This window comes from Alteromonas sp. CNT1-28, from assembly GCF_022348345.1.
In the GTDB taxonomy this organism is placed as follows: domain Bacteria; phylum Pseudomonadota; class Gammaproteobacteria; order Enterobacterales; family Alteromonadaceae; genus Alteromonas; species Alteromonas macleodii.
Genome location: NZ_JAKREZ010000002.1, coordinates 57,672 through 234,906, shown reverse-complemented (window position 1 = coordinate 234,906; position 177,235 = coordinate 57,672). Strand labels below are relative to the sequence as shown.

Below are 177,235 nucleotides of genomic sequence, written 5' to 3'. Positions count from 1 at the left end.
GCTGTTCCCTTTCAAATTCCCAGAATGCAGCTAGGAAGCTTGCCAGACCTTCCCGAAGGGCGAGTTTAAAATGTCCGTACTCTTTGTTGTGTCACCTTGATGTAGAACCACTATACCTACGGTAACACGCCGCGATTACGAACATTTTAACTCTCGCTGAGTGGGTGATTATCTATGCGGACTGGTATAAATCTAGCTGCATATGTCGTTCATCCTCGGGTACGTAAGCAGGCACATTTACTGGGCTTCCCTCACAGTCCACCGCCATAAAAGTTATAAAACAGCGATTTGCGACAGACGTAGTGTTTTCCGTGGCGTCGCCCGATTTAACCACAACATAGATATGCATACTTGACGCTCCAGTGTGTACCAACGATGCGGTTATCTCAACTAGCTGACCTACTTTTATAGGTTTTATGAAACGTATGCCATTGGCAGACACCGTGACGCAGTAACATTTGGACCATTGCGCGGCACAGGCATAGGCAGCTTGGTCAATCCATTTCATTAAGCTGTTATAGAGAGCATGCCACCGTGAACGTTACCGCCAAAGTTTACGTCGGTAGGCTCTGCTAAAAATCGAAAAGTAGTAGATGGATGTGCCATAGCGTACCTCGCGCTTTACTGCTGTTAGACACATTAAGTTTAGCTTAAATTTTAAACAGCGCGCTTAGACGAAAGTGGAGAGAACAAAAATAAAAGGAGTAGAAATGAAAAAACCCACCTAAAAAGGTGGGTTTTTCAATATGGCGCGTGTGGAAGGATTCGAACCTCCGACCGCCTGGTTCGTAGCCAGGTACTCTATCCAGCTGAGCTACACACGCGTAAACTTGTGTACTTTTGAATTCTACCTCAAAAGGTGACGCTTTAAAATAAGTGGCGCGTGTGGAAGGATTCGAACCTCCGACCGCCTGGTTCGTAGCCAGGTACTCTATCCAGCTGAGCTACACACGCGCAAAACTTGTTGTTGGCCGTCACTGCCAACGAATAATGGCGGAGAGGGAGGGATTCGAACCCTCGATACGCGTATATGCGTATGGTTCCTTAGCAGGGAACTGGTTTCAGCCACTCACCCACCTCTCCTTGACTGCGGGGTGCATTTTACGGATTCATTGGCCTGAGTCAAACCTTTTTTATAAAGAAATTGTTCACCCGCTGCCATTTTAAACGATTCGAGCAAAAAACCAGTAATTTGTTCGCAATACAAGCAATTAAACCGAATTTTATTTAACGATGCTCGTTAATTTGCATTTGAATATGCGCAGCTTCATTGCAGTTTTAACTGACCCGCCTTAATAATTTAGTCAATTTTTCAAAAATAATATCAAAAAGTTTTGAATTTATTTGTTCATAACCAAGTACGCTGATTCGTATTACTTACTTAAGTTATTTAAAAACGCTCCTAAATCTCAAATAAAGCGGTATATGTCTCTATTTAAAAATCGTCCACCCAGAAGGCATTGTGCTAGAAAAAAGCTGTGCACGACCCAGAGACTTAACTTGGTCGTTAGCGCGAGACATCACAACGTCATTTCTGGCGAAATAGAACAGAAACAATAGACTTGCGCTAAAGCCCGATAAGATTTACTCACTTAAAACAAAAAAGGCCAGCGTAAGCTGACCTTTTCCAATGAAGCGTATAATGCAATTATTCTGCAGAGCCTGGCTGACCGCCTTTTTCTGCTTGAATGCGCATGTATATCTCTTCACGGTGCACAGAAACTTCTTTTGGTGCATTCACACCGATACGTACCTGATTCCCTTTTACACCTAGTACGGTAACGGTTACATCGTCACCAACCATAAGCGTTTCACCAACTCGACGAGTCAAAATAAGCATTCGCTTGCTCCTGTTCCTTAATACTGAACATCATCCATTAAGATTTGCCAACCCATCGGCACGACCCGATGGAAGCGACAGTGATTCCATGTTTCTGCGTCACTTCAAAAACTCACTGTTATACACAAAAATAATTATAGCTTATCTTGTAACCAAGCGTTAACCGAATCTAGCGCCTGGCCCAAGTTTTCAGGCTGGTCACCGCCTGCCTGTGCCATATCTGGACGACCGCCCCCTTTGCCACCTACTTGTGATGCAACAAAGTTAACTAGCTCGCCCGCTTTAACTTTACTAGTGAGGTTTTTAGTAACGCCAGCAATAAGATTCACTTTCGCGTCATTAGCCACACCTAATACTACGATCCCTTCACCAATTCGGTTTTTAATGTCATCCATCATTGAACGCAATGACTTCGCTTCAACACCTTCCAAATTCGCAATAAGAACTTTAACGCCATTTATCTCTACTGCATTACTAAGCATATCAGCACCTTGCTGACTCGCCAGTTTTTGTTTCGCAGAATTGAGTGCTTTTTCTAGTTCTTTAGTCTGATTTTGTAGAGAAACTACGCGATCAAGTACATTTTGGCTGTCTGTTTTCAATAACGCAGACAATGAAGACAGTGTCGCTTGTTGGGTTTGCACGACTTCAAGTGCATGCTCGCCAGTAACTGCTTCGATACGTCGAACGCCCGATGCAATACCCGCTTCACTGGTAATTTTAAACAAGCCAATATCACCAGTACGTGTAACGTGAGTACCACCACATAGCTCAACAGAGAATGGCCCCATGGTTACCACGCGAACTTTTTCGTCGTACTTTTCACCAAATAGCGCCATTGCGCCTGATGCTTTGGCTTCATCCAAATCCATTAGTTCAGTTGCTAACGTGTGGTTTGCACGTATTTCTTGGTTAACTCGTCTTTCAATCTCAGCAAGTTGCTCAGCCGTTACTGCCTCAAAATGCGAGAAGTCAAAACGCATGCGCGGCGCTTCAACCAATGAACCTTTCTGAGTTACGTGCTCACCTAAAATTTCACGCAGTGCTGCATGAAGTAAATGCGTTGCGCTGTGGTTCTTTTTAATGGCTTCACGATTTGCTGCATCAATCGCTGCGGTTGCCGTATCACCTTTAGATACCGAACCTTTAGCAATACCTTTGTGTGCAAACGCATTACCCATTTTTTGGGTGTCTGTAACGATGAATTCACCGTTTGCCACGCGAAGCACACCTTTGTCACCTGCCTGACCACCGCTTTCAGCGTAGAACGGTGTGCTGTCTAATACCACAACGCCTTCTTGACCGTCTTCAAGCTTCTCAACAAACGCATTGTCGGCAATAAGTTCAACCACATTCGCCTGGCCTTCTACATCGGTGTACCCAGTAAATGAGGTTGTGTGGTCAATGGCGAGTTTACTATTGTAGTCTGCACCAAAGTTGCTAGCCTGCTGTGCACGGGCACGCTGTGCTTGCATAGCAGCTTCAAAACCTTCTTCGTCAATCTTAAGGTCGTGCTCACGCGCTACATCATTGGTTAAGTCAGTAGGGAAACCATAGGTGTCGTAAAGCTTGAATACTACGTCACCCGGCACTGTGTCGCCTTCTAGAGTTTCTAATGTATCGTTTAGGATAGCCATACCACGGGCTAACGTTTTGCTAAACTGCTCTTCTTCAACACGTAGTACTTTTTCAATTACCGGTAGCTGGTCTACAAGTTCTGGATACGCTTCACCCATTTCTTTGGCAAGTGATGCTACAAGCTTATAGAAGAAAATATCGTTTGCGCCAAGTTGATAGCCGTGGCGGACAGCGCGACGAATAATGCGACGTAATACGTATCCGCGCCCTTCATTTGATGGCATAACGCCATCGCAAATTAAGAAGCTGCACGAACGAATGTGATCGGCGATGACCCGTAGCGATTTATTTTCTAAATCTTCGCTTCGAACAATTGATGCTGCTGATTTGATCAAGTTTTGGAAAAGGTCGATCTCGTAGTTGCTGTGCACGTTCTGCAAGATAGCGGAAATACGTTCTAGGCCCATACCGGTATCGATTGAAGGCTTAGGGAGTGGCTCCATGGTACCGTCAGCTTGTTTGTTAAACTGCATAAATACCAGGTTCCAAATTTCGATAAAGCGGTCGCCGTCTTCTTCTGGTGTTCCCGGAGGACCTCCCCAAATGTGCGCACCGTGATCGTAAAAGATTTCAGAACAAGGACCACATGGACCGGTATCGCCCATAGACCAGAAGTTATCTGACGTACTAATGCGAATAATCTTTTCTTTTGGAACACCAATATGGTTTTCCCAGATGTCGAAAGCTTCGTCATCTTCAGAATAAACGGTGACTAAGAGCTTTTCTTTTGGCAAACCAATTTCTTTGGTAAGGAAATTCCACGCAAACTCTATCGCTTCTTTTTTGAAATAATCGCCAAAGCTGAAATTACCCAGCATTTCAAAAAAGGTATGGTGACGCGCAGTGTAACCTACGTTCTCAAGGTCGTTATGCTTACCACCTGCGCGAACGCAGCGCTGTGACGATACCGCACGGGTATAGCTGCGTTTTTCCGCACCTAAAAAACAGTCTTTAAACTGGTTCATGCCCGCGTTGGTAAAAAGAAGTGTGGGATCATCTGCCGGAACCAGTGACGAGCTCGCCACCGCTTGGTGGCCATGGCTTTTAAAATAATCGATAAACTTGTTACGTAAGTCAGCAGTTGATAATGTCATTGAAAACCTAACTTCCTTTATTCTATTTTTGAAACGTGCGATTTGCCTGTTCTAATGAGCTTTATAATCGGGGCAGTTTGCGAATACGCAATACGCTTATCCTCGCTATAATTCTCTGGATAATTAAAATGCACACAAATTTGCGCAACAATACCATGGATAACGCAATTTTGTTAAGTGTAACGGGGAGAAGATAGGCTCAAATTTCACTTTAAGTAGACGAAAATAGCCAGTATTCATAAAACGAATCGCCAACGGCATCTATTTGTCGGTAAACATGAGCATAAACCAGCCGTTTTAGCTAGATTCGTTTGCGCTTACCGCATATTCAATGTGATCTTGGTAAAAGCCACGATATTGAAGAAATTGTTTCTGCTTCTGTCTCAACGCGAATTCGGTTTCATAAAACTCGCCAAACTTTTTCTCTTTTACTTTTTTAGCACTTTCAAACCAGTCAGCGTCAATCTCTCTCATTGCGTGTTCTGCAGTACTTTCATCTACACCGTATTGCTGTAAGTCTAATTTAATTGCGCGGGGTCCCTTCCCTTTTAAATACAGTGCGCGAGCTCGGCTTTCTGCAAATCTAGCATCGCTTTGGATATCAGCATCTTTGAATTTCTCCAGAATAGGCATGAAAGCATCACTCGCTATTCCCTTCTGCTGCAACTTTCGCATAATCTCGTTAAAGCTATGCTCTCGTCGTGCCAGCATGCGAGTAATCGCGTCGGTAATGATTTTTCGGTCGAACTCTGACATTTTTGTAAACTTACTCTTCTGTATTAAACGTAGAAACCGCGTTATTTTAGCGTTAATTACTCGTACATTGCGACTATCTAGCGTTTTACGCACTTAACCTCTACATGATGTAAACTGCATGACAGCATCCAACTATCGCATAACAATAATAGATTCGATTGAACAGATCTCTAAAGAGCGCTGGCAATACCTCGCAAAAGAATCGGGTCCTTTCGTTTCTTATGAATTCTTACATGCGCTAGAACGCAGCGGCTCGTGCAGCAATGAATCTGGGTGGCAGCCTTGCCATATTGCTATAGCGAAAGGTCAGCATGAGGCTGCAAATCTTGTTATTCCCGGCTACCTGAAAACTCACAGCTACGGTGAATACGTGTTTGACCACGCATGGGCTAATGCTTATGCACAGCACGGTCTCGACTATTATCCTAAATGGATATCGGCCATCCCCTTTACCCCCGTAACAGGCTCTAGACTACTTTCTGATGGACACATTGCGCTTACTCCGTCACTTTTAAGTGAACTAGAAAATACATTGACAGCGTATGTAGAGTCCGTATTTGGTAAGGCTTTATCTTCTTTTCATTGGCTATTTCCCAATGAAAGCACCTCGGCTCAACTTATTGGTAAAGGCGAGCCTGAGGCCAGTGCATTAGCCGCTGATTTGCCTAATGACCAATTCAAAGTTCAACCCAGTATTCCCAACCACTACCTGACCCGATACGCAGTTCAGTTTCAGTGGCATAACTACGGTTATGGTGATTTCGACGATTTTCTTAACGCGCTTACCTCCCGCAAAAGAAAAGATATCAAGAAAAGTCGACGTAAACTGAACGAGCAAGGCGTCCGCTTTACCCATCATACTGGCAATGAGATTAGTCCAGAGATACTGCAGTTTTTCACAAAGTGTTACAAAGCAACCTATTTAAAACGAAGCGGTCACGTGGGATATTTGAACGATGCGTTTTTCGAGCAGCTAGTCGAGAGCATGAGCGATAACATGCTTATAGTGACGGCAATAGAGAATGAGGTAGCAGTAGCCAGCGCCCTCTTTTTCTATGATGAGACAGGACTGTATGGCAGATACTGGGGAGCACTGAAAGAAATAGACGGGCTACATTTTGCCTGCTGTTATTTTGAAGGCATTGAATTCGCCATTGAGAAAAAGCTATCGCTTTTTAATCCCGGCACCCAAGGTGAACATAAAATACTTCGAGGCTTCGAGCCTATTTATTGCCGTTCTCATCACAAATTACAACATCCGTCGTTTCACACTGCTGTAGCAGACTTTTTACAGCGAGAAACGCCACATATCGCAAGCTATTTTAATCAGGCACGGAATGCTTTACCGTTTAACAAGGAATTTGTGCCTACTTTAAAAACAACGAGTGTCACTGCACCTAACGACGACACTTATAATCACAACGAGAAAAACGATGAAATATAAACTTCTTGCCGTAGCGATTACGGCATCTTTGGGACTTGCTGGTTGCGGTCAGCCTGAACAAGCCCAAGAACAAACCAGCAATGTTGAAGCGCCAGAAATGAAGGGCGAAGCGGAACTAGGCTCTTTTGGCGTAGACTTGACCGCTCGTAATGAAGCGGTAAAACCTGGTGATGACTTCTTCATGTACGCGAGCGGTACATGGTACGACAACTACGAGCTGCCCGCTGACAAAACTCGCTACGGCGCGTTTACGGGTCTTGCAGAGCGTAGTGAAGAGCAAGTTAAAAACATCATTGATGGGCTAATGGAAAAGTCTTCTCTAAATGCAGAAGAAAAGCTTGTTCACGACTTTTTCGTTGCTTATATGGATACAGATACCATCAACGAAAAAGGTATTGAGCCAATTAAAGACGTACTCACGTCTATCGATAGCATTGAAAACAAAACTGACCTAACCAAAGCATTTGGTAACAGCTGGTTAGTAGGCTCAACCACGCCAATTGGCGGCGGTATGTGGTACAACCGCCTTGACCCAAATGAATACCAATTAAGTGTTGGTGTTGGTGGTTTAGGCCTTCCTGATCGCGACTACTACCTGAGCGATAGCGAACGTTTTGTTAAAATTCGTGAAGCTTATGTAGCGCACATCGAGCAGATGCTAAATTTTGCAGGCGAAGAAAACGCAGCTGAAAAAGCGGCGAACATTCTTGCCCTTGAAACACAAATTGCAGAAATTCAGTGGCCTCGCGAAAAACGCCGTGACCGCGATCTTACTCTCAACCAGATTGAACGTAGCAAGCTGTCTGACGAGTACCCTGGCTTTGATTGGGATACGTATTTTGCTCAAACCGGTTATAAGGTACCTGAGCTAAATATTACACAGCCTGAGCCAGTAAAAGACGTTATTAAAATTATTAACGAAGCTGATCTCGCTGATTGGAAGTCGTACTTGAAATATCACACTATTTCAAACAATGCGGATTTCCTTTCTGAAGATATCTACCTAGCCAACTTTGACTTCTTTGGTCGTACACTAAGCGGTCAGCAAGAGCCTCGTCCTCGTTGGAAACGCGCAGTGAGCCAAATGTCTGGTACTGAGTCACTTGGTTTTGCTATCGGCAAGATTTACGTAAACGAATACTTCCCAGAAAGCTCAAAAGAGCAGATGGCGGAGCTGGTTGAGAACTTGCGTACAGCACTAGGTGAGCGTATTGAAAACCTAGACTGGATGAGCGAAGAAACCAAGGTAAATGCCAAAGAAAAGCTAATGGCATTTAACCCTAAAATTGGCTACCCAGACGAATGGCAGTCTTTCGACGGCGTAACCATCAGCGACAAAGACTTAGTAGGCAATGTTCGAAACCTACGCACATTCTTCCAAGACCAATCGGTAGAACGTGAGCTAGAGAAAACGGATCGCAATCGCTGGGGTATGACACCGCAGCGCGTTAACGCCTACTACAATAGCTCGTTCAACGAAATTGTATTCCCAGCGGCTATTTTGCAACCACCATTCTTTGATCCAAACGCCGACGCAGCAGTTAACTACGGTGCAATCGGTGCGGTAATTGGTCACGAAATGGGACATGGTTTTGACGATCAAGGCTCGAAGTCAGATGCAAACGGTATTCAGCGCAATTGGTGGACCGATGCTGACCGCGCAGCGTTTGAAGAAAAAGCGGATATGCTAGCCGAGCAATACAGCCAGTACGAGCCTATCGAAGGTAACTTCGTAAATGGTCGCAACAGCTTGGGTGAAAACATTGGTGACGTGGGTGGTCTAGCCATGGCTTACCACGCCTACAAACTTAGCCTTAACGGCAAAGAAGCGCCGGTAATTGACGGCCTAACAGGCGATCAGCGTTTCTTCCTTGCATGGGCACAAGTGTGGAAAGAAAAACGCACTGAAGAAAGCATGCTGAATCAACTTCGCGCAGGTACACACGCGCCAGGTCGTTATCGTGCACAAGCGCCAAGAAACCATGATGCATGGTATGAAGCGTTTGACGTGAAACCAGGTGATGCACTTTATCTTGCGCCAGAAGAGCGCGTAAGAATTTGGTAACTCATTGAGTTAAGCACTTAGTGAGCACATGCTAGCTTCTCGCGCCGGATAGCGATTTGTATCTGGCGCCAGCTAATATCAGTCCGCATAGCTCATTTAGAAAGTGTAGATAATTAAAAAGGGCGGTTCGACTTATCTCGAACCGCCCTTTTTATTTTTCTAATCAGTATTCGATCAGTGGTACTTATACGCCAGCCGCGAGTACTTGTTTAACTTCCGTTTGCTTATTTATCTTCCGTATTGGGCAACTAAATCGCGAACGTATTGCTTACAACGGGCTACAGCTTCTGAAAAATCACCGTTACCCACACTGCCCATGGAATAACGAAGCCAATACCCATCAATTAATGCAGCGGTAGACGCAGCGGCGTTTTTGACCTGCTCAGGTTTAAGTAGCTTGCGGTAACTAAACGCTAAATTACGCTCTAAGCGTTTGTGGTTAATACACTGCAAACGATGCAAGCCTTCGTTGTGTAGTGACAACGCCCAGAAGTTAAACCAGGTATTGGTGGCGGAACTCGCCCCTTGCGTTTGTGAAAAGTTATTTTCAATAATGAAATCAATCCGCTCTAGGGGAGCGTCAATACGCTGCGTAATTTTTAGCGCATCGAGAAGGTGGCGCATCGTTGCTTCAATTAAACCTTGCTTGTCACCAAAATAGTGACTGATTATCCCTGAAGAAAGCCCAGCTCTTTTGCTAATCAAGCTAATCGTTGTACCGTGATAGCCAACTTCTGCCATCACTTCTAGCGTTGCTTCTATTAATTGCTTCTTGCGAACTGGCTCCATTCCCACCTTGGGCATGCTACAACTCCAAACCTTAAATCTAAAAAATAACCTGCGACAGCACAACGCCGCCGCAGGCATGATATCACGATTAAAAGGTTAAGCGTGCGTTGACTGCAACAGCGCGAGGTGCGCCAATCCAAAATGCACCTGGTGCAATGGTAGACGCATAGTCTTCATCAAACAGGTTGTTTACTGTTAAACGCACTTCTAGCTCTTCAGCACCTGAACCAATGTTTTCGATAAAGCCGCCAATATAGAAGTCGCTAACGATATAGTCATCAACCTGTGCTGCATTATCAATATCCAGGTAGCGGCTATCAACGTACTTGGTAGACAGGCCTGCGAAGTAGTTATCGCGTGCCCAATCGAGGCTAATTACCGCCATAGTGTCAGGCGTACCGATAACCGTATTACCTTCAATAGCTACCAGTGACACTTCAGGGTTTTCAGGATCAGCGATGGCTGCCAGCGCATCGTCAAGTGTATCGTATTGCGTACCTGAACTACCTACCGTCGCAACATATTCTGACTCGCTTAAGGTAATAGAAGTGAACAACGAGAACTCTTCGGTTAGCATAATGTCTGCTGAAATTTCAAAACCGCTAGACTCAATACCGCCCACGTTTTTGTATCCACCCGCGGCTGCTTCAAGAAAGTCTATACCCTCTGAGGTTTCGTTACTGGTAAATTGAATACGGTCGTTAAACTCAATATTGTAGTAGGTCACGCTGGCATTGAAACCAGGTGAAGAGTAGCGGAAACCTACGTCAATGTTGTCAGCGGTTTCTGGCTTTATAAAGCGAAGGTCAGTATCGTTGCGCTCTAGTTGTGCATCTTTGATTGCCGCAAAGTTCTCACCGTAACCTGCGAAAACTTCCACTCCTTCAATGGGTAAAGGTGCAACGATACCGGCTGAGAATAAGGTATCTGAGTCAGTATTCACCGCTAAGTTGTTGGCTGAATCAAAGTTGTCCGTTTTCTCGATATCTACGTTAAACTTCTTGGCACCAGCGCGAATGCGGGCAAAGCCTAGATCAAGCTCATCTTCCACATAGTACATCAAGGTATCAACTGGGAAGGTTCTGTCGTACTGCACCCAGTAAGGCACGTTGTCATAATCGACGCTAATAGACGAGTTGGTAATTTTATGCCAATCGCGAGACTCGCCACGCTCATAGTCTTCCCACCAAATACCAAAACGTACGGTATTATCAAAATCACCAATTTTGGTGTACCACACAGCATCAGCATTAATGCCAAAACGCTCTTTATCATAATGGGTGTGACGATATGAGCCCACGGGAATAGCGCCTTGCGCATGACAGCCTGGGTCATATTCTGCACCTGCACCACCATAAGGGAAGGTCAGTGAGCTTTGACACCCCTCAATAGGGCTTAGCTGGTTGCCTTGTCTATCAACAAAGTAGATTTGTCCCAGCTCCTCTCCACCGAATACCGTATTTCCAACAATAAGCTCTGAGTGCCCTTCTGCTCCGTCATCAGTGATATCAACAATATAGGGGGGAACCCATTCGCCGCGTCCTTCATTGTCGTGATAATACACGTTGGTCATAAAATCGACCTGGCCAATAGTAAAGTCAGCCTGTAAATAAGCGAAAAGGTTTTCGCGTAGGGTAGACCAACCTCGACGATACGCCTGATCTTGATAAGGCACGCCTGTCCACTCGTCAGTTAACTGGTCCCAATCTGGATTTTGTTCATATTGCGCCAGCCCGTATATGCGCTGGTAGTTATCTTCGTGGGTATCGTCGTAAGACAGGTAACCTGTAAGAGACACGTCGTTAACGGTAGAGATAAACTTCATGGCTAAATGATCACGGGTGTTCTCTGCTGCCTGCTGCATAAAGTCAGAACTTTCTTGACTTGAAAGGCTTATCCACGCGTAAGTATCTTTAAAGATTTCGCCTGTTTCGTAGCGTACATAGTATTTTGACGCATCAAATGAACCCGCAGTTACACTGGTTATTAAGCCCTGCTCCGCAGACGGGTTAATGGTGGTGAAATTCAGTGTGCCGCCCAAGGCTTCGTGTGAACGGGAAGCGATATCCGCCGTACCCTGAGAAACTTCAACGCCTTTTACGTTTTCGGTATCGATATAGCGATTCGCTTTCGCGCCACCACCGTAATTCGAGTTACCGTTGGCGATGCCATCTACCGTCATGCCAATTTGCTGCTCGTTTAGGTTTACTTGAAAGCCACGAATAACAATAGATGTTGACCAGTCATCAGCCCCAAAGGTATCACCTTCGTTAATAAGCACACCCGGCAGGTTATCAACCGCGGCTAACACACTGCTAAGATTAGCCTGTTGTTTAAACATATCGTCGCTCGTTGCGTTATTCGCGTAAGAAACGCTTCGCCCAACAACGGTAATTTCTTCTATGCGCTCTTCGTCAGCACGCTCTGCTTCCTCTGCCCACGCCACTGTAGGTGTAGTCATAGACGAAAGTGCTGCAAGTACAGCTAACGAGAGTTTATTGTGTGTTTTCATGTGTTTCCCAAAGTAGTTGTGTAATGTTTACTCACTACTCTAGGGAGGAATTGTTACAGTAGCGTTAAGTTTAATTGAACAATCAATTAATAAAACATTTTCCATGTTTGTTTACTCAATGACATCCAAGTAAACACGCACCAGCTATAAACGGACCCAGAAATTTAGCAAAGAAATCTTTGCCTAACAGACACAAAAAAGCCCTCACTAAGGAGGGCCAAAAGGGAAAGGTTTATCTTACCTTGATATTACTTCACGACTGCGTTGCGGCTTGAAAACGGGTGTTTTTGCTTTCAGTCCCGGCTACTTGCTTTTCTGCGTAAAGCAAAGCGTCGTGTAGCGTGTCAAAGTTGGGGATACCTGGGTGCGCTTCGTTTACGCCCTCAAGCACCTTATTGACTTCTGCATTAGCACCACAAATAACCAGCTGACGACCTGCCGCTAGTGCATCTGAGGTAACTGTATCAACTGCCATCGCAGCAGAAACATCCATAAGTGGAACGCGCGAGAAATCTAAAATGGTGACTTTAGAACCCGGTTTCACACGCTCACGAACGTGGTGGCCCAAATCGGCAGCCGCACCAAAGCTTAGTGGTCCGCCAAAACTAAAGATTGATACTTTGTCTTTAAGAGATTCCAATAGCTCATTTTCTTTAGGGTCGTTTAACGACTCAGGGATTTTCTTAAGCTCTTCAATTTGCAGCTGTGCGATTTGCTTAACGTAAGCTAATGCTGCGAATACCACGCCAACACCAACTGCTGTGATCAGATCTACAAATACCGTTAGCGCAAGCACCATAATCATTAGGCCGAAGTCCCAACGTGGGCCTTTGTGAGCGCGCTTCAAGTAACTCCAGTCGATGATATCTAAACCAACTTTAACCAAGATACCAGCAAGAACAGCGTGAGGAATTTGCGCTGCTAGCGGGCTAAGACCTAACACAATTGCTAGAAGAACTAGCGCGTGTACCATACCTGAAATGTTGTACTTACCACCGCTACGGATATTTACAACAGTACGCATCGTTGCGCCTGCACCTGCGATACCGCCGATAAGACCAGCAAATGTATTACCAATACCTTGGCCGATTAGCTCTTTGTTACTATCGTGACGGGTACGCGTCATGTTATCAGCAACAAGAGATGTAAGTAGACTATCGATGGCTCCCAGCACAGCTAGAATAAACGCGGCTTCAAGAATAAGCAGTGCTTTGCTTTGGTCAAATACTGGAAGGTGAAGGCTAGGTAAACCCGTTGGGATATCACCAAGAATTGGCACAGACAACGCTAAACTTACAAGCGTGCCAATGATAAGTGCAGCCAGTGCGCCAGGCACATACTTGCCTAATTGCGGTGGCCATTTGTAGGCAATAACCAAGGTACCAAGGCCTAACGCTAAGGTTGCAAAATCAATATCGGCAAGCGCGGTTGGCAAGTATGTCAATGCGCCGATTGTTCCGCCTGGCGGCTCATGGCCCAGTAAGCGGCCGATTTGAAGAATGATGATGATTGCACCGATGCCCGACATAAAGCCCGATATTACCGGGTAAGGCACCAAGCGAATGTATTGGCCAACACCAAGGACACCAAAAACAATCTGGAATATACCGGCCAATATCACAGCTGTGAATATAAGGCTGGCGTCGCCTGACAGACTTGCGAACAAGCCTGCAAGAACAACAACCATAGGCCCCGTTGGACCAGAAATCTGTGCTGGTGTACCACCGAAAAGTGCGGCAAAGAAGCCAACCGCAATAGCACCGTACAGACCCGCCATTGGGCCTAAGCCTGACGCTACACCTAGTGCAAGCGCCAGTGGTAAAGCAACGATACCGGCTGTTAAACCGCCGGTAAAATCGCCTCGTAGGTTTGAAAGGTTAATTTTTACCATAGTTATAGACCTTATTCACCGCGAGCAAGTTGTGCTTCGGCGGTAGACTCGTCCATTACATCAAATTCACCAGACTCAGTGTTGTAGTAAAGCACTTCACCTGAACCAATGTTATAAACCCATCCGTGAAGCTTAACCTGACCTGTTGCAATTTTTGCAGCAACAGCAGGGTGAGTACGAAGGTGCTGAATTTGCTGAACAACGTTCTCTTTCGTTACCGCTTCTAGATCGTCAATAGAAAGGTCTGAATGGCCACAGCGCTCTTTAACAACTTCAGTTGCAACACGGCAATGACCTAGCCACTCTTTTACATGCGGTAGCGCACTTAAGCCTTCAGGGTTGATGGCGCCTTTCATTGCACCACAGTCAGTATGGCCACAAATAACAATGTGAGAAACGCCCAGTGCAGCAACTGCAAACTCAATAGACGCTGTCATGCCACCAGTTTGATTGCTGTGAGGAGGTACGATGTTGCCAGCATTACGGCAGATAAATAGCTCACCCGGATCAGTTTGTGTTACTAAGTTCGGGTCGATACGTGAATCAGAGCACGTAATGAAAAGCACTTCAGGGTTCTGCCCAGTAGCTAGTTTTTGAAACGTAGCTTTTTTGTTTGGGTAAACTTCTTTCTGGAATTTGGCAACACCTGAGATAACGTGATCCATATATAACTCCCAATTTTTTAATAATTGTAATGATTATGTAATTACGCCAGTTTCACCTGATAGATTAATAGTTTAATATACTAACTCGCGATAGCTAAATACTATCACCGCTTACGTATCACTACCCATAAGCATAGTAAGAGAGAGCCATTTTCACCATGCAATTCAACGGAAAGACCCCGTCAATTAACCAAATCCGCTATTTTGTTGCAGTGGCTAAATACCTAAGCTTCAGGCAAGCAGCGGGAATACTGGGAATTAGTCAGCCTACTCTGACCAGTCAGATCAGTGCGCTAGAAAACCTCTTAGGGCTAACGCTTTTTGAACGATCACGCACGGGAACGCTGTTATCTCCCCAAGGTAAAGCCTTGCTTGATGCAGCGGAAGAGGTGCTGCAGGCCTCTCAACGGTTCAGCGAAATTGCACGAGACTTGTCCGAGGGCGAAGTTGTAACCTACCGGTTAGGGATACCGCCAACACTAGGGCCTTATTTACTTCCCTTTGTGCTACCAGATCTGCACAAACGGAAGCCCGGCTTGCGCTTCTATGTTCGAGAAGGCGCCCCTAACGCATTGCAACACGGTCTACTGCGTGGTGAATATGACCTAATACTTTCCCCACTTTCGGGCGAAAACTCTCAATTGATCACGCAACCACTCTTCAAAGAGCCTTTAAAATTCGTCACGCCTTCTGATCACAAATTGTCAGGAAAAGCCTATGTCAAGCCAGAAGAAATAAGCGGCGAGAAAGTGTTAACACTAGAAGACCGACATCACTTTCATCATCAAGTGCAGCGCATTTGCGATGAGATTGGGGCAGATTTACAGCGTGATTATGAGGGCACCAGCCTCGATACTTTGCGTCAAATGGTAGTAATGGGCATGGGTGTAGCCTTCCTACCCGGGCTTTATATTCATTCTGAGTTGCACAAGCCTGAAGCGTTACACGTGTGTGAGATTGCCGATATGCCTATTGAGCGTCAGCACTCATTAGCGTGGAGAAACACTGCGCCTGGACGAAAGACCTTTAGAGAAATATCAATTATCATAAAAGAGATAATTGAAACTCGCCTGTCGGACGCCGTGACTATAGTCAGTGCTGCCCCAAGCCCTCTTCAAAAACGTTAAACTGGTTGTAATTTATTATGATTGATAGACAACATTTACGAATAGTAAGAGCGATAGATGCTGAAGGCACGATGACAGAAGCGGCAAAATCGCTTTTTCTAACTCAGTCAGCGTTAAGCCACGCAATGAAAAAGTTGGAAGCCCATTTTGACGTACCGCTTTGGAAAAAAGACGGCAGAAGACTCACGCTGACTCAGGCGGGTCAGAGTGTATTGGGCTTAGCTCACCGAGTTTTACCCCAGTTTGAGCATACTGAAGCCCAATTACGCAGATTCGCCGATGGTAAACAGGGCATATTACGTATTGGGATGGAGTGCTACCCGTGTTTTGAATGGTTGCTCAAGGTAGTGGCGCCTTTTTTGAAAGCCTTTCCAGATGTTGATGTAGATGTACGCCGAGCGTTCTCTTTTGGCGGTTTACAAGCGCTTCACGGGTACGATATTGATATATTGCTCACGCCAGACCCTCTTTCACTTGAAACCATTACCTACACGCCAGTGTTCGAATATGAACAAGTGTTGGTAATGGATAAGCACCACCCTTTGGTAGAGAAACCATTTGTTACACCGAAAGACTTAAGCAATGAGACCCTTATCACCTACCCCGTAGAACTCAGTCGACTGGACGTATTCACGCATTTTCTTACTCCTGCCAATTGCACAGTGAGGCAACATAAAACGATTGAAACCACCGAGATCATCTTACAAATGGTAGCAGCGGGACGTGGTGTTACTGCGCTACCTAAATGGTTAATTGATGAATCAAAAGAAAGCGATCTCCTGACTTGTCGGTCGCTTGGTGAACAAGGCGTATCAAAAACGCTGTACTTGGGTCATAGAAAAGCGCAGGACGTTTTGGGGTTTGTAGATGACTTCATTGCCCTCTCGCAAACGCACAAGCCATAGGTGTTCCAAACAGTATTTCAGAAACTTATGTCATACTAGGGAATAAAATAATTCGCTTGCCAACAATGTTGGCAAGCGAAAACGCTCTAATTAAAGACTGTCGCCCATTATGCGCGCTTCACGATATGAATGGCGCTAAATTTTAAACTGTCCCACCAATTCTTTTAAGTCACCAGAGACGGCACTTAACTGCGTCGCCTCCACAGCTAACTCTTCTGCATGCTGACTAGTTTTATCACTTAAACCAGTGATAGCTACGAGCGACTTATTAATATCTTGCGCCACCTCCGTTTGCTGCTCGGTAGCAAGTGCTATGTGAGTACTTTGCTCGTGAACCAAACCTATAGACTGGGTAATGTCTTTAAGCGTTTCGACCACTTTCTCTGTTTTATCGACACCAGATTGAGAACGGGTTTGTCCTTCCTGCATAACACTGTTGGTCTGCTCAGACATCGCCTGCAATCGCTCTACCATTTTTCGTATATCAGTCGTCGATTCTTGTGTACGACTTGCTAATGAGCGAACTTCATCTGCAACAACGGCAAACCCGCGCCCCTGTTCACCGGCTCTCGCCGCTTCAATGGCTGCGTTTAATGCCAGTAAATTAGTTTGTTCAGCAATGCTGTTAATTACATCGACTACAGCACCGATGCTATCTGACTCTTTGCTCAATCCGCCCACAACTTCAACCCCCTGACTGATGGCGTCAGCCAGCGCGCGAATTTCCCTCATGGCATCTTGCACTTGCTCACTGCCGGCTTGTACCAATTCATCTGCTTTAGTCGCAGCGTCACTGGACTGTGCCGCATTTTTTGAAATTTCAACGACGGTAGCAGCCATCTGCGTGACTGCCGTAGACACATTGTCCACCTGACTACGCTCTTGGTTAATTTCCTTGCTAGTCGCGTGACTCACATCTCGAAGGTGATCCGCTGCATCAGAAACAGCCTTAGTGTTAGCGGCAGTATCTTTTAGCAATGATCTTAGTTTATCGGTAAAGGTATTAAACTCTATAGCAAGCGCACCGATTTCGTCATTACTCTTAACTTCCAGACGCTTAGTTAAGTCGCCGTCGCCATGCGCTATTTCCGCCATTGCATTGCGCATTTCGACCAAAGGCTGAGTGACTTTAGCACTCGCAAAATAAGTAATAAGCGCTATTAATCCAATAATCACAAAGGCAACGATAATTGCCGTAGTAATTGCATTATTTATAGGGCTATCAATGATGCTTGCAGGGATAAGAATGCCCAGCGACCAATTCATTTGTGGGTTAGTTAACTGAGCGTGCTCAAAAACCGCAACATAGTCTTCCCCCTTCCAGGTTACGTGCACAATACCAGATTCATTAGCCGCTATATTACTTGCCAACTTGCCAAACCCTTCAGTGCTATCAAACACGCTGTCAAAGTTGCGAATAGAGGAGCTTAGTGGCAACGCTTTGCTCTGTTTTGGAAAGTAAACAATGTTTTGGTTTTCATCGAGTAAAAACGCCGTGCCTTGTTCTTCATAACGAATGGCATCTATGACCTTACCCACCGTGCTAATAAGAATATCGACACCGCCAACGCCTAGTAACGCTCCATTTTTGTATATCGGGGTTTGTACTACTGCAGATACGCTTCCATCTTGGGAATCGACAGCAGGAGGCGTTACATATAGCTTTCCTTTTTCTACGGCAGTAGTAAACCACGGACGTTTAGTTGCAAAGTAACCGGCGTTAGGATTGCCAGCATCAGGACCCGAAGTGTCGACGCCGACTCGGCCCTCTTCATAGAAGTATTCACCCGTCTTTGCTGAACCAAAGAACGCCGATTTAATAATGGGATCTTGACTGCTGATGCCCTCAAATGTGGCATAGATATCTTTGGATTGAGCCAGTTGGCTTTCGGGCGCTCCTCGCGTGTTATGGCGCGTAAAAAAATCTTGTAGAAAAGGACTACTTAGGAACGCTCTAGCAACGCCGCCATAGGTTGCGAAGAAGCCTTCAACGTCATTAGCCTCACGTGCAACTAAGGATTTAAGCTCTTTTTCTACGCGACTGCGGGTGTTATCTGCAACGGTATTGACTAAGAAAAACGCCGTAATGAGTAACATCAAAGCTATGCTACCGCCAACGATAAGCATGAACTTTTTTTGGAGTGATATGGATTTCATTTGTACTTCTCATTGTTTACTAAACGCCACAACGTGTGAAAAGTGTATTCCAGCACTAGGGCCTGTTGACCTTTTTAGTACGTTTTTGCAGCGGTCTTTGTGCCATCTAGACAAGGCGGATGTTTGACGGTTTCGTGGTTCTAAGTCGAAAACATTCAACGCAGTATAGATGGCACAAAGGCGCTGCCCGAAGGGGTCGTTATGGAAGCCTTTTACTCTTTGTCACAGCCCTTTAACTTAGCCCACTAGGCTTGCAGGACTGTTTCGCGATTAAAAGGCCTCCATTTAGACCAAAATTCGTACATCAAAGGTCAACAGGCCCTGATAATTCGCACACATTTCAGGTTTAGTTTTATTAGTATAAAAGCGCAAGTGAGCCGAGCTCGCTTGCACTTCTAATACTTTGAGATATACAGAGAAATTTTACAACCTCTGAAAGTCAATTCTACGAAAGTTTAAATACAGAGTGAATTAAACGCTTTTAAGAATTAGCTGTAAAAGCAAAGATAAGCGGTAGGCGTAGACACTTTTACGTCAAAAGAAGCATCGGCGGGTACATTAAAGCTGGTGCCTGTAGCAAAAGATTGCCATTCGTCACTTCCCGGAAGCTTCACAACTAGCTCACCTTCAACCACTTTCATTAGCTCTTTTTGTGATGTAGAAAATGTATATTCACCCGGCGACATCACGCCCGAGGTACAGGGGCCGTTTGCAGATTCAAACCCAATCGAGCTCACTTTATTGTCGAAATAATGGTTTACTTTAAAGCTCATAGTTACTCCTTTGATGTGAGTGCTGACTTTCTTTGCTTTAACTGTTTTTAAAGCAAAGTGCTGCAGCCTTGATACTTCTTTAGCGTTTTTGCCAAATAAGCATATGGTTGTTGGCGGGCATGTCGATTATTTCTTGCAAGCTTAACTCGCCTGCCCAAGCAGTAAGCTCATTGATATCGCGGTAGCCACCATAACCACGCGCTAAAAGCGAAGTATGGAAGGCTTGGTTACTTTCAGAAGTAAACTTACCACTATGTGTAAAAGGGCCATACTGACAGAATACGCCCCCTTTGGGTAAGTGCAACGCTACTGATTCCATAAGTAGCTTCGCCTCTTCTTTTTGCATGATATGCGCGGTGTTTGCCGTAAAAATGCCGTCTATGTCGAGGTTGGGAAAGTCATCTTGCCCAACGGTGAATGCAATTGGAGGTTTCACATTCCCCGTATTTGAATCACTCAGCCACGCGGCAATACCTTCGTGATAGTGTGGTTGATCGCTTGTGTGCCATATAAGATGGGGCAAATGCTCAGCCAAAAATACGGCGTGCTGACCTGTTCCACTCCCTATCTCTAATACCTGTCGGCAATTGGCAAATTTACGTTCAAGCACGCTCAAAATGGCGCGCTTGTTGTTCTCACAAGCCTGACTAAAAGGCTTTTCGATTTGCATACACGTTACCTGCCTAATCAGCATTAATCACTTAAGTTTGGACCCAACCACTTTTCAGCTTCTTCCAAGGTCCAGCCTTTACGTGTGGCGTAATCCTCTACTTGGTCGGCTTGAATTTTGGCGACAGCAAAGTATTTGGCATCAGGGTGAGCAAAATACCAACCCGATACTGACGCCCCCGGCCACATGGCGTAACTTTCCGTAAGCTTCATACCTGTATGCTGCTCTGCTGACAATAAATCCCAAATAAGCTGCTTTTCAGTATGCTCGGGACACGCGGCGTAGCCTGGTGCCGGTCGAATGCCTTGGTATTTTTCGCGAATAAGTTCTTCGTTACTTAGTGATTCGTCAGCGGCGTAACCCCAGTAATGCTTACGCACTTGCTCGTGCAGATATTCCGCAAATGCTTCGGCAAGCCTGTCTGCCACCGCTTTAACCATAATGCCGTTGTAGTCATCGCCAGTCTGAATATAGCTATCAGCAAGCTCGTCTTCACCTATACCGCCGGTGACGGCAAAAGCGCCCACATAATCATTTATGCCACTCGACTTTTCAGCTACAAAGTCTGCTAAACAATAATTAGCGAATTTGTCTTTTAGGGTTTGCTGACGCAAGTGATGGGCAACACCTTGAATCTGGTTTCTCGACTCATCGGTATAAATTTCAACATCGTCATTAACGCGGTTGGCAGGAAACAAGCCGATAACGCCTTTCGCCTGAAGGCTGTTCTCTTCGATAATTTTATCCAGCATGGCGTTGGCGTCGTTAAACAATGACTGTGCCTGCTCTCCCACCACCTCATCTTCAAGTATACGTGGGTACTTGCCTGCCAAAGACCAGGTTAAGAAAAATGGCGTCCAATCAATGTAGTTGCGCAGCGTAGCCAAATCGGCGGTTACCGGTGTTACACCTAGGTTCGCAGGCTTTACTGGTAAAGTCGTAAAATCTGGCTTAAAAGCGTTTTCTCTGGCTTGAGCTAATGTCACCGGCTTGCTGCGCGGCTTTTTACGGGCGTGCTGTTCACGTACCGTATCGTATTCTTTTGCCAATTCCTGCGCGTAAATCTCGCGGGACGTTTTGTTTAGAAGGCGCTGACAAACGCCTACTGCTCTACTAGCATTTGGAACATAGGCTACAGGCGCATGGTAGTTTTGTTCAATTTTTACCGCAGTGTGCGCTTTAGACGTAGTCGCCCCGCCAATAAGCAGCGGGATATCAAAGCCCTGACGCTCCATTTCTTTGGCAACGTGAACCATTTCATCTAGTGAAGGTGTAATAAGGCCCGACAGGCCTATCATATCAACGTTTTCATCTTTAGCGGTTTGTAAGATTGTCGCCGCTGGCACCATCACGCCAAGATCAATCACTTCAAAGTTATTACACTGAAGTACCACGCCAACAATATTTTTACCGATATCGTGAACATCACCCTTTACCGTGGCTAATAGAATTTTGCCGTTACTTTTCGCATCGTCTGACTTTTCTTCTTCAATGTATGGCTGTAAATGGGCTACCGCTTTTTTCATAACGCGAGCCGACTTTACCACCTGAGGAAGGAACATCTTACCTTCACCGAATAAATCCCCTACCACGTTCATGCCATCCATTAATGGCCCTTCAATAACGTGTAGTGGGCGCTCAGCTTGCTGGCGCGCTTCTTCGGTGTCATCAATGATGTAGTCGGTTATCCCTTTAACTAGGGCGTGCTCTAAGCGCTTATTAACCTCTTGTTCGCGCCAGGATAAATCTTCTTTTGCGGCAGCCTTTCCATCGCCTTGATAGTTCGGTGCAATATCGAGTAAGCGTTCAGTGGCATCACTTCTGCGGTTTAAAATCACGTCTTCAACCGCATCTCGAAGTTCAGCCGGTATTTCGTCATATACCTCTAGCTGACCTGCATTCACAATAGCCATATCCATACCCGCTCGAATAGCGTGATATAGGAATACCGAGTGCATAGCTTCGCGAACCGGATTGTTCCCTCTGAACGAGAATGAAATATTAGAAAGGCCACCAGAAATATGTGAGTACGGACAGGTTTTACGTATCTCGCGGGTCGCTTCAATAAAATCAACCGCGTAGTTATCGTGCTCTTCAATACCTGTCGCTACAGCAAAAATATTGGGGTCAAAGATAATATCTTCAGGAGGAAAGCCGACTTCTTCTGTCAGCAACTTGTAGCTACGCTGACAAATTTCTACTTTTCGAGCTTGTGTATCGGCCTGGCCGGTCTCGTCAAACGCCATCACTACGGTTGCTGCACCATAACGCTTTATTAGCTTGGCTTGGTTTAAGAAGAGCGCTTCCCCTTCTTTTAAGCTAATAGAGTTAACAATCGCTTTGCCCTGTACACACTTAAGTCCTGCTTCGATAACATCCCATTTAGACGAATCGATCATAATAGGTACGCGGCTAATATCAGGCTCAGAGGCGATTAGGTTCAAAAAGGTGATCATGGCCTGCTTAGAATCAAGCATGGCCTCATCCATATTGATATCGATGATCTGCGCGCCGTTCTCTACTTGCTGCCTTGCGACATCAAGTGCAGTTTCATAATCACCTTCAAGAATAAGTCGTTTAAAACGAGCGGAGCCTGTTACGTTGGTACGCTCACCGATATTAATAAATGTAGAAAATTCTGCGCTCATAATGCCCTCCTAGTGTACAAACGGCTCTAGGCCTGACAAACGCATTTTGGGTTCAAACTGTGGCACTTTTCTTGGCGCAATTCCATTGACAGCGTTAGCAATATCGCGAATGTGTTCCGGCGTACTGCCGCAGCAGCCGCCTACGATATTCACTAGCCCTGACTGCGCCCATTCTTTGATGTGCTCGGCCATTTCAGGGCCTTCCATGTCGTATTCACCAAACTCGTTGGGTAAACCAGCATTAGGGTGCGCTGAAATTAAGCACTCACTAACAGTAGCAACTTCATCTACGTATTGGCGCAGTAAGTCTGGCCCAAGAGCACAGTTTAAGCCGAATGAGAATGGACTGATGTGTCGCATGGAATAATAAAACGCTTCCGCGGTTTGACCAGACAGCGTGCGCCCTGAGGCATCGGTAATCGTGCCAGACACCATAACGGGCAGCGATATACCCAGCTTTTCAAAAACCGACTCTACCGCATAGGCTGCCGCTTTCGCATTAAGTGTATCGAAGATGGTTTCGAGCATGATTAAATCTGCACCGCCTTCAATGAGCGCTTCGGTAGACTCGCTATACGCTTCCACGAGTTCGTCAAAAGTAACATTGCGTTTGCCTGGGTCGTTAACGTCAGGCGAAATTGAAGCAGTGCGATTTGTTGGGCCAAGTACACCTGCCACGAAACGGGGTTTGTCGGGTGTCTTTGCTGTGAACTCATCCGCAGCTTTACGCGCCAATTTAGCTGCAGCTAAATTAATATCACGGGATTGAGCCTGCATATCGTAATCGGCCATAGCGATAGTCGTAGCATTAAACGTATTCGTTTCAATAATGTCCGCGCCAGCTTCAAAGTAATCACAGTGAATTTGATAGATGATATCGGGCTGAGTAAGAACCAACAAATCGTTGTTACCCTTAACATCGCAGTGCCAGTTGGCAAACTGTGTTCCGCGATAATCTTCTTCTTCTAACTTATGGCGCTGGATCATGGTGCCCATGGCGCCGTCTAATATAAGGATGCGCTTTTTAGCGGCTTCTGTAAGCGTTGTCTGCGCGCTAGAATTTGGTCTTTGGCTCACGTGCTACCTCTTTGGCTGTGACTTTTCAGCAAGCTGACTTAAATCGTAAGGCGTGGTCTGATAGACATAATAATTCAGCCAGTTTGTAAACAATAGGCTGCCGTGTGAGCGCCACTGTACAATAGGAGACTTGGCTGGATCATCCCCTTCAAAATAGTTTTTTGGAATTACTGGCGTTTGTCCCGCGGCAATATCTCGAAAATACTCGTCTTTAAGTGTATCTGGATCGTATTCCGGGTGACCCGTTACAAATACCATGCGCTTATCTTCTGACGCCACAATATAAGCGCCTACATCGTCAGACTCTGCAACAACACTAAGTCCATCGACGCTGTTATACAACGAGGTGTTAATATGCCCATAACGGGAATGTGGTGCGTAAAATGAAGGATCAAAGCCTCTTAATAGCTCATTGTTCGGGTCATTCACTTTATGTTTAAAGACACCTGAAAACTTTTCGTCTCTAAGCTCTCGTGTAATGCCGTAAAAGTGATACATGGCGGCGTGAGCAGCCCAACATAAGTAAAGGGTTGAGTTCACGTGACGCTGCGCCCACTCCAATATGGTGGTCATGGTTTCCCAGTACTTTACTTCCTCATAATCGATAAGCGCGAGAGGCGCACCGGTGACAATAAGGCCATCGTATTTCTTATTCGCTACCGCTGAAAAGTCGTGATAGAAAGCATCCATGTGCGATTGGGGGGTATTCTTCGGCGCTTGATTATCAATTCGAATTAAATCCACGTTTATTTGCAGTGGCGTGTTCGATAATAGACGAAGTAACTGTACCTCTGTTTCTATCTTGTTCGGCATTAAATTAAGAATACCGACTTCAAGAGGACGAATATCCTGATTGGCAGCCCTGTCCATGTCCATGGTAAAAATGTTTTCACCTAGTAGTACATTCTGCGCGGGTAACTGCTCAGGAATACGAATTGGCATAGAGGGCTCCAGTGATAAATTACAATATCTGTATTGTGTCTATAACTGGCGATATGTCAACATCTTTACGTCTAGACGTCTAAACGTTTTTTTCTCTGGTGCTCAAAAATACTAATTATTTTGTTTATGCACCATTACCAACATCTCAGCTTCGGCACGAGGAATGTCGCAGGCTTCAATAATTTCATCAATGCTAGCGCCTTGCTTGACTAAGTCCGCCGCACGCTGATATAGGCGTAGGGAAGGATCTTGAAGCTTGAGTTCTCGAAGCTGGTTTTCAATATCAGTTTGCTTTTCGTCTAACTCTTGAAGGTGTCGAGTGATCACCAAGGTGCGTGCTTGCGCCTCAGTTTGTTGATTATTTGCATTTTTAGCAAGGGCTTCAGTGCGGGCAATAGCCTCTGCGTTAGCATGTTCGCTTTCGCTTAATGCAGAACGCAACTGCTTAATGTGTGAATACAGCACACCCATCGCGGCAATGAGTATAACTACAAGAATACACAGTATGAGTTCTAATAAGGTAGGTGCAGCAAGCTGCCAATCCATGGACATAACCCTTGGGGAAATGTAGGCAGTATTATAAACAATACCGCCTATTCATTTATTTAGATGTTGCTAAGCTCATCCCACTCTTCGTCGCTTAACAATTTATTAAGATCTACAAGAATAAGCAGTTCGCCGTCGCGGTTACTTACACCTTGGATAAACTTAGCACTCTCTTCAGTACCTACGTTAGGGGCACTGTCAATCTCTGAAGATTTCAAGTAAACCACCTCAGCGACACTATCCACCAGAATACCAACCACCTGCTCGTCAGACTCAATAATAACGATACGGGTATTGTCAGTAATTTCTGTTGGCGGTAATCCGAAACGAGCACGTGTATCGATAACCGTTACTACGTTACCACGCAGATTGATAATACCAAGTACATAGTCAGGTGCACCGGGTACAGGGGCTATTTCGGTATAACGCAAGACCTCTTGAACTTGCATCACGTTGATACCGTAAGTTTCTTCACCTAAGCGATACGTTACCCATTGAAGGACTTCGTCGTTGCTGTCGGTGGCGTTATTATTTATTCTTTCGTCGCTCATGAACCTGGCTCCCAATACTATGGCGTCTGGTCGTTACTGCCTAAGCCTTTGTTAAGCATAGATATTAATTCTTCAACGTCAATTAACGCGCACATTTTTTCTTTAACCATCCCTGCTAACCAGGGACGCTTACCTGTGGACTCGCGCCATTTAACATCATCGGTAGTCAAATTGACCGTATTGACTAGCTTTTCACTAGCCAGACCCCACGCACTTTCCCCTAACATTATAAGATATCGGTAGTTAAGCGATTGTGCGAGGTTTTCGTCATATTTTTCTGGCATTACCCATTTTGCAGAGTCAACAACACTTAGTTTAGACTCTCTGTGCAACATTACACCCATAAACCAATCAGGTTTTCCAAATAAAGGGCCAATCTTCTCAATTTGGTGGATCCCACCTAGCGACGTCAAAGGCACCGCAAGTGTTAACCCTGCAACCTCAAAGAATAGCGCCTGAAAGCGAAAACCGAGAGTATCCTTTAGTGGAACTTTTGTTTTTTCAGCGCGGTTTAACGCAGTTTCTTGTTCATTTTCTACTAAAGTTTCTGCGTGAGACTGTTGCTGTTCATCTTCAATTGTCTCTGCTTTTTGCGTTTCAATTAACGATGTAACCTTTTCCGCTATCGCTTCTTGTTCATTCGATTGCGGCTCACTTTCATTGGCGGTAGAAGCAAGCGCCGTTTCAGCCATCTGCTGAGAAGCCTGCTCGAGCAATTTTGCCGTGCGCGCAGTCACATCTTCCGGTGCTTCTGGCTCTTTGAGGAGGCTATCAAGATATGCCTCCATCACTTCTTCACGGGCAAAAGGCGATTGCTTGCTCATGTTCTCGTTATTTCTCCAATACCGCTAATAGTTTCTCGTACGCAGACACACCACGTGTTTTGGGGTACGCTGCGGAAATGGGAAGCTGTACTAAACTTGCATCCCTGAAGTGCGTGTCGACGGGAATAACCCCTTCCCACACGCGCTCACCATAGTCATTCATTAAGCGCTTTCGCGATGCAAGCGCCGCGTTAGTGCGCTTATCAAACATAGTTGGAATAATCACAGTATCAAAGGATTTGTCCAACGAACGTCCCATAATTTCCATGGTACGAATCATTCTGTCTAGCCCTTTAAGCGCCAGATATTCCGTTTGGGTAGGCACGATAACCTTGTCACACGCTGCAAGAGCGTTAACCATCAGCACCCCAAGCACTGGAGGGCAATCGATGATAGCAACATCGAATTCCCCTGCGATTTTTGCCAACGCTTTTTTTAGGACTAAGCCCATACCTTGTTCGCTACCCATCGTTCTATCTAAGGTCGCGAGCGCCATTGTTGCAGGAAGCACATATAAGTTGTCTAACTTTGTCGGGCACAGACAATCCATAACATTATCGGCCGTAATGTCATTAGACTTAATAAAAATATCGTAAACTGAATGACTTGACGCTTCTGCATCGATACCGAAGTAATAACTCAGCGATGCATGTGGATCAGTATCAATCATGAGCACTCGCTTGCCTTGCTGTGCAAGCAAGCCGCCAAGGCTCACCGTAGTGGTAGTCTTTCCTACACCACCTTTCTGATTCGCTACTGTCCACACTTTCATATTTGCTGTTCCATTACTGTTCAAACTGCTATCGCATTTCGGTTTGAACGCAACTGCTCATATCATCAATGTTTATATTTTTACTGGATATATTGGCAACGGCTACAGCTTGAGGCATACCATACACAACACAGGAATCTTGGTCTTGAGCCCAAATCGTTGCGCCTTTTTCCTTGAGCATTCGGCATCCTTCTCTGCCGTCAGCCCCCATACCCGTTAATATAATTCCTAATACGTCCGCACCATAAGCTTTAGCCAGAGAACTGAAAGTGAGATCAACACTGGGCTTATAATTCACCTTATCACTCGCACTTGCATCAGCAATGGCAATGCGTTTATTCGCACCTATGGTTTCTAGCAACATTTGCTTCCCACCGGGAGCAAGATACGCATGACCTGGTTTTAGAATGTCGCCGTGCTCGGCTTCTTTTACTCTAATTTTACAGTTTGTGTCTAAACGCTGTGCAAATGCCGTAGTAAATGTTCCAGGCATGTGTTGTACAAGCAAAATGGGGTATGGAAACTCTGCAGGTAAAGGAGACAGCACTTTTTGAAGCGCCACAGGCCCGCCTGTAGAAGCCCCAATTGCCAAACACTTGTAGTGCTTTCCCGTCGCTCTTACAGACGAAACGGTTGGTTGTTTGGCTGCGTCTTTATGCCCTGATAGCAACCCTGATGTTTTAAAGAACGCCTGCTTTGGCGCATTATCAGGAAGCTTTCTTGCCTCTGTAGAGCGAAACGACGGACGCTTAAGACCAATACCACGACGCGCTATTAAGCGTACTTTTGTACACAACAAGCGCGATGCATCTTTTCTGTCCTGCGCGATATCTTCAAATTTCTTCGGTAAGAAATCGAGCGCGCCCGCTTCTAACGCATCTAATGTCGCTTGCGCACCATGATGCGTAAGCGAAGAAAACATAAGAATAGGTGTAGGCCGTTTGTCCATTATGGCCTTTACAGCTGAAATGCCGTCCATGACAGGCATTTCAACATCCATCGTTATCACATCCGGCTTAAGCGCTTCTGCTTTTTCAAGTGCATCGCGCCCATTTCTCGCTTCCCCAACAACTTCAAGTTCCCTATCGCCATCGAGTATTTCTTTTACTCGACGACGATAAAAAGTCGAGTCGTCCACGACAAGGACTTTAAAGACCATGGATTATTATTCCTGTTAATTCATCGCCTTACTTGATGGGTTTACGCGCATACCGTTTAAGCAGGCTCGGAATATCTAAAATTAGTGCAATTCCACCGTCTGATGTAATCGTGGCTCCCGCCATACCAGGCGTGCCTTGCAATAATGCATCAAGAGGTTTAATAACCACTTCTTCTTGGCCTATTAGCGCGTCTACTACGAATCCTACTTGTTGTGTACCAATTTGCACTACAACAACGTGTCCCTTTTCTCTATCGATGTTTTTGGGACCTCGAATCAACCATTCACCAAGGAAGAACAACGGAATTGCTTTTGAGCGAACTATCATTGTTAGTTGGCCATCGACCGTGTTGGTCTTTTTGATGTCCATATTTATTATTTCGTTCACCGCACCTAATGGTAACGCAAAGGTTTGTTTTCCTACAACAATCATTAGCGTAGGAAGAATGGCTAGCGTTAGCGGAACTTTGATATCCAGTCGCGTGCCTTTTCCTAGCTGTGAATCAATGTTCACGGTGCCGTTAAGTTGGTTAATTTTGGTCTTAACCACGTCCATGCCCACACCGCGACCAGAAATATCACTAATTTCTGTTTTGGTTGAGAACCCTGGCGCGAATATCAAGTTAAACGCTTCAACATCCGACATACGTGCAGCTGCGTCTGCGTCTAGTACACCGCGACTAATAGCAATTTCTTTAAGCTTTTCAGGATCCATGCCTTTACCATCATCTTCGATGGTTAGAAGAATATGATCGCCTTCTTGAGATGCCGATAGCTGAACCGTACCCATACGCGGTTTACCCGCTGCAGCACGATCATCAGGCATTTCAATACCATGGTCGACGGAGTTTCTCACCAAATGCACAAGTGGATCGGCCAGTGCTTCAACCAGGTTTTTATCTAAATCAGTTTCCTCACCCACAAGCTCAAGGGTGATTTCTTTTTTCAAGCTTCTAGCGAGGTCTCGAACAACGCGAGGGAAACGACCAAACACCTTCTTGATAGGTTGCATGCGGGTTTTCATTACCGCACCTTGCAAGTCGCCCGTTACCACATCTAAGTTGGCAATGGCTTTGGACATGCTTTCGTCGTTACTGTTGATACCCAAGCTTATTAGCCTGTTTCTCACTAGTACGAGTTCACCCACCATGTTCATAATTTGGTCAAGGCGCTTGGTATCTACACGTACTGTAGTCTCAGCAGGAGGCGCAGTTGGTGCCGCCTTCTTCTCATCTTTTTTAGGCGCTGCTTTTGGTGCAGCAGGTGCGCTTGCTTTAGCTGGCGCTGCGGCGCTAGGAGCAGGCGTCGCTTTTGGCGCAGCTTGTTTCGCTTTTTGAACCGCTTCTGTTGCTGCCTTATCTACAGGAGGCTCTGGCGCCTTTGAAACGGCTCCCTGCTTGGTAGGCCCTTGCCCTGAGCCATGTAGTTGGTCAAGCAGTGCTTCAAATTCGTCATCGGTGATTTCTTCATCACCAGCTGCACTCGGCGTAACTGGTGCTGGAGCTGGTGTATTTGCCTTTGGCGTAGCTTCTTCACCACCAAACTTGCCTTTGCCATGTAAATCATCGAGCAGCGCTTCAAATTCTTCGTCGGTGATATCGTCGTTATCACTAGCGGCAGCAGGTGCAGCAGCCTTTGCAGGTTCGCTTTTAGCCGCTGAGGACTGTCCTGGTGCCCCAGAGCCATGAAGCTCATCAAGCAGCGCTTCAAACTCATCTTCAGTGATTTCGTCAATACCGCCGCTATCACCAGAACTTGGTGCCTGTGCAGTAGGCTCTTCAACAACTAATTCTGGCTCTTCAATCGCGGGCTCAGGTTCTGACGCCGGCGCGCTTTGTTCACCAAAAATATTCTCATCTGGAGATTCCGGGCGACTTAGTTTGTGTAACAAGTCTACTAGGTGTGCATCTGCTGGCTCTAATGGATCCCGAGCTTTCACTCGTTCAAACATTTCAACCACCACATCTGTGGCTTGCAGAATAATATCCATCAATTCAGGGGTTAGTGTTCGTTGACCGTTACGCATTACGTCAAAGACGTTTTCCGCACCGTGACAAATTTCTACTAACTCGGTAAGAGACAGGAACCCTGCTCCCCCTTTAACTGTGTGATAACCACGGAAAATTGCATTCAGCAAATCCGCATCTTCAGGATTGTTCTCAAGATCAACGAGCTGTTCTTGTAATTGTTCAAGTATCTCTCCAGCCTCAACTAGAAAGTCCTGTAATATATCCTCGTCAACATCAAACGACATGCGCCCGCTCCCCTAAAAACCTAAGCTAGACAGAAGATCATCTACATCATCTTGGCCTGACACGACGTCGTCGCGCTTATCGGCATCAATGATAGGGCCTTCTGCCTCTACACCATCAACCTTATCGGCCTTAACGCTGGATGGTTTAGTTTGTTCTGCACCGTCGCGTTCACCAAACATGGTAAGCATGTTAACTAAGCTGTCTTCCACTTCTTTAACCAAGTCGATAACGCGGCGAATAACCTGACCAGTTAAGTCTTGATAACCTTGAGCCATCAATACTTCTGTAAGTAACTGTGTAAGTTTAGCTGACTGTGCCGAACCTTCTTCCAACAATTCGTCTAAGTCTGCGCATAAAGCCTTGAATTCACCCAACTCTATTTGGCGATTCATCAGCTTTTTCCACTCAGGCATAACCTTTTCGATGCGCGCCGACAGCATTTCAGCTATAGGCATGCTCGCTTCAACGGCATCCATAGTAGTATTAGCAGCTTTTTCAGTTTCTTCAATTACGTAGGTTAGGCGGGATTGTGCATCGGGAATATCATCGGTCGCGAGATTTTTAATGCGGTCGTCTATTTGGAAATTATTCAGCGCGTCATGGAGCTGACGCGTCAGTTTCCCTACTTCGGCAAATAACTCAACGTTTTCTTTCATTGAGGCCGCTTCTAATAGGGCATTGGCTGAAGCGTTGTCACCCTCTTCAAGGTAGGTGACAAGCTGTTTTGCTTCTTCCAACGAAATTGGAACGTTTACATTCGTTGACATCCAGTAAACCTCATTTCTCTGGTGAGCGTCTGGATCAACCTAAACGTTCGAATATTTTATCTAATTTTTCTTTAAGTGTTGCTGCAGTGAACGGCTTAACAACGTAGCCATTAACACCTGCTTGCGCGGCGGCAACAATTTGCTCTTTCTTCGCTTCAGCAGTAACCATAAGTACTGGTAGGTGCTTGAGCTTGTCATCGGCTCTAATCGCGCGAAGCAAGTCAATACCCTGCATACCAGGCATGTTCCAATCGGTAACTACGAAATCGAAATCACCTTGCTGCAACATAGGCAATGCAGTACTTCCGTCATCCGCTTCCTGGATGTTGGAAAAACCCAAATCTTTAAGTAGGTTTTTGATGATACGTCTCATGGTAGAAAAATCATCGACCACGAGAATTTTCATGCTTTTGTCCAAAATAGCCTCCAGTGAGGGGTTAATTGTTATTAATTTCTATTCTTCGTCAGCTTGCCACGACTTCATTCGTGATTTGAGTTTTAACATGGCCTGACTGTGAATTTGACTGACTCTCGATTCACTTACATCAAGAACCTCACCAATTTCTCTTAGGTTCAGCTCTTCATCATAATACAGCGAAAGTACAATCGCTTCTCTTTCAGGTAATGTCGTAATTGCATGGGCAAGCGCTTTTTGGAAAGCGCCTTGCATTAAATCTTCCAGTGGTGCGTCGCTACCTCGATTTTGCTCTGTCGAAATAACATCTTCTGACACACCTAAATCTTCAATACCTACCAGCTTTCCGGCATTTACTTCATTAAGCATTTGGTGATAGTCCTGCAAGCTTACATTAAGCCTATCAGCAATATCAGAATCTCTAGCATCGCGGCCTGTTTCGCTTTCTACTTGCGAAATTGCTTCAGTGATCGCTCGGCCATTTCGGTGGACTGAACGCGGTGTCCAATCCCCTTTGCGAATTTCATCTAGCATAGCACCGCGAATGCGAATACCGGCAAACGTTTCAAAGCTGGCTCCTTTTGAACCATCAAAGTTTCGTGCGGCTTCTAATAATCCAATCATGCCTGATTGAATTAAATCGTCTACGAGAACACTAGCCGGCAATCGCGCTATCAAGTGATGCGCTATACGCTTAACCAATGGCGCATGTCTTTCGACTAACTGCGCTTTATCGGTTTGTTGTTGATAAGCGGCTGCCTTGCTGTTCAACGCTGACTTCCTACGGCTTTTTCTGCAACTAACTGTTCAATAAAGAACTCTAAATGGCCACCTGGCTGCGCTGGAATAGGCCATGTTAAGGCTTTACTCGCCAACTGTGTTATTGCAACGGCTGCCGGTGAACCTGGGTAAGCATCGACAATGGCTGTTTGTTTACGCACTGCTTTACGAATGTTCTCGTCAAACGGTACTGTCGCCACTAATTCTAGTGCAACATCTAAAAAACGCCCTGTCACTTTGCTTAATTTACTAAATAGCTCTTGGCCTTCTCGCACGTCGCGCACCATATTAGCCACAACTTTGAAGCGGAAAACACCGTGCTCTCTATTCAGAATTTTTATCAATGCATACGCATCTGTCAATGAAGTAGGCTCGTCACACACAACGACCATGATGTCTTGTGAGGCTTTTGAAAAGCTCAACACCATGTCTGAAATACCTGCCGCTGTATCAACGATAAGCACGTCAATTTGCGAGCGCAGCTCACTAAAGGCACGAATTAGGCCAGCGTGTTGCGTTGGCGACAATTCTGCCATCGACTGCGTGCCTGATGTGGCAGGGGCAATCTTTATTCCGTGCGGACCGGTCACTAATACTTCATCAAGTGTACATTCGCCGGAAAGCACGTGGGATAAGTTTTTCTCAACACGCAAACCTAACATAACGTCTACGTTAGCAAGACCGAGGTCCGCATCGAGAACCATTACACGTTTACCTTGCTTCGCCATGGCGATAGCGGTGTTCAATGTAATGTTTGTTTTACCTACGCCACCTTTGCCACCGGTGACGGCGATTACTTTGATTAACCGTGATTGCTTCATTTTTCTTAAGCTACTCGCTTGGTCGTCAATCATACTGCTTATGCTGTTTTAATTGCGTTGTTACCACTAGTATGATTCAAACCGTACTTTTTATAAAGCTTTGCAGCAGCGGAAACCAAAGATTTCGCTTCTGCAATCTTAATGTCTTCAGGTACTTTTTGACCATCGGTGACATAACTAACCGGTAATTGGTATTCAACCGCTGCACTAAGCACCTCTCCTAAAGAGTAGCACTCATCTAACTTTGTGAAAATACAGCCACTTAGTTCAATATCATCATACGCTTGAATGATTCTCTGCAAAGCAGGATATTGCGTATTTGCTTGCGCTACCAAATATTTTTTAACATTTGGCATTTGTCCGTTATCAAACTGCTTAATTTGTTTAATTAATCGACTATCTCTTTGACTAAATCCAGCCGTATCAATCAATACTAGTCGCTTATGACGAAGTTGGAATAATAAATCCGCAAGTTCTTCACTAGTCTGCGCTTTTCTCACCGTGCAGCCAATAATCTTTCCGTATGTCGCTAGCTGCTCATAGGCGGCAATTCTATACGTATCGATGGTAATCATCGCAACCGACTCTGCACCGTATTTCTGCGCATAGCGGGCAGCAAGTTTCGCAACGGTAGTTGTTTTACCGGTACCTGTTGGTCCTACTAATGCAACAGCACCTTGTGCGCTAAGTATATCGTTTCCTGTCACATTTATGCGATTAGCCAATAGGTTAAGAAGATATACCCATGCATCTCGTTCGTTGTAATGTGACGGCGTATAGCTAATAAGCTGCTTCGCTAACGCGTTGCTTAACCCCATATCGGTTAAACGGGTGATTAGATATTGATGAACAGGTTTTTGACGTTTGTTCTTAGCTTCCATCAAGTCGGCCACTTGATATTGCAATACATCGCGAAGAGACGCTAGCTCTTCCTTGATTTGCGCAAGCTCCGCTGACTGCGTCACAGAGGTATCATCCATACTTGACGCTTGATGCTCTGGGAAAGCGTTCTGACGAACTGGTTCATGAGAAGACTGCTGAGCTTCTACGTCGTCAATAAAGGCTTCTGAGAAGTCTAAGTGCGAAGCAATTTCATTGGCGTGCTTAGCATTCGCTGTCATTGGTTGGTTAGGTTGCGCGGGACTCGCCACGCCATTATTTCCACCGTGCTGCTTTTCTAGCAGTGCTTTAAGGCTATCAGGACCGTCGTCACCAATGATTTCGCTCAAGCTAGGCACTGCCTTTTGACCGGGTGTTTTTGCAGCGGCTTGTGGAGACGCTTTCGTCGTAAACAACTTCGCTTCGGGTTCTTTGTCGTAGGCTGCGACAAGCTCAATACCGTCAGCGACTTTGCGATTTGACATGATCACAGCGTCACTGCCCAATTCAGCTTTAACTTGGCTTAACGCCTCACGCATATCTTTGCCGAAGAAACGTCTAATTTTCATTGCAACCTCTCCAATCACCCAGTGTCAGATTATTGACCGACCGAACTGACTATTTTTATTTGTTTGTCGTCAGGCACTTCTTGGTAAGACAGAACATGAAGCCCAACAACCGAATATTTTAAGAAGCGAGACAGAACGGGTCGTAGCATGCCTGAGGTAAGGAGTACTGCAGGCTCTCCTTCTAACTCTTGCTGCTGACTTGCTTGCTGCAATGATTTTTGCAGCTTGTCTGCCAGACCTGGTTCTATGCCAGCGCCATCTTCGCCACCTGCTTGAAGTGACTGGTGCAACATCTGTTCCAACTCTGGCGCCAAGGTTATGACAGGTATCTCTTTTGCACCTTGCGTAATTTCTTGGACAATTAAACGTTTAAGGGCAATACGCACTGCAGACACTAAAACATCGGGGTCTTGGCTGCGCGTGCCGTACTCACTGAGTGTTTGAACGATTGTACGCATATCGCGAATAGGCACGCCTTCAAACAATAAGGTTTGCAGTACTTTCACGACGGTGCTTAGCGGAAGAATGTCTGGTACTAATCCTTCAACCAGTTTCGGATGCTGCTTGGCAAGCATATCAAGAAGTTGTTGCGCTTCCTCGTGCCCTAATAATTGATATGCATTGTTAGAGAGTAATTGGCTTAAATGGGTCGCTACAACGGTCGCAGCGTCTACTACTGTGTACCCAAGGGTTTGTGCATGCTCCCGTTTATTGGGCTTAATCCATACTGCGTCCAAGCCGAACGCGGGGTCTTTAGTGGCACGCCCTTCTAATTTACCGAACACTTGCCCTGGATTAATAGCAAGTTCTTCATCGTGACTGATGATGGAATCGCCTATCGTTACGCCTAGCATAGCGATGGTGTAAGTGTTGGGCTCTAAATCCAAGTTATCGCGAATGTGGACAGGCGGAATAAGGAAACCCAGTTCTTGCGATAGTTTCTTACGTACGCCTTTAATGCGCGTCAACAACTCGCCACCTTGGGATTTATCGACAAGAGGAATTAAGCGATAGCCCACTTCCAATCCGATGGTATCTACCTGCTGAACATCATCCCAGCCAAGCTCTTTCACTTCAGGCGCAACCGATTCATCTTTTACCACATTGTCTGGCACTTTGGGCTCTGCGGCCTTTCTCTTTTCTTGAACCGACTGCCAGTAAGCAAAGCCTGCAATCAAGAATGAGAACCCTAAGAATGCGATATGAGGCATCCCAGGAATGATACCCATCACAAATAGAACCCCCGAGGCTATATAAAGGGCTTGATTATTACCAAGCTGACCGCGGATTTCTTTGCCCATTTCCTGGGTCTCGTTTTCACGAGTAACGATAATGGCTGTAGCGACCGAAAGTAACAATGAAGGAATTTGCGCCACCAAACCATCACCGATGGTCAATATGGTGTAGATTTCTATAGCGTTACCGAATGAAAGCCCGTGCTGAATCATGCCAATAAAAAGACCACCGACAATATTAATCAGCATGATGAAAAGGCCTGCGACCGCATCACCCTTTACAAATTTTGACGCACCGTCCATCGACCCGTAAAAATCCGCTTCTGCGGTAATCTCTTCACGGCGTTTACGTGCTTGGTCTTGATCTATATACCCTGCATTTAAATCAGCATCTATGGCCATTTGCTTACCGGGCATAGCATCTAACGTAAAGCGAGCGCTTACTTCTGAAATACGTCCTGCGCCTGCGGTTACAACTTTGAAGTTGATAATAAGAAGAATGGCGAAAACAACAATACCTACGGCGTAGTTACCACCAATCACGACCTCACCGAAGGCTTCGATAACTTTACCTGCTGCATCGCCGCCTTCATGTCCATAAAGTAAGACAACGCGAGTAGAAGCCACGTTAAGCGCTAGTCTCAATACGGTAGCGATAAGTAACACCAAGGGGAAAATGCCGAAATCTACTGGACGCTGGGTAAGTACAGCCACCAAGATAATGACTAGCGACAACGCAATATTAAAGCTAAACAGCACGTCCAGTAAGAATGGCGGCATAGGCAATATAACCATGCCCATAATTGCCAAAAGGACGATGGGTGCGCCTAAACCACTGGTAAAATTTTGCAGCTGATTTTTATCGAATCGCTGAAGATAACCGGATAACTGCATGGCTTGGTGTCTCTCTATCAGAAAATTGACGCTTTATGTGAATCTTCTAGTGAGTTTTCAACTAACGTGCCAGCTTTGTGTTTTACGCAAAAGTTATCCAAATCTGAGCTGTAATCATGCGTGATTACTGTCTACAGTGACTTGTATAGAGCGATTAAGATTTTGTATCCGAGGGACATACGAACAGTTTATAATTACGTCACTATTCCTAGGGCCTACTCTTCGTTTTAAAAGGATTATTCATGGTAGTACTACAAAACCGTGTTGCAACGTTTTGTTGGGTCAGCCTTGTCATCATGCTGACTTTTAGTCATGTAGCTCATGCATCTAAACAACCTAACTTACGGACAGCGTGTGGAGAATTTGCTAGCTGGTTCGGGGCACATAACTATGTCCCACCTTCAAAGTCAATTTTAACCCATTTAGCGGTTGGGTTAGTGTCGGTACTCTGGTGGGATAGGCAAATCCCGTTTAAGTGGCTTAGGACGTTTGCCCTTACCTGCTCTATGCGCTTTTAACTGATAAACATGTGCGAGCACCTGCGCTACCGCCATAAATAAGGCGTTAGGAATTTCATCGTCCACTTCAGTGGAGTAGAAAATGGCGCGTGCAAGCATGGGAGAAGGGATCAACGGCACTTCGTTGGCGGTAGCAATTTTTCTGATGTGCATCGCTAGCTCATCAGCACCTTTAGCGACCACAACCGGCGCCCTCACTCCCTTCTCATCATACTTGATAGCAACCGAGAAATGGGTCGGGTTAGTCACCACTACGTCTGCTTGTGGTACTTCTTGCATCATGCGCTTGGTTGCAGCCTGATATTGTAGACGGCGAATTCGGCCTTTAACCATAGGGTCGCCTTCCGCATTTTTCCGTTCGTCTTTAACCTCTTGCTTGGTCATCTTCATTTCTTTGTTGTGCTTATACATTTGATAAGGCACATCAATGAGCGCGATAGGGATCATGCCGCACACCAGAATAAGAAACGCCCACTTAAGCATGTCGAGTGCGTGAAAAATGTTTCCCGGATAAAGCTCCATATCAAGGTGGAGCGCTTCATCTTCAAAGAACAGTAACGCTCCGATGGCCATGCCAATTATGACCACCACTTTCGCTATAGACTTGAGTAACTCAACCAAGCCGTTCATGCCGAACATGCGTTTGAAGCCTTGAATAGGGCTCATTTTGGAACCCTTAGGTTTTGCCCCTTCCCAGGTAAAGTTAAAACCACCAAGCGCAATAGAGCCATAAATGCCCGCTATCATTGCCACAACCATGTATAGCAGCACGGCAGGACCTACCGCCGAAAAAGCTTCACCCCATGCGCCAAACATGTGGGTGATATCATAGGTTTCGTCACGAGAGAGAATGAACATTCTCTGAGTAAGTTTAAAAACAGATTCAGCAATCCACCCGCCCACAAACAAGAACATAAAAGCACTGACGATAAGTACTAGGGTCGTAGAGAGTTCACGGGAACGAGCTAGCTGCCCTTTTTTTCGGGCATCTTCGAGTTTTTTCCCCGTGGGGTCTTCTGTTTTTTCGCTTGAATCTGCCATGTTTTCCTACGAACAAATATTCAATAGTTCACACATAAACTGTTCGGCTCTAAACCATTGGGTTTCGAAGTGTGCAGTAAAGTTATCAAGTGTTATCCAAATAATCAGTAATCCCATTACCTGAGCAATGGAAAAACCAATACTAAAAATGTTTAGCTGTGGTGCAGCTTTGGTCATTACGCCAAACGCCAAGTTCACGATAAGCAGCGAGACAATTGGCGCAAGAGAGAGGGTCACTGCCGATATAAACATCCAGCCGGCCCAATGGGCAATATCTCGGAACTGTTCTCCTGTCCACCATGCTTCGCCTATGGGAAACGCCTCGAAGCTCATTACTATCATTTGGATCATGGACAAATGCCCATCCAAGGTCCAAAACAATAAGGTCGCTAGTATCAGATAAAACTGGCCGACTGCGGGCACGTTAATACCGTTTACCGGGTCAACGATTGACGCAAACCCCAAACCGGTTTGCATTGCTATAATTTGACCTGCAAGCACGAAGGTATTGAGCACCATCATTGATATAAAACCAATAGCAATGCCTATTAGCAACTGCTGAATAACGATTAAAAATGTGCCCACATCCACCAAATTTTCTATGGGTGACGGGGGCACTACCGGCATGATAATGAGCGTGAGCATTATACCCAACAAGGCTCTTACCTGCGGGGGAATGGATTTAGCACTCAAGCCAATCATGGCCACGAATAAGCCGCTAATGCGCATAAACGGCAGCAGCATGTCTGCTAGAAATTGATTGATGGTCGCAAGTTCGACTTCCACAGCTTTAGCCTTCTATCCCACAACCTGCGGGATCATATCAACCATTCTGAAAGTAAAGTCCATAAGCTGTTGCACCAACCAGTTGCCTCCCCAGCTCAATGCGAGAAGCGTAACAAGCAAGCGGGGCAAGAAACTCATGGTCTGTTCGTTGATACTTGTCGCCGCCTGGAAAACAGCAACAACTAGACCTACGATCAAGCTTGGAACAATCACCGCAGATACCAACACAATAACCATGAACATGGCTTCTCGCAGTATTTCTACAAAGACTTCTGGTGACATAAGCCCTCCTAGACGCCCATGCCGAAGCTGGTCGCCAACGTGCCGAAAATCAAGTTCCATCCATCAACCAACACGAACAACATGAGCTTAAACGGTAAGGATACAATCATAGGTGAAAGCATCATCATACCCATAGCCATCAATATAGACGCTACCACCAAGTCAATGATGAGAAAGGGAATAAATAGCATAAAACCGATTTGAAACGCGGTTTTAAGTTCACTGGTTACAAATGCGGGGATAAGGATGGTTAGCGGTACTTCATTGGTGTCAGCGTATTTTCCTTCGTCTCCGGCTATTCGTACAAACGTTTCTAAGTCTTTTACCCGTGTTTGAGAAAGCATAAACGCGCGCATAGGGCCTTTGGCTTGCTCAAGAGCGTCTAAACTGGTGAGCTGCTCGTTAAGATAGGGCTGTAAAGCTCGCTCGTTCACCTCTTCAAACACCGGCGCCATAATAAACATGGATAGAAACAAACTAACGCCAATGAGTATCTGGTTTGACGGTGATTGTTGTAAGCCAATCGCCTGACGCAAAATAGACAACACCACAATAATACGCGTGAAAGAGGTCATCATCATGATAAACGCAGGAATAAGGCTTAGCGCTGTCATGATAAACAGCGCTTGAAGCGTCATGGTGTAGTCTTGAGAACCATCTTGATTGGTTGTCACCGTGACTGCAGAAATCCCCTGTTGAGCATAGGCGGGCTCAACGAGAAGTAATAAGGGCAGTATTAAAAGTAGCCAGGCAAACTTACGCATCTCTAGACTCTTCCTTTGTTTTATTCTTTTCTATATTCGGGTTGAGCTTTCCCGCCATGGCAGCAACAAGTTTTTGTTTAAACGCATCGGCACCATTTTGTTGCTCGCCTGTGGTTTTGTTCACACCTTTCACAGGCACATCGAGATTCTTATCTAATTTGCTTAAATGAGAGATGTTGTGACTGGTTACACCAATGAGGTGCTGCTCTTCACCTACCTGAATCACCATGATTTTTTCTTTTGCGCCAACAACCATGCTGGCCGCGACTTTCATTTGATTTCCACCCATCGCAGTGACATTAAATCGACGCATCACATAAGCGAGAGCGAAAATGACGCCAACAACGACAAGTAAAGAAAGGAAAATTGACAGTACCGACGTGGGATTGGTGATTGACTGGGTCGACTGCGCGACGGCTATCTGGCTAAATAAAAGGGGCAGCATTGCGCAACCCCTTGCTTTATAAGAAGTTTTATCTGAGCTTCTTGATTCTCTCAATTTGACTAATAACATCCGTTAATCGAATACCGAATTTGTCGTTGACCACTACTACTTCTCCATGAGCAATCAACGTGCCATTAACTAATACATCTAGTGGCTCACCGGCAACACGATCCAGCTCCACCACAGAACCCTGGTTCAACTGTAGCAGATTTCGGATACTTATTTGACTACGACCGACTTCCATCGAAATAGTCACAGGTATATCTAGAATGGTATCTAGCTTTTTCTTTTCTTCTTGCGTAATCGGCGCGTCGTCAGTTAATTCGTCAAGTTCAGCAACTTGTACGTCTTCGTTATCGCCAGCCTCTTGTTCCGCTTCAGATTCGGCTTGTTCGGCCATTGCCGCTGCCCAATCGTCCATACCGTCTTCACTCATGGGAACTCCCCTCTACCTTACAGGTCTTCTTCGAGTACTTGCAGTTCTGCGTCATTATCAATAATGCGCCCACCGCGGGTTAATAACTGTAGCTCAGACTTCACTGAAGTCGGTCTTGCAATCTTCTCTACAATTTTCAGTGCCAAATTGTCGCGACTGCGACCTAATTTAGCCCTGAATGTGGGTAAATCTTCAATTAATACTGTGATGGTTTCTGGCATCTCCATAGGGATGATATCGCCAGGTTTAAACTCCATCACATCGCGAAGCGGTACATCAACGTCTAGCATATGCGTAGTTAACGCCACCTTAACGTCCATGATTTCATCGCGAAGCGCCTTACTCCAACGTAAGTCTGTATCTTCTTTATCGCTTTGAACACCTGCATCAAGCAATTCGCGAATGGGCTCTAACATTGAGTATGGCAAGGACACGTGGAAGTCGCCACCGCCGCCATCTAGTTCGATATGGAACGAGCTGATGACCACCACCTCGGTCGGGCTCACAATGTTCGCCATCGCAGGGTTTACTTCTGAGTCCAAATATTCAAACGACACATCCATGACTGGTGCCCAGGCTTCTTTATAATCTTCAAAGATTATTTTAAGCAGCATCTGGATAATACGGCGCTCCGTTGGCGTAAACTCCCGGCCTTCAATTTTCGCATGATAGCGACCATCACCACCAAAGAAGTTGTCTACCAGAATAAATACCAAGCGGGCTTCCATGGTGATAAGCCCCGTACCTTTAAGCGGACGGAAACGCACCATGTTCAAACTCGTTGGAACGAATAACGTATGAATATATTCGCCAAACTTGATCATCTGAATACCGTTAATCGATACTTCAGCTGAACGTCGCATCATGTTGAACAAACTCACACGCATGTGACGTGCGAAACGTTCATTAACTATTTCAAGCGTAGGCATACGCCCACGCACAATTCTGTCTTGCGAGGAGAAGTCGTACTCGAGCGTAGAAGCATCAGAGTCGCTGCCGCCGACCTCTTCTTCTTCTACATCATCTACCCCGTGTAATAGGGCATCGATTTCATCTTGAGATAATAAATCACTCACCGTCTTCTACCTTACTTAGTCAATGCATTACTGCATGACAAACCCAGTGAACAATACGCGCTCAACTACATCGCTGCCCGTAATGTCCTTTAATGCTTTTTGTACTTCAGTTACTGCCTGCTCGCGAAGCTCAATTTTACCGGCTTCGGTAACCAGATCGTCTGCGTTTGAAGTACTAAAAGCCTGTAGTAATGTCCCTTCAATTAGCGGTATATGCGTCTTCGCCAACTCTTCATTGTCAGAACCGCGCACAAGCAACTGCACTTTTATCTGAACCAACCTGTCTCTTCCTGCGCCCGGCACGTTAAAAACAAAAGGTCGCGGCATCGCTACGTAAAGCGCAGTGCCCATTTCAGCTTTCCCTGCTGCTGATGCTGGTGCACTCGCAGCCGCTGCTGCGGCATCAGTCTCGGCAAGCTGTTCGGCTGCTGGCTCATCACCGCCTGCGAACAATAAGAAATAGGCAGCTGCACCGCCTCCTAAAAGAACCACAGCGATAATGATGATCAACATCATTTTGCCTTTCTTTTTACCGCCTTCTTCTACTTGTAATTCTTCTTCAGCCATGTGTAACTCGTCAGTAATGCTCGGAAAAAACGTATTATCAAGGTTCCGTCAAAAATGGCAATGCCATTATTTGAGGAAAACAATATGTGTACGGGTAATTTTTTGCATCTTCACGCTTCCTATTACCCTCTAATATCACCTACTGCTCACTCCTTTCATTCAAAACATAGCAGCGTTTACGTATTCTCTCTATGCGACCTATTGGTAATAATTCATACGGGATGTGGTTAAGCGTAAAAGTCTATGCCGCCCTTGTCCGCGCGCGAAATCGACTGCTCAATAACCCGCATGCCATCCGTGTCGTCTACACCGTCATTTTCTCCACGATCCCCAGCTCCCTGACCTTGGTGACTGTTTCCTGCAAGTTGCTGGCCATTTTCTTGACCAGAAGAATTATCTTTCCTAACTTGGGCGTCGCCTAACTCAATACCCTGTTCTGAAAGCATATCCCTTAGCTTAGGCATAGCATCGGCCAACGCATCTTTAGCTTGCTGTGATTGCACAACAAAGCTGACGCTTGCAGCGTCACCCGCCACATTTACTCTCACCTGCATACTGCCAAGCTCGGGAGGATCTAAGCGAATTTCAGCCATGGTATTTCGCGCATTAACCATCCAGCGAATTTTCTCACTAAGCTGCTGCTGGCCGTCGCTCTTATGAATATTGACCGCTTTATCAAAACCTTCAAACTGCTGCTGAGTTTTTGACGCTTCAGCGCGAAGCTGAGAGTTTTCCTGCATAACCGATTCAGTTGGATTAACCAATCCAGCAATAGCGTGTTGAGCACTTGCTTGCGTTTGCGTCATCAAATTTAAGAATTGACTGGCTTGACCGTCTACACGCGCTGTCATTGAAGCAACCACATCAGCACTTACCGCAGCATCTTTTGCGGCATCGGCAACAATAGTTGATAAATCAATGCCAGGCTCTCTACCTTGCTGGACTTGTTGCTGAAACTCGTTAATGCCAGCGATAATGTTAGCCTTCACCGCTTGTTGCTGTGCACCACCAGGCAGAGCCGCGACTACACGCTCTGCAAACGCTTCTGTTGCCTTTTGCGCGCTTTGTGGCGATAGCTCACTTATCGCTGAAAGCAGGTCGCTTGAAATTTCTGTAGCACCAAAAGAATCAACTACCTTGGTTTGCTCGCCGCTGTTATCAACGTTTGACAGCCCCTCAGACGATACTGATTTAGCGTCGTTTGACGCTGCTGTATTTACCGCCACGCTGCCGGCAACAGCTGCCTCTGAAGTTAACTCGGCCAATAACTCTTGAGCCTCGGCGAGATTGTCACCAAGAGATTTGGCCTGAATATTGTTAAGTTCATCTGCTAGTAGACTTAGTACGAGCGATTCATCGGCCGATTTTTTACCGCTTTCAGATAGCCCATTTAACGTTTCTAACATACCGCTTAATGCATTTGCGGCTTCAGTGTCTGACGCTAGACCTTGTTCAGGATTTTCTGTGTTATCAGTCTGCATGAGCTTGGCAATTAATGCTGAAAGCTCATTGTCATTTTTTACTTTTTTATCTGAATTAGTATTGATATCGGTTTGCGCATTTGAAGACGCATTGTTCGCTTCACTATCACTTCCACTCTGTTGATTGTTAGCGTTGCCACCAATAAGAAGTGAAGTTAGCGCAGTGAGTGTTTGTTGTGCTTCAGACGACAGGGATTCGATGGCTAATTCACCATCATTGTTACTATTAAGTTGCGACAACAGATGAGCCATGACCGATGGCATATCGCTCGCATCCACATCCTCCGGAAGCTTCCAAAGTTTTCCGCTTTCTTTTATAGATACGACGTTAACTGCCTCGCCTGCAGCTTCAGAGATACCCTTATCTTCTGTGGTACCTGATTCACCTGAAGATTCATCACTTTTTCCAAAACGATTGGCTACCGTCTCAACGTAGGCAATCCAGTCTGGCTCGCCGTCGTCTTTGCTTGGCTTTCCGTCTGGCGTGCCAGGTGAGGTTATAACGCCAGCCTCGGCATCTTTCCCGCCGCCTTCTCCAATGACATACTGGGCGTCGGTCACGTTTTTTTGTTCAACGGCGCCTTCAGCGTCGTCAATAACGAGATTGGTATTTTCACCGTCAGTTGAAGGCTGCGTTGTCGTTGCTGAACCTTGCGCAACCTCGTGTGCACCAAGCGTTGCATTTTCTTCTTGATTTGCATTATGAGAGTCAGCTTCAGACTCAGCTGGAATATCTGTCACTTCGTCACGAACAGGTAAATCCGTATGTCCCGCATCGCGGTCTTTACCATTTTTGATCGTGTCACTGGATACTGAAGATTGGGGAGCCGCTCTGTCCGAACGGTTTGCTGTTCGAGATTGAGCAACCTGATCTTCTTTTTCGTTTAAAACAAAATCTGACTTGGTCGTTTTCGCGTCTTGATAAAGTCGGTTAAATGCTTGGTTATTTTCATTGTTCGCTTGTTGCTGAGTTCCGATACCCGTTCCAACGGCTTTCGCCGTACCAGAAGCAGAGAATGGTAATGCGGCAATGTCTGTTTTATGTGCGGCAACTTGTTGCATATTGTCCTACCGTCCTACATTTAAATCGTCTTTCACCAAGAAGACGTATCGTGATGCGAATGATTCACGTGGCGTTTTATTACAAAAAACTTGATGCCATTTCATCGCAAACCCACCAACGCTTACTTTATTTACAATCACTTAGCATTACTTAGTCAGCATGTATCGCTATGATTTTTCGCTACGGCCCTTAGTCGCCCTCGCTGAATTTCAAACGCTATACTGTGTGATGAAACTCAAAGAAACGATGATTTACCGTAGTAGCGATTGCAAAGTAATTACGTCGCGCTAGTACATTATGAAATGGTTTTTGCAAGGGTTGAGCCAAAGTGGCAGAGGCTCGACTAATTATCAGAAAGGCGAGCGCTTAGCTCTGAAAAATCGTTGGGTAGCAAACTCATCCATCATGGCTTGCTCAGCTTTGGCTTCTTTTTTCTGCTCTGCTAACTTTTTCTTATCTAGCAACAAGGTAACAGCTTTCACTTTTTGTTGTTGCTTTAGCCACAGTTGCTTTCGCTGATCCGCAGCCATTTGTGCACGAGCAATCACTTGCATCTGTTGCTCGCACGCTTTATCCAGTTTTCCAACGAAGGATAAATGCTGCTGATAATAGGTGGCGGTAACACCTGCTTGACCGGTTTGTTGAATACCTTTTATGTAGTCAATGCGGTACTGCTCAAGACTGGTTAGCTTTTGCTTTTGCTGATTAACGTTCTGTTGGGCCTGTTTGTAGTATCGGGCTTCTCGCTGCTCTTTTTCGCGCTCGAATTCGGCTAAACGTTCTAGTTGTTTAGACATTGTGCGATACCTTTAGGAAAGTTGACGACTTCTGGATCATAGGCAAGCTAACTTGCATTGCAGCACTATACATTAGCCTTGTCCTAGCCCTTTAGCCAGTGCAGCCATGCCTTCTAAGCTCTCGTCATACGGTATGACTTGTTTCATCCCTTGCTGCAATAAAGCGTTGATTGCAGGCTCTGCGCGAATAGCCAGATCAATACGCGGGTCTGATCCTTTCGCATAAGCGCCAATAGAAATGAGGTCTTGGTTTTGTTTGTAGTTTGAATAAACTTGTCGAATACGACGCGCCATCAATTGATGTTCTTCGCTCACGACCATTGGCATTACACGGCTTATTGACGCTTCAATATCAATAGCAGGGTAATGACCGCTATCGGCAAGGGTTCGCGACAACACCACGTGACCATCTAAAATAGCGCGAGCGGCGTCGGCAATGGGGTCTTGCAAATCGTCACCTTCGGTTAGCACCGTATAAAAAGCCGTTATAGACCCCTGTCGTTCGCTGCCGTTACCTGCACGTTCTACTAGTGCGGGCAGCCGAGCAAACACCGAAGGCGGATAACCTTTTGTGGCCGGTGGCTCACCCACAGCTAATGCAATCTCGCGCTGCGCCATGGCATAGCGAGTTAACGAATCAATCAGCAACAGTACTTTCATGCCTTTATCACGAAAATATTCAGCGATAGTTACCGCCGTCTCACAGCCCTTTAAACGCATAAGCGGTGAAGTATCGGCTGGCGCTGCCACTACAACCGCCCGTTGGCGTTCTTCTTCTGTCAGTATTTCGTGGATAAACTCTTTTACTTCTCGGCCACGCTCACCTACAAGCCCAACCACGACCACATCGGCTTCACAGCCTCGGGTCATCATGCCAAGTAGCACACTTTTACCCACGCCACTTCCTGCAAAAAGCCCCATACGCTGACCAACGCCAACCGTATTTAACGCATTGATGGCACGTACGCCAACATCCATAGGGGTGTTGATTGGACGGCGAATGAGCGGGTTCATAGGAGGACGCGTGGTGGGAGCTCGCGCTTCGGCATTGATTTCACCCAGTCCGTCAAGGGGCTGACCGTTGCCATCGACCACACGACCCAACAGTCCCATACCTACCGGCAAACCGCTTTGCCGGTTTAACGGCATAACGCGACTCCCTGGCACAATACCGCGAACCGCTTCAGTGGGCATCAAATAGGTAATATCATCACCAAAGCCAACTACTTCAGCTTCTATTTCGCCTTCGATGGTTTGCACTAAACATTGACTGCCCACCGGCAGCTGGCAACCTACAGCTTCAAGGGTAAGCCCTATGCCCCGGACTAATTTTCCCGCCGCAACAACGGGTGGCGATGTCACTTGTTTAGTAAGTGATTCAAAATGGGCATGCCAAGGGCTAGTCATTAGATAAACCTTGGTTTAAAAGAAACTTATCGATAACGTCGCGGCATCGACGCTCAATCGACACATCTACGGCATTTTGCGCAGTGGTAATGTCACAGCCACCGCGTTCCATTGCTGGTGCTTCAACCAAATTCCAGCCTTTTTTGGTCATTTCCTCTTCACCAAAATGCTCTTTTACCAATTCAATATCTTCAGGATTCATATGAATTTGATAGTCAGCTTGATTAATTGGTAGCGCTTTAATACCTTCGCTTAACGCCTGCATTATAACCTGTTGGTTAGTACTTACCTCTGTTTTAATAACTGCTTTTGCAAGAGTAACGGCGAGTTTTACCAATTGATCTCGGGTTTCATCGTTGGCTTGCGAGAGTGGGTCGTGAAATTTTTCAGCAAGCATTTGCCACACTTCGGCTTGTGCCGTCATTTGCTGGCGGCCTTCTTCAAGCCCTTGTTCAAGCCCTTCGGTGTGACCTTGCTCTCTACCTTCCGCTAAACCTGCTTCAAGGCCTTGCGCTTTTCCTTCTTCAAAACCTTTTTCTTTGCCTTCCTGATAACCTTCATCATAAGCAGCCTGACGTATAGCTTCGATTTCTTCAGCGGTAGGCGGCTTAATCTCTTCCTCAACTTCAGGCGGTTCATACTTCCAATCTGAACGTTTGTTTAACGCGTTGGTCGGCTCGTTTTCTCGGGGTGCAGTGGGGTCATCAACGAAAGGTAGGTCCCATTTTTTAGCTTCATTTACTTCGTTTTCGCTGAAACTTTTTTTGGCAGTCATATATTTACCTAGGCTAAATGAGTGACGGGACTAGCGTTCCTACAGGAACTCTTCGCCACCGCCACCACCAAGCATGATTTCACCAGAGTCAGAAAGTCGACGGGCAACAGAAAGGATCTCTTTCTGCGCTGTTTCCACTTCACTAATACGCACAGGACCGAGCGCTTCCAAATCATCATTAAGCATTTCAGCAGCACGCTTAGACATATTGCGCATAATTTTGTCTTTAAGCTCTTCGTCAGCACCTTTAATGGCTTTAAGCAGCGCGTCTTGCTGTACTTCGCGCAATATGGCCTGAATACCCTTGTCGTCTACATCGACTAAATTGTCGAATACAAACATCAGGTCTTGAATTTGCTGGCTCATCTCTTCGTCTTGCTCGCGAATAGCATCCATCAATTGACCTTCTATCGCGGTATCTAGGTAGTTCATAATGTTCGCTGCAGACTTCAAGCCGCCCATTTTGGCTGCTTGTGTACCCGCTTGACCTGCAAACTGTTTCTCCATGATTTCGTTCAGCTCTTGTAGTGCAGCCGGCTGAACTTCCTCTAGATTTGCTATACGCATTAGCAAGTCGAGTCGCACTTTTTCAGGGAACTGCGCCAATATTTCAGCACTTTGTTCAGGCTCTAAATAAGACAATACGATAGTTTGAATCTGCGGGTGCTCATTGCGAATAATGCTGGCTACTTGCTTAGAGTCCATCCACTTCAATGAGTCTAGGCCTTTTGCACCGCTTCCCATCAGGATTTGATCAATTAGGTTTGCGGCCTTATCTTCACCTAACGCGGCTGTTAGCGCACGTTTAACAAAGTCTTGGCTTTGGAAGCCAATGGTACTGTAATTCTGAATTTCTTCGATAAAGTGCTTATGAACCGCCGTAATTTTGGTTTGCGTCATATCGTCCACTTTTGCCATTTCAGTACCGAGCTTTTGTACTTGCTTGGGCTCTAAGTGTTTCAATATCTGGGCGGCGTCTTCTTCAGAAAGACTCAGCAGCAAGATGGCCGCTTTTTCTACGCCTTCTAATTTACTGACGTCGTATGACGGCTCGTCAACATTGGCAAGTTCTTCAGCCATAATCTTATCTCACTACTCGTCTTGCATTAACCAGCCCTTCACTACTTGGGCTGATAACTCAGGTTCATTGGCCACAAGGGCACGTACGGCTTTAAGTACATCTTCATCTTTGTGCAGGTCAGGCAGCATGAGTGAACCATCTGGCGCAAAGCCTACCTGTCCTTCGTCAAAGTCAGACGTTAACATGCTAATGGTGTCATCGCCTAAATCTAAGCCCTCGTCTGCATCAAACTCATCGGCGTCGTTCGACTCATCTGGGTTGATAAGACGACGCAGCATAGGCCGAATTACAAAGATAATAAGTACTATTATAACCAAGCCACCTACAACTAGCTTAAGAATTGGCAGAAATCCAGGCTGCTCCCACAAAGGCGCATCTTCAATTTCACCAGCATCCATGCGAGTAAAGGGAACGCTAACAACCTCTAATGAATCACCGCGGGTAACGTCAAAGCCAATGCCGCCCTGCAATAGTCTGCGAATATTTAAAATTTCTTCTTGTTTGCGAGGCGTTGGCGTCATGGCGCCGTCTTCACCCGCAACTTGGGTGTAGTCTACGGCAACCGACACACTTAATCTGCGGATAACCCCTGTCTGTTTCTTGGTATGACTGATAGTGGTATCAAGTTCGTAGTTGCGTGTTGATTCTTTCGCTGTGCGGCCAGGCATAGTTTGCTGACTACCGCCCACAGCATTTTCTGGAATATTAGAATCTAACGGAGGCTGATTAGACAGTGCACCAGGAATACCGCCAACACCGCCACCTACGCTGTTTTCTTCCATTATCATTTCACTGCGAACCGCAGGTAAATCAGGATTGTAGCTACGCTGTGTTTGTTCCATAGCTGTAAAGTCCATGGTAACGTCAGCTTGTGCTGTGTAGTTACCTATGCCCAATACAGGAATCAGTATCGCGTCAATTTTTTCTAAGTACTCTTGCTCACGCTGGCGCTCAATCTCGTATTCTTTTCTGGCACGAGCACTCATAGAATCTTGAGAGCCTGAGTTAAGCAGACGACCATTGCTGTCTGTTACGGTTACCTTAGACGGCTCCATGTTTTGCACTGCAGACGCAACGATATCGACAACAGCATCAACCTCTTCACCTGCAATAACGGCACCGCGCTTAGCCGTTAGCACAACGGTTGCCGACGCTTTCTTCTCTCTTCGCGCAAATACGTTCTCTTTAGGCATAGCTAACAAGACACGGGCTTTTTGAATACTCGCGATATCTTCGATGGTAGCCGCGATTTGTTGCTCGCGGGCGTGTTTTAGACGTTCCATCTCAACACGCTGGCTCACACCAAACCCCATATCCTGCATAATGATATCGGTACCGGCATCAGAGGCCTTTGTTAACCCTTGGCGGGTCATGCCTAAACGGATGTTTTGGAATTCGTCACTTCTTACGTAAACAATATTGCCTTCAAGCTTATAGTCGATTTGGTTCGCATCCATATAATCGAGGGTTTCAATAAGCTCTTGGGTTTCCATTTTCGCAAGTGGACGGTAATCAGGTTCTTGCGACCAGATAAGAATAAAAATAGCGATGGCGACGCAGATTACCAAAACAACCACAAGGGCCATTTGGCGCATCATATCTGCGCTACCTAAAGTGTCCATAAAACCAGATTTGTTTTCTGGCTCATTGTCCACTGATTGATTTTGATCAGGAACCGTAAGGTTTGTACCTGTAGCTTCAGCCATAACCTACTCCACCTACACCGGCATATTCATTATTGTTTTATAGGCTTCAAGTACTTTGTTACGTACTTGAACAGTGGCTTCAAAAGCAATGCCCGCCTTTTCTTTCGTCAGCATAACTTGAGCTAGGCTTAAGTTAGGGTCGCCCATTTCAAAACGCTGCTGCGCATCTTTAGATTCGAGCTGCATGCCGTTTACACCATCTACCGCATTCTTTAGCATGGTCGAGAAATCACTTGCCGAGCTATTAACTTCACTAAGCGGCTGCTGTTGAGGCTCATTAACTTGAAGACGAGTTTGCCCAATCATGTTCTGCATTTCTTGATACAAACTATTGGCTTTAACGTCCATAACCACTCCTAGTGCTTTTTCGAGACCGCCTGAACATCGGCGTATAACTTATTTATAGAGGGGATTTAGCAAAGGGCTTGCCAACTTTAAAAATCCATACATATCAATAAGATAAATAAAAAATAAGAGGGTTAGCCAAATTTATGGCGTTTGACTTAGTGTGAGCAACAAAAAACCGCCGCCTTCTTTACTACGGAGGCGACGGATAAGGACGAGGAAACCGAAAGTGTAGAAAGCGACCTTATGCGGGCACTTCAATACCGTCTTCGCGCATGCGCGCTAATTTGTAACGAAGGGTTCTTGGACTAATGCCGAGCTTTTCTGCCACATCTTTACGCTTGCCGTTACACGACACCAATGTATCGAGGATAATTTGGTGTTCTTGGTAACGAAGCTCAGACCCTAACCTATTTTCTTCAACATGCTCTTGCAGTGTTTCAACAGGTGCCGTCATGTCTTCGTCAATCATTAAATCGCTGGCGTCGATTTCATTGTGTTCACATAAAATAAGCGCCCGTTGAACCACGTTTTCTAGTTCGCGAACGTTCCCTGGCCAGCTGTATTGCGACAGCTTATTGCGTGCTGCTGCGCTTAACCTGATAGTACCCAGCCCTTGAGAACTAGCGTGACGCTGAACCAGGTGTTCGGCAAGAGGGACAATATCACCCGGACGTTCCGAAAGTGGGCGCCACTCGATAGGGAATACATTTAAGCGATAGTACAAATCTTCTCTGAACTCTCCCGCATCCACTGCTTTTCTCAAATCTCGGTTACTTGTAGCAATAACACGGACGTTGAGCTTAACCGTTTTACGTCCGCCAAGACGCTCTACTTCCCGCTCTTGTAACACGCGCAGCAGTTTAGCTTGAAGCGCCAAATCCATCTCGGTTATTTCATCAAGTAACAGCGTACCGTCTTGGGCTTGTTCAAATTTACCCGGGCAAGCTTGGATTGCGCCGGTGAACGCACCTTTTTCGTAACCAAACAAGGTCGCTTCTAGCATGTTCTCTGGTATGGCTGCACAGTTGATGGCGACAAATGGCGCATCACTTCGCGGCGACTGATCGTGAATATAGCGAGACAGCACTTCTTTACCCGAACCGCTTGGTCCCATTACCATCACAGTGGCGTCGGACTTCGCGACTTTGCGAGAAAGCTCAAGTAACTTCAAGCTTGAAGGGTCAGCAACAATAGGCGTGCGTGACTCTATTTTTTGAGCCGGCGCGTAGCGTCCCACTAAATTAAGCAGTACTTCTGGGGCAAACGGTTTTGATAGATAGTCTGTAGCGCCATCGCGCATTGCCTGCACGGCATCATCAATAGTGGCATAGGCTGTCATCAATAGCACCGGCATATTGGGGTACTTAGTTTTGATACTTTTAAGTAGCGTTAAACCGCTCATTTCGCCCATTTGAATATCGCTTACCACTAAATCGACGGAGCGCGAAGACAGCACCATTAACGCTTCTTCAGCACAGTCAGCGGCAACAACTTCATAGTTACCTAACAGAAGGGTGTCTAGGAGTGCTTCGCGTAATCCTGCGTCATCTTCAACAATTAAAATGGTAGTTTTAGACATTATTCTCTCCTATGACCTACGCAACATGAGTCAATGTTTGTGAAGATTGAGCGTTCACCACACACGGCAAAGACACACTAAAGCACGCCCCACCTTCTGGCATATTTGATACGCTAAGCAAACCGTTGTGGGCGTTTACGACGGATTTAACAACCGCAAGGCCAAGGCCCGTGCCATGAGTTTTAGTTGTGAAAAACGGTTCAAAAATTTTGTTTTTGAGTTTATCCGGTACGCCAGGACCTTTATCTATAATGGCCACATGCAAACGTTCACCAGACACTGCAGTTTCTACGTGCACGCACTCCCCTTTCGGAGTAACTTGGCTCGCGTTGTGAACAAGGTTTAATAACGCGCCTTGAAGCGCTGTAAGATTACCGGTAATAGATACGTTTTTATCAAAGCCGCTAAAAGTGAGCGTTTGCTGTGCTTGAGCCGTCATGGTTTGGGCACTGCCTTCAATTGAAGTAAACAACTCTCCCAAGCTAATTTGGCTGACCACTTGTTCTTCCCCTGACTTAGCGAAAAGCAGCATGTCGTTAACCTGACTCTCTAGCTCTTTAAGCCTGTCAGTTAGCTTGTTTGCAAATTGAGTTTGCGCTTCTTGTCCCAAGCCTTTGCGCGTTAAATTAGACGCATAGAGCATGGCCGCAGAAAGAGGCGTACGAATTTGGTGAGCAAGGGATGCCACCATTTTTCCGAGAGAAGACAGGCGCTGCATATGACTCACGCGTGCTTGCAGCTGCCGCGTTTCGGTTAAGTCGGTAATAACAATTAATTGCCCAGGCTCATTTTCTAATGGCGTGATAGAAAGCTTCACTCGGCGACCGTCAACAAGTGAGACTTCGTGGCCGTCGTCAGCGCGAGGCTTGAATGAGCGCGTGATAATACTTCGCCACACTTCCTCTTCCAGCGGTTCACCTAACAGTGCTTTCGCTTGTTCATTGGCTTGGCGTACGATCCCTTTGCCGTCTATAACGATAACGCCCGCAGGCATTACCTGAAGTAAGTGTTCAAGTCGACTCGCCTGCAACCGTAAAGACGAAATATCGTCACTGCTTGAGGGGTCGTATTCATCACGAGATATCGCATTATCAATACTTTCTAACGCATAGCTTGATGCTGAGTACTCAGTTGATTGTGGTGTGCTGTCAAAAGCCATATTACCCTCGTCAAATTGCAGACGCTGTTAAACTATGACTTAGATAAAGCAGAAGATGTGCCAATTCATCATTGACTTATTTTTCAGTTAGATAGGATGAAATTATAGAGGAAGGCGCAACGTCAATTACCTGACATTACGCTTCTTCAGTACGTTGAATATCGTACTTCCGCATTTTCTCGACAAGCGTTGTTCTGCGCATACCAAGTTTGTCGGCAGCTCGAGCCACCACCCAATCTTGATTGTCTAACGCCTGTCGAATGAGGTTTACTTCCAACTCAGAAAGGTACTCTTTGAGATTAACCCCCTCCTCAGGTAAAGATGAAGAAACCATTCCGTTCAAACCCTCATGGCTTTGCTCGTTAAGATCTTCTTCAGGCTCTTGCGCGGCCGCTTCAGCAAAGAGTGCATTGAATGCTTCACGCTCAAGAATTTCTTCGGGATAATCAGGCTCGTAAGCCTGTATATCACCGTATTGATATTTCTCAGGTAAATCGGCGATATCAACGATTTGACCAGGATAAAGAATAGTTAAGCGTTCAACCAAGTTAGACAGCTCACGAACGTTGCCCGCCCATTCGTGCTCCATTAACGAGGCGATCGCTTGCTCGGTAAAGCGCACACCTTCCACCCCATCACCTTGGATACGACTATTTAGCTCTTGGAGCAGTAAGGGGATATCGTCTTTTCTTTGTCTAAGTGCAGGGCTATCAATTGGGAACACGTTGAGTCGGTAATACAAGTCCTCACGGAACTTGTCTTCACTGATCATGGTTTCCAAATTGCGGTGCGTCGCAGCGATAATGCGTACGTTACACTGAAGGGGCTTGTTGCCGCCTACGCGCTCAAAGGTACGCTCTTGCAACACGCGCAATAATTTAACCTGCATCTGAAGCGGCATATCGCCGATTTCATCCAAAAACAACGTACCGCCTTCCGCTAACTCAAAACGGCCTTTACGCGCGCTGATTGCGCCAGTAAACGCCCCTTTTTCGTGACCAAATAGCTCGCTTTCTAGCAGCTCGCCAGGAATGGCACCGCAATTTACCGGAATAAATGGCCCGTCTTTGCGTTCAGATAAGAAGTGAACATTACGTGCAACGACCTCTTTACCTGTTCCAGACTCACCTAGAATCAAGACAGTGGCATCAGTTGGAGCAACCTGTTCAACTAATCGACGAACTATTTGTATTTGTTCGCTTTTACCAATAAGGCTTCTAAACAGTCGCGTCTTTGTTCCCGATGTACGAGACAAGCTCGGTTTGCGCCTTGAGTATTCTTGGCAACGATGGATAGCTTGGGTCAAAACGGGATAGGTTAATGGCGTTGCAATAACGCTAACGAGATTACAACCTGCTGATGCTTGGCTATTATTTTCAACCAATGCTACAAATGGTATGTGAGGAAACTTCTCAACCAGTCCGCTGACTATGGCTGGCGATATGTGCTCAATAAGAACAGCATCAGCCCCACTATCTTGCAAATACCGTTCGCAATCACTAAAGCCTCGCGATTGACACGATTCTCCCATGAAGGTAACGATAGTTTCCAAGTTTTGAATAAGTTCCTGGTTGTCACTAACCAGCAAAATGTTCTTCATCAATTCCCCGAGAACGCTTTGTTATTATTTACAGTTTAGCGCATTTATAAATTGTAACGACAAAAGATCGGAGCGCAACCGCTGTTTTCGGAAATGTATCAATAAAAAAAGCAGGTTACCCTGCTTCTTTCGAATAATTTTAGCAAAATTAATTCATGTTGGTTTAACTCAACAGTGATAAAACCTGACTTTGCTGCTGATTCGCTTGCGCTTGAACGGTTAGCGCCGCCTGACCAAGCACATCGTTTGACGCCTGCTGTGACACAGCTTGAGCAAAATCAAGATCTTGAATGCGGCTACGCGCTTCAGCGGTGTTCACGTTAGCTTGAGTAAGAGAACGCGCCGCACTTTCGAAACGGTTTTGGGTAGCACCTAAATCGCCTCGCGCGTTACCGAGCGTTTCAATTGCAGCATCAGTTGCACCTAGCGCATCTTCAATGCTGGTTCCCGACGTAATATCGATAGCCAGTACATCGTTTAATTGAGCAGCAACATCCTGTGTGTTGACGCTTATTGATTGGCCCGCACTTGAACCTGATTGGAATTCAAGTGAGCCATTTTCAGATAATAACGGCTTGCCAGCAAAATTCGTCTGCTCAATGGTTTGGGAGATATTCTCTTGTAGCTGTGTTATTTCAGATTGGATAGCACGGCGATCGCCACTGCTTAAAACACCATTACCAGATTGTAAGGTAAGTTCGCGAATGCGGTTTACATCGTCATTGATGCTGCCTAAACCACCCTCTGCCACCTGCGCCACCGAAATTCCGTCGTAAACGTTATTAATAGCCTGGCGGTTGCCTTCTACTTCTGAAGTTAACCGGTCGATGATTTGCTGGGCCGCTGCGCCGTCAGTTGCATCGTTAATTTTCTTACCACTGGCAAGCTTCTCAAACAGGTTATTTTGCTTTTCTTGGATTTGACCAATAAGCGAGTTACCTGAATCGGAACCTATTTTAATCATGAGGCTACCCTATTAAACTTTCACTTAATATAGTGTAGTAAATAGACAGAAGAATAACGAGTGACTGTTTTTTTTAAAGAGTATGAAAATGAATACCCAACGGCTCAACGGTATCGTTACTGTTGAGTATTTCACTTTTTATTTAAGGAAGACTCGTTAAAAACTAATGGTTTATGGCATTGTTGCCGACACATGATATATTTAAACGATAATCATAAAAATCGTGGGCGATCTATGTTTGACGGCAAGTCTATATTGATAACAGGTGGTACAGGTTCGTTCGGTCATAAATACACCGAAAATTTGTTATCACGCTATAACCCCAAGCGCTTAATTATCTATTCGCGTGACGAGCTAAAACAGTTCGAAATGCAGCAGAAATTTAATGCTCCCTGCATGCGCTACTTTATCGGTGATGTGCGAGATAAAGACCGCCTTACGCGCGCAATGCAAGGGGTAGACTACGTTATCCATGCTGCCGCCATGAAACAAGTTCCGGCTGCTGAATATAATCCCACGGAGTGCATCCGCACTAATATCGATGGCGCTGAAAACGTTATAAACGCAGCTATTGATAATTCGGTAAGCAAAGTTATCGCGCTGTCGACCGACAAAGCAGCTAACCCCGTTAATTTGTACGGTGCGACTAAGCTCGCTTCCGATAAGCTGTTTGTTGCAGCAAATAATATGGTTGGCGCGGGCAGACCTCGATTTTCTGTAGTGAGATACGGGAATGTAGTGGGCTCTAGAGGCTCGGTTGTTCCGTTTTTCAATAAGCTCATTGAAGAAGGCACTGACCATATTCCGGTTACGCATAAAGATATGACGCGATTTTGGATAACACTTCAGCAGGGCGTCGACTTTGTTTTGAAGAATTTCGAGCGCATGATGGGTGGCGAAATATTTGTGCCCAAAATACCGTCAATTAGAATTACCGATTTAGCCGAAGCCATGGCACCAGGTGTACCAATTAAGATAGTGGGTATTCGACCTGGCGAGAAACTTCACGAAATGATGTGCCCTGGCGACATGGCCTTTCACACTTTCGAATATGACGATCACTTTGTCATTGCACCATCCATCAAGTTCTTCCACAGGAGTAATAACTTTACTTCAAACGGACTGGAGGAAGTAGGTAAGCCAGTTTCAGATGGTTTCGAATATGTATCTGATACAAATCCACATTTTCTCACGGTAGAGGAAATAGTTTCCTGTAATAAGGATGCGGATAAGTGATCCCATACGGACGTCAGTCGATTGATGAAGATGACATTAACACCGTCGTTAATTCACTAAAATCCAACTGGCTAACGCAAGGCCCAGCCGTACCAGCATTTGAAGAAGCTCTGACTCTGCAAAGCGGTGCTAAGCATGCTGTAGCGGTTAACAGCGCTACGTCAGCACTGCACCTTGCTTGCCTTGCTCTTGGAGTAGAGAAAAACGATACGGTATGGACCAGCCCCAACTCCTTCGTTGCCTCTGCGAATTGTGCACTTTACTGCGGTGCCGAGGTAGACTTTGTTGATGTAGAGCCCACAACAGGCAATATGGATGTAAGTGCATTAGCCGCAAAGTTAGCGCAGGCTAAAGAGCATGGGACCCTTCCCAAAGCTGTCATTCCCGTGCATTTCGCAGGTCAGTCATGCGACATGAAAGCTATTGCGGCGCTCGCTGAAAAATATCACTTTCGTATTATCGAAGATGCTTCTCACGCTATTGGCGCGAAATACCGCGATCAGCCAGTTGGAAGCTGTCAGTATTCAGACATTACGGTTTTCAGTTTTCACCCCGTTAAGATAATCACTACGATGGAAGGCGGCGCGGCGTTAACCAACAACAGCGAGTTAGCTCGAAAAATTCAGCTGATGCGAAGCCACGGCGTTACGGCAGTTCAGGACGAAATGACAGAAGTTTCTCATGGACCTTGGTACTACCAACAGGTGCTATTGGGCTTTAACTACCGCATGAACGATGTAGAGGCTGCACTAGGCACAAGTCAGCTAACAAAACTGGCTCAATTCGTTGAGCAAAGAAACGTACTCGCGGCTTTTTATGACAATGCATTCGAACATCAAGCCAATATCACGCCTCTGGATGTAAAAAGTAACTGCTACAGTAGCTATCACTTGTACGTTGTAAGAGCCACAAGGTTGAACTCTGAAACGCATAAAATTGCTATAGAGACCTTGAGAGCGAAGGGAATTTTTGCTCACGTCCACTACATTCCCATTCACCTTCAGCCGTTTTATCAAAAATTAGGCTTCAAAAAAGGTGACTACCCGCATGCCGAACAATACTATCACCATGCTATTACGCTACCTCTTTACCCGTCATTAACGCAAGAAGAAGCGCAATACATAGTCGATACGACAATTGACGTTGTTAATCAATTATCGAGTTAACTTCAAGTTCTAATATAGGCTCGCCAATGTTGTAATGTTTAGACGCATCACGACTAAGAAGTGCGTCTAAATGTTGCGGAGCTAAGCCAAACCCAGTTCTAAGTGACTTAACATTATCGTGGGTAAAGGGCTGCCCTTTTTGAATGGGTGCACTGGCGTAAAGCGAACGACGTCTTAGCTTATCTTTTTCGCTTACCGCATAGGTGACTTTACCTAAAGTCTGCTCTACTTGGCGAACGCTTTCCACCATATCAGAAAATTCCCTAGGCTCCATCGAAAACGCTGAATCTGGCCCACCAAGCGATCTGTCTAAAATGAAGTGCTTCTCTATTACTCTAGCTCCCAATGCGGTAGCTGTTATGGGTACAATAGAGCCCATGGTATGGTCAGAAACACCTACAGTTACATCAAATCTAGCGCGCATATCGGCCATGGTTTTCAGATTAGCATCAGCAAGAGTGGAGGGATAATTCGAAGTGCATTTTAGTAGTGTTACCTGATGGTTGTTTTCCCTATGACAGGTTTCCAATGCTAAGGAAATATCCGCCTCTTGAGCAACTCCCGTAGAAATAATTATGGGTTTCCCCGTTTTTGCTACCGCCCTGATTAAAGGAATATCTGTGATTTCAAAGGAGGCTATTTTGTATAGGGGAACGTTCAGTTGCTCTAGAAATGCCACGCCATCTACATCAAATGGACTAGAAAAAAACACCAAGCCTAGCTCTTGAGCCACTTTCTGCAGTGGCTCGTGCCATTCGTAAGGCATAGACGCTTCTTTGTATAAATCCCACAAAGTACGCCCTTTCCACAGCCCTTCTTTGCGCTTTCCAAAAATGTCATTATCAACATTGATAGCTAGCGAATCTGCGGTGTATGTTTGTACTTTAACCGCATTGGCACCTGCTTTCGCCATCGCCTTTATCGTATCGACGGCCAAATCAAAATCGTTATTGTGATTGGCAGACAGCTCGGCAATGATGAAGACTTGGTCGTTAAATGGATACATCTGCTAAGACTTATTAAAATATACAAGCACGTCGTTAATAGACGTTAACTTATCGAGATCTTCATCTGGGACAGTAACGCCAGTCTTACCTTCAAGTTCAACAAATAGATTGAATAGATCTAAGCTATCTAACCCATACTCAGAAAATGCTTGTTCGCTGCCTAGGTTGCTTACATCAGTAGTCACACCAGAGTCAGTCATTGCTTGTTTTACATCTGCTTCAGTTAACATATTCTTCATTCCTCTTTAATAGGCATGTGGCCCACGAAAACCCGACCCCAAACCCGCTTAAAACGAGTCGCGCTGAGTTATCGTTAGACAAATAGTTTTTCAATATTAGGGGGATAGACGAAGAAACGGTGTTACCCGTATTTTCCAGTGCTTTAATAAACTTAGCTTCACTACCTTTGAAGCGTCTTGCTATGGCGTCAACAATAGCTAAGCTTCCTTGGTGTAAAATAAACGCGTCCACACTCTCTTCGGGCCAATCGTTCTTTTCTAATAACGTTTTTATTGCAGGAGCAACGTTCAACGAGGCAAAGTTAAAAACTTGCCTACCATTCATATAAAGCTCGCCTTGTTCAACCTTTAAATGTTCAGCGCCTTTTCCATCAGTACCAAATGAGCAGTCTGACACCACAAGCTGTGGATTTTCACCCATCCATGTGGCAGTAGCGGCGTCGCCGAACAGCATAGAGGTTGTTCTATTAGGCGTTGTAATTACTTTTGAATACGGATCAGCGGTTACCAATACACCATTCTTTTTGCCAGAAGCCGCTAAGAAGCCTTGTAAAATCGATAACCCATATACATACCCTGAGCACCCAAGTGAAACGTCAAACGCCGCAACATGAGTAGGTAGTGCTAACTTTTTATGAACTAATGCCGCACAGTGAGGCAAGCCTTGCCCGTCGGGGTTTTGTGTTACAACAATAAGGGCATCGATGTCTTCTTTGGCAAGATCAGACTCACACAGCAACGCATCAACCGCTTTTACCGCTATATCAGAGGTGTCATCACCTTGTTCTAACCTTGGCAAAAAGCGCGCGCCAAGCTTAGTCTCAACAAATGATGCCGACTCCTCGAAGGTCTCTGCTTGTTTGAAGTTATCGACACCTTCTTTCGGTATGTAACTTGAAATAGCTTTAATGCCTATCATGCTATTCTCCAACAATGAACTGTACGGTTCCAAAACGTTTTCCATCGATAACAACGTCGTTAATTGAAAACTTGTTTTGCATTATCCGCGTGGTTTTAATTGAAAGACTTTCATAACCTATCGGCAGTTCATCAAAAAAGTTAAGCTGCCCCACTAACCACTTGCCCGTCTTTAGACTAAAGAGTGTGTTATGGAGTTTTTTCGTCAAGGCAACCACTAGTTCTACAGTTGTGCAGTCGTTACGAAAAAAAGAAGTCGCCTGCTGCTCATCAGACATGACATCAGCACGTTGTACTAGTATATCTTCGTCAAATGGGTAGGATTCCTGTACTTGCCCTTCTGTCTCAACAATCACCCCTCGCGTTCTTTCTTGTGTGTTCTTATCAAGAAGCTCAACTGTACCAACAATGTTTTTTTCAACAACATCTTCGAGCTGCCCAAACAAAACCTCACACTGCCGATGAATCAATTGTTTAAACACGAGTTTGGTTACGATTTGATTTTCTTCACACACTCCAGTGCTAAACCACGTATAAAAATCGGTACTATGGAGGTAGTTTCTCGAGCCTTTAAATTTGAGCTGTGTTTTCATTATCGAATCCTCTTAGCCGGATTTCCCAACATGGTAGACTCAGGGGCAACGTCCTTAAAAATTGCTGCTCCTGCTGCCACTGTGCTGTACATTCCAACACGCACGCTGTCTCTCACAACGGAATTTGGCGCTATTTGTACACCTTCCTCAATGTGTGCATAGCCACACAGTGTTGAATTAGGGCCTATATCGACTAAATCATCAACCGCAACATCATGCCCTAAATTAGCATTAGCGCGAATAAAGCAGTTGTCACCCACTCTTGTACCGGGCTGAAGCACAGTATTTGCTGCAATGACAACACCGCAACCGAGTTTAACGTTAAAACCGATGTTCGCTGACGGATGTACCAGCGTAGCTAACCGGTGTTGTGGAATGTTGAGACGCTTAAACTTTTCTGCACGGGCTTTCATTTTTCCCACGGACAACAGTGCATAAACGAATAACGTATCTTCGTCTAAACTTTTCCATTCATGGGGCGCGCCCAAAACTGGCCATCGCTCTATATGTTCACCTGCAGGAATATTGTCATTCAAAAAGCCGACTAGCTCTAAAGGCTCGCCAATCTTTATTAGATCAAGCACGATTTGTGCGACAACCAAGCCGTTACCGCCACCACCTATAATCACTACCTTTTTCAACACATCCTGCCTTTATTTGATAATTTCATCTACCCACGGTTGATTGTGGTTGTATGCTTCCATAATCGATAACGCGCTTTGTGACATTGTTTTCAATGTATCTGGAGAGCATCGCAAATTCTCAAGCACATTGACAACGCGTTGTTGCATTTTTTCTAAGCGCTTCGACTCTGTGCTGTAGTCCCCAACATAGACCGCGGCCCCCTTTTCTTCTAATGCGATCGCTTGCGCAACTTGATTTTGTGCAATAGCGAGAACAAGGGTCGGTAGCGCCATTTTACAACGCTCCCAGGACATGGTGCCACCTCCACCAATTGCCAGGTCAGCCTGCGCCATTAATAATGAAACATTCGATGCTTGCACATGTAATTTAAAGCCGTGCTGATTACAAAATGCGTGTATTAGCGGCTTGAATGGGTGATGCTCTCCAATGATGACGTCAACGCTAACAGGTTCATCTAAGCTTATGCACCACTTTGCGAGCAGCTCGCAGATAAATAGAGTGGCATTGTCTTTATCCATTCCTCCAAAGCATACAAAAATGCGCTTTAGTGCTTGAGGCAATGTAGGGGGGGAAAATGCAAACTCTTCTCGCAACGGAAAATACTGGGGACCGATCATGAGCTTAGTATTATTTTGAATTTTTCCATCCCATTTTTTCTGAGCATCAAGCACTAAATTAGGGTCAATCAATACATCACATTTTAGTGTTCGGTCGGCCAGCCCATCAATAACGACAACTTTTGCATTTAGGGCTTCTTTTAACGCAATGTGCCACTGTGAAGTCAAAGAAAAATGATCTACAACAACAATAACGCGCTCGTTTAATGTTGTATGGTGCAATGCCGCTAATGACTCACGCGCATCATTGGATTCTGTTCCACCTAACCAATGAGCGTGAGGACACCAGTTTCCTGCGTATTCTTGAGCGTTGGAAGTCGGTAACTCGATTACCTTAAAATCTGCGCGTCTGATTTCATCTAAACAATGCCCCTTGTGAGGCTTTGAAATAAAGTATATTGAATTACCGCGCGCTCTTAATAGCTTTGCCAGTGTAAGGCAGCGCATAACATGGCCAGTTCCTATGTGTTCACCACTGTCTACGCGCACCAACGCTGTAATCGAGTTGTTCATTTTCACAGCCCTCGAGACTGGATCGCTCTGAATAGAAGCTCTGCGGTTTCCCAATCTTCTTCGGTATCGATATCTTGCACGCGGTATCTTGGCATCAGAAACGCGGTGGCGTGATGAGAATACATTGGCAAATTCTTTAGAAAAGCGTCAGCCTTGCCCCAATAGAATTGCCCTGCGTCATGGTAGGCTTCCAGCAGATCCTGAGAGCGTGTTTTCATGTGCTGTTTATCAAACATTTCAATATCACCTTGCGGCGTAAAATGGAAAGCACGTTGAATAGGAAAAGGAAAGCTTGTTGCAGAGAAACAGAAGTCCTTCTTCGAACTTTTTAATTTTGCAAACGCATTCACTAAGTCTTCCGATGTAACAAAAGGTGCGGTAGCGTAAAGCACACAACAGTAATTTGCTGGTTTTTCGTTGTCGGCCAGCCATGTCAACGCGTGATTAACAACATCGCGAGTTACCGCATGGTCATCAGACAATTCAGCTGGACGAACAAACGGAACGAAAGCCCCTTTTTCAATAGCAAACTGCGCAATTTCGTCATCGTCAGTACTTACAATAACCTTATCAAATTCCTTTGAGGCTAGAGCAGCTTCTATAGACCAGGCAATAATAGGTTTATTGCAAAAAAGGCGGAGGTTTTTTCGCAAAATGCGTTTGCTACCACCTCGCGCTGGGATTATTGCTACATTCATAAGTGTCTCTGCTGTTAGCGTATATCGGTTTAGCTACTTCTGACGCTAGTGGCACGGTGATTGAGTAATTTGCTCACGCTAAGACGACTTCTTTTTATTAAAAATGATCTTTGTTTTACAAAGTGATGCTTCTAACGGTCTTGGACATAACCAAAATCTATCACCGGCTTCATTGGTCATCTCTTTATCGGCAAGAGGCTCAGAAGCTAAAGCAAACATGCTGTACGTTTCAAAAGACGTCATACTATTTGACAACTTGTGGAAGTAATCATCGAAAAAACTCCCCCAATCCTCTTTCTCAAGCTTAGGAAACACCAATTTCAGTTTATTGCTCGAAACTAGCGCGAGTACCGCAGTAAACACGGATTTTTCCACGCCTTTTTTATCCGAATTGTTAAAGGGACTGAATACCAAAACGTCGGTTTCCGCTGTGTTGAAACCTTCGTGTAATTCTAGCAAGAGTTCAGGTTTGTTTGTTATGAATGCCGCTCGGCTAACTTCAGGCTTGCGCTTTTTCAAATCAGCAGCACTTGAGATAAATTCAAGTTGAAAGCGACGTTGACTGTTATCAACATTTTCGTTTAGGCCAAGAGTCTCAATAATATGGCTAGCAGAATCACTAATAAAACCTACGTTCTCACTCTTTACGTATTCTGATAAGGTGATCTCTTGTCTTTCTCTTGTGAAACTTGAAACAGAGTCAAAAGCATCAGGATACATCGAAACACTCGTTAACGCGTCATCAAGAAAGTTGTGCCAACACGATTTAATAGCTTCGAATTTCTCCATCACTAGTTCGTCATTTTTGAAATGCGTTAATTTACTGAAAATGCTGTTTATGTAATTCGAAGTACCATTGAAGTAAAAAAATAAAATGGAGCTTTTACGCAAATACGCCTCGACTAAGAACTTGCGCTGATCGAACACCAGTTTATCGATATCTTCGCGCCCATTAAATTCTTTGTCAGATAGCGCTTTAAAATTGGTGATGTCCTCTATTAGCGCATCATGATTAAACCGTTTAGCAAAACGTTGTTGGAATTCAGCTACCGGAATAGGAACATGAGCCTGAGTTTGAATCCAGCTCATCGCAGCCTGTTTGTCTTCCAATGAATTAGTAGTAATTAACGCGTCTTGCTCTAATGGAGGACTTCCAACGATTTTTGCGCCATCATTTAAATTATAAACGTCGGCATCACTGAAAGCAGATAAGGTTTTCTCAATCACCGACTTTGACATGTTGAATTCAAACTTGGTATTTACATAGGGTCTAAAGTTCCCTCGCACTACCAATGAAGTGTCTATGCGCTCTGCGTGATTAAACAGTTCGCCGCCATCTTTTTTATAATAGCCTGAGGATTTAGAGTGATGGTGATTAACATCAACCATCCCCAAGTCAACGCCGAATAGATAAACTTGTTTAAAGCCCAGTTCTAACACGTAGTTAATGACAAAATTCGATACGGTAGGATAGGAAAAATGAAGGAATGGCAATTCTAACTCTGGAAAGAGTTCCTTCATAAAAACCGTTGACGACTCACCTTCTTTGAAAGCGAGAAAGGTGTCTTTATAGAGCTTTACCGTATCAGGGTGAACACCATTACAGCTGATAAAATTGATCTGCTTTAAATAGTCTTTATCGCCTATACGCGATGCCCAATCGAAAGACGCTCGGTTCGACTCTACTTCTGCGTGAAAGTCAGGAACAATACCATTACTGTGCATTGCCTGTAAGGCAGTGCCGCAAGATATGACTATAGCTCGCTCCCTTTCTTCCTTCAAAAGGGGCAGTAAATTATCAAGAGAGGGGCCATTTCCGACGATAAATACCGCTACCTCACTTAAATTTCTACTGAGCTCCGGCACGCCAGATTTGCGATAAAAGCCTATATTATTTTCTACCGCCCATTTCGTATGCGTCGTGCCAAAGCGAGAATGCTCGAAGTATTCCCCCATGGCGACAATTAAACGCAGGTCTTCTCTTAGCTTATCAACCGCAGGAAGAAGTACCTCGTTATCATAGCCGAGTGTTAAGTAGGTATTGGCAATGATATGTGTTCCGATAGAGTGGAATTGACTTAAAAGGTCCCGTACGAGGTTAGTTCCGTCATCCCCGATGTTAAGGTAAATACGGCGCCGTTTTTCTTCAACTTTGTTCAGAATTGCCGCCCAATCTATCGCAAACAGAGAAGCAAAAAAGTAGTCTCGGTTGGGTTCGCAAACAAAGAGTTTTTCTATATCTCGCGAGTCATTGAGCGCTTCTAACTGATATCCTGCTCCCATGCCAAAAAGGAGCATCGATTTAACGGTTTCCGGTAGCTTACTTTCTTCCTCTTCCATTCCCGCCAAATGTTCTTGGATTTTCCTTACCATTTTATGATGCGAATAATGAATGAGTTTTCCCCCTGCGTAGCCTAATATTAGGTTATCGCGGTTGGGCTGCTTCACAAATGCTTCATAAGCTAGTTCAGACTCGCGTTTTGGGCTGTCACCGTAAAGCGGTGTGCAGGTCTCTATATGGAAGAGGTTTACTTCACCTGATTGATTAGCTTTGGGCTCCCACTTGACCGGCTTGTAGTCGCTGAATTCTTTAGCTATATCAGGGTAATACTTCGCAAACGCTTCAATGTTTTTATCAAAAACGTCTTTACTAAGGTTACTGGTCGCCCAATCATTCGATGTAACCACCGGACTCCAAGGAACTAAATAGTCGTCAAATGGCTGCGAGGGAGAAAATGAAAATAGCCGCTTTTGCACGTCTTTAATTGTTAACCCAGATAGACTTCTAAGTACTGAGTCAAAGCTCGCACTATGATAATGCTGATAAAAATGAACTGAAGAAAAAGGACTCACCTGCTTTAATTCACTTAAATCTTCTAATACAGAACTACCGTCTAACTCGCTTTGAAAATAAATTGCCGCTCCCTTCTCTGCAGCAACTTTGAAAATTTCTGGCCAAACACCGGTGAGCATAGAGCAATGTATGAATTCAAAATTAGGCTCGTAAAGGACGATACTTTTGAAGTTAGTTTCATTTACCAATTTAAGTAGGTGAATTCCAAGAGCCAACCCCAGTACAACTAACACTTCTGCATCGTCTTCGATAGGCTTGAATTGCCGAGAAAAACCGTTTTTGTCCAATACCCAAGGAGAACTTATAAACGAGTCCACATGTTGGTGAATACTTGCGGTTACCTGTTCCCCGTAAAAGACCTTGCCGCTATTAAAGTCGACAATATCGAGTTCTTTATCTTTGTTAACGAAAACTGAGGTGGATGTACTTCTCGCCCGAATGAGCTGAGTAAAGATAGCCGGCATTACGCGCTTGAAAGCTATTAGGCTTTTCTCTTTGTTCTTTTTAATCGCGTACGCAGATTCAACTTCTAGTGATGTTTGTTTATCTTCATCATCTAAAAGGTAGAATTTAATAGCTTTAAGCATTATTTTTTATATCTCTTTGCCGCTTTTTGCGCTCTTGAAAAGCCAACTATCTCCTCTTTTGCAGCTAACTTCAACTTAAGCGCAAGTTCTTCTAACTCTTGATTAATAATTAGTTCATTTTCAGCGAAGGTAGTGCGTTCATTTCCAGAGAGTCTGCTTAACTCGCGTAGAACCAACGAATGTCGCAGGCTGATTAGATGATGGAAAGTTTCAGTTGAAAGCGCGGCAGGCTCTGCTGCCACGCAAACCGCAATTGCTGCGTTAACTTTGCTTAGGAAAAGAGGTGTAGATGAATGGTTTAACTTATCGACGTTCAAATCGCTTGCTTACTTTCTCGTTGCGCTCGAAACGCCTCTTCTTTTGCTTCTTGGGGAATCTGCACCCAAGCATCTCTAATCGGCGATAACAGTGAAGATACCTCATCTAATAACTTAATATCATTGTTAACATGAGCCTCGTTCAGTTTCTCGATCATAAATTCATAGAGGGCAAACATGTTTTCAGCAACTTCGCCGCCCACTTTTACATCTAACGTATCGCGCAGGTGAATAATAATGGCCGTTGCTTTCGAAATAAATGTTGCCTTCTCTTGCAACTCTTTTCGTTCCATTGCACCTTTCGCATATGCAATCCTGTCTAACGCGCCTTGAAGCAGCATCAAGGTCAACTTGTGAGGATCTGCATTGGCAACATCTTGCTTTAAATTACCTTTTTTGTAGGCATTAATACCTTTAAGAGACATACTTTCTCCGAAACTCGTACGTTATAGTGCGGCTAATAATGCCGAGCTTGTCTGATTCAACTGTGCCACAGTCTGGTCTAAGTTAAGGTACTTGCTTCGTAAGATTTGCTCATAGTTGAACATACGAAGCTCCAAAGTTTCCCTTTCAGAATAAACACCCTCTCTATTCTCTTTCGCCGTTTTTTCGCGCAGAGAAATAAGGCCTCCAGATGACGTAAACTCATCAACGAAATCGTATAAGCGAACCGCTATACCTTCATTTTCGTCTGTAAACAATGTAGCGATATCGTCGAAATTGTCTTCCAACGCATCTTTTAATCTGTCTTCCCCAGACCCAATTCCAAAGTCTGACGAACTAATTTCTAACTTTCCATCTTCGTCTAGCTCTATACCAAGTCTGAATAACCCACCGAGCTGTGAAGTAGACACGTTATCGCCAATAATGGATGATAGTCCAGACTGGATTCCTCTTAGCAATGAGTCTCCAGCAAGCGCACCATCTTCTTCCAACTCAGATTCACCATAGCGCGTCAACGTTCCAATTTCGTCAATAATCGCATTATAGTTATCTACAAAATCCCTAATTTTCTGTTCAAGACCTTCTTTGTCAAAACCGATTTTCAGCGTCGTCGACAAAAAGTTGCCCGCATTATCTTTGGGTGAGATCTCGTTAACATCAAAAGTGACGTTTTGAATTGTGTTTTCGAACTTATTTGACTGGCTTTGAACTTCAATTCCGTCAACAAATGCAATTGCGTTTTTGGCAGATTCAATGTTAGCAGCGCTAATGTTATTAGTTCCACCCGCAGTTGAAAGTCTGTCTAGTTCTGCAGCGCCTGTATCATTGTTGATAACTAGATCATTGCCATCACCGGTCTCTTCAGACAGAAACACCAGGCGAGGCCCTTCGGCAGTACCTGTATCTATAATATTTGCGGTTACACCGAAATTATCGTCTGCGCTGTTGATCGCTTCTCTGAGATCTACAAGAGATGTGCCAGAATCAACGTTGATAGTAAATGAATCACCACCCGGAATGCTAAAGGTCAAAGAACCCGTTCCAGAACTTAAAACAGGATCTGAACTTGAAGTGAAAGCACCCGCGTCTGTAGTTATGCGACTTCCCGATGCAAGTTGTTGCACGGTAATATCATAACTTCCGCGTAATGCTGAGCTCGACGCATCAGCAGATAAAACGTCGTCATCTTCTGAAGGATTAACGATTGTAGGCTCTCGACCGTTAATATCAGTATCGCTACGTAAGTCATCGACAGCATCTTTAAAATCTGACAACTTAGACTTTATCTGTCCAAGACCAGAGATTTCTGCTTCGATCTTTTCTTCTTTTGTGTTGAGCCTTTCCTCTTTAGGCAATCTCTCAGCATCTAAAAGCTGCTGGACAAGATCATCAAGAGCTAAACCTGAACCTACACCTAGCGACTGAATAGTCATAACCTACCTCATTAAACCTGATTGTTGATAAACACCCCTACGCTATTCCCTACATCCTGCTGTAATTCCTGAATTCTTTCAGCAAGCTTTAAAAGCTCCTCGGAAGGAATCTGCCGAATAACGTCTCCAGATTGACTATCTTTAACTGTCACAACCGAACGATTGGTATTTTCGTCGATTGAAAAAGTTAAATCCCTGTTTTGAACAGTTAGAAATGACTCAACTTTTGCTACCGCCTCTTCAAGGTCAGCAACATTCCTCTCTCCACCTTGGTTATCGACTTGTCCAGATAAACCTTGAGATAAATTTTCATCTTCCACCTCAACGCTGTTGCTTTGAGATGAAGAAGACTTAGCAAGCTCATCTATACGATTTGCGTCACTGTTAACTTCTTTAGGTGAACTTAAACTGTCTCTTACCGACGATGCTGTATTTGGTGTTGTACCTGTTGAAGTACCTATCGCTGTACTTAATGCAAAAGGCTGACCATTTTGAATATTCGGTATTTCCACGTTTCTCCCCCCTTCTGAAACGACAAAACGGGAACCTGCCTAAGCAAGCACCCGTTACATCTCAACTAAGGCTAATTGTATTATAGCTTATCCAAGCAACGATAGCGCAGTTTGTGGACGCTGGTTGGCCTGGCTCAGAACTGAAACAGATGCTTGCTGAATAATCTGGTTACGCGTTAGTTCAGCCGTTTCCGCAGCAAAATCTGTATCTCTGATTTGAGAGCGTGCCGCAGACAAGTTCTCACTGATGTTACTCAGGTTACGAATAGTCGACTGGAATCTGTTTTGAAGCGCACCTAAATCAGCACGAACGCCCCCAACACCAGATATTGCAGCATCAACCGCACTTAATAACGCAGCAGCACCTGACGCAGTCACAACGCTATCACCATCTATGCCAAGACCAGCTGTGCTGAACCCTGTGATTGAGCCTAGGTTACCGGTTGAAAGGTTTACTGAAATCGTTTGACCTGCGTTAGCACCCACTAGGAATGACGCTGAAAAATTACCATCTAAGATGTTTACGTTTCCAAACTGAGTATCCGTTGCGGTACGAGAAATTTCAGTTCTTAGCGCTGATACTTCTTTTTGAAGCGCCAAACGGTCAGCAGAAGAGTTGATGCCGTTTTGCGATTGAATTGATAGCTGACGAATACGCTGTAGGCTCGTAGTAATCTCACTGATCGCACCTTCAGCTGTTTGTGCTAAAGAAATAGCATCGTTCGCGTTGCGTACTGCTTGGTTCAAGCCTTCAACTTGCGACGTAAGTCTGTCAGAAATTTGAAGACCTGCAGCATCATCTGCGGCACTGTTAATTCTAAAACCTGAAGACAATCTTTCGAACGACGTGTTAAGACGATCATTTACGTCAAAAAGCTGACGTTGTGCGTTGATCGAAGACACATTTGTGTTAACGAATAAACTCATTGGAATACCTCCTAGGGACTCGTCGACCAATGTGGTACGATCAAATCCTTCCAGTTCAAATTAGCTTGGTCACTACTCCGAGCTAATGCCTCTGTTAAAAGTAAAGTAAATTACCCCTCAACTATTGGTATCGGCCAACCCTTTAGGTTCTTTAGTTTTTTTTTCGTTTTTTTTATTTTTTTTCGAAGCAAAAAGGTAAGCCTCTGAATTAGTTGACAAATAAATTTATAAAAATCTAAAAAGATCACGTTTATTCGGTTGATTTATCGAGCAATGATTAAAACGAGTTAAAACGTTCAAGACGGTTTGTCTTTTTCGCAACAAAGCGGCAGTACCTACTTCTCATACGCAAGACAGAATCAGCTTATTTATTGAACAGGAAGGAATTGGAATGTAAGTGCTACTGTATGTCTCATCAATAAGACAGGCGGAAATCTTTTACTCTAAATTTAAAATTGGCATTGATGCTGCATGGTATATTTTGAGCAAATTGTCGTGCTCTGCAATTTGTTTGAAATTGGCGGGATGTTTCGGTATTACTAAAAAAAGGCCGAGACTATCTAATCTCGGCCAATTTGCTCACGTTAGGAGATTGAGCAAATTCAGTTTCTGTCGGCTGGCAGGTATTTAGTAGGATAAACTGGCCTCTCAACCAACACTTCTACACTCTCAGTCCTGTTAGTCGACGCTTTCTCAAAGGGGCGGCCTTACGGCCGCTATCCTTTTTCAGGGGATGGCCTCTCAACTCCTTCCCAAATTCAAGCGTCTTTTAATTAACCACCTAGTAGTGAAAGTGCAGCCTGTGGACGCTGGTTAGCCTGTGCCAGGATAGTAGTACTAGCTTGCTGTAAAATCTGGTTGCGGCTTAGTTCTGCCGTTTCGGTGGCAAAGTCTGCATCTTTGATTCGCGATCTTGCCGCTGATACGTTCTCTGAGATATTGCTCAGGTTTCTAATCGTAGATTGGAATCTGTTTTGAATAGCACCCAAATCTGCGCGAAGGCCACCAATTGCAGAGATTGCTGCATCTACATCGTCAAGAAGAGCAGACGCACCCGCTGCGGTCAAAACGTCGGCAGATATAATTCCAAGCCCTGTAGCACTGAAGCCGTTAACACCTGCTGCGGTTAATGCTTGAGTCGATAGATTCACTGAAATTGTTTGTCCAGAGTTTGCGCCTACCAAAAAGCTAGCAGAGAACACACCTGAAAGAATACTAACACCAGCAAACTCAGTTGTTGTTGCGATACGTGAAATTTCAGTTCTCAATGCAGAAACTTCTTTTTGCAGCGCCGCTCGGTCAGCTGAGCTATTAATACCGTTCTGCGATTGAATCGCCAACGTACGAATACGTTGTAGAGCAGTGGTAGTTTCAGCCATCGCACCTTCAGCAGTTTGTGCTAGTGAAATACCGTCGTTAGCATTTCGTACCGCTTGATCCAAACCTTGAATTTGCGAGGTCATACGGTCAGTAATTTGCAGTCCCGCGGCATCGTCTGCAGCACTGTTAATTCTAAAACCAGATGAAAGACGTTCAAACGCGGTGCTCAAGTTATTACCGGTAGTGAACAATTGACGTTGTGCATTCAAAGATGACACGTTGGTATTAACAAATAGACTCATGGGTCTCTCCTAACAGTTTCGAGTGTTGCGCTATTGGTTTTATTATTTGCGCGATTAGTTTAAATATTTGGCATAGCCTGTGCTTTGAATTACATGTCAGTTCAATCTGACGTTTCATTGGCACACTACCAATGGAACTTGCTAAGTAGAGAAGTTACTTCTCTTTGCTGGTCGGTGGGTTTGGTGTTCCAGAACCTCAAACCTCTCACTACCTCCTGGCTCTAATCTCGCCGGTCAGCAGCTCTAACCATTCATCAGCAAACTCCATTTTTTATCGACCTTTACTTGAATTTACTTTAGTAATTTTTTCAAATAATTTTATTCGATTTAACGCACTGTTTTTCCTAACTTTTAAATACAGTTAATTTAAAAAAACTTGTATTCAAACTGTGCTTTTTACGCTCTTAAACATAAGATTTAGAAGCGTAGAGAAAAGAAATATGGTTTATCTCCCCTTTGTAATAGTTATCGTCAAAGATCGAATTTTACTTTAGGTATTTTTTGCTAATTTTTAGAAAAAAGGCGGATATAAATTAAAAATCTATATATTCCAAAGTGTTAGAGGGTAGTTTTACGTGCACGAATAGTGTAAATGAGGGGAATAACGCGTTTTAAAGGTCGGTATATTAGAAAAGCTGGTCTTCAAAAGACCAGCTTTGAACGCACGTGAACTAGAGCACTACCTCCTGACTTCACGTTAATGGCGATTAGCCTAGAAGCTGTAAAGCAGCCTGAGGACGCTGGTTAGCCTGAGATAATACAGTAGTACTTGCCTGCTGAATGATCTGGTTACGCGTCAAGTTAGCGGTTTCCGTAGCAAAATCTGTATCTTTAATCTGTGAACGTGCAGCCGACACGTTTTCAGAGATATTGCTTAGGTTACGAATAGTTGACTGGAAGCGGTTTTGCAAAGCACCCAAATCAGCTCGTAAGCTACCAATAGCAGAAATCGCGCTGTCTACGTTATCAAGAATTGACGATGCTGCGCTCGCTGTAAGAACATCACCAGTGCCAATACCAAGACCTGACGGACCAAAACCTGAAACACCCGCAGCGGTTAAAGTAGGTGTAGACAAATTAACTGAAATTGTTTGACCCGCATTAGCACCTACTAGGAACGAAGCAGAGAATGTACCTGATAGAATGCTTACACCGGCAAACTCAGTAGTTGTGGCGACACGCGAAATTTCTGTACGTAGTGCAGATACTTCTTTCTGAAGCGCTGCGCGGTCTGCAGAACTGTTGATACCGTTTTGTGATTGAATAGCTAGAGTACGAATACGTTGAAGTGCTGTTGTTGTCTCAGACAACGCGCCTTCAGCAGTTTGCGACAATGAAATCGCATCGTTAGCGTTACGAACGGCTTGGTTTAGACCTTCGATTTGTGAGGTCATACGATCGGTAATCTGAAGACCTGCAGCATCATCAGCAGCGCTGTTGATACGGAAGCCTGAAGATAAACGTTCAAATGAAGTACTCAATGAATTGCTTACATCAAAAAGCTGACGCTGGGCATTCAATGAGGATACATTGGTATTAACGAACATAGACATAAAGTCTCTCCTACACTCTCAGTCCAGCGTGCGCTGGCTGTCGGGATTTCCGACGTTTTGTTTTAGTAGTCATCAAGACCTGAGGGGTAATTGATGAACTGGCTCTCTCAGAAACTGTATCGACAACATATAAATTCTCTTTAGAAAAAATTACGATATTTGCCGATTAGCGGTAATATATTGCCGCTCGACGAGACAAGAACTTTCAGTAACCATCAGATTTTTAAAGGAGATTTCAATTGAAACAAAAACTTCAAATAGTTGAAATTAGTCGTGTATCACCACCTGCAGTTCATGCAGCCTTTACTGATTTGATGGAGAATCCCTTCGACAAAAGTAGCAGTTCACTGCTGTGCTGCTATCGCCAAGCAACAGATCATGTGAGCAGAGATGGCGCTATTGTTATCCTTATTTTGCGTAAAGAAACGTTAGAGGTGATCAACAAAGTGTTGATTAAAGAGCTCGGTACCGATTTAAGAGATCCTAAATTGATGTACGACGGTCAAAGAGCAATAGTAACGGCCTTCGCTAAGACAATTGATGAAAATGAACAAGCACATACTAAGATGCTAAGTGTTTTCTCCACAACTGGACAATCTTGGTCTAGCAAACACTGGTTCGGCGATGATGGCTGGTGGATATGGAAGCCGCAATGGATAAACAATAAGGCATTCGGCTTTGCTTATCACCGCCCCGCTGATTACATTTCGCTTTACGAAGGCGACCCCACCCGCGCAATGCGCGTCCACAAACCAAACGTTTTCGGTCTTGCTAAAAATAACAAGGGATTCCCAAATGAAAGCGCCCTCTTGTTTGACCACGACGGTGAAGCAACAGTATTTTTAAGACGAGATGCCGATACATTTTCTGCTCAATTTGGCACATCTACGCCTCCCTATACAAAGTGGTTCTGGCATGACTTGGGAATTTATATTGGTGGGCCTTGTGCCATAGCGCTCACTAAAACAACATTCCTTGTTGCTGGTCGGCATGTGAACTGGGAAACCAGAGAGTTTTCGACACGACTTTGGCATTTCGATAAGACAAATAAAACACTAACCGAAATACTAACAATGCCCAGTAGCGGTGATACAAGTTATCCTGGCCTGATATTAGAAAATGATCTACTTTACATGTCTTACTATTCAAGCCATATAGATAATCAGGCTAGAGTCTATGTAGCCAAAATTGATGGGGTTAAGTCGTTATTTTAACCCCGGCTAAATGTAGTTAAATAAGGAAAGGTTGGAAATTTGCGGAAATGTTGCCAGTGCCGCACTTAACGCGGTTTCCTGTTTCGCAAATTCAGTCGATGCTTCAGCGTAGTCAACATCTTGAATTGAAGAGCGCTGGGCTTTCGCTGCAATTTCCATGTCTAGGTTACTTTCATAAGTACTTTCAGCGATATTCAAGCGACTTCCCAAGGAAGCGCGCTCTAGAGATATTTTCTCTAGGCCGTTATCCAGACCTACCAATGCATCGGCGATAGCATCCTGTAGCGCTCCATGATTAATTGAAGTGTCTGATAGTAAAGACTGCACTTCATGGATTGTTTGAGCCATGCTTTTTTTCTCAGGTTGATCTAGAGAAAAACTGATCGAGTCGCCTGGTGACGCAACAGCTTCAAATTGCATACCTTTCAGCGTAAAGGGCTCTCCTGAGGTGTAGCCTACCGTTTCAATAACTGCACCACTGTTTTGATTAACAAGCTGAGCCTGACCTGTTCCGAGAAAATCTACCCTAAAGTCGTTGTTTGTTAGGTTAGCATTATCATAATTATTATTAAAAAAGGTATCGAAAGTACCTTGCTCCTTAATTGTCGCTCCCTCTAACGAGGTTACTGTATTCGCTGTTACTGAAAAGTTGAAACGAGATAGTACGTTCTCAAAAACTTCATACCCGTTACTGGTAGACTGAATCTTCGAGCTATTTGAAAGCTGAATGAAGTTTACGCCGGCATCGCCTGAAAATGATATTGCATTACCTCCCGAAGCCGGGTTAAAAGTAAATGCTTGATTGCCAGATTGATAACCTGCGTACAGGTAATTACCATCTGCATCCTGCGTGTTCATCAAATCAAATATTTCGAGCTTAATTTGCTCTAACTCTGACCCGATAGCTCGTTTGTCAGGATCATCCAAAATGCCATTTCCCGCCTGAACGATTAATGTTCTAGCACGGTTAACCGAATTGGTAATATTCGTCAATACAGCTTCCTGCTGTTCGAGCGAACCTGTTACTAGATCATTGTTGCGCTGAAATTGGGTTAGCTCATCGATTTCTTCGGTTAAACGTAATACTTTCGCCGCACCAACGGGGTCGTCACTCGGAGTGATAATGCGTTTTCCAGAAGCTAGCTGCTCTTGAGTCTTTGCCAAATCGCCCTGATTTTGCATAATCGAGCGCATGTTTTGATCATAAATTTGATTCGTTGATATACGCATAACTCACCTACCTTGCTGACTGCAAAATGGTATTAAACAATTCTTGCGCCGTAGACAAAATTCGCGCTGCGGCAGCATAGCTTTGTTGATACTTTATTAAATTTGCGGCTTCTTCGTCTAAGCTAACGCCAGAGACAGACTCAAACCAATTCTGCGATTGAACCTTCATGGCTTCCGCTGAAGCAAGTGTTACTTTTGCCATCGAGGCATCTTCACCAATTCGGCCAACCATAGATGCATAAGCATCTTGGAAGGTACGTGGTGTATTCGTTGCCTCACTGCTCACTTGCACGGTATTTTCGTTTTGAATAGCCGCTAAATTAAGCGCATTACTGTTATCGTTAAAGCCATCTGTATTATAGCTGATCGAGAAACTATCCCCAGCTTTTGGCACGCCATCCAAGCTCAAATCAAAGCCTGGATCTGGGCTTATTCCCGCTTGACTAATGAGGTTAGTTAAATCAGTTGTGCCAGTTACTGTAGCTAAAACATTACCGCTTCCATCTACAACGTCGTATGTATCTGCGGCCGTAAAGTTAATTTGAGCTGGCGCTGAATTTAACAGCCCACCCGCTCCGTCAAAAGCAGAAGCGCCGACTTCTGTGTTAGATACCGTAACGTCAATAACATTTGCGCTTCCCAAATTTGTATTATTTGCTCCCGCTCTCACCGGGCTTGCAAACGCTAAATCTTCAGGGCGATTTGTCTCTAGTGTAATCTTAGACGCGATATCTTTAGTTGGCTGAATGAGAAACTCATTACCCACGGTATAGGGATCGGTTCCTGAGAAATCAACTTCAATACCACCGGGCAATTCATTAAACCCAGCTGTAACCGCGTAATTGGAATAGATAATATCATTGCCAGAAGCGTCTTTTTTCGGTGTGCCATCTGCATTTAATAGCGTAATTTCTATTTGGCTAGGCACGCCCGCAGTTACTGCCGTAACCTCAATTTTATAGTCAGCATCCGTTAGCTCTGCACCTTTACCTTCGGTAATCTGGGCAGTTACAACATAGTCACCATTGGTATCGCTATATGCTAATCCGCGAAACGAAGGTATATCGAAAATATTGCTACCAAGTTGACCGTCTAAGTCCATCCCCAATTTATTTTGCGTATTCATTGCATCGGCGAATGCTACTGATAGCTGACCAACATCCCGCATTGCAGGGCCTAAAATTTCGTTTCTGTACCCGAATAAACCGCCAAGTGCGCCACCTAAATCATCTTCTACGATACGTATTGAGGCATCAGCTTTTGTCTGTGAGCCAAAGTTTGTTTCTAGTTTAAGCTGCTTGAACGTTAAGTCAGCATTGGTATTCAGTTCAAATAAATTAAATGCGCCATTTTCTAATACCAACGACTCACCAGAAGTCAGGTTAATTGTGACCGCTCCATTTTGCGTGGTGCTTTCTTTAACTGTTATTCCCATGATTGAAGCGAGCTCGTCTATCGCTTGATCTCTCTCATTAAGCAATGCGCTAGGCTGGTCGCTAGTATTGTTACCATTGGCAATAACAATATTGCGGTTTAGATCGCCAATATTGCCAATCAAGGTGTTCGCTCGGTTCACCATCGACGTGAACTCTAGGTTTAATTCTTCTTCTTTCTCCAACATATAATCAGACAATGTCTTCATTCGTTGGTACAAAGACTCAGATTTCCCTAACACTTGGTCGCGAGACGCCAGGTTAGTAGGATCGTCAGCAGCTGTTTGCAACGCGGCGAAGTACTCGCTCAATCCTTGGGAGATGGAGTTAGCCTCACTCGCTAATAGATTGTCAATGGCCGCTGTTTTACTAGAGAATGCCTCAAGCTCGCCGACAGAAGTAATGTCCCTGCGCAATTGGTTTTGAGCGAATACGTTGATGATACGTTCGGTATTGCCGATTTCTACACCAAAGACTTGGCTGTTTTGAAGCTCAGTGCGCTCGCGAACATAGCCTGGCGTATTGACGTTGGCAATATTGTTACTGGTCGTTTGTAATAGCTTACTACTGGCGTTAACACCACTGGTGGCTAATGAGAATAAATCGACAGAACTCACAATGTAATCTCCAATGCTATGGCATTAACGTGCTGAGACGATCGCTGTTATACACTGCCATTATCTTGCGCGCGTATTCAGGGTCTGTAGCGTAGCCCGCTTCTTGAAGCGCATGGGTATAGCGCGCTGCGTCAGAAGCATTCTCGACAGCATGGCTGTAGCGAGGCTGTGATGTGATAAAGCGTCCATAGTCTTCCATTGCGTCTTCTACTGACGAGTAGGACCTAAAAGCAGCCTTTTGTTTTTGCGGTAGTCCATTGTTAAATTCCAACGTGTCGACTACAGCCTGCTCTCCTTGCCATCCCTTATTTGCTTTGATGCCAAATAAGTTGTGCGAGCTTTCCCCATCCGCTTTATGGATAACAAATTTCCCCCACCCGGTTTCAACCGCGGCTTGGGAAATTATTGCTTTAGGATCCATTCCGTATTTTGCTGCCACTTTCTCAGCTATTGGCATTAGGCTCTCTACAAACTGCTCGGGACTTTCGAACATGGCATCTTTTTGTGCTGACTGGCTGCGAATAGACTGTGAAGAAAGGGCAATATCCTGCGCCTCAGCTACGTTGTACACACGGTTTCTGTTAAGTGATGATAAGTCGCCGTCACTTCTGATTACACTGGCAGGCGTATAGCTATCTTCAGTTTGACCTAACTGTTTAACAATGACATCAGCGAGACCTAAACCGCCACCGGAAGTGAGGTCTGTCGCTAGCTGTTGGTCGTGCATATCACGATAAAACTTAACTTGCTGTGAATTAAATGGGCTATTTTCGTCAGCAAGGGCATCTTGCGCTTTACGCATTGATTTCAACATCATTTGCACAAATATCGCTTCAAACTGCTGGGCAGCTTCTTGCAATACCGTCTCGTCGCCCGACGCAATGGCTTCACGCATTTTGTTTATGCTGCCCATATCGTGGACATTGCGAGCCATATCAAGCTGACTTTTTGTGCTAAGTGATTCCATCGTGCTTATTCCGCTGTGACCTTATTTTTACTAACGTCTTGTAAATGCTCTTTGCTCGTTTTAAATAATAACGAGCTCTCCACGCAATGCGCCTGCTTGACGTAATGCTTCCAAAATTGCCATTAAATCGCCCGGCGCAGCGCCCACCTCATTTACCGCGCGCACAAGCTGGTCCAGAGTAACGCCTGGCTCAAACTTAAACATGCGGCTATCTGCCAAATCGACATCAACAATCGACTGAGTGGTAACGGCAGTCTGCCCTTCACCAAACGCGTTAGGTTGAGAAACTTGCTGATTTTCAGAGATGGTCACCGTTAGCCCGCCGTGAGTAATTGCTGCTGGTAACAAGCGAACGTCACTGCCAATAACAATGGTGCCTGTGCGGCTGTTTATTACCACACGCGCTGGCGCATCAGCTGGTGTAAATTCGAAGTTTTCTAAGGTAGCCAAAAAGCCCACGCGCTGACCGACATCTCGCGGGGCCGACACGCGAACAGACGCTGCATCAATGGGCTTAGCAATAACATAGCCATTTTCGGGCTGTGCACCTAAGCGCTCGTTGATCGTATCTGCAAGCGACTTAGCCGTTGAGAAATCTGGATAATGGAGGTTAAGCGTTAACGTGTCGCCATTGGCAAAGCCTGTTGGTACAGATTGCTCTACCATCGCACCGTTTGGAATTCTGCCTACCGTTGGCGTATTAACGACAATACGAGAGCCATCACCGCCTTGTGCGCCAAACCCGCTCACGACTAAGCTGCCTTGCGCTACAGCGTAGACTTTACCGTCAACACCGCGAAGAAACGTCTGGAGCAACGTTCCGCCTTGAAGACTGGCCGCTTCGCCAACTGAAGAAACCGTAATATCAATGGTTTGTCCGGGTTTTGCAAAAGCAGGCAGATCGGCGTGTACCGCCACTGCGGCCACGTTTCGTATTTTTGGCTTGGTGTTAGCGTCAAGACTGATACCAAAGTTACGCAGCATGGTTCTGAAACTTTGTTCGGTAAACGGGCTTTGTTCACCCGTTCCAGGCAAACCTACAACAAGACCATATCCCACTAATTGGTTACTACGTACGCCTTGAATACTCGCTACATCTTTAATGCGCTGCGCACCTGCCTGTAAAGATAAAAGCATTGTGAAAACGGCTAATACTACTGAAAACAAACGCATGTTCACTCTCCTATCCTAAAACCTAAAGAGGCCACCAAGCAGAATCAAAGAACTTGGTTAACCAACCCTTTTCTTGTGCTCGCGCAAAACTTCCCGTACCCGAATATTGGATACGCGCATTTGCAACCTTAGTGGACACGATTTCATTCTCGGGACTAATGTCTGCCGGACGAATGATGCCGGTAAGACGGATATATTCATCGCCCTGATTCAGGGTTAGCCACTTTTCGCCACGAATAACAAGGTTGCTGTTAGGAAGTACGTCGACCACGGTAACTGAGATAGCGCCGTTTAAGCTGTTGCTTTGGTTAGCTGTGGCATCACCGGAGAAATCTCGGGATGAACTTATTCCCAATTGTACGGACTCTCCGCCAATATTTATCGCTTGCCCAGCTAGCCCGGTTATAGGGTTAAGATTGACGTTTGAATCTTTCGCTGTGCTAGTGTCGGCTGATTTGCTCGCTTGGGTATTCTCGCTTAACGTTACAGTGATGATGTCACCGACTCTTCTTGCGGTAACGTCAGAATATAAGTTGTTAGCAAGCTGCGAACGAAAAAGCGAGCCATCCTCTACTACCGTTTCACGCGGGTAATCTGGCACTACCGGTGCAAACGACGGGTCGTTTGCCTGAACGGGAGGCTCGTTTGTACTGGCGCAACCGCCAAGTATCAGAAGTGCAGCAGATAAACCTAAAATACGCATGATGCTACCTACTAAAGTTGCTGAATAACCTGACCAAGCATTTGGTCGACCGATGAGATAACCTTTGAGTTCATCTCATACAAGCGCTGGCTTTCGATAAGGTTTACTAACTCTTCGGTCACGTTTACGTTAGAGGTTTCCAACGTGCCTTGTGAGATGTAACCCAATCCTTGCAGACCAGGGATCCCCTGAATAGGCGCACCGCTTGACGCTGTCTCTACATAAAGGTTTTGTCCGGTTGGTTGTAATCCGGTTGGGTTAACAAAGTCAGAAATATTAAGCTGACCGAGTACCTGCGGTTCAGCTTGGCCCCGTATGCTCACGCTAATTTCACCATCTTGAGAAATTGTGATTTGTTGCGCATCTTCGGGAATAGCCACTTCAGGCTGAAGCAAAAAGCCCGCGCCCGAAGTAACAATTTGGCCTTGGTCGTTCAGTGAAAACTGACCATTTCTTGAATATGCAATGGTGCCGTCTGGCTGCAATATTTCAAAGTAACCACGACCTTGAATTGACATATCAAGCGCGTTTTCAGTGGTTAACAGGTTACCATGCGTATGTGCTTTTTGAGTAGCAACGACCTTCGAGCCTGAACCAAGCATAAGCCCAGAAGGTAGCTCTGTGTCAGCAGACGAACGACCGCCTGGCTGATTGATATTCTGATAAAGCAAATCTTCAAACACCGCGCGGTCTTTTTTAAAGCCCACTGTTGACGCATTGGCTAGGTTGTTAGATACCACTGCCACATCAGTCTGTGCGGCGTCTAGTCCGGTTTTACTTATCCATAGTGCTGGATGCATGTTAACCTCCGACGTTGCTCATAGGGCAACGGTGATAAAAATTCTTTTACAGGATGCGTAGTAGCTGATTACCGCGAGTATCAAGCTCTTCTGCTTGCTTCATCATTTTGACTTGAAGCTCGTAGTGACGCTGCAGACTTATCATGTCCACCATTTCGTCAACAGCATTTACGTTGGAACCTTCAAGCATGCCCGACATTACTTTTACGTTGGCATTGGCTGGCGCTATTGAGCCATCTTCCATTCTAAATAAGCCGTCATTGCCACGTTCCATGTCTGCATAGTTTGGACTAACTAATTTAAGTCGCCCCACTTCTTCAATAACATTGGCAGGGGCACCTAACTGTCTCATCGACAACGTGCCATCGGCGGCGATATTGAGGTTATCTAAAGGAACAGGAAGGAATATTGGCCCATTGTCACCAAGCACGACGCGATCGTGGATATCTGTCAAAATTCCGTCATCGCCTAACTTGAAATTTCCATCACGCGAGTAAGCTTCTTGACCATTTTGATCTTGTACAGCGAACCAACCATCACCTTGAATGGCTACGTCTAAATCGCGGTCTGTTTTAATCATCGGGCCCGACTCGTAATTATTCGACGGACTTTCTGTCATGGAAAACACGCGAGTCGGCAAACCTTCGCCGTAGGCCGGCATTGACCTTGCCTGCTCTAACTGCGCTCTGAATCCCGTTGTCTGTGCATTAGCCAAGTTATTGGCCCTAATCCCTGTTCCTAGTAGGTCTTGGGAGGCGCCACTTGCTGAAATATAGAGAAGTTTGTCCATGACTGACTTTTGACTCTGATTAAACCTTAAACAAGATTTTGCAAAGGCAGTGCCAATCTGTGGATATTTAGTGCAATTGAAAAATAAGGGCGGTATTGAATTGATATATATAGAAAAATAAAAAGGTCGCATTGTTGCGACCTTTCTAAATCGGGTCAAATAGGTACGGTTTTCCGCGCCTAAAATTTGCCGCTTAGCAATCTGCTAATGTAGCTTACTGCAAACTATCGAATGTTAAGGATAGTCTGGTTTAGCGAGTTGTTCACTTCAAGCGCACGCGAGTTTGCCTGGAAGTTACGCTGAGCGATAATCATATCGATGAGCTCAGTGGTAAGGTTAACGTTAGCTTGTTCTAGCGCCGAAGAGTTAATTTCGCCGAAAGTACCAGTTGTTGCTTCACCCGCTAGTGCCTCACCAGAAAGAATACTTTCCTTCCACTGAGTACTGCTCTCTTGAGTTAGGCCTTGTTCATTAGAAAAGCGAACCAAAGCGACACGAACAATAGGTTCAGACGTACCATTAGAGAACGTTGCACGAACCAGGCCGTCAGGACCGATATCGATACCCGTCAATCGACCTACAGGCAAACCATCCTGTTCTAATGATGTAACCTCGAACGCAGAGGCGAACTGAGTCGGCTCATTAGGCGTAGCGCTATTAACATCGAGGTTGAAATCTATACTTATTTGCTGCGTAGGATCTGAGCCATTAGCAAGAATACCTGCGCCTAGCGCTTCTGTTTGCATTTTGAAATCAAGTGTAGGTAGGCCATCAGGCGTTTCCATACCAGCGAAATCACCGCCTTGAGAGAAGATGAGTTTAGATGCTGTTACGGCGTTACCAGTGTTACCACCGACACTATTTACTGCTGTTGCTGGGTCTGTGTCATTACCCGCTGAATCTGTCATATCAACTAGCGTGTCATCGATTGCAGTAGCAACATACCACTCATTGTCAACACCCGGTGTCGCATCCTTTATGAAGTAATAGGTCATTACGTGACTATCACCTAACGAATCGTAAACGGTTACCGATGTTGCTGCGTTGTAGGTAAGCGGATCTTCAGGGTCAAAATCTTGTGGATCTAGGGCTGCATCACCAGCAGGCAAGTTCATTCGAATGTCAACTTCTGTGGTTTGTGCTGGTGAACCCGAAGAATCTGGGATACGTACTGGCTCTGTAGTACTAAGTGCTACCGAGGCACTTGTACCATCAGAGTTAACGGGGAAACCCAATAAGTTATCGCCGTTACTGTTAACCACGAAATTGTCGCTATCTAACTTGAACTGACCCGCACGTGTGAACGAGAAGTCGCGAGACGTAATTTCAGGAACTGTCGCAAAGAAACCATTACCCGTGATCGCCAAATCAAGCGAGGTATTGGTAAACTGAAGGCTACCTTGAGAAAATTGCTGAGCAACTTCTTGAGTGAGTACACCGTCACCTACTTTAGTTTTACCACCTGAAAGCAGTGATGCCGCATAAACATCGCCAAATTCAGCGCGAGATTCTTTAAAGCCAACTGTATTTACGTTTGCGATGTTGTTGGCGGTTACATCCAAATCTTTTTGTGCGGCTGATACGCCACTCAGTGCAATATTAAAAGACATTATTGATTCTCCTACTAACTGCCGATTTGAATGACGTCATCAAGATTGATACTGACATCACCATCCAAATTCAAAATTACGCCTTGACCACTACCAGCCAAGCTTACACTTCCAACATGGCGATTAACGGCGGTATTCAGCTGAACACCTTCTCCATTCAACTCGCCAGTGGCACTGATAACATATTCACCCGGTGCCATCTGGTTGCCATGCTTATCTTTGCCATCCCATTCAAACTCAATGTTGCCAGCGCTTTGTGTGCCTGCATCAATGGTTTTTATGACTTCACCAAACTGGTTCTCAATAGTGATCGTCATATTCTGAACTGTTTTTTCATTCACGATGACACCCGAAATGCCATCGCCTTCATTGGCCATATAACCCACGTTACCTTGAACCAGCACGTTTTGCCCGATAAGACTAGAAGCTTGTAACGCTTGATTCGATGTCATTGAAGCTGCAAACGACTCAAACTTTTCGTTAAGCTGGGAAATACCGTCGGCCATCGTAAATGATGTCATCTGCGCTACCATTTGATCGTTATCAACGGGTGCAGTGGGATCCTGATTGGCTAACTGCTCAGTTAACATTGAGAAGAAATCTTCCTGGGTTAACTGCTGCTCGGTGCCGTCAGCTATTTTGACGGTTTCCTCTTGCCAATACAGATCAGTATTTAAGCCAGTATTGTTTATGGTATTCACTGAGTAATCCTCACATTATTCAAGCGGCAAGTTACTGCCCTTGACCTAGCTGCAGTACGCGACGGAAAATACGCTTTGTGGTGTCCGCAACCTGCACGTTAGTTTCATACGCTTTGGACGCTGACATCATATTCGCCATCTCTTCCACAATGTTCACGTTGGGTTTATAGATGTAGCCGTTTTCATCTGCCATCGGGTTGTTAGGTGAATACTCCACTTGCAAAGGAGCATCACTTTCTACAATACCCTTTACTTGAACACCTGCACCTTTCGACTGGTCGCGCATTGCATCTTGCAACGCCGTAGCGAAGACTGGATGGCGAGCTCGGTATGTTTCGTCATAGCTGCTGCTAACCGAGTTAGCGTTGGCAATATTACTTGCCGTAGTATTAAGACGTACATTCTCCGCCTCCATACCCGTACTCGAAATTTGCATTACATTAAATAAACTCATGACTACTGACCTCCTGAGCTAAGCGCTTTTTTCATGCCTTTAATTTTTCCGTTCAAAAATTCTAGGCTGGCTTGGTAGCGCAATCCATTGTCTAAAAACCGATTTCTTTCCGCTTGAACTTCAACCGTATTACCGTCGCCAGTGTCTGGTTGCGTTGGGATGCGGTATTGCATGTCAAAGTTTGCCGCTACTGACGTAGAATTGCCGCTTAAGTGGCGATCATTTGTCCGCACCATTCCTGAAGAAGCGTGATTGGCTGTACCACCAGATGCTTCTCGCATAGCCGACTGCATTGCTTTATTAAAATCAATGTCCCGCGCTTTATAACCAGGCGTGTTTGCGTTCGCTAGATTTCCAGAAATCACTTCCATACGCTCTGTGCGTATAGTGAGTGCTGACTCATGAAAGCCAACCAGCTTATCTAGGTTAATAGCCATAACATGACCTCTGACATACTAAAAATTTGTTTCGTGGTGACAATGTAAGCGGACAATTAAATATCGAATCTTGCCGTTTTACTGTCGTTTGTAGAAATAGTTAGCAAGGCAAATGCCATAATGAGATTTTGACGGAGGGTGTAAGTCAAAAGTGTCGACCTGATCTTAAAAAAAAGTATTATTTATCAGGCCGATAAGTTAGATCATTTTTTTTGATAGTAAAGGCCAGGGTGGCACTTAACCATACTGTAGGTATCACTTGCAGCGCTGATTGATTCAGAGGCGCCAAGGAAAAGCACACCCTGAGGCTGCAGCTGTCCGGCAATTTGTTGCAGGATGCGTTGTTTTACTTCGGCCGAGAAATAAATCAAAACATTACGGCAAAAAACGATATCAAAGCGGCCAAGTGCTGCATAGCTCGAAAGTAAATTTAGACTTCTAAAGCTTACCATCCGACGAACGTCGGGTTTTACCTGCATAAGCCCGCTATCATTTTGCTGGAAAAAGGCCTGTCTCCTTTGCGGGGACAATCCCCTTGCAAGGGACAGTTCGTCATAAATACCTAACTCACACTTTTGCAGCATTTCTGACGATAAATCTGTAGCAACAATTTCAACACCCGCTCTTAATGCACCTGGCCTTTGGCGCTGATATTCAAGTACAGACATCGCAATAGAATAAGGCTCTTGTCCAGACGAACAAGCGGCACTCCATATGCGAAGTTTCTGATTTTTTGCCGATAGTGTTGGTAGTAACTCTTTTACAAGTAAATCGAAGGGATAGTTGTCTCGAAACCACAACGTTTCGTTTGTGGTCATTGCGTCAATAACGTTCTGTAGTAAGGTTCTGTCGAACCCTTTCACAACCACGTCAATCAGTTCGTCAGCAGACTCATACTTATGCTTATAGAGTAATGAAGCTAAACGGCTGCGCACCAGGTATTGTTTATTATCACCTAATACTATGCCGCATTGCTTTTCCAAAAACTCTCTAAATTTGAGGTAACTTGCTGGCGAAACGTCTTTATTAGCCAATCCAATCTTGCTCCGTTATTCGCACTCAGTCATTAGCCACTTTTGTACCGCGGTAGCAAGTTCATCGGGGTGGAATTTCGCGATAAAGTCATCAGCCCCTACTTTCTGCACCATAGCTTGGTTGAAGACACCACTGAGCGACGTATGCAATACAACATGAAGCTTTTGAAGTTCAGGCGTATTCTTAATTTCGGCGGTTAGTGTATAGCCGTCCATTTCTGGCATCTCGATATCTGAGACCAGCACGCCTACACGGTTCGTTACATCGCCATACTCTTCCGCAATTTCTTTAAGCCTGTTTAATGCTTCAAGACCGTTTTTAGCTAGCTCAATTTCTAAGCCTAGTGAAGTTAGGGCCTTTTTAACTTGGTTTCTCGCTACCGCAGAGTCATCTGCAATAAAGATAATTTTATTCTCTTGGCCTTCGGTTGTCAGACCTTCTGCCACCTCTGAACTTACTTCGGCATTCAACGGAGAAATTTCATTTAAAATTTTCTCAACGTCTAGAATTTCAATAAGTTCATTTTCAACTTCAGTCACCGCCGTTAAATAGCTTGCTCTGCCAGTACCTTGAGGTGGCGGCATGATCGCATCCCAATTGGTGTTGATAATACGCTCTACGGCACCCACCAAAAAGCCCTGAACTGAACGGTTATATTCCGCAATGACAATAAAGGCATTAGAGAGATCTTCAATTTTACGGCCGCGTGTTGCCATACTTAAATCAATGACCGATATGGTTTGACCACGGATGTGCGCCACACCACGAACCAACGGGTTTAATTTCGGCATTGCTGTTAGCGGAGGACACTGAAGCACTTCCCGCACTTTAAAAACGTTAATTCCAAAGCGTTGGCGGCCGTTCAGTCTAAACAGCAGCAACTCTAAGCGATTCTGCCCAACAAGCTGCGTGCGCTGGTTTACTGAATCTAAAATCCCCGACATAGGTCACCTCTAAGTAATACTGGGCATGATCATTGCCTCTTATGATAAAGATAGACAATATCACTAAATTTTTGCAGGTCAAACGACAGAAAAATGACACTAAATAGCATTTTTCAGTCTTTAGTAAGGGTTTATACCTTAACTTAATCAATGATCCTGCGTTGACGCTCGTGCTTGTAAACCTTATGGATTTACTTTGGCTGTTATTTATTTGCACTAAGCAAACCGGCCGTATTAAGCATAGTCAATAACTTGTAAACTGAACACGAAAAGTCATGATGAAAAATATGAACGCCAAAACGCGCCTTACATTCACACGATTACTGTCATTGACCGTTTTCAGTGTGCTTTCTATGAACTGCTTGGCGACACAAACCAATCACAAACAGGTTGAAGAAGGCGCAAAACAATACCTAATAACTCAACTTGCTGATAATACGCAGGATACTAGCATTGATGTGTCTATTGTGAAGATAGACGATAGGATAAATATTCCTGACTGCCCAACTGGGTTCGAATACAATGCGTCGCAAGAAGCGCTGAGCCAATCGTATATATCAGTTAGAGTGAGCTGTAGAAATAATGAATGGTACCTTTTTACCAGCGGGCAAGTAACGCGTACCAAAGAAATTGTTGTCACTCAAGGAGCAATAAGTCCAGGAACCGTACTAACATCATCGAATCTCTCTCTGGCAAAAGTTGATGTAAGACGATTGCGCCATACCGCATTTACTGAGCTAGAAGCACTTATTGGGGCTAGAATAAAACGCCGAGTGACTGACGGACAAGCTATACAGTCAAATATGCTATGCTTTGTGTGCAAAGGCGACAGAATTACCATAACTGCTGAGGTAGCAGGTATGGAAGTGAAAACAGCCGGAATCGCTCAGCAAGACGGTGTTGTTGGTGACAATATTAAGGTAATTAATGCCAGTAGCCAAAAGGCGGTGATAGCAAGAGTCGCAAGCCCTGAAGAAGTCGTGATACACTTATAAACGAGGCAGCGAATATCTACTTTTTTGTTCACAATTTAGCTAAAGAAATTAGCCAAAAGGCCGATACACTTTACAGAGGCGAAAAAGTAGTGAGGACTAATTATGGCAATTAACAATATAAACAATGGGTTACCGAAAACACCCGTTGATAATGGAAAGGTTGCGCAGCAAAACCAAACGCAGCAATCTCCACAGCAGGCATCAACACAGGCTGCGCAAACCGCATCAGTTCCGCGTCAGGATTCTGTATCGTTGACGCAATCTGCTCAACAGCTCAACCAGGTTCAGAAGAAAGGTTCGGAAGCGCCTGTGAACCAAGATAAAGTCGATCGCCTTAAGCGAGCGATTCAAAGTGGCGAGTATAAAGTTAATCCTGAAGTGCTTGCCAACAAGATTGCAAAACTAGAAGGTGAGATTTTTGGCGCTAAATAGTGAGCGACAAAACTCGTAACTAACCAGAAGAGAGCTAACGTGACTGAACAAGCAAGCCAATTGACACAAGCACTAATAAAGCAAGTGGAGCAACTGTCTTCACTTGCCGTATTGCTTGAAAAAGAATTGCAACTTATCAGTTCGCGAGACGCAGAATCTTTAATGAACTTATTAGACGAAAAGACAGCACTGTTAACGTCTATTCAGGCTCTCGATGGAAGCATTGAGCGCACAATTAGCAATCAAGGCTCAATGTCAGAAGAAGATGAAGCATTAATGGCTAATGCAAAGAAACTTCTGGACGATTGCAAATACCGCACGCAGGTCAATCAAAAAGCCGTAGAGCAAGGACAGCTACGCCTCACACACTTACGTAACTTGATGATGGAAGTGCGTGCCAAAGAATCGCTCACCTATGACAAAAAAGGAAAGCCGAAAGGCGGGACTTTAGGGTCGGGAGTGAGCGCCTAATTTTTTTGCGATTTCAGTAAACCCCAGTCAGCGAGCTTTAACCATTAAGCCTTAACCGGTAAAAGTAAATTATATCTCTGTGAATTTGCGCATGTTTTAAGACTTCACGATACAGCCACTTGCGCCCCCCCCCTTTCACTAACGTTTAATAATACTTAACATCCTTTACTCGGCGCGGTTTTGCGGTCGACAGATATATATCGTAAACCTGCTGCATATCTAAAGCGAGTTCGGTGACGTATGTATCTTCACCTACCGGATAGGCTTTTACGACTTCAGCGCCTCTAATGACCCCCTCTACAGATGCTCGCAATGTTTCGCTATCTATAACCAAATGAGACAGAGACTGATTGCCTTCAATTTTTTTACCATAGACTTGTTCAGTTAGCTCTCGGTATGCATCTAATTTTGACGCTTTCATCGCCATTATAAGCTTCATGCTGTCGCTTTCGCCATGCTGAGAAGAAATTGGCGCATAGCCTACCGCCTTGAGCACGGGATAGCTTTCTGGTTCTATTGTTTCCCACTCAACGTGTTTATCAATAATGCCGCATCCACCAGTGCTTATTGCTAAACCAAGAAAGCAAGACAGCAGCAGCGATTTTGATTTATGTATTTTTTTCAAGCACATAGTTTCATTTCCAAATTGCATTATTAATAAAATCAAATGTGTAGTTACGCTGCTCTCGTCGGTGGCAGCCTTGTTACTACGAGATACCGCCACACTCGCGGTAGCAGATTTTGACATATCTAAACTGACGCTTTTTACAAACCTTTAGCAAGATACGCGTTGCAAGATATGTGCAAGATATGCGCCCGATTGATTTAACGGCGACGAAACCACATCAACTGGCACTCTTTTCGCATACTTCGCTTTATAAACCGGGCGCTTTGCATAGCGCAGTTAGATAAAAACCTCCAGAGGTGTGCGGTGCGACATATTAGCAAAACAACGCTGGTAACTATTTTAAATGCTGTCGTGGCGGTAATTTGCCTGTTTGCATTTTTCGTTGGGCAAGCAAATGCCGTGTGGTACGAGGCTACAGGACAGGCTGTGGTGCGAAATGGTGATAAGGAAACTGCCAGACATGCGGCTACCCAAGAGGCACTTAAGCAAGCCATGCTTTTTGCAGGCGCGTCAGTTCATAGTGTCGCCAAGCTTACAAATGGCCTTCTTAAAAATGAAGAGATGACCATTCGCTCTACCGGCGAAGTTGAACAATTGGAACTAGTTGATGAAGTTTATAGCGGCGATGTGATTACGGTAAGTATTCGCGCTGACATTTTTCCAAGAGGAAAAGTGTGTGCCGCACAAAATGACCAAAAACATTTCGCTACCACACATTTCAGGGTACGTAACAGAGCGCAACTAACACAGGGTAATATTCCCAATTTCGATGCTTCATTCACCCAGCAGTTAGCGCAGGCCATGCGAAATAAAACTGAAAACCTAGATATTATCTATATCGCGCCACATACTGCAAAATTTGACAGTCGATATACTGACCAAAATGTACGCACGCTTTCAGCGCAAAGTAATACTCAATTTGTGCTGGTGGGCATGATAGATGATTTAAGCGTGACACGGGAAGAGGCTTCGGTTTTTACACCGTGGCGTGAGGGTACTTCTCGACGCTCCTTTGCTATGACCATTCAGGTCTATGACGGCATTAATGGAGGCCTGTTGTTGACTAAGTCTTATCAGAATCAAGGAGAATGGACATTCGACAGATTCGAAGATATTGATGAGTTTTCGACAAAATTTTGGCAGTCGCTTTATGGGCAAACTGTCAACGCGACAATAGCAGAAGCGATTGAAGACATAAAAGAAGCCACTGCATGCCAGCCAATGACAGGTAGAGTGATTAATGTTGCCGGCGATAAAATCTCTGTATCTTTAGGCAGAGACAATGGCATTTCTGAAAAAGATGAACTATACCTTTATCAAGCTAAAGAGATTGTCGATAACCGTGGCCGTAAATACTTACAGTACTCGCTATATCCTGGCAAATTTGTAGTGAGTAGTGCCTACGGTAATTCGTCTCTAGTAGTAAACGAAGGTGCAGGAATTATCGCAAACATTCAAGAACACGATTTTGTAGTAAAAAAATAGTCTTTCTCGATCTGCCTTAAACAGTTTAGAGTTCCCAGTTTATATAGTACTTTCGTCATCTAAGTGAATTAATTGCCTTTGGAAAGGTATCGAATATCAATTACTTCAAGCATTGAATAAAGTGTAACTATAATCTTTTACTTCAATTCGTTTTTGTTAGAATCCAAACTATCATAGGGAATTTGTTCAACAAAACATGCTGTTTTGTCCAACAGCGGCATATAAAATTAACAAATTGAACAATCCCCATGCACTGCTCTTTAGATTTACGAGACTAGCGGTACACTTTGATATTTAAAAATACACTGACCATAGCCAGAGCCCTCGTATCTACGAGGGCTTTTTATGTGCATTAGAAAACCGGGCCATGGGCACATTACTTTCACGTCAATGACAGAGACATTCTTCTCATAGCGCTGCACCTTGTTGACAAAGGGTTTCGTATTTTCCCGAACTACGTATAATAAAACTCCCTACGCATTAGGTCCCCATAGTTTAATGGATAAAACAAGGCCCTCCTAAGGCTTAGATGTTGGTTCGATTCCAGCTGGGGACGCCATTAATTGCGCAACGGTTCTGCTTTTTAGTAAAGATGCTTATACACACCGTCGCCTGTAATATTGAAGAATTCATTATACTTTGGTTGTAATTTAGCCAATTTAAGTAATACTCTTCAAAACAGGAGAGCATTATGACTTTCGATTTCCCCCCACCTGATAACGCTGATAGTTGTGCCGAAACAGCTGTGCAGTGCCCATTTTCTGAAGAAGAATGGGATGCTATTGAAGCTTTAGCGGAACCTGGTGCCATTTACTAAACGATGATTTTTGGAATTTAATCCCCACTTTATAATTACACTGCAATCGGCGGTGCTGCTATTCGTTGCGACCGGTGATATATCAAGCGGTTATGCTCCATAGACCAACGGGGCTGAAATAGCGTATAAAAGATAGAGAAGTAGCTTATACGGGGATTAATATGAGCCAATTTGAAAACGACGATATCGATTCGTTTTTTGCAGAAATGCAAGATGTAAAACCAATCGCTTCAGATGATAAGGCTTTATTACACGATCCTGTAAAGGCGCTCGCTGAAAAACAAAAACGAGCGTCTAGGCAGTTAAGCGTCCGCGAAAAACTCGCTAACCCACTGAGCATGGAAGGCGTGAAGCCGGTACCTCCTGATAATTTCATACACTTCCAGCAGCCAGGTATTCAAGACGGCGTTTTTAAAAAACTTCGCCTTGGTAAATACCCTCTAGAGGCCAACGTAACACTTTCAGGGAAAACCTTAGAACAAAGCCGAGACCTGATTTATAGCACCATTAAATCTAGTCACGAACGCGGGGTTCGTGCACTGCTCATAAAACATGGAACAGGTGAAAATAGCCAACCCTTTCCCGCTTTGAAAAAAAGTTATGTTAACCATTGGCTAAGAGAACTAGACGAAGTCATTGCCTACCATACGGCTCAACCCATGCACGGAGGCTTTGGTGCTACATATGTGCTTTTGAAAAAGCATCCGCAGCAGAAATTAATTAACAGAGAAAAAAATAAGAAAGGATAAAATGAGAGGCAAGAACTAGTTGAGTCAGCTTTACCTTTTTGGACTTGTCTTTAGGTGTAACTTTTAGGCTTTCTCATGAAGCGCTATATGCTGAACGTTTTTATTACCCCCTAATGATTAACGCCCGTATCAAGCAACTTGATACGGGCGTTAGAATTTTTCTTTCAGACTACTTAACTGAAGACTGCACACTTAGCGTTGTTGGAGCTTCGGCAGACTTCGCAGATGTGCTAAAAACAGCAGTTACGAACATCAGTACTACAGCTACAGCCACTCCGGTTAAGCCAAACCCTTTAGAAGAACGATTCATCGGTCGTCTCTTATTATTTAAACCAGCCGGCACATGCCTTTCACTGGTACAACCCTAACTCAACTCCTGTAACCTAATTGCATTCCTTGCTTGCACTACAATAGATCAGTGACAAACTGATGACAAGGGCAAAAATCAGATTTTTGACACTTTGCCAAAGCTTTGACACCTATTTATGGTATGAACGTTTATTAAACAGTATTTTTTCGAAAGATAAACAGGGGTTTCCCCTGTTTTTATCGAACTAACAGTGCTTTGTTACCCAACAAATTTACGGGCATTTCTGAAGATACGCATCCACGCACCATCTTCTTGCCAATCGTCTGGACGCCACGAGTTTGCCACGGCTCTGAATACACGTTCAGGGTGCGGCATCATGATGGTGCTGCGTCCGTCTAGTGAAGTTAGACCTGTGATCCCCTGCGGTGAACCATTAGGGTTTGCCGGATATTGCATGGTTGGCTTGCCGTAGTTGTCTACGTAACGCATCGCCACCTGCGCGCCTACTTGTGACAGCGCGTTGTCATTGGCAAATTCAGCCTGACCTTCACCGTGCGACACAGCAATAGGCATACGCGAACCTGCCATGCCATCAAGCAGCACAGACTTAGACTCCATCACTTCGACCATTGCAACACGAGCTTCAAATCGCGCCGACTGGTTGGTCACGAAATGTGGCCAATGCTCAGTACCTGGAATCAGTGATTTAAGGTTCGATAGCATCTGACAGCCGTTACACACACCTAAGCTGAACGTATCGTTACGGTTGAAGAAGCCTTCAAACTGGTCGCGAGCCATGCTGTTGAACAATATAGATTTCGCCCAACCTTCACCTGCACCTAATACATCGCCGTAAGAGAAACCGCCACAAGCCGCAAGGCCCGCAAACTGTTCAAGGGTAATGCGACCAGACAACACGTCACTCATGTGCACATCGATAGCATCAAAGCCTGCACGGGTAAATGCAGCCGCCATTTCTAGATGCGAGTTTACGCCCTGCTCTCTTAATATCGCCACTTTTGGCTTAACGCCTTTGGCAATATAGGGCGCTGCTACGTCTTCGTTTACATCATAAGACAACGCAGCATGCAAACCTGGGTCGGCAGCATCTTGCTTTGCCGCGTGTTCTTGTTCAGCACATTCAGGGTTATCACGCAGTTTCTGCATTTCAAACGTGGTTTGTGCCCACATTGTACGCATTGATACGCGGCTATTTGCAAGTACAGCAACGCCACCGCGACTAAACTCAATCATGTCGGTGCTATTAAGCGTACCGATATCGTGAGTCAATTCAGTTAAACCGAATTCAGTCAGTACTGCGTTAACGGCATCCATATCGCTTTCAAGCACTTGGATTACGCCACCTAGTTCTTCATTGAACAATACGGCAATGTCGTTTCCAACTAGGCTATCAAGGTTAATGCTTACACCTGTTTTACCAGCAAAGGCCATTTCAGCAACGGTGGTAAACAGGCCACCGTCTGAACGGTCGTGATATGCACACACCAAACCTTTTTCAATTAACGTCTGCATTGCGTCAAAGTAGGCTTTAAGGCGAGTTGCAGAGACCACATCTGCTGGGCTATCACCAAGCTGAGTATAGACTTGTGCCAGGCAGCTCGCGCCCAAGCGATTTTTCCCTTCGCCCAAATCGAGTAGCAGCAAGCGGCTTGCGCCTTTGTCTGTACGTAGCTGTGGCGTTAGGGTTTTGCGAATATCTTTTACTGCGCCAAAGGCGGAAATAACGAGTGACAGCGGAGAAGTTACTGCTTTATCTTCACCGTTTTCATTCCATGCCGTTTTCATCGACATAGAGTCTTTACCCACAGGAATGGTTAGGCCTAGCTCTGGGCAAAGCTCCTCACCCACTGCTTTAACCGCTTCATATAGACCTGCATCTTCACCTGGATGTCCAGCTGCTGCCATCCAGTTTGCAGACAGTTTAATGCGCTTAATATCGCCGATGTTTGCTGCGGCAATATTGGTTAACGCTTCACCCACGGCAAGACGCGCTGACGCGCCGTGCGATAGTAACGCAACAGGCGTACGCTCACCCATCGACATCGCTTCACCGTGATAGGTATCAAACGCTGTTGCGGTTACCGCCACATCTGCCACTGGCACCTGCCATGGACCTACCATTTGGTCGCGACTAACAAGACCGGTAACCGAGCGATCGCCAATGGTGATAAGGAAGGTTTTCTCTGCCACGGTAGGCAAAGACAAAATGCGATTTGCTGCATCACTTAATGTAATGCCTGCCTCATCTAGTGCTGGCGAGCTTACCTTGGTCGAGCTTACATCGCGATGCATTTTAGGCGGTTTGCCTAAAAGTACATCAAGGGGCATATCGATAGGTTTGTTGTCAAACTGGCTGTCGTTCAGGTTGAGGTGCTGCTCGGCAGTGGCTTCACCAACCACAGCAAACGGCGCGCGTTCGCGGGCACAAATTGCTTCGAACACTGGCATATTTTCAGGCGCGACAGATAAAACATAGCGCTCTTGAGATTCGTTACACCATAGCTCCAGAGGTGTCATACCTGGCTCATCTGACAATACTTTTCTAAGTTCAAAGTTACCGCCGCGGCCACCGTCATTAACCAGCTCAGGCAGTGCATTTGAAAGACCACCTGCGCCCACATCGTGGATAAACTGGATAGGGTTGTTATCCCCCAAATGCCAACATGCATCAATCACTTCCTGACAGCGACGCTCCATTTCAGGGTTGTCTCGCTGTACTGAAGCAAAGTCTAAGTCTTCGTTTGATTGGCCAGATGCCATTGATGAGGCTGCACCGCCGCCAAGACCAATGTTCATTGCAGGGCCGCCAAGCACAATAAGCTTAGCGCCTACCGTAATTTCGCCTTTTTCAATATGCTCGCGACGAATATTACCTAAACCACCAGCTAACATAATAGGTTTGTGATAGCCGCGCACTTCAACACCGTTGAAGCTATTGACTTCTTGTTCAAAGGTACGGAAATAACCCAGTAGCGCAGGACGACCAAATTCGTTGTTAAACGCTGCGCCACCTAGTGGGCCTTCAAGCATAATATCAAGGGCGCTTACAATGCGCTGTGGCTTGCCGTATTCGAATTCCCACGGCTGTTCAGCACCAGGAATACGTAAGTTAGATACGGTAAAACCAACCAAACCCGCTTTAGGTTTTGAACCACGACCAGTAGCACCTTCATCACGGATTTCACCACCAGAGCCTGTTGCCGCACCTGGGAAAGGTGAAATTGCCGTTGGGTGATTATGGGTTTCTACCTTCATCAAAATATCAATATTTTCATGATGGTATTCGTATTGGTGTGACTGCGGGTTCGGGAAGAAACGACCTGCTTGCCACCCTTCCATTACCGCTGCGTTATCTTTGTAAGCTGAATACACATGATCAGGTAACAACTCGTAGGTGTTTTTGATCATTTTAAACAGCGACTTTTCTTGGTCCTCGCCGTCAATGGTCCAGCTAGCGTTAAAAATTTTGTGACGACAGTGTTCAGAGTTTGCTTGCGCAAACATATAAAGTTCAACGTCAGTCGGGTTTCTGCCTAGCTTAGTAAAGCTATCAAACAGGTAGTCAATCTCATCATCAGCTAAAGCAAGGCCTAACGACACATTTGCATTAACTAGCGCGTCTTTGCCTTCGCCTAATACATCTACACTGGTAAAAGTATTGGCTTCGGTATGTGAAAAGAGTACCGCAGCTTCATCAGTATTGGTGAACACTGATTCGGTCATTCTGTCGTGTAAGAAACTAGCGATAAGCGCAAAATCATCTTCACTCACACCGTTTTCTGTTTCTATATAAAACGCACAACCACGTTCTATGCGGTTGATATTTTTTAGACTGCAGTTGTGAGCGATGTCGGTGGCTTTAGAAGACCAGGGAGAGATAGTGCCGGGGCGAGGAGTAATGAGGAAGAAGGTTCCAGAAGGGGTTTGTGCTTGCCTCGCGGGGCCGTAAGTGAGCAGCTTCTCGAGTATCTCTATTTGCTGCTTAGACAAGTCACCTTGGGAATCGACTAGGTGAACATATTCGCTATATAGGTTTTTAACCCTAACGCCGGATTGACCCAGCTTTGCAATCAGTTTAGTTTGGTTAAACTCTGATAGTGCAGGAGCGCCTCGAAGGACCAACATATTGATTTACCTGGTTTGTTAGAAACAACGACCACCAATGCGACGCGTTGCCTCTTGGATTGATGAGTATTTCGGCGCGGATTATAGAGTAATTATGCGCAGTAAGTAACCTCATAACGCGCTTACATGAACTTTTTTTTAAACTTAGATGGTTTAATGACAACAAGTAAAGGTCTATGCAGTCACAAGACTATAAAAAACGATTAAAACTACAATTAATAATCATATTATCTATTGCTGTTATGAGTTGTGGCGTTCCTTCCGTACCCACTGTCCTTTCTTCATTGTTGGAACGAGAGTCGATCCGCGTGGGAACCGTTTATGGTGCAGGAACATTTTATAACGGCGCAGAGGGGCCGCAGGGTTTTGAATATGAACTGCTGGCAGGATTTGCCGATTACCTTGGCGTGACGCTCGACCTTTACCCCTTCTACAGCTATGAAGTCATGTTAGAACAGTTAGAAGAAGGTAATCTGGACATTGTCGCGACAGGCGATGCGGTAACGCCTTCACTTAAAAGTCGTTTTGCTTACGGTCCAGCCTATCAACACGTTCAACAAGAGCTCGTCTTCCAAGCAGGGACATCGAGACCTAGAGACTTATTAGAACTTGATGCCCCTATTGTTACTGTGGCAGGTAGCAGCCAAGCTCACTTACTGTCTAATTTATTAGACGAGGTAACCGACCAAGCAAGTGATGGTGAAAGCCCAATAATAAAAACCCAACTTGTTACCACCGAAGATTCTGACTCCGAAGAACTGTTGCAACAAGTTGCCAATGGCGACATTGCTTATACGGTAGCAGACAGCAACCGTCTAGCCCTTCAGCGCAGGCGATATCCTAACTTAGCCGTGGCAAAAACCCTTAATGAAGATATGCCGATGGCGTGGGCACTCCCATTACATCAAGATGACTCAGTGAAAGCAGCGCTGATTGAATATTTTGGTACTGTACATCAGTCAGGCTGGTTTACGGTGTTAGAAGACAAGTACTTTGGCCATATTCGCCAGTTTGATTACGTCGACAGTCGTGCGTTTAATTATGCCGCCGAGACAGCACTTGCCCAATACAAACCCTTATTTCAACAGTATGCAGGTGAATTAGACTGGCGACTGCTTGCGGCCATGAGTTATCAAGAAAGTCACTGGGACAGTGACGCTATTTCAAGAACTGGCGTTCGCGGTCTAATGATGCTCACCATGGATACGGCAAGTGACTGGAACGTAGATGACAGAACCGATCCTGAACAAAGCATTCGCGGAGGCTCTCGTTATTTTGCCAGTTTGCTCAATCGCATACCTGCGCGAATTAGCGAGCCAGATAGAACCTGGATGGCTATGGCGTCGTATAATATTGGTATGGGCCATTTAGAAGACGCACGCATTCTTACCGAGCAACAAGGTGGCAATCCAGACCTTTGGGTAGATGTAAAGCGTCGCTTGCCACAGCTTAGGCAAAAGAAATATTACCGTACTACTCGCTATGGCTATGCAAGAGGCGATGAAGCGTTACAGTATGTGGAAAATATTCGTCGTTATTATGACAGCTTAGTATGGTTGGACGAACAAGGAAAAATTTGACGCAGTTCACCTTACTTCTCTCTTGAAAACTGTCATTTCGATGTCATCTTTGTACTGTACCCTAAAAAGAAGTTAGTCAGACACTGACTTACTTTCTCAGTAATAATTATTTTCTCAACGATGACAAGCTCTAGAAGAGCTGCAGCTCTTAAATGACAACATCTCTCGAATAACGTGAGACTTGTTCAAATAAAGAGAGCTGCGCACGAAGGAAGAAAAGTGGTCACGAAAAACATAAAGTGGCCACAACGCGAGAAAGGAGAACAAATGAAAAAAAATCGATTTATGAAAAAAGGAATAAAATTGAAAAACAACAACAGACGCAGACTTATGCTTAAGCGTTGTCACCAAAAAGTACTTCAGCGCCGCAAGCTATTTGTTACCAGCGATATGTTCACTCAGTTAACCCGTACGCCTGGCTAAGCCACCTCTATGCCATCTGGTTCACAATGATTGACCATGTAACCGGTATATACCAAATGGGCGAAAACACGAATAAGCACAACTTCAGGCAACGCTATAAATTAGTTTGAAGCATCCTCCTCTAGCAGTCTTTTCGCCTTTTTGGCAGCCTTTATTTCTTTCCTGCGCTTGCGAAAAAAATCTGACAATTTGTTAGCACATTCGTCAGCTAATACGCCAGATACAACCTCAAGTTGATGATTAAGCGCAGGATGTTGCAATAGGTTCATGACCGAGCCCGCAGCGCCTGTCTTCGCATCCTTTGCGCCAAACACCACCCGCTTTACCCGTGCATGTACCAGCATACCTGCGCACATAGAGCAGGGCTCTAATGTCACATACAACGTAGCATCAATAAGTCGGTAGTTTTGCACCGCAGCTGCTGCTTCTTTAACAGCGCGTAGCTCTGCATGCGCAGATGGGTCATTATCCGTTATCGGCGTATTGAAGCCTTCACCGATAAGCTCACCGTTTAATACTACGCAGGCGCCGACTGGCACCTCACCAATCGACTCAGCCTTATCGGCAAGCGTTAACGCATGCCTCATCCACATTACGTCTTCTTCTGTCGCGATGTCTTCCATTGCGATTTCAGTCAACGGCTCCTGCACAGCCTCTTTTTCTTGCGTTTGCTTGTTTGCAAGGTCGAAATTTGGTGTTGGACGGTTGCTATTTTGGTCACTCATTCGTCAATTTTGCTACTTTACTTGGTGAAATTCATTAACATTTATTTTGTATTAGCTTAGGTAAACATTCTAACTTCTTAGAAAGTAATGACTTTTGTCACTTGGCAACCTACTTGCAATCTCTCATTATAACACTGCTAGTGTGATGGACTTAACAGGTTACATTTTTTACTAAAAAGTATGTTAGATAACCGCTATAGTACCTGAAGCGAAGCAGTAATTTTACCGATAAGTATTTAACTAAATACGGGGTGAATTAGGCAACAGGCCAAATTTTCACCTACACTGTTTTAAAGCCATTTGTGAGGGATACCACCGTGAATATGACCGCGATTGCAATAGTAGCCATTTGTGCCTGGGCCTTAGTTACCATTGTCGAAAGTGCAAAAGACAAAAGTAAGAAGAAACTTAGCAGCAAAGAAACCGATGCTTATAAAGCCGAAATTGCAGAGCTTAAGGAACGAGTTTCTGTGCTTGAGAAGATAGTGACAGACGAGCGCTACGACCTAAAAAAGCAATTTGCAGACTTAGAAAGCGACCGCGTAGCGTAGGCTTAAACTCACGTAATTCAACACACGTTCCATGGCAAGCGCGCTAGATTAAACAACGCTAAGTTTAACTGCGTGCTAGCTCCCTTCTAATAGTTTTCGCTCTGCTCGCTCTACACGCCGGGGTTTACCCGCAATCACTAGCACGTCATGGGCTTGCAAAATAGCGTCTTGGTCTGGGTCTTTAACTTCATTTCCATCCCGTCTTAGGCCCTTAATCGCTACTCGCATTCTCGAGAAATCGATATCTTTTATGGCTTTGCCAATACAGGAAGCGTGTTCGGACAACACTACAGCATGGATAAATTCTAACTTGTCTTCTGTGCCATAGGTGATCTCTGTTGTTTCTCCCGGGTAAAAGCCGTGCATATGATCGTAGCGACCTTTTCTCTCAGCACGAACCCGTTTCAAAATGCGAGACATTGGCACGCCGGCGTAATGCAGCACCTGCGATACCAACATCAAGCTCCCCTCTTGCAGCTCTGGCACGACTTGATTGGCACCCGCGCTGTATAGGCTTTCAAGCTGGTAGTCTCGTTTGGTACGCACCATAACATCTGTAGTGCTCGTAATGCTTCGGGTCTGCGTTATCACCTGCTTGGCCTTATCGACTTGATCAAACGTAACAAGCACAAGCTTGGCACCTTCTACATTGGCAGTAATCAATATATCTTTTTGACTCGCATCACCGAAGATGACGGGCTCTCCCGCGTTTCGACTCTCGTGTACTCTGACAGGATCCATATCTATGGCAACAAAATGAATGCCTTCCATTTTCAGCATACGTGCTACCGACTGTCCAACGCGGCCAAACCCACAAATAATGACGTGGTTGGTTAACGGCTCTGCATTACCAAAGCTCACATTGTCATCGAACGAGATATCCTTGTTAACAATACGCCTTGCTATAGTGACGCTGTTATTCATAAGCCACGGGGTTAACGCCATACTGATTACACCCATGCACACAATCAGCGATGACTGCTCTGACGTTAACACGCCGTGTGTCGTAGCAAGCGCAGCAATTACAAAACTAAACTCGCCAATCTGACAAAGTTTAACCCCAGCAGACCAGCCATCTATTACATCGGTTTTAACTAATAGAGATGCGCCTCTTACTAAAATGACTTTAACTATCATCAAAGCAAAAACGCCAAAAACAATCTCAAACAGGCTGTTCCACAGTACAGTGAGTTCTAACTGCATACCCACGGTAACAAAAAATAACCCCATTAAAATATCTCGAAACGGACGAATGTCGGCTTCAAGTTGATACTTGTATTGGCTTTCCCCCAACATCATACCCGCCAAGAAAGCGCCTAGCGCCATGGATAGCCCGAAGTAATAAGTTAGCCCTCCTGCCAATAAGGCAATCAATATAGTGGTCAGAACAAACAGCTCGTCAGTCCTTGTTCTTGCTACCTCTCTAAACACCCAAGGTAGTAACCACTTACCCACTGACATTAGAAACGCAATGACAAACACACCTTTAAGCAACGCCTCGCCTAAAGCTAGCGCAATACTTACTTCACCAGTCTGGGCTAAAAGAGGAATAGCAATTAGGAACGGAACCACCGCTAAGTCTTGAAAGAGTAAGATACTCACCGCTAATTGTGTACGCCTGTTATTAAGAATGCCCATTTCGGTAGCTTGCTTAATTACAATAGCGGTTGAGCTTAACGCCAGCGTACCACCAATAATGATGGACGCACTCATTGGAATGCCGAGAAACAGAGGAACACAGGTAAACACTGCCGTGGTAAACACCATTTGCCCTAATCCTACACCGAATACTAAAGAGCGCATTGCCAACAATTTAGGTAACGAGAACTCAAGACCAAGTGAAAAGAGCAAAAACACTATGCCCACTTCAGCGAGCAGGTGCATTTCTTCTGGGTGGGCAAACACAGATAATAGTTGTGGACCCGCGAGTACGCCGGCAAACAGATAAGCAAGAATAGGAGGGAGATGAATGCGTTTAAATAATGCGACCGCGCATACCGATATGAACATCAATATCACGATATTTAAAAAGCTCGTCCCCACACAACCTCCTAAAGCTACATAAACTTCCATTTGTAAAGCAAGCGCGATAAACCACGCGAGTTTACGCTTTAAACTAAAGACTAATGCCTGAAACACTTTGTTGGCATCTAGTTTGCAAAATCCCCTGTGTAAATGCAGATCCGGCAAGTTTTGCCGCTGTGATCGCCATAAATTCCGCAAAAATGCAGATGTGGCCACAGAAACGTCAGGGCTTTGACACTTGTTTCTTTGCATATCAACGCATTTTGTATAGGGGCACTACTGTGGATTTTTCAACGTCAGTCTACGATAGCACACAACATAACAATTTTTACCCTGCTGAGAGCACAGGTAAATCACTCTCTTTTAGTGAATTATCAGGCTTTGTCACGCAGCTACTTTCTACTCTTGAACTACAAGAGTTAGGTGGCGTGTATTTTCAGCAGCTAAACACGTTGTTACCTATTGTCGGGTTTAGCTTGTCTGACTTTGACTCGCGTTGGGTGTACGGTAATGCAAAGATATCGTCAACACTCATTGATTTACCACTACAAGGTGCCAATGCCGTTAATGGCGATCAAGCTCATGTCTATTATTACATTAGTTCACCCTTGTCGTTATCGCAACGGGAGAGTCTATTCCAACTGCATGATTTATTTGGAAAACAAGTAAAGCACGCTCTTTCATTAATGCGTGTGCAGCAGATGGCAACTAAAGATGTGTTAACTGGCTTAGGTAACCGCGCGGGCTTTGAGCAGTCAATGACAAGACAACTCGGCTGGGCGCAAAGACACGACGACCCTTTCGCACTTTTGGTGATTGACTTAGACAACTTTAAGTATGTGAATGATAATTTTGGTCATGGCGAAGGTGACAAAGTACTTGTCCATGTTGCATCACATTTATCTAATGTTCTACGGGATGAAGACGAAGCATTTCGCTATGGCGGCGATGAGTTTTGTTGTTTGCTAGACTGTCAGTCGCAACAGCAGCTGGCTTGTGCAGCCCAGCGAGTTCAGATGAGTATCAATAGCTCTAGCTACTTGTCTCGCTTAGGCGTATCAACCAGCCTTGGCGGCGCGATTTATCGCGACGGCGATACGATGAGTAGCCTATTTGACCGTGCTGACAACGCCCTGTATCGCGTGAAAAATTCTGGAAAAAATAGCTATCACGCAGCGTAACGTCGCGATTCGAATTTATCAGGATGGCGGCAAAGCAATGCCGCTTTTGCACATTATTGCCATGGATACCATAAGCAAGAGTATTTAGCCCTTTCAAAAAACGGCACTTTTAGTGCTACATAGATTCAGTCGAGACTAAAGGTTATTTCTATATCTGGCGCTTTGGGCTGCAGATAAACACAACGTCCTTCAACAATCAGTGCGACAGGCTCGTCGTTAATCAAGATTGCCGGCACGCCGTTTCGCTCCCATCTTGGCACGCGCCATACCTTAAACCATTCTTTCAGCAACTTAGATACGTTCGCATTTTCTGGCTTTACTTTAAGATTGCGAGCATTGGTTTGCAGAGAAACGGTATTTTCTTCTCGCGCTTTTGGCACTGCAATTCGAATATGGCCTCTAAGCCAAGGAAGCGCGATATCTTGGTTGGGCGCTAATTCTAGGTTTTGCGGTACTTCATGAGTAGCGTTCACCACCCAATAAAGGTCTTGGTCAAACCGTATTACCCTGCCCCATTTAAAGTTCACTTCAGGGGTTGCGTCGTACTTTGCCTTTAGCATTGCGAGAACTTGGTCTGTCTGTGCTTTTGAGGGCGACAACTCGCCTTGAGCTCGAAACCACGCGCGAATGACCATAGCCTGCCACGGTAACGACAATGCAGCGAGTTGTTGTCCGTCGAGCCTGAGATCTGTGCGTTTACAATCTTCAAAATATTTTTGGGCAGAATCGCTGACTAGTGCGCTTTGTTCAGCACAAAGCTCGGCGCTGCGCCCCACGGTTTTGGTTAACTTAGGCCATCGCGCCAGCAAGTGAGGTATAATTTCGTTCCTTAAGAAGTTCCTATCAAAGCTATTTTGCTGATTAGATTCATCCTCAACCCACTGCAACATTTCCTCTTCGGCATAAGCTACAATCTCGGCTTTCTCTAGTGCTAGCATAGGGCGCATTATCAAGGTGTCACCTCGGTACTGAACTTCTCCCATACCCGCTAAGCCTTGTGGACCAGCACCGCGTTTAAGCTGAAGCAATACGGTTTCAATCTGATCTTCGGCATGTTGTCCTAAAAGCAATACACCGCCTATTTGGTCACACACTTCTAACAATGCGTTGTATCGAACCTTACGCGCTTCTGCTTCCAGGCTTTTTCTCGACCCCGTATCAACATCAACTCGATACAAATGAAATGCTACGTCTTCAAGACGACACTGTAATTCGCAGTGCTTTGCCCACTGTTCGGCATTTTCACTTAAACCGTGATGTACATGTACAGCATGAATTGGGCTATCAAACTGTTCCCTATATCCAATAACGGCTTGGAGCAGAACGGTCGAATCCACACCACCGCTGTAAGCAACGACGAGTGGCGTTTGAAGTGGTAGCTTTACATCAGTGAGAGATGTCGCTATGCGGTTGACGATATGTTCGATTGTTGGGGATTGTAGAGGGGTCACAGACCGGTAATACCTTATTCTTTCAACGCTATATTTTACTGAGGTTTAACTTTGTATTTGGCTAAGCACTGGCTTTCTAATAACACACTTTCTAATAACACAAGGGGGTTGGTTACCTTTGGTAAACAACCCCCTTGTTCGTATACGACATTACATGACCGACATGAATTAAGCCGCCGCTCGCTAGATTTTATATCAAGCGTCTAAACTGATAGAGCGCAGGTGTACATAGCGGCTAAATGCAATTTTATGCTAGTTTTCTTAATGAAATTAGCAATAACCGAACGACAGTAAACGCTGGTAACGCTCTTCCATCAATTTAGTTTTATCTAGTTCTTTAAGCTGGTTAAGCTGCTGCTTAATCACGGCCTTCAAATTAGCCGCCATACCATTATGGTCGCGATGGGCGCCACCTAGAGGCTCTTCAACAATACTGTTAATCAGGCCTAGCTCTTTAATTTGTGGCGCACTTACACCCATAGCTTCAGCAGCGAGTGGTGCTTTTTCTGCGCTTTTCCACAAAATAGACGCACAACCTTCTGGTGAAATAACCGAGTACGTAGAATATTGAAGCATATTAACGCGATCGCCAACACCAATCGCTAGTGCACCACCTGAACCACCTTCACCGATTACGGTACACACGATTGGAACAGTAAGCTCAGCCATTTCGAATAAATTTTTCGCGATTGCTTCACTTTGGCCGCGCTCTTCAGCACCAACACCTGGATACGCTCCGGGCGTATCGATAAAAGTGATGATAGGCATGTTAAAGCGCTCAGCCATCTTCATAAGACGCAGGGCTTTACGATAACCTTCTGGTTTAGGCATACCGAAGTTACGCTTAATTTTTTCGTTGGTGTCACGCCCTTTCTGATGACCAATAATCATCACCGGCTGATCATCTAGCATTGCTGGGCCACCAACAATCGCTTTATCGTCAGCGAACGCGCGATCACCAGCAAGCTCGTCGAATTCTGTAAAAATACGAGGAATGTAATCTAACGTGTATGGACGCATTGGGTGACGTGCAAGTTGGGAAACTTGCCATGCGCCAAGATCAGAAAAGATCTTTTTAGTCAGCTCTGCGCTTTTACCGCGAAGCTTATTGATTTCTTCTTCAATACCAACGTCAAACTCGCCACCTTGATTCACCAACCTAAGCTCTTCAATTTTTGCTTCTAGTTCGGCTATTGGCTGTTCAAAGTCCAAAAACTGTATACTCATTTCATGTCCTATTCGTACTACGCTCGTCTATGCAAACGCGAGATGTCCAATCTATCGAACTCTTACCCTTAATGGTAGAGAATTGAAACGGCTTTGTCTCCCAAACATTGTTTGAGATCGTGCAAAAGTTGGTCTTCAGGGGTAACGTACCATCTTGCACCACACACTAAGATTACTTCAGCGTCTGGATGAGTTACCGCTAACTGAACAGGACAACTTCCGCCGTTAAATGCCTGCAGGATAGATTGCATCTGACTCATTTTCTTCGGTTCAAGCAGCTGGGTATCAATATTAAGTGCCAGCGCTCTCGCGTTTTTCTCTCGTGCCTGAACAATGTCCATTACATCACGGGCGGTGATTGTATTGCCCCCAGAGAAATCATCAAAGCTGACCTGTCCCTTTATAAGCAATATTCTGTCAGTTTCTAACACACTTTCGAACTGTTCGTACATATCGGGGAAGAAACGTACGTCTATTCTGGCACTCTTATCATCCAGTGTCACTATGGCCCAGCGACGACCCCGCTTGTTCGTCATAACACGCACGCCAAGCACCAGTCCTACTGCACTGGCCATTTGGTCTTTATTGGTTGGTTTTAAATCAACTAATCGACCGTCGGTGTAGTAACGCAGTTCTTCCGCGTACTGATTGATGGGGTGGCCGGTTAAGTACAAGCCTAGGGTGTCTTTTTCACCTTCTAGCCATACTTTTTCAGGCCACTCAGGGACATCGGCAAACGCTTGCTTCACGTCTTCTGGCTCGGTAGTCAATAACCCGAACATGTCTGACTGACCAAAAGACTCGGCTTTTGCATGCTGTCCAGCGGCGGCAAGGGCCTCGGGTAAACTCGCCATAAGACTAGCGCGATGCGGACCTAAGTTGTCCATTGCCCCCGCTAATACTAGCTTTTCTAGCACTCGCTTGTTTACCCGTTTAATGTCTATCTTGGCGCAGAAATCAAAAAGATCTTTAAATGCCCCTTGGGTCTCCCGCGCTTCAATAATCGCTTCAATCGGGCCTTCACCTACCCCTTTAATCGCACCGATACCGTAAACAATGCGCCCTTCGCTATCGACGGTAAATTTGTATTTACCCGCATTTAAATCTGGCGGCAGTATTTCGATGCCCATGCGCTCACATTCATCGACAAGCGTCACGATTTTATCGGTGTTATCCATATCTGCCGACATTACCGCGGCCATGAATTCCGCAGGATAATGCACTTTCAGCCACAAAGTTTGGTAAGACACCAATGCATAAGCGGCAGAGTGAGATTTGTTAAACCCGTAACCTGCGAACTTTTCTACCAAGTCGAAGATTTTCATCGCTAGGTCTGGGTCAATATTATTGCCCTTGGCACCCTCGGCGAACGTGCCGCGCTGCTTCGCCATTTCTTCTGGCTTTTTCTTACCCATAGCACGACGAAGCAAGTCAGCGCCGCCCAGCGAGTAGCCCGCCATTTCCTGGGCTATCTGCATTACCTGTTCCTGATACAAGATAATGCCATAGGTAGGCTCTAGAATTTCTTTCAAGCACTCGTGCTGATATTCTGCATCGGGGTAGGAAATTTCTTCACGTCCGTGCTTACGATCAATAAAGTTATCTACCATGCCTGATTGCAGCGGGCCCGGACGGAACAGGGCCACCAGTGCGATAATATCTTCGAAGCAGTCAGGTTTAAGGCGCTTAATCAATTCTTTCATACCGCGAGATTCCAGCTGGAATACCGCAGTTGTCTCGGCGTTTTGAAGGGTTCTGAAACTCTTAGGATCTTCAAGAGGAATAGCGCTGATATCGACATCAACGTTCTTCCCTTCTTTGATCATATCTATTGCCCACTGAATAATAGTCAGCGTACGAAGACCTAAGAAGTCGAATTTTACCAAGCCCGCCGTTTCAACGTCGTTTTTGTCGAACTGGGTTACTGGGTTTTTACCTTCGTCATCACAATACAAAGGCGAGAAATCAGTAATTGTGGTTGGCGCAATAACAACACCACCGGCGTGCTTACCGGCATTTCGGGTAACCCCTTCAAGTATTCGCGCCATATCGATAAGGTCTTTCACCTCCTCATCGCTTTCATACACTTCTGGTAGCTGTGGCTCAGCTTTAAACGCCTTCTCTAGCGTCATGCCAGGGTCAGGTGGAATCAGCTTCGAGATCCTGTCTACAAAGCCGTAAGGGTGACCAAGTACGCGGCCTACGTCGCGCACTACCGCTTTTGCCGCCATAGTACCAAACGTAATGATCTGCGATACCGCCTGACGCCCGTAAAGCTCAGCAACGTGATCGATTACCTCGTCTCGTCTATCCATACAGAAGTCGACGTCGAAGTCGGGCATGGATACACGCTCTGGGTTCAAGAAACGTTCGAATAGCAAGTCGAATTCAAGCGGGTCTAGGTCGGTAATTTTTAGGGCATAGGCCACTAATGAGCCCGCACCAGAACCCCGCCCTGGTCCTACCGGAATTCCGTTATCCTTACTCCACTGAATGAACTCCATTACAATAAGGAAGTAGCCTGGGAAACCCATTTGGTTGATAACTTCAAGCTCAATGCGAAGTCGGTCATCGTACTCTGGACGTTTCGCTTTGCGCACTTCTTCATCTGGGAATAGAAATTCTAGTCGTTCTTCCAACCCCTCTTCAGACACCTTAACCAAGAAGTCTTCGGTGGTCATGCCGCCGGTTGGAAATTGCGGCAAGAAGTACTCGTTTAACCGTACGGTAACGTTACAGCGCTTGGCAATTTCAACCGTATTTTCTATGGCTTCAGGAATGTCGCTAAATAACTCCACCATTTCCTCTGCAGTGCGCAGATATTGCTGGTCACTGTATCGTTTAGGGCGGCGGTTATCATCAAGCGTGTAGCCATCGTGAATACATACACGAATTTCGTGAGCATCAAAGCCTTCACGGTCAATAAAGCACACTTCATTGGTGGCGACCACGGGTAAGCCGCGCTGCTCAGCAAGCTCCACGGCAAGGTGCAAGTAATCTTCCTCACCTTGCCTACCGGTTCTGATAAGCTCTAAATAAAAGCGGTCGGGAAAATGAGTTTGATAAAACTCAAGGGCACTATCGAGAATTTTGGCGTTGTTTTTCATTAAACCCACACCAACATCACCATGCTGTGCACCCGATAACGCAATCACACCTTCGCTGTGCTCTGCCAACCATTCTTGATCAATGACCGCTCGGTGTGAGAGGTGCCCGCGAAGATAGGCCTTGGAGATAAGAATAGTAATGTTCTTATATCCCTCATTGTTCATTGCAATAAGGGTTAGTCTGAAAGGTTCATCGCCAAAGACTTCATTAGTAACCCAAAAATCAGTGCCGATGATGGGCTTAATACCTAAGTTATGTGCCTCGGAATAAAACTTTACCAAGCCACACATATTCATTTGGTCGGTGATCGCCACGGCAGGCATGCCAAGCGCGGCCACTTTACCTAGAATAGGTTTAACCTTATTCAGGCCGTCCATCATCGAAAAGTCGCTGTGAACACGTAAATGAATAAATGGCGATGACATGATGTTATTTCTCTTCGAGTAGCGCTTTTACAGGTTTAAAACTTTTTCGATAGCAATCTAAGATGCCATATTCAGCGATGGCTTCAAAGTGTGCTTTTGTGGGGTAACCTTTGTGCCCAGCAAAGTTATATTGCGGGTAGGCCTCGTGAAGCGAAATCATATCGTTATCTCGCTCTACTTTGGCAATAATGGAAGCCGCTGAAATTTCTGCGTGCAGGCTATCGCCTTTCACTACCGCTTCAGACTCAAAATTCCACGCAGGAACTCGGTTGCCGTCTACACGCACAAAGTCAGGCCTTACTGGCAGGCCTTCCACTGCGCGGATCATAGCGAGCATGGTAGCGTGCAGTATATTAAGCTTATCTATTTCTTCAGGGCTAGCTCTGCCGATATTCCAGTAGAGTGCTTTTTCACGAATTTCTTGGGCAAGCGCTACGCGCTTTTTTTCACTCAGTTTTTTAGAGTCGGTTAGCCCTTCAATGGGATTTTCAGGGTCGAGAATGACCGCGGCGGTGACCACATCACCGACTAACGGGCCACGACCTACTTCATCAACGCCGGCAATTAACTTATGCAAACAATTCCTCCACGACAGCTTTTGCTGCTGTTTTATCAGCGTTGCATTTTAGCGTATGGTGGAGGTCGGTGAAACGGGAAATAAGGGCTGAATTATCACTTTCGAAGAAGTTGAGTAGCTGATTGCTCATATTCTCTGCATTTACTTCTTCTTGTAGTAATTCAGGAATAATAGCTTCATTAGCCAATAGATTTGGCAACGTGAAGAAAGGCGCTTTATACAAGCGCTGCATAATTTTATACGTGAGTGGTGCGAGTAAATAAGCGGCCACCATGGGGCGCTTACATAACATGGCCTCTAAGGTAGCCGTGCCTGATGCAAGCAAGATAACATCGCTAGCTATCATCGCATCTCGCGATGTGCCTTGCGTTACCTGAATGGGTAAACGTTCCTCTGCATTATTGGCTTCCAGCAAGAGTGCCTTTATTTGCGTAAGACGATGTTCGTTAGCAGCAGGGATAAGAAATTGAATGTCGCTGCGTTTAGCATGAATAGCTTCTATGGTCTCCAGAAATACTGGAAGTAGCGTTTCTACTTCGCCTCTGCGTGAGCCTGGAAGTAAAGCCAATACGGAAGCATTACCATCTACACCTAATTCTTGGCGCGCCGCATTTTGGTCGGGCTCAATTGCTATAGCGTCAGCCATTGTGTGTCCCACAAAGGTATAGGGAACATGGTATTTATCGTAAACCTGCTGCTCGAAAGGAAATAAACCCAACACGCGATTAGTCGCTTTCGCTATTTTATGGATGCGCTTTTCACGCCATGCCCACACGGTAGGGCTAACATAGTGCATGGTTTTGATACCGCGTGCTTTAAGCGCTTTTTCTACTCTCAGATTAAAATCAGGTGCATCAATACCCACAAAAATATCTGGCGGATTTTGCTCGAAGTGAGCAAGAAGCTGCTTTTTAACTTTCAAGATGGCAGGTAGATGGGAGAGAACTTCAACAAGTCCCATAACCGACAAGGTTTCCATATCGAACAGACTATGAAAACCCGCGTTTATCATATTTGGACCGCCAATACCTTCGATAACAGCATCAGGGTATTGGCGTTTTAACTCTGCAACCATTCCGGCGGCAAGCACGTCACCAGAGGGCTCTCCGGCAACCATGCCGATACGGATAGGCCTAGACATAATTAGCGAATAATGCCTCGCTCAGAGTCTTGTAAGAACTTCACCATAAGGGCCACACCAGGGAACTCCTGTGCGGGTTCGGCAAGTTTTTCAATGGCTTCGTCTACGGTATTGCCTTCACGGTATATTGCTTTGTAAGCGCGTTTAATGGCCATAATTTCTTCTTTGCTGAAGCCACGACGCTTAAGTCCTTCAGAATTAATACCCTGAGGAATATTTTTCTGACCGCTGACCATAACAAAGGGAGGCACGTCGCGCAGAATAATGCCGCCAGCCCCCAAGAACGAATGGGCACCAATCTTACAGAACTGGTGAATACCTGCGGCACCGCCAACAATGACGTGGTCGTCCATATGAACATGGCCAGCAATCGCAACACTGTTTGCAATAATAATATCGTTGCCAAGAACACAATCGTGGGCCACATGAGAGTTGGCCATAAATAAACAGCGAGAACCGATTATGGTGATGCTGTTGTCTTGAATAGTGCCTCGGTGAACGGTTACCCCTTCCCTAAACTCGTTATCGTCACCGATGACAAGTTCAGTAGGCTCGCCCGCATACTTCTTATCTTGGCAGTCTTCACCAATTGAAGAAAACTGATAAAATTTATTGTTTTTACCGATACGCGTTGGGCCGCGTACCACCACATGTGATTTCAGAATACAGCCATCTCCTATGGTGACGTTGTCGTCTACCACACAAAATGGGCCAATGGTGACATTTTCACCAATCGTTGCACTTTCTGAAATTACCGCAGTTGGATGGATCACGTTAAGCTATCTCTCTCATCGCACACATAAACTCTGCAACACAAGCGATATCGCCATCAACGCTTGCAGTGCCTTTAAATTTCCAAATCCCTCTGCGCTCTTTAACTAGAGCAACATCAAACTCAAGCCTGTCACCTGGAACAACAGGACGCTTAAAGCGTGCGTTATCAATCCCTGCATACAAGTATAACTTATCATTGTTACCCATTGTCTTAAATCCTAAAACACCGGCAGCTTGTGCCATAGCTTCAAGAATTAATACCCCTGGGAAAATTGGCTGTTCAGGGAAGTGCCCCATGAAACACGGCTCATTGATAGTGATATTCTTATAAGCCTTTACAGACTCACCCAGAACATAGTCTGTTACACGATCAACAAGTAGGAATGGATACCGATGAGGTAACAGTTCCAATATTTCCTGAATTTCAATGGTATTAAGTGAATTGGCCAAAAACTTTCTCCTGTATACAAGCATGACCTACAACTATTTTATACCAATACAGATGATTGATTGGCATTCTGGTCAAACTCGCCGTAAAAACTAAAAACGGCGGCAACCATACGCTGTTAAGCGCAAAAAACAAATCAGACCAACACCTTTGGGGAGTTGGTCTGATAAATTTTACAACTGACTAGTGCTGTTATTAGTTAGTTTTGCTTACTTGCTGAAGAACTTGCTCAGATAAGTCGTGCTCTTCTTTTGCAAACGCAACCGCACCAGCGTTAAGGACTAGGTCATAACCTTGCTTTGCTGCAACAGAGTCAATAGCTTGCTTGATTAGGCCAAGAAGCTTGTTGCGCTCTTCGTTGCTGCGACGTTGAATGTTTTGCTGCAAAGGTTGACCTTTTTTAGCTAGCTCTTCACGTACTGACAAGATTTTTTGTTCTAGTTCTTTCTTCTCTGCATCGCTCATTGTCGCTGCGTCGCGCTGAAGACGTTCTGCGTAGAACTGACCATCACGCTGCAGTTGATTCACTTCTTCAAGCTGATCTTTAAATTCAGCCTGAATAGCGTTTTGAATTTCAGCCGCTTGAGGCATCGCTTGGAAAATACCTTGCACATCGACAACTGCAACTTTCTGCTCAGCCATTACAGATGTACTAACTAAAGCGCTACCCAACATTGCTCCTGCAACGATATGTTTAACCAACTGTTTCAAAGGGAACTCCTTTTGTGAATCTTATTATAGAGCGCGCCTAAAAACGCGCTCGCTTTAATGTCTTAGAAAGTTTGACCAATGTTGAAAGTGAAGAATCTCGCATCGTCACCATCACGTTGCTGTATCGCTTTCGAGAAGCTGAATACCATCGGTCCCATTGGTGATACCCATTGGACCGATATACCTGCCGAGCTACGATACAGGCTCCAATCAGAATAGTCCAATAGCTCACCGCGTTGTGTAGATGCTATGTCAAACTGACGGTAATAGTCATAGTCGAACTCAGTATCCCACACGTTACCCACATCCACAAACAAACTTGTACGAACTGAGTTATCCATTTCTTCTTCAACAAATGGCGTAGGAACAATAAGCTCGATACCGCCAAGTGCCATCGCGTTACCACCTAGGCTTCGCGTCGACCAAGACAGCTGCGCATCAGCTGGATCGCCTGGGAACACTTCGCCATCAGGTCCAACTATAGTGCCCGTATTGCCTAGGAATACACCGCGAGGACCTACCGTGTTATTCTCGAATCCTCGTAATGAATCAGAACCACCTGCTGTAAAGTTCTCTGTAAACGGTAATATTTGCTCATTGCCGTTAATATCACCGTAACCATTCCCGTAGCCAAGACGTACGCGCGCTAGGAAAGACCAGCGCTGGTTACGAGATAATGGGAAGTACCACTTACCGTCAAATACTGTCTTGAAGTAGTTAACGTCTGAGTTAGGCGTGGTAATACTGAATGACGCACGCTGAGACGAACCAGCAGTAGGGAACAGACCACGGTTAAGCGTACTTCTGCTCCAGCTTACGCTTGCCAAGAAGCTATCATATTTAATAGCCGCGTCTGGGTCTTCACCGTTAGTAAACTGATTATAGAACTGCTCAGTTTGCTCGTAGTAACCACGGTTGAATAGCTCTACGTTGCTGTAGGTCAAACCGAAGTTAATACGATTAAACTCGTTAATCGGATAACCAATGTTTGCACCAATAGACCAGCGCTTAGAGTTGTACTGAATAACGTTAAAGTCAGAACCGTCGAACTCACTATAGCCCAAGCTTCCGCCCAAACTAATACCGTCAATGGTAAAATAAGGGTCGTTGTACGTGATTTGCGCACTGCGCTGATATGAAACCGTGCTTAGGTTAAGACCCACACGTTTACCTGTACCCAAGAAGTTATCTTGCTGGATACCCGCCTGTAGGCTTAGCTTCGTTCTGTCACCATAGCCGATACCAGCATTAAACGAGCCCGATGGCTGTTCTTTTACATTAAAATTAACGTCTACTTTATCTTCTGAACCCGGGATACGTACCGTTTCAAATTCAACCTCTTCCATATAAGTAAGTCGAGAAAGCTGGTTTTTAGAAGACTCAAGTAAGTTATTCGACAGCCACGTACCTTCCATCTGGCTGACATTTTGACGCAGAACGCTATCGGCTGTTACTACGTTGCCGTTAAATTTAATGCGGTTGACGTAAATACGTTTGCCAGGATCAACGGACAGCGTGAGCTTAACCGTTTTGTCTTCGTCATTAATTTCAGGAACCGTAGTTACTGTTGGGTAAGCGTACCCAAAGCGACCAAGGTACTTACTGATAAATTCTTCTGTATACGTTACTTCTGCTTGGTTATACAATTCACCCGTAGTAAGCGGAAGCACGCGTTCAATATACTCTTCGTGCCCGAGTACATCGCCTACCAGCTCAACTTCAGAAATGGTGTATTGCTCACCTTCTGTTACGTTCATGGCAATGTAGATACCTGACTTTTCAGGTGTCATTGAAACCTGCGTAGAGTCCACGTTGAAGCGAAGGTAACCACGGTTTAAGTAATGGTTACGCAGCGTTTCCATGTCCCCTTGCAGCGTTTGCTGCTGGTAGCGAGTTTCCGATAGGAAATCCCACCAAGGCGTGTCGTATTGTAGCTCGAAAGCATCCATCAGCTCTTCGTCTGAGAAGATTTCGTTACCTACAATATTGATTTGTTCAATTTCAGCCGCGTCGCCCTCTTCGAAAAGTAATTTCAAGTCAACACGGTTACGCGGTAGCGGCGTTATAATAGCCGTCACGTCAGCATTGTATTTACCTATGCTGTAAAAGAAGTCTTTCAGGCCATTCTCGATAGATGTTAGTACGGTCTTATCGAGCGGCTCACCAATACGAACGCCGTTTCCGTCTAAGCTTTCCTGAAGTTGCTCATCTTTAATATCATCGTTGCCTTCAAAGATGATATTACTAATGGTAGGACGCTCAGCGACACGCACGACAAGCGTATTGCCATCACGAAGAATTTCAACATTTTCAAAGTGAGTTGAAGAGTACAACGAGCGAATAAGCTGCGTTACCCTGAATGTATTAAGCTCGTCGCCAACTTGAACGGGCAAGTAGGTTAAGGCTGCACCAAGTGCAACTCGCTGCAAACCTTCTACGCGAATGTCTTCAACGACAAATTCACTGTCTTGCGCCGCAGCATTGGCAAAGCTAGCACTGGAAAGAATGGCTCCGGCTGCTACTAACTGTTTTAACTTCATCTATTTTTCTTTTCCTGGCCGCGTTTTGTATTAGCTGTTTTGTACTTCCTGATTTGTATCAGGTTATGCGAGCGATATCGTTAAAAATTGCGATACCCATGATCATAAACAGAAGCACGCCACCTATTCTGTAACCCCATTCCTGCACCGCTTCAGGCACAGGTTTGCCTGTGATCCACTCCACGATAAAAAACATGAGGTGACCACCGTCAAGCATGGGCAAGGGTAATAAATTTATTATGCCTAAATTTACGCTTATTAAGGCAAGAAAACTCAAAAAGTACGCAAGTCCATACCCAGCACTTGTTCCCGCACCTTGAGCAATTGAGATAGGCCCACTCAAATTCTTCACTGACACGTCGCCCGTGATGAGCTTACCTATCATTTCGACACTGAGTGTCATAAGACGCCATGTTTTATCTAGCGCCTTCCCAATAGCCTCTATAATGCCATATTGATGCGTAAACACATACCCTTCTGGCCAAGGCTCAAATGTTGGGCTTACACCGAGATATCCACTTTGCCCTTGTGGTGTATCGCGGCGCGCTATCGTGGCATCTAACGTCAGTTGTTGTCCATCCCTTTGTATATCAAGCGAGATATTCTCGCCGGGACTTTCAACAATAACGTCAACTAATCGCTCCCACGATGACAACTTAGCGCCATTTAATGCAAGAAGCTCATCACCGGGTTTTAAACCCGCTTGCTGAGCCGCGCTTCCTTCACCTACAAACCCAACGGTTAACGTTGCATCTGGACGATAAGGGGTTAACCCTAAGCTGCTTAAAGGAGACTCGCTATCTGGGTCAAAGTTCCAAGAACCCAGTGTAAAAGTCAGTTCTTTTTCAACATTTGACGAATTTTTAACCGTAACATTGGCTTTTTCGGCGCCAATGTTTGAGACTATTTCCAGGTTTACCGCTTCCCAATCAGACGTATTCCTGTCGCCAACTTTAATAATTTCATCACCAGGTTGCACACCAGCGATAGCTGCGATGCTTTCTGGCTCAACCTGTTTAACTACTGGCTTAACCGTTTCCAGCCCCACCAGATACATCAACCACAGTGCGAAAAACGCAAAAATAAAGTTAACGCCAGGGCCAGCAGCAATAACCGCCATGCGCTGCAAAACGGGTTTATTGTTAAACGCTTTGTCTTCTAACTCAGGCGGTACGTCATCAATGCGTCCATCGAGCATGCGCACGTATCCACCTAATGGGATCATAGCGATGACATATTCTGTGCCTGATTTACTTGTTTTACGCCATATAGGCTTTCCAAAACCAATTGAGAAGCGCTCTACCTGCACACCGCATTTACGAGCCACATAAAAGTGCCCCCATTCATGTACAGCAACCAAAATACCTAAGGCTACAATGAATGCACCAAGGCTCCATAAAAATGCTAGCACTGGAATTTACCTCGAATAATCTCGTTAGCCTTTGTTCTTGCAAGGCTGTCTTGCTCTAGTATTTGCTGAATAGAATTCACCGATACGTGTGGCATAGCATTAAGCGTGGCGTCATTAACTTTGGCAATATCGCAAAACTGGATCTTACCTTCTAAAAAGGCCTCGACTGCCACTTCGTTTGACGCGTTCACTCGTGTTGTTGCACACTGCCCTTCCTTACACGCATCAATAGCCAGTTTCAAATTAGGATAACGCTCAAAACAAGGAGTTTGAAAACTGAAATTTGAGATATCTGAAAAGTCGAGTGGCGTCACGCCCGCTTCGATTCGCTCAGGATGCGCCAAACCATAGGCAATAGGGGTGCGCATGTCAGGGTTGCCCATTTGTGCGATCACCGAGCCATCAACATATTGCACCATAGAATGAATAATACTTTGCGGGTGAATAACCACATCAATATCATCTGCACCAGCACCGAACAACCAACAGGCTTCAATGAACTCCAGCCCCTTGTTCATCATAGTTGCAGAATCGATTGTAATTTTTCTGCCCATCGACCAGTTAGGGTGTGTACTGGCTTCATCAATTGTAATTGACGAGAAGCTATCAAGCGGTCTTTCTCTAAACGGACCACCAGAACCCGTTAAGAGAATTTTACGAATGCCGGATGCGGCAAAGTTACCGTATTCATAATCGTGCGGTAGGCACTGGAATATGGCGTTGTGTTCGCTGTCAATAGGAAGAATTTCAGCGCCGCTTTGGTTCGCAGCCTCGATAAATAAAGCACCAGACATGACTAACGCTTCTTTATTGGCAAGCAAAACCCGTTTACCCGCCTTTACTGCTGCCAGTGTGGGTAAAAGCCCGGCTGCACCCACAATGGCTGCCATTACAGCATCAACTTCAGGCGCGCTGGATACTTCTTCCAGCGCCTTAGCACCAGCGAGAATTTCTGCATCCACACCGTACTGGGATGCTAACTCACAGGCTAGTTTGTAGTTAGCGTCATCAGCAATTACCACATAGCGCGGCGCGCATTTCTGGGCCTGCTCCATAAGCAATTCAAGCTGTGAGTTGCCAGTAATAGCAAATACGCGATATTTGTCTGGGTGGCGGTTTATTACGTCGAGTGTATTACAACCAATGGAGCCTGTGGCCCCTAACACTGTTACTGTTTGCATTACGCCATCCAGGTTACATAGCAGAACGCAAAAACAGGGAATGCCGCGGTTAAGCTGTCGATTCTATCGAGTACACCACCGTGTCCAGGGAGAATTTTGCCGCTGTCTTTAATGCCCGCACAACGCTTAAGCATGCTTTCGTTTAAATCGCCAAGGGCGGAAACAGCCACCGTAATACCGCCAATAGCAAGGTGAAGCCAAATACGCGAAGGCTCTACCTGATAGTGAAGGGCCGCAAAAGCGATAATAGCGAATGAAGCTGCAATACCGCCTAACAAGCCTTCTAAACTTTTACCTGGCGATACGTTAGGGCGTAGCTTATGGCGTCCGAATTTTACGCCAACAAAGAATGCACCTATATCTGCAGCCCAAACAATCCCCAGCACATAGAAGATGAGTGAAGCACCGTAGAAAGGATCAACATCGTGCAAGCTCGTACGAAGCGCAACAACCGCTACCCATGTAGGTATAAGCGTAAGCGCCCCAAATAGGGTTCTAACGCTGCGACTGTCTTTCCAGAACTTGGAATATTTGGGATAGGCTAGCACCATAAATAACGACGCTATCCACCATAATACGGCAACCGTTAATATGGCACGGTATAAACCATGTAATTGGCCTTGATACCAAATCGTGCTGGCATCAACAATAAGAGACAAGGCTATGCATATGGCAAAGGCACCAGCCATATAAATGAGCTTTTTAGGACGTTCACATACGCCCGACATATTCGCCCATTCATAAGCGCCAATGCCGACAACACCGGCAATGGCTATTTCAAACCAAAAAATAGGAAGAAAAAGAATAGCGTAAAGCGCCAGTGGCGCGAGGATTAATGCAGTTATTATTCGTTGTTTTAGCATAATTTGCCCTTGGCTATCGTTACCAGGGCAAGCCTGATAATTGCCTGTATGGTGTTAACCATCGGCTGTGACTACCTGTTCACCGGTTAAACCGAAGCGACGTTGGCGAACGTTAAAATCGTCTACGGCCAATTGAAACACGTCTTCGTTGAAGTCGGGCCATAGTACGTCGGTAAAGTACAACTCTGCATAGGCACATTGCCACAGCAAGAAGTTGCTAATACGGTGTTCGCCACCTGTGCGAATAAGAAGGTCTAACTCAGGAAGGTTAGCTGTTGAAATGTGCGCATTCAGTGCGTCTTCACAGATGCTTTCCACATCAAGCTCGCCGCTTTTCACTTGCGTAGCAAGTTGCTTAGCCGCGTTTACAATGTCCCATCTACCACCGTAATTTGCGGCGATATTTAAGACCAAATCTTTGTTATCTTTGGTCATGTCTTCAGCTTTACGAATTTTTTCGACCAGCTTGGCATCAAACGCCTCAACATCACCAATAACCTGTAGACGTACACCGTTCTTGTGTAGTCTTTTTGCTTCGCTATTGAGGACAAGATTGAACAGCTCCATTAAGACACTGACTTCTTCCTCAGGACGTTTCCAGTTCTCACTTGAAAACGCGAATAGCGTAAGTGATTCAATACCGTTTTGACGTGCAAAGCGCACAACAGAACGAACAGACTCTACGCCGGCTTTATGACCAAAGGTACGAATTTTCCCTTTCTTTTGCGCCCATCGACCATTGCCATCCATAATGATTGCAACGTGCTTCGGGCCAGCAGATTCTGCTGGCACCTCTGCTTTTGTCGATTTGGCTGCGCTTAAACGCTTTCCAATCATAATACTTACTTATACTTCCATTAGTTCTTTTTCTTTGTCAGCAAGCATGCTGTCAACTTTCTTAATGAAATCGTTAGTAATAGATTGAATGTTCTCTTCAGCAGCGCGGCTCTCATCTTCACTGATTTCTTTTTCTTTGAGAAGATCTTTGATGTCACCGTTCGCGTCACGACGGATGTTACGGATAGCGACACGACCACCTTCCGCTTCATTGCGAACAACGCGGATAAGGTCTTTACGACGCTCTTCAGTAAGAGGAGGAAGTGGAATACGAATTGAACCACCTGCACTCATTGGGTTTAAACCCAAATCAGACTGCATAATGGCTTTTTCTACCGCTTGAATGGCGCTTTTATCAAACACAGTTAACGCTAGAGTACGACTGTCTTCTGCAACGACGTTAGCCACTTGCTTTAGCGGCGTGTCTACGCCGTAATAAGGTACCATGATGCCATCTAGAAGGCTTGGATGCGCACGACCTGTGCGGATTTTGCTGAATTGGCCCTTAAGAGAAACTAGGCTTTTTTCCATGCGCTCTTGCGCATCTAATTCAATTTCATCAATCACGATTTGTATCCTATTGTTCTTAATTAATCGTTGTCAGCGTGGCGAATAACAGTACCTTCTTTTTCGCCCATCACAACACGCTTCAGGCAACCTGGCTTATTCATGTTGAATACGCGAATTGGCAAGCTGTGATCGCGCGCCAAAGTAAACGCTGACAAGTCCATCACTTTAAGTTCTTTTTCTAGTACTTCTTGATAAGTCAGTTCTTCGTAAAGCGTTGCTTCTGGGTTTTTCACCGGATCATCACTATAAACACCATCAACTTTTGTCGCTTTCAATACCGCATCGGCTTCAATTTCGATACCGCGTAAACAAGCCGCTGAGTCTGTGGTGAAGAAAGGGTTGCCTGTACCGGCAGAGAAGATAACAACACGGCCTGACTTAAGAAGGCTAATGGCTTCTGCCCAGTTGTAGGCATCGCAAACACCGTTTAGCGGTATTGCTGACATCATTCGCGCATTTACAAATGCACGATGAAGCGCATCGCGCATGGCTAAGCCATTCATTACGGTAGCCAGCATTCCCATGTGATCGCCAACAACGCGGTTCATTCCCGCTTTTGCTAAGCCTTCGCCACGGAACAAGTTACCACCACCGATAACAAGACCAACTTGAACACCAAGTTCAACCAGCTCTTTAATTTCTTGTGCCATTCTATCTAGCACTTTAGGGTCTATGCCAAAGCCTTCCGCCCCCATTAGGGCTTCACCACTAAGCTTTAACAAAATGCGTCGGTATGCTGATTTTGGTGTGATACTCATAGTTTGAATTGTCCTCGTAAACCCGTTTTGTCCTATGTCTTTCAACAAGCCACTGATGTAAAAAACATAGGACAAAGCGCTTTCGTTTGTCAGGCAGGCGCGTACTTAATCTCGCCTAGCTTCACACTTACGCATTGCAATGGCAACACTAAAGACGTTCAGCTATAAAAAAGCACCTCCTAAGAGGTGCTTTGTAGTTTATCTAACTATTGCTTAATGCAAAAGATAAACACTCAATTATTTCTTAGCAGCAGCCATTTGAGCAGCTACTTCAGCAGCGAAGTCTTCAGTCTTCTTCTCGATACCTTCACCAACTTCGAAACGTACGAAGTTGATTACGTCTGCGCTGTTGTTCTTAAGAAGCTCAGCAACAGAGATTGAAGGATCTTTAACGAAAGGCTGACCAGTCAAGCTCACTTCGCCAGTGAACTTCTTCATGCGGCCTGCAACCATTTTCTCAGCGATATCAGCTGGCTTACCAGACTGGATAGCGATTTCGATTTGGATTTCTTTCTCTTTCTCAACAACTTCTGCTGGAACGTTTTCAGGCTTAACGAACTGCGGGCTTGCAGCTGCAACGTGCATTGCAACGTCTTTCGCTAGCTCTTCGTCACCGCCAGTAAGGATAGAGATAACACCAATACGGCCGCCGTGTACATACGCGCCTAGTGTATCGCCTTCAACGTTGATAACGCGACGAGGAGAGATGTTTTCGCCGATTTTAGCAACAAGTGCGTCACGAACTTCGCTTACTTTAGAACCGTTAAGTTCTGCATCGTTAAGCGCTTCGATGTCGTTGATGTTGTTAGCAGCTGCTACTTCTAGAAGCTCGTTACCAAATTTAAGGAAACCTTCGTCACGTGCTACGAAGTCAGTTTCACAGTTTAGTTCAAGCATAGTCGCGCGACCCGCTTCAACCTTAGTAAGGATTACACCTTCAGCTGCGATACGGCCTGCTTTTTTAGCCGCTTTCGCTTGGCCTGATTTACGCATGTTTTCAATGGCTAACTCAATGTCACCATCCGTTTCAACCAGGGCTTTTTTACAATCCAGCATACCTGCGCCAGTACGTTCGCGCAGTTCTTTAACTAGTGCTGCAGTCACTGCCATTTTTCAATTCCTCAGCATTAAATATAAATTCGTTAGGTAAAAGGGGCGATGTCGCCCCTCTCAATACGTTTCGTATTGTAGTACTGCCATATTATTAAGATATGACAGTAAGCAATCAGAATTACTCTGCTGCTTCTACGAAGTCGTCTTGCTCAGCTTGTACTTCAAGGTTGCTTTCGCGACCTGAGTTGATAGCGTTTGCAGCAGCATCCAAGTAAAGTTGGATAGCGCGGATAGCATCGTCGTTACCAGGGATGATGTAATCAACACCGTCTGGGTTAGAGTTAGTATCAACAACACCAACAACAGGAATACCTAGGTTACGAGCTTCTGTTACAGCAATGTGCTCGTGATCTGCGTCGATAACAAAGATCGCGTCTGGAAGACCGCCCATGTCTTTGATACCGCCAAGGCTGTTTTCAAGCTTGTCCATTTCGCGCTGAAGCATAAGTGCTTCTTTCTTAGTTAGCTTCTCAAACGTACCGTCTTGGCTTTGCTGCTCAAGATCTTTAAGACGCTTGATTGACTGACGTACTGTTTTCCAGTTAGTCAGCATACCACCTAACCAACGCTTGTTTACGTAGTACTGGTCGCACTTAAGAGCAGCATCTTTAACTGCTTCGCCAGCTGCGCGCTTAGTACCAACGAAAAGGATTTTACCTTTCTTAGACGCAACACCTGAAAGGTAGTTAAGTGCGTTGTTGAAAAGTGGAACCGTTTTTTCAAGGTTGATGATATGAACTTTGTTACGAGCGCCGAAGATGAAAGGCTTCATCTTTGGGTTCCAGTAACGAGTTTGGTGACCGAAATGCACACCTGCTTTCAGCATGTCACGCATAGAAACATTAGCCATTTTATTTTCCTCTTGGGGTTAGGCCTCCATATACCCCTTGTATCGATTCAGACCAACCTAAATTGAACTGAACACCCCGATACGAAGTGTCGGTATATGTGTGTTTTAATAAAATAAATTTACCCTCTAAAACGGTGCCAAATGCACGTGGCAAAATGAGCTTTCCGTCAGGGCGCGCGCTTTATACCACAATACCACCTAAGCCTCAAGTTTTGAGGGTAAAAAGCGACAATTTGAAGTATTTAGGTTAAAGAAAGTATAGAACCCTTAATGAGCTCGCTTTCCACCTCTGCCTTTAGCAGATAAAAACCAACAATATCATCACCTTACTAAGAATGACCTGAATAGTGTTATAATGCGTAAGTAATCAAAATTCTTCATCAAACTAGTTTCAAACGATTTGAGAGGCGCTGTGACAGCTATTATCAAAACCCCAGAAGAAATCGAAAAAATGCGCGTAGCCGGTAAATTGGCAGCCGAAGTGCTTACTATGATAGGGCCTTACGTAAAGAAAGGCGTTACCACTGATGAGCTAAATACTATTTGCCACGACTACATTGTAAATGAGCAAAAAGCGGTACCTGCGCCTTTAAACTACGGCCACCCGCCTTTTCCAAAGTCTATCTGTACGTCGGTAAACCACTGTATTTGCCACGGTATTCCTTCTGACAAGAAACTGAAAGACGGCGACATCATTAATATCGACGTGACAGTTATTAAAGATGGCTATCATGGCGATACGTCAAAAATGTTTGTGGTGGGTAAGCCTTCTATTCTTGCAGAACGCCTAATTCGCGTTACCCAAGAATGCTTATACAAAGCTATTGAGCAAGTGAAACCGGGCATGCGTCTTGGCGATATCGGTCATATTTGTCAAACCCATGCTGAAGCGCATAACTATTCAATAGTTCGTGAATACTGCGGCCACGGTATTGGCGCTAGTTTCCACGAAGAACCACAAATTGTTCACTACGGTAAGCCAGGGACGGGTGATGTGTTAGAGCCAGGCATGTGCTTTACCATCGAACCTATGGTAAACGCAGGCAAGCGCTACTCAAAAGTGCTACCAGACCAATGGACTGTGGTAACTAAAGACAGAAGTTTAAGCGCCCAATGGGAGCACACCCTATTGGTCACTGAAACCGGCGTTGAGATTCTTACGCTTCGCGAAGAAGAAACCTTGGAACGCATCATTTCTCACGGATAAATCGACTTCGACAATATTGATAACGTTTCGAATAATCGCGTTAAAAATATGATTTCAGAAGATTGAGTCTATCGAATTATGCAAAGCAGCCGTTGAATTCGCGGCTGCTTTTTTATTGGCTCGTTAGCTCAAATTCCAACTATCAAAGTTCGGCATCGTGTGCCCACTCCCCTCATATTTACTGCGCTACACACCTATAACAAAAAACCATAAATATTCACAATTCAACCTAACTTATGCATTAATTTGCTACTGCGAACTACTAGCAATTCATGCTATTGTTCTTAGCGTCTAAAAAGAAGTCTATTTCAAAGGTGTATTTTGACGCTGCAATCACTGATAAAGAATATCGACACAATTAGCTCTGTTGATGAAATCCCCGCCATTAAATCGTGCGTGGAAGCCAGTTATGCCTGGATAACGGAGTCCTTCGACGCTACGCCGGTTAATCAACTCGTTACCGGTCGTGCACAGTTCGTCGATGCGTTGCTTTGTCATCTTTGGCAACTTTATGGTTTAGATACCGTCGACGAATTATCGCTTTGCGCCGTTGGTGGTTACGGCCGTGGTCATCTGCAACCTCATTCAGACATCGATTTACTCATAGTTAGTAAAAAGAAGCTTAAGCCCGATGTACAAGAAAAAATTGGCATGTTCATCACCCTTTTATGGGATATCAAATTAGATGTTGGCCAGTCAGTTCGCACTATCAAAGAAACGGTCAAGCTAGCAAAAGACGATATTACGATTGCGACCAATTTAGTGGAAAGCCGATTACTTTGCGGCAGTGAAGCCACCTTTGATAAATTGTGGGATGAAGTTAACGGTCGAAACTCATGGTCGAGCAAAGCGTTTTTCTCAGCCAAGTACGACGAGCAGAAAAAACGCCACGCCAAATTCAACGGTACCGCTTATAACCTTGAACCTAACATCAAAGAAAACCCCGGGTGTTTGCGTGATATTCAATCTATTGGCTGGGTCGCCAAAAAGCATTTTAAAGAATATGACGGCTGGAATTTAGTAGGCCACGGCTACTTTACAGAACAAGAGCACAGTGAATTAATTGCTTGTCGCATGCACCTTTGGAAAATGCGTTGTGCACTACATCTGGTTGCAGGCCGAAGCGAAAACCGGCTGCTGTTTGATTACCAACCTGACGTTGCAAAAATGATGGGGTATGGTGAAGAAGGTAAATCGTCTGTCGAAAAAATGATGCGGGACTTTTTCCGCACCGTGGCGCGGGTGTCTGAACTGAATCAAATGCTGCTTCAGCGCTTCAAGTACGACATGCTGAACCAAAGCGTTCAGAAAAGCGTGATCATAAACGAAGATTTCGAGCTGCTCGATAACATGATATCGCCACGACACGAAACCGTGTTCTCCTCTCCCGAAGCAATCTTGGACTTTCTGCATTTGGTGGCCAACACGCCAGAAGTACAAGGCCTCAGTACGATTTGCATACGTCAGCTGCGCAACGCTCACCGCGCTTTTGAAGCAGAATACTATGTTGAGCGCCCGCTGTGCCGCGAAAAATTCATGCGCTTAATGAAACAGCCAGAGTTCTTTGATTTTGCATGGGACATCATGCATCAATACGGCATTTTACAAGCTTATCTTCCTGAATGGGATGCCATTGTAGGTATGATGCAGTTCGACCTGTTTCACGCCTACACGGTGGACGAACACACTCACCGATTGGTGAAGCACGTTAACTACTTTTTCTCAAAGGCAAATAAGGACTTCCCGCGCTGCGGCAGAATTTGTAGAAACCTCGATAAACCAGAAGTGCTTTATATCGCTGCTATTTTCCACGATATCGCCAAAGGTAGAAATGGCGATCATTCCACATTAGGCGCCCAAGATGTAGCAAAGTTCTGTCAGCAACACGATGTTCCCAGCGACGATGCTGAAATGATTGCATGGCTTGTAGAAAACCACCTACTGATGTCAGTGGTAGCCCAACGCCGTGATATTTATGACCCTGACGTTATAAGCGAGTTTGCTGGCGCGGTAAGAAGCCACAATCACCTTAATTTGCTTTATACGCTAACCCTTGCCGATATTCGTGCCACCAATGACAATCTTTGGAACGACTGGAAAGCATCTTTACTTCGCGAATTATATTTAATGACGCAAAAGGCATTGGATAATGGGCTACAGTGTCAAGTAACATTGAACGAGCGAGTAACTACTCACAAACACCAAGCAAGGCAAATTTTGCAAGAGCGCGCTATTGAGCCTGTTGCTATTGATGCATTGTGGGCCCGCCTGGACGACGATTACTTTGTTCGCTTTAAGCCTACTCAAATCGCGTGGCATACTGATGAAATTATTAAAGCTCAGAATGAATGGCTTACACCAGAGCACGATGGTCTGTTAGTAAAAGCAAATGATAACAGTGCGAAAGGTGGCACTGAGGTGTTTGTTTACGGCAAAGATAGAAAAGCATTGTTTGCGCAAGTCGCGTCAGTGCTGGACAGTCGCAACTGTTCAATTCACGACGCCCACGTTACCGTAACTAGAGACGGCTATGTGTTCGATAGCATGCTTATTCTTGAAAATGACGGCAGTCGTATAAGCTCAGAGTCTCGCATTGCCTCCATTGAAAATGCTATTTCTGCCCAACTTGAAAAGCCGGGACGTTCGCACGAAAATAAGCGTAAATTGCCTCGGCAAATGAAACAACTGGACGTGCCTACTAAGGTACGCTTTTTCAATATCAACGATGAAGCCACGCTTATTGAGTTAGAAGCCCTAGACGCTCCGGGCATTTTAGCTAAAATTGGTCACGCATTCGTTGATACTAATATGACGCTTAAGCTTGCGAAAATTGCCACCATTGGTGAGCGAGCCGAAGATATTTTTATCGTCAGCAATGAGGCTGGCAAAGCATTAACCCAAGAACAACAGGTGAACCTTAAAAAGCGTATCCTGTTCAAACTCGACCAACTTGAAGATATCACAATACCATGAATGAATTGAAAGCCATCATTGAAGACGCCTTCGAAAATCGCGATAGCATTAGCCCTTCATCTGCACCTGATGAAGTAAGAGATGCAGTAGCACAAGCTATTGACCTTTTAAACACAGGTAAAGCGCGCGTTGCAGAAAAAATTGCTGGCGAATGGGTAGTACATCAATGGCTTAAAAAAGCTGTTCTACTTTTCTTCCGTCTTCACAACAACGATGTGATTGAAGGCGCCGAAAGTAAGTTTTATGACAAAGTACCGCTTAAGTATACAAACTATACTGCTGAACAGTTTGCGGCTGACGGCGCGCGTATTGTTCCACCAGCAACGGTACGTACGGGTACATTCGTAGGCAAGAACGCGGTTGTTATGCCTTCTTACGTAAACATTGGTGCGTTCGTTGACGAAGGTACTATGGTTGATACATGGGCGACAGTAGGCTCGTGTGCGCAAATTGGTAAGAATGTTCACCTTTCAGGTGGCGTGGGTATTGGCGGCGTATTAGAACCACTTCAGGCTAACCCCACCATTATTGAAGATAACTGCTTTATCGGCGCGCGTTCTGAAATCGTAGAAGGCGTGATTGTTGAAGAAGGTTCTGTTATCTCAATGGGCGTTTACATCGGTCAGAGCACGCGTATTTATGACCGCGAAACCGGTGAAGTTCACTATGGCCGTGTACCAGCAGGTTCAGTAGTCGTGGCGGGTAACCTGCCAAGCGCAGATGGTAAATACAGCCTTTACGCCGCTATCATCGTGAAGAAAGTAGATGCGAAGACCCGCGCGAAAGTAGGTATCAACGCGCTACTTCGCGGCGTAGAATAAGCAGTATTTCTGGCTTATCGCTAACGGCTCGGGTTAATTTCAATTAGCCGGGCCACATGCTGAAAGACTCACAAATTAAAAGAGGCGCTTATGCGCCTCTTTCTTTTCGTAATCACGACACTTCTAAGACTTAAGCCAGCAGCTTATCTTTAATGGTGTTAACCCACTCTACTACGTCTTTTTCGGGCTCTAGGGTTTCAATCGCGTCAACCTCTAACATATCGGCAACTGCGTTACCTTGTAGCTCGGTCAGTAACGCTTGAAACTGTTTACCCGCACCACAGAAACTATCGCCATAGCTGCTATCGCCTAGCGCTGCTACCGCGAATGGCTTGCCGGTTAGCATAGGCGATTCGTCTTTCAGATCTGAAAACACAAACTCAAGGTTTGGTGGTACATCGCCCTGCCCTGTTGTAGAGGTAATGATCAAAAGTGCGTCAGCATCAGTAAAATCTGCAACCGACGGGTCGCTTTCTAGTGAGCAATCCACGCCCTGTTCAGCTAAGTTCTCTTCCACCTGCTCAGCTACGTGTTGCGCATTGCCGTAAACTGTACCCGCAATAATTTTCAATGTTGCCATTTTTACCTCTTAAACCAATGATCGTCGCCTTTGTCGACAGGCGGAAATTCTTACTATTTTATCAACCTAAACGCAAAACGGCGCTAATTTTTCGAGCCATAGTCGCATTTCACTGTGCATCTGTGAATTAATCGTTACCCACTTTCCAGTGATAGGATGAGAAAAGCCCATTTGAGTACAACTTAAGGCCAAATTGTTAAAATTAAAGTGCTGCTTGGCGAATTTGTTTTGTTTGCCGTCCCCGTGGGTCGTGTCGCCGATAATGGGGTGACGAATATGAACCATGTGCCGACGAAGCTGATGTTTACGACCGGTACTAGGAGAAAGCTTAACTAGCGAATATCGTGCACTTTGGTATTTGCCCACAGGCTCAGGCACTTCGAATTTTGCCACTGACTGATACATAGTTGATGCTGGTTGTGGCGGCTGCTGCGGGCGCTTATGCTTGTCTGCAATTTTGTCGTAGCGGTATTTTAGGGCGTAATCGATATACCCTGTGTGATGCACAAAACCGCGAACTATAGCGTGATACGTTTTTACTACCTGCTTGTCCATCATCTGCTGTCCAAGCTTTGCTGCAATTTCTGAGCTAAAGCTAAACACCAGCACACCTGAAGTGGGTCGGTCTAAACGATGAGCAGGATAGACGTGCTGGCCTATTTGGTCTCTAAGTGTCTGTACTGCGAACACCGTTTCATGTCTATCAATCGGGCTTCTGTGTACTAGTAGGCCAGGCGGCTTCTCAATCGCGATGATATGTTCATCTTGGTACAGCACAGGTAAATGAAGAGCATTAACGCTATCTTCCTCACCAACGTCTACCTTTCCTATTGTTTGCTCATCTGAATGCACAGTTAATTGGCCTTTTAAATCGTTCTGCATAGTGCGTTGTGTTTACTCACCCAATGTCTCCATTGGCAATATTATCAATAACTTGAAGCTGGGACAGAGTGCGCTGATGCGCCGATGACAGATATATTTCTGCTGCGGGCGCAATTTGCATGGGTGGTAAAGGCATTTCCTGTTTCAACAAAATGCGCATTTTGGGTATAAAAATAAAAGCCAACCAACTCTCAAACGCTAAACAGTCGACCGCAAAAGGAACCGCACTTTCCATAGCATTATTTAGGTCTTGTTCCGAAGGCTCTTCATTTGGCCAAATACCATCCTGATACATGTCTGTTTCTAATTGTATCAATGCTTTACTTAATGCTATGTGATGAGTGCTATTCGTTTTAATCACATCCTCTCCGCAATTCAAAAACGCTTCTATTTCGAAGCGCGCAGTATATCAGGGGCTAAAGGTCAACATAAGTCCGCGTGTCTTATCGTTGAATTTCTTCTGCTGTGATACCATTACCCGTCTTTGTTGGCGGTATCTCATCGATGTGCCCCTTTGAATAGATGTGACAGCCTGGCAAATTTTGATTAAAGCAGTATTTTGGAACGAGTTATGAGCGCTAACGGTATTAATTCTATCAGCGAGTTTTTGTTACATGCAGGCACTGAATATCAGGTTTTTGATTTAGGTCGTCGCCTTGAACCCACCGATAGTCAAACCTTTCTAGAAATAGAAAACGGCAGTGCTTACGCGCCCTACCCTCGTCAGCAGCATGCGTGGTTCGGCATCGTCTTTTGGAATAAAAATGCCTCCACGCAACACTATATTTGGTTTGTGAAACTGCCGCTTGATGAGCAAGGCTTAGTGGTGGCCGCAGCAAGAAATCATTTTCTAGAGATCATAGTTGATGCACTTGGTCAGTCTGTTGCTGAAGATACTGAAAACGCGCAAACTTTGCCTGATAATCCTTATTCGTTTGTTCCCAATCAATCGCAGCTCGCTCAATTTAACGCATTAGTTAAACGCACCCTAAACCAACCTTTAAGTGAAGAGTCGCAGAAAGTTGAGGCCTACATTCAAGCCCCGCAACTTGTTGATTGGCAGCAAATATCCATGCAGAGCGTGGCCGACTTTGTACATAGCCTAAGCCATCACCCCAAACAAGATGTATTAGCGCAGGCAATTAAAAACAACACCTCACTTTACTCGGACGTTTTCCTTAACACATTGATGGAAATGAGTGAAAGCGTTTCTCTGCCTGAAAATTTATTAGCGGCGTATTTGGATGAGATAGATAAAAGTGACGAAATCAATTTAGCGGCGCTAAGAGGCACGTCAGAGGGTACCTTTAACCCGACCATTAACAACAAACTACTCGAACTATTAAAAAGCGAAAAGTCGCAGAGACTTGATATTTTAAGCGTTATTGCAGCACGTCATTTCGAGCAAATGGAACCACTACTGCTTAGTGCCTTTTTAGAGCAGGCGGCAAACGTTGATGAAAAAGAGGGTCATAAGGGCGCCTTATTCGCAGGCTTCTTTTCAGATTTAGTACAAGTCCCGAAGTTACGCAGACAAGTGCTAACACTCCTGCATTCCAAAGCCAACCCTCAGATTCTCAGCAATGCATTTCAACAATTGTTTGCACAAGCGAGAAAGTAAATGACGTTACTTGAGTTAGTGGTGTGGATGGTTATTGGGTTTACTGGCTATCAGTTTTGGCGCATTCGAGCCATTTCTGAGCAAACAAACACTTACCTAAAGCAATACTGCGATAAACACGGTTTACAATTGCTGAGTGTGGCAAGAGCTAAAACACGATTTTCATTCAAATATGGAAAGCCTGACTGGCACAGTGTATTCAACTTTGAGTTTTCGAGTAATGGTGAGGATCGATATACTGGGGAAGTTGAATTGATAGGTGTAAGGGTTATGCGAACAGAGGTGCCGCCGCATAGAGTTTAAGCTTCTATGTCAAAAAGCGTGAGCGGTTCTTAATTCACCATTCAGGTCAGGTTTTACATAACAAATGCATACGGATTGGTAATAAACAACGCAAAAAAAAAGGGGAACCTAGCGGCTCCCCTTTTTCCTGGAATTTTGAGTATCCTTCTCCGCGATCCTTTGCGACTAAAATCTTCCCGATTAAAATCCGTATACGCCCCTTTCCATCTACTCTCGCGCCTTCCTGTGCGAGCTACACTTCCATGCGTAGGTCCCTTTCCTTTTTTCCTAAATTACTGCACATCCTACATGCAGTGTTCCTCATCCTGAGGCTGTCCTTGTCAGGCTCCGCTGACGATCCCTTCCTTCGTTCCATTTTTCGCTGTACATCCTGCTACAGCTTTGCCAATCCCTTAGCATGTCCTTCTTTCGTCCTTGGTTTGCTCGTCCATGCAAACTAGAAATTCCTTAATGGCTATCCTGCCGTTGGCTTCTTGCCTCTAGCTCCTTGCTAGCTCTCGTCCATTTTTCCCTGCTACATCCTGTATGCGAAGTCCTTTCACATTTTACGTCCCTGAATCCCTTTATATCCTTTAAAATCCGTTTCTAACATCCTGTTAATGCAGTGTCCTATCTGCTTTCCTTTCCCTTTCCCCACTGCCTTGTGGGAGTCTCATCCTTAAGTTGTCCTAACTTATTCCGTTGATGATCCTTGACTCAATCCGTGACTCGTCGTGTTTCCTTGTGACATGTTCATAGTATCCCTTCCAATTATTACCGCCATATTGAATTACAGAGATTTAAGAAAGATTCTTGTACGACTTTTGACTAATTTTTAAAAACTTCAATATAATCAATAACTTTATACTTTAGTATAAATTAATCTTTCATCATTTAGGTAAGATCACTCACAGCGTTTGTAGGAAATGTCTTACAAACGCTGTAGTAAATTTGGTGTAAAGATTGGAACTGCAACGTATGACGTTTTGGTAGGAGTATCACAACGAATAAAAAAACATCATTTTAGCCTGAACATTACCTCACCGTTCACATGAGAAAGGCTTAGTTGTCCTACAACCTGATAATTGTCATCGTTAAAGAAAGCGCGATGTTTTTCTATAGTCACGAATACCGAAACACCCTCACTTTTTTCATCTTCCTCTACCACGCTATCAATAGCGCCAAGTAAAATATGCCCAAGCCCATGATGTTGATAATCTGGATGTACTGCAATGAAACTCAGCATGTGGAAGTTATCGGCGGGAACTAATGCTCGCACTTTTTCTTCTTTCTCTAGCATTTGCTTTGTACCGAACAAACCTGCCGTTAAAAGCATCCGCAATCTCCAGTGCCAGTAACGTCCTGAACCAAATGCTGCATCGGGCGCGGTCAAGCATGCAACGGCAATAAGCCGCTCATCATCGAACAGGCCAATCATCGGCTGCTCTGCAACCCAAAATGCATTGAGCTCTTCACGGATAGCTGACCGTAGACGGCTTTCATAACCTTCTTTTTCTGCTTGGAAAATGTCAATGAACAATGGGTCATCTACATACGCATTGTAAAGAATAGAGGCGGCAACTTTGAGATCATCTACAGATAGATAGATTGCTTTAACCGTGTCTTGCAAGGGGGCTATTGCATTATTAATAGCATCAGTATTCATCAGGGGCTCCTTGTACGCAAAGTTATACAACTGCTTTTACCCATTTAAACAAAATGAGAGAAGTGGACACTACCGCACAACTTTTATCATTGCGCCAACCACCCACTTAAACTGATTAAACTTTAGCCTACGCGAAAAACCCCTGCATGTTAACTTTTTATTAACATTTAAAAACAGTTAGTAATGCATACTTTCGTAATCAATTACCAACTAACGATTATTAGTGCATTAAGCTATAAGCACTGTCACCCCAGCCAACTAAGTTTCCATTTCTGAAAACCAACGGCGTACACTCGTCTTTTGTGGTGATACCATCGCCCATCGTTTTTTGAGTTCGGTAGTAAAGTACGCGATATGTGCCGTCTTGCTTTTCGAACAGTTCATTGAAATCCGCAACGCCCATTTTTCTCAATACACTTTCGTAAGTTGTCCCTGTTTCAAGATTCGCAATGTGTTTACGATTGTTAAACTCTCTGCCTTCCCAATCAGCACCATAGTGACTATCTGAACCGCCACCTACTGATACGACACAACCTGAAAGCAAAACTGAAGATGCCAAAGCTACTGAAAGAAGAACCGTTTTCATGTGAATTCCTTAATTATGTGTGTTGTTTTTATTCGATACTACGCCTACTTTGTGAACCGACACTGAATAGACATAAATACGCTAACGTAAGAACCACTGCGTTTATGCGTGATAATGTAAGTTATGATTGGTAAACAAGATTAAGGCCAAAAATTAAATCATTGATTTTTATAATAATCTTAATAACACCATTCTACGAAGACTTTGAAAAATAGTGAAATCAGTAACTTATTAGTGAAATTGACTACGTAGACAGGCTACACTGCGACTATTCATGACTTTGAACCATTTTCGTATTATGAGTAACGCTAACCTGCAGCAACTTCACGTTTTGTGCCTTCAAATGCATAAAGAAGGAAAAACACCGTCCGTAGGCATTTTACGTGCAAAAGCTCCCTTTAAGGTATCGGTAACCGAAGCTATTGAAGCGATTAAGCGATTTAACGCACACAAACCTAAGCTAGAGGTATCTAACGAAGAAAACGTAGCGCAACAAAATCCTGTCGCCACAACTGATGAGCCGGGCAATTTGCATGCACGGGTAGAGACGTTAGAAAAAGAAGTGGCGGAGTTAAAGCGGGCGCTACATAAAATTATTAACGCCCAATAGCTTTTAGTCTTGCAGGCCGGTAATTTTAGGTCTGATTGACGTCAGTCATAGCGTCAACGTCATATAGCAGGTGTAAGTTGCTCAATAAACACCGCAAGAGATGGCGCAAGAATTTTGGCAGGCTCTCTGCCAACCTGCTCGAGTGCCACTTCGCCACTTTCGTTGACAACGGTTAAAATAAAATCTTCTTCGTCAGTTAAACCAAAAAACAATGTTGGCGCTTGCCTAAGTCTTTGCTTCATCAACAAATGCCCAATCAAGTTTTGCTGTAATCTTTCAAAATCTTCGGTATTGAAAACTTGAAGCAATTCACAGCGACCTTGCGGGGCGTTAGCCTTTAAATTATCGCTGTAGTAACGAGTAAAATACTCGCAGTAGTCAGGATTTAGCTTTAGCGATAATGCCTCTTCAACATTACTGAAAGACTGCACAGGCGATTGAAGCGTAGGAGACCATCTAACAAGTTCACCGTCTTGCGCCGTCGTCTCATAGCACGGCGAGGGCCACTCGCTATCAAATGCTATCTTGAGTCCCTCGGCCTGTTCGACATAAGATGATACAAATTTATCTAATTGTGCTGAAATTGTTAGAGCCATTATGACGTTACCTGCGTATTTTTGGGGTACACTATACAACTAAACAGTTAAGTCAATACTGGGGTTAATTCTACTGTGCTGTAAGACTGTGTGTCGCTGTGCAGTTCAACACTTTTAATCCCGCGTAGATGCATAAAAGGTTCTTATGTCGACGGACAACTCACCTCAAAAAATTACTATCTCTGCACCTGATGACCTCTCTTTGGGTAAACAGGTTGACTATGAATTTGAATATAATCCTGACTTGTTGCAAGGCGTGCCGCGCAGTCTAAGTCGTGATACGTTGAACCTGGCTGGCTCCGGTTTACCTTTTGATGGTATCGACACTTGGACAGGATACGAACTTTCTTGGCTAAATTTAAAGGGTAAACCTAATGTGGCAATTTTAGAATGCCACGTTCCTATCACCTCAAAGAATCTAATCGAATCAAAATCATTTAAACTGTATTTGAATAGCTTCAACCAAACAAAATTCGCTTCAGCAGAGGACGTACGACAAGTGCTTCAAGCGGATTTGTCAGCGTGCGCAGGGGAGCCTGTCGAGGTAAAACTAATTCTTCCAGAGCAGTTTTCTTCGCTACAATTCCAAGAATTTAACGGAACCTTGTTAGATAGTCTGGATGTAGAAATCGATCAATATTCCCCTAATACTCAATACTTGACTGTTGCGAAAAATGTAACAGGAGTTCAAGAGACGCTTGTTTCTCATTTACTTAAATCTAATTGTTTAATCACAAGTCAGCCAGATTGGGCTAGTATTCAAATAAGGTATGAAGGAAAAGCTATTGAACACGAAGGGCTTTTGAAATATCTAATTAGCTTTAGGCAACACAACGAGTTTCATGAGCAATGCGTTGAGCGCATTTACAACGACATCATGCAGCATTGTCAGCCAGATAAGTTAACCGTTTGTGCGCGTTACACACGACGAGGAGGTTTAGATATCAACCCTTTCCGTTCAAATTATGAAGCGCCTTTTGCTAATCATCGTCAAGCACGTCAGTAATATAACGGTGAAGTACATACCAACGCTACCTGAGCCGCGGCAGTAATAGCGAATTAGAATAAAGACGAGATTATGGAAGCAAAACAACTACAAACCCTAAAACAAAATAACGCGCTTCTTTGTCAGTTTATTGTGAAACTCTCAGCATTTTATGAGGGCTTCTCGGATAAGATCGATACTGAACTTAAGGTGTTACGAGGCCACCTTTCTGGCACACCTAATTTTAGTCTTGCCGCTGTGAGCATAGAAAAACTCAACAAATCACTTCAGCATCAAGAAATAACGCTTAGAAAGTACAGTATTGATACTGTTTCATCGCTAGAAAATGCAATGAAACAACTACAGAAAATTGTATTTGAAGATACTGAATTAAAAGGGTTAACCACGCAGGAATTGATTAAGCTAAATCAACCTGTAGGTGATATTTTCAGTATTTATAAACTCTATTCAAAAGCCATCGCGCTTCACCGCATTGCGCTCAACAAGGAAATGGTTGGACTTGAGCCATCTGAAATTACAGAAACTAAGTCCACTAGCAATGAAAGCACATCGGCTCATTCGATTAAAGATGATAACCCTCACTACCGTTCTATTTTGGTTGAGCTTAATCACCTTATTGCTTCTTATGCGCAAAAAAAACCTAACGATCAGCAACTCAACGATATAAAGCAACGTCTTGATGAAGGCATGGATGAAGACCAACTGCTTAAAAGCTGCGTTGTAATTTTACGCATGATCGTTCAAGACGCTATGTCAGAGGCGAGCTTAACAGGAAGGGTGATTCAGAGTCTGCACCGTTCATTAGGTCAGGTGAGTAGCGACGTAAGCAATACGATCCAAGGTAGCCAAGCCCAGTTCGAGCAGCGCCAAGCTGGTAATGAGCAACTTAAACGTGACATTATTCACATTGAAGAAGCCGTATCGGAAAGCAGTTCTTTAGAAGCACTTAAAGAGCAGACACAGTTTCGCGTAGAAAAGCTTGTGACTACGTTAAGCGAGCAACAAAGCAACGACCAGCAAGGTCAAGAAGCGTTAATGGCACTGCTCTCCTCTATGCAATCGCGAATAAATACACTTCAGCAGCAAACCAGCGTTTATAAAAAGAAGCTGGCCGAGCAAGCAATGCAAAGCCGCACCGACCCCCTCACTCGGCTTCCAAACAGGCAGGCGTATAATGAGAGACTAGAAGCTGCTTTCACTAAATTTAAAGAAAATGGTGACTTGCTTGCGGTCGCCGTTGTGGATATTGATCATTTCAAGTCAATCAACGATAGATTCGGGCACGCAGCAGGCGATAAAACCCTTCAGGTAGTGAGTAAATTCTTAAAGCAAAGTTTGTCCGAAAGTGATTTTATTGCCAGGTGGGGAGGAGAAGAGTTTGTAATGCTACTGCCTCAGGCGCAGATGGCAGATATAGATAAGAAGCTTAATGAAGTTAGAACTAAACTTGCTGCAATGCCGTTTAAATTCAAGCAAGAAAAAGTAAAAATCACCGCATCTTTTGGCGCAACCTGTTTCAATGACAATGATACTACTGAAACTGTGTTTGAACGCGCCGATGAGTACCTCTATAAAGCAAAACGAAACGGCCGCAACCTCGTAGTCACTGATTTAAGCACTGACTTATAGGAAGTAAAAATATGAAGAAAGTGCAGCTTAACCCTGTTGGCTGGATGAGCCAGCTATCACAAGTAGAAGTTTCTCGTCTTCAAGACGCCACCAACAGCGAGCTCTTTGCTATGTTCAGAAACTGTTGCCTTGCAGTATTGAACAGCGGCGTTGACGAAGACAATTTCGAAGCACTTTTTGCTCCTTATGAAAATTTTGAAATAAAACTCATTCGTCGTGAACGAGGCGTAAAAATAGAACTCGTGAACCCTCCTGAAGTGGCTTTCGTTGACGAAAAACTCGTTCGTGGTGTGCACGAACATCTATTTGCGGTCCTTCGCGACCTGCTTTATATGGGTAACAAGTACGCATTTCTTCACCAAACCGCACCGGCTGAAGGTAACGACATCACAGACATGGTGTTTGACATGCTACGCCACGCTAAAGCGCTTGAAGGGAACGATGGCGTAAACACAATTGTCTGCTGGGGCGGCCATTCCATTAATCAAGTTGAGTACAAATACACGAAAGAAGTGGGCTATCAGCTCGGCTTGCGCGACATGAATATTTGCACAGGATGTGGGCCTGGAGCGATGAAGGGTCCAATGAAGGGCGCCACCATCGGCCATGCAAAGCAACGCCACAAGACAGGCCGTTACATTGGCATCTCTGAGCCGAGTATTATTGCCGCCGAGCCGCCCAACGCCATTGTCAACGAGCTCATTATCATGCCTGATATTGAAAAGCGTTTAGAAGCGTTTGTTAGACTCGGACATGGCATTATCGTGTTTCCAGGCGGTGTAGGCACTGCCGAAGAATTACTTTATCTGCTTGGCATTTTGATGAATGAACGCAATGCGCAGCAACCTTTTCCTTTCATTCTAACAGGGCCAGCTGGTAGCGAAGAATACTTTGAAGCCATAGACGCCTTTGTTGGTGCAACACTGGGTCCAGAAGCACAGTCAAAATATCAAATCATTGTGGATGACCCAGAAGAAGTAGCACGCACCATGAATAAACACCTTGAAAAAGTGAAGAAGTTCAGAGGTGCGATGGGTGACGCATTCAGCTTTAATTGGTCATTAAAAATTGAACAGGACTTTCAACAGCCCTTTATTCCAACGCATGAGAGTATGGCCGACCTTCAACTGCACTTAGATCAAAGTAAAAGTGATCTAGCGGCCAATTTGCGCAAAGCGTTTTCAGGCATTGTTGCGGGTAACGTAAAAGCAGAAGGCATTGCTCAGATCAAAAAACATGGTCCGTTTGAGCTCACCGGTGATAGTACACTGATGGAGAAGGTTGATACACTACTCGAGTCGTTTGTAAAACAGCATAGAATGAAGCTGCCTGGTAGCGCGTACGAACCATGTTACGTTGTAAAGAACGATAAGAGAAACAGCGAATAACACGAGACCGTGGCAAGACGCATTTGCTTACGTTTACTACTTATGTTTAGTAGTCGTTTTGCGGTACACTATTAGAGAGTATTGTTTAACGAATGATTGTAGTGCACATTTAGCCTATGCTCGGCTCCCGAACAATGTCGGGCTTTGGCTTGCAGTAGCATTCAAGTAAAGAAAAACGAGAAGTAACGGTCATGAATACCAAGGTTATTCGTCTAATTTTAGCTGGCATCGCCCTTTATGCGGTGTTTGTTTTTATGGTTATCGCGTTCTATCCCGATAAGCCTGAGAATATGGATTGGAAAGACCGTGAAGAATATAACCGTGTCCAAATAACCAAGTTAAAGTTAGGCAGTACAAGAGAAGAAGTTTTGGCGTTACTAGGCTCACCTGACATTACAGAAGCCAAGCGACAGGGTGCCACAGCTATTCAAGTTATGTTTTTTAGGACACAACATGTGCGCGCTGACGGCTTAACCACGCAAGATGAATGTACACCGTTGCTTTTTGAAAACGACAAACTTATTGCATGGGGTGAAGGGGCTTACTCCAGTTACCAAAAAAGTTAGAAGGATGGGGAGTGAGCGACATCATTTCCACGCTTAAACGCCTGGTTCAGTTAGGTAACACTGAACTTTCTGTCGAGCAGCGTATAAACCATTGGTTGAAAATCGCTAAACGGATCCTGACCTTAGTAAACGCCAATCCAGCGCTTGCTGCAGCAACGTTACACATCGATAATGACCTTCCCAAAGATACTCAACATCTTTTATTATTGGCGCTGTTTGGCAAGCTTTGCCGATTAAACGACCACTATTTACAACATGTGCTTGCGTCTTTACTCGCATCCCTCTGGCTTTCAAGTAAAGGAACACCAAGCGACCAAACGGCCAATATCATTCGCTTTTTGCGTAAACACAATCTCTCGATTTGGCTGGATATCATTAAACTTCAAAAAGCATTTAGGTCAGACAAGCCAATTAACTACGTTGCAGATATTCGGCTTAATATGGTTCAAAGGCTTTGTCTCCTAGCAAATGTTTTCGCTACTAAAACAAAAAAAGCAGATTATCGTGAGGTTTTCACTCAGATCGTTTTACGCCTTCCAGCACATCATCGTCACCTTATTGCACCACTTATCAACCTATTTAATGGTGTGCTACCTGGCGCAAAGGTTTACGCAAACGGCGTACCGGGCGCGCTAGTCGACATTCAGCAAAATCACGGCTACGTATTTATGCTTAGTCAAGACGATGAAGATGGAAAGTGGCTGCCTCTATCGTCAATACGCTCTCCCATTTCACTATCAATGCCGTTTGAGCACTTTGTTGCTCTTTACACTGATACCGCCACTGCGAGAGTAAATCATGGCGGCACACCACTTTTACCTTCTACATTCGCTATTCAGCATCCCCCTAAAGCTCTTATAACTATTATCGATGAGCTGCAAAAGCGCGATGTAGATATTGAACAACTTTGCGAAAAAATTGAAAGCGTGCCCACGTTTAATCACTTTTTGATGCACACTGCGAGTCAGGACAACCGTCTTCAGCTTCCGGTTAAAAGCATTAAACAGGCGGTTTTGACCTACGGCATTGAACGTGTGGGTGACATGCTTATTCAATTTGCGCTGTTAGAACGGCTAACGCAAAACCAATTTCCACTGATGGGCATGTGCAAGCAATTGACTTTATTGGCTTGTTCATTTGCAAGCTATTTCGCACAACTCGCCGATTCGAAATTTTCGCCGCAATCTGCCGCACTGACCATGACCTTTGTTTGTACTCCCTTGTTCACGCTACCAGGGTTTAAAGTGTCACGAGCATTACCCGTCGACCTCACCAAAGCTGTGTCCATTAATAGCGCATTCAAGGTCAAATCTGACACGCCTTGGCTAGCAATCGCTTCTGAACTTGCTGGAAGTTGGCATCAAAGCTCGACGTGGCGTGCCGTTATACACCAATGCAGTAAAGTAAGTACGGACGTTCCTAAATCACTTCAAAAGGAACAAGCAATTCTGGTGTTGAGCTTCGCAATCGCCAAAGCATGCTTATTTAATCAGGATATTTATTCATTACTTCAGGATATCAATATCAAAACACTTTTAAATATCCTAGGTATTCGACGAGATGATGTGGTAAACGCACTAGACGCTAATGGGTCACTATTGTTCTGTCCGCTCGCGCAGTAACGTCATTTACTCCTAAACATCGTACTCGGCTATTTAATTAATCTTTACGAATGGCTATAACTTGCGCCAGGTATCGTATAAAATACGGCAACTTTTGCAGTGCTTAACCCTTTTTCCCTACATTTTCCATTATAATAAGTAAGCAGGCAGAAATTGGCTCATAAACGCCAAGCTACAAATTGAATAAACCTAACGATTTTGACAACAGAATTACCAGAGGATCCCTCCACATGACTCAGCAACGTATTACAGTCATTCGCGGTGACGGCATTGGCCCGGACATTATCGATGCAACCACAAAAATTTTAGATAAGGTTGGCTGTGACTTTGCCTATGACTATGCCGATGCTGGCCTAGTCGCACTGGAAGAACATGGCGAGCTTCTACCTCAAGAAACTTTAGACCTAATCGCAAAAAACAAAGTTGCGCTTAAAGGTCCTTTAACGACCCCCGTTGGTGAAGGTTTTACTTCAATCAACGTTAGTCTTCGCAAGCAGTTCAAACTGTACGCAAACCTTCGTCCTGTGATGTCATTCAAAGGCACAAAAGCACGTTACGAAGACATCGATATCATTACCGTTCGTGAAAACACGCAAGGTATGTACTCTGGTCTTGGCCAAGTTGTATCAGAAGACGGTAACGAAGCTGAAGCAATGAGTAAGATCACTCGTGACGGCGCTGAAAAAATCGTTGTTTTTGCTTATGAATTAGCGCGCCGTGAAGGTCGTAAGAAAGTAACAGCTGTTCACAAAGCTAACATCCTTAAGTCAACATCAGGTCTTTTCCTTAAAGTAGCCCGTGAAGTTGGTGAGCGTTATCCTGACATCGAGTCAGCTGAAATGATCGTTGATAACTGCTGTATGCAGCTTGTGATGAACCCGCATCAGTTTGACGTTATCGTTACGACTAACCTTTTCGGTGACATTCTATCTGACCTATGTGCTGGTCTTGTTGGTGGTCTTGGTATGGCACCAGGTGCAAACATCGGTGAAGATTGTGCAATCTTCGAAGCCGTTCACGGTTCTGCACCAGACATTGCTGGTAAGAACTTAGCTAACCCGACGTCAGTAATCTTGGCAGCAGCGCAAATGCTTGAGTACCTAAACATGGGCGATAAAGCAGAGAAAATTCGCGCAGCACTAAAAGACGTTATCGAGTCTGGCGATCGCACAACACGTGACCTTGGTGGTGAAGCAGGTACAACCGAGTTCACTCAGGCGCTTCTTGACCGCCTATAAGCGTTTGAGCTTACACCTTTCAATTATTTCAAAACGGGCTTAATAGCCCGTTTTTTTATGCCTCTATTAATCACTCTCCTGCTTTAAACTGTACTAAAACTGGACTACCGCTTTTCTCGTTCACCTTTATTATTTCCTTTGTACACGTTGAAGTGTGCTGAGCTTTGTAACTTGGTCACAACAGAAGACAGGAAATTTTTAAAGAGGCCTGCTCCGCTTGCATCTAGGTTACAAAAGTCAGCGCGCTTTGGTACATGACTTAAACCCATTTACTTAAATATTGCGCCGATAACGCTTTATGGCGCGCTTAGCAACATACAAGGAAAGATGATGAAAAAATTAATCTCAGGTTTACTCGTACTATCTGCACTAGCCATTCAAACGCCAGCGGTTCACGCTCAACCAGCGGATAGCGAAAATGCGCAAGCTAATGAAGGTACAAGCCAACAACAACGTATCGATTTAAACTCGGCGACCGTAGAGCAATTAATTACCCTACCCGGCGTTGGACAATCTAAAGCGAAAGCTATTATTAAATATCGTGAAGAAGTAGGCCCGTTTCTTGAGGTCGCACAATTAACTCAAGTGAAAGGTATCGGTGAAAAGATGCTTAATAAAATTGAAGGCTATGTACAGGTAAGATAGAAGGACTAAAGCGAATAGGCGGTACGCTGGCTCCACACACACAAAATGCGCCGCAAGGGCGCATTTTTAATCGTTTAAAGCTATTTAATTGCCTTAGGCCTGATGTTCTTTCATCTACACTAAAGGTCAACAAGCCCTAGTAAGACTATTTAACAACAGAAGCTAAGTATTCTTTAAATTCGTCGCCTAACGATGGATGACGTAACGCATATTCAACGTTAGCTTTCATGTACCCCAACTTACTACCGCAATCGTGACTCTTACCTTTCATGTAGTAGGCATCAACTTGTTCAAGTTTCATCAATGCATCAATAGCATCAGTAAGCTGAACTTCACCACCTGCGCCTGGAGGCGTGAACTCTAACAGATCCCAGATTTTTTCTGACAGAACGTATCGGCCTACAACAGCAAGGTCAGAAGGTGCTTCGTCGCGAGGCGGCTTCTCAACCATTTTGTGAATCTTCGCTGACTCTCCTGGCGCAATTGCCGCGCCGTCTAGGTCTGCGATACCAAATTTAGAGATATCTTCGTCTGGTACCTGCTCAACCATGACCTGACTTACTCGGCTGGTGTTAAATTTGGCAACCATGTCTGCAAGGTTATCCTTTTTAGGATTACTTGCTGCATCATCAATAATAACGTCAGGTAACACTACCGCAAATGGCGCATCGCCAATCAGAGGTCGAGCACAAAGTACTGCGTGACCAAGTCCATTCGCAACGCCTTGACGAATATGCATGATAGTTACATCTTTTGGACAGATTGACTGAACTTCTTCTAACAGTTGGCGTTTTACACGCTTTTCTAGTGTGGCTTCTAGCTCAAAAGAGGTATCAAAGTGGTTTTCAATACTGTTTTTACTCGCGTGCGTTACTAGGATAATTTCTTTTAGTCCTGCAGCAACACATTCGCTTACCACGTATTGGATCAATGGCTTATCAACCACTGGCAACATCTCTTTTGGTATAGCTTTCGTTGCTGGGAGCATTCTCGTCCCAAGGCCCGCTACAGGGATTACCGCTTTTTTAACCTGACTCATAGTTAATATCCTTTTTTAAAATCCTAAATACACGCCTAAGTCGACTTTCAGCCGTTTGTTATTCCTTAAGCTGAGATATATTCACTGTTGTTCGCAAGACTAATGCAATCGATGTTCCAATTACCTTTTTAGAGCGTCTGTGTATTGAAAATGGGCAAAACAGCTCAAAACCACCGATAAAAGCACAAAATTAGGGATAAATAATATCTAATGCACCACGATAGTGAAAGTTTTTATGCTTTATCCTTCCTTTCCTACACATCAAGTGTCGCTTTTTTTCACACTACTTTTTGGAATTAATGCATGCTCTATGGGGCCGGTTTTGCGTTTTAATCCATCTTTGAGTCCTGCCCACATGAAAGCGCCTCGCATTTTGCCTTGCTCAAAGCAATATCTGTTTACAAGATACCTCAGAGGTATTGCACAAACATGACGAAGTTTCCAATAAAGAGGTACGTAATGGCGGCGTGCTAAAATGAGTACGTTGCGAAACTGATAGTAGAGCCTTATCGGTGCGCCCTGCTTGAATGTCACACCGCAAACTTTCACTCTATCATCGCCTTGTCGATGAGGCATACATGCACTGAGCGACTGATAGATAACCATGCCCTTGGCTCGAGCACGCCAGCACCATTCGTGATCAACGCCATCGATAAAGAGCTCATTTTCTTTTTCACCCACGCGTTCAAAAGCACGTTTGGAAATTAACATGCCTGAGGCAATGATTTGCTTTACTGTTTTTAACTTTTCGGAAACCTGCTTCCCTTTTTGCAGAACCCCCTGATCGACACACTCTGAAAATTGGCAATAGATAGAAGGGCCTATGGCTGCAATTGGGGAACGTTGCTCAAGGTCTTGGAATTGCCTCACTAACTCAACAGCAATATCGGGAGAGAACAAGCTATCTTGATCAAGTAAAAAAGCGTAGTCGCTTCCCTCATTAAAGAGCACTTTCAAGCCGACATTCTGAGCGTGGGCGATACCAATATTTGAGGGGTAATGAAGATAAGTAACATCAGTTGTTATAAGAGCCTGCTGAGGACTTGGAGAATTATCAACTAAGATGACGTTCCAGTCAGGGGCACGAAACGCATCGATGAGACTACGCACGTGCTCAACATCAGGATTAAATAGTATAACAACAACGCCGACGCTCAATGTTTACCAAACCTTTCCAGTAAATGTCTATCAAGTTTATAGGCAAGTTTAACCACTTTTCCAGGCATTAACCTCAATGCTAAAACACCACAAGCGTATAAAAAGTTGTAGGGTGAAAGTTGCTTTAATTTACGTATGGCATATAAACGTGCTCTGAACTCGTTGAGCGACTTACTTAAGCCTCGACGTTTATAAAAGTTATTAACTCGTCTGAACTTCAAAAGTCGATCTTTTAAGTTCCTAAAGATATACCCCTTAGACGCTAAGGTTATCCAGAAAAAATAGTCTTGTGTGTTTAACAAGTCACTGTCGTAACGATGCCCATCATTAAATACATTGTAACGAATCACTACTGTTGGATGGTTTAGCGAGCATCGTCTCGGCAAGATACGAACGATCTGCCTGTGCGAAGCGGGCATTACTCGCGCGCCAACTTTAACACCACTTTCGTTAACTTCTGTTAGCGCTGATCCTAGTACAGAAATATTGCTGTGCTTTTTAAGGTAGGTGATTTGACGTAGAAGGCGGTTTTCTTCAGAAATATCATCCGCATCCATTCTTATGAAAAACGATGGGTTAAACTGCATACCGAACTCAGCAACTGAGTTCATGCTACTTGCTAGCCCCACATTGTGACTATTCGACGCTATTATTACCCTGTCGTCTTTACTTGCTACATCCTCTAGTACGCGAGTTATTTTTTGAGGTACAGGTCCATCGACGACAATAACGAAAAGAAAATCTGTGTAAGCCTGCTCAATCATGCTTTCAATGGCTTCGCGAAGCCACTTCGCATTGTCAGCTTGGTAAACCGCCATAGCAATAATCGATTCGACATGCTGTTTTTTATTGTTATTGTGAAGAATAGAGAATTGATTTATCAAGAAATTTTACCAACGTAAAAAAGTAACAAAGAAAATAAAAGCGCCTTAATTGTGCGCTTTTATTTGTTGGCATGTTACAGAGATTTTACTAAGCCTGCCACGATTTTGCTTAAACTATGCGGTTAATCGCTTCACAAAGCGCAGTACACTCCAAATATGTTGGATAACAAGACTGTACACGACGAGTAGCCCAATAAAGCCCCAGAACATGACGGCTTCAGCTACCTGATAGACTTCTCCTAATATACCGATTAAGCAATAACATGCTCCGAGCAAAAGGATAGCAACAAGTGACTTTCTACTGCTAAGCCCTGCACGCATAAAGATATTGTGAAGGTGCTGACGGTCAGGTTTGAGCATTGATTGCCCCTTCCGTGCACGGCGATACATGATCGCGGCCATGTCCATTAATGGAAGGCCGACTAACCACACCGCAGTAATGGGCCTAAATGCGGCAGCTTCACCTTGAGTGTGATCAACAAGCAACCAAACGATAGTGAGCCCAACGAACATGCTGCCCGCATCACCCATAAATATCTTATTGCCTTTAAACCCTTTCCAACTCAAATTAAAAGCAAGAAACGGAACAATAGCTGCGACGATGATAAGCGGCTCCATGATGGAGGCTCCGTTACCAGTAAAGATCAAAAAGCCCGCAACTGTTAATAGAATAACAAGGCTCATACCGCCGGCTAATCCATCAATACCGTCAATCATGTTAAACGCATTGATGACACCGACCACACAAATGATCGTAAAGAAATACCCGCCTAGGTCGAGAAATACCTCACCTGTTCCGAAGATATTACCCAAAGATGTAATATAGTTTTGCGCGCTCCATGCCATGATCGCTGCAACACCAAATTGGCACATAAGGCGGCCTTTGGCACTCAGGTCAAAACGGTCATCCAACATACCAAGCAAGACAACAAATGCTGATGCGGTGAAAAACAGAGGATTGTTTTTCATCCACACATCAGTCGCGACGCTGGCAACAAGCACGGCCATAAAAATAGCCACACCACCTGTTAGAGGTACAATTCCGGCGTGACGTTTTCGCGCTGATGGTTGGTCAACTAAGCCAAATTGATGCGCTAAAGGCGTCATGACCACCAAAAGGATAAGGGCGACGAAAAATGCAGTAAAAAGCGGGACAAACTGCAAATAAGCTAGCATAAAACACACAACCTCGCGTTACCGACAAAAACACAGCTATTTGTAATAGTTTCTGTCAATACACATGCAAATTTTGATAAAAAACTAAATGTTGCTTCCATTTATTTACAACTTCCATTTCTTCCAGCGCGATGAGGGCATCTTGTTATGAGTATGCGGATAGAAAACTTCGATATAATATAAAACATTTGTCTGAGTAACCACCCTTCATGCATAAATAACGTATCAAAACGTGTTAAAAACTCATTTGTTGCGAGAATTACCTTAATCACCGCTAAAAAGAGAACCTGTTGTGCGTCTTCTCGCCGCCTCTCTCGAACTATCTCAGCTTCTGTTGTAACGATTGAATAACTACTTTATTCCTTTAACCTGTTAACTTATTCGTCTATTTCCAGCCTTTGCAATGCCAAAAACATATCGAGTTACACTATTGATATGAACTTGTCTTCTATATTGCGGTCTTGGTGAAGACTCAGACAATTCAGCAACTGCGATAGCGAACATGCTTTTTTTAAAACTTATGTTATCCTAGCGCGAAATTGCTATATGGATATGAAAGCTAATGTTCAAACAATTATCTCGTCTAATTTTACCTATCGTAGTTACGGTAGGTGTAGCTGGGTGTTCTAACACTCCTACCGCCACTAAGGCTGACATTCCTTTGGTGCATTCTTCTCTTGCTTATTCCCTTGCACCGGACAAAGAGCTTGCAATAAATATTCCAAAAGCCAACATTTATCATGATACGCAGGAATCATTTTCAATACGCTTCAATGGCCACCAATACGAGTCCTTGAAGCACTATATATCCGCCACAGGCAATAAATGTATCCGATTTTCTTTACAAGACGGTGAAACAGCGTCTTCTGATATTCAGCGTAAAATGACGACATGTCAGCGAAACGGTCAATGGCGAGTAATTACTCCCTTAGTAGCTTCGGCAACAGTGCAAGGTGAATAGATAAATGCAGTCAACCAGCATCAAAAAAACTTTAAAGCGCCTGACGCTAGCGGCTTGTGCAACGTCACTTCTTTTCGCTTATGTGGGCACTGCAAGCGCGCAAAGCGTGGAACAATTGCAGCAATTAAGAGAAAGAGCTCAGCAGAGCCAGAGTAGCGGCATTGCTAATCAGTCCGTATCGCCACTGAGTATTTCAACCCAGCGAACGCTTCCAGGCGCTAGCAGTTCTGCAAATACCATGGGACAGTTTTCAACCCAGCCTCGTAATGGCGTAAACTTACCTGGCGAGCCAACTATTGATACTGTTTTTCCTGCGCAAGCGCCTATGGAAAACCCACCTTTTGCAGCCAACTTATTTATTGGTGGATTTGAGTCGGAACGCAGCACAGGTCTAAATGATAACTATCTCGTTGCGCCAGGCGATAAAATTTCAATATGGCTGTGGGGGGCGGTTAACTTTTCTGACGTAGTAACCGTTGATAATCAAGGCAATATTTTTATTCCTAACATTGGTCCTATTCGTATTGCAAATACACCTGCTGGCAGTGTAAATCAAACCGTTACTGCAAAAATCAGACAGGTTTACACAAACGATGTAAATGTTTACGTAAACCTTCTTACGTCAACGCCCGTGTCAATTTTTGTTTCTGGCCCGGTGCTAAGACCTGGTCAATATGCAGGCCTCGCCTCAGATAGCGTGCTGTATTACCTAAAACGCGCTGGTGGTATTGATTTTCAGCGCGGAAGTTTTAGGCAGATAGACGTAGTGCGCAATGGTAAAGTAGTCGCTACTGCCGATTTATATGCATTTTTCAGAAATGGTAAGTTGCCTCAGATGTCGTTTAAAGATGGCGATACCATATTAGTGCACCCAATTGGCAACACTATTGTCGTTGAAACAGGCGCTCGAAATAGCTTCACCTTTGAGTTTCTTAACGAAGAATTGAACGGCGGCGTGGTGAATTACTTTGCGCGACCAGGTGAGTTTTCCTCCCATGCTTCGGTATCTGGTATTCGAAATAACAAACAGTTCGCTCGCTACTTGAGTTTGGATGAATTTGCTTCACTTGAACTAAGTGCAGGCGACACTGTTGAATACCTTGCTGACCACGAGCCACAAATCTATCGCATTAATGTAGCTGGCGCGTTTGCTGGCGCATCTCAGATTATGGTTGATAAAGGTACTCGCCTTATCGATGTGTTAGATCATATTGAAGCAGACACTGCCCTTTCTGATACCCAGAACATTTATCTGTTAAGAGAAAGCGTTGCTGTAAAGCAAAAAGAAATCATCGAAGAAGGTCTTCAGCGTCTTGAGCGGAGCATGTATACCGCTCCCATTAGCTCGACGGGTGAAGGAGCCATCCGTGCCCAAGAAGCTCAGCTTGTCGCTGACTTTATCGCACGTGCTCGCCAAATTGAGCCTCAAGGCAGAGTCGTAGTTTCTGAAAATGGTGATATCGCAAATATTCTGCTAGAACCGAATGACACTATTGTCATCCCAGAGGTAACTGACTTAGTGCACGTAGGTGGTGAAGTGTTACTTCCTCAGTCAGTAGTCTTTAACCCAGAAGCCACGACTGAAGATTATGTTGCTTGGGCCGGCGGATTCACTGAACGTGCTGAAGACGAACGAATCCTTATTGTTCGTAAGAATGGTAATGTTACCTTTACTAGCATCAACAGCTCATTCCTAGCTAGCAACGATAGTAAGTTAGAACCAGGTGATCAGATCATCGTATTGCCTGCTATCGATACCAAGCTATTGCAAGCGGTTAAAGACATTACTCAGATTGTTTATCAGATTGCTATTGCAGCCAACGTAGCTACTAACTAAACATGGTAACGTTTAAAGACCAACTCTACGCATGGAGAGGCGTGATATTCGCGCTTTTCCTGCGCGAGCTTCAAAGTAAATTTAACGATAAATTTGGCTTAGGCTGGGCATTTTTAGAGCCTTTTGCCTTTATCTTCGCGCTGTCATACCTTCGTGGACTGATCAGCGGCGATGATATCCACTCCATTCCTCTTTTTCTGTTTATGATGATCGGAATGGTCGGGCTGCAGTCTTTGACTACATGCCTCCAGTCAGTATCAACTTCTGTGCGCAGAAATAAGCCGCTCTATGCGTTCAGGCAGGTTCAACCTATTTCAGCGATACTCACAGCGGGCTTCCTCGAGTTTTCAGTAAAGGTAGTGGTTGTTGCATTACTATGTCTTGCGCTTTACCTGATGGGCGAGACCTTTACGGTAAATGACCCGTTGCTGCTGATATCTCTGTTTCTTCTTTTGTGGGTATTTTCAATATCCATAGGGATGATTTTTGCTATCGCTGCCGCATTCGTGCCGGAAGTGGATAAGATAAAATCAATGCTTACCCGCCCATTAATGTTTATTTCATGCGTTTTTTTCAGTCTTCAAGATCTGCCTAAAGAGTATTGGCCTTACTTAACGTGGAATCCTCTTGTTCATTTCAATGAACTCGCCCGTTACGCCTGTTTCGAATCCTATGGAACAAAGGGCGTATCCCTTGGCTTTCTAATTGAAATTACTATAATTTTTCTCTTCCTAAGCCTTTCGATGTATCACATCACATGGAAGAAGGTGTTGTCTCGATGATAAGAATTGAGAATTTAACAAAGAGTTACCCCAGTAAAATGGGCCCTCAATATATTTTCAAAAATTTGAATTTTGATTTTCCTACGGAAAATAACGTCGCAATTTTAGGTAAAAATGGCGCGGGTAAGTCGACTCTTTTCCGTATGCTAGCAAAAAGCGAATACCCTGACAGAGGCCGAGTTTTAACGAATAAATCCATGTCGTGGCCGGTTGCCCTTCAAACAGGTGTACACCCGCAAATGACAGGGCGTGAAAATACGCGTTTTGTGGGCCGAATTAACAACGTCAAATCGCTTCCAGAATACGAAGAGCAAGTGCAAGAATTTGCCGAACTCGGCGCACGCTTCGACCTTCCTGTAAAAACTTACTCATCTGGTATGCGCGCCAAACTCGTATTTGCGTGCTGCATGAATATTAATTTTGATATTTACCTTATCGATGAAGCGACATCTGTAGGCGATCCGCTTTTTAGAAAAAAAGCGCGTTTATCGCTAAAAGAAAAAAGTGAACAAGCGGGCGTTATTATGGTTAGCCATGAACTTGACCAAATCCGCGAGTTCTGTACGTCTGCCGTTATCATAGATGAAGGCAAACTTACTTATTATCACGATCTCGAAGAAGGCATCGACGTTTATACGCAGGATGCAGACAATAAGAAATCACTAAAATAGGTTCAAATCACAGTGGAAAAATCTCTTACACAGCTCAATGCCCTTCTCAGCAAACACAAAATGCTGTTGCTTGTTCTTCCATGGGTGCTTTACGCCCTATATCTTGTTTTATGGGCTGCACCTCAATATGAAAGTAAAAGCCAACTTATTGTAAAATCAAGTGACGGCGGCAGTAGCTTCGACCCCTCATCTCTCTTGATGGCAGCTGGTGTTTCTGGTGCATCCGGCGGCACGGAAAGTCAGCTTGTAGAAGCGTATATTCAATCTGCCGATATGATTAAGTATCTCGATGAGACTATTGGCCTTCGAGATCATTACATGTCAGACAAAGCCGATTTGTTTAGCGGCCTGTCATCTTCACACAAGCAAGAGGACTTTTATCAGTTTTATCTGAACCATATTGAAGTTAGCGTGGACTCGGCATCTTCTGTAATTAGTTTGCGAACCCGCGCTTTTGACGCTGAATATGCCCAAATAATAAACCAAGCTATAGTTGATAAAGCGGAAGAGTTTATCAATAACATCAATAACAACTTAGCTAAATCAAAGCTTACGTTTGCCAAGGGTGAACACGAGATTGTTGAACAAAAACTTCAACAAGCAAAAACTGAAATTTTAGGCTTCCAATCCAAGTACAACGTGCTCGACCCTACTGCTGAAGGTGCAGCGTTTCAGCAAATCGCTTTTTCATTGGAAGCGACCCTTGCCCAGAAAAAAGCTGAGCTGAGCACTATGTCGACCATGATGTCTAACGTCGCACCAGAAGTGATAAACATTAAGCGTGAAATAGCTGCACTACAAAAAGAAGTAGAAAAACAAAAAGAGCGTATCAGTACCGCTGAAGGAGAAAGTGAAGCCCTGTCAGTCAGTGAATTAATGGCGCAATACAGTAACCTTCAGGTGCAGCTTCAATTGGCTATTCAAGCGTACTCTTCATCGCTTATTACACTAGAAAACGCGCGCGTAGAGGCATACCAAAAACTGCAACATTTGGTAACCGTAGAATCACCTACCCTTCCAGATGATAATGCTTACCCCACGGTTATCTATAACCTTGTTCTTTTTGGTGTGTCATTGCTGCTTATTTATGGAATAGTACGAATTGTAGTAGCTACTATCCGCGAGCTTTAGTGCCTCCATCTATTTAGCAAGCCAACTCTTCAATCGGCTAAGTCGTACAAGACTTAGCCGATTGACACCGCTTTGATGAAGTTTGTCGCCCAAATCTTGTGTCTTTAAGCAAGCTCTAGTATAAGAAGCTATCCGCCTTACGGACGACTATCAAAGAGCCTATCCTATAAGTGCTCTACAATAACAACCATAAGCAATATGGAATTAAAATATAATTATGAAACCATCTAACGATACTAGCTTTTTCGGCCATCCAGGGGGCCTAAGAACGCTATTCTTTACAGAAATGTGGGAGCGCATGAGTTATTACGGTATGCGCGCGCTACTTGTTCTTTTCATGACCGCGAGCTTACAGACACAAGGCTTAGGTTTTACCGTTGCAACCGCTGGCGCAATCTACGGCCTATACACAGGTGCGGTATATTTCCTAGGTTTACCGGGCGGGTGGTTAGCGGACCGCTTAATCGGTGGTAAAAACGCCGTATGGTATGGCGGTATTATCATCTTCGCAGGCCACGTGGTACTTGCCATAGACTTGCAAAACCTTTTCTTCGTCGGCCTTATCCTTGTTGCTTCGGGTACTGGCTTACTAAAACCTAATATTTCTGCGATGGTTGGCCAGCAATATGGCGACGACGATGGCCGTCGCGACAGTGGTTATGCGCTGTATTACATGGGCATTAACATCGGTTCACTCATCGCCTACCTAGTTACCGGTTATTTACAGGAAAACTGGGGCTGGCACTATGCATTTGGTGCAGCTGCCATCGGTATGGCAATCGGCCTAATTCAATATTACTTCAGCAACCGTTCGTTATCGGCTGATTCTGTTGCTCCTGCAAATCCATATCAAGGTGCGGCTAAACAGCGCGCATGGATGGGCGTATGGGCAGTGATTGCACTTGCTGTTGTGGTAATTGTGCTTGCGCACATGGGCACTATCGTTATTGAGCCTGTAGCTCTTGCTCAACAAGTTGCCGTTGTATTTACCATTATTTTCTTCGCTTACTTTGGTTTTATTTATTTCAAAGGTCAGCTAAGCGACAACGAGAAGAAGCGTATGTGGGCGTTGTTCTTAGTGTGTGTTGCTTCAGCATGTTTCTGGTCTGGTTTCGAGCAGGCTGGTTCTTCACTAAACCTATTCGCACAGAACTATACCGACCGCGTACTTGAAAGCGGCTCGCTACTTACATCTTGGTTCGGGATGGACGCTATCCCAACAGTATGGTTCCAGCTTTCAAACTCGCTATTTATCATTATTTTGTCGCCTTTCTTCGCTGCTCTGTGGATTAACCTTGCGAAACGAATGATCGACCCGTCGTACACGATTAAGTGTGCCGTAGGTATCGTTATTATGGCGTCGGGCTTCTTGGTAATGTTTATGGCGTCTCAATATGCTGCACAAGGTCTTAAAGTTGCGCCTATGTGGTTGGTTACTACCTACTTCTTACACACTGTTGGTGAGCTGTGCCTAAGCCCTGTTGCACTCAGTGCAGTAAGTAAGCTATCACCTAAGCGTTTCGCAGGGCAAATGATGGGGGTATTCGTACTGACTTACTCTATTGGTAACATCATTGCTGGCTTACTTTCAGGTAACTTCGACCCAGAAAACGTAGAGCAAATGCCAGACCTGTATCTTCAGATTGCCCTATTTAGCATTGCCATTGCCATCGTGATTGGTTTAATGAGCTTTAAATCTCGTTTCTGGGAAAAAGCAGGTATTGAACAAAAAGCGTAATTTATTGTTAGCATGTTTTAAGTGCTGACCAATTACCCTACAATAACCGCCGCAACGTAACGTTCCGGCGGTTTTTGATTAAGGGCATTCGCATAAACCTATGAAGTTTTATTTTTCTACCAGAGACATTCCTGCCTTAAAAGGTCTTCCACTGACAGAGCGCGTTAAGTTGCTTGATCAGGCCGCAAAGCGGCTATCTGTCCCTGAGAAGACTTTACTGAATGTGCTAAAGTTACTCGTCATTGTCCCCGTATTCGCATTTATTCTTCAAACCGCGTCAAATTGGACCTCGTTACTGTGGGCTTTTGTGGTATTTTTAGTTTATCCATTGGTTGTTAAACCTATTCAATATTCCATCTGCGCTAAATACATTGCGCAACCGTCTAGCAAGGAGAATGCATGAAGACCATCTTAGTCACTGGTGGTGCAGGCTATATAGGTAGTCACACAGTTTTACAGTTACTTGAACAAAACTACGGTGTTGTAGTACTGGATAACCTTGCAAACGCAAGTGCTGAATCACTTCGTCGCGTAGAAGCATTAACAGGCAAGTCGGTTACGTTTGTTCAAGGTGACATTCGCGATACCGCCGTGTTAGATGACATATTCAGCGAGCATAACATTTATGCCGTTATTCACTTTGCCGGTTTAAAAGCCGTCGGCGAGTCTGTGCAAAAGCCACTTTCATACTATGAAAACAACGTGTACGGCACGCTAACGCTATGTAAAGCGATGCAGAAGCACAATGTAAAGAATATCGTGTTTAGCTCATCTGCAACAGTTTACGGCGATCCAGCATCGCTACCGCTACGTGAAGATATGGCCACAGGCCACCCGACAAACCCTTATGGTATGTCGAAGCTTATGGTTGAGCATATGCTTAGCGATCTTTACGTGTCGGACAACGAGTGGAACATTGTATTGCTTCGCTACTTCAATCCCGTTGGCGCACACGAATCTGGCCAGATCGGTGAAGATCCGAACGGTATTCCGAACAACTTAATGCCTTATATCTCTCAGGTTGCTACCGGTAAGCTAGAGCAGCTAAGCGTGTTCGGTGACGACTACGATACCGTTGATGGCACAGGCGTTCGCGACTATATCCATGTTGTTGACCTTGCCAATGGTCACTTGAAAGCACTTGATCGTTTGAACCTTAACATGGGCTTAGACAAATACAATCTGGGTACAGGTCAGGGTTATTCAGTCATCGAAATGATCAAAGCTTTCGAAAAAGGCTCGGGTAAAACCGTATCCTATAAGATTGCACCGCGTAGAAGCGGCGATGTAGCAGCCTGTTATGCCGACCCAACAAAAGCTGCTACAGAGCTTAACTGGCATGCAGAAAAAGGCTTGGAAGACATGTGTGCCGACACATGGAACTGGCAGTCACAAAACCCGATGGGCTATCCAAAGGATTAGCTTGTCGTTTGAACGCTGCCGATAGGCCTGTTCAAATTACCAGAACTAAAAAGCCATACTGTTGAGCATGGCTTTTTTTGTGCAGGCATTTATAGCTAGAGTGACGTTGAAGTTGAGGTTAGATAACAATAACTAAACCCTGCCCCGAACTTTATCCAACATCGTTTTAATTATTACTCTTGCTCTATTTGCCGTCTTTCGACTTGGCGTCTTTTTCTTTTAGCTTAGCTTTCTCACTGACATCAACTGACGAATCTTCTGAATCTGTCGACTCATCAACACCTTCTTCCGACGTTTCTTCATAGCTATCAAAGTCATTGTCTTCCAGCATTGCTTCAAAATCAGCAAAGTCATCTAGCTGCTCATCATCAATGGCTTTATCGCCGCTTTTACCGTCGGTAACGCGAAACTCCAAGTTTTCAAAGTAAGCATTTTTCACAAAAGCATAGTCATCAACAGACTGCTCAAGCTGCGCCTCTTGATCAAGTAATTGAGCTCGTGTTTCAAGTACCGAAATGCCAATACGCGCTAAGTTTACAGACCCTTCGAGTAACGACATTGGAAACGCAAAACCGTCAACATAATCACCGGTGAAGCTTCGCGGATCGCTTGGGCCTAAAAACGGCAGCATTAAGAAAGGCCCAGTATCTAATCCCCATACAGCTAGAGTTTCACCAAACTGCTCGCGTTTACGCTCAATGCCAATTTTTGACGCAACGTCAAACGTGCCAACTAGCCCTACCGTGGTGTTAATTAAAAAACGAGCCAAGCTATCTAAGCCATCATCAACCTTGCCTTGAAACATATTATTCAAAAAGTTCGCAGGCTCTTGTAGGTTGTCCGTGATATTCACCAAACCAGTTCGCGCAGGCTGAGGCATCACAGTCACGTAGGTAACGGTTATTGGGCGTAAGATGTAGGCATCCAACACATCCCAGTTAAAGTCCCAGATTTCACGGTTAACCGGCTCGAACGGATCACGAGGGTCTGAAGTATCCACTACTGGTGCGTTCGATCCAGTGTCTTGAGAATACGCTTGAGCTTGATCTTGCGTATGGTTACTCGCACAGCCACCTAAAAGACTTGCGGCAATAATCAACCCGGTTGCGAGTGATTTAGACAGTTCCATACTTATAATTCCTTATCAATAATAACGCTTAGTGAAGATATTTCGTTGGCAGTAACGCTTGCGTTCACACTGCCTTGCCATTCGCCTTTTGAAACTGCCACATTACCATCTTTAGATAGTCTTGCGGTAACCACCACATCAGAAAGCGTGGCTAGAGTGAATTGTGGCATCATTGCGTTCTCTGTGGTTAGAGTAACGGAAACAGGGAAGTCATCTATCGGCAGTTCAACCACAGCTGCAGGCATTTTGTTGTCAGAGTTCGCATCTTGGGCGAACACTATCAAGAAACCATCTTTAGGCGCTTTAGTGCTAGCGTCGTCAGATAAATTTACCGTAATATTAAAGCCGGTTTGCGCTTCGCTACTAGCATTTTTCGCTTCGCTACTGGCATTTTGCGCTGTTGATGTATCAGTAATTTCAGCAGCTGTATTTTGTAGCGCTGCCATTGCACTGGTATTCCCTTGTAGCTCTTTTATACGCGCAACTAAACGCTGCGCCATGTCGCTATCTGCTGGTAACTTACCTTCAACTTGCTTATAAAAACGCTGAGTATTTTCAAGATCGCCAAGCTGAGCAGAGACCACCGCCATCATCAGCGCAAGATTATCATTCGCTGGATTGTCGTTTAGCAAGCCCAACAAGATAGATTGCGCACGTTCCAAGTTGTTGACATCCCCTGTGGTCATCAAGGCTTGAGCAAGCGTAATGCGATTAGCTGAATTAGACGGCGCCAAACTCACCGCTTTATCAATAGCTTCAATGGCCTGCACTTCTTGACCAATACTCAGCATCAATCTGCCAAAATACATCCATCCCGTGTCGTCTTCGGGCTCTTCTCTCAAACGCTGGCGTATAGCAAGAGCAAGACTAGCAATGTCTTGTTGGGTCAGGTTATTCGCATTACCGCTGGCAAGCTGTTGACTCAATTCGGGCAGCGCTTCAATAGCTTGGCTTGCCTGGGTAACGCGACCCATTTGGTTTACCTGCGCATATACAATCACTCCGCAGGCTATCGCAAGCACGGCGCCAATCGCGAGCGGAAGTTTTGCATTACCCGTTTTATGAGATTGAAATGCGCTTTCATCTACCAGCGCTAGTTTTAGTTCGTCAACGGCTTGTCGTTTGTCATGCTCACTAATGAGCCCTTCTTGCACTTCACGATCAAGTTCGGCAAGGCGCTGTTTAACAATTTGCGTATTGCTTAAACTGTCTTGTTTTGCGTGATTTTTATTACGCAGCCATGGGAAAGCGACAATTAGTAGAACAAGCGTAATTAAGCCTGAAACAATAATATAAAACTCAGACCAACTCATTCTTTCTCTCGCTCTAACATTTCATCTGCTTTAGCTAACTTAGCGGCCATATCTTCTGGTGGTGTTACCGATTTGCGGCGAATCACCACAATTAGGGCAATAAAAATAAACAAAACAGGGCCAGCCCAAAGCCACAAGGTCGCAGCTGTAACTGGCGGTTGATAATGCACAAAATCGCCATAGCGTGACTTCATAAAATCAATCACTTCTTGCTCTGTTTTGCCTTGCTTTAGTAACGCGTACACTTTTCGGCGCATGTCATGGGCAATCATGGCGTCGCTATCAGCAATATTCTGGTTTTGACACATAGGACATCGTAATTCTGCGGTAAGCTTTAAAAAGCTTTCACGCTGAGCTGGCGTGTCGAAAGAAAACTTATCTTCAGCCGCACTTACTGAAAAAGCGCTAAGCACAAACAGCAGTGCAAAAACGTTAAGCGCGATGGCTCTAGCGTTTGCGAATCTGTGGAGAGAGGTAGTTAATAACATAATCATTCCCTTCCCTGTGCACTTGCGGAGCTCTGATTATTCTTTTCATTAAGCGTGTTCGACAATGTAGGCTCTGAGGCCATAAATGCATCTACATCTACCTTTTTGCCATTGCCTGTTTTGCCAGATGCTTCTGCCACCAACTTGTTATATAGCGGGCCAACTTTGGAGTTCCAAACACGCTCGTTAATATCGCCTATGTGGTGCATACGAATAATGCCTTCAGCGTCGATAACAAAGTGTTCTGGCGCTCCTGTTACGCCAAGGTCGAGCGACGTATCGCGATAGACATCAAAAATATTATACGCGTAAGGGTTACCGTAACGGCTGAGCATGTCGGTAACTTCTTGCTGAACACGGCTCAGTGTTTTTGTGCCAAAGTCTGGGTCTAAGTCCTGATCAAAATACAATCCTACAATGTGGACGTTTTGTTCGTTCTTTAGCTGAGTAAGGTACGGCATCTCAACAGCGCAGGTCACGCACCATACACCCCATACATTTAATATGGTTACCTTGCCTTTTAAATCTTCAGGTGTATAGGTCACCTCTGGTTTCATCAGGTCTGGCAGTGAGAATGCAGGTAGCGTCTTATCCTGAACCTGAGAATCTAACTCTCTGGGGTCAGAAAAAAGCCCTTTAAACAGAAAAATGACCAGCAAAGAAAACAACACTAACGGAATAGCAACGAGTGGTGCTTTTTTCATTATGCGCCTCCTTTCACTGACGTATTTGATGGAGTGGATACTTGACCACGAGATTGCTCTGCGTCGTTCTCACTTTTCCCACCAAATACACGTTTTATCTTCTTAACCTTAGCCATGCGGTAACGTTTGTCGCTAATAGAAAAGATACCGCCTATCGCCATTACTACCGCGCCAGCCCATAGCCAGATAACAAACGGTTTAATGTAAATACGGATGGCCCATGCACCATTGTCCAAAGGCTCACCCATAGCGATAAACAAATCCCTTGCGAGATTTGAGTGAATAGCGGCCTCAGTCATCGGCATACGCTGTACGATATACAAACGTTTCTCAGGCTCTAGGTGCGCTATTAATTCACCGTTTTGATAAACGTCGAATACGCCTTTGTCCGCCTCATAGTTCGGACCTTGAACTTTGACGACATCCCTAAAGCTAAAGTCATAGCCGCCAAGAGAAACGGTATCGCCAGTGTCCATGCGAACATCGCGCTCCATTTCGTAGTTTGAAACAAGGGTAATACCGATAATGCAAATGGCGAAGCCAACATGGCCCAGCACCATTCCCCAGTGACTTGGCGTAAGCTTGCGAAGTTTAGCTAGTACCAAAGCATCGTCACTGTTACTTGATGGCATTGCCGATAGACGCTGCATCACCTCTTGCACCGTAGTGACTAGGATCCAAAACACTAACACCATACCTAAAACGCCCATATAGGTTGGTTCATCATAGGCAAAGTTCACTAACACACCTGCACTTAGCGCAATACCGCCAGCGATTAATAGCTGTTTTTGTAATTCCCTGGCTTTTTGCTGTTTCCAGCGCGTAAGCGGGCCAAGACCTAGCATTAGTACGAATGGCACAATCAATAACGTGAACATTTGATTGAAGAACGGAGCGCCTACCGAAATACTGCCTAGGCCTAACTCTTTGTGTACAAGTGGCAGTAGTGTACCCAACAATACAACCAGTGTTGCTGCGCACAAAAATACATTGTTACCCATTAACAACACTTCACGGGAAAACGCTTGATAGCGGCCTGGGCTTTTAAGTGAAGCAGCACGCATAGCGTAAAGCAGCAAGCCAAAGCCACTAAGTACAATCAATATTCCCAGTATAAATAAGCCTCGGGTAGGATCGCTTGCAAACGAGTGTACCGAAACAATCACTCCAGAACGTACTAAGAAGGTACCAAGTAAACTCAAACTAAATGCGGCAATAGCCAGCAGTACGGTCCACGACTTAAACGCCTTTCGCTTTTCGGTTACGGCTAGCGAGTGCATTAGCGCAGTACCGACCAACCAAGGCATGAAAGAGGCGTTTTCTACTGGATCCCAGAACCACCAGCCACCCCAGCCAAGTTCGTAATACGCCCACCAGCTGCCTAGCGCAATGCCCACGGTGAGAAATGCCCAGGCAGAGATAACCCAAGGCCTTGACCAGCGTGCCCAGGTTGAGTCTAGCTGACCTGAAATTAGTGCTGAAATTGCAAAAGCAAACGCGACAGAAAAGCCAACATAACCCATGTAAAGCATAGGCGGGTGAATGATCATGCCAAAATCTTGCAGCAGCGGATTAAGATCTCGCCCATCGACCGGGAAAAATGGCAGCATGCTGTTAAACGGGTTTGAGGTAAGCAGCATGAATAAGTAAAAACCGATGCCCACCATTCCCAATACCGACAGCACCCGTGCGACCATAGCAAGAGGAATACCCTTGCTGAATATCGCCACTGCTACTGTCCATATGGAAAGCATCAACACCCACAGCAGAAATGAGCCTTCGTGGCCGCCCCACACAGCGGTAATTTTATAATAGATAGGAAGTCGACTATTTGAGTGCTGGGCAACATAGGCCACACTAAAGTCGTCGGTTACAAAGGCATAGGTTAAGCATACATAGGCAATAAGCGTGAAGGTAAATAAGCCTATCGCCAGCGGTTTGGCCGTTGCCATTAGCGCTTCGTGCTGACGGTGAGCGCCCCATAGCGGATAAACGGCCAATAATATAGAGAGCACTAGCGCAAGCGTCAGCGCAATATTTCCAATCTCTGGCACCATTATTTAATTGCCTCCGCTGCCGGTAGTCGACTCGTAGGATGGCATGTTTTCAGGTTTAACGTGCTTAATGCCCTTCATTTTTTCAGCTAGCTCAGGCGGCATGTATTCTTCATCGTGCTTAGCCAGCACTTCCTGCGCTTTAATGCTGCTTGCACCAGTGAGTACTCCTGTTGCCACAATGCCCTGACCTTCGCGGAACAAATCAGGCAGGATACCGGTATAAGTCACGGTAACCGTTGGGCCAGTATCGATAAGGTCAAAGCTCACCGCTAAGCTTTCTTGATCCCTTTTCACACTGCCAGGTACCACCATACCGCCTATACGAAGACGCTGGCCAACCTGCGGTTTCTGGCCGTTTTTACCTTCAATGATTTCGCTTGGCGTATAGAAAAGGTCAATACTGTCGTTTAGGGCGTAAAGCATCAATCCAATTGCACTTACTATTAAAAAACCGATAATTCCCACTACGGCTAGTCGCTGCTTTCGTCTCGGGTTCATGCAACTCTCACTTCGAAAAAACTAATAAACAATAAAAACGCAAATGAATGCTAAGTTCACTTTTCACATTAACACTTAGGTGTTGTCTTGCTGTTGCTGTCGCGCTTTTTTAATACGCGCTTTGCGTTCTTTTTCCACCACTACCTGCTTTAAAAGGTCGCGATGTTTACTAAAACTCTGAATAGCGATAATGCCCATTGCTAAGAACGTAACGCCAAACGAAAGCCATACATAAAATGCATAGCCTCCCATATTTAAAAAATCGGCAAAGGATTCAAACTGCATCTTAACTGCCCTCTTTTAAACTAGCAGTAGCCGCATCACCAGGTTGTTGATTTAATGCTTTATTCATTGCTAGCGCTTGTACCCAAGGTCGGTGCATTTCTCTAAGCACAATCTCATTACGTAATCGTACAGTGGTCACAGCCCCAATAAAAAAAGCGAAGCCCAGCAGGTTAATTAACAACGGCCACAGCATTTCAGGGGCAATCGAAGGGTTGTCGAATTTACTGATAGTCGCCCCTTGATGCAACGTATTCCACCACTCTACCGAGTAGTGAATAATGGGGATATTTACTACACCTACAAGCGCCATTACGCCTGCGGCTTTGCCCGCCTGTTGCTTATCTTCAAACGCACCATAGAGCGCAATCACGCCCATGTACAAGAAAAGCAGAATAAGCTCTGAAGTTAGGCGTGCGTCCCACACCCACCAAGCGCCCCACATTGGCTTACCCCAAGCGGCGCCGGTGAACAAAGCAATAAACGTCATTACTGCGCCGATAGGCGCCATAGCAATCATGCTCATATAAGCGGTGCGCCACTGCCAAACCATACCCACCAAGGCCGCAATCGCCATGGCCACATAGGTGCCCATAGACAAAATGGCGCTAGGTACATGGATATAGATGATTCTAAATGAATCGCCCTGCTGATAATCTTGAGGCGCAAAGGCCAGCCCCCACACGGTGCCTACGCTTAAACACGCTAGAGCGCCAACCCAAAACCAAGGCTGTAAAGTTAAACAAAGCTGATAGGCTCGCTCTGTTTTTGCGTAGGGATGTAACCACTTCCACATTAGTTTTGACTCACTTTTAAAGAATATGCGATGGCAAACGGTGCCAATGCCGCAGCCAATAAAAGCATGGCGGCAATAATAGCAAGTTGCGCATGATAAGGTAATTGCAGTGCGGCAGAATCCACAGCCGACGTGGCAAATATCAGTAACGGAATAAAGACAGGGATAAGTAGCAGTGCCAACAGCACTCCACCTTTTTGCAATCCAACGGTAAGCCCTACTGCAATGGCACCAATCAAGGAAAGTAACGGCGTCCCCAATATCAAGGTTAAGACAAGGGCGATATACATATCGACCGTTAAATTCAAAAACATGGCGAGTAGCGGAGACAACAGTAATAATGGTACAAAGCTAACCAGCCAATGGGCAGCCACTTTTACCGCACTCACCGCTGGTAATGGCATACCAGATAACATGTACTGCTCTAGCGACCCGTCTTGAAAATCATCGCGAAACAGCCTTTCCATCGCCATGAGCGATGACAAAATTGCCGCAATCCATATTACCCCTGGTCCAATGCGTTGAAGGGTGTCGGGAGACGGACTAACGCCTAAGGGAAATAAGGTCACCACCATAAGCAAAAACATCAGAGGTTGCACTAATTCTGCTTTTTGCTTGAACGCAACCTGCATGTCGCGCTTAAAAATTCCTTGGTAAAGTGACATTAAAAACGGTACTCCAAATCGAATACACGGTTTTCCCCTGCAGTTTCTGATAGGTGTTGATGCGAAGTAGTAATGATGAGACCACCGCGACCAACGTGCTCTTTCATACTTTTTTCAAGCATGTGAACCCCTTTTACATCAAGCGCTGTAAACGGTTCGTCCAGTATCCACACCTTTGCTGGCTTTAGCCACAGTCTCGATAGCGCCACACGACGCTGTTGACCGGCCGATAAATACCTTACGGGTACATCTTCAAGTCCAACTAATCCCACTTTCTCTAATACATCAAAAAGCGTGTTAACAGGCACCGATACATTATGTTGAGCTAGCCAGAACGATAGATTGTCTAGGGCAGAGAGACTGCCGTTAGTTCCGCTTTTATGGCCAAGATAAAAAAGGTCTTGGTAATAACCTGTCTTGTCCGCTGAAATGTCCATGCCGTTGTACAATACTGCACCTGAATCAGGTGAACTCAGTCCTGTTAAAATGCGCAGCAAGCTGGTTTTCCCTGCACCGTTAGGACCGCGTAAATACAGCAACTCACCGGGTTCGACAACCAGTGAAAGCCCTTCAAAAAGGGTTCTGTCTCGTTTGCTGCAGGTTAATCCGCGCGCCTCTAACACTACCTGGCTACTCCAACCTTAAAAAGAGGTTCTAAAAAATGGCGCTAGTCTACCACATGAACGCTTTTTCGCAGTCGCGAATTCCAATTAAATATGATTTACTTCAATGACAAAGGTATTTTTCCTGAGAGCCATCCGTCGTGAGTAAGTGTTATCCCTCCGCCTAAAGGATGAATTCTTTTGCTTCATCTTATCAACTGGTCAATAACGAAACTACCAAACAGAGCTTTGCTATACTCAAATAAGTAAGGAAAAGCGCGACATTGCCGATATCTCAATTATGACAACACCACTATCATCTCTATTGGCAGCCGCTCTAAATCAAACAACTGGCCCGACGTCGCCTGTCTCGGCCGCTTTATCGTCTACAGATGCCGCTACTCAAGGATCGAGTCAAGGAGCAACGCCTCTGATTGCCAACGCTGCGCTTTCGCAGGCTACCGTTTTAGACAATGCGGCGAAAGTGATAGTTGAACGCTTGCCTGAACGAGTGCTATCGATAACGATGACATCGAGTAATGCATCGTCAAATTTAGCGCCGTCGGTCGCCCAAGTATTGCACGTTGCCTTACCCGCAGAAGTTAGCGCTAAACTCTCCAAACACGCTATTCATAATGCGCAAATTGCTCTTCTGCCCCAAACTTCAGACCAGATCTCAAACCCAGAAACGAAAAGTGTTCAAAATACTTCTCAGAGTCAGTTAAGCGCTCAGTCTGCAATACTCCTTTCTACAAGTTTGTTTCAACAAGGCGCGTCATTGTCAGCGCCCGATAAAGCTGAATTACTGAAAGCCGTGGCACAAGCGCTTGCTGCAAATAACGCCGCCGTTACGCTTAAGGGTCAGCTGTCTATTTCTACAAAAAATGAAAGCTTCGGGCAGCTCATTCTCACCACGGCTAAAAACGAGGATGTTCCCCTTACAGACATAAACACTGAAAAGCTGGATAGCACGGCGAAAGCAGCGCTTCAAAAGCTGGTCGGCCAGCAGGTCGTTATAGTACTAAGCCGAGCAAGCAGCGGTGGAATCGCTTTGCAAATCTCTCACGGTTTTTCCAATGGAAGCGCTGCCCCAAGAGCCAACCACAATAATTTCGCCGCTATAACCCATAAAAATGTAAGTACCAACTTACAGCAACAGCTAATTTCCAGTGCTCTTAAGCAAGGCGGCGTTGCTGTTGAGCATAACTTGAGTAACCCGCCACAACTTAACGCGATGTTAAAAGGTTCTGATGCTGACACTAACGCGTTAAAAGTGCTTTCTGCTTTAACCTTAACGGGTAGCAAACTCTCGATTCGCACTGCGCAACAAAGCGCGTTATTACAAATAAGTTTACCGCAGAGCAAGGCCCCTTCCCTTTCGGCTCCAACTTTGAATCTGGAGCAGGTAAATAAACTTAACCTTACACAATTACCAAAAGTGACGGCGAAAGGGCTCGATGCCGTCACGGGAAATAGCTCGCTCGAAGCCTCTTCATCCATTACAAACCTAAAAGCAGCGGCTCCCACATCGCTTAAAGGAACGGATGTACACAACGCAATTAGTACACTTTCTCGGGTATTATTGAGCCAAACAGGCAGTACCAGCCAAGCATTAAGCCAACTCGTTGCTATTGTTGAGAATGGAAAGTTACCGCCCGGCAGCGGCGCTTCTCAAGCACATGGAGCCCAGCATTTTGATAAAATTTTGCAGCACCTAAAAGGTCTTGATGCACTCAACGCGAAACCTTCGCAACTCAAAATATCTAATGGAGCGTTTATCGGCCCGCCTAAGCCTTCCAGTGAACAACTGCTAGCAACGGCAAAAGCGTCTCTGACTGACGGAAAAGATACCATGTCACCCGAGACTATTGGCACGCAAGGAAAAGGCAGTGGAAGTAAGCCTTCTCTTGTGTCATTTGCCTCTCTCGCACAAGCATTAAGCACACAGGCCAAAGGTTTATCGAATAGCTTACTGAGTAATATTGCTGCGCAACTAGCGGCTACACAAGGTAAAGGCGCAGAGATACCACCAGTGGTTTCAGATAGCCCCACCAGTCTAACCGGCTCAAAAACAAACGAAAGTGTAACTGGTGAGAACGTAGGCGCTGTCGGCGATGTAAAAAACGGCGCGAAAAAACTAGCGCCCGATATGAACGAGCAAGGATTGTCGCAACGCTTGCAGCAGCTTATATCCTCACAGGCGCTGGTTACCACACCAATAAACTTAACCTCACCCGTAAACGCTTCCAGCTTCGTTCAAGGGCTGGTCGCCTTAGTTCAATTAGCACTAGCGGGGCGTGCCATGCAGCGTCAGCCTGGCTTAAAAACGCAAATAGATGCGCCTGACTCTATCGTTTCAAAAACGTTAGCGAATATGGGGGTAACGACTCAACCAAGTCGCGTTAGCCAAGACATGAACCAACTAGACGGCCGACAACAGCTGCTTTCTCAACTGAAAACACTGCTAAGTAGCCACCAGCAAAACAAAATTGCTAATGTGGATAGCCGTATTCAAGGGCAAGATAGTTTCTATTATATATTGCCATCACTTTCACAACATCAAAGTCCACCAGAACTCTTGATAAAACGAGAGCTGGGTGGCCAGAACAATAAGCACGCACCAGCAGGCCAGCGTTCTCTTTGGAATATCACGATGAAACTGGATATTGGTGACAACGGACAAGTGTTGGCAAAATCAAAAATTGATAAAAGCACCATTACTTTAGACTTATATGCATCGAACGATGAAGTACTTAAGCGTATTGGCGATACCCTACCGTATTTACATAAACGCCTTACTTCCCTCGGCCTGGTTGTTGAAAATACCAGCTACCAGCGAGGTCACATACCGGACACATTAAATTCGCGCCCTCATCAAATCTTTGAAACTAGGGTTTAGGTAAAGCGTTTATGACTGATTCACAAAAGACAAAACGCGCCATCGGCCTAAAATATGACGGGGGCGATAAGAAAAACGCACCTAAAGTGGTTGCGAAAGGCTATGGAGATTTGGCGGAAGCCATTATAGCCATGGCTGAAGAAACTGGGATATTAATTCACGAAGACCCTTACTTAAGCGAAGTCCTCGCTACCCTTGATGTGGGGCAAGATATCCCTGAATCGCTGTATTATGTAATTGCCGAGTTACTCGCCTATTCTTATGTCCTTCAAGGAAAAATCCCTCCCGGTTGGGAGGGAATTATCAAGCGTATCGACTTTGAAGTGTAGCGAACGCTTGAGTTAAACCACTTTCACTATTTCAGTACGGCCCTTCGATTGGAGGCTCTTGCTGCCATAGAGCATGATAGACCTTATTTCCTCTGAGGTAGTAAACGTGGTCGTTATGTAAAACACTTCGGTCATCATAACTACCGTAGTAATTTTCATTGTCTTGTTGATGATCAATGCTTCCTACCAGCGACAGTGTTCTTTCTTCACTATCTACTTCAAGCATTTGTAACGCATAATGCAAAGAGAAACTACCTTCGTCACTTATCCATGATTCAGAAGGCAGTGCGAACCGGTAACCCGTCTGCGTCTTTAACACAGATAACGCCCTATAATCGTACTCAGCTCCTGTATAGGTATCAGACCATACATATTCATTCAGTAAAATGGGGTTCTCAGGGTCTATTACGTCAAATAAACTAACTTTCATTCCATCCTCCACTGGTGTGGTCATTGGCTGCTCACCAGCCTCTGGAATATTAGCCCCAATCACTTGCTGACCTATCCCTAAAAGCAGCCCATTCCCCATGGGATGCAGATAACTCGAGAAACCAGGTATAGTAAGTTCCCCGCTAATAAAGGGTGCTTCTGCATCAGAAAGGTCGATGACGTAAAGTGGGTCAACTTGCTCAAAGGTAACAACATACGCTTTGTCTTCAAAAAAACGCACCGCATAAACATCTTCTCCCGGCTTTCCTATTGGTGACGGCTCGTTGTCGTTTGGTAGCGAAGCCACTTCCTCGAGCTTTCGCCCTTGCTGCGTTAGAACATGTAGAAAGTGTTCAGGGTTATCAGCAAGAAGGCCTTCCGTTGTTACCGCCATAAAATAGCCATCGCGTTCAGACATCTTCAGCTGTGGAGAGCTATTCCAACCGAATGAACCTCGTACCTTTCCCGTCGCTTGATATTCAATACCATTCTCTAAAGATACTTTGTGAATGACAGTGTCATTTCCCTGTGTTGCGTGTAAATACATATTATTGTGGGTCATGAACAAGCCCTCGGCTTCAACAATAGTGCATAACGCCGAATAGGTAGACGGAGATGACATATTAATCTTTACCACGCTAAGCATCTGCACGTGCCCATTCTTGCTACTCGCATTTTCAGGTACTAGGCAGTCATCTAAATGATAAAGCGGTGACGATTGTTCATTAATGGTGATATTTGGAACTAGTGAGCTGTTTTCCAACTCTAGAAGACGTCGATAGTACGCCTCGCGACTGCTGTTGCTATTGCCAACAGCAGGCAAATTATCAGCGGAAGGTACATATTGCATAGCTAAGTATAAGTCGTTGCCTATGCGCCTTGAGCTAATCAGTCGCCCATCAATTTTAATTTTATGAGGGATAGTAGGTGTCTCTGGTGAAGCAACGTCAATAAACTGAATCTTCGTATCATTGTCAGGGCTATTCCATGGGCTTGTAATAGCAACGGCGTCTACCAGTGGATAGTAACCAAATTTACGGGTAATAACGCCTAGACGTTCATCGTGAAGGTACATACCCATCATTTCATGCTCAGACTCTAGGGGAATCTTTGCAACGACATCAAGGGAGAAGTCGTCCTGACGCTTTAGTATCCGTACTCGATTTTCCGTTCCCGGTTGTGAATCCCACGTTGGTAAGTTTGCAACATATAAATACTCACCGTCATACTCAATACGATCAGCTTCGTCCACACCTTCGACTTGCGTTGTTGTTGAGGAAAATTCAGGTGCTGCCGCCGGTGAATCAGCGCCGTCTCCACTCGTGGAGCTCCTTTGTTGAACGTTTATTATATAAAGTCCGTTTTTAACATACTGACTGGCTGATATATTTGGACTCTGCCCCAACGGAACGTCAGAGGTGGAAGTAAGGGAAAGCTGCATTACATTTTCGTCATCCCCACCATCACCGCTACTACATGCAGTAATCACGCACGTAGAGAAAATCAGTACTGCCATGCATTTTGAAATACCGTCTATCCCGCTTTTAGATTTCATGTTTCATGTCCTTTTTAGTTGAAACGTTGAAATCCATAATAGATTCGCATTACATATCATTCAGATCCAAACTGAATATAAATGTGACAATTTGTAATCGGGTACTGTTTCATACTGAGCAGTTTGGTAATCTTGATACCTCAATTTCGATAAAGGGACTTTGTGTGTTGTCGCGCTTTTTACTTATTTTGTTTTTCGCGAGCGCTTATCACGCCTCAGTAGTGGCCTGTGAAAACAAGCTCGTTTGTATTGAAGAAGACAACTGGTCAATTGGCGTGGCCTTCGGTGCTGGGGCTCGCACTAACCCATTAGTAGATGGCGACGCTATTCCCCTAATAATATTGCCAGACGTTGCTTGGTATGGTGAACATGCATACTTCGACAACGGCGAGTTTGGTTATCAATGGCAGCCCAGACAAGATTTAACAACCGAAGTTTTCCTCCGTGCCAACACCGAACGCGCTTATTTTGCATTTTGGCATCCAAGCAATATATTTTTACCTACAAACAGTGTTACCGATGGTGCAGGTACGCCAAGCCCTGGTGGTGAGGAAGACCCTCCTCGCTATATCTCTGTTGACGATATCGCACAACGCGATTGGTCACTCGATGCAGGATTGCGCACGAATTGGTTTAACGACAATGATAGGTGGTCGTTCACTGTAATTCATGATGCTCTTGGTGTGCATAATGGTTTTAGCGCAACAGGTAGGTATCAGCACGATTTCGAATGGCAAGACTGGTCTCTCGCAACACATCTATCTGTTACCTACAAAAGCAGCAACCTAATAGATTATTACTACGGCATCAGCCAACGTGATACCAGTGATGAAACCCTGTGGTATAGCGCGGGAAGCACATTTCAATTTACTGGAGGTTTGCTTTTCAACAAACCTATAAATCAGCATTGGCATTGGCTGGGTAGGATTCAAATTACGTCATTGGGCAGCGGGATGACTGACAGTCCGCTGGTGTCAAAACGCTATGTTACCAATATGTTCTTTGGCGTTGGCTACCGGTTTTAGGATGAAGTAATGCGTATTTTACTGCTCGCCATTCTCCTATTACTTTGTCTACCTAGTTTCGCCAAAGAAAAAAGCCCCGCGTTTTTTTCTGTATTTCCAAGCGAGTGTATTGCCTCTCAAAAAGGTGAAGTTTGCATATTACCTATCACTCTGACCTACCCGGAAATGAGCTCGAGTGAGCAATGTTTGCACATAAACAATCGCCTATTAGGTTGTTGGTTACCCGATCAGCTTCCCACTAAGTATAGGTTAGAATTGGAGGCAGACTCTACACTCACTCTTAAAAGTGGAGATGACGGAAAAGCCCCCTCAGTTATGCTTAAGGTGAAATATCGAAAAGCCTCTACACACCGGCGGCGTGTAAGAAACCCGTGGAGTTTGTTCTAATGAAAAACTTAGTATTAGTAGAAGATGACGAACGTTTAGCGGCATTGGTCGTTGAGTACCTCGAACGCAACGGCTTTAACGTTTCGAGACTAGCATGCGGTGAAGGTCTTGTTGAGTTAGTAAAAACTGTTATACCAGATATAGTCATACTTGATGTCATGCTGCCAGGTGAAGACGGCTTTGCTCTGTGTAGCCAGTTAAGACAATTCTATACGGGTCCGCTTCTTTTTATGACTGCAAAAAATGAAGACTTTGACCAAGTGATAGGGCTTGAAATTGGTGCAGATGACTACGTTGTAAAACCCGTAGAGCCACGCGTGCTGTTGGCGCGAATCAATGCATTATTAAGACGAACAATATCGGCGTTACCACAAGAAAGTAATAGCGATGTGTTGCGTTTTGGTTCGCTTTCTATTGATAAAGCCTCACGTCGAGTGACGCTTGCAGATAACGTTATTACGCTGACAAGTCATGAATTCGATTTACTCTGCTTACTTGCTGACAATGCTTCACAGCTAGTCGACCGAACTACCCTTTATAGAAAACTGATTGGTCGTGAGTACGATGGTCTTGATAGGTCAGCTGACGTACGTGTATCTCGCCTTAGAAAAAAGCTCTCCGATGATCCTCAAAACCCTTATCGCATCAAGACAATATGGGGCAAAGGCTTCTTTTTTGTAAGCGATGCTTGGGGAGAGAAATGACGCGCTTGTTTGTCAGTTTCTACCTTTTTGTAGCTATTGCGCTGGTACTGATTAGCAGCACATTAGAGCTAGTATTACCTAACGAAAATTACGAACAAACCAAAGAAGCACAAATTTTAGAGGCAATGTTGCCTCTCGTTGTCTCAGATAGATCATCACTAATAGAAAGGTTACACTCGACAGGCGTAAACTATGAAATCAAGCCCATTGGCTCGGTTGGCTGGTCAGACGCCGAGCGAGCCGCAATATCCAATAACCGATCGATAACGCTGTTCGACGAACAAGCCAAATATATTTACGCCCCCATCGGCAATAAGGAGTTTATAGCACTTACGTTGCCCTACGAAAAAGTTTCAACGCCTTACCTGATTGTTTACCTTTTTGTCTTTCTAGTTTTACTTGGTTTAGCAATGGCGGTCTGGTTATGGCCATTATGGCGTGATCTCTCACATATTACCCGCGAAGTCAGTAATCTAGGACATGAGACAGAGCAACTTTCTATTTCACTCAAAAAACGTTCGATTATGCAGCCTATCGCCAACAGGCTTAACTTACTGAGTGAGCGCGTGCACGGTTTGCTTCGAGATCAAAGAGAATTGACCGGCGCTGTGGCACATGAATTTAGAACCCCTATCGCTAGATTAAAGTTTGCACTAGAAATGAACCCCGATCCAAATAGTGAAGCCTGGAATGGGATCCTTGCTGATATCGATGAGCTAGAAGGCTTAGTACAAGAAATGCTGGACTACACACAGTACGATGCCATTACACCTGAGCTTAGCATCTCAGATATTCCTGCCAAGGAACTCTGCGAAAACCTAATCGAGCGTCTATCTTTGACAACTGACAAAGCGTTAGCGGTCATAGGAGAAAACGTAGTACTACGAGGGGATGGCCATTTTGTGGAGCGAGCTGTGTCTAACCTCCTTACCAATGCCATTCGACATGCGCACAGTAAAGTAGCAATCGAAATTCAGTCAACTCCAGATACCATTACTATTTCAGTGAGTGATGACGGCGATGGTGTAGCTCCGAGTTTAGCAGAGCGTATATTCGAACCTTTTTACCGACCCGACAATAGCCGTGTCCGCTACTCTGGTGGTGCAGGTTTGGGGCTTGCCATTGTACAGCGAATTCAATACTGGCATAAAGGCACCGCAAGCGTAAAGCCAAGTGCTTTAGGTGGAGCGAGCTTTATTTTGACTTATCCAAAATAGACGTTAAAAAAGCCGTTTGGGTTGTTTGAACTTCCCCGAACAGGTGGGTAATCCGACTGTTCGGGGAGCCTTAACAAACACCAAACGGCTTTCGTCATAGCATTGATATGTTTGAGAAAATACTCAAATCACAGCTGTTATCTGAACAACACTTTTTCTTTGTTAAACCAATGGATACAGAAGAAAATTAATCCGGTTGCAATCACTGCGGTAGACGTAAATATGCCAAAGAGCGCAAAGTAGTCCATGGTACCTTTGAACAGCTCTTTCATCGCTAGGGCAACGTTTGTCAGCGGTACCCAAACCCAGCCACCTTTAAGCTCTACACCCGGCATCATGGCTATAATTACAGGGAAAATAACCACCATAATTAACGACCCCATGTAGCTTTGCGCCTCTTTAAACGAGCGAGCATAAATTGAAAGTGATAGTAGGATAGCGGCGAACACTGCTACTACCGGCACTAACATCAGGAAGATCAGCAGGAAGTCCACAAGACCAATCATCGACATGATCTTAACCACAAACTCAACGGCCATGCCTTGCGATAACACCAGTCCCCATATTGCCATGGAAGACACGGTAATAAGCGCAGTAATTATGCCCGCAGTAGCGATAGTAAAGAATTTACCCAGTACCAGCTTATGACGGTCCATCGGCGATATAAGTAGTGTTTCTAATGTACCACGCTCTTTCTCACCTGCACCTAAGTCAGCCGCTGGGGCCATAGCGCCTTGAAGGCACAAGATGAAGATGAAATACGGCAGCATACCGCCTAAGCGTTCACCCCACACTTCGCGATCGTCGGCGACATTTTGCTTTTCTATCTTGATTGGCTTTAGCAAGGCCTCTTGCTGAGTTTCATCTAGATTAAGCTGCGCAAAAGCGGTTTGTTGGAATGCATCGGTATATTCATCAATGATGTCGGATACGCGCCCCATCACCTTATTTAGACCAGCATCGTTGAGATAAAGCTCAATTTTATGCTGACCTGAACGCAAAACGTCGCTATCAAAGGTTTCAGGAATAACCAAAACAAAATCTAATGTTTCGTTTTTGATGAGTTTAGCGTAGTCAGTCTCATCGCCAATCGCAACCGATTCGAATTTATCTGATGCGTCGTTAAAAGACTGAACAATTGCTGGCGCATACGCTTCACCAACTATCGCGTATTTCAGTACTTTATTTTCAGCTTTATCCGCCGCTGAACTCATGAAAAAGAACGCGACACCGAAAATAGCTGGGAATAACAAAAGCGGTAAACCAATCATGAATATGATGGTTTTCTTATCTCGTAATAGCTCTTTGAATTCCTTTTTAAAGATTAACCACATTACCCATCTCCTCAGAATCCATTGATAGTGTTTTTAGGAAGCTCTTATGCATTTGCCCGCCAGCCCCGCCATTACCAGACAAAGCGCTAAAGGCAGCTAGCGAATCGTTAAATACCGTTTCACCTTGGTTAATCACGGTCACCTTGTCGCAAAGGGTTTGCACCTCATCAAGATGGTGAGTAGAGAAAATAACTGGTGTGCCTTTATCTTTAAGGCGTTGAATGAATTCCATCACAGTACTGGTTGCCATAATATCAAGGCCGGTTGTGGGTTCATCA

160 protein-coding genes, 4 tRNA genes and 1 pseudogene (1 of these 165 running past the window's edge) are annotated in these 177,235 nt (G+C 44.9%); 44 read left to right on the top strand and 121 right to left on the bottom strand.

Going from position 1 to position 177,235, the window contains the following annotated elements; translation table 11 throughout:
* Window positions 1–172: 172 nt before the first annotated feature.
* The 7 genes and pseudogenes from MHN02_RS02745 to MHN02_RS02715 form a co-directional block, all read right to left on the bottom strand.
* Window positions 173–606, bottom strand: a pseudogene (locus tag MHN02_RS02745) (acyl-CoA thioesterase).
* 141 nt (window positions 607–747) lie between these two features.
* A tRNA-Arg gene (locus MHN02_RS02740) sits at window positions 748–824 on the bottom strand.
* Window positions 825–877: 53 nt separating this feature from the next.
* Window positions 878–954 (bottom strand) — tRNA-Arg (locus tag MHN02_RS02735).
* Window positions 955–991: 37 nt separating this feature from the next.
* Window positions 992–1,083: transfer RNA gene (locus tag MHN02_RS02730), tRNA-Ser, on the bottom strand.
* A 565-nt stretch (window positions 1,084–1,648) separates the two neighbouring features.
* The gene (gene csrA, locus MHN02_RS02725; protein ID WP_012517705.1) at window positions 1,649–1,840 is read right to left on the bottom strand and encodes a carbon storage regulator CsrA; all 192 of its coding nucleotides are present in this window, start codon (window positions 1,838–1,840) and stop codon (window positions 1,649–1,651) included.
* Window positions 1,841–1,974: 134 nt separating this feature from the next.
* Complete coding sequence (gene alaS / locus MHN02_RS02720; protein ID WP_239244422.1) at window positions 1,975–4,572, bottom strand: alanine--tRNA ligase; 2,598 nt, start codon at window positions 4,570–4,572, stop codon at window positions 1,975–1,977.
* Window positions 4,573–4,869: 297 nt separating this feature from the next.
* Window positions 4,870–5,328: a regulatory protein RecX gene (locus MHN02_RS02715; RefSeq protein WP_239244420.1), complete on the bottom strand. Its 459-nt coding sequence runs from the start codon at window positions 5,326–5,328 to the stop codon at window positions 4,870–4,872.
* Between the two features lie 118 nt (window positions 5,329–5,446).
* Here MHN02_RS02715 and MHN02_RS02710 point away from each other — a divergent pair, with 118 nt between their 5' ends.
* Together MHN02_RS02710 and MHN02_RS02705 are read left to right on the top strand one after the other, a co-directional pair.
* Window positions 5,447–6,772 (top strand): GNAT family N-acetyltransferase, encoded by a 1,326-nt coding sequence (locus MHN02_RS02710; protein WP_239244418.1) that lies wholly within the window; start codon window positions 5,447–5,449, stop codon window positions 6,770–6,772.
* Entirely contained in the window at window positions 6,762–8,837 is a 2,076-nt protein-coding gene (locus MHN02_RS02705) for a M13 family metallopeptidase (protein WP_110287704.1), read from the top strand. The genes MHN02_RS02710 and MHN02_RS02705 overlap by 11 nt, the downstream gene beginning before the upstream one ends.
* 228 nt (window positions 8,838–9,065) lie before the next feature.
* Here MHN02_RS02705 and betI read toward each other — a convergent pair whose 3' ends face one another.
* The 4 genes from betI to MHN02_RS02685 all read right to left on the bottom strand — a co-directional run bounded on the left by betI (window position 9,066) and on the right by MHN02_RS02685 (window position 14,694).
* Entirely contained in the window at window positions 9,066–9,641 is a 576-nt protein-coding gene (betI, locus tag MHN02_RS02700; RefSeq protein WP_272492344.1) for a transcriptional regulator BetI, read from the bottom strand.
* A 73-nt stretch (window positions 9,642–9,714) separates the two neighbouring features.
* Window positions 9,715–12,138 (bottom strand): TonB-dependent receptor, encoded by a 2,424-nt coding sequence (locus tag MHN02_RS02695; RefSeq protein ID WP_014948666.1) that lies wholly within the window; start codon window positions 12,136–12,138, stop codon window positions 9,715–9,717.
* 253 nt (window positions 12,139–12,391) lie between these two features.
* A complete protein-coding gene (locus MHN02_RS02690; protein ID WP_014948665.1) occupies window positions 12,392–14,029 on the bottom strand; it encodes a SulP family inorganic anion transporter in 1,638 nt (545 codons plus the stop codon).
* An 11-nt stretch (window positions 14,030–14,040) separates the two neighbouring features.
* Entirely contained in the window at window positions 14,041–14,694 is a 654-nt protein-coding gene (locus tag MHN02_RS02685) for a carbonic anhydrase (RefSeq protein WP_014948664.1), read from the bottom strand.
* Between the two features lie 158 nt (window positions 14,695–14,852).
* Here MHN02_RS02685 and MHN02_RS02680 point away from each other — a divergent pair, with 158 nt between their 5' ends.
* Window positions 14,853–15,821 (top strand): hydrogen peroxide-inducible genes activator, encoded by a 969-nt coding sequence (locus MHN02_RS02680; RefSeq protein WP_014948663.1) that lies wholly within the window; start codon window positions 14,853–14,855, stop codon window positions 15,819–15,821.
* 17 nt (window positions 15,822–15,838) lie between these two features.
* A complete protein-coding gene (locus MHN02_RS02675; protein ID WP_272492401.1) occupies window positions 15,839–16,726 on the top strand; it encodes a LysR family transcriptional regulator in 888 nt (295 codons plus the stop codon).
* A gap of 135 nt (window positions 16,727–16,861) precedes the next feature.
* Here the strand turns inward: MHN02_RS02675 and MHN02_RS02670 are convergent, their stop codons facing one another.
* The 37 genes from MHN02_RS02670 to MHN02_RS02490 all read right to left on the bottom strand — a co-directional run bounded on the left by MHN02_RS02670 (window position 16,862) and on the right by MHN02_RS02490 (window position 57,335).
* Window positions 16,862–18,883 carry a methyl-accepting chemotaxis protein gene (locus MHN02_RS02670; protein ID WP_039223026.1) on the bottom strand — a complete coding sequence of 674 codons (2,022 nt, stop codon included), beginning with the start codon at window positions 18,881–18,883 and terminating at the stop codon, window positions 16,862–16,864.
* A gap of 488 nt (window positions 18,884–19,371) precedes the next feature.
* The gene (locus MHN02_RS02665; RefSeq protein WP_014948660.1) at window positions 19,372–19,656 is read right to left on the bottom strand and encodes a pyrimidine/purine nucleoside phosphorylase; all 285 of its coding nucleotides are present in this window, start codon (window positions 19,654–19,656) and stop codon (window positions 19,372–19,374) included.
* A 79-nt stretch (window positions 19,657–19,735) separates the two neighbouring features.
* Window positions 19,736–20,326 carry a DUF938 domain-containing protein gene (locus MHN02_RS02660; RefSeq protein ID WP_061485050.1) on the bottom strand — a complete coding sequence of 197 codons (591 nt, stop codon included), beginning with the start codon at window positions 20,324–20,326 and terminating at the stop codon, window positions 19,736–19,738.
* A 23-nt stretch (window positions 20,327–20,349) separates the two neighbouring features.
* Window positions 20,350–22,974, bottom strand: coding sequence for a methionine synthase (gene metH, locus MHN02_RS02655; RefSeq protein ID WP_239244416.1), 2,625 nt, complete (start codon window positions 22,972–22,974; stop codon window positions 20,350–20,352).
* Window positions 22,975–22,983: 9 nt separating this feature from the next.
* Window positions 22,984–24,051, bottom strand: a complete 1,068-nt coding sequence (locus MHN02_RS02650; RefSeq protein ID WP_239244414.1) for a homocysteine S-methyltransferase family protein — start codon at window positions 24,049–24,051, stop codon at window positions 22,984–22,986.
* Window positions 24,052–24,054: 3 nt separating this feature from the next.
* Entirely contained in the window at window positions 24,055–24,993 is a 939-nt protein-coding gene (metA, locus tag MHN02_RS02645) for a homoserine O-succinyltransferase (RefSeq protein ID WP_039224879.1), read from the bottom strand.
* A 111-nt stretch (window positions 24,994–25,104) separates the two neighbouring features.
* Window positions 25,105–25,539, bottom strand: a complete 435-nt coding sequence (locus tag MHN02_RS02640) for a DUF2802 domain-containing protein (RefSeq protein WP_014948655.1) — start codon at window positions 25,537–25,539, stop codon at window positions 25,105–25,107.
* Window positions 25,540–25,598: 59 nt separating this feature from the next.
* The gene (locus MHN02_RS02635; protein ID WP_014948654.1) at window positions 25,599–26,090 is read right to left on the bottom strand and encodes a chemotaxis protein CheW; all 492 of its coding nucleotides are present in this window, start codon (window positions 26,088–26,090) and stop codon (window positions 25,599–25,601) included.
* A gap of 17 nt (window positions 26,091–26,107) precedes the next feature.
* Window positions 26,108–26,914, bottom strand: coding sequence for a chemotaxis protein CheW (locus MHN02_RS02630; RefSeq protein WP_239244412.1), 807 nt, complete (start codon window positions 26,912–26,914; stop codon window positions 26,108–26,110).
* Between the two features lie 7 nt (window positions 26,915–26,921).
* The gene (locus tag MHN02_RS02625; protein ID WP_014948652.1) at window positions 26,922–27,686 is read right to left on the bottom strand and encodes a ParA family protein; all 765 of its coding nucleotides are present in this window, start codon (window positions 27,684–27,686) and stop codon (window positions 26,922–26,924) included.
* A gap of 28 nt (window positions 27,687–27,714) precedes the next feature.
* Window positions 27,715–28,845 carry a chemotaxis response regulator protein-glutamate methylesterase gene (locus MHN02_RS02620; RefSeq protein WP_239244410.1) on the bottom strand — a complete coding sequence of 377 codons (1,131 nt, stop codon included), beginning with the start codon at window positions 28,843–28,845 and terminating at the stop codon, window positions 27,715–27,717.
* A gap of 28 nt (window positions 28,846–28,873) precedes the next feature.
* The gene (locus tag MHN02_RS02615; RefSeq protein ID WP_239244408.1) at window positions 28,874–31,099 is read right to left on the bottom strand and encodes a chemotaxis protein CheA; all 2,226 of its coding nucleotides are present in this window, start codon (window positions 31,097–31,099) and stop codon (window positions 28,874–28,876) included.
* Window positions 31,100–31,111: 12 nt separating this feature from the next.
* Window positions 31,112–31,867 (bottom strand): protein phosphatase CheZ, encoded by a 756-nt coding sequence (locus tag MHN02_RS02610; RefSeq protein WP_014948650.1) that lies wholly within the window; start codon window positions 31,865–31,867, stop codon window positions 31,112–31,114.
* Between the two features lie 34 nt (window positions 31,868–31,901).
* A complete protein-coding gene (gene cheY / locus MHN02_RS02605; RefSeq protein ID WP_012517682.1) occupies window positions 31,902–32,285 on the bottom strand; it encodes a chemotaxis response regulator CheY in 384 nt (127 codons plus the stop codon).
* A gap of 36 nt (window positions 32,286–32,321) precedes the next feature.
* Window positions 32,322–33,053, bottom strand: coding sequence for an RNA polymerase sigma factor FliA (locus tag MHN02_RS02600; protein WP_239244406.1), 732 nt, complete (start codon window positions 33,051–33,053; stop codon window positions 32,322–32,324).
* Window positions 33,050–33,916 carry a MinD/ParA family protein gene (locus tag MHN02_RS02595; protein ID WP_014948648.1) on the bottom strand — a complete coding sequence of 289 codons (867 nt, stop codon included), beginning with the start codon at window positions 33,914–33,916 and terminating at the stop codon, window positions 33,050–33,052. Before MHN02_RS02595 ends, MHN02_RS02600 begins: the two co-directional genes overlap by 4 nt.
* 5 nt (window positions 33,917–33,921) lie before the next feature.
* The gene (flhF, locus tag MHN02_RS02590; RefSeq protein WP_239244404.1) at window positions 33,922–35,331 is read right to left on the bottom strand and encodes a flagellar biosynthesis protein FlhF; all 1,410 of its coding nucleotides are present in this window, start codon (window positions 35,329–35,331) and stop codon (window positions 33,922–33,924) included.
* 29 nt (window positions 35,332–35,360) lie between these two features.
* Window positions 35,361–37,460 (bottom strand): flagellar biosynthesis protein FlhA, encoded by a 2,100-nt coding sequence (flhA, locus tag MHN02_RS02585; protein WP_039224872.1) that lies wholly within the window; start codon window positions 37,458–37,460, stop codon window positions 35,361–35,363.
* A 434-nt stretch (window positions 37,461–37,894) separates the two neighbouring features.
* Window positions 37,895–39,019 carry a flagellar biosynthesis protein FlhB gene (gene flhB, locus MHN02_RS02580; RefSeq protein ID WP_239244402.1) on the bottom strand — a complete coding sequence of 375 codons (1,125 nt, stop codon included), beginning with the start codon at window positions 39,017–39,019 and terminating at the stop codon, window positions 37,895–37,897.
* Window positions 39,020–39,025: 6 nt separating this feature from the next.
* Window positions 39,026–39,805 carry a flagellar biosynthetic protein FliR gene (gene fliR / locus MHN02_RS02575; RefSeq protein ID WP_014978604.1) on the bottom strand — a complete coding sequence of 260 codons (780 nt, stop codon included), beginning with the start codon at window positions 39,803–39,805 and terminating at the stop codon, window positions 39,026–39,028.
* A gap of 12 nt (window positions 39,806–39,817) precedes the next feature.
* Complete coding sequence (gene fliQ, locus MHN02_RS02570; protein ID WP_012517675.1) at window positions 39,818–40,087, bottom strand: flagellar biosynthesis protein FliQ; 270 nt, start codon at window positions 40,085–40,087, stop codon at window positions 39,818–39,820.
* A gap of 8 nt (window positions 40,088–40,095) precedes the next feature.
* Complete coding sequence (fliP, locus tag MHN02_RS02565) at window positions 40,096–40,851, bottom strand: flagellar type III secretion system pore protein FliP (RefSeq protein WP_014948641.1); 756 nt, start codon at window positions 40,849–40,851, stop codon at window positions 40,096–40,098.
* A complete protein-coding gene (gene fliO / locus MHN02_RS02560; RefSeq protein ID WP_239218626.1) occupies window positions 40,844–41,296 on the bottom strand; it encodes a flagellar biosynthetic protein FliO in 453 nt (150 codons plus the stop codon). Before fliO ends, fliP begins: the two co-directional genes overlap by 8 nt.
* A gap of 28 nt (window positions 41,297–41,324) precedes the next feature.
* Window positions 41,325–41,732, bottom strand: coding sequence for a flagellar motor switch protein FliN (gene fliN / locus MHN02_RS02555; protein ID WP_014948639.1), 408 nt, complete (start codon window positions 41,730–41,732; stop codon window positions 41,325–41,327).
* Window positions 41,733–41,749: 17 nt separating this feature from the next.
* Window positions 41,750–42,808, bottom strand: a complete 1,059-nt coding sequence (gene fliM / locus MHN02_RS02550) for a flagellar motor switch protein FliM (protein ID WP_239244400.1) — start codon at window positions 42,806–42,808, stop codon at window positions 41,750–41,752.
* A gap of 27 nt (window positions 42,809–42,835) precedes the next feature.
* The gene (gene fliL, locus MHN02_RS02545) at window positions 42,836–43,375 is read right to left on the bottom strand and encodes a flagellar basal body-associated protein FliL (protein WP_014948637.1); all 540 of its coding nucleotides are present in this window, start codon (window positions 43,373–43,375) and stop codon (window positions 42,836–42,838) included.
* A 227-nt stretch (window positions 43,376–43,602) separates the two neighbouring features.
* Window positions 43,603–45,918, bottom strand: coding sequence for a flagellar hook-length control protein FliK (locus MHN02_RS02540; RefSeq protein WP_239244398.1), 2,316 nt, complete (start codon window positions 45,916–45,918; stop codon window positions 43,603–43,605).
* A gap of 351 nt (window positions 45,919–46,269) precedes the next feature.
* Window positions 46,270–46,716, bottom strand: coding sequence for a flagellar export protein FliJ (fliJ, locus tag MHN02_RS02535; protein ID WP_239244396.1), 447 nt, complete (start codon window positions 46,714–46,716; stop codon window positions 46,270–46,272).
* Window positions 46,717–46,788: 72 nt separating this feature from the next.
* Window positions 46,789–48,123 carry a flagellar protein export ATPase FliI gene (gene fliI, locus MHN02_RS02530; protein WP_014948634.1) on the bottom strand — a complete coding sequence of 445 codons (1,335 nt, stop codon included), beginning with the start codon at window positions 48,121–48,123 and terminating at the stop codon, window positions 46,789–46,791.
* Window positions 48,116–48,898 (bottom strand): flagellar assembly protein FliH, encoded by a 783-nt coding sequence (gene fliH / locus MHN02_RS02525; protein ID WP_239244394.1) that lies wholly within the window; start codon window positions 48,896–48,898, stop codon window positions 48,116–48,118. Before fliH ends, fliI begins: the two co-directional genes overlap by 8 nt.
* Window positions 48,899–48,937: 39 nt before the next feature.
* On the bottom strand, window positions 48,938–49,978 hold the full coding sequence (gene fliG / locus MHN02_RS02520) for a flagellar motor switch protein FliG (protein WP_014975903.1): 1,041 nt from the start codon (window positions 49,976–49,978) through the stop codon (window positions 48,938–48,940).
* Between the two features lie 12 nt (window positions 49,979–49,990).
* Entirely contained in the window at window positions 49,991–51,685 is a 1,695-nt protein-coding gene (fliF, locus tag MHN02_RS02515) for a flagellar basal-body MS-ring/collar protein FliF (protein WP_239244392.1), read from the bottom strand.
* A 12-nt stretch (window positions 51,686–51,697) separates the two neighbouring features.
* Window positions 51,698–52,033, bottom strand: coding sequence for a flagellar hook-basal body complex protein FliE (gene fliE / locus MHN02_RS02510; protein WP_014948630.1), 336 nt, complete (start codon window positions 52,031–52,033; stop codon window positions 51,698–51,700).
* 241 nt (window positions 52,034–52,274) lie between these two features.
* On the bottom strand, window positions 52,275–53,612 hold the full coding sequence (locus tag MHN02_RS02505) for a sigma-54 dependent transcriptional regulator (protein ID WP_039224852.1): 1,338 nt from the start codon (window positions 53,610–53,612) through the stop codon (window positions 52,275–52,277).
* 16 nt (window positions 53,613–53,628) lie between these two features.
* Window positions 53,629–54,771: an ATP-binding protein gene (locus MHN02_RS02500; protein WP_239244390.1), complete on the bottom strand. Its 1,143-nt coding sequence runs from the start codon at window positions 54,769–54,771 to the stop codon at window positions 53,629–53,631.
* Window positions 54,772–54,907: 136 nt separating this feature from the next.
* Complete coding sequence (locus tag MHN02_RS02495; protein ID WP_039224849.1) at window positions 54,908–56,371, bottom strand: sigma-54 dependent transcriptional regulator; 1,464 nt, start codon at window positions 56,369–56,371, stop codon at window positions 54,908–54,910.
* A gap of 163 nt (window positions 56,372–56,534) precedes the next feature.
* Complete coding sequence (locus MHN02_RS02490; protein WP_239244388.1) at window positions 56,535–57,335, bottom strand: flagellin; 801 nt, start codon at window positions 57,333–57,335, stop codon at window positions 56,535–56,537.
* A 234-nt stretch (window positions 57,336–57,569) separates the two neighbouring features.
* Between MHN02_RS02490 and pseB the strand changes: the two genes are divergently transcribed.
* Together pseB and pseC are read left to right on the top strand one after the other, a co-directional pair.
* Entirely contained in the window at window positions 57,570–58,571 is a 1,002-nt protein-coding gene (pseB, locus tag MHN02_RS02485) for a UDP-N-acetylglucosamine 4,6-dehydratase (inverting) (protein ID WP_014975898.1), read from the top strand.
* The gene (gene pseC, locus MHN02_RS02480) at window positions 58,568–59,737 is read left to right on the top strand and encodes a UDP-4-amino-4,6-dideoxy-N-acetyl-beta-L-altrosamine transaminase (RefSeq protein ID WP_039224844.1); all 1,170 of its coding nucleotides are present in this window, start codon (window positions 58,568–58,570) and stop codon (window positions 59,735–59,737) included. Before pseB ends, pseC begins: the two co-directional genes overlap by 4 nt.
* On the opposite strand, the gene pseI is transcribed toward pseC, so the two are convergent.
* From pseI to MHN02_RS02405, 15 genes are all read right to left on the bottom strand, one after another.
* Window positions 59,718–60,743, bottom strand: a complete 1,026-nt coding sequence (gene pseI / locus MHN02_RS02475) for a pseudaminic acid synthase (protein WP_014975896.1) — start codon at window positions 60,741–60,743, stop codon at window positions 59,718–59,720. The genes pseC and pseI overlap by 20 nt on opposite strands.
* A 3-nt stretch (window positions 60,744–60,746) precedes the next feature.
* Complete coding sequence (locus MHN02_RS02470; RefSeq protein ID WP_014975895.1) at window positions 60,747–60,974, bottom strand: acyl carrier protein; 228 nt, start codon at window positions 60,972–60,974, stop codon at window positions 60,747–60,749.
* Window positions 60,964–61,902, bottom strand: coding sequence for a ketoacyl-ACP synthase III (locus tag MHN02_RS02465; RefSeq protein WP_014975894.1), 939 nt, complete (start codon window positions 61,900–61,902; stop codon window positions 60,964–60,966). The genes MHN02_RS02470 and MHN02_RS02465 overlap by 11 nt, the downstream gene beginning before the upstream one ends.
* Window position 61,903: 1 nt before the next feature.
* Window positions 61,904–62,494, bottom strand: a complete 591-nt coding sequence (locus MHN02_RS02460; RefSeq protein WP_239244387.1) for a hypothetical protein — start codon at window positions 62,492–62,494, stop codon at window positions 61,904–61,906.
* Window positions 62,494–63,138 (bottom strand): acetyltransferase, encoded by a 645-nt coding sequence (locus MHN02_RS02455; RefSeq protein WP_239244386.1) that lies wholly within the window; start codon window positions 63,136–63,138, stop codon window positions 62,494–62,496. Before MHN02_RS02455 ends, MHN02_RS02460 begins: the two co-directional genes overlap by 1 nt.
* A gap of 9 nt (window positions 63,139–63,147) precedes the next feature.
* A complete protein-coding gene (pseG, locus tag MHN02_RS02450; protein WP_239244385.1) occupies window positions 63,148–64,269 on the bottom strand; it encodes a UDP-2,4-diacetamido-2,4,6-trideoxy-beta-L-altropyranose hydrolase in 1,122 nt (373 codons plus the stop codon).
* A gap of 2 nt (window positions 64,270–64,271) precedes the next feature.
* The gene (gene pseF / locus MHN02_RS02445; RefSeq protein ID WP_075176133.1) at window positions 64,272–64,967 is read right to left on the bottom strand and encodes a pseudaminic acid cytidylyltransferase; all 696 of its coding nucleotides are present in this window, start codon (window positions 64,965–64,967) and stop codon (window positions 64,272–64,274) included.
* 78 nt (window positions 64,968–65,045) lie between these two features.
* Window positions 65,046–68,408, bottom strand: coding sequence for a 6-hydroxymethylpterin diphosphokinase MptE-like protein (locus tag MHN02_RS02440; RefSeq protein WP_239244383.1), 3,363 nt, complete (start codon window positions 68,406–68,408; stop codon window positions 65,046–65,048).
* Entirely contained in the window at window positions 68,408–68,725 is a 318-nt protein-coding gene (locus MHN02_RS02435) for a hypothetical protein (RefSeq protein ID WP_101563681.1), read from the bottom strand. Before MHN02_RS02435 ends, MHN02_RS02440 begins: the two co-directional genes overlap by 1 nt.
* Window positions 68,722–69,150, bottom strand: coding sequence for a flagellar export chaperone FliS (gene fliS, locus MHN02_RS02430; RefSeq protein ID WP_014975887.1), 429 nt, complete (start codon window positions 69,148–69,150; stop codon window positions 68,722–68,724). Before fliS ends, MHN02_RS02435 begins: the two co-directional genes overlap by 4 nt.
* Window positions 69,151–69,171: 21 nt before the next feature.
* The gene (gene fliD, locus MHN02_RS02425; protein WP_014975886.1) at window positions 69,172–70,602 is read right to left on the bottom strand and encodes a flagellar filament capping protein FliD; all 1,431 of its coding nucleotides are present in this window, start codon (window positions 70,600–70,602) and stop codon (window positions 69,172–69,174) included.
* Between the two features lie 11 nt (window positions 70,603–70,613).
* Entirely contained in the window at window positions 70,614–71,114 is a 501-nt protein-coding gene (locus MHN02_RS21775; RefSeq protein WP_239244381.1) for a flagellar protein FlaG, read from the bottom strand.
* 87 nt (window positions 71,115–71,201) lie between these two features.
* Window positions 71,202–72,041, bottom strand: coding sequence for a flagellin (locus MHN02_RS02415; RefSeq protein WP_156086053.1), 840 nt, complete (start codon window positions 72,039–72,041; stop codon window positions 71,202–71,204).
* A 773-nt stretch (window positions 72,042–72,814) separates the two neighbouring features.
* Window positions 72,815–73,663: a flagellin gene (locus MHN02_RS02410; RefSeq protein WP_014975883.1), complete on the bottom strand. Its 849-nt coding sequence runs from the start codon at window positions 73,661–73,663 to the stop codon at window positions 72,815–72,817.
* Window positions 73,664–74,370: 707 nt separating this feature from the next.
* Window positions 74,371–75,216 (bottom strand): flagellin, encoded by an 846-nt coding sequence (locus MHN02_RS02405; RefSeq protein ID WP_156086052.1) that lies wholly within the window; start codon window positions 75,214–75,216, stop codon window positions 74,371–74,373.
* A 239-nt stretch (window positions 75,217–75,455) separates the two neighbouring features.
* Between MHN02_RS02405 and MHN02_RS02400 the strand changes: the two genes are divergently transcribed.
* Complete coding sequence (locus MHN02_RS02400) at window positions 75,456–76,430, top strand: hypothetical protein (RefSeq protein WP_239244379.1); 975 nt, start codon at window positions 75,456–75,458, stop codon at window positions 76,428–76,430.
* A 6-nt stretch (window positions 76,431–76,436) separates the two neighbouring features.
* Here the strand turns inward: MHN02_RS02400 and flgL are convergent, their stop codons facing one another.
* The 13 genes from flgL to MHN02_RS02335 all read right to left on the bottom strand — a co-directional run bounded on the left by flgL (window position 76,437) and on the right by MHN02_RS02335 (window position 89,324).
* Window positions 76,437–77,660: a flagellar hook-associated protein FlgL gene (gene flgL / locus MHN02_RS02395; RefSeq protein ID WP_075176129.1), complete on the bottom strand. Its 1,224-nt coding sequence runs from the start codon at window positions 77,658–77,660 to the stop codon at window positions 76,437–76,439.
* Window positions 77,661–77,667: 7 nt separating this feature from the next.
* On the bottom strand, window positions 77,668–79,710 hold the full coding sequence (flgK, locus tag MHN02_RS02390) for a flagellar hook-associated protein FlgK (protein ID WP_052247342.1): 2,043 nt from the start codon (window positions 79,708–79,710) through the stop codon (window positions 77,668–77,670).
* Window positions 79,711–79,726: 16 nt separating this feature from the next.
* Window positions 79,727–80,677, bottom strand: a complete 951-nt coding sequence (flgJ, locus tag MHN02_RS02385; RefSeq protein WP_014948601.1) for a flagellar assembly peptidoglycan hydrolase FlgJ — start codon at window positions 80,675–80,677, stop codon at window positions 79,727–79,729.
* 60 nt (window positions 80,678–80,737) lie between these two features.
* A complete protein-coding gene (locus MHN02_RS02380; RefSeq protein ID WP_014948600.1) occupies window positions 80,738–81,850 on the bottom strand; it encodes a flagellar basal body P-ring protein FlgI in 1,113 nt (370 codons plus the stop codon).
* 22 nt (window positions 81,851–81,872) lie between these two features.
* Complete coding sequence (gene flgH, locus MHN02_RS02375; RefSeq protein WP_014948599.1) at window positions 81,873–82,553, bottom strand: flagellar basal body L-ring protein FlgH; 681 nt, start codon at window positions 82,551–82,553, stop codon at window positions 81,873–81,875.
* 11 nt (window positions 82,554–82,564) lie between these two features.
* Window positions 82,565–83,353 (bottom strand): flagellar basal-body rod protein FlgG, encoded by a 789-nt coding sequence (gene flgG / locus MHN02_RS02370; RefSeq protein ID WP_239244377.1) that lies wholly within the window; start codon window positions 83,351–83,353, stop codon window positions 82,565–82,567.
* Between the two features lie 46 nt (window positions 83,354–83,399).
* The gene (locus MHN02_RS02365; protein ID WP_014948597.1) at window positions 83,400–84,143 is read right to left on the bottom strand and encodes a flagellar basal body rod protein FlgF; all 744 of its coding nucleotides are present in this window, start codon (window positions 84,141–84,143) and stop codon (window positions 83,400–83,402) included.
* A 224-nt stretch (window positions 84,144–84,367) separates the two neighbouring features.
* On the bottom strand, window positions 84,368–85,753 hold the full coding sequence (flgE, locus tag MHN02_RS02360; protein WP_239244375.1) for a flagellar hook protein FlgE: 1,386 nt from the start codon (window positions 85,751–85,753) through the stop codon (window positions 84,368–84,370).
* Window positions 85,754–85,767: 14 nt separating this feature from the next.
* Entirely contained in the window at window positions 85,768–86,454 is a 687-nt protein-coding gene (flgD, locus tag MHN02_RS02355) for a flagellar hook assembly protein FlgD (RefSeq protein WP_012517628.1), read from the bottom strand.
* 31 nt (window positions 86,455–86,485) lie between these two features.
* On the bottom strand, window positions 86,486–86,908 hold the full coding sequence (gene flgC, locus MHN02_RS02350; protein ID WP_012517627.1) for a flagellar basal body rod protein FlgC: 423 nt from the start codon (window positions 86,906–86,908) through the stop codon (window positions 86,486–86,488).
* A gap of 2 nt (window positions 86,909–86,910) precedes the next feature.
* Window positions 86,911–87,345, bottom strand: coding sequence for a flagellar basal body rod protein FlgB (gene flgB, locus MHN02_RS02345; RefSeq protein WP_014948594.1), 435 nt, complete (start codon window positions 87,343–87,345; stop codon window positions 86,911–86,913).
* A 203-nt stretch (window positions 87,346–87,548) separates the two neighbouring features.
* A complete protein-coding gene (locus tag MHN02_RS02340; RefSeq protein WP_014975874.1) occupies window positions 87,549–88,379 on the bottom strand; it encodes a protein-glutamate O-methyltransferase CheR in 831 nt (276 codons plus the stop codon).
* A gap of 15 nt (window positions 88,380–88,394) precedes the next feature.
* Window positions 88,395–89,324: a chemotaxis protein CheV gene (locus tag MHN02_RS02335; protein WP_014948591.1), complete on the bottom strand. Its 930-nt coding sequence runs from the start codon at window positions 89,322–89,324 to the stop codon at window positions 88,395–88,397.
* A gap of 278 nt (window positions 89,325–89,602) precedes the next feature.
* Between MHN02_RS02335 and flgA the strand changes: the two genes are divergently transcribed.
* The 3 genes from flgA (at window position 89,603) to flgN (ending at window position 91,222) form a co-directional block, all read left to right on the top strand.
* A complete protein-coding gene (gene flgA, locus MHN02_RS02330) occupies window positions 89,603–90,319 on the top strand; it encodes a flagellar basal body P-ring formation chaperone FlgA (RefSeq protein ID WP_014948590.1) in 717 nt (238 codons plus the stop codon).
* A 102-nt stretch (window positions 90,320–90,421) separates the two neighbouring features.
* Complete coding sequence (gene flgM, locus MHN02_RS02325; protein WP_014948589.1) at window positions 90,422–90,751, top strand: flagellar biosynthesis anti-sigma factor FlgM; 330 nt, start codon at window positions 90,422–90,424, stop codon at window positions 90,749–90,751.
* Between the two features lie 39 nt (window positions 90,752–90,790).
* Window positions 90,791–91,222: a flagellar export chaperone FlgN gene (flgN, locus tag MHN02_RS02320; RefSeq protein ID WP_239244373.1), complete on the top strand. Its 432-nt coding sequence runs from the start codon at window positions 90,791–90,793 to the stop codon at window positions 91,220–91,222.
* Between the two features lie 145 nt (window positions 91,223–91,367).
* Here the strand turns inward: flgN and MHN02_RS02315 are convergent, their stop codons facing one another.
* Window positions 91,368–91,853 (bottom strand): LPP20 family lipoprotein, encoded by a 486-nt coding sequence (locus MHN02_RS02315; protein ID WP_239244426.1) that lies wholly within the window; start codon window positions 91,851–91,853, stop codon window positions 91,368–91,370.
* 300 nt (window positions 91,854–92,153) lie between these two features.
* On the opposite strand from MHN02_RS02315, the gene MHN02_RS02310 reads away from it, so the two are divergent.
* The 4 genes from MHN02_RS02310 to smrA all read left to right on the top strand — a co-directional run bounded on the left by MHN02_RS02310 (window position 92,154) and on the right by smrA (window position 94,901).
* Window positions 92,154–93,335, top strand: a complete 1,182-nt coding sequence (locus tag MHN02_RS02310) for a flagellar assembly protein T N-terminal domain-containing protein (RefSeq protein WP_239244371.1) — start codon at window positions 92,154–92,156, stop codon at window positions 93,333–93,335.
* Between the two features lie 484 nt (window positions 93,336–93,819).
* Window positions 93,820–93,894, top strand: a tRNA-Arg gene (locus MHN02_RS02305).
* A gap of 132 nt (window positions 93,895–94,026) precedes the next feature.
* Window positions 94,027–94,152 carry a hypothetical protein gene (locus MHN02_RS21600; protein WP_264386958.1) on the top strand — a complete coding sequence of 42 codons (126 nt, stop codon included), beginning with the start codon at window positions 94,027–94,029 and terminating at the stop codon, window positions 94,150–94,152.
* A 161-nt stretch (window positions 94,153–94,313) separates the two neighbouring features.
* Window positions 94,314–94,901 carry a DNA endonuclease SmrA gene (smrA, locus tag MHN02_RS02300; protein WP_239244369.1) on the top strand — a complete coding sequence of 196 codons (588 nt, stop codon included), beginning with the start codon at window positions 94,314–94,316 and terminating at the stop codon, window positions 94,899–94,901.
* 169 nt (window positions 94,902–95,070) lie between these two features.
* Here the strand turns inward: smrA and MHN02_RS02295 are convergent, their stop codons facing one another.
* Entirely contained in the window at window positions 95,071–95,211 is a 141-nt protein-coding gene (locus MHN02_RS02295; protein WP_162889815.1) for a hypothetical protein, read from the bottom strand.
* Between the two features lie 258 nt (window positions 95,212–95,469).
* Window positions 95,470–99,357, bottom strand: coding sequence for a phosphoribosylformylglycinamidine synthase (purL, locus tag MHN02_RS02290; protein ID WP_239244367.1), 3,888 nt, complete (start codon window positions 99,355–99,357; stop codon window positions 95,470–95,472).
* A 176-nt stretch (window positions 99,358–99,533) separates the two neighbouring features.
* On the opposite strand from purL, the gene mltF reads away from it, so the two are divergent.
* Entirely contained in the window at window positions 99,534–100,937 is a 1,404-nt protein-coding gene (gene mltF / locus MHN02_RS02285) for a membrane-bound lytic murein transglycosylase MltF (protein WP_239244365.1), read from the top strand.
* A gap of 267 nt (window positions 100,938–101,204) precedes the next feature.
* Complete coding sequence (locus MHN02_RS02280) at window positions 101,205–101,360, top strand: hypothetical protein (protein WP_014975860.1); 156 nt, start codon at window positions 101,205–101,207, stop codon at window positions 101,358–101,360.
* Between the two features lie 101 nt (window positions 101,361–101,461).
* Here MHN02_RS02280 and tadA read toward each other — a convergent pair whose 3' ends face one another.
* The gene (tadA, locus tag MHN02_RS02275; RefSeq protein WP_239244363.1) at window positions 101,462–102,085 is read right to left on the bottom strand and encodes a tRNA adenosine(34) deaminase TadA; all 624 of its coding nucleotides are present in this window, start codon (window positions 102,083–102,085) and stop codon (window positions 101,462–101,464) included.
* 323 nt (window positions 102,086–102,408) lie between these two features.
* On the opposite strand from tadA, the gene MHN02_RS02270 reads away from it, so the two are divergent.
* Window positions 102,409–102,636 (top strand): hypothetical protein, encoded by a 228-nt coding sequence (locus tag MHN02_RS02270; RefSeq protein ID WP_014975858.1) that lies wholly within the window; start codon window positions 102,409–102,411, stop codon window positions 102,634–102,636.
* Window positions 102,637–102,711: 75 nt separating this feature from the next.
* On the opposite strand, the gene MHN02_RS02265 is transcribed toward MHN02_RS02270, so the two are convergent.
* Window positions 102,712–104,679: a cation:proton antiporter gene (locus MHN02_RS02265; protein ID WP_239244361.1), complete on the bottom strand. Its 1,968-nt coding sequence runs from the start codon at window positions 104,677–104,679 to the stop codon at window positions 102,712–102,714.
* A 263-nt stretch (window positions 104,680–104,942) separates the two neighbouring features.
* On the opposite strand from MHN02_RS02265, the gene MHN02_RS21770 reads away from it, so the two are divergent.
* Complete coding sequence (locus tag MHN02_RS21770) at window positions 104,943–105,842, top strand: GGDEF domain-containing protein (protein WP_202941026.1); 900 nt, start codon at window positions 104,943–104,945, stop codon at window positions 105,840–105,842.
* A 125-nt stretch (window positions 105,843–105,967) separates the two neighbouring features.
* Here MHN02_RS21770 and tilS read toward each other — a convergent pair whose 3' ends face one another.
* The 17 genes from tilS to rpsB form a co-directional block, all read right to left on the bottom strand.
* Complete coding sequence (tilS, locus tag MHN02_RS21765) at window positions 105,968–107,293, bottom strand: tRNA lysidine(34) synthetase TilS (protein ID WP_239244359.1); 1,326 nt, start codon at window positions 107,291–107,293, stop codon at window positions 105,968–105,970.
* Between the two features lie 270 nt (window positions 107,294–107,563).
* A complete protein-coding gene (gene accA / locus MHN02_RS02250) occupies window positions 107,564–108,520 on the bottom strand; it encodes an acetyl-CoA carboxylase carboxyl transferase subunit alpha (protein WP_049585989.1) in 957 nt (318 codons plus the stop codon).
* Between the two features lie 68 nt (window positions 108,521–108,588).
* Complete coding sequence (gene dnaE / locus MHN02_RS02245; RefSeq protein WP_239244357.1) at window positions 108,589–112,053, bottom strand: DNA polymerase III subunit alpha; 3,465 nt, start codon at window positions 112,051–112,053, stop codon at window positions 108,589–108,591.
* Between the two features lie 4 nt (window positions 112,054–112,057).
* Window positions 112,058–112,630 carry a ribonuclease HII gene (gene rnhB, locus MHN02_RS02240; RefSeq protein WP_014948565.1) on the bottom strand — a complete coding sequence of 191 codons (573 nt, stop codon included), beginning with the start codon at window positions 112,628–112,630 and terminating at the stop codon, window positions 112,058–112,060.
* A complete protein-coding gene (lpxB, locus tag MHN02_RS02235) occupies window positions 112,623–113,771 on the bottom strand; it encodes a lipid-A-disaccharide synthase (RefSeq protein ID WP_239244355.1) in 1,149 nt (382 codons plus the stop codon). The genes rnhB and lpxB overlap by 8 nt, the downstream gene beginning before the upstream one ends.
* Window positions 113,772–113,773: 2 nt before the next feature.
* Complete coding sequence (gene lpxA / locus MHN02_RS02230; protein WP_239244353.1) at window positions 113,774–114,544, bottom strand: acyl-ACP--UDP-N-acetylglucosamine O-acyltransferase; 771 nt, start codon at window positions 114,542–114,544, stop codon at window positions 113,774–113,776.
* A gap of 1 nt (window position 114,545) precedes the next feature.
* Window positions 114,546–114,995, bottom strand: a complete 450-nt coding sequence (gene fabZ / locus MHN02_RS02225; RefSeq protein ID WP_014948562.1) for a 3-hydroxyacyl-ACP dehydratase FabZ — start codon at window positions 114,993–114,995, stop codon at window positions 114,546–114,548.
* 193 nt (window positions 114,996–115,188) lie between these two features.
* Entirely contained in the window at window positions 115,189–115,704 is a 516-nt protein-coding gene (locus tag MHN02_RS02220) for an OmpH family outer membrane protein (protein ID WP_014948561.1), read from the bottom strand.
* Between the two features lie 62 nt (window positions 115,705–115,766).
* Window positions 115,767–118,244 (bottom strand): outer membrane protein assembly factor BamA, encoded by a 2,478-nt coding sequence (gene bamA, locus MHN02_RS02215; protein WP_014948560.1) that lies wholly within the window; start codon window positions 118,242–118,244, stop codon window positions 115,767–115,769.
* Between the two features lie 58 nt (window positions 118,245–118,302).
* The gene (rseP, locus tag MHN02_RS02210; protein WP_239244351.1) at window positions 118,303–119,655 is read right to left on the bottom strand and encodes a sigma E protease regulator RseP; all 1,353 of its coding nucleotides are present in this window, start codon (window positions 119,653–119,655) and stop codon (window positions 118,303–118,305) included.
* Window positions 119,649–120,836: a 1-deoxy-D-xylulose-5-phosphate reductoisomerase gene (gene ispC, locus MHN02_RS02205; RefSeq protein WP_239244349.1), complete on the bottom strand. Its 1,188-nt coding sequence runs from the start codon at window positions 120,834–120,836 to the stop codon at window positions 119,649–119,651. Before ispC ends, rseP begins: the two co-directional genes overlap by 7 nt.
* The gene (locus MHN02_RS02200) at window positions 120,836–121,699 is read right to left on the bottom strand and encodes a phosphatidate cytidylyltransferase (RefSeq protein ID WP_014948557.1); all 864 of its coding nucleotides are present in this window, start codon (window positions 121,697–121,699) and stop codon (window positions 120,836–120,838) included. The genes ispC and MHN02_RS02200 overlap by 1 nt, the downstream gene beginning before the upstream one ends.
* A 54-nt stretch (window positions 121,700–121,753) precedes the next feature.
* Window positions 121,754–122,536, bottom strand: coding sequence for a polyprenyl diphosphate synthase (gene uppS / locus MHN02_RS02195; RefSeq protein WP_014948556.1), 783 nt, complete (start codon window positions 122,534–122,536; stop codon window positions 121,754–121,756).
* A 9-nt stretch (window positions 122,537–122,545) separates the two neighbouring features.
* Window positions 122,546–123,103 carry a ribosome recycling factor gene (gene frr / locus MHN02_RS02190; protein ID WP_014948555.1) on the bottom strand — a complete coding sequence of 186 codons (558 nt, stop codon included), beginning with the start codon at window positions 123,101–123,103 and terminating at the stop codon, window positions 122,546–122,548.
* 23 nt (window positions 123,104–123,126) lie between these two features.
* Window positions 123,127–123,864, bottom strand: coding sequence for a UMP kinase (gene pyrH / locus MHN02_RS02185; RefSeq protein WP_014948554.1), 738 nt, complete (start codon window positions 123,862–123,864; stop codon window positions 123,127–123,129).
* Window positions 123,865–124,101: 237 nt separating this feature from the next.
* On the bottom strand, window positions 124,102–124,974 hold the full coding sequence (gene tsf / locus MHN02_RS02180) for a translation elongation factor Ts (protein ID WP_014948553.1): 873 nt from the start codon (window positions 124,972–124,974) through the stop codon (window positions 124,102–124,104).
* 121 nt (window positions 124,975–125,095) lie between these two features.
* Window positions 125,096–125,827: a 30S ribosomal protein S2 gene (rpsB, locus tag MHN02_RS02175; protein ID WP_014948552.1), complete on the bottom strand. Its 732-nt coding sequence runs from the start codon at window positions 125,825–125,827 to the stop codon at window positions 125,096–125,098.
* A 412-nt stretch (window positions 125,828–126,239) separates the two neighbouring features.
* On the opposite strand from rpsB, the gene map reads away from it, so the two are divergent.
* From map to dapD, 3 genes are all read left to right on the top strand, one after another.
* Complete coding sequence (gene map, locus MHN02_RS02170) at window positions 126,240–127,034, top strand: type I methionyl aminopeptidase (protein WP_014948551.1); 795 nt, start codon at window positions 126,240–126,242, stop codon at window positions 127,032–127,034.
* A gap of 321 nt (window positions 127,035–127,355) precedes the next feature.
* Window positions 127,356–130,007, top strand: a complete 2,652-nt coding sequence (gene glnD / locus MHN02_RS02165; protein ID WP_039224764.1) for a [protein-PII] uridylyltransferase — start codon at window positions 127,356–127,358, stop codon at window positions 130,005–130,007.
* Window positions 130,004–130,828, top strand: coding sequence for a 2,3,4,5-tetrahydropyridine-2,6-dicarboxylate N-succinyltransferase (gene dapD, locus MHN02_RS02160; protein ID WP_239244347.1), 825 nt, complete (start codon window positions 130,004–130,006; stop codon window positions 130,826–130,828). Before glnD ends, dapD begins: the two co-directional genes overlap by 4 nt.
* 130 nt (window positions 130,829–130,958) lie before the next feature.
* Here the strand turns inward: dapD and MHN02_RS02155 are convergent, their stop codons facing one another.
* The 3 genes from MHN02_RS02155 to MHN02_RS02145 form a co-directional block, all read right to left on the bottom strand.
* Window positions 130,959–131,408, bottom strand: a complete 450-nt coding sequence (locus tag MHN02_RS02155) for a flavodoxin (protein WP_061484989.1) — start codon at window positions 131,406–131,408, stop codon at window positions 130,959–130,961.
* A gap of 66 nt (window positions 131,409–131,474) precedes the next feature.
* Window positions 131,475–132,290 carry a tRNA pseudouridine(65) synthase TruC gene (truC, locus tag MHN02_RS02150; RefSeq protein WP_239219865.1) on the bottom strand — a complete coding sequence of 272 codons (816 nt, stop codon included), beginning with the start codon at window positions 132,288–132,290 and terminating at the stop codon, window positions 131,475–131,477.
* 16 nt (window positions 132,291–132,306) lie between these two features.
* A complete protein-coding gene (locus MHN02_RS02145; protein WP_231506420.1) occupies window positions 132,307–132,651 on the bottom strand; it encodes a YqcC family protein in 345 nt (114 codons plus the stop codon).
* Window positions 132,652–132,861: 210 nt separating this feature from the next.
* Here MHN02_RS02145 and MHN02_RS02140 point away from each other — a divergent pair, with 210 nt between their 5' ends.
* Window positions 132,862–133,911, top strand: a complete 1,050-nt coding sequence (locus MHN02_RS02140; protein WP_156086045.1) for a DUF3549 family protein — start codon at window positions 132,862–132,864, stop codon at window positions 133,909–133,911.
* On the top strand, window positions 133,912–134,214 hold the full coding sequence (locus MHN02_RS02135; protein WP_049585979.1) for a DUF3301 domain-containing protein: 303 nt from the start codon (window positions 133,912–133,914) through the stop codon (window positions 134,212–134,214).
* A 997-nt stretch (window positions 134,215–135,211) separates the two neighbouring features.
* Here the strand turns inward: MHN02_RS02135 and MHN02_RS02130 are convergent.
* Together MHN02_RS02130 and MHN02_RS02125 are read right to left on the bottom strand one after the other, a co-directional pair.
* Window positions 135,212–135,859 carry a GNAT family N-acetyltransferase gene (locus MHN02_RS02130; protein WP_014948543.1) on the bottom strand — a complete coding sequence of 216 codons (648 nt, stop codon included), beginning with the start codon at window positions 135,857–135,859 and terminating at the stop codon, window positions 135,212–135,214.
* A gap of 220 nt (window positions 135,860–136,079) precedes the next feature.
* Complete coding sequence (locus tag MHN02_RS02125) at window positions 136,080–136,445, bottom strand: DUF3192 domain-containing protein (protein ID WP_239244345.1); 366 nt, start codon at window positions 136,443–136,445, stop codon at window positions 136,080–136,082.
* Window positions 136,446–136,719: 274 nt separating this feature from the next.
* Between MHN02_RS02125 and MHN02_RS02120 the strand changes: the two genes are divergently transcribed.
* A complete protein-coding gene (locus MHN02_RS02120) occupies window positions 136,720–137,055 on the top strand; it encodes a hypothetical protein (protein WP_239244343.1) in 336 nt (111 codons plus the stop codon).
* A 59-nt stretch (window positions 137,056–137,114) separates the two neighbouring features.
* Here the strand turns inward: MHN02_RS02120 and syd are convergent, their stop codons facing one another.
* Window positions 137,115–137,651, bottom strand: a complete 537-nt coding sequence (gene syd, locus MHN02_RS02115; protein WP_239244341.1) for a SecY-interacting protein — start codon at window positions 137,649–137,651, stop codon at window positions 137,115–137,117.
* A 145-nt stretch (window positions 137,652–137,796) separates the two neighbouring features.
* On the opposite strand from syd, the gene queF reads away from it, so the two are divergent.
* The 7 genes from queF to MHN02_RS02080 all read left to right on the top strand — a co-directional run bounded on the left by queF (window position 137,797) and on the right by MHN02_RS02080 (window position 145,745).
* The gene (gene queF / locus MHN02_RS02110; protein WP_061484980.1) at window positions 137,797–138,657 is read left to right on the top strand and encodes an NADPH-dependent 7-cyano-7-deazaguanine reductase QueF; all 861 of its coding nucleotides are present in this window, start codon (window positions 137,797–137,799) and stop codon (window positions 138,655–138,657) included.
* A gap of 72 nt (window positions 138,658–138,729) precedes the next feature.
* A complete protein-coding gene (locus MHN02_RS02105) occupies window positions 138,730–140,286 on the top strand; it encodes a diguanylate cyclase (RefSeq protein WP_239244339.1) in 1,557 nt (518 codons plus the stop codon).
* 11 nt (window positions 140,287–140,297) lie between these two features.
* Complete coding sequence (ppnN, locus tag MHN02_RS02100; protein WP_014948537.1) at window positions 140,298–141,674, top strand: nucleotide 5'-monophosphate nucleosidase PpnN; 1,377 nt, start codon at window positions 140,298–140,300, stop codon at window positions 141,672–141,674.
* Between the two features lie 191 nt (window positions 141,675–141,865).
* The gene (locus MHN02_RS02095; protein WP_014948536.1) at window positions 141,866–142,240 is read left to right on the top strand and encodes a DUF3192 domain-containing protein; all 375 of its coding nucleotides are present in this window, start codon (window positions 141,866–141,868) and stop codon (window positions 142,238–142,240) included.
* An 11-nt stretch (window positions 142,241–142,251) separates the two neighbouring features.
* Window positions 142,252–143,862 carry a histidine kinase gene (locus tag MHN02_RS02090; RefSeq protein ID WP_239244337.1) on the top strand — a complete coding sequence of 537 codons (1,611 nt, stop codon included), beginning with the start codon at window positions 142,252–142,254 and terminating at the stop codon, window positions 143,860–143,862.
* A gap of 230 nt (window positions 143,863–144,092) precedes the next feature.
* A complete protein-coding gene (locus tag MHN02_RS02085; RefSeq protein ID WP_014948534.1) occupies window positions 144,093–145,100 on the top strand; it encodes an isocitrate dehydrogenase in 1,008 nt (335 codons plus the stop codon).
* A 330-nt stretch (window positions 145,101–145,430) separates the two neighbouring features.
* Window positions 145,431–145,745 carry a helix-hairpin-helix domain-containing protein gene (locus tag MHN02_RS02080; protein ID WP_014978538.1) on the top strand — a complete coding sequence of 105 codons (315 nt, stop codon included), beginning with the start codon at window positions 145,431–145,433 and terminating at the stop codon, window positions 145,743–145,745.
* 145 nt (window positions 145,746–145,890) lie between these two features.
* Here the strand turns inward: MHN02_RS02080 and galU are convergent, their stop codons facing one another.
* The 4 genes from galU to wecA form a co-directional block, all read right to left on the bottom strand.
* Window positions 145,891–146,784 carry a UTP--glucose-1-phosphate uridylyltransferase GalU gene (gene galU, locus MHN02_RS02075; RefSeq protein WP_014975843.1) on the bottom strand — a complete coding sequence of 298 codons (894 nt, stop codon included), beginning with the start codon at window positions 146,782–146,784 and terminating at the stop codon, window positions 145,891–145,893.
* Window positions 146,785–147,045: 261 nt separating this feature from the next.
* Window positions 147,046–147,942, bottom strand: a complete 897-nt coding sequence (locus MHN02_RS02070) for a glycosyltransferase family 2 protein (RefSeq protein WP_239244335.1) — start codon at window positions 147,940–147,942, stop codon at window positions 147,046–147,048.
* Entirely contained in the window at window positions 147,939–148,826 is an 888-nt protein-coding gene (locus MHN02_RS02065; RefSeq protein WP_239244333.1) for a glycosyltransferase, read from the bottom strand. Before MHN02_RS02065 ends, MHN02_RS02070 begins: the two co-directional genes overlap by 4 nt.
* A 114-nt stretch (window positions 148,827–148,940) precedes the next feature.
* Window positions 148,941–150,002: a UDP-N-acetylglucosamine--undecaprenyl-phosphate N-acetylglucosaminephosphotransferase gene (gene wecA / locus MHN02_RS02060; RefSeq protein WP_014948529.1), complete on the bottom strand. Its 1,062-nt coding sequence runs from the start codon at window positions 150,000–150,002 to the stop codon at window positions 148,941–148,943.
* Window positions 150,003–150,564: 562 nt separating this feature from the next.
* On the opposite strand from wecA, the gene MHN02_RS02055 reads away from it, so the two are divergent.
* The 8 genes from MHN02_RS02055 (at window position 150,565) to galE (ending at window position 158,544) form a co-directional block, all read left to right on the top strand.
* Entirely contained in the window at window positions 150,565–150,963 is a 399-nt protein-coding gene (locus MHN02_RS02055; protein WP_014948528.1) for a hypothetical protein, read from the top strand.
* A gap of 4 nt (window positions 150,964–150,967) precedes the next feature.
* Entirely contained in the window at window positions 150,968–152,800 is a 1,833-nt protein-coding gene (locus tag MHN02_RS02050) for a polysaccharide biosynthesis/export family protein (RefSeq protein ID WP_014978535.1), read from the top strand.
* Between the two features lie 2 nt (window positions 152,801–152,802).
* Window positions 152,803–153,582, top strand: a complete 780-nt coding sequence (locus MHN02_RS02045) for an ABC transporter permease (protein WP_272492296.1) — start codon at window positions 152,803–152,805, stop codon at window positions 153,580–153,582.
* The gene (locus MHN02_RS02040; RefSeq protein ID WP_014948525.1) at window positions 153,579–154,253 is read left to right on the top strand and encodes an ABC transporter ATP-binding protein; all 675 of its coding nucleotides are present in this window, start codon (window positions 153,579–153,581) and stop codon (window positions 154,251–154,253) included. Before MHN02_RS02045 ends, MHN02_RS02040 begins: the two co-directional genes overlap by 4 nt.
* Window positions 154,254–154,265: 12 nt before the next feature.
* On the top strand, window positions 154,266–155,384 hold the full coding sequence (locus MHN02_RS02035; protein WP_069943856.1) for a capsule biosynthesis protein: 1,119 nt from the start codon (window positions 154,266–154,268) through the stop codon (window positions 155,382–155,384).
* 217 nt (window positions 155,385–155,601) lie between these two features.
* Window positions 155,602–157,122, top strand: a complete 1,521-nt coding sequence (locus tag MHN02_RS02030) for a peptide MFS transporter (protein WP_239244329.1) — start codon at window positions 155,602–155,604, stop codon at window positions 157,120–157,122.
* Window positions 157,123–157,222: 100 nt separating this feature from the next.
* Entirely contained in the window at window positions 157,223–157,525 is a 303-nt protein-coding gene (locus MHN02_RS02025; RefSeq protein WP_014978531.1) for a DUF6170 family protein, read from the top strand.
* Entirely contained in the window at window positions 157,522–158,544 is a 1,023-nt protein-coding gene (galE, locus tag MHN02_RS02020) for a UDP-glucose 4-epimerase GalE (protein WP_014978530.1), read from the top strand. The genes MHN02_RS02025 and galE overlap by 4 nt, the downstream gene beginning before the upstream one ends.
* Window positions 158,545–158,728: 184 nt before the next feature.
* Here galE and MHN02_RS02015 read toward each other — a convergent pair whose 3' ends face one another.
* From MHN02_RS02015 to ccmA, 10 genes are all read right to left on the bottom strand, one after another.
* A complete protein-coding gene (locus tag MHN02_RS02015) occupies window positions 158,729–159,673 on the bottom strand; it encodes a VacJ family lipoprotein (protein WP_239244327.1) in 945 nt (314 codons plus the stop codon).
* Window positions 159,674–159,675: 2 nt separating this feature from the next.
* Window positions 159,676–160,986, bottom strand: coding sequence for a c-type cytochrome biogenesis protein CcmI (ccmI, locus tag MHN02_RS02010; RefSeq protein WP_239244325.1), 1,311 nt, complete (start codon window positions 160,984–160,986; stop codon window positions 159,676–159,678).
* Window positions 160,983–161,480, bottom strand: a complete 498-nt coding sequence (locus MHN02_RS02005) for a cytochrome c-type biogenesis protein (RefSeq protein WP_239244323.1) — start codon at window positions 161,478–161,480, stop codon at window positions 160,983–160,985. Before MHN02_RS02005 ends, ccmI begins: the two co-directional genes overlap by 4 nt.
* Window positions 161,477–162,178, bottom strand: a complete 702-nt coding sequence (locus MHN02_RS02000; RefSeq protein ID WP_239244321.1) for a redoxin family protein — start codon at window positions 162,176–162,178, stop codon at window positions 161,477–161,479. The genes MHN02_RS02005 and MHN02_RS02000 overlap by 4 nt, the downstream gene beginning before the upstream one ends.
* On the bottom strand, window positions 162,178–164,235 hold the full coding sequence (locus tag MHN02_RS01995; protein WP_239244319.1) for a heme lyase CcmF/NrfE family subunit: 2,058 nt from the start codon (window positions 164,233–164,235) through the stop codon (window positions 162,178–162,180). Before MHN02_RS01995 ends, MHN02_RS02000 begins: the two co-directional genes overlap by 1 nt.
* Before the next feature lie 3 nt (window positions 164,236–164,238).
* Window positions 164,239–164,733: a cytochrome c maturation protein CcmE gene (gene ccmE / locus MHN02_RS01990; RefSeq protein ID WP_075176084.1), complete on the bottom strand. Its 495-nt coding sequence runs from the start codon at window positions 164,731–164,733 to the stop codon at window positions 164,239–164,241.
* Between the two features lie 75 nt (window positions 164,734–164,808).
* A complete protein-coding gene (ccmD, locus tag MHN02_RS01985; RefSeq protein ID WP_014975830.1) occupies window positions 164,809–165,018 on the bottom strand; it encodes a heme exporter protein CcmD in 210 nt (69 codons plus the stop codon).
* 1 nt (window position 165,019) lies between these two features.
* Window positions 165,020–165,811 carry a heme ABC transporter permease gene (locus tag MHN02_RS01980; protein WP_014948513.1) on the bottom strand — a complete coding sequence of 264 codons (792 nt, stop codon included), beginning with the start codon at window positions 165,809–165,811 and terminating at the stop codon, window positions 165,020–165,022.
* Window positions 165,811–166,476 (bottom strand): heme exporter protein CcmB, encoded by a 666-nt coding sequence (gene ccmB / locus MHN02_RS01975; RefSeq protein WP_014948512.1) that lies wholly within the window; start codon window positions 166,474–166,476, stop codon window positions 165,811–165,813. Before ccmB ends, MHN02_RS01980 begins: the two co-directional genes overlap by 1 nt.
* Entirely contained in the window at window positions 166,476–167,099 is a 624-nt protein-coding gene (gene ccmA, locus MHN02_RS01970; RefSeq protein WP_239244317.1) for a cytochrome c biogenesis heme-transporting ATPase CcmA, read from the bottom strand. Before ccmA ends, ccmB begins: the two co-directional genes overlap by 1 nt.
* Before the next feature lie 280 nt (window positions 167,100–167,379).
* Between ccmA and MHN02_RS01965 the strand changes: the two genes are divergently transcribed.
* Together MHN02_RS01965 and MHN02_RS01960 are read left to right on the top strand one after the other, a co-directional pair.
* Window positions 167,380–169,977, top strand: a complete 2,598-nt coding sequence (locus MHN02_RS01965; RefSeq protein ID WP_239244315.1) for a flagellar hook-length control protein FliK — start codon at window positions 167,380–167,382, stop codon at window positions 169,975–169,977.
* 11 nt (window positions 169,978–169,988) lie between these two features.
* Window positions 169,989–170,306 (top strand): EscU/YscU/HrcU family type III secretion system export apparatus switch protein, encoded by a 318-nt coding sequence (locus MHN02_RS01960; protein ID WP_014948509.1) that lies wholly within the window; start codon window positions 169,989–169,991, stop codon window positions 170,304–170,306.
* Between the two features lie 31 nt (window positions 170,307–170,337).
* Here the strand turns inward: MHN02_RS01960 and MHN02_RS01955 are convergent, their stop codons facing one another.
* Window positions 170,338–172,290, bottom strand: a complete 1,953-nt coding sequence (locus MHN02_RS01955; RefSeq protein WP_069943846.1) for a beta-propeller domain-containing protein — start codon at window positions 172,288–172,290, stop codon at window positions 170,338–170,340.
* A gap of 83 nt (window positions 172,291–172,373) precedes the next feature.
* Here MHN02_RS01955 and MHN02_RS01950 point away from each other — a divergent pair, with 83 nt between their 5' ends.
* The 3 genes from MHN02_RS01950 (at window position 172,374) to MHN02_RS01940 (ending at window position 175,623) form a co-directional block, all read left to right on the top strand.
* Window positions 172,374–173,315 carry a MipA/OmpV family protein gene (locus tag MHN02_RS01950; RefSeq protein ID WP_170826496.1) on the top strand — a complete coding sequence of 314 codons (942 nt, stop codon included), beginning with the start codon at window positions 172,374–172,376 and terminating at the stop codon, window positions 173,313–173,315.
* Window positions 173,316–173,701: 386 nt separating this feature from the next.
* A complete protein-coding gene (locus tag MHN02_RS01945; protein WP_069943844.1) occupies window positions 173,702–174,406 on the top strand; it encodes a response regulator in 705 nt (234 codons plus the stop codon).
* Entirely contained in the window at window positions 174,403–175,623 is a 1,221-nt protein-coding gene (locus MHN02_RS01940; RefSeq protein WP_069943843.1) for an ATP-binding protein, read from the top strand. Before MHN02_RS01945 ends, MHN02_RS01940 begins: the two co-directional genes overlap by 4 nt.
* 137 nt (window positions 175,624–175,760) lie before the next feature.
* Here the strand turns inward: MHN02_RS01940 and MHN02_RS01935 are convergent, their stop codons facing one another.
* Both MHN02_RS01935 and MHN02_RS01930 read right to left on the bottom strand, forming a co-directional pair.
* Window positions 175,761–176,957 (bottom strand): ABC transporter permease, encoded by a 1,197-nt coding sequence (locus tag MHN02_RS01935; RefSeq protein WP_014997519.1) that lies wholly within the window; start codon window positions 176,955–176,957, stop codon window positions 175,761–175,763.
* Window positions 176,941–177,235 carry the 3' end of an ATP-binding cassette domain-containing protein gene (locus MHN02_RS01930; protein WP_069943842.1) on the bottom strand. It continues 527 nt past the right edge of the window, so only the last 295 of its 822 coding nucleotides appear in the window; its start codon lies off the right edge, out of view; it ends in the stop codon at window positions 176,941–176,943. The genes MHN02_RS01935 and MHN02_RS01930 overlap by 17 nt, the downstream gene beginning before the upstream one ends.

Excerpts from the sequence above, each read along its gene's own strand:
- csrA (WP_012517705.1), bottom strand. The coding sequence starts at position 1,840 with ATGCTTATTTTGACTCGTCGAGTTGGTGAAACGCTTATGGTTGGTGAC.
- alaS (WP_239244422.1), bottom strand. The coding sequence starts at position 4,572 with ATGACATTATCAACTGCTGACTTACGTAACAAGTTTATCGATTATTTT.
- MHN02_RS02715 (WP_239244420.1), bottom strand. The coding sequence starts at position 5,328 with ATGTCAGAGTTCGACCGAAAAATCATTACCGACGCGATTACTCGCATG.
- MHN02_RS02710 (WP_239244418.1), top strand. The coding sequence starts at position 5,447 with ATGACAGCATCCAACTATCGCATAACAATAATAGATTCGATTGAACAG.
- MHN02_RS02705 (WP_110287704.1), top strand. The coding sequence starts at position 6,762 with ATGAAATATAAACTTCTTGCCGTAGCGATTACGGCATCTTTGGGACTT.
- betI (WP_272492344.1), bottom strand. The coding sequence starts at position 9,641 with ATGCCCAAGGTGGGAATGGAGCCAGTTCGCAAGAAGCAATTAATAGAA.
- MHN02_RS02695 (WP_014948666.1), bottom strand. The coding sequence starts at position 12,138 with ATGAAAACACACAATAAACTCTCGTTAGCTGTACTTGCAGCACTTTCG.
- MHN02_RS02690 (WP_014948665.1), bottom strand. The coding sequence starts at position 14,029 with ATGGTAAAAATTAACCTTTCAAACCTACGAGGCGATTTTACCGGCGGT.
- MHN02_RS02685 (WP_014948664.1), bottom strand. The coding sequence starts at position 14,694 with ATGGATCACGTTATCTCAGGTGTTGCCAAATTCCAGAAAGAAGTTTAC.
- MHN02_RS02680 (WP_014948663.1), top strand. The coding sequence starts at position 14,853 with ATGCAATTCAACGGAAAGACCCCGTCAATTAACCAAATCCGCTATTTT.
- MHN02_RS02675 (WP_272492401.1), top strand. The coding sequence starts at position 15,839 with ATGATTGATAGACAACATTTACGAATAGTAAGAGCGATAGATGCTGAA.
- MHN02_RS02670 (WP_039223026.1), bottom strand. The coding sequence starts at position 18,883 with ATGAAATCCATATCACTCCAAAAAAAGTTCATGCTTATCGTTGGCGGT.
- MHN02_RS02665 (WP_014948660.1), bottom strand. The coding sequence starts at position 19,656 with ATGAGCTTTAAAGTAAACCATTATTTCGACAATAAAGTGAGCTCGATT.
- MHN02_RS02660 (WP_061485050.1), bottom strand. The coding sequence starts at position 20,326 with ATGCAAATCGAAAAGCCTTTTAGTCAGGCTTGTGAGAACAACAAGCGC.
- metH (WP_239244416.1), bottom strand. The coding sequence starts at position 22,974 with ATGAGCGCAGAATTTTCTACATTTATTAATATCGGTGAGCGTACCAAC.
- metA (WP_039224879.1), bottom strand. The coding sequence starts at position 24,993 with ATGCCAATTCGTATTCCTGAGCAGTTACCCGCGCAGAATGTACTACTA.
- MHN02_RS02640 (WP_014948655.1), bottom strand. The coding sequence starts at position 25,539 with ATGGATTGGCAGCTTGCTGCACCTACCTTATTAGAACTCATACTGTGT.
- MHN02_RS02635 (WP_014948654.1), bottom strand. The coding sequence starts at position 26,090 with ATGAGCGACGAAAGAATAAATAATAACGCCACCGACAGCAACGACGAA.
- MHN02_RS02630 (WP_239244412.1), bottom strand. The coding sequence starts at position 26,914 with ATGAGCAAGCAATCGCCTTTTGCCCGTGAAGAAGTGATGGAGGCATAT.
- MHN02_RS02625 (WP_014948652.1), bottom strand. The coding sequence starts at position 27,686 with ATGAAAGTGTGGACAGTAGCGAATCAGAAAGGTGGTGTAGGAAAGACT.
- MHN02_RS02620 (WP_239244410.1), bottom strand. The coding sequence starts at position 28,845 with ATGGTCTTTAAAGTCCTTGTCGTGGACGACTCGACTTTTTATCGTCGT.
- MHN02_RS02615 (WP_239244408.1), bottom strand. The coding sequence starts at position 31,099 with ATGTCGTTTGATGTTGACGAGGATATATTACAGGACTTTCTAGTTGAG.
- MHN02_RS02610 (WP_014948650.1), bottom strand. The coding sequence starts at position 31,867 with ATGTCAACGAATGTAAACGTTCCAATTTCGTTGGAAGAAGCAAAACAG.
- MHN02_RS02595 (WP_014948648.1), bottom strand. The coding sequence starts at position 33,916 with ATGATTGACGACCAAGCGAGTAGCTTAAGAAAAATGAAGCAATCACGG.
- flhF (WP_239244404.1), bottom strand. The coding sequence starts at position 35,331 with ATGAAAATTAGACGTTTCTTCGGCAAAGATATGCGTGAGGCGTTAAGC.
- flhA (WP_039224872.1), bottom strand. The coding sequence starts at position 37,460 with ATGCAGTTATCCGGTTATCTTCAGCGATTCGATAAAAATCAGCTGCAA.
- flhB (WP_239244402.1), bottom strand. The coding sequence starts at position 39,019 with ATGGCAGATTCAAGCGAAAAAACAGAAGACCCCACGGGGAAAAAACTC.
- fliQ (WP_012517675.1), bottom strand. The coding sequence starts at position 40,087 with ATGTCACCAGAAGTCTTTGTAGAAATACTGCGAGAAGCCATGTTCATG.
- fliP (WP_014948641.1), bottom strand. The coding sequence starts at position 40,851 with ATGCGTAAGTTTGCCTGGCTACTTTTAATACTGCCCTTATTACTTCTC.
- fliO (WP_239218626.1), bottom strand. The coding sequence starts at position 41,296 with ATGCTGCCCCTTTTATTTAGCCAGATAGCCGTCGCGCAGTCGACCCAG.
- fliN (WP_014948639.1), bottom strand. The coding sequence starts at position 41,732 with ATGAGTGAAGACGGTATGGACGATTGGGCAGCGGCAATGGCCGAACAA.
- fliL (WP_014948637.1), bottom strand. The coding sequence starts at position 43,375 with ATGGCTGAAGAAGAATTACAAGTAGAAGAAGGCGGTAAAAAGAAAGGC.
- MHN02_RS02540 (WP_239244398.1), bottom strand. The coding sequence starts at position 45,918 with ATGCAACAAGTTGCCGCACATAAAACAGACATTGCCGCATTACCATTC.
- fliJ (WP_239244396.1), bottom strand. The coding sequence starts at position 46,716 with ATGTCTAAACAACTAGAACGTTTAGCCGAATTCGAGCGCGAAAAAGAG.
- fliI (WP_014948634.1), bottom strand. The coding sequence starts at position 48,123 with ATGACTAGCCCTTGGCATGCCCATTTTGAATCACTTACTAAACAAGTG.
- fliH (WP_239244394.1), bottom strand. The coding sequence starts at position 48,898 with ATGACTGCCAAAAAAAGTTTCAGCGAAAACGAAGTAAATGAAGCTAAA.
- fliG (WP_014975903.1), bottom strand. The coding sequence starts at position 49,978 with ATGGCTGAAGAACTTGCCAATGTTGACGAGCCGTCATACGACGTCAGT.
- fliF (WP_239244392.1), bottom strand. The coding sequence starts at position 51,685 with ATGGCTGAAGCTACAGGTACAAACCTTACGGTTCCTGATCAAAATCAA.
- fliE (WP_014948630.1), bottom strand. The coding sequence starts at position 52,033 with ATGGACGTTAAAGCCAATAGTTTGTATCAAGAAATGCAGAACATGATT.
- MHN02_RS02505 (WP_039224852.1), bottom strand. The coding sequence starts at position 53,612 with ATGTCTAAAACTACCATTTTAATTGTTGAAGATGACGCAGGATTACGC.
- MHN02_RS02500 (WP_239244390.1), bottom strand. The coding sequence starts at position 54,771 with ATGGCTTTTGACAGCACACCACAATCAACTGAGTACTCAGCATCAAGC.
- MHN02_RS02495 (WP_039224849.1), bottom strand. The coding sequence starts at position 56,371 with ATGAAGAACATTTTGCTGGTTAGTGACAACCAGGAACTTATTCAAAAC.
- MHN02_RS02490 (WP_239244388.1), bottom strand. The coding sequence starts at position 57,335 with ATGATTAAAATAGGTTCCGATTCAGGTAACTCGCTTATTGGTCAAATC.
- pseB (WP_014975898.1), top strand. The coding sequence starts at position 57,570 with ATGTTTGACGGCAAGTCTATATTGATAACAGGTGGTACAGGTTCGTTC.
- pseI (WP_014975896.1), bottom strand. The coding sequence starts at position 60,743 with ATGTATCCATTTAACGACCAAGTCTTCATCATTGCCGAGCTGTCTGCC.
- MHN02_RS02470 (WP_014975895.1), bottom strand. The coding sequence starts at position 60,974 with ATGTTAACTGAAGCAGATGTAAAACAAGCAATGACTGACTCTGGTGTG.
- MHN02_RS02465 (WP_014975894.1), bottom strand. The coding sequence starts at position 61,902 with ATGATAGGCATTAAAGCTATTTCAAGTTACATACCGAAAGAAGGTGTC.
- MHN02_RS02460 (WP_239244387.1), bottom strand. The coding sequence starts at position 62,494 with ATGAAAACACAGCTCAAATTTAAAGGCTCGAGAAACTACCTCCATAGT.
- pseG (WP_239244385.1), bottom strand. The coding sequence starts at position 64,269 with ATGAACAACTCGATTACAGCGTTGGTGCGCGTAGACAGTGGTGAACAC.
- pseF (WP_075176133.1), bottom strand. The coding sequence starts at position 64,967 with ATGAATGTAGCAATAATCCCAGCGCGAGGTGGTAGCAAACGCATTTTG.
- MHN02_RS02440 (WP_239244383.1), bottom strand. The coding sequence starts at position 68,408 with ATGCTTAAAGCTATTAAATTCTACCTTTTAGATGATGAAGATAAACAA.
- fliS (WP_014975887.1), bottom strand. The coding sequence starts at position 69,150 with ATGTCTCTTAAAGGTATTAATGCCTACAAAAAAGGTAATTTAAAGCAA.
- fliD (WP_014975886.1), bottom strand. The coding sequence starts at position 70,602 with ATGACTATTCAGTCGCTAGGTGTAGGTTCAGGTTTAGCTCTTGATGAT.
- MHN02_RS02415 (WP_156086053.1), bottom strand. The coding sequence starts at position 72,041 with ATGAGTTTATTCGTTAACACAAATGTGTCTTCGATCAACGCACAACGT.
- MHN02_RS02410 (WP_014975883.1), bottom strand. The coding sequence starts at position 73,663 with ATGAGTCTATTTGTTAATACCAACGTGTCATCTTTGAATGCACAACGT.
- MHN02_RS02405 (WP_156086052.1), bottom strand. The coding sequence starts at position 75,216 with ATGTCTATGTTCGTTAATACCAATGTATCCTCATTGAATGCCCAGCGT.
- flgL (WP_075176129.1), bottom strand. The coding sequence starts at position 77,660 with ATGCGTATATCAACGAATCAAATTTATGATCAAAACATGCGCTCGATT.
- flgJ (WP_014948601.1), bottom strand. The coding sequence starts at position 80,677 with ATGGAATCACTTAGCACAAAAAGTCAGCTTGATATGGCTCGCAATGTC.
- MHN02_RS02380 (WP_014948600.1), bottom strand. The coding sequence starts at position 81,850 with ATGCGTTTGTTTTCAGTAGTATTAGCCGTTTTCACAATGCTTTTATCT.
- flgH (WP_014948599.1), bottom strand. The coding sequence starts at position 82,553 with ATGCGTATTTTAGGTTTATCTGCTGCACTTCTGATACTTGGCGGTTGC.
- flgG (WP_239244377.1), bottom strand. The coding sequence starts at position 83,353 with ATGCATCCAGCACTATGGATAAGTAAAACCGGACTAGACGCCGCACAG.
- MHN02_RS02365 (WP_014948597.1), bottom strand. The coding sequence starts at position 84,143 with ATGGACAAACTTCTCTATATTTCAGCAAGTGGCGCCTCCCAAGACCTA.
- flgE (WP_239244375.1), bottom strand. The coding sequence starts at position 85,753 with ATGTCTTTTAATATTGCACTGAGTGGCGTATCAGCCGCACAAAAAGAT.
- flgC (WP_012517627.1), bottom strand. The coding sequence starts at position 86,908 with ATGAGTTTATTTAATGTAATGCAAATTTCGAGTACGGGTATGGAGGCG.
- flgB (WP_014948594.1), bottom strand. The coding sequence starts at position 87,345 with ATGGCTATTAACCTAGATAAGCTGGTTGGCTTTCATGAGTCAGCACTC.
- MHN02_RS02335 (WP_014948591.1), bottom strand. The coding sequence starts at position 89,324 with ATGTCGGGGATTTTAGATTCAGTAAACCAGCGCACGCAGCTTGTTGGG.
- flgA (WP_014948590.1), top strand. The coding sequence starts at position 89,603 with ATGAAAAATATGAACGCCAAAACGCGCCTTACATTCACACGATTACTG.
- flgM (WP_014948589.1), top strand. The coding sequence starts at position 90,422 with ATGGCAATTAACAATATAAACAATGGGTTACCGAAAACACCCGTTGAT.
- MHN02_RS02315 (WP_239244426.1), bottom strand. The coding sequence starts at position 91,853 with ATGTGCTTGAAAAAAATACATAAATCAAAATCGCTGCTGCTGTCTTGC.
- MHN02_RS21600 (WP_264386958.1), top strand. The coding sequence starts at position 94,027 with ATGACTTTCGATTTCCCCCCACCTGATAACGCTGATAGTTGTGCCGAA.
- smrA (WP_239244369.1), top strand. The coding sequence starts at position 94,314 with ATGAGCCAATTTGAAAACGACGATATCGATTCGTTTTTTGCAGAAATG.
- MHN02_RS02295 (WP_162889815.1), bottom strand. The coding sequence starts at position 95,211 with ATGAATCGTTCTTCTAAAGGGTTTGGCTTAACCGGAGTGGCTGTAGCT.
- purL (WP_239244367.1), bottom strand. The coding sequence starts at position 99,357 with ATGTTGGTCCTTCGAGGCGCTCCTGCACTATCAGAGTTTAACCAAACT.
- mltF (WP_239244365.1), top strand. The coding sequence starts at position 99,534 with ATGCAGTCACAAGACTATAAAAAACGATTAAAACTACAATTAATAATC.
- MHN02_RS02280 (WP_014975860.1), top strand. The coding sequence starts at position 101,205 with ATGAAAAAAAATCGATTTATGAAAAAAGGAATAAAATTGAAAAACAAC.
- tadA (WP_239244363.1), bottom strand. The coding sequence starts at position 102,085 with ATGAGTGACCAAAATAGCAACCGTCCAACACCAAATTTCGACCTTGCA.
- MHN02_RS02270 (WP_014975858.1), top strand. The coding sequence starts at position 102,409 with ATGACCGCGATTGCAATAGTAGCCATTTGTGCCTGGGCCTTAGTTACC.
- accA (WP_049585989.1), bottom strand. The coding sequence starts at position 108,520 with ATGAGTATACAGTTTTTGGACTTTGAACAGCCAATAGCCGAACTAGAA.
- dnaE (WP_239244357.1), bottom strand. The coding sequence starts at position 112,053 with ATGTCATCGCCATTTATTCATTTACGTGTTCACAGCGACTTTTCGATG.
- lpxB (WP_239244355.1), bottom strand. The coding sequence starts at position 113,771 with ATGTCTAGGCCTATCCGTATCGGCATGGTTGCCGGAGAGCCCTCTGGT.
- bamA (WP_014948560.1), bottom strand. The coding sequence starts at position 118,244 with ATGAAGTTAAAACAGTTAGTAGCAGCCGGAGCCATTCTTTCCAGTGCT.
- ispC (WP_239244349.1), bottom strand. The coding sequence starts at position 120,836 with ATGCAAACAGTAACAGTGTTAGGGGCCACAGGCTCCATTGGTTGTAAT.
- MHN02_RS02200 (WP_014948557.1), bottom strand. The coding sequence starts at position 121,699 with ATGCTAAAACAACGAATAATAACTGCATTAATCCTCGCGCCACTGGCG.
- uppS (WP_014948556.1), bottom strand. The coding sequence starts at position 122,536 with ATGATTGGAAAGCGTTTAAGCGCAGCCAAATCGACAAAAGCAGAGGTG.
- pyrH (WP_014948554.1), bottom strand. The coding sequence starts at position 123,864 with ATGAGTATCACACCAAAATCAGCATACCGACGCATTTTGTTAAAGCTT.
- tsf (WP_014948553.1), bottom strand. The coding sequence starts at position 124,974 with ATGGCAGTGACTGCAGCACTAGTTAAAGAACTGCGCGAACGTACTGGC.
- rpsB (WP_014948552.1), bottom strand. The coding sequence starts at position 125,827 with ATGGCTAATGTTTCTATGCGTGACATGCTGAAAGCAGGTGTGCATTTC.
- dapD (WP_239244347.1), top strand. The coding sequence starts at position 130,004 with ATGAATGAATTGAAAGCCATCATTGAAGACGCCTTCGAAAATCGCGAT.
- MHN02_RS02155 (WP_061484989.1), bottom strand. The coding sequence starts at position 131,408 with ATGGCAACATTGAAAATTATTGCGGGTACAGTTTACGGCAATGCGCAA.
- truC (WP_239219865.1), bottom strand. The coding sequence starts at position 132,290 with ATGCAGAACGATTTAAAAGGCCAATTAACTGTGCATTCAGATGAGCAA.
- MHN02_RS02140 (WP_156086045.1), top strand. The coding sequence starts at position 132,862 with ATGAGCGCTAACGGTATTAATTCTATCAGCGAGTTTTTGTTACATGCA.
- MHN02_RS02135 (WP_049585979.1), top strand. The coding sequence starts at position 133,912 with ATGACGTTACTTGAGTTAGTGGTGTGGATGGTTATTGGGTTTACTGGC.
- MHN02_RS02130 (WP_014948543.1), bottom strand. The coding sequence starts at position 135,859 with ATGAATACTGATGCTATTAATAATGCAATAGCCCCCTTGCAAGACACG.
- MHN02_RS02125 (WP_239244345.1), bottom strand. The coding sequence starts at position 136,445 with ATGAAAACGGTTCTTCTTTCAGTAGCTTTGGCATCTTCAGTTTTGCTT.
- MHN02_RS02120 (WP_239244343.1), top strand. The coding sequence starts at position 136,720 with ATGACTTTGAACCATTTTCGTATTATGAGTAACGCTAACCTGCAGCAA.
- syd (WP_239244341.1), bottom strand. The coding sequence starts at position 137,651 with ATGGCTCTAACAATTTCAGCACAATTAGATAAATTTGTATCATCTTAT.
- queF (WP_061484980.1), top strand. The coding sequence starts at position 137,797 with ATGTCGACGGACAACTCACCTCAAAAAATTACTATCTCTGCACCTGAT.
- MHN02_RS02105 (WP_239244339.1), top strand. The coding sequence starts at position 138,730 with ATGGAAGCAAAACAACTACAAACCCTAAAACAAAATAACGCGCTTCTT.
- ppnN (WP_014948537.1), top strand. The coding sequence starts at position 140,298 with ATGAAGAAAGTGCAGCTTAACCCTGTTGGCTGGATGAGCCAGCTATCA.
- MHN02_RS02095 (WP_014948536.1), top strand. The coding sequence starts at position 141,866 with ATGAATACCAAGGTTATTCGTCTAATTTTAGCTGGCATCGCCCTTTAT.
- MHN02_RS02085 (WP_014948534.1), top strand. The coding sequence starts at position 144,093 with ATGACTCAGCAACGTATTACAGTCATTCGCGGTGACGGCATTGGCCCG.
- MHN02_RS02080 (WP_014978538.1), top strand. The coding sequence starts at position 145,431 with ATGAAAAAATTAATCTCAGGTTTACTCGTACTATCTGCACTAGCCATT.
- galU (WP_014975843.1), bottom strand. The coding sequence starts at position 146,784 with ATGAGTCAGGTTAAAAAAGCGGTAATCCCTGTAGCGGGCCTTGGGACG.
- wecA (WP_014948529.1), bottom strand. The coding sequence starts at position 150,002 with ATGCTAGCTTATTTGCAGTTTGTCCCGCTTTTTACTGCATTTTTCGTC.
- MHN02_RS02055 (WP_014948528.1), top strand. The coding sequence starts at position 150,565 with ATGTTCAAACAATTATCTCGTCTAATTTTACCTATCGTAGTTACGGTA.
- MHN02_RS02050 (WP_014978535.1), top strand. The coding sequence starts at position 150,968 with ATGCAGTCAACCAGCATCAAAAAAACTTTAAAGCGCCTGACGCTAGCG.
- MHN02_RS02045 (WP_272492296.1), top strand. The coding sequence starts at position 152,803 with ATGGTAACGTTTAAAGACCAACTCTACGCATGGAGAGGCGTGATATTC.
- MHN02_RS02040 (WP_014948525.1), top strand. The coding sequence starts at position 153,579 with ATGATAAGAATTGAGAATTTAACAAAGAGTTACCCCAGTAAAATGGGC.
- MHN02_RS02030 (WP_239244329.1), top strand. The coding sequence starts at position 155,602 with ATGAAACCATCTAACGATACTAGCTTTTTCGGCCATCCAGGGGGCCTA.
- MHN02_RS02025 (WP_014978531.1), top strand. The coding sequence starts at position 157,223 with ATGAAGTTTTATTTTTCTACCAGAGACATTCCTGCCTTAAAAGGTCTT.
- galE (WP_014978530.1), top strand. The coding sequence starts at position 157,522 with ATGAAGACCATCTTAGTCACTGGTGGTGCAGGCTATATAGGTAGTCAC.
- MHN02_RS02015 (WP_239244327.1), bottom strand. The coding sequence starts at position 159,673 with ATGGAACTGTCTAAATCACTCGCAACCGGGTTGATTATTGCCGCAAGT.
- ccmI (WP_239244325.1), bottom strand. The coding sequence starts at position 160,986 with ATGAGTTGGTCTGAGTTTTATATTATTGTTTCAGGCTTAATTACGCTT.
- MHN02_RS02005 (WP_239244323.1), bottom strand. The coding sequence starts at position 161,480 with ATGATTATGTTATTAACTACCTCTCTCCACAGATTCGCAAACGCTAGA.
- MHN02_RS02000 (WP_239244321.1), bottom strand. The coding sequence starts at position 162,178 with ATGAAAAAAGCACCACTCGTTGCTATTCCGTTAGTGTTGTTTTCTTTG.
- MHN02_RS01995 (WP_239244319.1), bottom strand. The coding sequence starts at position 164,235 with ATGGTGCCAGAGATTGGAAATATTGCGCTGACGCTTGCGCTAGTGCTC.
- ccmE (WP_075176084.1), bottom strand. The coding sequence starts at position 164,733 with ATGAACCCGAGACGAAAGCAGCGACTAGCCGTAGTGGGAATTATCGGT.
- ccmD (WP_014975830.1), bottom strand. The coding sequence starts at position 165,018 with ATGCAGTTTGAATCCTTTGCCGATTTTTTAAATATGGGAGGCTATGCA.
- MHN02_RS01980 (WP_014948513.1), bottom strand. The coding sequence starts at position 165,811 with ATGTGGAAGTGGTTACATCCCTACGCAAAAACAGAGCGAGCCTATCAG.
- ccmB (WP_014948512.1), bottom strand. The coding sequence starts at position 166,476 with ATGTCACTTTACCAAGGAATTTTTAAGCGCGACATGCAGGTTGCGTTC.
- MHN02_RS01965 (WP_239244315.1), top strand. The coding sequence starts at position 167,380 with ATGACAACACCACTATCATCTCTATTGGCAGCCGCTCTAAATCAAACA.
- MHN02_RS01960 (WP_014948509.1), top strand. The coding sequence starts at position 169,989 with ATGACTGATTCACAAAAGACAAAACGCGCCATCGGCCTAAAATATGAC.
- MHN02_RS01955 (WP_069943846.1), bottom strand. The coding sequence starts at position 172,290 with ATGAAATCTAAAAGCGGGATAGACGGTATTTCAAAATGCATGGCAGTA.
- MHN02_RS01945 (WP_069943844.1), top strand. The coding sequence starts at position 173,702 with ATGAAAAACTTAGTATTAGTAGAAGATGACGAACGTTTAGCGGCATTG.
- MHN02_RS01940 (WP_069943843.1), top strand. The coding sequence starts at position 174,403 with ATGACGCGCTTGTTTGTCAGTTTCTACCTTTTTGTAGCTATTGCGCTG.
- MHN02_RS01935 (WP_014997519.1), bottom strand. The coding sequence starts at position 176,957 with ATGTGGTTAATCTTTAAAAAGGAATTCAAAGAGCTATTACGAGATAAG.